We start from the raw sequence: 230,686 nt of genomic DNA on the forward strand, positions 1-230,686 counted from the left end.
CACACCTTTATGTCCATAATCTTGCCCGTCAGCCACAAGCAGCCTCCCAGAGCAAGCAGCCCTCCCGTCATAATGAGCGGTCCCGCTCCGCTGTACAGCGGCGCCATATAGTCGGGGGAGCTGAAACTGAGTACTGCGACCATACAAACGGGAGCGGCAAGGAGAACTCGCGATTCCAGTTTTTTCTGGGCCACCATAACCGAAATGTCCTGCTCAATGTCCAGCTTATCTCCGATAATGCCGGCAGTTCGGCGGATGACCTCCACCAGATTGCCGCCCGTTCTCTTGCAGGTCGTAAATACATCGGAAAAATTCGTAATATCGTCGCACTGCGCCCGCACCGCAAAATCCGCAACGGCATGTTCAATCGGCTCCCCGTTGTCCAGCCGCCTTACGATGATTTCGAATTCCCGGATAATCAGACAGTTCGGATCCGGATAGAGCAGTTGAAGATCTTTCCATGCTTCGCGAATTGAATTTTCTACGGACCTTCCGGCTGTAAGTGACGTGGACATGCAGTAAAGTGCCTGCTTGAACTGAAGGATCAATTTTGCTTTCCGCCCGGTTATCAGCCGCACTTTGCGGAAACGGGGAACCAGAAGGCCGAGCAGCGCGCAGAGTATAGCAAGCAGAGGCTCTTTGTAAAAAATGAACGCGATCCCCGCAAAACCGAGTCCGGATAATCCGGACGTCAACAGCTTTTCGCGGCCCGTCATCCGGTAGCTGCCGTAATCCGTAAGACCTGCGGGAGCAGGGCGTGCCTCCGTTTTCCTTTCAGGAAGTCGGATCTCATTCCCGAGCTGCCGTGCATATCCCTTTTCCCCGCCATTATCGCCTCCCTTCGCCCATTTTCGCCGCTTTCTTTTATCCTGCGTCAATAAAACTAGCCAGAGAACCAACCCGGCCAGACAGGCCGCAACCGGAAGCATCATGACGCCGCCTCCTTCTCTCGGGTGATCCAGCCCGGAAGTTCCACTCCCGCCATGCGGCATTTCCAGCCGTGAACGAGCGAATTCCCCGTATAGAACAATTCCCCTTTCACTTTGCCGTTCTCATCCTCACCTTGGTCTTCAAACCGGAACAACGGGTTCAAAAAAATTTCGCCATTTGCTATTCCGGCCAGCTCGCTGATCTCAACAACCTTCCGGGAACCGTCCCGCATCCGGGACAAATGAATCATGAGATCTATGGCCGACGAGATTTGCTTCCGGACTACCTCCACCGGAAGGTCCGCCGCGCTGAGCACCATCATCTCCAGACGACTCAGCATGTCGGCGGTTGAGTTACTATGACCCGTGGAAAACGAACCGTCATGTCCCGTATTCATGGCCGCCAGCATATCCAGCGCCTCCGCTCCGCGGACTTCCCCGACGATAATCCGGTTCGGCCGCATCCTGAGCGAGGAACGGATCAAGTCCCGAATCCCGATTCCGCCCTTGCCTTCGGTATTCGCGTTACGCGTCTCCAAGCTCACCAGATTAGGAACCGTGCGGATTTGCAGCTCGGCCGAATCCTCAATCGTGATAATCCTCTCGTCCACGGGGATTCCCTGGGACAGAGCGTTAAGAAAAGTCGTCTTGCCGGAACCGGTGCCGCCTCCGATAAAAATATTGTATTTCGCCTTCACAAAAACGCCGAGCAGCTCCGCTGCCTGCCTAGTCAACGCTCCTACGGCAATCAGATCGCTCATGGTCAGCGGCTGTGCCGGAAACTTACGGATCGTCATCGTCGGACCTTGAAGCGCCACAGGGGGGAGCACCACATTGACACGGGAGCCGTCCTGCAGTCTGGCGTCTACGATCGGCGACATTTCATTCACGGTCCGGTTCACTTTGGCGACGATGGCCTGGATAATGTCCTCCAGTTTCTCCCGGCTTTCGAACCGGGCTTCGTTTCGACTGACCCGCCCGTCACGCTCGATAAAAATATCCCGGTGGCTGTTGATCATAATTTCCGTTACGGACGCATCGTCGATTAAGGGCTGTAAAATATCAAGGCCCCGATAGGAGTGGAAAATCCGCTGCACCATCTCCCACTTTTCTCCTGCCGTAAGTCTGCCGTCTCCTGTTTCCCGTAGCACCACCTCCTCGATCAATTCCATCAATTCTCCGTCCGAAGTGGACTGGGTCGGATCCAGACGGGCGTTGACGGCTTCCTTGAACGTACGGACCCATTCTTCATTCACAACGCCTCAGCCCCCTCGGAAAACCTGCGCAGCATATGGCCGACTTGCGCGGCAAAAACAGGCTCGCCGAGCCAGTCGGCGGGGTCCGAAACGGTCTTCCAGGCAGGAATATAAGGAAGCGTTTCGAATACCGCAACGTCATACTCCTTCGCCAAGCCCAAATCCCCTCCCGTATATTTGTTCACAACAAACAAGCTCTTGTTTGCACAGGACTCCATAGACAACATAGACTTCATGGCCTCCAGGACTTTCCGGGTTTTGTACAAAGCGTGCGCGTCTTGCGTAACCAGCCACAAGACGATATCGCTCGCCCGCAGGGCACCTAAGGTCCTCGGCTGGACGGCACTGTCCAGATCGAGCAGCAGGACGTCACAAATTCCGCTGTCGGCTATGCGCCCGACCAACCCGCTCACGTCCTCCGCCTGCAGCTCGTCCGCTTCCCGGATGTTCGGCAGAGGAGCCAAATAATCGAAGCCGTAGGCGGGATGACGGCACTGAAGCAGATCCGCATAGTCCGCCGTCCGGTCCGGGGATTTCCTCCACGCATAAAGAAGCCGCGACAAGGAATCCGGCGGGCCGTCCTTCATCAGCAGTGCGGAAGAACTCACCGCTTCCAGAGACACATACAGAACCTTCCGTCCCTGTGCGGCGAGCTGCGTCGCCATATTCAGCGCAAGAACGCTTTTGCCGCTTCCGCCGAAAGCCGAATACACAGTGAGAATGCTCGTACGGCCGCTTCGGAATCCGGCCCTCCCAGGTCCGGGAACGCCGGTTTGTTCGGCCGCGCGCAGCAGCAAATCTCTGAGCATCGTTCGAAACGGCTGATACCGGTATATCCGGTTTCCAGCCGGCAAATCCGTGCATTCCGGGGTTTCCGACAACCGGTAAACAAGGCCGTTATGTCCTTCGCCAAACCAACGGATGACTTCTTCATCCGCAATCGTTTCCCCATGAAGGATCACCGGGGACTCACCTCTGTTATCGTTCACAAACGTTCCGGCGTGTTCGCAATGGGTAAACGACCGGATATTCAGCCGCTCACAGTACTCCCCTTCCCGGATAAACCGTTCCATTGCGGACGCGAATTCCTTGTCGAGCCCGATCAAAATCAACAGCCTTTTCATCTTTCAGCCTCCTTACCAGCCAGTCCACTGTACAATCCCGCCAAGTATAAGTACCGCGCCGGACACGCCTGCGGCAAGCGCGATACGCCATTTGGTTTGCCGTGTCATCGTTCACCTCGCTTAGTACCGGAAATGAACACAAAAAAGCACCACTGACAGGAAGAAACGTGTTCTTCCACATCAGCGGTGCTTCCGCTTTTGTGCATCCGGTTGTTTAATTAACGCTAATTATACCATATTTACCCATATGGTCAACGATTATTTTTCGTATTTTACAGGCATACCCGTCCCGCATTCCCATATACCTATACTAATGGACAAACAATCCGGAAGGGGGTGCCTTTTTGTTCTACCCATTTATGCTGGCTGCCGTTGTCACGTACGGACTCTTTCTCTTGTCCGCCGCTCTGTTTCCTGCCGATATGCGGTGGTATTCTTCCGTCAAAAAGCCGGCATGGGCTCCTTCCGGGCAGCTGATCATAAGCGCTAGGGGATTTATGCACGCCTGCATGGCCGCGTCCGTCGCGCTCGTCTACGTAAAAACGGGCGGATTTCAAAATGTGGGGATCGCCTGGATTTTCGTTGTGATCCTCCATTATTTAGCCGGCCAGGCTTATGGCTTTTTTCTTTTCAAAGCGAAAAGCTTCGGGCTGGCTTTGGCGGACAGCATGATCGCCGCTCTTACGGGCTGGTGGCTGCTTGTCCTGACAGCGCCGCTATCGAAAGAAGCCGCCTGGCTGCTCCTGCCTTATCTGGTCTGGAGCTGCCTAACGACTCTTTTTACATGGATCATACGAATAATGAACACCGAATGACTCCGGCGGGCTTATTTTTTGACAAAATAAAGCGTAAGCTCTTCGCGGTTGTGAAACAATTGCTTCGCCTGCCGCAGTTCCAGGTGGCCTTCAAAATCCTGCTTCAGCTCTTTCACCGTCTGAAAGGGTTTTTTGTGCATCAGTTTCGCCGTGATGACCGCCGTCCCCCCGCTTTGAAGCGCAGGCAGGAGATCAAGGATTAGCCGGCTCATCTGCCGCGGGCTCCAGCTCATGTCGCAGACGAGCAGGTCGAACTCGCCCTCGCGCAGCTTCACGTCCGCCGCGTTCTTGCCGTGATACGTGAGGCGCGGGTGCTTAATGAGGCTCGGATGCATTTTGGCCGGGTCGATCGCAGTCACGTGAAGCCCGCGCTCCAGCAGGAGCGAAGTCCAGCCGCCGGGAGCCGCGCCTACATCGACCGCTTTGCGGAAATCCGCAAAATGCAGATGAAACTTGCGTTCCGCCTCAAGCAGCTTGAATTTCGCGCGGGAGACTTGGTTCTCTTCGCGCTGAAAGCGGATGGCGCCGCCGCTCCAGTCGGACAAGTTCTCTTCCGGTGCGGAGACCCCGGCATAAATCGCCTGATGCCCGACATAGACCGAAAGGATCTTGTCCGCATGACGCACCAGCGTCTCGGCTCCCGTAGCCTCGCTCATGGCGATCTCGCAAGCCGCGCGGACATCGGAGGCGCCGTAAGGCACTTCCGTCCCGTCCGCGATTCTTACCTGGACCGCAGAGCTGCTGCCGGCGTGCAAACCGCCGAGCTCGGACGCAAGTTCCGCGGCGGCCAAAATATCCTCGTCCGTTCCGGACAAAACGCGCCCCCCCTGGACAGGCTGCATATGCCGGAGAAAAATCGGCTCCTGCGCCCGGATGGCCTCCGAGATTTCCTCCCAGCTTCCGGGCGCCTCCGCCAGAAACGTTTCCGTCGGAACGAGCGTCCGGAATTTCACGCCGGGTATAAGCCGCCGCACTTCCTCCTGGGCATGCTGGGCAAACCCGCGGTTGGCCGTGCCGATCAGGCGGGCCGTGTTTGTAGTCGAATCATGTTCTGTCATTCCTTACAGCACCTTTATCCATGGTCTATTGCGGAACCACTCCACTTCGAGCGGAACCTGAAAAGCTTGGTAGAGATGTTCCGGCGTCAGCACTTCTTCCTTGGGTCCGGCCGCAATGATCCGTCCCTGTTCGATAAGCGCCACATGCGTAAACATCGGGATGATTTCTTCGATATGATGCGTGACGTAAAGCACCGTCATATCCTGATCGCTGAATTCGCGGATCGCCGCCAGCAGCTTTTCGCGTTCGTAAAGGTCCAGCCCCGAGCAGGGCTCGTCCATAATCAGAAGCTCCGGTTTCTGCATCATGGAACGGGCCAGCATCACTTTTTTGCGCTCGCCCTGCGAAAGCGTTCCGATCGACTGCATCGCGACATGCGGCAGTCCGATTCTTTCCAGCATACCGATCGCTTTCTTTTTCACATCTTCAGGGATTTCCTGGTAAAAGCGCAGATAGGCGTACTCGCCGGTCGCCACCGCTTCCCACACCGTGTCCGCCAGATTCATTTTCTCAAACAGGGACTGGGAAATATAGCCGATCCGCTTGCGGACTTCGCGCACGTCTACTTGTCCGTACCGGTTGCCCAGCACCTCGACCTTGCCCCTGGAAGGGAACTGGTAGCCGTTCATAAGCTCAAGGAGCGTCGTTTTGCCGGACCCGTTCTTGCCCAGCAGAACCCAGTGCTCGCCTTTTTCCGCATGAAAAGATACATCCTGCAGGATATGCCGTTCTTCGCGTATAAAATGAATATCGTTCAAATGAATCATGTCGAAGACTCCTCTCTTCTCTAAAAAACGTATAAATGAGTCAGCCCCCGGCAAGCTCGGCCAATAAACCGGCAGGCGGAGGTCCCGGATGAAGAGAGGTCGTCGAAGGAACAGAAGCGTACAACGCTTGGTACATCCGGTTCCGGCCTTCCAGGCTGGACGTGTGCAAGTAAATGCGGGCCGGAAAAGTGCCGGTCCCGATCATCCAGGCCACGATATCCCACCCGGATTCGTCCCAGCCCAGATCGTAATCAAGCGACAGGATGTCCACCTCGCAATCCTGCAAAAGAAGCCGGCATTCCTCCACATTTCGCGCAAGAGTAAAACCGGCCGGACATCTGCGCTGATCGTCCAAAAAAACGTGAATCTTCATCAGGATTCCTTTCCCGCCGCCCCGGCTGTCTGCTTGACCAGCGCAATCTCTTTCCTGTGCGTACCGTCCGGGCCGCTGCCCGTTTCGAGCACAAGCGGAATCCCCCGCACGACATCCGAAGCCAGTAAGGATTTGAATCCTTCCAGGCCGATGTACCCGTCGCCGATATTGGCGTGACGGTCCTTGCCGGAGCCGTGGGGATAGAGGGAATCGTTAAGGTGCACAGCCTTCAAATGGTCGAAATACCCAAGCTCGCCGCCTCTTTTCTCCACCTCGTCCCAATCGTCCCCGTGCCAAAGACCTGCCGCAAACGCGTGACAAGTATCCAGGCAGAAACCGATTTTGTCCGGATATTCCGAAAGCTCTCTGATCCGGGCCAGCTCCTCCATGGTCGTGCCCATCTGGGAACCGCTGCCGGCCTGGTTTTCAAGCAGGAGAAGCGCGCTGCCCCGCCACCGGCTCAGCGTCTTATTCGTACATTGTATTATATTTTTATAGCCTTGTAACGGATCTTTTCCGGAAAACTTCCCGAAATGCACGACCAGACCTACGGAACCGCACGCGTCCACGATCTCCAGCGCATTGAGCATCGCTTCCACCATCACGTCCTGCTGGCCGCCTTCGGCAGCCGGGTTAAGCGGATATGGGGCATGCCCGATGGAAAGAAGGCCGTTCTCCCGGGAATATTCCGCGCACCGCCGGGCGTCGCTCCAGTCTACGTTTGTTTTCAGAATCAAGCTGCGGGGATTTTTCGGAAAAAATTGAAAAGCTCCGGCTCCGATTGCGGAAGCGGTCACTGCGGCCCCGTAAAACCCTTTCCGGGTGCTGATATGCGCTCCGATGTGAAGATCTTTTTTCTTTTCGCGCACCATGATTCTTCTCTACCCCTCCGCTTATCATGTCTGGCAGCTGCCGCAAAAGAAGCATTTACGCGAAGACAGCGTCCGGAACACAATCGGGTTCCCGCATCTTACGCACGGTTCGCCGCCCCGGTCGTAGACACGGCACAGCTCGTTGAAGCCGCCCGTCCGCTCGTCCCCATCGTAGAGAGGCATTTCCATGTAGCCGCCTGCCCGGAGCGCTTCGGTAAGGACACTGCGCATGGACGTGTACAAACGAGCGGCCTCGTGCTCCTCCAAAGCAGCCGGACGCCTTGAAGGCAGGAGACCCGCGGCAAAGCAAATTTCGTCGGAATAGCAGTTGCCGACTCCGGCCAGCCAGTGCTGATCGGTCAGGCTCGTTTTCAGATTGCCCTTGCCGGTTTTCAGCATGTCTGCAAACCGCCCGGCGGTCAGATCCGCGTCAAACGGCTCCGGTCCCAGGGAAGCCAGCTCCGCCTCCAGTCCTCGCTTGCCGTAAAGGTGCAGATAGCCGAGCCTCAGCCCGATAAAATACAGGACCGTCTCCCCGAAGTGAAGCTCGATCTGCGTCGTCCGCTCCGGCTTGTCCGCTTCCGTTCCGAGAACCATCATTCCACCCAGCATAAGGTGAAGGAGCATATAGTGTTCTCCACTCAGCACGAAAACGAGCTGCTTTGCCCTCCGGTCCACGCGCTCCACGACCGCTCCCAGGACGGCCGCGCGAAACTCTTCTTCCGGCACGTTCAACGATTTCGGTCTATTTACGGTGATACCGCTGATCGTGCGGTTTTGAATCCTTTTGTTCAATTCCTGCCGATAATGTTCCATTTCCGGCCATTCGGGCATAAGGCCACATCCTTTCTCCGGCTTCTTACTGGTATGTCCGCGCTCTCCCCCCTTTAAACGTCATGGCTTTCTCAGACTGCCCGCAAAACAGCGCGGACCGCAAAAAACGCTCCGCGCCAGGCATTATTCTTCGTTTTCGGTGATCAGAATGGAGGCTACCGACGCCCAAAACCGATACGGCGAGTGCGGTCTGATCGGTCCGCAGCCCGGCAGTATTCGTAAACAACGTTCCCGGCTCGGGACCCTCGGGCAAACGGAATGGGACGGCCTGCTCCTGGCTTTCTCCGGGGGCCAGCAAACTCAACAAAAACGTAGCCTCCCGCACCGGATCGATGACTCATTGGTAGACATTCTCCTTTTTTATTTAGTGAAAAAAAGAAAACGTCATGCTCATAAATGGGCATGGCGTTTAGAAAAATCGGACCGCGGAATTGTATTCCTCGGTAATTGGGACGGCAAACAGCGACACTGCCCGCCGGTTCAGCCGGGGTTCCGGGCCACGTCGAACAAACTATCGGCCGCATAAGCGGGCCGGGGTTTGCCGGACGGCTTGGCGGACCTGGCTTGACCGGGGGGCTTGGGCGGCCTGGACGGAATAGCGGCTTTAACGGACGCTTTTTTCTCCGAAACGGACTTGCCGCAATCCCGGAGCTTGCGCTGCAGCCGTTCGATCCGGTGCGCGATCCGCCGCTCTTCGTCGGCCGCCTTCTCGCTGCGCCGCAAAAGCCTGCGTCTTTGGCGCAGGACGTCCAGCGCTTCGCGCGACAACTCCAAAGCGAGCGCATAATCTTTGCATCCGTGCTCATAGTGCATCGCGAGCTCGATGTAGGCTTCCACCGGCGCCGCAGCCGCAGGTCCCGCCTGACGAATCAGCCGGTTCCACAATTCGACGGCTCTATCGCGGACGCCGGCTTTTTTATAGTAGGCCGCGTAACGGAGAAGCAGATCGCCGCTGACCGTACGCCCCTCTTCCCCCTGCTCTTGCAGTCTGGAAAACCCCAGCTCCAATATCTTCTCGGCGGATGGGAGCCGGTTCATTTTCAGCAGCCACTGGCCCAGACGGAACAGATCTCCGGGCGATTTCGGTTCCAGAGGCTCTTCATCGGCCAAATACCGTGTAATCAGAGCGGACAATGCCGCAAGCGACACTATATCACGCTCGTTATGGACGAAGACGCCCCGCAGTACGTCCGTCTTGCCTTCGGCCAGATACAGGACATACAACTCGGGAGCGAACGCCCCGGAAACGTCGTCTTCCCGTGCATACCCGAGCTGCGCTTCTTCTACCTTGCCCAGCCGTACGGACGGCATGGAATGCTTCCACAGGCTGCGGGAAGGATGTAGCAGATCCAGATGAAGCAGACGGTCGATGTCCGGCCGCATCCGGTTCAGAATAAACCGGTTCTGCAAAATCGGCCAGTCAAAGGTCCTCCCGTTGTAAGAGACAACATGGGTGAACCGATTCATTTTCTCTTCCAGATAAGCCAGCATCGCACGTTCTTCGGCAGGATGCCGGATAAAAAGCTGCTCGACGACAAAACGGCCGGTTTCGTAATAGCCGATGCCTACGAGAAAGGCGACATTGCCCGCCCCGACTCCGAGACCGGTCGTCTCCGTATCGAAGAACAGGAGGCCTTCCGCATGGACCGGCTCCGCTTCGGGGTGGAACGCTCCAAACTCCCGGACATGCTCATGGAGCGCGTCAAGTCGATACCGGCCATGGTAGGCATCCATCGGGTAGGTGCGTACGCGCCGTACGAAGGACCCTCCCGGGAACTCGTACAGCTCCGCGTCCAGCTTCGCCCACGCTGCGGCCTCCGGATGCGCCGGGGCCGGTGCTGCGGGAGCTGCGGAAGCCGCAGGCTCGACCGCCTGCCCGCTGCCGGACCGCGCGTCCGCCGGAGAGCCGCCGGAGGCGTGCCCGGCATAGCCGTGGGCCCCTTCTGCCGGCGCACTGCCCTCTGCCGGCGCATTGCCGGCGGCGACGGGCGCAGCTGCGGGCTCGCGGGCCGGGCCGGCCACCGCGCCGGCGGCGGACTCGCTCAGCGGACATACGGCCGGGCCGCCGCCTTCCGCCGGTCCATGCTGTGCCTGTTCCGGCGTCAGCTCAGCCTGCCGCTGTTCCGCTCCCGCCTCCGGCGCAGCTGCGGTCTTGCCCGGCTTCAGATGCCGGGCAAGCCGGTCGCGCAGCCCGCTCATCGGGCCGCTCCCGGCGCTGCCCCGCCAAGGCCGCACGCCTCGCTGGGTTCACAGATCTCTTGTGAACCTCCGGTCTCGCAAGTTTCAATCGCCACAGCCTCTTTGGCAGATGCAGGCTTTTTAATGTAATGTTCAGTCTTTCTGTTTCGGTACCGGTACATGATGGGCATCCATCCTTACATGGGCATTTTCGGGTAACGGGTATTTAACGTTCATCCGCTGATAACCTTGGACATACGAATATTGGTCGCTTCGAAACCGACCGATCTATAGAGGTTCAGGGCGATTTCATTGTCTCCGAAGACGTGCAGGGAAATTATTAGAGGAAAGCCCCTCTCTTTTATAAAAGCTTCCAGAGCCTGCAGCGTTTGCTTGCCAAACCCTTTCCCGCGAAAATCTTCACTCATGCGAATCCCGTAAATAAATACTTCCCGCTGTTCACTTCGGATTTTGATCCACAGCGTGCCGACGATATGATTGCTTTCCTCATCCGTCGCATTAAAAATATAACTGTCCGCCGTGTTTAATCCGTCCGGTAACAGCTCTTTAAATTCACGGGCCGAATCCTCCCGCGCTTTCTCAGCCGCCACGTTGCCGGATTTTGTTTTACTTTCGGCGTATTCTTTTACGGAAAGCTGCAGCCATTCATTAAACTGCTCGGGTAACATCGGTTCTAACGCGACCATACGGACACCTCCGTTTATTTCATAAGTTTACCGCTGGAAGATGCGCGGAGATTAAAACTGATCCAACAACTGTAGGCTCGTTCGCTTCGCATGGATTCCTTCAATCTCGGACCCGATACATGACGGGCAGCCGTCTTCGCACGGACATTTCTGAATGAGATTTTTCGCGGCTTTTCTGACTTCGTCGAAACGCGTATAGACTTCTTCGGCAAGGCCGATACCACCGGGATAATGATCGTAGAGAAAAATCGTCGGCAGTCCGGTGTGGTTCGCTTTAATTTGAGAAATGACATGAACGTCGTTCCGGTCGCACATCACCAAAACAGGCACAATGTGCTTCATCACGTTTGCGATGCCCCATAAAATTTGTTCCAGAGCTTTCGTGCCTACCTCCAAATTCGGTTCTTTCAGCTCTACCCATGCGGCGCTTGTATGCAGTTCTTCTTCCGGCAGGTGGATGGGTCCCGACCCGATATTTTCTCCGGTCGTGAGTTTGATTTTCTTAAAAATAGTCGGAATGGCATTAATCGTGACATCCCCGAAGTTCAGGGAAGAACGGTCCCGGTCCGACGTTTTGTCGATTTCCAATACTTTAAGCTGGATAGCCAGATTCGCATCGGTATAGTACTCCACATCGACTTCGCGCACGTAAGCTTTTTTGTGCTCCCAATCCAGCTTCTCGACCTGATATTGCACGCCTTCGTGCAAATAAATGGCCTCGTCGTGCAGAAGCGTCATGGCGCTGAACCGGTCCATCTCCCCGATGATCCGCACGTTCGCCACGTCGGATTGGTCGACGATGACGACGTTCTCCTGAGAAGCCGAGCGCAGGCTGATTTCATTAGCCGGAAACGACTGACTGGCCCAATAGAACGTATCCCCGTTATGATGCAAAACGCGTTCTTCCACTAAAAATTCCATAATCTCGGCAACTTCTAGGGGGCCGAATTCTTCCGTTTCTTTGAACGGCAGCTCGTAAGCCGCACATTTCAGATGATCGACCAAAATAATTAAATTTTCCGGATTGATCCGGGCAGCTTCCGGCGTCCTGTCGAAAAAATAGTCCGGATTCTGGACTACATATTGATCGATAGGGGTAGAGCTGGCTACCATCACGATTAGCGCCTCTCCATGCCGGCGTCCGGCGCGTCCCGCCTGCTGCCAAGTGCTCGCGATGCTTCCCGGATAGCCGGTCATAATGCAAACCTGCAGCTGTCCGATGTCTACGCCAAGCTCCAGCGCGTTGGTGCTGACAACGCCTAAAATCTCCCCGGCCCGCAAGCCTCTCTCGATTTCGCGCCTCTGTTTCGGCAGATAACCGCCCCGGTACCCCCGGATGGATTTGGTCCCAAGCTCGTTTTTTACCAGCTCCTGGATTCGGCTCAGAATAATTTCCACCCTCACCCGGCTTCTCGCGAAAACGATCGTCTGAATTTTATTTTTCAGAAATTGCTTGGCCAAATTATTCACTTCCGCTGCGGCGCTTCTGCGGATATTAAGAGGCTTGTTCACAACGGGCGGGTTGTAAAACACGAAATGCTTCCGCCCTCTGGGCGCGCCGTTATCGTCAATGAGCCTCATCGGAGAGCCGGTGAGCTGCTCCGCCAGCTCTTTCGGGTTGGCAATGGTGGCGGAGGTACAGATAAACACCGGATCGCTGCCGTAAAACTTGCAGATCCGTTTCAGGCGCCGGATAACGTTCGCGACATGACTGCCGAATACGCCCCGGTACGTGTGCAGTTCGTCGATGACGATATATTTCAAATTCTCGAAAAGGCTGACCCATTTGGTATGATGCGGCAAAATGGCGGAATGAAGCATATCCGGATTCGTAATGACGATATGCCCCGCTTTTCGTACGATCTGCCGTATAGCCGGCGAAGTATCCCCGTCGTACGTGTAGCTTTTGATATCGATGCCCATCTCACCGATAATTTCGTTCAACTCGCTCTTTTGATCCTGCGCCAGAGCTTTCGTCGGAAACAGATACAGCGCGCGGCTCGTATCGTCATCCGCAATGGCCTGAAGCACAGGCAGATTGTAGCAGAGCGTTTTGCCGGAAGCCGTCGGCGTTACCGCCACGATGTTCTGTCCGGTGTGCACCGTCTCATAAGCGGTGTGCTGATGGGTGTACAGTTCCGTGATCCCCCGCTTTGCCAAAGCGGACTTGATCCGGGCATCCACGCTCCCGGGAATGGCTTTCGTTTTCGCTTCCTGGGGTTCGATCTCGTGCCAGTTCACTATATTTTCATCGGTCCGGAGTTCCTGAATTAATTCGGCAAGTTGTTTCTTCCTCATGGTTCGCGTCCCTTCTTAACCTCAACTGCTTAGAACGGCTGTTCTCATTTATTATACGCTCCCCGGGCAAAAGAAAAAAAGCCCCAGTTTTTATACGGGGCTTTCGTTATGCGAAGCACTGGCGCCGGATGCGAGGGCGAGAGCGTCCCTGCCCATCGCCTTGTCATCCTGCCGTCGAAATGATTGGAGAAGCAGAACGGGTGAACATCCTTATTTTCATCGAAGCGCTGGAAAGGCTGGCACGCAAAAAAGGAGTGGACATGAGGACGTCCATTCCGGTTGGGCATATCTCTATACGGCGCGGAAAAGTGCAGGGAGAAATAACTCCCGTCAGCTTCGGTCCGGCTCAGTTTGTCGTATCGAATAACGATGATTACGCCACGCAAGGGCGAGGTTTGGCCCCTCAATCCGGCGCTGCAGGTATGCACTCGTCCTACACGGAACCCCGGCAGGCTTGTCGTGAACACGGGAGTGGAACGGATATTCCACCCGGGAGACATTGCCTAGTTGAACGGGCGGTTCCATGTATGGAGTACTATAGGGCCGATGTCCCGGTCCCACGGACTGAAACCGGCCTTCTTCCGGCCATCCATCGCGGACCGCCGGATTCAAGGCCTTTATGATGCGGGCGGAACCACACATCCCGGAAAAGGGACACCGACGGCCGCGCCCAGCGGTATGCCGGCGGCAGAAGCCGTATCCCGCAGCTATCCGTTCCGTGATGCTTACACGAGATCCGACGAATCGTCATAATCATAGCGGATGCCATCCTGAACGGCGGTTGTGACGGCGCTCTGTTCCTGCAGAGCCTGCATGGAACTAAGCTGGAGCTTATGAAGCACCTCGCGGTATTCCTCGGCTTTCGTCTCCTTCGTCTCGCTGCGGATGGCAAGCTGAAGCGCTCTTTCAATCACAATGATATCCTGGCTTGTAAAGTTCATGTTCAGCACCCCCATTTTGTTAAAAAGAAGCTGTACTAGCATGCCCTGTTTTTTCCTTTATCATACGCCGGTTTGTTTAGGATTCGCCGTTTGCGTCCAAATAAAAAGGTGAACCGTTTTTTGATTTCGTGTCAGAAAAAGACAGGAGGAATGGTCATGCCGGAACATCGTTTCGACGTACAAAATGAGCGTCATGCCGCTTATGATATCAATCCGATTTTTCTTAACCGCTGGTCGTCGAGGGCCTTTCTCGAAAAGGAAATTTCGAATGAAATTTTGATGAGCCTGTTCGAGGCGGCCCGCTGGGCTCCCTCCGCCAGCAATCTTCAGCCTTGGCGTTACATTGTCGCGCGTACGGAGGAAGAGAAGGGGATGTTCGCCGAATTTATTTCAGCTTCCAACAAAACCTGGTGCCTGAAGGCGCCCGTGCTTGCCCTCATTCTCTCCCATACGCCGTCGCCCGCTGGAGGGGTGAACGGTTCTCACGCGTTTGATGCAGGGGCATCCTGGAGCTATCTGGCCCTGGAAGCAGTGCGTCAGGGACTGATCTCCCATGCCATGGCCGGATTCGACCGGGAGAGTGCCCGCCGGCTGCTTGGAGTGCCGGACGATTACGATATTCATGCCGTCATCGCCATCGGGTATCACGGAGATGCGCAGTCGCTCTCCGACCAGCATCTGCAGCGCGAGCAGCCGTCGGGAAGGCGCGAGCTCAAAGAGACTTTGTTTGCGGGGCGATTCGGGAACTCTTTCGAATAATCCGAACCGGTATAGGCCGGGCCGGGAAGCCTAGGGTCCTCTCTTTATACATAGGGAGGCTCCCAGGCTTTTTTTGTCCATCCCAATTGTTCGGACAGAACTTTCATCTCCCTATCCAGCGTCACGTCAATGCCGAACGGCAGTTTGTGCTCGTGCCAAAATCTCACTTCGCGCCATTTCACCACATAGCCTTCCCCATGCGAATCCCAGCTTACATGACTACTCTGCGCAAAATCCAGAAATGCCCGGACACCTTCGGCAGCCATCGCCGCCTCGACAACCGGATGAGTCCGGTCCTTGACGTAGGTATCTTTCAGAACGATTCTCGACCCGCGCACCGTTCCGCTGTGAAAACTGTGTTCCGTTTCTGCCGCAAACTGCCAGCTTCTCCAAGTCAACCCCGGAACCAGCTGCAGCGGGCCGGCTGCTCCGAGCAAGTCTTTCGCATAACCGGTCAACCTGCGGAGAAGGATGCGCTTATGAAGCCATCGCGCCATTACGTAAGTAAAGCTGGCCCCATATACGGCAGCCATCCACATCTCCGGATTTGCGGCTCCGGCCACCCACAAGAGAGCCCCGCCTCCGTGAAGCGCCAAAAGAAAAGGATCGGTAAGAGGAAGAATATCGAGATGGAGCCAGCGGGAGGAAAAGGGTCTTAAACACTGCACGCCGTATGCGTTCAGCAAATCCAGTCCGACGTGGAGTATAACGGCTATGGCCGCCCAGCCGTAGAGGAGAGCGTAATGGTCCCACGTGCCGAAAACCGCTGCGGCCAGGGCGCTCAGCAAAGCCGGCCAGACCAGCAGGGCAGGCAGCGAATGCGTGATTCCCCGGTGGTGCCTGAGATAGACGGCGTACCCTTTCAGACGCGCGATCGTATCCAGATCCGGCGCATGCGAGCCCGCTACGGTTGCGGCCAGCACCGCTTGCAGAAGAAGCGGATCGTGCGCGACCTCCGGCTGCAGTGTCGCCAATCCGGCCAACGTGATTCCGAAAAGCAGATGACTACCCGTATCCATGCTAATTCCCCCCCTTGACTGCTTTTCCTTCGGGGCATTCCCGACTCCCCTGGGATCAGCCTAGCAAGCCTGCATCATTGGAGCGTTAGCAGTAGATGAAGATTTTATGAATACGGCGTGCGCCAAAAGCGAATCGTAGGAGATGGAAAGGAGGGATACCGATGGCCAAAAAAGATAACCGAGGGGATAACGCCGTTCACCTGAGAAACAGCATCCGGAACACGGAAGCCCGTCTTCAAGAGTCTCAGGAATATCTGGACGAGCATGCGGACGAAATTTCCGCAACGGAACAAGCAACGCTGGAAGCCAAAAACGAACGCCGCCGTCAAAGCGTCCGCGGCTTCAAAAGCGAACTGCAGGATGAAGCCAAATTCGAAACGACCGAGTGATTCCGGATTCACCGGTGGAGCGGAAGCACACGGCGGCTCTTGAGCGGCTGTAATAGAAAAAAGTCCCGGCTGGATTTCAGCCGGGACTTTTTTCTATATGCATTTGTGTACTTCTGTATCCGTCCTCAAGCGATTTCCGCATACCGCTGCCGGAACCTCCCCCGCCAGCCCGCACCGCGCGGTGAATCCGGCGTAATCGACGAAGACCGCCCGGTGTGAATAGCCCGACTCAGCTCTGCCTGCGCGGGACAGCGTGGCTGTAGAAGTCCTCGGCCAGCCACGAATCCGGGTGAATCGCTCTCGCTTCCTCGAGAAGACGCTCGGCTCCCTCCCCTTGATAACGCGAGGAGATGTGCGTCATGATCAGCGTGCCCACGCCGCCTTCCGCGGCTGTACGCGCCGCCTGTTCCGTCGTCGAATGGTCGTACGCCCCGGCAAGATCTTCCCGTTCGGCTCCGAACGTCGCCTCGTGAACCAGCACGTCGGCGCCTTCCGCCAGCAGCGCCGAATTGCCGCATGGCTTCGTGTCGCCGAGGATCGTGACCGTCCGGCCCTTGATCGAAGGGCCGACGAAATCGCTTCCGTGCAGCTCTCGCCCGTCCTCTAGCTTGACCGTCTGGCCCTGCTTCAGACGGCCGTAAAGCGGTCCGGCGGTAATGCCCAGCTCATGGAGCTTCTCCTGCTGGAGCTTGCCCGGAAGGTCTTTCTCGACGATGCGGTAGCCGAAGCATTCGATCCGGTGGTCCAGCGGAGCGGCTTCGACCCGGAACGACTCGTCCTCGAAGACGACTCCGCCTTCGGAGGGGATTTCCCGGATAGCCAGCTCATAGTCGAGATGAACCTGGCTAAGCTGCAGGGACATATCCACATACGCTTTAATGCCCTTGGGTCCGTAAATCGTAAAAGGCGTATCCCCGCCCTGATAAGAACGGCTGCTCAGAAGTCCCGGCAAGCCGAATATATGATCGCCGTGAAGATGCGTAACGAACAGCTTCTCTGACTTGCTCAGCTTGACCGGCGATCTCAAGATCTGATGCTGCGTCCCTTCCCCGCAGTCAAAAAACCAGATGCTCCCCCGCTCCGGCAGCAAATTCAGCACAATGGATGTCACATTACGGTGCCTGGCAGGCATGCCTGCTCCCGTTCCGAGAAAATACAATTCCACGACCCTGTTCCTCGTTTCTGCAGATGTCACTTTCCCTGCTTTTTAACATGCTATAAAAATTCGTTCCGGAAGTCAAACGGCTCCGCATCCCGCGGGATGTTCCCGCAAAGTCCTCCGCAGCCCCGATCCTTCCGCCTCCGGAAGAGGGCAAAAAAGACGGCTCTCGGAAGAACCGTCCTGCTTTGCGCAGCCTGACGGCCGAACCTTACTTCAGCCGCCTATTTATTCATACTCATCTGCGGACGAGACGAAACGCTAAACTTTATCGACGTTAAAATATCTCGCCTGAGGATGGGCGAACACGATAGCCGACACGGACGCTTCCGGCTCCATCATGCAGCCCTCGGTCAGCTCGATCCCGATATCCTCCGGCTTCATCAGCTCGAACAGCGGCTCCTGATCCTCCAGGTTCGGACAAGCCGGGTACCCGAACGAGAACCGCTGGCCGGTGTACTTCGCCCCGAAGCGCTCCTGCATCGTCATTTCCGCGGAATCCGGAATACCCCACACGTCGCGCATAATATGATGCACGCGCTCCGCAAAAGCTTCCGCGACCTCGAGAGCCGTCGACTGAAGCGCATGGGATCGCAGATAATCGCCCTGCTCGCGCCATTCGCGCGCCAGTTCGCTTACGCCCTGCCCCGCCGTGACGACGAGGAAGCCGATATAATCCATGACGCCGCTGTCAACCGGCTTCAGATAGTCGGCCAGACACAGGAACGGCTCGGTTCCCTGGCGCGGGAAGGTGAAGCGTTTGATCACCTTCGACGTGTCTTCGGGATCGTACACGACGACATCGTTTCCGTCCCCTTGGGCCGGGAAGAACCGGTACATCCCCTGACTACGGATGATGCCGTTCTTCTGCGCTTCGTACAGGATAGTATCTACGGTGTCCTTCAGCTGCATGGCTTTCGGGTCCTGTTCGGCGATCAGCTTGTCGACCTTGCCTTTCAGGCCCAGGTGATGCCCGAGAAGCATCTGCATGTTCACGTACGGCATGAGATGGCCGATCGGGTAATCCCGCAGGACGTGGCGATCCAGATCCGGCGGTACCGACACCGGCAGGGTGCGGTCGACCGTGGACGAGAACACGCGCGTAAGGACCGGCATTTCGGTCCCTTCCTTGCGGCCGGCTTCCATTACATCGGAATCCTTCGATTCCCGAAGCTCCTGGATAAGACGCTCCCGCTGCACGGGGTCGCTCAGCTTGTTCGCGATGTCCAGACCGTCCATCGCGTCTTTGGCGTACAGCACGAGGCCGTCATACTCCGGCGAGATGCGCGTCTTGGTGAATTTCCGCGTCAGAGCGGCGCCGCCCACCATGATCGGAACGTCGATTCCGGCGTTGCGCAAATCCTGCGCCGTGACGATCATCTGCTGCGCGGACTTCACGAGCAGACCCGACAGCCCGATCGCGTCCGGTTTTTCTTTGCGGAAAGCCTCGATCAGTTGTTCCGGCGGAACCTTGATGCCCAGGTTCACGATTTGGTAGCCGTTGTTGGATAATATAATCTCCACAAGGTTTTTGCCGATATCGTGGACGTCGCCTTTTACGGTGGCCAGAATAATTTTTCCTTTCACCGCAGTCTCGTTCTTCTCCATGAACTGCTCCAGATAAGCGACGGACGCCTTCATAACTTCGGCGCTTTGAAGCACTTCCGCTACGATCAGCTCGTTGTTGTTGAACAGGCGTCCGACTTCCGCCATCCCTTTCATCAGAGGACCGTTGATCACTTCCAGCGGCGAATATTTTTGAAGCGCCTGCTCCAGATCGGGAAGAAGCCCTTCCTTCGTTCCCTCAACCACGTAAGAGGCCAGCCGCTCTTCGAGCGTAAGAGTTGATATCTTTTCCTTCTTCTCAACCTTCTTTACCCGGAAATGAGCCACGAATTCGGCCAGAGTCTCGTCGTTCGTCTCGTAAATGAGCTTCTCGGCAAGCGTTCTTTCCTCTTCGGGGATGGACGCGTACCGCTCCAGCTTCTCCGTGTTCACAATCGCGTAATCGAGACCCGCTTTCGTGCAGTGGTACAAATAAACGGCATTCAGCACCTCGCGTCCGGCTTCGGGAAGACCGAACGAAACGTTGCTGAGACCGAGAATGGTTTTGGTTGCGGGCATCGCTTCTTTAATGAGACGGATGCCTTCGATCGTTTCCTTGGCGGAACCGATATACTGCTGGTCCCCGGTGCCGACCGGGAATACAAGCGGATCGAAAATGATATCTTCGGCATTCATCCCGTACTTGTGGACGAGCAGATCGTGCGAACGCTGTGCGACTTCCAGCTTATCTTCGCGCGTAATCGCCTGGCCGCGCTCGTCGATCGTGCCGACTACCGCCGCGGCTCCGTAACGGTGAATAAGCGGAAGTACCTTCTCGAACTTCTCTTCCCCGTCCTCGAGGTTAATGGAGTTGATGATCGCTTTCCCCTGCGAATGCTTCAGTCCCAGCTCAATAACACGCGTATCCGTCGAGTCGATCATGAGCGGAACTTTGATTTTTTTGACGACAAGCTCCAGGAACTTGGTCATGTCTTCCGTTTCGTTGCGGTCCGGGTCCTGCAGACAGACGTCGATGACGTGGGCCCCGCCCTTAACCTGGGCACGAGCGATCTCGGAAGCCTCTTCATACTTGCCTTCGGCAATCAGGCGTTTGAACTTCCGGGAACCGAGTACGTTCGTCCGCTCGCCGACCATGTAGGGGCGGTTCTCCGGCTCGATGTATACCGTCTCGATACCGGATACGGCCGACGGGTGCGTACCCAGTTCGGTACGCGGTTTGTAAGCGCTCAGCGTTTCGGCCAGCGCGCGGATATGAGCGGGAGTCGTGCCGCAGCAGCCGCCCGCGATGTTCAGCCAGCCCTGCTCGGCAAATGCGGCCATTTTCTTGGCCAGGGATTCGGGCGACTCATGATAATGTCCGTTCTCGTCGGGAAGCCCTGCATTCGGATAACACGAAATATAAGTGCCAGCAAGCCCGGACAAGGTCCGGATATGATCCCGCATGAATTCGGGTCCCGTCGCGCAGTTCAGTCCGACCGAAATCGGATTGAGATGCTCCAGGGAAATATAGAAGGATTCGATATTTTGCCCGGCCAGCGTCGTACCCATCGGTTCGATCGTGCCGGAAATCATAATCGGCAATTCGATGCCCGTCGTCTTAAAAGCCCGTTGGATCGCGATCCCGCCCGCTTTTACGTTGAGCGTATCCTGGGAAGTCTCCAGCAGAATGGCATCGACGCCCGACTCGATCAAGGCGATCGTCTGCTCGTAGTAGCTCTCTTCAAGCTCCTCGAACGTAACGCCTCCGGTTACCGAAAGCGTCTTCGTCGTCGGCCCGAGTGCGCCGGCGACATAACGCGGCCATTCTGGAGTTGAATATTTCCGGGCGGCTTCGACGGCCAGTTTGGCTGCGGCAAGGTTAATCTCACGCGCCTTCTCCGGTATATCGTATTCGGCCAGTACGACGCTCGTTGCCCCGAAGGTATTGGTTTCAACGATATCCGAACCGGCTTCGAAATATTTCTCATGGATGCGCTGAATGACATCCGGACGTGTAAGAACGAGCATTTCATTACAGCCGTCGAGTTCTTCTCCTCCGAAATCTTCGGCCGACAAATCTTCCTGCTGGATCATCGTGCCCATGGCACCGTCCAGAATGAGAATTTTTTTCTGTAATTGTTCCTTCAAACTAGGTTTCATCGTCCACCCTACCCTTTCCACGAACCTCCTGCTAGAACGCGCCCTTTAACGTAAAAAAGCGCACAAGTTAAGAAATAGTTTAGCAGATACGTGGGGCGAAGAAAAGAAATTTGTCGTTTTTTCGCCATAAAACCCAACGGATTGCAAAAGCCTTCGAAACCGTAATGCGCCAGCGAGAATATCTCCGGGACACGGACGCCAAACTATAGTCGGAAACTTTTACTGAATGTAATCGAACGGAGGTGATTTGCATGAACAAACGGATGACAGCCTTGGTCGGCATCCTGCTCGTAACCGCTTCGCTGGCGGCCTGCGGCCAAAAGCAAACCGCGCCTACGCCTCAGCCGACGACTCCGGCTTCAACGGCACCGCCCGCGGCATCGCCGACCGCTTCCCCCGGAGCCGCCGCAGGCGGCAACGCGCCCGAAGGCGCAGGCAGCGGAAGCCAGACGGCCCAGGCCGAATCTCTTTTCAAGGCCCAGTGTATCGCCTGTCATGGTGCCGATTTGGGCGGCGGCGTAGGCCCGAACCTTCAAAAGGCGGGCAGCCGCCTCAGCGAGGCGGACGTCAAGAACATTGTTCTGAACGGAAGAGGCGGAATGCCTGCTTTCAAGGGCAACCTGAGCGATACGGATATTCAGGCGCTGGCCGCATGGCTCGCCGCCAAGAAATAACGTCGCGGTCCCCACGTTCAAGCAATCAACGAGTACTTCAGACAAGCACACGGAACAGCTTTAGAAAACGGAATCTTCCGATAGATTCCGTTTTTTCTTTTTTCTTACATACATATCGGCAAAAAGGTGATACTTGGAATAACCACCTATCTCGAATACCCCACTTCCCTTACAGGAGGAACATCATGCCAGAAAATCAGCAGACCAAGCAGCCCCGGGACGAGTCCCGGCGGAAGTTTCTGAAACTGTCCGGCGTAGCGCTCGGCGGAATTGTGGCGGGAGGAGTCGTCGGCGGTATCGTCGGCAATTCCATGGCCAAGAACAAACCGGCCGCTCCGGGCAGCCCCCAGGGTCAAGGGCAGGCGCAGGCAGGCAACACCAAGGACTACAACCAGGCTCCCATGTTTTTCAATCAAGAGCAGCTGCGTATTACGGAAGCCGCGACAGAGCGTATTTTTCCGAAAGACGAACTGGGCCCCGGAGCCAAGGAGCTTGGTGCCGCTTACTATATCGACCATCAGCTTGCCGGCCAGTGGGGGATGAACGCCCGCGATTATATGATGGGTCCCTTTTATAAAGCCGAGGCGACTCAGGGCTATCAGGCAAGCTATAAGCGGCATGAGCTGTTTGTGATGGGCCTTACGGTCATGAACGACCACAGCAAGCAAAAGTACCAGAAAGGGTTTGCGGACCTGGCCGGGAACGAGCAGGACGAAGTGCTGAAAGCTTTCGAAAGCGGCAAAGACATACAGTTGAACGGTGTACCGAGCCAGACTTTTTTCGAAATGCTGCGCAGTTTGACCATCGAGGGCGCGTATGCGGACCCGCTTTACGGCGGCAACAAAAACATGGCGGGCTGGAGGATGCGTAAGTACCCCGGCGATCAGATGAGTTACACGGCGATCATTGACAAAAAAGAGTTTACCGTCATGGAACCGCTCAGCTTGCACGACCACACGAATCATTCCTGACAAGGAGGAACAACGAAGAATGGCAACCAAACTTCCCAAAGTACCTATCCTGATCGTCGGAATGGGCTGGTCCGGCGGTATTCTGGCCGCGGAGTTAACGAAAGCCGGGCACAAAGTCGTCGGACTGGAACGCGGCAAAAGCCGCAAAACCGAAGACTATTACATGGCCCACGACGAACTCCGCTATTCCCAGCGTTACGAGCTGATGCAGGACTTGTCGAAGGAGACGGTGACGTACCGCAGCAGCGAGAAAGTACGCGCCCTTCCGATGCGTTCCTACGGTTCCTTCCTGATGGGAGACGGTGTCGGCGGCGCCGGCGTGCACTGGAACGGTCAGAACTACCGTTTTCTGCCCTACGATTTCGAAATCCGCACCAAAACGATCGAACGCTACGGCAAAAATAAAATTCCGCAGGGCATGACGCTGCAGGACTGGGGCATCACCTACGATCAGTTGGAACCGTACTTCGACAAGTACGAGAAAATGGCCGGGATCTCCGGCGAAAAAGAGCAAAACGAAATGGTAGGCAAGCGTTCCGCCGCCTTTCCGACCGGCCCGATGAAAAAGACGCCGGGGATGGTCCTTTTCGAGGACGCCGCCAAGAAACTCGGCTATCACCCGTATGCCATCCCGTCCGCCAACTTGTCGGAGAACTACACGAATCCCGACGGAATCGCCCGTGCGGCCTGCCAGTACTGCGCGTTCTGCGAACGGTACGGGTGCGAGTACGGGGCGAAAGCCGATCCCGTCGTTACCGTTATTCCCGTTGCCGAGAAAACCGGCAATCTCGAAATCCGCACCAATTCGAACGTCACCAAAATTCTGCACACCGGGGGCAAAGTGACGGGCGTCGTGTATGTCAATACGCCTACCGGCGAAGAATTCGAGCAGCCTGCGGACCTTGTCATTCTGGCGAGTTATGTGTTCAACAACGTCCGGCTTCTGCTCACGTCCAATCTGGGCAAACCTTACGATCCGAAAAGCGGAACGGGCGTCATCGGCAAAAATTATGCCTATCAGATTACGGGCGGGGGCGCAGCCGGCTTCTACGACGACCAGGAGTTCAGCATCTTCGCGGGTGCGGGTGCCCTGGGGAGCTGCTTCGACGATTTTAACGGCGACAACTTCGACCACGGCTCCCTTAATTTTCTGCACGGGGCGAACATCCGCTTTACCCAGGCCGGACTGCGTCCGATCGCCCATAACCCGGCGCCCCAAGGCACCCCGAGGTGGGGCAAAGATTTTAAGCAGACCACGATCAAATACGCCAACCGGTTCCTGAACGTCAGCACGCAGGGAGCCAACATGCCTTGGCAGCATCACTATCTGGATCTCGATCCGACCTACAAGGATATTTACGGGCTTCCCCTGATTCGCCTGACCTACGATTTCGAAGACCAGGACAAGGAGATGGTCAAATACCTTTCCGAGAAAACGACGGCCGTGATGAAGGAAATGAAACCGACCAAGGTCGAGACGTCCAACACGATCAGCACCTATAACATCGTGCCCTATCAGTCTACCCATAACACGGGAGGCGTCATCATGGGGGCCGATCCTTCAACCTCCGCCGTCAACAGCTACATGCAGATGTGGGATGTCGAAAATCTGTTTGTCGTCGGCGCTTCCGCTTTCCCTCACAACAGCGGGTATAACCCGACCGGAACACTGGGGGCACTGGCTTATCGCGCCGCCGAGGGAATTTTGACTTATTTGAAAAAAAGCGGCCCGCTGGTCTGAACCGTCAGGGCCCTGGGCATAGAAATGAGGTGACGGCTTATGGACCGGCCATCCGAAATGATCGGTCACCTGGAGGAGCTGCGCAAACGGCTCATTCTGGTGGCGGCCTGGTTTTTGCTGGCTCTGATCGGAGGGCTTTACGTCTCCCCCGTTATTTTGAACGCGGTAAAAAATTCTCCGGCGGCGCTTTCGTTTCACTGGAACGTGTTCGCCCTTCCGGACGGCTTGGCCATCTACATGAAATGCGCCGTGTTGTTCGCCGTCCTGCTCACTCTGCCGCTGCTCTTGTACCAGCTGTGGGCATTTGTCAGGCCGGGCCTGAGCGAACAGGAGGCCAAGGGAACGTTGATCTATGTCCCCGCTTCCTTCGCGCTTTTCTTGTCGGGCTCCGCTTTCGGCTACACGGTCGTGCTTCCGATGATGATCCGGTTTATGCAGACCATCAACCGCAGCATCGGGGCCGCCGAGACCTACGGCATCGACCGGTTTTTCGGTCTCGTCTTCAACGTCGTGTTCCCGCTCGGGATCGCGTTCGAACTGCCGCTTCTCGTGCTGTTTCTTACAAGGCTCGGTCTGCTGACGCCCGAAAACTTGCGTAAAACGCGCAAATATACCTACATCGGACTGGCAATCGTAGGGGCTTCGATCTCGCCTCCCGACTTCTTCTCCCACATTGCCGTCACGATTCCGCTGATAGCGCTGTTTGAATGCAGCATCCTTCTGTCCGCCCGCTACGTCCGCAGGATGAACCTGTCCGCCGGAACAAGTTAAGTCCGATTCGAACACCCAAATCAATCTGGAAAGGAGGCATTCCCATGCTCAACAATATCGGCATATCGGGACTGCTCATCATCTTGATGTTGGCCCTCATTTTGTTCGGCCCTTCCAAGCTGCCGCAGCTCGGACGCGCTTTCGGGGATACGCTGCGCGAATTCCGCACGTCGACCAAAGAAATGGTGGACGATGTGGAGAAAAGCATCGAAACGTCAGACCGGGATAAACAATCCTGACGGTTTCATCTCGACTTGGCTCCTTAACGGACCTCTATATCGGCAAAAGAGAGCGTTTCTCCAGCAGGAGAAGCGTTCTTTTCAAATCCCATCGGAAAAGTTGTATTTTTTACCGGGAATCATCGACAGCCGGAGGTTTATCCTCTATAATCAGGTATAAACCTATTCCGACCTACGGGCGGCTATTATTTCCGAGAAAGAAAGAGGGATGAGAAATGGCTGAAATTCATATTCGCAACACGGGTGAACGCATTTCCGGAGAGGAGAATGTCCGGGCATTTCTGGACCGCCAGGAAGTTTTGTACGAGCATTGGAATCCGACCAAGCTGCCTGCCGACATTCAGGAGAAATTTATTTTGTCCGACGAGGAGAAAGCTCAAATTCTGAGCACCTTCGACGAGGAAATCCGCGATCTCGCCAAACGCCGCGGTTACCAGACATGGGACATCATCGCACTTTCCGACGCGACTCCGAACCTGGACGAGCTTCTTAAAAAATTCGAACAAGTGCATACGCACACCGAGGACGAAGTCCGTGCCATCACGGCCGGTAAAGGAATTTTTATCATCAAAGGTTCCGATGATGTCGGTTATTTCAACGTAGAGCTGGAAGCGGGCGATGTTATTTCCGTACCGGAACACAAGCCGCACTTCTTTACGCTGATGGACAATCGTCAAATCGTTGCCGTCCGCCTCTTTATCGAAACCGAAGGCTGGATTGCCCACCCGTTCGAGGATCCGACTTTTCAAAAAGCATAAGACGCCTCAAGCCGGATAACGGCGCTTACTCATCTAACTTATCCAAAAAAAACCCGCCGCTCGTTTAGATACGAGCGGCGGGTTTTTTTTATCCCGATATTTGAACTTCCCGCTCCGCTTCCAGAATACCCCGGATGTCGCGAAGAGAGGTGATTTCAAACGTTGGCTCGGCTTCTCCGTTAAAGAGCATACCGTGCCGGTTAATCCACATGTTCTTCATCCCGCAGCGGAAGGACCCGAGAATATCGGTCGTCAGCTTGTCGCCTACCATTACACATTCCCCGGCTTGAAGACCGAGAAGCTCCATGGCGTGATTGAAAATCGTGACGGCCGGCTTACCGTCGCCGAAATCACCGGAGATTACGATGTGATCGAAGTAAGGAGCCAGCTCCGGGACTCCCGCCAGTTTTTCGCGCTGCAGATCGGGGGATCCGTTTGTCAGCAGGAGCAATTTGTAAGACTTCTTAAGCTCGGCGAGCACTTCGAACGTCTCTTCGTAAACGATGGGACGAGATCTCCGTTCGGCGGGAAACTGCTCGGCGAGCCGCGCTCCCAGCTCCGGATCGTTAACGCCAAGAGCAGCGAGTCCGCGGATCCACGCTTCCTTGCGGTAACCGGGTGCCAGAGCCTGCAGCTTGCGGAACTCTTCCTGCTTTCCTTCCACAAAGTTGGCCCACAGCCCTTCAAACGGGTTGATTCCGATGTGCTGGGTGAAAGGAAACGTTTCGTAAGCTTCATACAAAGCGCGTGCTTCCTTGCGCACGGAAGCTTCCAACTCCGCGGGATTCACATCCGCATGGCGGGCCGCTTCCTCACAGGTAGCTTGAAACGCCTCCTTCACACTCCGGTCATCCCACAGCAGAGTGTCGTCCAAGTCAAACAAAATTGCTTTTACCGTCATCTTATAGATCCCCTTTACTGCCTCAGGCGGCCGATGATTTATTGTTCATCCGTATAATGGATGGAATCCAGCTGACCTCTTAGCTGTGTTTTCATAGCTGCAATATATTCTTTACGCAGTTCGTTGCGCTCCTCAAGCTCAGCCTCCGATAATCCGACGCTTTTTGCTTTCCGGGCCAACTCGTTAATGCGCTGTACTTTAAGTTGAAAAGTGTCACTCATACGTAAACCTCCTATTCAGCCGTTCAATATCTTATACTTTGCCATTCGCTATGGGGATTGTCAAGAAGCCGCCTGACTTAAACGGACACGATAAACGATAAAAAGACATATCCTGACAGGACATGTCTTTCGATTATTCGGTATTTTCATTTCGAGTCCGTTAACGGCCTGCGGATAGGACATGCAGATACTTGCAGATCAACCTTCTAATAGAAGAAAGACTTACGGCAGTTTGATGACATCGCCTGCTTTAAGGACGTCTCCCGCGGATAACTGATTGACCTTGCGCAGTTTGTAAATATACGCCCGCACATCGGAACCTTCCGGAGCCTGAGCCGCAGCGATACTCCACAGCGTGTCCCCTCTTTGTACGATGACGGAGGGCTCTGCGCTCTCCTGCTTGTTAAGAACCGCTGCCTGACGTTGTCCGTCGGCCGGGCTGTTCTCGCCGCTCGCGAACGCTTGAACCATAATGCCGCAGCTGAAGGCGATCAGCAGCACAATCGCGATTACGGCCGTGCGCACGATATTGCGATTGGATTTTTTTGCATATCGAACATTCGTTCTCTCCCCCGCTTTAAGGGCACCCTGTTCGCTCTTGAAATCGGAAACACGCGACGTAAAACGGCTGCTGTTCTCCCGATGATCGTTCGCTCTATTAGCCGCCGTTGTATGCGGTGAAGCCTTGTCAGTTGCGGGCTGATCCCCGCTTCTTGTATGTAAGGAAAGTTCCGGATTGGCAAAGTATGCATTCATCAATAACGCCCCCAAACATTTGTTCTGTTTTGAATTTAACACGAACGAATGTTTGTGTCAACGCATTTTTTCGAACTTATGTTTGTACGAACTCCGGTTCTGTGCTATACTCTAGGTAATTTATACATACTGGAGTGATACGTAATGGGCAAGGTCTCGCAGCGCCAACTGGCCATCCTTGAATTTATCAAGAATGAAGTGAAAGATAAAGGCTACCCGCCATCCGTCAGAGAAATCGGGGAAGCCGTAGGTCTCGCATCCAGCTCGACGGTGCACGGGCATCTCGAACGTCTGGAGAAGAAGGGACTGATCCGCCGCGATCCGACGAAACCGAGAGCCATCGAGATTACGGACGGAGATTCCGATTTCGCGCTTTCCATCGCGCAAGTCCCTCTCATCGGCAAAGTAACCGCAGGTATGCCGATTACGGCTACCGAGAACATTGAAGACTACTTCCCTCTTCCGATGCACCTCGTTAGCGATTATAACGTCTTTATGCTGAATGTCGTGGGCGAGAGCATGATCGAAGCCGGCATTCACAACGGGGACATGGTGATCGTCCGTCAGCAGCAAACGGCGAACAACGGAGACATCGTCGTCGCCATGACCGATGAAGACGAAGCGACGGTGAAGCGTTTCTACAAAGAACGCGATCATATCCGTCTGCAGCCCGAGAATTCCACCATGGATCCTCTTTTGCTTAATAATGTGACGATTCTGGGCAAAGTGATTGGTCTGTTCCGCAACATCCATTAATCCGGCCTTGGCAATGCAGCTGCCTATTACGCTAATAACATAGAAGAACCCGCAGAAATTGCTTTCTGCGGGTTCTTTTTTTATGAGGCAGCCCGGGAGCTGATCTTATGATGATCTTGGATACCAACCTTCGATCAGCCTTACCCGGCCCGGCTATCTTAGTAAAGCGTCATGTACTGCTCGCGTTCCCAAGCGTGAACTTGAGTGCGGTACATGTCGTATTCGATTTCTTTCAGTTCCACGAAATGCGCAAGCGCGTGTTCGCCCAGCGCGTCGCCGATCACTTCGCTTTTGAGCAGCTCGTCAAGCGCTTCTCTAAGGTTACCCGGGAGGCTAGGGATTCCCTGCTCGATACGCTCTTCTTCGGTCATTACATAGATGTTGCGGTCGGTCGGAGGCGGCAGCTGAGTTTTGTTCTTGATGCCGTCCAGACCCGCTCTCAGCAGAACCGCCAGAGCCAGGTACGGGTTAGCCGCCGGATCCGGGTTGCGAACTTCAACACGCGTGCTGAGGCCGCGGGAAGCCGGAATACGGATCATCGGGCTGCGGTTGCTTGCAGACCAGGCTACGTAACAAGGTGCTTCGTAACCGGGCACGAGACGCTTGTAAGAGTTGACGGTCGGGTTAGTAATCGCTGCGAATGCACGGGCATGTTGCAGGACACCGGCCATGAAGTGACGAGCGTCTGCGCTGAGACCCAGCGGATCTTTCTCGTCTACGAATGCGTTCTCTCCGCCTTTGAACAAAGACTGGTTGCAGTGCATACCGGAACCGTTTACGCCGAAGAGCGGCTTCGGCATGAACGTTGCGTGCAGCCCATGCTGTCTGGCGATCGTTTTAACGACAAGTTTAAACGTCTGGATCTGGTCGGCAGCTTTAACCGCATCCGCATATTTAAAGTCGATTTCGTGCTGTCCCGGAGCCACTTCGTGGTGGGAAGCCTCGATCTCGAAGCCCATTTCTTCAAGCTTAAGCACGATTTCACGACGGCAGTTCTCGCCAAGATCCGTAGGAGCCAGGTCAAAATATCCGCCTTGGTCGTTCAGTTCGAGGGTCGGGTTGCCTTTCTCGTCGGTTTTGAACAGGAAGAATTCCGGCTCGGGACCTACGTTCATCGACGTGTAACCCATTTCCTCGGCTTCCTTCAGAGCACGTTTCAGAATTCCGCGCGGATCGCCAGGGAAAGGAGTGCCGTCAGGCAGATAAACGTCGCAGATCAGACGGGCAACTTTGCTTTCCGTCACCCAAGGGAAGATGACCCACGTATTCAGATCCGGGTACAGATACATATCGGATTCCTCGATACGCACGTAACCTTCGATGGACGAACCGTCGAACATCATTTTGTTATCAAGCGCTTTTTGAAGCTGACTGACCGGGATTTCCACGTTTTTAATCGTGCCAAGGAGATCGGTGAATTGAAGACGGATAAAACGGACGTTCTCTTCTTTGGCGATTCTTAGAATATCCTCTTTCGTGTAAGAAACTGTCATAAACTTCTCCTCCTCTTACCCCATTGCTTTTTATTTTGGAAAAAATCGGGATAACTCACCTTGAATCAGCGATACCTGACCCGGACGCTTGCCCCCGCCGAGCAGCTGCTGCTTCAACATTTTGTGCAGCTGGGTGTCTGTCAGTTCTTTGCGTTTCACTTCGGTTTGTTCGGTAATAACGGTAGCTTCCTCGGAGTCTTTGGAGATTGGCAGCAGCACTTGTTTAATGCCCGCAATGTTAACGCCTTTCTCAATCAGATCCTTGATCTCAAGCAATCTCTCCACATCGTTGAACGAATACAACCGCTGGTTGCCGGAGGTTCTTGCCGGGATCACGAGTTCGTGCTGCTCATAGTAACGAATTTGTCTGGCAGTCAAATCGGTCAGTTTCATCACAATACCGATTGGAAAAAGAGCCATATTTCTGCGGATATCATCACTCATGATCGATTCACTCCTGAACGTTAAGTTCTGCTCTTATTGTAAAGGAAAGTACGGAAACATGTCAAGTTATGTTAGATTAATTTACAAGAGAAAATGAAACGGACATTTCGGCCCCATAAAAAGCCGAAATGTCCGTTTCTTTTCCGCTTTTCGCGGATTATCCTCAACCTTTTGCCCGAACCTCACATGACATTTATAGCAAACCCCGCTCCTTCATATGCTGTAAAGCCGTCAACACGCCCAGTTTACAGTGGGAATAGGTCAACCCGCCCTGCATGTAGGCGATATACGGCTCCCGGATCGGCGCGTCGGCGGACAATTCCAGGCTTCCCCCTTGGATGAAGGTGCCTGCCGCCATAATGACGGGGTGTTCGTACCCCGGCATATCCCACGGCTCCGGCGTCACATGCGCGTCTACCGCCGATGCCCGCTGAACCCCCTGCACGAACGTGATCAGATGCTCGGCGCTCGTGAACTCGATCGCCTGAATCAGATCCGTGCGGGGATCTTCCGGTCTCGGCCGGGTTTTGAAGCCGAGCTGTTCGAAAACGGCCGCGGCGACCACCGAACCCTTCACGGCTTGTCCGACGAGATGGGGGGCCAGGAACAGCCCCTGATACAGCGAGCGGGTCGTTCCCAGCATGGCCCCCACTTCGCCGCCGATTCCCGGCGCCGTCAGCCGGTAGGCCGCCAGCTCGACAAGCTCTTTGCGTCCGGCGATATACCCGCCCGAAGCCGCAAGCCCGCCTCCCGGGTTCTTGATCAAAGACCCGGCGATGAGGTCGGCTCCGACCTCATTCGGCTCCAGCCGTTCGGTAAATTCGCCGTAACAGTTGTCGACGAATACGATCAAGTCCGAACGGATGCTTTTCACAAGCTTCACCATCTCCCCGATGGCCGCAACGGTAAACGACGCGCGCCAGTCGTATCCCCTCGAACGCTGGATGCCGATGACTTTCGTTTTCGGCGTAATCGCCGCACGGATACCGGCTTCGTCGAGGGAGCCGTCACCCAGAAGCGGTACCTCCCGGTAGCCGATCCCGAAGTCCTGGAGAGAACCGGTGCCGTCTCCCGGCTTCCCGATTACTTTATGCAGCGTATCGTAAGGCTTGCCCGTAATGTAAACCAGCTCGTCCCCCGGCCGTAATACGCCGAAGAGCGCCGTGCCGATCGTATGGGTCCCCGATACGAAATGAGGACGTACGAGCGCGGCCTCCGCGCCGAACACTTCCGCGTACACGAGATCAAGCAGCTCGCGGCCTCTGTCGTTGTAGCCGTAACCCGTAGAAGAAGCGAAATGATAATCGCTTATGCCCTGGTTTTGAAAAGCGGCGACCACCTTCCACTGGTTGTGGTCGATCGTCCGTTCAATCTCACGGAAGCGTGGTTGAACGCCCTCCTCCGCCTTTTCCATAATGGCCATGATGTCTGAATCGAATTGCATATCGTCCGTTCCCTCTCCCTTATTCTCCCTGCGTGTCCTGCTTGTCCTTCTCTTCCTTGACTTCGTAAGGAGAAAGCAGGTACTGCACTTTATCGTAATCATCCTTATTAATGTTCACCCGGAACGTCAGTACGTCTTCCTCCGCCCCGCTTTCCGCCACGTCGCCTACCCGGTACACAAGAGCGATGATATCTCCCTTATCCGCAGGAATGCGGAACGTGCGGCTGTCTCCCATCAGCGTTTCTTGAATCAGGAGTTTTACTCTTTCCTGGTCTTTCTCCTCATAGGCGGAGATCCGCAAGTGCGGCAGGTTCGTCGTCAGCAGTTGAAGCTCTTGCTCCGTGCATAAGTCGATCTTGTTAAAAAGCACCGCCTGAGGCTTGCCGCTCGCTCCCAGATCGCCGAGCACTTCATTCACCACCCGCATCTGCTCCTCGCGCATCGGGCTGGAGCTGTCCACGACGTGAAGCAGAAAATCGGCTTCGCACGCTTCTTCCAGGGTGGCCCGGAATGCCGCTACGACATCGTGGGGCAGATTCTGGATAAATCCGACCGTATCGGTCAGCACGACTTCCTTGCCGCTCGGAAGCTCCAGCATGCGGGAAGTCGGATCGAGCGTGGCGAACAGCTCGTTCTGCACGTACACGTCCGCGTTCGTCAATTGACGCAGCAGCGTCGATTTGCCCGAGTTCGTGTACCCCACAAGCGCCACCTGGTAGACACCGGTTTTGCGCCGGCGTTCGCGGTGCAGCGTGCGGTGGCGGACCATCTCCTGAAGATGCGCCTTCAGCTCGCCGATGCGGCCGCGGATGTGACGGCGGTCCGTCTCCAGCTTGGACTCGCCGGGACCTCTTGTCCCGATGCCCCCGCCGAGACGGGACAAGTTCTTGCCGTGCCCTGAAAGCCGCGGAAGCAGGTAGCTCAGCTGCGCCAGCTCCACCTGTACGATCCCTTCGCGGGTGCGGGCGCGCCCGGCAAAAATATCGAGGATGAGCTGCGTCCGGTCGATAATTTTGACGTCCAGCGCTTCCTCCAGGTTGCGGACCTGCGCGCCCGACAGTTCCTGGTCGAAGATCGCCGTCGTCGCCTCATGCTCATCGATCAGCGCTTTCAGCTCTTCGACCTTGCCTTTGCCGATAAACCATTTCGTATCGGCTCTTTCCCGGTTCTGCGTCAACGTTTCCAGCACTTCGACGCCGGCCGTTTCCGCGAGCTGGATCAGCTCCTGGAGAGAGTAAGCCACGAGTTCTTCGTGTTTCTTCATATTATCCGTAACCAGGCTTACGAGAATAGCGCGGTCTTTCATTCCGGTTCTGACTTCATGACCTGTTTGTTTCATGCAGTGTCTCCTTTTGGGTATATGTATCGCCATATCGGTGGAAATTATAGGCTCGTTAAGGGATCTAAAGCATCATTATCTCTCATTATTACCTTTTTTACAAAGGTATTCACCAATTTCTTTTGCCTCCGGCGAGGTCTTATCCTTTCATCGCTTATACGGGGTCTTTTCCCGCAGCCGTTAAGCGCATTTAAGTCGGAAAAGCACAAGCAGCTTGCAAATAAAAAAACTTATCTTTTGCAGATAAGTTTTTTCGCCCTATGCCGGGCAAACCGTGCTCCGAGCTCTAGTCGGCGGTTTTCATGCCTGCCTATGGCGCTGCTTTAGCCGTACAGTCCCCATTTAGTCGGGTCAAGAAACGCCGTACTCCATTTTAAGCTTATTTTCCGTTGCCGCCACATCTTGAGGCAGGATCTCCATCAGGTCCTGCTTGGACGGCTTTTTGTACCGGCTTAATAACCGGACCGCCTGATTTCTTATCGATTTCTCAATCACATTGCGCACGAACCGCGCATTATTGAAATTAAGGCTCGTTTCTTTCTCCATCATAATGATGTCCCTCAGTTTATTGACCGATTCGAGGCGCATCGTGTAATCACGCTCGCTCATCATCAATTCCGCGATTTGAATAAGCTGATCCACATTGTAATCCGTAAAATCAACCTGAATCGGAAAACGCGAAGGCAGCCCCGGATTCGTCGATAAAAAATAATCGATTTCGTCGGGATACCCGGCGAGAATCAAAATAAAATCATTTTTGTGATCCTCCAGGCTCTTCACGAGACAATCGATCGCCTCTTTGCCGAAATCCTTCTCCCCGCCTCTTGCCAGACTGTAGGCTTCATCGATAAAAAGGATGCCCCCGAGCGCTTTTTTGATCAAATCCCTCGTTTTGATGGCTGTATGCCCGATATATTCTCCGACGAGATCGGCACGCTCCACCTCGATCAGATGACCTTTGCTCAGAACACCCAGGCTTTTAAACAACTTGGCCAGTATTCTTGCCACGGTCGTTTTTCCCGTCCCCGGATTGCCTTTAAAAATCATATGGTAAACCTGCGAATTATCTTTAAGTCCGGCTGCGCTTCTTAACTTGTTGATATGCAGCGTAGCGTACATTTGATAAATAAGATCTTTCACTTCCTGCAGGCCGATCATCGTGTTCAGTTCCTTAAGCGTTTCGTTGAACGTTTCGGATTGGATGTCCAAAGTCGTGCTTTCCGGTTCCTGTATAAGTGGCGCAGCCTCTTGACTGTTGAACACAATATTGATCTGTGAATTGCTTCTGACCGTTATTCGTCTTGAAGTTGCGTCCATTCTCCTCACCTCTTTCGTAATTATATGCAGGGAAGGAACGGGGTCATGCAACAAACTTGGCGGCGGAACGGACGCGTATTTTAAGGGAGGCTGCGGCTCGGGTGCCGGGCTCCCGAACCAACCGGACATTGCCATATTCTGGTACATATGTTAAGGTCGCCTTGTATCTTCATTTTTAAAGGAAGTGAGTCCGTGAAGAAATTGGTTTCGGCATTGCTTGCCGCAGCTGTTCCGGCAGTCTCCCCTGCCACAGCGGTTTATGGAGCAGCTATAGAATCCGAGTATACGGATGCCGCGAGCGGTATCCGGTTCAGCACGTTCAGCATTCTTTCCGAGCACCGGGGAATCACAGATGCGGCCGTCCGGTATACGGATCCAAAGCGTAAACAGAAGAGCCCTGCCCTGCAAAGTAAAGCTGCTCTCGCGCCGGCGGAACAAATTTCCGAAGTTTATGATCACTCCGTCTATTCCAACGGGGGAACGAGCATGACGAGCTTGACATCCAGCCCGAGAGAAAATGACATTTTTCTAGTGTCCACCGCTCGCGGCAGCAGTCATACCCTAACCGAACCCAGGCGAATAAGCGCTTCTCTGCAAATTAGCGGAGTCTACAACAGCGGTATCGTCAAACTTGTAAGGCTGGCCGTAATCGGAAACGCTTCGGGGGAACTCAGCTATGTATGGCCCCCTTCCAAGGTGTACACGGCACCGGAAACCGTGCCTTTTCATCGTGATTATTATGGAGCTGTCCAGTACGATACCTCTTCCACACAGGTGCGCCAGACCGATATTTATAAACAATATTACAAATCCATTTATGTAAGAGAGGTTCACTATGACCGGGGGATTGTTGAAACGGTTTCTTCCAAAGCCCCGAAACCTGTAGAATACTCCATTGATTTTTAGAAACCCTTATACGGGTGAAACCGGGTTTAACCTTTCATTTTCCTTACCGCAAAAGCTTCATAAAAAAACCGGACTATTGTCGGTTTAACCATAAAAAAAGAGGGGATCTTCCGCCCCTCTTTGCTCTATCTATTCACTTCAAAAACAGGCACGCACTAGATGTTCACCGACTTAACGGAAGTCACTATTCACGATTTTCCGTGCCTCCAGCTTGCTCCAACTCTCCGGATTCATCCTCTGCCGAAGTGTCACCGTCTTCCTCCAGCGCCGCGGAAATTTGCTCCGAAGCACGGCCGACTGCCGCGTCCAAATAAAGTGAATCCAGATCGGCACGCCAATCCGCGACAAAGTAGAGGATATACTCCGAAGGCACGCCTGCCATGTCCGCCTGATCCCAATCCCCGGCCAAGTCGGTAAGCCTCAGATCTTCACCCTTATAGGGTCCCGAGGCAAAAAAATCGTTCGCCCAGTTCAACTGGAAAAGATGGCCGTCAGGCGCCTGAACCGCAGTAGGCGCGTAGCCCATCCGGATCTCCTGCGCCCGGGACGTGGCCAGCCGGACATCGGCCGAAAGCGTATAAGGAGACGGCTCCACGCTTGCGACCTCGTCGCAAAAACGGATACGGCGGCCGTCCTGCCATAAATCGATCGGGGGCCGGCTTTGAAAGCTGACGTACGCCATGTCGAACGTTTCGCCGCGCACGGTCGTCACCCGGCAGGGAACTTCCGCGGAAGTCCGGCCGCCGGCAATGCTGCCTTGAGCCGTGGCCCCGATTTTCCCCAGCTCGTCCCAAATCTCATCGGATACCTCGTAGGTACCCGCATTCCAATGCTCCACCAGACCGGCTTTGGAAGGGTGAATATACGACATCATAATACCGTCCCTGCCGAGGTACCACCTGCTGCCGCAATTCTCACACGCGTATTCCCAGCCGTGCTTCAGCTGTCTCTCGATCTTGAGCGCCCGCTGCACCTGCTTCGACTCGGCATCGTGGCCGTGCTGGAACCGGGCCCAGTTAAACGAAATATACTTCTTGCCGCTGCACTGGGGACATGCCGCCGGAGGCGATGATTTGCGGGAGAGACGAGGCATTACGCCTCCTCTCCTTTCAAAGTCAGCAGCCCGATAAATTCTTCCTTGCCGACTGCGCCGAAATAGGCGGTAATATCCGTCCCCTCGAGTGCCTGTTCCAGCGACTGGGTATCGTACTTCACACCGGTAAGCAGGCGTTCGATTTCCTCGACATCTTTGACCCCGAAGAAATCGCCGTAAATTTTCATTTTACCGATGCGGCCTTCCTCCAGATTCATGCGTACATCAATCGTTCCCACCGGAAAACGCTTGGAATTGACGAGCTCGCTTTTCGGCGATTTGCCGTAATTCCAATCCCAATTGCCGTAGCGCTCCGCGGAAAGCTCGTGGATCGCCTTCCAGTCCTTCTCCGTTAAAACATACTGAGGCACTTCCGATGCGCTCATGCCGAAAATAGTTTCCAGAAGCTCTTGTCTGAATTCTTCGATCGTCATGGGCTTATTAAGGAATTCCGCAATGTTGGCGACACGGCTGCGGATGGATTTGATCCCTTTGGATTGAATTTTGTCCGCTTTGACCCGCAGGGCCGAAACGACATGCTCGATGTCGGACTGAAAAAGCAGCGTTCCGTGGCTGAACAAGCGCCCTTTCGTCGCGAACATGGCGTTGCCCGAAATTTTGCGTTCTCCCACCTGAATATCGTTGCGTCCGCTCAGCTCGGCATCCACCCCCAGCTTGCGCAGGGCTTGTACAACGGGCTCCGTGAATTTACGGAAGTTATGGAACGATTCACCGTCATCCTTGGTAATGAAGCTGAAATTCAGATTTCCGTGATCGTGATAAACGGCCCCGCCTCCCGACAAACGTCTGACGACGTGAATCCCGTTCTGTTCCACATACTCCGTGTTGATTTCCTCAACCGTGTTCTGATTTTTTCCTATAATAATCGAAGGCTCGTTTATGTAAAAAAGCAGATAGGTTTCGTCTGCAGGCAAATTTTTGAGTGCATATTCCTCTATCGCCAAATTGATTTGCGGTTTTGTAATGGATTGATTATCGATAAACAGCATAGGGACCTCCACAGCGTTTTTCTTTTATTTTAAATCATTTTTGTCGAAAAAGATATTTTCAAGCCATTAGCGGAGCTGATCATGAAAATGCTTGAATAAAAATGAAGAACGATGTATTTTTATACATAACTATGCATGTTTATAAGATGCCGGCTCGTTTAACTGTTTCCCTTGTGTGGTAAAGACGAGTTAGGTCAAGGAGATGACCCGATGAACACGAAGATGGATTGGCTTGCTTTGGAAAAATGGGCGGCGGACCAGTGGCCTCCGGAGGAAAGCGAAGCGCTTGGCCATTGGCTTCTGAGAGCCTCGGGAGGGTTTACGAAGCGCGCGAACAGTGTGCTTGCCGTCGGAGACTTTCCGGCCGAGCCCGACTGGTATGAGCGGATATGCCGCTTCTATCGTGACCGCGGCCAGCCGGCCGTGTTTCATATCAGCAATTCGTCGCCGCCGGAGCTGGATCTCATGCTGGAAGACAGGGGCGGCATTGTAACGGTCCCCTGCTTCGGTATGATCGCTCCGGCAGCGGAACTGAACGCGAGGCTGCGCCCGCATCAAGACCGGACCGACGTCAGCGCCGAGCTGCTTGCGTCCCCGGACTCGGCATGGATGGAAGATTACATGCTGCTGGAGGGTCATGCCGTGGAAGCACGCTCCTTCTACGAAGGTCTGCTGGAACGCATGCCCGCTCCGAAGGCATTCGTCCGCCTGCTGTCGCGGGATGGCGAGACTGTCGCACTGGGTACGGCCCATGCCTCCGGCGGCCGGGCGATTTGGTCCAACATCATTGTCCGGGAAGACCGCCGGGGACACGGCTTCGCGAAAGCGCTGCTGGCTCATTTGGCTGCCTGGTGCGCCGATAACGGGGCACGGTCCGTTTTTTTGCAGGTGCTACAGGACAACGCGGCCGCTCTTCATTTGTATGAAAGCGCAGGATTCAAACCCGAATTCAGGTACCATTACAGGGTTATGCAGCAAACATGATTTTTTTCCGTGCAAAGGGAAGCTAGAACAGAAAGGAGACGGTTTTCATGACGACGAACAATGAGCAGAAGCAGACATTCCCGCCGCAGCACCAGAACAATCAACCCGGTATCGAGACGCAAATGACTCCTCAGCCGCAATTCGAGGACAGCAACTACAGGCCGGCCGGCAAGCTTAAAGGCAAGGTCGCGCTCATTACCGGGGGTGCAGCGGAATCGGGCGTGCGGTTGCCGTGGCATACGCCCAAGAAGGGGCGGACGTGGCCATCGTTTACTTAAGCGAACATTCGGATGCGGAGAAAACCAATTCCCTTGTAGAGCGGGAGGGCCGCAAATGCCTTCTGATTCCCGGCGACCTCGGAGACGAACCCTTCTGTAAAAAGGTGATCGACCAGACTGTCAGCGAGTTCGGCAAACTCGACATTCTCGTCAACAACGCGGCGGAGCAGCATCCGCAGAACAGCCTTGAAGATATTACGGCGGAACAGCTCGAAAAAACGTTCCGGACCAACATATTCTCGATGTTCTTCCTTACGAAGGCCGCTCTCCCTCATTTAAAAAGAGGAAGCGCCGTAATCAACACGGCTTCCATCACCGCTTATAAAGGAAACCCGACGCTGATCGACTACTCGTCCACCAAAGGGGCTATCGTTTCCTTTACCCGCGCGCTCTCCCAATCCATTATCGAAAAAGGGATCCGCGTAAACGGCGTAGCTCCGGGACCGATCTGGACACCGCTTATTCCGTCCACCTTTACGGAGGACAAGGTAGCGGCTTTCGGTTCGGATGCACCTATGAAAAGAGCCGGGCAGCCCGAGGAGCTCGCTCCGAGCTACGTCTTCCTTGCTTCGGACGACTCTTCCTACATGTCGGGGCAAATTCTTCACGTCAACGGAGGCACCGTCGTTAATGGCTGAGCCGATAACGCCAGCGGTTTAACGATAAAAACTGACGCAGAGACATTCTCTCGTCAGTTTTTTGCTATCCGGGTCCGGATATCTTGACAATTGTGTTAAAATCCAAAAAAAGACAGAAATATTTCTGTCGAATTGTCCGATATAGGTTGTCTTTTATTGGTAAATGGGGTATCTTACTAGAGTAGTAAAAATTTGATAGTGAAAGGAGGCGACTAAAATGGAAAAAATGTGCATGCAAATGATGATGACCATGTGTATGGATGAAATGATGTGCAAAATGAACACCATGAAATCCATGATGGACAGCATGATGCAGATGAACATGATGTCTGAAATGAACATGGATATGGACATGATGATGGGCAAAATGCAAGAGTGCGACGAGAAAATGACGATGATGATGAAGATGATGAGCGAGATGAAACAAATGTCTATGTAATCCGGACTTTCTAACTGAATCTCCTATTCATCCCACAATGAGTAGGATCATCATCCCGGCAGAGCGGACGACCGCATGTCTTTTTTTTTTGCTTTTTAAGACTCTACGGCGTAAGAAACCGAATGAACTTCAAAACATCCCCATCTTACTTGACCGCTAATATTTTCTTCGATATTTCAATCCTCTGCGATTTAAGAACCCATACCTGCTCCCGGATCGTTTCAATCTGAGTGTTGTCCTTGCTCTGCCTCAGCTGTTCGAACAGCTCCAGCATTTTCAAATTAATCGAATCATACATTTTCCAAAGATCTTGTCTCAACCTCGCCCGAATTTCCTGCTGAACGTAGTTGTCCCTGAACTTGAGCAATTCTATTATCGCTTGCTGCCACTCCGTATCTCCAAGGGAGCCGGCGTAATTATACAGATCCAGATGATCATCTACCCATTTACGGGACCATTCTTGTACAGAGGGGGTTCGCATGACCATCAGCTCCTTCAACATCTTATACCTAGTATTATACTGGGATTAATAAGAAATACAAGAGGGGAATTGAAATAATTTACAGCTGTTTTCAGCTCATAAAAAAAACATCCCTCACCTGTTAAGTAAGGGATGTTGAATGAACGTGCTAGCCGTTATTTGGCTGCAGCTCACCGTCTCTGGAACCTGTGGTTCCCGATCCTGCCGGTTCAGACGGAGTTGGGGTCGGTGTCGGAGAAGCAGTGCCTCCGGTACTGCCGCCGTTTCCTGTGCCGCCGCCCGTATTGCCCGGGTTCTTCTCTTTATCCTTGTCTTTATCCTTGTCTTTATCTTTACCTGGGTTGCCGTTTCCGTTTCCGTTTCCGTTGTTATGTCCATTTCCATTTCCGTTGTTATTGCCGTTGTTATTGCCGTTGTTAGTTCCGTTGCCATTCCCGTTTCCGTTGTTGTTTCCATTGCCGTTTTCTCCGTTGTTGTCATCCGGATTGGGAGGCGTCGGAGTCGGCTCCGTTCCCGGAACGTTAACGGACGCAACGTTGGATTGAACCCCTGCGGCGTCTCCGTTGGCCGGAACGACATAGTACTCGTAAGTGCCGCCGGGCTGGACGGTTTGGTCCATGTACTCCGTTGAGTTGGAAGGCGTAAGCTGGCTGAAGTCTGTCTCCCCCGGTCCTTTGCGGAAGACCTGGTAGGCGCTTGTTCCTTCGGGAGCCGTCCAGCTCAAGCGCACGCCGCTGTTTTGCCAGCCTGCTCTCAAGTCCGTCACGCTCTTCTTCTCTTGGACCGGAGGCTTCTCCTGCTCGATTTGTTTGCCCCCACTCGGACGCTCGAAATCTTTTACAGGAATGCCCTTCATCGCTTCGGCCATGACGGCGCTAAAGACCATGTTGGCACGGTCCGAATAATTTTTGCGGATATAGTGCTTCGAATCCGTCTTGTCGAAACCGGCCCAGACGGCTCCGGTCCACTGAGGCGTATAACCGACGAACCAGATATCGCGGTAGTGGGATTCAAGCCCCTTCAAATCGAGCTGGGTCGAACCTGTTTTACCGGCGAGAGGACGACCGAAATCCGCTCTTACACCCGTTCCGCCGCTGGTTACGACTTCCTTCATCATTTGAGTCATATACCAGGATGTTTTCTCGCTCATCACTTTCTTAGGCTCGGCTTTATAATCGATTATGGTTCCGTCGCTTTTCTCGATTTTCAAGATCGCGTGTCCCTGATTATAAACGCCGTTGTTCGCAAAGGCCGCATAAGCTTGCGCCATCTGCAGCGGAGACTCGCCTTTGGTCATACCGCCCAGGGCCATGGCCAGGTTATTGTCGTTTTCGTCGAACGTTATGCCGAGCTGCTTGGCAAAATCTTTACCGGTGTTGATGCCGATTTTGCTTAACGTCCAAACGGCCGGAATATTTTTGGATTTCTTGATCGCATAGGTCATATCGACTTGACCCAGATACTGCCCGTCATAGTTTCTCGGGGCGTATTTGCCGAATTCCTGCTTGGTGTCGTCCAGCATGGATGTAGGCAGGTAGCCCTTCTTCTCGATCGCCGGGGCGTAAACAACCAGCGGTTTAAACGAGGAGCCCGGCTGCCGCGGCTTATACGCACGGTTCCACGTTCCCGATTTATAGTCCCGGCCGCCTGTCATCGCGACGATCCCGCCGCTGGCGTTATCGATAATGACCATCGAACTCTGCATCGGCTGCTCCGGTCCGTCCGGCTGGAACAGCTTCGCGTTCGTGTACGCCTTATCCATTGCCTTCTGAGCCGTGCTGTTCAGCGTCGTATAAATTTTATACCCGCCGTTCGAGATCTGCTCATCCGTAACCCCGTATAAATCGTAAGCTTCTTTAATGACGTAGTCACGGAAGCTCGGGAACAGGTTGCTTTGCGCAACCGGTGTCTGAGTTTTCGGATCGTAATCGACGGCCGCCGCCTGGGCGCGTTCCTCTTCGGTGATCAACCCCTGATCCGCCATAAGTTTGAGAACGACGGCTCTGCGGTCTTTGGACGCCTCGGGATCCGAGATCGGCGAGTACTTCGAAGGTGCTTTCGGAAGACCGGCCAATGTAGCGATTTGCCACAGTTGCAGGTCCTTCAGTTCGATCACGCCGAAATATCGTTTCGCCGCCGCTTTTACCCCGTAAGCCTGGCTGCCGAAATAAATCCGGTTGAGATATTTCTCCAAAATTTCATTCTTGGTGTACTTGTTGTCGATAGCTAGTGCAATGGACATCTCGGTCCCTTTGCGGAAGAACGTTTTATCCGAGTTCAGGAATACGTTCTTCGCGAGCTGCTGGGTAATCGTGCTGCCCCCCTCGACTGCGCTCCGGGCGATAACGTCCTTGACGACCGCACGGCCGAGCGACCAGAAATCAACCCCCGCATGTTCGAAAAAGCGGCGGTCTTCCGTCGCCACGAAAGCATCCACAAGCTGCTTCGGAAACTGGTCGAACTTGACGTTCTCGCGGTTCTCCTTGATGACCTTGGCGATTTCCTGTTTGTCGGCATCATAAATAACCGATGCTCCCAGGGCATCGTCCAATTTGTCTATGTTCGCGGTAAGAATTTTAAGACCATTCAAATAAACGACTAAATAAATACTCATCGCGCATATGAGCGCGAGAAGGGCGGCAATAATCACACCCAATATAACCTTCGCCGCACTCCCCTTTTTTTTCGGTTTCTTGCCTTTCGAAGGCGTTTTACTGCTTGCTGCCATCAACGCTCCCTCTCTTTCTGTGCATGGCTCTCTCTGGGGCTGGCTGCCTTGCAAAAGTGTCACACTAGTAAAAGAACAACCCTATAAAATAAGGTTGTTCCGGACGGTTCTTTAGTTTAGACGAAGCAGGTAAACAAAAAGTTGCCGATCGTTTATTCGGCAGCGGACTGCTCAGGCGCCGGCATCAAAGATACGGAACGCTGAGGCGTAAACGTGGAGATGGCGTGCTTGTACACCATTTGCTGTCTGCCGTCGCTGTCGATAATGATCGTAAAGTTGTCAAAAGCGCGGATCAACCCTCTGATTTGAAACCCGTTGGTTAAGTAAACGGTAACGGGAATGCTTTCTTTACGGAGCTGGTTCAGAAAATTGTCCTGAATATTGATCGATTGTTTCATCAGAAGGTCCCCCTTAACATAATCAAACTAAGCCAAGTCTAAAAGCAAGCGTTTGCTTATGCATTATATTCGTTATCGTGTACAAACTTTCCTGTTATTATAGCATGGAAATGTTCGAGATGCCCAGAAAAGTTTGCGGTATCCGTGACGTCTATCCACTGGATATCCTTCATATGGCGGAACCAGGAAAGCTGCCTTTTGGCAAAGTGTCTCGTGTCCCGTTTCAAGAGTTCGACCGCTCTTTCCAAGGAGATCTCCCCGTCCAGGTAAGAGACCATTTCCTTGTAGCCGAGGCCCTGCATCGCAACCGATTGGCGGGGCACTCCGCTTTCGAGCAGACTTTTCACTTCATCAACCAGCCCTTCGGCCATCATGATGTCGATTCTCTCTTCGATGCGCCCGTACAGCAGCTGACGATCCATGGTCAGCCCGACTATACATAGTTCGTAAGGGGATTCTTTTTTCTGGGCGGCGTTATGGGCCGATAACGGTTTACCCGTCAGATGATACACTTCCAGCGCGCGGATGACGCGCCGCCGGTCGTTGGGATGCAGCTTAAGCGCGGAATCCGGGTCCACCTCGGCAAGCGTCCGGTGGAGAGCTTCATCTCCATGCTCCTCCGCGAACCGATTCTTCTCGTGGCGGAATTCTTCGTCCGCCCCGGCTTCCAGAAACTGATACTCGTAGCAGACGGATTCCACGTAAAGTCCCGTCCCGCCGACGAGAAAAGGAAGCTTCCCCCGCTCCGTAATCTCAGGCACAAGCTGCCTGACGCGCTGCTGAAACTCGGCGACGGAGTAAGGGTAACCCGGATCGTGAATATCGATCATATGATGAGGGATTGCGGCCCTCTCTTCGGGCGTCGCTTTCGCGGTCCCGATATCCATCCCTCTGTAGACCTGCATGGAATCCCCGGAAAGGATCTCGCAGTTCCACCGCTCCGCTATTTCAAGGCTCAGCTTTGTTTTGCCGACCGCAGTGGGACCGATCAGAACAAGCAGCTTCGGTTTGGCGCCTTGGCTGTTCAGCATCGGATCACCCCGTATGCCAGCTTGCTGCCCGTAGGGACGGTCTCCCGGAAACCGAGCCGCTCGAATTCTCCGCTTTGCCGGCCTTCCTTGAGGATGACGCAGCGCCGGGCGACACGCCGGGCTTCTTCCACGGCGGCCGCTTCCAGAGGACGGTCGTCCGCCGCACTGCGCAGAGGCGACAAACCCGAAGACTCCTGGATAGGCGCCCGGAACATCGGATCGAAATACACGATGTCGCAGCTGTTGTCCTCCATGGCGCGCAGCCCGTCAAGATGATCTCCCTGGCGGATGGCAACGCGCTTCATGGCGGCGTCGAATTCGGCTTCTCCCGTCCGGTAGGAGCCCAGGCCCTGCTCGAGCAAATAGGCCAGCACCCGGCCGTGCTCCCAAGCCGTTACGGAACCTTCTTCCCCCACTGCGAAGGAAAAAAGGATCGAATCGGAAGCGAGTCCGGCCGTGCAGTCTACAACGGCATCGCCGCGGCCTGCTCCCGATAACTCAAGAAGCGGATCGGAAGAACCCTGCCGAAGCCGTTTATAGCGGACCAGGGCCATGCTCGGATGGAAAAAGAGCGCGTGAGGACCGCCGAAGTCATATTTTAAGCCTTCCTTCGTAATCAGAAGGATTTCGTTTTCTCCGAAACGCGAACGCAATCCGGAAAGCGTCAGCCGTTTTCGCGGTACAAAGCGGCCGCCCAGCGTCCGGGCTGCGGCGATCGCTTTGTCCACGTCTTCGGAGGCTGGGTCGTACGATGTGGTTACAAGCACAACATTCCCTCATTATCCGTTAGCGAGTTTTAAGTCCGATGACGGGACGGTCGCCCGTTCCGCCAAAGGACATGTACACCATATCACAAAGTCTTTCCGCACGTCAAAACGCGTGTTCGTATCCTTTCGAATCGGGCACAGGCCGGAAAAGCACGCCGTATCAGGGCATTTGCCGCTTCAACCAAGCGGACGGATGCCAACTTTTACATGACGCGTTTGAACATTTTCTCCAGCTCGTAGGTCGAAAACGAAATGACGATCGGTCTGCCGTGAGGACACGTGTAAGGATTGCCGCATCCGCCCAAGCGGTCAAGCAGCGCTTCCATTTCCGCGGTACTCAGACTCTGGTTGGCTTTGATCGAAGCTTTGCAGGAACATAGAGTGGACGATTTTTCCCGCAGCTTGGATAGGTCCACCCCTTTACGCTCCGTTAAAATCCATTCGCACATTTCCTCTACGATCGCCTGCTCGTCTCCTGCCGGAAACCAGTGCGGATAGGCTCTCACCAGGTACGTATTACCCCCAAAAGCTTCCAGATAAACGCCTACCTGCTCCAAAAGCGGCAGCTTGTCCCGGAGGGCTTGAAAGTCCGCCGAAGTAAACTCCAGCGGGATCGGAACAAGGAGTTCCTGGCTGGCTTCCTGCGGCTCTCCGAACTTGGTGTAGTAATATTCGTAATTGATCCGCTCGTGGGCGGCATGCTGGTCGATCATATAAAAGCCCGCTTCGTTCTGGGCGAGCAAATACGTGCCGTGCAGCTGGCCGATCGGCGAAAGCGACGGAAAATCCGGCCGCTTGAGCGCTTCCTTGTCGCTGCGCGTCGGCAGCGCGGCAAGCAGGCTCCCCGCCGCTTCGCGGGAGTATGGCCGGTCGTCCGGCGCCGGTGCGCGGCCGGTACGGCCCCCCGCGCCGGCGGCGGCTCCGCTCCGCGGCTGGCTGCCGTAAGCTCCGGAGCCGTACGGAGCGCCGTAGGGCTCCGCTGCGGCCGGCCGGGATTGCGGCTCGCGCAGGCGGGAAGCCGCAGCTTCCTGCGCGGCAGGCGCGGGCACGCCGTCCGGGACTGCCGCGTCCGAGGCGGAGCCTGTGCGCCGGTCGTCCGCCGCGCCCCGCCCGGACAAGCCCGCGGCTCCGCCGGCGGCAAGGGGCTGTTGCTCTCGCCTGCCGTCGCCGTCCGGTGCGAGGGCCTCTGCCGCGGAGCCTGCCGATCCGGCCCCGCTTTCCGGCGGAGCAAGCGAGTCGAGCGAAGCCAGGCTGCGCCGGCGCTCGTCCGCCTCTTGGGCGGTGTCACGCCCTTCCCCGGCTCCTTCGCGGTTGTCCGCGGAAGCCGGGGCTTGTCCGTCCTCAGGGACAGACAGCTGTTCTCTCCACTGTGCCGGCGTAATTCCCTGCTTCAGCAAGGGATCCGCTTCCGGCCGGTACAGCGTCATCGTCTCTTGAACGAACGATTCCTTGATCCGGGCGGAAGCCTGAACGCCTTTCGGAATCAAGACCTGACGCCCCAAAGCTTCTTTGATCATGTCCTCGATCATTTTTACCAGTTCCGGCTCTTTGCTGAAACGGACTTCAAGCTTGGACGGATGCACGTTCACATCCACAAGAGAAGGGTCCATCTCGATATGCAAAACAACCACCGGAAAACGGTTGATCGGAAGAAGCGTATGGAATCCGTTCATAATGGCATGCTGAACGGCAAAGCTCCGCACGTACCGGCCGTTTACCATAATAGACATGGCGCTGCGGTTCGCGCGGTTCAGCTCGGGACGGGAGATGTAGCCGGAAATTTTGTAATCCAGGCTCTCTCCTCCGACCGCGATCATCTGCTTGCCGACAGCCGACCCGTACACGCCCGCGATAACTTGAAGCAGGTCGCCTCCGCCGAGAGTTTGGAGCAGACTGTTGCCGTTATGTTTCAATGTAAAAGCGATTTCCGGATGTGCCAGCGCGAGCCGGTACATATAGTCGGAAATATGACCAAGCTCCGTCTGGATGGTTTTCATATATTTCAGCCGGGCAGGAGTGTTGTAAAACAGCTCTTTGACCGAAATATCCGTCCCTTTACGGGCGGACGTTTCTTCCTGCGTAACGACGTCCCCGCCTTCCACGGCAAGCTTGCGCCCGAGACCGCTGCCGTCCGTCGACGTCACGAATTCCGTCTTGGAGACAGCCGCGATACTCGGAAGCGCCTCGCCGCGAAATCCCAATGTGCGGATGGAAAAAAGATCTTTGCCCGACTGTATTTTGCTCGTCGCATGGCGGTAGAAAGCCAATTCGCAATCCTCGCTCTCGATTCCCGAACCGTTATCGGTTACGCGGATAAGCTGCAATCCGCCTTCTTCCGCCACGACATCGATGCGGCTGCTTCCGGCGTCAATGGAGTTCTCCACCAGTTCCTTTACGACCGATGCCGGACGCTCTACAACTTCGCCAGCTGCGATTTGGTTGGCGATATGCTCGTCAAGAAGCCGAATTTTGCCCATCTTAACCTACTCCTTCTCCGTCTCCAGCTGCAAAAGATTATCGGCATCTTCCCAGTGCAGCTGCGGATAGATATCGTCGAATTTATCCAGATTGATGTAGCTCGTCCCGTTCTTGAGCAGAAGGGTGTCAGGCGACATCGCGAATGTGTGGATTCCTTTACCGGTGCTTATGTTAACCGCCTGTTCGGCCTGATTCCACTTGATATCGGCGCCGATCAGGGCTGCCAGCGTACGGGAAGCGACAAAAACGTTCCCTCCTTCGCGGATCGGTCTGTACGGCTCCGTCACTTCCACCTGATTGACGGTAACGTCATGCTTGGTTACCCGCACCTCGAAGGAATTCGTTCCCGCTTTGCGCAGGGCCGTAATGAGCTGGGCCGTATAGCCGTCCGATTCAATGTCGGGCGCAATGCCGATTCCGTTGACCGGCTTCATTTTGGGCGTCAAATATTCTTCGAAGGTCACCTTCACGGCGCTTTCGTCGCTGAGACTGTGCAAGCTCTGCATGCTTCCCTTGCCGTAGCTCTTCATGCCGATCACTTCGGCAACTCCATAGTCTCTCAGGGCCCCGGCAAGCATTTCGGAAGCGCTGGCGCTATTTTCATTCAGCAGCATAAAGACCGGAATGTTCTGAGTCGATCCGCCTTTGATTTGCAGAGGCGTATCTTCGTTGTTACGGTTTTTCGTATGGGCGAAGACGCCTTCCTTGATGAAATTGGAGGCGATATTTTGCGCCGATTCCACGAGACCGCCCGGGTTATCGCGCAAATCGATGACCAGCGATTTCATGCCCATTTTTTGCAGGGCCGAAAACGTCGCGTCGAAGATTTCATCGGCATCGCTTGAGAAGCTGTCGATTTTAATGTAACCGGTGCTTGGCGTTATGAGATAGCCTTCCACATTCGGCAAATGTATTTTTGCCCGGGTTAATGTCAGGTTCAGCTCTTTGCCGTCCCGCTTGACCGTCAGTTCGATTTTGGTTCCTTCGGGACCGAGAACTCCGCTTACCACTTCGCTCAGGTTCTTCCCTTGCGTGGAAACGCCGGCGACTTTCAGAATGTAATCGCCTTTTTTTAGTCCGCCCTTTTCCGCAGGGGACCCTTCGAAAATTTTGTCCGCATATACGCCGGTCTCGTCATAACCCATCTGGGCGCCGATTCCGTAATAATTATTTTCCAGGCTGTCCGTAAATTTCTCCAGCTGTTCTTTAGTGAAATACGTTGTGTACGGGTCCTTGGCGTTAATTTTTTTCAGCATGTCAGCAATGCTCAGACCTTTAAGCTCATCGGTCGTAATCCCGCTTACATGGTATTGGCCGAGTACTTGTCTTACTTCATCCGTTGTCCGCGCACTCTCCTGAGCCCATGCCGAAGCAGGGATTACCGCACCGAACACTACTATGGCGGCTACCGCCGTTTTTAATTTACGAATACCGGGAAAACCCATTCATAATCACCCTTTTATTAAGATACGATGCGTAGGAAAACGGAGGGCGGACCCTAGGTATCGTTTAATCCCGGCTTCGTGCGTCATTCTTCTTTGGAACCATTTAGTTGGAAAAAAGCGATTTTCCGCTGTCAGGCCTGTAATTTTTTCTTCAGCTCGTAAATGACATTAATTGCCTGCAGCGGTGTTATGTTTAGCAGATCCAGCGCTTTAAGCTCGTCGATAACCGCTTGCGTCTGCGGGTCCGGCTTGGCGGAAGGCGCCTGTGCCCGGACCGGCTTCGCCTCCTCGAAAAAACTCAACTGCTCTACGGCGGAGCGCTGGGACAGCGCTCCATCCGGCACACCGTAAGGAGCGTTCGCCTCCCCGGCCCCTGCCGCATTCGCGGACGTACGGGCTGCAGGCTCCTCCGTCAGAACGGCCCCGCCGGATGACCCGGCTCCCGGTTCCGGCCCGTCGGCTGCCGCACGCGCCTCGAAAGTCTGCAGAAGCTCGTACGAGCGGGATATAATAGCGTCCGGCAGGCCCGCGATCTGGGCACAGTAGATGCCGTAGCTCGTACTGGCCGCGCCCCGGATCAGCTTGCGCAGGAACGTAACCTGCTGGCCGCTTTCTTTGACGGCCATACAATAGTTCCGCAGCTGCGGAAGACTTTCCTCCAAGTGAGCCAGCTCGTGAAAATGGGTGGAGACGAGCGTTTTGCACCCGATCTCGTGATGGAGGAACTCGATGACCGCCTGGGCAATCGCCATGCCCTCCCCTGTCGAGGTTCCACGTCCGAGCTCGTCGATAATGACGAGACTGCGCTCGGTGGCCTTCTCCGTCATGACTTGGATGTCCATCATCTCCACCATGAATGTGCTCTGGCCCCCGATCAAGTCGTCGGCAGCGCCGATCCGCGTAAAAATGCGGTCGATGATCGGAATCCTGGCGCTGCTTGCCGGTACGAAGCAGCCGATCTGCGCCATCAGGCAGATAACGGCAACCTGCCGCATATACGTGCTTTTACCCGCCATGTTGGGGCCGGTAATCAGCAGCATGCTTCCGTCGCCGGCGGTAAGCTTCGTCTCGTTCTCGATGAACGCCCCGCTTTCAAGCACCGCCTCGACGACCGGATGTCTGCCTTCTTCGATATGCAGGTCGTAACCGTCGCCGATCTCCGGCCGGATAAACCGGTTGGACGCGCTCACCGCAGCCAGCGACTGGTACACGTCGAGCTCCGCTATTGCCTCGGCCAGCTTCTGGAGGCGTCCGATCTGCGCGGAAACCCGTTCGCGAAGCTGAACGAACAGCTCGTACTCCAGATCGGTGCGTTTGTCCTCCGCTTCGAGAATAAGCGCTTCTTTCTCCTTCAATTCCGGAGTGACGAAGCGTTCTGCGTTCGCGAGTGTCTGCTTGCGTTCGTAGCGCCCTTCGGGAAGGGACCCCACGTTGGCTTTGGTTACCTCGATGTAGTAACCGAACACTTTGTTGTAGCCGACTTTGAGCGACTTGATGCCGGTCGCCTCGCGCTCGCTTCTTTCCAGCTCGGCGATCCACTTCTTCCCGTTGGTGCTCGCTTCGCGGAGCTGATCCAGGTAGTCGTGATAGCCTTCGCGGATCATGCCTCCGTCGCGTACGGACACAGGCGGGTCATCTTCGATGGCTCCCAGAATCATCTCCGAGATGTCGGAGCAGGGATCCATTTCGTCGACGAGACGCTCGAGTACCCGGGCGCCCGCGCCGGCGCACACATTCTTCAGACGGGGCACCTGCTCCAGCGAAACCCGGAGCGCAATCATGTCCCGGGCGTTGGCGCTTCCGTAAGCCATCCGGGCGACGAGCCGCTCCAGATCGTACACTTCTTTCAAAACGGTGCGCAGATCGTCTCGCAATATAAACTGTTTGTACAGCGTCTCCACCGCGTCGTGCCGGCTGCGGATCGCATCGGCCTGCATCAGCGGTTTCTCGATCCAGCGGCGCAGCATGCGGGCGCCCATGGCGGTAACCGTTTCGTCCAGCAGCCACAGGAGCGACCCCTTGCGGCTGCGCTCCCGGACCGTTTCCACCAGCTCAAGATTGCGGCGGGTGAAAGGGTCCATCGTCATAAACTGCTGGGGCGAGTAGGCGCGAATTTCTTTGATATGAGTCAAGCTCTGTTTCTGCGTTTCATGCAAATAGGCAAGAAGAAGCGAAACGACACGTCTTGCGGAGGCGTCCAGCTTCCCGGCCGCCTCTTCTCCGAACTGCGGAGCGAGCTTGTCGTCCGCCGCCCGCTCCCACGCCGTAAACACCGTCGACTTCGCCGTAAGCGGAATCTGGCCCCGGACCCGGTCAAGAAGCGGCCCGTCCCCGATAATCTCTGCCGGAGCGTACGCGTTCAGCTCGTCAATCAGCATTTGGAGCGAGTCCGACAGGGAGGTTGCATACAATTCTCCGGTGGACACGTCGCAGGCGCTGAAGCCGTACCGGCCGCCGACCTGAGCGACGGCCGCTATGTAATTGTTGCTCGCGTCTCCGAGCGTTTTGCCGTCCATCACGGTGCCCGGCGTCACGATCCGGACGATTTCCCGGCGGACGACGCCTTTGGCTACGGAAGGGTCTTCGACCTGTTCGCAGATGGCGGCCTTGTAGCCTTTCTCTATGAGACGGGAAATATAATTGTCCGCGGAATGATAGGGAACCCCGCACATGGGGATCCGTTCTTCCGTACCGCCGCCGCGCCCCGTCAAGGTTATCTCCAGCTCGCGGGAAGCGTTGATGGCGTCTTCGAAAAACAATTCATAGAAATCTCCCAAACGGAAAAACAAAAAAGCATCCGGCACCTGAGCCTTGATTGCCAGATACTGTTGGATCATGGGTGTGTATTGAGTCATTCTAAACCTCCGACGAAACTTTCAGCGGATAAGGCTGTCTATGATTCTTCTATTATAGCATGTTTTCCTGCACGGCATCCTGTTTCCGTCCGTAGGGGCCGATTTTCCAGCTCCGCCGGAAATCGGCGAGTTCCTGCCAGCCTTCCATTCGCCGCGATTGTTCCCGGAGCGGACGCAGATACCTTGCGAATTCCCCGTACATGGGCTGTTTCTCGAGATCGGTCCATAAGCCTTCCGCGGCATCCGCCAGGGCCGGCTTATTGCCGGCATAATAATTTTTCTGAGCCTCCATATCGTCCAGCGGCCTTTGATCCAGATCGAAATAACGATCCGCGATTATCCGTGCAAGCGCGAACACGCCGAGGGCAATTTCGGGCGAAACCAGCCAGCTCGGAAGCGTCCGGTACTCAAACCCGCCGTGCCGCTGACGGCGGTAATCCCCCAGCAGCCCGTAGCGCGGGCGGCGCTGCGCTGTCGTCTCCCCCTCGATCATCATAAGAGGGAGAGCCAGGTAGTTATCCAGCGCGCGCAGCAAGTGCGAATTCAGCCAGCAGCAGCTGAAATGAACGTGCCCGCCAAGCGGAAAGCCCGGCAGCGGCATGCCGCCGGCGATCCAGGCAAGGCTGTCGTCGCCGATCTTGCGCGCGGCCATACGCATCGTCCGGCGCAGGTTGGCGGCCATCTGCGCCGGCTCGCTGCTCGGCTGCGGCCGCAGCTCGGCCAGCGGCAGAATGACGCGGTGGCCGCTGAGCACGATCGCGTCGCAGCCGACCTGGCCTTCCCGCTCCAGATACTTGGAGGCGGACACGACTTTGCCGCGCGGATTAACCAGCAGAAACTCGGGATCGCTCCCGAGTACTGCGGGCTCCGTCCGCGCCAGCTCCTGCGAGAGCTGATCGGCATAGCGTCCGATCGCTTGCGCGAAGAGCGCCGCCAGAGGCTCATCCAGCGGCGGTGATGGATCTACGCGCAGCACGAGCGTCCTGCCGGAAGGCTCGATGGCGATATGCACGAGGCCGTAGTCGAGGCCGAGAGCGTACACCGCCTTGACCGACTCGCGGACGGCGCGTTGGGTGTGAAACGTCTGCTGGTCGAGGCTGACTTCTTGGAAACCGGACGGCTTTTTTCCGGCCGTGCCAGGAAGGAGCAGCAGGTTGTTTTTCTGCCGGTAAACGGCGAGGGCCTCCATATGGAAAACCGGTATGCGGTATTCGTAGGAATACGGCCCGCCCGGACGGCTGCCGCGAGCACGGCGATCTGCCGCCTCTCCCGGGAAGTTCCGGACCGTCCGGATGCCGTGTACGGCAAGCTGCATCCTTGCGTCCTCTTCCCGGAGCGCCAGGGAGACCGCTTCCGGAGGCTGCAGCAGAACGCGCCGGGGCAGCGCGGTCAATACCCGCTCCTGCTCCGCCGATAGTTTGCCCCAGGCCGCGATTCTCACAGGCGTCTTGTCCGGAAGCTTTTCCCCATGCGGAATGTTCAGGAGATCCAGTTCTCGGCTTATGACAGAAGCCGTCTGCTTATCCCGCCCGGAGTACTGCACGAAGAGCTGCATAGTCGTCCTCCTCTCGGCTGCCCATTTTTACCCGGAGAAACAAAAAAGAGGGCAAATGCCCTCTGCCCCAGCTTCTTCCGCGGCATATGATGAAGTAACCTTTAACTTAAATCATCTTCCAGCAGATCGGGGTTCAAATCTTCGAAATCTCCGTCATCGCCGATGAGGTCGAAGTCTACATGCTTCTCTTCGTAATCTCCGCCGCTCGGATCGACGATCACGTGCACCTTCGTTTCCGCCGTCAGCTCCACATGGAATTCGCGCTCTACGCGGATCAGCACGTTCCCGCCTCCGGAGATGCTTGCTTCCACACAGTTCGGTTCCTGCGTTGCGACCGCAGAAACTTCCGCTGTGACAGATTTGTGCCGCTTGTCGAGGTACGACAAACCGACTACCTCCGCATAAGATACCGTTTCTTTCGCGACATCGGTTTTCGTATTCCGATCATACGAATACCAGATGTTGATATCGTAAGTACCGACGACCTCGACTCCCTCTCCAGACTTGACGGCTTCGTACTGATTGTTGATAATCCAGGCGCCTAAGATACTGGTTGGAGCATGAGGCGGAGTCACGGTATGACTTACGTGCGAAAATTTGCGTCCTTTGCCGCAGACAGCTTTCACGATGATCTCTCTGCTTTGCAAATTTCTATCTATTGACATCCTTTCAACCTCCTCCATGCAATCATTCATTACAAGTGTATGCAGGACATAGGCGATTGTTGATTGAACGGACGTAATCAAATCAAGATAATTTGTAAATTCCGCATTAAATCAAGCTTCGTCTTCTTATACTAGTTAAATGGAAATAAACCGATCCAGATGAAATCGGGCCCGGTAACGGTCACTCTTCAATAGCCGGCTGCGGTTGAACGCAGCCGGTTATCTTTTTGTTCCGCTTCACGAATCAAGCTTCGGCCGTGTCGTGTTTCCGCTGACACAAGCCCCCAAACCATCGACAGCCATTCCTCATGGCACATAGATCGGCTGCTTTCGCCCGCTGCAAACGAAATCGTTACCGTGGATAAAAAGAACCCCGCACGAAGATTCTTCAAAGCCTTCCGGAACCATGCTCAAATCAAGCGGCCCGGTTGCGCGGAACTTCTTTATGCGCCACAGCTTTTTATTGAAGCTGATGCAAACCTCGCACGATGACTTCAGCGGTTAGCGATATCCTCCTTCGCAAGAACACCTGTGCAGCCCTCTCCCATCAGAAGGACATTCGCCTAACTAAGACATGTTTTACCGGAAATACTAAAGCTTACGTTAGTGCTCTTTTCTTCGAATTATCGAAACTCCGGTCTGACGGGCGATCCGCAAACGGGTCCACGATTCGATGTTTCGAATGCGTTTATTCATAAAATCATAAACGAATAGGAGTGGCTAAAAAGAGATTCGAGGGAGGCAAACCGCTTCATCGCGGGATAATTATGCCCGTTACCGTATACGGCCGGGACCTGAGGCTGACATCTTACGGGTTAAGTGAATCTTTTGAATAAAAAAAAGCCCCTAAAAGGGGGCCTTAAATAATGAGGTATCTCATTGTCCACTATCACTTTATGAAACCTATAAAATTTTGACTGGACTTAATTGATAGACACTAAACGACTGCCTCTCCGCGTTAACCTCTTTTTCCAACAATAGGTTATCGTCCTTTCAAACCTTAGACACCTGTCATAGGATGATCGTGTATTAAACATTCCGAGGAGGTATCTTAATGAATTGTCCACACAGAAAGAGATGCCACAAAAAAACGATTATCGTGTGTAAACCGAAGAGAAAAAAGAAAGTCGTTATTGTAAAAAAGAAAATCGTAAAAGTATCCTGTCCCCCGCCTACCGTAAACGTAACGCCTATTCCCGGACCCCAAGGTCCGCAAGGACTCCCCGGTGCCCAAGGACCCCAGGGACCCGCAGGCGGAATTTCATCGTTTGCCTTTTTGTGCAGCACAGAGGCGCAGACGATAGCCGCAGCACCCACACCGGGGGGGCAAGGCGGAGCCGTATCCTTTAACGGCTCCGTCATCAGTGCGACAGCCATCACATTCGCACCTCCGTCCAGCATTGTCATAAACGAGAACGGATTTTATAAAATAACGTATGAGGTGTTCCCTACACAAGGAAATAACGCTTTCGGCTTGTTCTTTGACCCTGACGCGGCCGGCCCGGCCCCTGCGACTCTGGTTCTTTGCAGCAACTATGGAACCGGCGCCGGAAACAACCCCTACCCCGGGCAGGTTATCGTTCAATTAACGGCCGGCGGAGTATTGACCTTAAACCGGATTGATAATACGGGAACATTAACTTTACAGAACGCAATCGGCGGAGGAACACCGACGGTAAGCGCTTCTCTTTCAATCGAGAAACTGGCATAGTCTTCATTTCAACGATATAAAAAGCCCCCGGCCGTCAGGCTCGGGGGAGTCGCCTAGGGCAACATGATCAGGAGCGCGCGGATGCGGGCTTCTGTTTTTTTTGCTTTTTGGCGATGTTCAAATAATGGCTCAGTTCGCGGGTCAACTGCTGGAGGGCCGCCCTCGCCTCGAACTCGGACAGCGTCTGCGGCAGCGTCTCTATCTTGAAGTTCGCCTGCAGGGCGGCCAGCTTTTTCTCCGAACGTCCGGTGTAGTAGTCTACTTTGCAGTCTTTGCTAAGCTCTTCGAAAATAGAAGCAAGACTTTCCCCGAGAGGCAGCTCCCGGCTGACCTGGGACACCAGCAGCGCCATCCGCTGAAGGGATTCGAACTGCTCGTTGCGCATGTAAAAATAGAGCTGCATGTCCGTATACGTATGAGTGCCGAAAAGCAGCGCGTTCTCAAGCGACCGGCTGGCCGTTTCGGTTCCCGTTTTCAGCACTTCGTCCAGCTCGAGAAGTTCCTTGCCGTTCCAGACGACGGTCGTATCCCTTAGATGTTCGGCAATATGCAGAAACACATCCGAGAAAAGTCCCTCGACTTTGGACCGGTAAAATTCGATTTCTTTGTCCGCTTTGGGCATATACGAAATGTTGATCAGCGTGGCGCTTCCCAGGCCGACGATAAGAAGAATGATTTCATTTAAAATAAGCGGGGCACTGATCGCCTGCGCATTATAAATGTGAAAAATGGTGACGGAAGCCGTGACCGCTCCGTCGCTCAGCTTTATCCGGTGCAGGACCGGGAAAACGATAAGTACGAACAAACTGAGCACCCAAACGCGGAAGCCGAGCAGGCTGAACAGGACGGATGCGAAAAGGACGGCCAGAATGGAAGCCGCAATCCGCTGAAAAGCGTTGTTGATGCCTCTGCGCTTCGTTACCTGAATACCCAAAATAGCAAGAAGCCCTGCGGAATTCGGGCTGGTTAAGCCGATCCACCGGGCCAAGGTAATCGATACGATGACGGCCAGAGCCGTTTTTAAGACGCGAATGCCGATGAAAGGAATGTTCATAGATGTTTGCTCCGTCGAGTGAATTTTTTCTGCTTCGATTATTCCATGTTCAGCGATATTGTTCAAGTCCACCGGTCACACGAGCCGGCAGTTTACGCTTCTATCAGACTTACCGGCGGGACATCAATTTATTCTCCAGGTAGACGACGGCCTGATACATAAAGGTTGCGACGATCGCGATAACGACCAGACTTGCAATGACGAGCGTGAAGTTGAACACCTGGAAACCGTACACGATAAGGTAGCCGAGTCCCATTTTGGAAACCAGGAACTCGCCGACGATGACCCCGACCCAGGCAAGGCCGACGTTCGCTTTCAACGTTGCCACGATCGTGGGAAAAGAGGCGGGAAGAATCACTTTGCGGAAGACCTCGCCCCGACTTCCTCCGAAGATGCGGACGACTTTCACGTAATTGTCGTCGACTTCCTTGAAGCTCCCGTACACCACAAGCGTCGTAATGATGACCGTCACCGAAAGCGTCGTCGCGATAATGGACAGCATACCGGGACCGAAGCCGACGATAAACAGCGGACCCAGCGCCACTTTCGGCATGCTGTTCAGCACGACGATATACGGATCGAGCACACGCGACAGGAAAGGCGACCACCAGAGCAGCATCGCCAGCGCCGTCCCGAAAAGCGTGCCGAGCACGAAGCCGACAACCGTCTCATAGACGGTATATCCCGTGTGGGGAAAAATAGAGCCGTCCGCGATTTTGGAAGCCAGGAGAACAAACACTTTGCTCGGATAGCTGAACAGCAGCACATCGATCCATTTCAGGCGGCCCGCGGCTTCCCATACGCCCAGGCCGATCACGAGGATGAGCAGCTGGGTGACACGGACACGAACCGCGACTTTGCGTTTAGTCTCCAGGTGGGCCGCATGAATAGTATCCGCAAGCGTTCTGCCGTCCGTATGCTCCTTGCCGTGCACCTGTGCGCGGGTACCGGCTTCTTGATTCTGTGCCGTTTCATCTGCCGGATAATGATTCACGTTTCCGCCTCCTTTCCGCCCATACGCTCGAATTCCTGCCATATCTCGTGGAAAAGCTCGTGAAATCCCGGCTTTTCTCTCGCTTCGACAGGCAGCGTCCGCCGGATGTGCTCAGGCACGGCAATCTCCCTCCGGATCCGGCCCGGGTGAGGTTCAAGCAGGATAATCCGGTCGCTCATCGCGATGGCTTCCGTGATATCATGCGTGACGAGCAGCGCCGTTTTGCCCCGTGAACGGAGCGTCTGCACGACGAGATCCTCCAGCTGCAGCTTAGTCTGGTAATCGAGCGCGGAGAACGGCTCATCCAGAAGCAGCAGCTCGGGCTTCGCGGCCAGCGTCCGGACGAGGGCGACGCGCTGCCTCATTCCGCCGGACAACTGGGCGGGCCGGTAATCGCGGAATGCGGCAAGCCCCATCTCCTCCAGGAGATGATCGACGTACGCTCCCGTTTCCTTGTTCAGCCTGCCCAGCAGCTCGAGTCCGATGACGGCATTGCCGTAAATCGTCCTCCACGGAAACAGGTAATCCTGCTGAAGCATATACCCGACCCGGGAAGTAGGGGAAACTATTTCCCGGCCGTTAATCAGCACCTGCCCCCGGGTGGGACGGATCAAACCGGCGATAATGGACAAAAGCGTCGTTTTGCCGCATCCGCTCGGGCCAAGCAGGCTGACGAACTCGCCGGGGCGGATCGTCAGCCCGATATTTTCCAGTGCCGGGTTCGCCTGGGCGTCCGACACGTACACATGCGTCATGCCGCTAACTTGAACCGTGGCCGCTGTATCCATGGCCGCATCCCTCCTTATCCCCTTGCATGAGAAAGGCCCCCCGGCCAGAGCCGGCAGCCGCGGCACTAGGCAGGCCATGCCTGCTCACTTCGCGTTCACCTTGGCTTTCTCGGCAAAACTGTTGTCCACCAGCTTGCTCCAATCGGCCTTCGCTTTCAGCTCACCCGCCTGAGTCATGACGTCCTGGAGGTTGTTCCATTCCGCTTCGTCGATGATGGGATCGGCCGAGTAGGTGTTCTGGTCTTTATACCGTTTCACCACGCTTCTCACGATTTCCGGATCGGTATCCTTAAAATAAGGCAGAACCGCATCCGCGATTTCGTTGATGCTTTTCGTGTGCATCCAGTTCTGGGCCCGCTGTACGGCATTCGTAAACTTCTGAACCGCGTTCGGGTTTTTCTTGATAAAACTTTGTTTCGTCATGTAAACGGTGTACGGCAATTTGCCGCTTTCGACTCCGAACGAGGCCAGGACGTATCCTCTTCCCTCTTTCTCGAATACGGATGCCTGAGGCTCGAAAAGCTGAACATATTCCCCCGTGCCCGAAGAAAAAGCGGAAGCGATGTTCGCAAAATCGACATTCTGGATCAGGTTTAAGTCCTTATGCGGGTCAATGCCGTGCTTGCGCAGCGCAAACTCGCCGGCCATTTGCGGCATTCCGCCCTTGCGCTGGCCGAGGAAGGTTTTTCCTTGGAGAGAGTTCCAATCAAAATCTCCGGCCGGTTTCGTGCGCGATACGAGAAAGGTGCCGTCCGTCTGCGTAAGCTGGGCAAAGTTGATGACGGGATCGTCGCTGCCCTGCTGATGCACGTAAATCGACGTTTCCGATCCGACCAGCGCCACATCGATGCCGCCGGAGAGCAGCGTGGTCATCGTTTTGTCCCCTCCGGCCGTAGTGGTCAGGTCCACTTCCAGTCCCTCGTCCTTGAAAAAGCCTTGCGAAAGCGCGACATATTGAGGCGCGTAAAAGATCGATCTCGTGACTTCACCGATACGGATTTTGCTGACTTCTTCCTGTTTCGAGCAGCCCGGCAGAACCAATCCCGCCAACAGCACCGACAGCAGGAGGAAGACGATAGATCTTCGTTTCATGGCGTCTCCTCCATTCTTCTTGATTGCTATCAGCTTATGCACAGGCAGGCGGGCGGGTTAACTTACGACAAAAAAACTGAAGTCATCTATCGACTTCAGTTTATGAAAAATTTCATATAAAATATATTTTGATTATTTATAAACGTTGCCAGCAACTTTTACACCATTTATTGGATTAAGATTAATTATTTTTAGACTTACTGAACCAATAATAGGTTTATTAAGAGTTAATACACGAGAAAACCATGTCCCCTCTTTTGGATAGTCACCTGTTACTGTAGTTTCGGCTAAAACCTCATCCCAAATTGCATTTCTTAAAACAATCTGGTATTTGACATTCGCTGTCGAGTCTGCAGGAAAATATTGATAGCCTTTTATGGTAACAGAAGACACCCCTGTTACATTAAATGGCTCACTATATATATGATCGCTATGAACAGGAGTCCATTGACCCGCTTTTGCTGGCAGACCATCATACCATGCAACACTTTCTGCACTGACTGTTTGCAAATTCAGCGATATTATTGCAATAAGAGAGATTAACAACATAAATGAACCTTTAAACAATTTCATTTTTAAAACACTCCTTGTCTTATGTATTTATAATGGTTTTTCCTCCTTTCAAAGTATATATTACCATTTATTTGTATGTTTGTATACCAATTTATGTAAATCAAATTAATAAGACTGCCTAGACAAACTTCCTAGACAGTCTTATTAAACAATATATAGAAACTGCAATGTTAAGAATTAATATCTACTAAAACAAAAACCTTAAGCTTTTTGTTTTATCTATCAGCTTAAGCCGTAAAGCGGCTTATATTTATCCTTGAGGTAATCCACCAGATACTGCGGATTGAGATCCTCGCCCGTCACGCGGCGGACGATCTCGTTAGGCGTCTGGGATTTTCCGTAGCGGTAAATGTTCTCGACCAGGAACTGTTTGATCGGAGCGAAATCGCCTTTGGCCAGCAGCTCGTCAAACGCCGGAATTTCTTTGCGCAGCGTGTTGGTGAACTGGGCGGCGTACATGTTTCCGAGCGCATAAGACGGGAAGTACCCGAAGGAACCGCCGGCCCAGTGCACATCCTGAAGCACGCCTTCCGCGTTCGTGTCCGCCTCGATGCCCAGGTACTCGCGGTATTTCGCGTTCCAGGCTTCGGGCAGGTCGGCGACTTTGAGCTCGCCGCTGAACAGCGCTTTTTCAAGCTCGTAGCGGATCATGATGTGGAGATTGTAGGTCAATTCATCCGCTTCGATCCGGATCAGCGAAGGCTCGGTATGGTTAATCGCCCGGTAAAACGCCTCTTCGCTCACGTTGTCGAACTGTCCGGGGAAGGTCCGCTGCAGATCGGCGTAGTAGCGGGACCAGAACTCGCGGCTTCTTCCTACCATATTCTCCCAGAAACGGGATTGTGACTCGTGAATGCCCATCGACGTTCCCGTGCAGAGATTCGTTCCGATCAAGTCTTCCGAAATGTTCTGCTCATAAAGCGCATGCCCGCACTCGTGAATCGTACCGAAGAGCGCGCTTGTCGCGTCTTCAGGCAGATAACGGGTCGTGATGCGGACATCGCCCGGATTCAGGCCGGTCGCGAACGGATGCACGGTCTCGTCCAGACGTCCCGCTTCGAAGTCGTAGCCCAGTTCCTTTAAGATGAACAACGAGAAATGCTTCTGCTTCTCTTTGTCGAACGTCTGGCGCAGGAACGAACGGTCCGGCTGCGGCGCTTTCTTGATTTCGGCCAGGAGAGGCACCACTTCGCTGCGGAGAGCCCCGAACACTTCGTCCAGCTTCTCGACGGTCATGCCGGGCTCGTACATATCGAGAAGGGTATTGTATTTATGCCCTTTGTAGCCCCAAAGCTCGACGAATTCCAGGTTCGTCTCCACGATTTTTTCCAGGTAAGGCTGGAACATGGCGAAATCGTTCTTTTCCTTCGCCTCTTCCCATGCGCTTTCCGCTTTGGAGGTCAGCACGACGTAATCCTGGTATTTTTCCGGGGGAATTTTTTTGCTGCGGTCAAATTCCTTCTTGGCTTCCTGAACGATGCGCCGGTTCGTTTCGTCAAGTTCCTCAATGCGCGCCGCATCGGAGAAGAAATCCAGGTATCCGCCCATTTGGTCGGATACCGACAACCGGAACGCTTCGGTGGACAGCTCGCCGATGACTTCGGAACGTTCGGATGCGCCCTTCTTGGGAGCCCCGGTGCGCAAATCCCAATAAATGAGGCCGACTGCTTCTTCATAATGTTTGATTTTACGTATGTATTTGCGGAATTCATCCAGTTTGCCCTGATAGTCTGTCTGGCTCATGGTGGATTCTCCTTTCACTAAACAGGTATACTGTCATCATACTTTCTATGCGGGAGATAATCAAATTCTTCCGTTTGTGATACAATTGATAAAAAGGAGGGAGCTTACGAAATGTATATTCACTTTAGCGAAGCGGCCGTCGAAGCCCTTACTAACCGTCTTCCGGAAGACGCGATCCTTAGGCTGTTTTACGATACGGAAGGCTGCGGATGCGCCTTGGCCGGCGTAGCCGCTCTTCACATACAAGCCGCTCATACCGAAGGAGACGTAGAGGCGCAGAGCAATGCGTTCACCGTGCAGTACGATCCTCGCAAAGAGGTTTTCTTCGAAGAAAAACTGTCGGTCGACTACATGCCCCAGCGGGGAACCTATGTCCTGAAAAGCAGCCAGCAGACCTACAATCCGGCCATGAGACTGGTCAACTGCGTGAATTAGCACGAGGCGGCCCCAGGCTGTCTTTGCCATAAAAAGAAACCATACAAAAGAAGCGGAGGATTTATATGAGTTTAATATCCGAAATTCTCAATTACAATGAAGCGTTTGTGGATTCCAAGGAGTACGAACAGTATTTGACAACCAAGTTTCCCGATAAACGGATGGTTATCTTGACCTGTATGGACACCCGTCTGGTGGAACTGCTTCCCAAAGCGATGAACCTGCGCAACGGCGACTCCAAAATCATTAAAAATGCCGGCGCTCTCGTCTCTCATCCGTTCGGAAGTATTATGCGGAGCATTATCGTAGCCGTATACGAGCTGGACGCCGATGAAGTACTCGTAATCGGACACCGCGACTGCGGCATGACCGGTTTGAACTCGGAGAAGGTTCTGAGCAAGGCGCGGGAACGCGGCGTGCAAAACGAAGTGCTGGACACCCTGCATAACTCCGGCATCAACCTCGACAAGTGGCTGACGGGTTTCGAGCAGATCGACGAAGCGGTCATCGGAAGCGTGAACATTATCCGCAATCACCCGCTCCTGCCGAAAAACCTTCCGGTACACGGCCTGGTCATGAACCCGCAAACGGGTAAACTCGACCTGCTAACGGAAGGATACGACGCCACCCCCGTAAAAACGAATCCGGAAGAGTTTCCGTTCATTTGATTTAACGGGACGTCACTCGTCCATTTGTTTACATACAAAAAAACCGCCTTTCGGCGGCAGGCGCTGCAAACGCATTGCGCCCGCCCGAAGGCGGTTTTTTTGTACTTACCGGAGGCCGTTTGCTGCCGGACTTTCCTGCTTTAGGAAGCTTGCGCGGGATTGCCCGATCTCCTTGTTTTTTTGTAAACGGCTTCGACCACCGCAAGACCGAGCAGATAGAAAACGGCGAATCCGACCGTCATCCAGAGCGCCCAGGAGCTGCCCGCCTGATCCATGACATATCCGATCAACGCCGGGAAAACGGCTCCACCGAGACCCGCCAAGCCGGTAATTAGACTTGTCACAAGCCGGGCGAGACCCGGAAACGTATGATTGGCATACACCATCGTAATCGAATACACGCCGGACAACAGCAATCCGAGCGCAATAATCAGGATATACCCGGTCCAGATGTTTTGCAGCACGATGAAGGCGGCCAGCACGATCAGGCTGCTTGCCATACTGATAAACAGAAACCGGCTGTAAGTGACCTTCCGGATAATCCAGCCCGTGGCGAGACGTCCCAGAACCATCGCTCCCCAGAACAGACCGACGCTGAGTGCCGCAAGGAAAGGCGCCGCATCCAGGTACGAGATAAAAATGGAAGACAGGAAATTGTTCATGCTCCCTTCGATTCCGCAGTACATAAAAATCATAAAGCCGAAGAAAACGAGCAGCAGCCATTTCAGACGGGCCGAAATGTTCTCGGGCGGCGCCATGTTGCTCGCGTCCTTCGCGGCGTTTTCGTCGAGGTCCGTTTTGGAGTATGTAATAACGACCCACACTCCCGTCATCGCAAGGGCCATGACTCCCGTAACCACAAACGAGTATCTCCACAAATCCAGCGAGATCAACAGGCTGGAGATGACGGGCATCAGCAGAGCCCCCAGGCCGAACGAGACTTCCAGGTAGCTCATCACAACCGCCCGGCGCCCTACAAAAACCTCCATCATGAGCGTCGCCACAATCGTTTCGACGGCAGCCGTTCCGAGACAATTCATAAAATTGATAACCAGCAAAGCCGAAAACGGCGGAAGCGACCACATCATAAACTGGGAACCCGCAATAATCAGACACGCCAGCGCCAAGATCTGCTTTTCGCTAAAACGGTTTAACAAAAGAGTCGCCACCGGCACCCCGACCAAAAATCCGATAGAGCCCCAGAAAACAAGCTGGCCTCCCATTGTGTAAGTAACCTCGTAATGCCGTAAAATTTGCGGCAGCACGGAACCGATCGTCGTGATAACCAATCCCGCCAGAAAGTACATCACATAAGATGCCTGTGCAAAACGTTTCAACTCCGACTCACTCCTCTATCGACAGGGCCAGCTATCCGCCAAGCGCCCGATCGTATTCTGTATAAGCGCCCACATCCCTACTCCCCGGATTAACGCGTCCCCTCTATGCTAGTAAAGGAAGCGGAATTTTACAACGGAAATCTTTTCCCAAAAATATACAATCGGAAAAAGTCTTTATTAGATCCCTTCAGGAAGTTTTTTTTCTTGAAAAAAAACGCCGCTTGTCGGCGGCGTTTTATCGTGGTTTCATTTACGGCGGTCAGCCCTGTATCGTTTTGATCAGACGTCTCACGGGACCGTTCGGAGTTTCAATCACTTCGTAGATATTAAAATGGGCGCCCGAGCTGAACTGCTCCGATTTGACGTCGTTGAAGAAAAACGTCTGCTTGCCGGATACGAGGCGGCCGGTGCCCAGGAACGGAACCGTCTGGCTGGCCAGAGAGCGGTTGTCGGGATCAAGCAGCTCGATCTCCATTTTGGAGAAATTCGAATCCACGATCACCTGCTCTTTGCGCGTAATCGTCATATCCAGTATCAGTTTATACGTATACTGGGCATCGGTCTTCGTGCTGTAAGTCCAGCCGACCGTGGAATCGTTAAACGCAACCTCGAACGGATAGAACGACACCGATCCGTTCTCCGCCTCCGCCTGGAAGGCGACCCTGTAGGAACCGAGCGACATCTTGTTGGCGTCCGTGACCGTCATGGCGAGCGTTTCCGTCTTGTCCGACGGCGGGACCATGTAGGAGTAGCTCACCACCGCGGATGTACCCGGAAGAATGCTTGCGGCTGCCGACGACTGGCGGGTACCCGCGTAGACGAGCCCGTCCGGCGTAGTCAGTTCCATGCCGAGCTGCGGCAGATCCAGCGTTTTGCCGGACGTGTTGGTGAACTTGTACTTGGCGACGGCTGTCTGATAGCCGTACTCTTCGTTCTCGTGCTTGTGGAATTCCACAAGCGAAACGCCGAGCCCCGCTTCCAACGCTCCGTTCGGAAGCGGCAGCTTCTCGCCAAGGGTGTACGTTTGGGCGGCCGCATAATCGCCGCCCTTGCCGGATTCCGCCTTGGCGAGGGACAGCGAGGCCGCCGGCACGTAGCCGGTCGAGCCGGCGGCCGTGGTCTTGCCGGAGCCGGACGACGCGGCGGCTGCGGAGGAAGAGTCCGCCGAGGCGGTCGCTTTGGCCGCGGAAGAGGCCGCGCCGCCTGCGGCCGTCCCGGCGGACGAAGCGGATGCCTTCGCGCCCGAGGCGGACGTGCCCGGCGTGCCGGATGCGGCTGCCGATCCGGTTGATCCGCCGCCGCTCTCGGCCGCCGTCTCCGCCAGCGACTCCTTCGCGAGCAGCAGAAGCTCGATCGCGTCTTTGGAGACGCCGGCCGGCAGAGACGCGGTGTAGCGGTACGACGCGGATTCGCCCGGGGCGAGAAAAGCCGAGGACGGCTTCGCGTCGATCACGCCGTCGACGGTTGCGCGGCTGCCGAACTGGTACACCGCGGACAAATCCGGCAGCCGGACGTATTCCTTGGCCGTATTGCGGAATTCGACTACGGTCTGCACGGTCGTCCCGTCGGTTTTGGCGTTGACCACCGCGCTACGGTACGTCAGTTCAAGCCCGTCGCCATAAACGTAAGGAATGGCGTCTCCCACGCCCATGGCAGTCGTTTCACCTGGAACCGGCACAGTTCCGATCGTGAAGGCGCCTCCGCTGTTTTTCGCGCCGAGTACGAGCTTCAGGTCCGTTCCGGGCGATGTGCTGCCCGCCGCGGATGTTTTCACCGTCAGGACGGCCGGCTCCTGCGGCTCCAGAAGGATGTCCGCCCCGCTGACGACCGCAGCCGTGTAGGTGCGGCCCTTGGCGTCCTGCACGGACAGCTGGACGTTGTCGTTCCACTTGAGGGCTGCCGATCCCTGATTGACAACCGTCAAGTGGGTGTACAGCTCCTGGCCGCTGTCGCGGTTCCAGCGGATGGAGTCCTTCGCCCGGATCGTCAGCACGGCATCCTCGGGCAGCGACGCATCCGCTTCGTTAAGCTGGACCCTGACCGGCTTATCCGGAGCGGGAGCCGCATCGGCCGCAAGCGGCAGGCTGCCGATGTCCGCTCCCTTCGAGATCCCGTCCGAAGCCCAGCGGTTCAGCGAAAGCTTCAGCGTATCGAGCGAAGCCTGCGAGGAAACCTCAGCCGTATATATGTAGCGTCCCGTCGAATCCGGCCAAACCCGGGCGGAGGAAGTTCCGCTGAGCTTAGGGGTGTATCTGCTCCCGTCCGGCGCGTTCACGCTGACCGCAAACGCGTTCAGGTCGACGGTTCCGCTTCCTTCATTGTGAAGCAGCAGCGTGAAGTGCAGAGAGCTTTTGCCTGTCCCTTTGGCCAAAGATACGTCTTCGACGGTAAAGTAAACTTTCGGCGATACGAAAATCCCTGCCGCCCCTGCGGAAGCCTTGCCGGTGAACGGGCCGGACCAGCCGGCGGAAGAGATCGCGACAGCGGCTGTGAGTGTGACGAGCAGTTTAGGAAGCTTGTTGCGTTTGTCTTTTTCCACTTCGTTACCTCCTGAGATGAATTCGGGCGGATTTAATCGGAACGCAGCGCGTCGATCGGATGCAGCTTGGAAGCTTTGTTCGCCGGATAAAGGCCGAATACGACGCCCACCAGTACCGAGAACGCGAACGCGTACACACAAACGTCCAGCGACAGACGCAAGGTCTGCTCTTTGGAAAAGAGTGGCCAGCCGTACACGATGCCGATGCCGAGCAGCAGACCGAACAGGCCGCCCAGCCCGCTGATGACGGTTGCCTCCACGAGAAACTGCAGCAGAATGCTCCGGCGCTTGGCTCCTATCGATTTGCGGATTCCGATTTCGCGGGTCCTTTCGCTTACGGTGACCAGCATGATGTTCATAATGCCGATCCCCCCTACAAGCAGAGAAATCGCGGCCACGCTGACAAGCTGTTTGGTAAGCGTATCGGTCGCTTTCGTGCTCGCGGCCAGCAGCTCATCCTGATTGATCAGGGTAAATCCGGTATCGGATTTAAATTTATAAGTCAGATACGACTTCATCGTGTTTTGCGCTTTGTAAATATCATCACGCGTCGGAGCTTCGATATAGGTCGTCCGGATCGTTCCGAGCTGGAACTGGCGGCGCGCCGTCTCCAGCGGCACGAGAATGGAGCTGTCCACGGAGGTGCCGCCGATATTCGAGCCTTTTTCTTTCAACTGCCCGATGACGGTAAAAGGAATGCCTTCAATGCGGATCGTCTCTCCTACCGGATCGAGCGTCCCGAAATACGTTTTGGCAACCTCGCTGCCGATGACCGCCACTTTGCTCCGGAACTCAAGATCCGACGGGCTTAAAAACCGGCCCGAAGCCACATCGGCTTTGACGATGCTTTGGTAACGGTCGTTCGTCCCGATCACATTGGACGTATCCTGCGTGCGGTCCGCTTTGATATGAGCCCCGTTCTTGGTCATCGTGGGCGCGATGGCGCTAATTTCGGGGAAGCCCTCGAACTGCATCAGCTCATTGTAATCCAACTGAGTCGCGCGGCCCATGCCGTTTACGTTCACGACAAGCAGATTCGTGCCGAGATTTTCGTACTGGGCCTTGATCTTATCGGTCGTTCCGTTACCCAGCGCAACGAGCGCGATGACGGAGCAGACGCCGATGATTACACCCAGCATCGTAAGAAACGTGCGGAGCGGGCTTCCGGTCACCGTCTTCATCGCCATCCGGATCAGTTCGGTGAATTTCATGAGGGCACCCCCTGCGCCGCCTGCGGCAGGCTCAGCCGGTCTCCCACGATTTCCCCGTCCCGGATCGACACGATACGTTTCGCGCAGTCCGCGATGTGCAGATCATGCGTAATCAGCGCGATGGTATGCCCCTGCCCGTTCAGCTCGAGAATCAGCTCCAACACTTCCTGCCCGGTCCGCGTATCCAGCGCGCCTGTCGGTTCGTCGGCGAGCAGAAGAGGCGGCGACAAGGTAAGCGAGCGGGCAATGGCCACACGCTGCTGCTGGCCTCCCGACAGTTCGCTGGGCTTGTGATGCTCCCGCCCCTTCATGCCGAGCTTCTCCAGCACGGCTCTCGCTTTCTCCGCCCGCTGCTTGGCGGGAATACCCGCATAAATCATCGGCAGCTCCACATTCTCGAAAGCCGACAAACGGGGAAGCAGATTAAACTGCTGAAAAATAAATCCGATCTTGCGGTTGCGCAGTTCAGACAACTGATTGTCCGATAATCGCTCGGTCCGGACACCGTCGAGAAAGTAGCTGCCGGTCGTCGGAACGTCCAGGAGACCCAGCGTATTCATCAGCGTGGATTTTCCGGAACCGCTCGGACCTACAATGGCCACAAATTCACCGGCGGCGACCGATAAATCCAACTTTTTCAGAATCGTCAGCTCCTGGGCGCCTTGGCGGTACACTTTCGTAATGCCCTGAAGTTCAATCATATTCATGCCAATCACCTCCTTGACGGACCTGCCTTATCTCGTCTGGTTCGCACGCTGGCCTCCGCCGCCTTGACTGCCCTGGCCTCCCTGACCGCCGCCCGGTAATCCGCCTCCGCCTTGGAAACCTCCGCCGCCCTGACCGCCTTGGCCTCCTTGATACTGCTGCCTTAGCCGGTCGATCTCCTGCTGGGTCATTTTCGTCGGCTGGGCTTTCTGAGGCACCACGACCTTGTCTCCTTCTTTCAGCCCTTCGGTGATTTCCACTTGGGTCGTACTGCGGATGCCGATCTTCACCTCATGCTGCGCTTCCAGCGTGCCGTCCGCTTTCTTGAGGGTCACGTACCGCTTGCCCTGGCGCGACTGAAGCGCCTCCGGTGACACGTACAGGACACCCGTTTTGTTTTCGATCAGAATATTCGCAGTCGCCGTCATGCCGTATTTCAGCTCGTTTGTATTTTTGACGGCCAAAATCACGTCGTAGAACGTCACCCCGTTGGTCGTCGTGCCCATACTGGAGATTTGCGTCACTTCGCCTTCGAACTTTTTCCCTTGCAGGGAGTCGACCGACACTTCGGCTTTCATTCCGGTTTTGATCGCATTCAGATCGAGCTCATCCACCTGGATCGGCAGCTGCATCAATTCCATGTTCGCCACGGCGCCGAATTCGAACGCGTTTTTGACCTTGGCTCCGGGCGTCAGGCTTGCCAGGATGTTTTCTTTCGTATTGACAAAATCGGTCGAGAACACGCCGTCAAAAGGAGCCTTCACCACAAGATCGGCTACTTTGTCCCGGGCCTCCTGCACGGCGAGCTTCTGCTGCTCCAGCGCCGCTTCCTTATCGGAAATGTCGCTCTGGATCGTGTCGTTCTCCAGCACCGCCACGCTGGCCCCCGCCTTGACCAGAGTTCCCGACTTGTTCGGAAGTGAAGAAACGGTGCCCTGCACACCCGCTACGACGGGCGCCGATTTGGCATATTCCAGCGAGCTCTCGGCCACCGCATCCACAGAGACGTTTCCGATCCGTGCGGATGCCTTCACTTTAAGTCCGGCATCAAGCGTGCCGTCGTTTTGGATGCGGATCTGCACTTCAAGCGCTTTTCCACCCTTTCCGTCGGACTTGGCCGTCTTGTTCACGGCGTCTACCTTGCCTGTTTTGGTGATAGAAAATCCGTCGACCGCGAGGTCGATTTCTTCTCCGCTCCGCAGCTGCAAAGCTTCCTCATACGGGAAAAGCACCGTCGCCAGCAGATTGGTCGTATCGTTGACCGTGGCGATCTTTGTATTTTTATTGACGTTCGAGCCGACTTCAATATTGGGAGCAAGCACAAGCTGTCCGCCGATTGGAGCGGAGGTGCCCATATTGGCCTGCTGCCGCTGCAGCTCGGCGATCTGTTTCTCGATGTCCGCCTGGGTCATCAACGCTTTTTGTAAATTATTTTCCAGTGTCGGACTGCTCAGCTCTACAAGAACATCCCCCGCTTTAACGGGCATATTCCGCGTAAGATGCATCGCTTTAATCGTGGCGTCCGCAGGAGAGACGATCGTCTGCTTTTCTTTCGGCTCGAATTGGGCCGTCCCCGAAACCGTGGAGCGGATATCCCCTTTCTTGACGGCAGTCACGACCTCTTGAGCGGCGGCGCCCGCCATCGGCTTTTTAACGGCTCCGAAAGCAAAATAGCCTCCGCCCCCGACCAGCAGAACGCCGGCCAAGCTCATTCCGATTACTTTACCTGACCATTTCATCGTCTATTTGTTCCTCCCTGTGATGGCCGCTGATTTTTGGCGGTTCAACATATGCAGTGTCTGCTGCTCCAGATTTAGTTCCGGCTCTTCCTTAAGCGGCCCGCATGCCGCAGGCCGGAGAGCCGAAGATTCCTCGGCCGCATCTGTTCCTCCGTTAGGAACGCTGCCGTAAAAATTGGGAGCGGTATCGCCGCAGTGCTCCCGGCTTCCTCCGGTTTCGAGGGCGCGCCCCTGTAAACTTCGTTTGGCGTCGTCCGCAAAGACCTTCTCAAACATGTCCCTCTGCTTCCCCGTAAGCAGGTGTTTGGCTTCTTCGCTCTCCTCCTGCGTCATTTCACCGCGGCCGACGCTGCGCTGAAGGATCCCGGCAAGCTGTTCCGCCTGAGCCGGGGTAAGCGAAAAGCCCGCTTCTTTCCCGACCTCGAGCAGCGTTGCGCAAAACAAAACCAGAAGGCGTTCCCTGCTCGTCTGTATGGCAGGTTCCATATTCTCCGGGCGGTTCCCGCCTTGAAAAGCGGCAGCCCCGTTCGTTTCATAAGCGGGCTGTGAAGCGGATAACGCTTCCGCCTCCGGTTCAAGCGTACCCGCATGAGGAGACATACTGCCCGCAAACGCAAACGTGAGCGTACATGCAAGAGGCAGCAAGCAGGCCGCCCCTATCCAGCGCAAATGAAGCTTCCGGCGAAAACTCATGGCCCCCTCCCCCAACGCAAAAAATCCTGCCCCGAAGGACAGGATTGGTTTTGACGACGGTCCGGCACTTGCTTTGCCCTGCCGCCCTCTCAACCTGTCCCTATGAACAAGATAAGAAACGGCTTTGATGAAAAGATGCTCGATTTGTAAAAGAAGTGTGAAAATCATCCAGCGGAGGAATCCGGATTACCGGGTATTCCGCCCGGATACCCGCCGTTTCCGTTTACACGCGCAAACTCCACGTAAAAAGAAGTACCTTCCCCGGGCCGGCTCTGTACCGTAATGCGGCCGTTCATCGCCTCGACCAGATGCTTCACAATCGTCAGGCCGAGTCCGACGCCTTCCGTCGTTCCTCCGCGGGTCCGGTCGACTTTGTGGAACTTCTCCCAGATCCGCTGGATTTCTTCCGCCGTCATCCCGATTCCCGTATCGCTCACGGTGAGAACCGCTTTGTCCGCTTTCCGCTCCAGCCGGACCTTAACCGCCCCGCCTTCGGGCGTGAATTGAACCGCATTGTACAGCAAATTGTGCACAATTTGCGCATAGCGGTCGGCGTCGAGACTGGCGAACAGCCCTTCCCCGGCAGGCACGTCGACCCGCTCGGACAGCTCCAGCCGCTTGCGGGCGAAAATTTCTCGCATCACGTCCAGCACTTCTCCGGTCTGGGCCACCATGTCCACCGGCTTCAGCTCGCGCAGTCCGGCTCCGTTCTGGATGCGGGCCAGATCGAGCAGCTCCTGAACGAGCCTCTCCAGACGACGGACCTCCGACTCGCAGATCCGGAAGTAGTGGCCGTACTTGTCCGGCTCGATAATCCCGTCCCGCATGGCGGAGATCAGCCCTCGGAGCGAGGTCAGCGGGGAGCGCAGCTCGTGGGAGACCTGGGCCAGGAACTCCTGGCGCGTGCCTTCCCACTCCTGGAGCCGGTCGACCACGCGGTTGAAGCTCTCCGCCAGCTCGCCCACCTCGTCCTTCGAGGTGACAGGCACACGCAGGGACAAGTCTCCCTGCTCGATGGCCGTGGCCAGCTCGTTCATCTGCTTCAGCGGGGCCGTCATCCGGCGCGAAATGAAATAAAGCAGCAGTCCGACGGCCAGCAGCGAGAACAGGAGCGGCAGCAGGATGATCAGCCGGATGACCGAGATCGTCTGCCTTATTTCCGCCACCGGCACCTGCAGGAAGACGACGATCGTTTCGCCGCCGATCTGGGCGGGCGCATAGTACGTCAGCAGCGTGTCCATCGGGCGCTTGTCGCCCGGATGCCTCTCGCTCGGCGGCTGGTCGAAGAGGAAGCCGGACTTGCCTTCCAGGCCGCTGCCCAGCGATTTTTCCAGAGTCGGAGGCAGCTTGAACGTCTCGTATTCGGTGGACCCGTTCAGAATAACTCCTTTGCCATCCACGAGAAAAATACGCCCGTTCACTCCGCGCGCGACGATGCGTGTCGCCATCCGCAGCTCCCGGGTGGACAGGGTTCCTTCCTGGAATGGAGCCAACAGCTTCGTTACCTCCACGTAGCCTTTTTTCAAAAATTCCTGCTTGTCTTTGTAAAAGAAATTTTGGAAATACATGTTCCAGAACAAGGCCAGTCCCACGAAAAACAGCACGCACACGGCAAGGAACAGAAGAAAGACCCGCAAGTACAAACTGCCGAACCGCCCCCGCCAAAACTCCAGAAGGCGCTCAGCCCTTCTCATGCGCCGTCACCTCGAACGAATAGCCGATCCCCCAAAGCGTTTCGATCCGCCATTCGGGATGGCTGCCCAGCTTCTTGCGCAAATTTTTGACGTGGGCATCCACCGTTCTCGTACCGCCCGGAAAATCGAACGCCCAGACGCCGGCGAGCAGATCGTCCCGCGAAAACACCCTCCCCGCCTTGCTGGCCAGGAAATAGAGAAGCTCCGTCTCCTTCGGCGTCAAATCGATCCGGCTCCCCTCCAGCTCGACCCGGTAACGGGCGAAGTCGATGGTCAGGGCGCCGATGCGGATCGGCTGGGGCAGCGACGGATCGGCCGACGCGGCGGCCGCTTCTTCCGGTTTGCTGCGCCGGAGAACCGCTTTGACCCGCGCGATCAGCTCGCTGGGATCGAAGGGCTTCACGAGATAGTCGTCCGCTCCGACATTAAAGCCCTCCAGCTTGTCGAACGCCTCGCCGCGCGCGGTCAGCATAATGACCGGGACGTCGCAGAGCGGCTTGTTCATGGAGCGGATCGAGCGGCACACGTCGAAGCCGGACCCGTCCGGCAGCATCACGTCGAGGATCACGAGCGACGGACTGTGCTCGCGCAGCAGAGGGAGCACCTCCGCCGCGTGATCCACCAGCAGCGGCTGGTATCCGGCGTGCTCCAGATAGAGGCGGGCCACTTCGGCGATGTACGGCTCGTCGTCGACGACCGCGATTTTGTCCTTCATTGGCCCTCGCCTCCCTTCCGGCGCAGCTTCCTGGCTTCCAACTGGCGGGCTCTTTCCTCCACGACATCGCTGCGGTCCCGCAGCTTGTGGCGGTTGACCAGCATGAGATTGCTTGCGTCGCTCGCCTCTCCCCAACCGAATCCGCGCAGAGCGCACTCACGCTTGCACGCTTCCAGCAAGGAAGGATCTTCTACGGGAAGATCCAGATCTTCGTAAGGCACCGCACCAAGCTCCGCTTCCCGCACTCTTTGGCGCACCCGGGCAACCAGGTCTTCCCCTGCCAAGCCGAGACATTTCAAATCTTCCTCTTTCAGATAAGAGAGAGAACTGCCCAGCATTTTAACGGCCCCCGCCTTGTTCCCTCTCCGCTGATGGTAAAGGCCGACGGCCACCTGGATCAAACCGACCAACGTTTCCGCATACGGATGACCCGGATTTTCCTTCCAGTATTCTTCCAAAATCTCGTGACATTCAAAAAAATCACGGTCCCCGTGAAAATGGACCAAATAATTCAGTACTTCTTTCGGATAACGCTCCATAGTCCGTTTCCCCTCATCCCAAATAATCGCCGACATTATGCCTTCCTTTCCATGTTAACCAAAATACGCGGCATCGTCCAACGTCGCCTTAGACGGATATCCCCAGAGACCAAAACATCGCTAAAAATCTTACCGAATGCCTGTAAAATTTAAAATTTTCTTGGCCGCGCACGTATAAAACCATGCCGAATACGCCCACCCTAATAAAGCTGGAAAAGGGAGGTGAATCAACATGGCTAAAGATGTACTGTGTGAAGTGAATTCCTGCAGACACTGGTCCAACGGAAACAAGTGCGCGGCCGAATCGATTTATGTCGTGAGCCACCACGACGGCAACCAGGCCCGTCATTCCGAAGAAACCGACTGCAAAACCTTCGAATCGAAACTGTCCTGATGCTTACCGGAAAAGAGAGGCCTTCCACGGGCCTCTTTTTTTAGTTCTACAGCCATTGTAACCAATAATGATAATTATTATCAGTGAATGTCGAAATTTTGAGCCTTCCTATAAATTTTTATAAAAAAGTGAAACCGCCGCCCGCTTCCGTACGTATAGCATGTTTGCAGACGAACATCGTTCGCATAATTATTTAAGGGGGACATTTATTTTGAAGAAATGGTTGCTTTTAGTTATGGCCTGTATGCTTACGTTTTCGGTGACTATGCCTGGAACCGTCGAGGCCAAGAAGTCGTACAGCTCCACCAAAAAATCGTATACACCATCTACAACCAATAAATCCAACGATACAAACGTGAACAAATCGACACCAAGCAATTCGTCCAAAACGACGTCCACCGCTCCGACTCAAAAACGCGGATTTTTCAGCGGCGGTCTGATGAAAGGCCTTCTGATCGGCGGTCTGGCCGGCATGCTCTTCGGCGGATTGTTCGGCGGCATGGGAATGCTCGGCAACGTACTCGGCTTCATGGTCAACATGCTTGCCATCCTGCTCATCGTGATGGTGATCCGCCGCATTGTCGTCTACTTCATGGACAAGCGTAAAGCCGATAAGATGAAGGAGAAGCACAACCTGACATGAAACTGACCGAACAGGAAATCACCAACGCGTTATGCGTCAACATGGCGCAGCGCAAACAGCTCCACCCTTCCCAAGTCGAGGTTGTTCTCATGTGGGACGAGGATCTCGGATTCTCGGCGGAAGTATTTGCGGAAGGCCGCAATCAGATTCTGATCGAGGCTAACATTTATGAGGCCATCATGCAGTATCTGAGCCAGCAGCAAATCCGCGTTTTCCGCGATCAGATCCAGCTTGATCTCGAAGACGAAATCGTCGCTTATATCCACGAATAGACGAAGAGAGTGGAAAAAAAGCCTTTTCCGGCAGAAGCCGGGGAGGCTTTTTCTTTTTTTATGCCGAAAAACGCAACTAAACGGCACGCCTGAACGTCAAATAATAGGAAGATTGATAGAAAGAGGCGTGATAAATGAAAGCAGTGCGTTGGATACTAACAGGAGCCGTCGTCGTCAGTCTTTGCTCCCCCCTGCAGGCTCAGGCGGCGGACAAAACCACGAAATACCGGGTTTACCAGAACAACAAAATCGTAACCGAGCTCTCCGACTACAGTCAGGCCGAGGCCTACGCCAAGCAGTTCAAAAATTCCCACGTCGAAGAAATCTCCACCCGCAAGTGGCTTTGGAACAACTTTCCCCGTTATCAGGTGTTTCAATATGATTTTACACAGCCTCAGTGGACGTTTCCTACCCTGGACGCGGCCGTTGCCGAAGCCAGACGCTGGGGGCATGCAAGCGTGAGAGATTTGCAGAGCGGCGGCTGGGTGTGGAACAACTATCCCAAATACCGCGTCTATCAGGGCGACAACACGCAGTCATTGTGGGATTTCACGACGCTGGCCGACGCGACCGCCGAAGCCCGTAAATGGAGACACGCCCATATCATCGACCTGAGCACGAACAAGTGGGTCTGGGACAATATCAGTGCCGCCGACAAAAGCTCCCTCCGTTCCGGAACGCCTGTCTACCGGGTCTATCAGGATACATATTCGGCACCTTCCTGGAGCTTCGCTTATTTGGAAGACGCCGTTAACGAATCTCTCAAATGGGGAGGTTCCAAAGTCGTCAGAACGACCGACAATGCCGTTTTGCATACGAACGAGGCTTCCTACAAAGTGTATCAGAACGACAATTTCCTGAGTGAATTCCAGTCGCTGGACGCGGCCGCGACATACGCTTCCCGCTGGGGCCACAGTGAAATCTCTTATAACGGCAAAATTATCTGGAGCAATTATCCGTATTATCAGGTTTTGCAGAACAATACGCTGATCGGAGATTTTAACACCATTCCCCAGGCGCTGGAGTACGCATCCAAATACTCGAACAGCACGATCCGCACCTTGGACCGCAATGTCATCTGGGATAATCTCCGCAAAATGCAGTACTGGGGCTGGACAGGCTCTTCCGCAGCCTCGACCATCCAAGCGCAAGCATCCGGCACCGTCGGCCTTGATGTGGTATCGCCTACCTACTTCCAGCTTGCGGACGCGAGCGGTAAAGTCGACGACAAATCCGAAGCGGCTACGGTCGACTGGCTCAAAAAGCAGGGATTTACCGTATATCCCCTGATCAACAATCAGTTTAATGCGGAAATGACCTCGGCTTTCCTGGCGAATCCCGCTGCGCAGACCGCCTTCATCCGCCAGATCGTCGATAAAGCCGCCGCTTTGAAAGTGGACGGGCTCAATCTCGACTTTGAAAGCCTGAGTGCCAAAGACCGGGCGGGCTACACCACCTTTGTCAAGCAGTTTGCGGATGCCGCCCACGCGAAAAAATTGAGCGTTTCGGTCGATCTGCCGCGCGGAAGCATCAAGTGGAACGACAAAACCGCGTATGACCATGAGAAGCTCGCTTCATACGTGGATTACATTGCCATCATGGCCTATGACCAATACTGGAAAGGCAGCACGGAGCCGGGCTCCGTATCCGGTCTTCCCTGGGCCGAGCAGGGCGTGATCGAATTCCTGAGTTACGGGATTCCGCGGGACAAGCTGATCATGGGCATCCCCTACTATGTCCGTGACTGGACCCTGGATGCCGCTGGCAAGCCAGTAGAGAACAAGGCGATCCTGCTCAAGGACATCCCCGCTCTCATCACGGCCAAGAAAGCCGTTAAAACGTGGGATAACGAGTTCAAGCAGTACCGGGTGGACTATACCGAAGACGGCAAAAAGCACGTGTTCTGGCTGGAAGACAACGACACGGTCAAGCAGCGCCTGGCTATCGCGCGCAAGTACGACCTGGCCGGCGTCGCCGCCTGGCGTCTCGGCTACGACACCCCGCAGCTGTGGGAAATGATGCTGCAGGAGAAATAAAAAAAGCTGGCACCGATTGGTGTCAGCTTTTTTTTGGGTGGAATTCATGAATTCTAGGTGAAAAATCTTACACACTCGCTTAATTATGCATACTACCGTCAATATCACAACCATAGGTACGGATTCCAGCCTGACGATGAACGGCTTTATGGATGAGGTTAAGCTCTACAATTACGCATTGACCGCTACGGAGGTGCCGGGTCTGACTTCATCGAATAAACCAGGGATTTATTCCAATACTTGAAAGTGTTCAGCGGCTTCATGGGTATGAACCGTGAATTTTTTTACGAAAGAATTAAAGGGTACTTTATAATGTAGATAAAGAGTGTGTTATGGAGGGAAACAAATGGTAAGTCGTAAATGGGTTTTAATCATTGACGATGAAGATGATTTAGCGCGTCTGATGAAGACAGTTTTACATAAAGAAGGTATTGCAGACGTTGTAACTGCCGGAACCGTTGCGGAGGGTTGGGAAAAGTTTCAGGAGTATAATCCTGAGCTTATTTTGCTAGATATTATGCTGCCAGATGGAGAAGGATATGATTTATGCAGGAAAATTCGAGAAACGTCAAATGCACCGATCTTATTTATGTCTGCAAAGGATGAGGAAATTAATAAGCTTTTAGGACTGGCGATAGGTGGCGATGATTATATTACTAAACCGTTCAGTCCGAAAGAAGTCGCTTATCGGGTAAAAGCACAACTGAGAAGGGCTGGATTTTCAGAGGAAAAAAAGGCTCCGAAAAGTTTGCAAGTTGGCCCCTTTGAGCTTAGTGCCAATGAGACAGAATTAAAAAAGAATGGCGAAGCCGTTGTGCTTACCGCCAAAGAAGTCGGTTTAATGAGCTGTTTTATGCATCATCCGAATCAGATAATAAGCAAAGAAACCTTATTTGGACAGGTGTGGGGTGAAGATTTTTTTGGTTCCGATAATACAGTGATGGTACATATTCGGCGCTTACGCGAAAAAATTGAGGTAGACCCTTCAAAGCCTTCCTTTTTATTAACGGTTAAAGGGTTAGGTTATAAATTACATACCAAGGGGTGAGACAAGTTGAAATGGAAATTGACACTCCGCTTTTTAAGATCGGTTATGACTATTGTTGTGATCGTTGGTATTGTAAACGCGATTTTGTTCCTTTCCCTATTCTTTATGCAGCTAAAGTATAATATTTTCGGCACTGAAGAAGCGTCTGCAGAAACCTTTAGCCGGACCTTTTCACAATATGTAGAACTACATTCTGGCAAACCTGTTGTGAACGAAGAAGGCCTCAAAAAACTACAAGATATGAGCGCTTGGGTACAATTCTTGAATAACCATGGGGAGCAAGTATCCGCATTTTATGCACCTGAAGAATTGCAAACAGAGTATTCCCCTATTGAAATTGTACAAATGTATAAATATAAAGAATTAGATGCAAGCACAACTGTTTTTGTCAGCAAAGCTCAAAATTTTAGTTACTTTTTAGGGATTAAAAATCCGAAAGTAGCCCGCTACGTAATGACCTATGACTATGCTAAAATTTTTAAGGACGTTAATGTTTTTCTTTCCATTTTTTTTATCGTTGATGTTCTTATTGTAATCATCGTTGGATTTTTATTTGGGAAAAAGTTAACTGCACCACTTCATACATTAATAGATGGTATTCAACAGCTTAGGGAACGACGTTTTAAGAAAATGCCTACTCCCAGAGGCGTTTATGAAGATGTTTTTCGTAATATGAATGAACTATCTGAAAAGCTCGATCGACATGAAGAGGAACGTAAGCGTCTCGACCAAATGCGTGAGGAATGGATTAGCAATGTTTCACATGACATGAAAACACCACTTGCTTCTATTCAAGGTTATGCAGAATTTATAAACGACAGTGCCACAGATTTAACAGCCCAAGAATTACAGGAATACACATCCATTATCAAGAGTAAATCTATGTATATGAAAGATTTGTTAGATGACCTCAATTTAACAATGCGTTTGCGTAATCACCAGCTATCCCTGCAATTTGAAGATGTGAATCTCGTTCAGTTTCTACGAGAAATGACGATTGAACTTTTAAATGACCTGGCATTGGGTGAACGGCAGGTAGAGTTTGAAGCAAATGTGGTGAAAGCCGTGCATAAAGTGGATAAAAAATTACTAAAACGAGCGATCCTTAACTTTATCTACAACGCGCTGGTGCATAACGATGAAAATGTCGTGGTGAAGATTCGAGTGGAAACCATTCATCTAAAATATGGACAAGAGCACCCGTCCGGCAGCCTATCTCCAGGTCCGGAATTTCATACCCAAATTTCGATTTCTGATAATGGCCATGGTATTCCAGCTAAAGATCTGGAACAGGTTTTCGAACGCTACTATCGGGGTACAAATACGGCAAGCAAGCATGGTACTGGGTTAGGAATGGCAATCGCAAGAGACATTATTTGGGCTCATGAGGGGAAACTCGATTTGAAGAGCGTTGAACATATTGGAACCACCATTACTATCCTTTTATAATACAATTGCCTTACTTACTCATTAGGCAGAGAAAAGGGCTGTTCTTTTTAGGAGACAGCCCTTCTTCAATTTATTAGTTTTTTTGCGCCTTTTGCGGAATATCCTCTAATTTCACTTCATCGTATGATGATACTTGATCGCCTTTTTTTACATACATTTTCAAGTAGGCTCCTTTACGAAGATTTTTTTGTGCATTAAATTCAAGCGGAATTGTTTTACCTTTGGCATTTGTAGCATCTAGTGTATACGAATAGGAGGTCATCACTGTACCATCGCTCAGTTTATATTCATGGGGTTTCCCGTCCTCTGTTATTTGTAAATAGTAACTTTCGGCATTGAAGCGATTGAAGTCAATTTTAGCTAGAGCAAAGACACCTACAGCTCCTATAACAAACAAAATACCAATAGTAATTAGAAATTTTCTCATCTCAATCATCCTTCTGTTCTATTATTTAGTGTGATAATACGATTGTAAGAAGCTACGGTTAAGAAATAATACAACCCGTAAATTACGGTATAAGCAATCATCCAGAGCAACACAGGTTTTGCTAAATCTATCATCAGTAGACCAGAGAATGCTTTTAAAGCCACTACACTGTGCAATAACCCTACTGCCAACGGTACAACAAAGATAACGAATACCTGTGACGCAATGGATTTTCGCATTTCTTTTGCACTGACACCCATTTTATGCAGCATATTGTACTGTGATTTATCTTCTTCTGCCTCTGTTAAAACTTTAAAGTAAATGATACTGCCTGTTGCAGCCAGAAATACAAGTCCAAGGAAACTTCCGATAAAAAGTAGAGAACCCACACTTTCCAAGCTTGTTTGGTAATCTTGAGGAGCACTGGAAAATAGCGCTTCTTCAGGTAATTGGTTTGCAATTTTTTTAGATAAATCTACAGAGGCACGATCTACTCCAAGAACACGATAGTGTAGCACTTCCCCATCATTTCGCAATACTTTATACTGGTCATCCGAGACTACCACTGTTATGCCTGCTGTGCCTCCATTCAATACGGTTTGTGTTTTAAAGCTTTGGAATGTGAGTAGATGGCCGTTTCCTGTTGTTATCGTTTTTCCTGTATATATAGGTGAGAACCTCTTATCATATCCGATATCTAAAATAACCGCGCAGCCATCATTTACATTTAATTTTTCTTTATGTTGTACACTTGCTAATTTGTTGTATGTTTTTTCATCGATAACTGTATATCCTCTTTTATCAGAGCTATCGAATGTTGATGGCGAGTTTAATTCTTTCGTATGAAACGTAATGGATAGTGCTTCGATATTTTCATCGTATTTTGTATCTGATAGTACAGCACTCACTTGTTTATCAATTTCTGCATCTGTTGATTGATACATAAAGGTATTCGGATTAATAGTTTTCGCCGAGTCATTCGTATTGTAATAAAGACTATACACCGCTCCACCGGCAGTTACTGTCGTAGCACTTAACACGGCAATCACAGTTAATGTACGTGCATTCCCACGGATACGATAGAGCAGTTGCGAAATGGTGATTACATGAAGGCCTTTCCACAGCCACTTTTCATTTTTCTTAATCATTGCTAACACAAAGCCAGTCACACTGTGGAACAATAAAAATGTACCCATAATAACCGTTGTTAAAATAATTAATACGGTCATGAGAAATCCAACTTTTTCCCATACCTTAGAAGTGAAAAGGTCCTGCAGCGCCAACCAATAGCCCAAGACAATTAGTACTACTCCAAGAACAGCTACTATCATAGATGATTTGGGCGCCACTTCTCCCTTTTTCGAAGCATGAAATAAATCAATCAGCTTAAATTGATAAATCAAACGATAGCCTTGATACGATGTCACTAAGAAAATAACCAGAAATACGATAGCAGTGTTCATCGCTGCCGCCGCTGAAAATGTAAAGGGTGCTACAACGTCATAACCCATTAAATGAATCAAAATCGTCATAAATCCTTTTGAACAAAGGAACCCAAGTACAATCCCTACTACTAAAGAGAATAATCCTAATAATAAATTTTCAAAAAAGAGCATAAAGCCTATTTGACGATTACGTACACCCAGCAACGCATACAATGCCACTTCTTTTTTACGTTTTTTCATAAAAAATGAATTGGAATAGGCTATAAATATGAAAACGAAAAAGATGAGGATGACTGCCGCCCCACTCATTAGTGAACCTAGTTTTTGGGATGAAGCCGTCTGTTCTGCTATCGTATCACTATATTTTAATGTCACAAATGTAAAGTAAATGATGATACTAAACACCATCGATGCAATGTATAAGAAATATTGAGAAAAGTTTCGTGCTATATTTCTTCTTGCTAGACTATATAACGTCATCTACCTCACCTCCAATTGCTGCATGAACATCTAAGATCTCTTGGAAGAAGGCTTTGCGTGTCTGATCACGACGATATATTTCTGTTGAAAATGAACCATCCTTGATGAAAATAATCCGGCGGCAGAAGCTTGCGGCAAACGCATCATGGGTCACCATCATAATGGTCGAATTGTTATTTTCATTTAAAGTACTTAAGCTTTCCAATAAATCTGTTGCTGATTTGGAGTCAAGCGCACCTGTTGGTTCATCAGCCAAAATCAGTGCAGGCTCTGTCACAAGCGCTCTAGCGGCAGCGGTTCTTTGCTTTTGACCACCAGAAATTTGGTAAGGATATTTTGTCAGTAAATCTTCAATACCAAATACTTTAGAGATCTGAGTCACGAGGTGATTGATTTTCTTCGCTGGAATTTTAGCAATCGCCAGAGGAAGCAATATGTTTTCCTTTACAGTCAAAGAATCGAGCAAATTGTAATCTTGGAAGATGAAACCGAGATTATCACGTCGGAAGTCTGCCAAAGCTGCTTCCTTCATGTCATGAATACTCTTGTCCTTCATATAAATCTTCCCTTCAGTTGGAGAATCAATGGTTGCTAACAAATTTAGCAAGGTTGATTTCCCCGCTCCGGAAGGTCCCATAATCCCTACAAACTCACCTGCATGAATGTCAAAAGACACGTTTTCTAACGCTGTGTAAGCAGCACTTAACTTCCCGTACACTTTTTTTATATTTTCTACTTTTAATAATGGTTCCATTCATTTCACCTCTTAATTTGCTGATACTTATACTATAGGCTGCGAACCTTACAGCAAATTCATACCAACCTTACAACAAGCTTAAATCCACAAAAAAGGGGTACCCCGTAGCCATTTAAGACTACGGGGTACCCCTTTGCTATTGAATAGGATTTAGGTGAGTGTTTTGAGCGGGCGCTCCGTGTGGACTGTCTCGGCAATCTTCTCTAAAATAACAAAATGGAATCGCCCTTCTGCATTATTTTTTTCTGGTTGTATATAAATCAGAAGCTTCATCAAAATAAAAGCGGCGTTTTTCTTTGCCAAACACGACGAATACAATATGGATGAACAACACGATCGTTAAAGTGATAAAGGTCAACCCAGCACCTAGCGTTAAGAATATAGATGCCTTATAAAATGGAGAATCCATTGATATTTCTACGTTATTCAAAGTATTCGCAATTGCTGTTATGAAGTACATCGCGTAAATAGCACCAAAGCGTTTAAATAATCGCTTGTTTGTTTCCACACGACTTACTTTACTGTCATAGCGATAGCGCATAATCTTCGTACCGACTGTCGATCCGTTCCAAATCCATGGAATAATAAAAAATGTTACAGAAAGTGTAATTGTACTCGCAATAAATTCACTAATCATATTAACGTTGGTCATACTCAACACAACTTTAACTACCATGTTGCTGATAAATAGATCAATAATAACAGCCAGCAACACAGACATCCCTCTTACTTCATCAAGAGCCAATAATCTTTCTGCTTTCTCATTAATTTTCTTTTTTGATGGGAATAGCGCTAACACAGCTGGAGCAATAAAGAAACCCAGTACCCCGCCAGTAGTATTCAACAATAAATCATCCACATCAAAAATACGATAAGGGCAATTATATATCCCGTAAATGCCGGTTACCTGTGTTACCTCATAAAATAATGTTAATAAGAACGTGATTCCTAGAGCTTTCTTCCAGTATTTCTTGTCTTGAAAAAAGTATCGCAAATAAACACCAAAAGGTAATAATAGCAAGAAATTGAAAAACGCTTGATAGAATGATGGTTGGTTAAATAACAGTCTATAAGTTGCAGGCTGTGATAACACGATACCACTATTCCCAAAGGTGTCCACTATAAATTGAAATGGCAGAAGTGAATAATGTTGTGTACCCGGTTTTTGTAGCGAACAAGTATTGCGTATTTCTGGCAAAGGCAACAATATTAAAAATAACGCGGCTAAAAAGTAAAAGATAAATGAAAATGAAATTAACGTGGTAGAAAATGGAAGAAAATTATATTTTCTATATGTATAAATGAGCCATGGGATAAATAAGGCAAATGTTAAAACAACAAAAAAAATCGCTGCCACAAAGATTGGTTGAGTATATGCTGACATTGTTTCTCCCTCCTTTATAGGAACTTTGATATTCCGCCCCTAATTCACTCACTAAATTTATTTAGTATTTATATTTACCATAAAACTGATTCTAATTCAAATGGAGTTGGAACATTTTATCCCATTTAAGGATCCTGTAATGTTGGCATTAATTTAATGTAAGGTTCGCATTATCTTTTGTCCTGAGCCTCGTAAATTCTTTTCTGACCATGACAACAGTCCAGAGCACAATAATGGCATCAATCGCAAGCGAACCAAAATAAATGCCGGAGACTCCCATCATTTTAGGTAAAATCAGCATGACCGGTATATAGAGAACGAGCTGTCTTGCAATTCCGATAATGGCTGCCGGTTTTCCTTTATTAATAGAAGGGAAAAATGTCATTGCCATAAAAATCATCGACAATAGCGGTAAAATAGCCATATGAATTCGGAAATACATCGATTGTGTTCCCGTAAATACTTGATCCGGCAACATGAAGCCCAGAATCATTTCGGGAGCGGCCATGGAAAAGATCCAAAAAGGCAAGGTCAACAGCATGGAGGCAACGGTAAATATTCTGTAGGATTTTATAACGCGCTCATATTGCCCAGCGCCGTAGTTTATACCAATGACCGGCTGCAGTGCGCGCATTAAACCAAAGATCGGCGTAAGTAGAAAAGTAAACACACGATAGACCACGCCATAAAAGGCAATATCCAGCATCGTACCAAATTTAGCAAGTGCGTTGAAAACGACAACCCCCTGCACCAGACTCATCACATTCATAATTAGCGAAGACAAGCCCAGTCCAATGATCGATTTGACAGTGGCGGCATCCCTATAAATGGAAAAGACCTTTGTTTTGAAGGACGCAAAACCTTTGCCAAAGTAAATCCAGCCCAGAAGCGTGTAGACAAACATGCTGATATTGGTTGCCCATGCGGCTCCTTCTACACCTGAATCAAGAATTACCACCAGAATATAGTTGAACAAAATATCTGCCGCCAGACCGATTCCCATCATGACGGCCGCGGACTTCATCTTTCCTTCCCCTCTTACAATCATGTTGGCTGCCAGACCATAGATCCAGAAAAACGAGCCTATGACTGTAATTCTAAAGAAACGGTCCCCCAGGAATAACACTTCGCCTTCTCCTCCCATCATCCTTATTAATTGAGTGGAGAATAGCAGACCCAGTATCATATAAATCACGGTTACGATAAGGGAAAGATAGTTGACATGCCCGAGCAACCGTTCCTGTGTGCGCTTGTCCTGTCGGCCGATGGCCATACTTAATACTGAGCCGGCGCCAACCCCAATTAAGGAGCCTAAACCGACACTGATCTGGGTTAGAGGATAGGCTACGGAAACCCCAGCCAGAGCGGTTTCTCCGATATAACGACCTACAAAAACGGCAGCAATGACCGCATTTAATCCATAGAGAACCATGGCAATGATCGCCGGCCATGATAATTGGAGCATGACTTTCCACAGATTTACATTCAAGATGAAATACTGCTGTTTTCCTTTTTCATCTACGGTTGTTTGGCTCATATAAAATCCTCCTAACTTGCTAGATACAAAGCGTCCTTATTTGACTCGCCATCCGTCGGATTCTTGCTGCAAGCTCCACAAATCTGCGTATAATCCCTTTCTTTTCAACAACTCCATGTGAGTACCTTCTTCAACAAGCTGACCTTGATCAAGTACAAGTATCTTATCCGCATGTTGAACCGTCTTCAATCGATGCGCGATAAGGATGACGGTTTTATCGGCGACCAGTTCGTTAATAGCCTTTTGTACAGCAGATTCATTTTCAGGATCAAGTGAAGCGGTAGCTTCGTCGAGCAGCACGATCGACGCGTCTTTCAGCAAGGCACGGGCAATCGATATCCGCTGCTTCTCTCCGCCGGACAGCGTCGAGCCGCCCTCTCCTACCGGCGTATCATAGCCTTGAGGCAATTGAGAGATGAATTCATGGCAACAAGCACGCTTGGCCGCTGCCTCCACTTCTTCTTGAGTAGCGTCCATCTTTCCGATTCGGATGTTGTTGCCGATAGTATCCTGGAATAAATAAACGTCTTGGAACACCATAGAAATATGTTTCAAAAGATCCTCCGGATTTGCGTGTCGAATGGATTGACCACCAATCTCGATCGTCCCCTGTTGGATATCCCAAAATCGTGCAATCAAGCGCGTTACCGTACTCTTCCCGCTGCCTGACGGTCCCACCAAAGCCGTAATGGTTTGCGGTTCAATCGTAAATGACAAGTCCCTAATGATAAGTGCATTGTCATCATAGCCAAATATGACCCGGTCAAAAACAATCTGCCCCTGAGGTTGAATGCTTTCTGTCCCCTGCATCGGTTGTTCCTGCTGCACGTCCATGATACGTTGGGCGCTATAGGCCGAATACCGCATTTCTCCATAGTTCATCAACACCACAGTCAGTGGCTCGAATACTCGGGTACCCACCAGCAAGAACAGGAGAAAAACGGGAAGTGAAAGTGTTCCGCCTACCAGCAAGTAGCTGCCGGCAAAAATCATGATCGTCATTCCAGAGCGGGTCAGCAGCATCGCTCCCATAATCAAGGGTCCCATAACGCCTTCCAAGCGGATGGACGCACGCATTAACCGATCAAATGAAAGACGCAATCGCTCAAACCGTTTCCCCCCCATATTATGGGCCTTGATCTCGCGTATTCCGCTTAAATACTCCTGCAGCCGGCTGGCGGCTTCATTCTTGGCCTTGACATGAGTTTCGCTTAAACGCGCCTGAAGCGCGTCCGTCAGCCATAGCAGCAGTACGCCGAACGGAACAGCCACGAACATCGCTAATGCCATTTGCCAATCCAGAAACACAAGTCCCGACAATGCCAGGAGGGGCAGTATGACAGCACTGATGAGTTGAGGCACATTGTGGGAAATCGTGTGCTCAACTTGCGAGTAGTCACTTAATAATAGGTTGGTAACATCCCCCGGATCACGTTTGCCAAAATATCCGAGCGACAGATGACGCAAATGTTCGGCCAACTTCAGCCGGCCGGATGCAGCCAGGCTATAGGCTGCTTTGTACGACTTGTCGTACAGTAAGGCGTACGCCCCGTAGGACACCATCAGCCAAAAAAACAAAAAGGCGCATACCACCCATAACCGTCCTATACTCAAGCCCGCCTCCGGTTCCGCAAAGGAGCTATATATCGTATGAAAAATATCAACAAGCAAAGCTGCCGGAATGACTTTAGAGATCCCATCCAGTAAGGCCGCAAAGGAGGATGGCCACAAGTTTCTGATGTTTCCTCCTGAGATGTTAGTAAAGTAACGGTTCATTAGCCTGAGCCCTCCTTTGCAGCGACTGCATGTGCCGGCGAGTTGTCTTTCGCGCCGAGTCTCCATGAAGCTGCGCTGATATGAGCTTGCCACATCTGCTCATACAGGCCGTTTAATTTCCGCAGTTCGTCATGCGTTCCCCGTTCCGCAATTTCTCCCCGCTTCACGACCAGAATTTGATCTGCCGCGCGAATCGTAGACAGGCGGTGAGCAATGATGAGGACGGTTTTTCCTTTGACCAGCTCGGCCAGACCCCGCTGGATCTTCTTTTCGTTCCCAGCATCCGCATAAGCTGTTGCTTCATCCAATACGAGGATCGGCGCATTTTTCAGCAATGCACGGGCAATCGCAATCCGCTGCGCCTCTCCGCCGGATAAATAGGTTCCGCCTTCCCCGATTTTGGTATCGTACCCGTACGCCAGTTTCTCGATGAATTCATGACAGCAGGCCGTCTTCGCAGCTGCGATGACCTCTTCATTGGAAGCGGTCGTATTTCCCATCCGGATATTCGCTTCGATCGTATCATAGAACAGATGCACATCCTGAAACACGAAGGAAACCGTATCCATCAGCTTTTCCGTCCCCATCTCACGAATCGGAACGCCCCCAATCGTAATGTCGCCCTCCTGAACATCCCAGAAACGCAGCAACAGATTGGCAATGGTCGATTTCCCACCGCCTGAAGGACCGACCAACGCGGTCATCTCACCCGCTCGCGCAACAAAATGGATACCGTTAAGAACTGGCTTAAAATCCTTGCTTTCTTTGGTTTCATAAGCGAAGGAAACCTGCTTAAAGGCGATATCGTGCGCTGTTGGAACTTGGGGAGATACCGGTTCCGTCACCATGGCTTCGGAAAAAATGGCCTCAATACGTTTATTGCCTTCAACAATTTCTCGCATCCCGCTTCCCGCATGCATCAACTTCAATAACGGTACCGATAAGCTCGGTGCTATGATCAGAAACAGAATAAAAGTAATGGCAAACGATTGACTTCCGGAATGACCATTTCCAAGAAGAATGCCCACAGGTACGATAAAAGTGAACAAAGAACTGACAACAACGAAAAAAAGACTGTACGGCGTCTTGCATAAATCCGTTATTTTTAATGAGATATCACGGTACTTGGCAACGGATTGCTTAAACGTCAGGAAGGATTCGGCCGTAACACCGAATATTTTCACAGCGGGCATTGCACGGACATATTCGACACCAGTTGCATTCATTTCTTCCACGGCGTATTGAAATCCGCGATACGCTGTTTGTCCTCTTACGCTGGTAAACATACGGGTCTGAAGCCAAAATCCGAATCCGATCGGAATGAGCAGAACCAGCGCCAAGCGCCAATCCAGCCAAAACAAATAGCCCATCAATAAAATCGGTATCATGACCGCACTGACGATATCGGGTAATTGATGGGCAATAAATTTCTCGATTTTTTCGACACTGACCTCGATAATTTTTTTCAATTCGCCCGTAGTCGTATTCGTATGGTAACCCATTGGCACTTTGGCAACATGCTCTGCCAGACGCACCCGAAGCTGATAGAGAATATTAAACGCAGCGATATGTGAGCACATCCCGCCGATATACAGAGCTACCAAAGCCCCAATACAGGCTATAAACGCGACGCCCCCCCAATACAGAATAAGCTCCTTGTCTGCGCCCTCAGGACTTTGTGCATGGTTCAACAATTCCTCGACTATCTTATACACCGCGACAAAAGGAACAAGCTGCAACAAACTGGAAAAGAAGGAGAACACGCTTGCGACCGTCAACAGCCCCTTTTTCTCGCCGGCAATATGCAACAGGCCCGACACTTCGGACTTGAAACTCATCTTCCTACACTCCTTTCCTTTTATGTACTCAAAAACGAAATCATCCCTGCCCGAAAATCAGGCAAGGACACCCAGAGCTTCTATGCACAAAATTGGAGCTGTCTATTCGTTGCTTTTATGGTTTTTCAATATTTGCTTTCCGAGTCGGTCGAGCAACTCCATACGACCAATGGCCGTGAAGGAATAATTGTAATTGTCGATATTCGTTATTTTGTAGACATTCCCTTTCTGTACGGCTTTGAGATTGTTCCAAACTTTACTGTCGTTCATTGTGTTTTCGCTGTTCTCCATTAGTATCAAGTTGTCAGGATTGATGGTCGCTAAGGATTCAAGGTTTATTTCCCGCCCTCCCCAGCTTTCAGGTTCCGGAATGCCGTCCGTACGCTTCAATGCTAGATCCGTATAAATAAGCTCAGCAGTTCCGGATGAGGAGTAGATAACAAGATTTTTAGGATAGGTTTCGATTACAGCAAAGGTTTCGTTCCCAAGAACAGGTTCTAATTTTTTGCTCCATTCTTCTACCTTTCTGTCATACTCAGACAACCATTTATCCTTCTTCTCTTCTTCTCCAAAAAGATCCGCTAAAAAGGTAAAACGGTTTCTCCACTCGTAATAGGGATATGGCACAATCACTGTCGGGGCAACCTTGGATAGCTGCTCGTACAGATTTTCATTAAATAAGGTTCCCAGAATAATCAAATCCGGCTTAGCGGATACGACTAACTCCAGGCTGATCGGCTCTGCGTACCAACCCAAATTGACTGTATCTGCGCTTAAAAGATTTTTAATCGTTGGAGACAATACTGCTCTATTGCCGAAATCCGTATTTCCTGAAGCGATCGGTTGTATTCCAAGTAACAGAAGCTCCTCCGTCGATCCCGAAAGGTCGGCGATGCGCTTAGGATGGATCGGAATTTTAACCTTGCCGCCCTTGGCATTTTCAACCTCTTTAAATTTTTGTTGATTCTCCCCGTCGCGGGTCTCCTGGTTTCCACATGCGGTTAATACCAACATGCAACATAGGATGGCCAAAACTATTACTCGTTTCATCGTCTCTCCCTTTCATTTATCGATAACGATAATCATTATCAATTATTTTTTTTAAAAAAGGCCTTGACGATTGCTTCATAGCAACTGTCATGAACCAGTATCCCACTTCCTACCTTGATCCAGATACCCAAATCGGGAGTAAAAACCACAAATACGGATTTTGTTCTTTCTTAACGGCGAAATTGTCGGAAGTACTCAGAGGGATTGACACCGTACTTTCTTTTGAATTGTTCGGAAAAATGACCTGTCTTCCCGAAACCCGCTGCATAGGCCGCCTCAGTAATCTTCATTCTGCCTTCTTCTAACATGTGGAAGGCAGCTTCCAGCCTTCGGTCGATCACATAAGCATGAACCGGCATGCCAAACAGCAATTTGAATCCTTTTTTTAGTTTGAATTCGTTCAAACATACCCGCTTGGCGAGTGCTTCCAGACCAGGTGGGGACATCAAATCGCCGTCCAGTATGTCTTTGGCGAGATGAAGGCTTGCAACCTCTGTTCTGGACAGACCAAGCGGCGGAGAGGAGGTGTTCTTTTCCAAAATAACTTCGTAAAGATACAAGGCGATTAGTTCCAATATTTTGCCTTCCAAGTAAATATGCTTGATATCGCCATGGTAATAGCAGTGAATGATATCATGAACAATGCGTTTCATTCCGGATGTCATTTGACTATTATAGAAGAGTCGGGAATTTCCAGATAAAGCGGACGATATTTTGTGTAGCGGAAGATGGTGCAGGGGCCCAATGGACTCCATGTGATTAAGCTTTAGAGAAAGACCCTGAAAGTGACTGTCGACGTCATACTGACATCGATTGCTCGCTTGAATACTGCCAAAAGCGGAGACCTCCCATGGATCGAGTCCAAATTCGCCCTTTCTTCCTTCTACGCTCCAACGGATGCTGTCTCCGAGACAAAATCCAAGGTTTATGTTATTCCCTCCTTCTCTACTGCTCAGGGTCATATTTTTAGTAAAGCGCACGTCGCATATTACTAGGTCTATAGAAGAATACGTACGAATACATTTCCAGTAGCCCTTGCCCATCTCTTCAGGCACCTTCACTACCTGTTCAAAAGAGCATGTTCGATACATTTCATTTAGATTAAGTGTGAGTGCGCAGTTACTATTTTCTGCATTCGCAATCTCACAATATCGCTCAGCGCTTTGCATAAATTCAACCCCGTTTCTATCAGAAGCCGCCCTTTTCGGAGGACCACACATTTTCAAATGGATGGATATTATCATTGCAGGAGTTTCCCGATCGCGTCCACGAATGCTTGTTTCTACCGATTGGAAACTCATCACAAAACAATGATAATCATTATCAATTGAATTATCAATAGCAACCCAAGTATAGCCTTTTGATCCCCATTTCGATTATGGCCAGAAGGGCTCCCCTATGCTTTCAGAGAACGTCTTCAAATGCTATCTATGCTCCGGCTTGTTCTATTTCAGGTTATTTTGAATGAATTCTCGTACTCTTTGTGCCTTGTGAAGGCGTTGTAAACCGTGTACCAGTTCCTTGTCTTCCGAATCAAAAAACAAAAAAGAACGCAAACCTCGGAAATTCATCCGAAAATTTACGTTCTTCACAAAATAATTTCATCTTAGTTCAATCATCATTAACTTTCGCCGCTAATCAGACAACGTCGCCTGATATTGGCTCCAAAGCGTGTTCACGTCTGTTCCGGTAATCACTTTAAATTGATTTTCTTTCCACAACTGAACTTCATTTGCATTGCCGATGATGTTGTAAGGGATCGGGGCCGCGTTCAGTTCACGGATGAAGCCGCGTTTCTTCGAATCTTCAACCCAGCGAAGGAAGTTCGCCGTGCCTTTCGTCTGCCAAGTTCCACCCTTGGTGGCGCTATACCGGTCATGGTAGCCTGTTTCAAAGCGCAAGCTGTCGGCTATCGCTTCCACGTCAAAGTTGCTGTACTGATAAACATGACCAATCTCATGATAAAGAATGCCGATGATTTCTTCGCGAAGCGATTTGGAAGGGCTGGCCACGAATTTTTTCAGATACTGGGAACTGAAACCGACCGTCTTCTGCGTAGAGTCTCCCGATGTCCAAGCCACTCCGGGAACATCTTCAATGGTCACCAAGATTTTTTTGACGTCAACAGGGGCATCTGCGGGATTACTGTATAACAGTTCGTGTACTTTACGTGCGACCGTCAATATTTCTTTCTCGGCATTGGGAAGGGCTTTGGTGAATAAGCTGCCGTTGCCCGATGAATCCAGGTTTTTTACTTCGATGACCGGATTGACGGCATGCCCGATATCATTGGTGCGCGAAAATTCAACTTCCCCCAATTGTATGGAGTTTCCGCTGTGATTTTTTATATTGTTGAGCCTATAATATTGAAAGGCCTTGGTATTGTTCGTTAGAAGGTAATGCTTGCGCTGATGCCGAACGTTGAAGTTCTCATCGCTTTTCGTGTCTATACTGGTCCAGGTCTTGTCATCGTTGGAGCCTTGAAGAACCCAGCTTTTGGGATCGCGTTCGGGTCTGTCATTAGCTGCCGTAAGCGCGTAGCCATCGAGCGTCACTTGTTGGCCGAAGTCGAACTTAAGCCATGCGGTATCGTCTTTAATCAACCACTTGGTCACGCTTGTTCCATCCACCAGGTTCTCTTTGATGTTGGTAGGCGTATGTTCTCCGCTGGCTGTAACGGTGGGTTTGGTGGTACTCCATGTCTTTGCGCTGCCGTCGAATAATTTGATTTCAGAAAGCTGCAAAATACCGCTTCCGTTCTGATTATTAAAGTCATCGAATTTCACGAATTTATAAGCTGTCTAATTGGTAAAAGAGTACGTTTTCGCTTGATGCCGGGAGGTAAAGCTTTGATTCTGCCGTGTGTCCAGTTGAGTCCAGTTAGATCCGTCATTAGAGCCTTTTAATACCCAGCTTTTCGGGTCTCTGTAAGGTTCGTCCTCCGCGGAAGTAATGGTGTATGAGGTCACGACTTTCGCAGCGGAAAATTCATATTGCAGCCAGGCCGGACTGCTGAATGTCAACCATTTTGAAAAAACATCCTGGTCGAACGCTTTATCTTTCCCTTGGTGCGGCGCAAATTCTCCGCTTGCCGATACTTTCCCGTCTAAAGCCAAATTGGTCGGTATAGCGATCGAAGTCGGTTGTGCTGCTGCCGCAGATGGAAGGTGTACACTGCTGCTGAAGGCTATCCCTACGGCGGCCGCTAAAACAAGAGCTTTAAATTTCCTCACGTTTCGTCCTCTCCTCTATCCTTTTATTTGGTATTTACTTGTAAAATATACTATAAAAGGATATGTCTCTCACATAGCGAGAATTAAGGAAAGTTTTAAAAGGATATAAAAAAGTTCCTATTATCACTCTTCAGGCGGCTTATTATATCCCCTGTCCCCATAAGGCTGCAGCTTCTCCAGCCACCGCTTTTTCAACTGCTTACGCTCCCAGCGCATGTCTGTAATTTCCGAAGCCTCTTTCTGCTCCAACACCTCGAAGGCGAAGTTTTCCGCGCCCAGTTCCTTCCAATCTTTCTGAAGCTGGGAGTTGGCAAACCTACCCATGTCCAGTTGGGCTTGCAGGGTGATCCATTTGTTTTTCAGGTTGGGGTAGGTGTCCACGTATAGTTTACCGTTGGTCTTGTTGAGAATTTTAATGGCACCCATGTAGGTCTTCACCTGCTTGTATTCTTCCAAAAGCTCCTTGCGCTTGTTTTTGTCCATGTCTTTCTCTCCTTTCGCCTCTATATGATAAATGGATGTTACAAATACCGCGCAATAATCCGGACTAACTTAGCCGGCAAATCAGGCAGACTCGTGATATCCAAAAATCTCTCGCTTCCATAGATTTGATGAATGACATCCTTGTCCTGGCCTATCGCGGCTGCTAGAAAGGTGATTCCTTTGCGTTCATATTCGGCCATGGTCTGCTGCATATCCCGGACGGCGTAGGTTCCGGTATAATCGTCCATCGCTTTGGGCTGCCCGTCGCTTATGCTGATAAGCAATTTGGTCTGCTGCGGTGAAGCGGCTAACCGGTCTGCCATAATTCGAAGAGCCATTCCGTCTCGGTTGTTGCTTCTGGCGCGAATGCCCATCAGTCTGTACCGGTCGTTGGAATCGGTTTTGTCCAAATCGGTATAGGCGTAAATCGACATTTGTTCCAGCCTGGAAGCATCCGCCGTATCTCCGTAGATCAAGACGGGTATTCGGCAGATTTGGCAGAACTCATAGACGGCTATCACTGCACGTTTTGCGGCTTCCAGCCTCCCGAAAGCGGACATGGATGCCGATTCGTCAACCCTTAGACCGACCACAAGAGAAGGAGAATCGGTTGGCGGAAGTTTCTTGGCAAACGTCCTGAAATCCCGGTATGCAATGCTGTCCGCCTGAAATTTGCTGCCGTAATATTGACGCCTCGCAAATTCCGAAGATGTCTCGTGTTCCAGCAGCGGAAGTGTTTTTCTGGCAATCTCCCGGACGACAGGCATCAGTTCCTCACTTAGGCGGGCATATTCCCGTTCGGAATCGTTATCATAATCCGGACGGTGAACAATAAGCTTCACCTTGTTATGAATGGAACCGGACACGATCTCCCGGGCGTCGCGATTCAGCTTTTTGCGGTAATCCCGCTCCTTTTGCTTGGCTTCCTCAGACTTCGTTTCAAAATTGGCCTGATGATATTTCGCAGCCCCGTCCTCTTCCCTATCCGAAAATTCCGTGGTGGTGGAGTCATCCGAAACATCGGCTGTATTTTCGTCACTATCAGCGGATTTTTTTAAAACGATCCCTGGTTCTTCAAGCTCATCCTCCGGTTCAAGTTCCGTGCTACCGATCGTTCCCTCTGTTTTTAGTTCCGCTTCGTCCGTTATTCTTTTTTTTTTGCTTCGGCATCGACTTGGTCAAGCACGTCCAGTAATCCACGGTTTTTTAACGCCTCTTCTAGCAAGCTGATTTCTTCGGAATCGGTTGTAATCTTGTAGATGACTTTGTGGTAAAGGGACTCTTTGGCTATTGCGCCGCCGGCAACCGCATCCGCCCAGTAAAAGAAGGAACGCATGCCCGCGACGCCTTTAATCGCATGGGCCCGGGCTGTTTTATCCAAAACCACAATGACATCCGCTAAAATAGCGAGTACCTTCTCATTCTTGTAGCCGGTTTTAGACATGGCCCGCTCTACCATGATTTCTTTGGTCGGCAGGTCCATCTTCTCCGTATGCTGCACTCTGTCGCGCAGGGCTTCGTTTAACGGTCTTGTTCCCGCATAACTGCGGTTGGTTGTGATGACCGCGACGAAATCCGGGTGTCTGCGAATGATTTCCGTAGGAAGGTTAATGCTGCCGTCCGGCTCCAAGGCGGAGTTGAGCGCCATAAGCACCGCGGCGTCCCGGATAACGGTCGGTTCCTGAATTTCAAGAAGATAGCCGTTGCGATAGGCTCTGACGATTTCGGAAGGATAAAACCGGTACTCCACCACATCGTCACCGGAGTTTTGCTCTATCTTATTCAGCAGCTGCTTCATCGTTAAAGCCGCCTCTTCCCGGGTACCTCCAAGCACGTTCATCACGAGTTCAGCCGCGCTTTGAAAGCCGTCGCTATCATATAAGGCTCTCAAGACGGTTTGCTCTGCCGGTTCCATCTTCTCAACTCGATCACCTGAAATAACCGGCAATATGGCTCCGATAATATCGGATTTATCCATATCGGCAAAACAGGTCACTTTCGTATAAGGCAGCCCCAAATCAGCCGACAAGGCTTTGGCAAGCTGGGTTTTACCGGAGCCCGCGTCCCCTTCGAGCAAAATATTGGCGATTTTCATTTCCCCGTGGTTCCAGTTGCGCTTGATTTCTTGGCAAATCCGAATTTCCTCTTCGCTGACCTTATGGGAGGCCGGCTTTTTCCAAACCAGTGCTTGTTCTCCATCCGTCAGTTGCCTGTCTGGAGACACGTAATAATCCTGATTGACGTTCATCTCTTTTCACCTCTTAAAAGGGTCAATACCCCATTTCCTCCAACAGCCGGGATAACACGCGAAGCCGCTCCCCGATCATTTCGCCATCCTCGCTAAGAGCCTGGGCAAACAGCTTAATGTCTTGATCCAGCATGGGATTGTCCTCGCAAACGGATACACTCATCGCATCCCCCTGCAGCCCGATTCGGTCGATCATGGGGTTCTCGGGATCATACAATTTCGGGAAGCGGTAGGCATCCTGGAAATATAAGCTGCTTCTGCAAATCAGAATAGCAAGGTCAAGAACACGGTGCATAGGCAGCTCCTCGGACTGTCTGGACCACTTCTCTCCCGTGTGTCTCCATACTTTTGCCGAAATATCGACCTTTCCCCGGTCATTCCACTGGGCCAGCCCCAGAGACAATCCTTTGGCGTCCGTGTTGCGGGCGAGGCGTCCGTCGACCTGCTCGTAATTTTCGGATACGATGACCGGCTTATGTTTTAACGTTGTCGGGATTTTCATCATTAACACGCTCCAATTCAATTTCGATAAATTTATGGTTCACTAATTTACTAATTTACTAAATTACTAAATCTAAAGTTATCATACTCTTCATCCCAAAGTCTGTCAATCGGGGCAAGTTGCTCAAAAAAAAGGACCGTTAAACCAGTCGGTTCAGCGGCCCTGTGCGATATGGATTAAAGTGAAGGAGAGGATTTAGTACTAATCCGAAATATTAGTTTTGTAAACAGCAGCGCAAAATAAAAAATCATTGAAGCAACCCATCCCAACTTCAGGACAAATTCCTCCAGGAACCCCAAGTAAATGTTATACACCAATGAAATCACCGTACCTGTAATTAAAAACATAATGAGCAGAGCTAACTTTCTCTTATATTCTTTCTGAAAAAAACGTTGGCTAATTTTCTCCAATACAAAAGAAACAGGGGTGCCGATCAACAAAATTAAAGGGATGCCATAAAAACCGAATAAGAATAATAGAGTTGGAAAATCAATTAACATCTTGTTCAGAAAGTAAGCACTCATGGAAAAAGTAAAAAGTACAGATGTTATTAAAGCAGCCGTAAGATATTTGATTATTATTCCTCCTTTCAAAGTCCTATCTTAATAGTCTTTCCCTACAAATACGCCCCGAAATAAAACTCCATCGCTTCCCGCGAATAACGGTCATCCCCCTGCCAAACCGCCACGGAATTGAAATCATGGTCTCCGCCGCGACGCTTGCGAGGTGTGTCCCTCGGCACCAGCAATCCGGCATACCCCCATATTTCCATGACTACATCCCGTTCATTTTTGCTCGAGGGGAGTATATCCTTCCAGCGCTTTTCCAGCTTCCGGGCGCTGTCATGATCCTCACATTCCTGAATCGCTTCAATCATGCTGCAAAGGATGGTCCTATCCTCGGCGGTAACCTCAAAGGCTTCTTCTTTGCTGAACAATTCGAGATCCAGCCAGCAGTAAAGAAGCTGGTTCAAACGGATTCCTCCCCATTTGATCCGCTCGAAATTCAGCACGTTCAGATCCGCATTCACATATTCGCGGTCCGACATGATCCCCCGGTAATTGCAGTCCCCGCAGCTGCTGTAATTGGGCCGCACTGCGCTCCGTTCGCCATATGTATGAAGGGGCATCTCCGCAGTCAAAGCCCAGCTTGAAAGAGCGCTTCGCAAATGAACCTTTTTGGTAGAAAGACTATGCAGAAACGCGGCGGCTACACGCTCTTTGGTGATGGTCTGATGGAGGTCGCGAAGCCGTTTGACCAGTTCGTCATGCCCAGTGTTAAGGGGATCGAACATGAGTCCTTTGCTTTTGGCATACTCAAAATCCTCACCGGCATAAACTTCCGGTCTGTTTTTCCAGCCCGCGGCAGACCAAAAAGTGGTTGCCAATATTTTTTTCGCTTTTTTATCCACTCGATTCACGTCCTTGTCCGTTTCTCCATTACCCGAACCATACTTTCCATCCTATTTAGAAGATGACAGGGTTGGTAACAATCTCTTTGTCATGATGATTTCGAGGGGTTCGTTTTCGAGCAGCAAACATCCCGCATCCCGGTACCCCAGCTTTCTGTAAAAGTGCTGCGCTTCTTCATTGGCCAAGGTAGATGTCATAACGAGCTTGAACCCGCGCTGCGTCATTTCCTTTTCCCAAAAAAGGACAACTTCTTTCCCGAAACCTCCGCCCCGATACGGTTCGTCGATCCAGAGCATGTTCATAAACGGAGTGTTATCCCAAAAGTATCCGTATCTCATCCAACCGATGTTCACGTTCTCTTCATTCCGCAGCATATAAATTTCCTTGCTTCTAATTTTGGGCAGAATCAGACTTTCTTTCATATGAGGGTCGCGATCACGCAGGTAATCAAAATCCGTATCGGCTGCCGAAACAATTTGCATGGTATTTCTCCTTTATTTTTAATAGGTTATACTTTATCTATCATAAACCATCCGAACGTGAAAGAAAGAGGGACCCCGACTATGAAAAACCATGCATGGAAAAAAATCGAGCAGTACTATGGAATCGTCTTCCCATCCGATTATTTAAACTTTCTGCAAAAGGTGGAGCAACATGGATATAACTTCGTTGAAAACGGAGACGTCACCGACTGGGAAATCCGATTTTCCGAGCTGGATGAACGCTTCATCGAAACAAACCGGAGTCTTGTGGATGAGGTGAATCCCGATCCCAAACGGCTCATTCCTTTTGCGTGGAGCGTAAGCAGCGGCAACAACTACTTGTTCGATTACCGCACGAACCTCTCCTGCCCTGCCGTTGTTCTCATGGATCACGAGGAAGCGATGGTGCGGGAGGACGCGGAAAGCGAGTCTGAAACGCTCGAAGAAGCGCAGGAGCTGATGGAGCAGAACGTCAGGAAGGCAGCCGACAATTTTGCCGAATTTGCCGCCCGCCTGCAACCTTATACAGCCGAGTAACTCTATTCCCGGGATAGCCCGCTGCATTTCTGTCGCAAAACTTGGCACATTCATTATTACGATCGAGTAATGCCGCGAAGGGCCGTGGAATTCTTCCCGGCCTTTATTGGTTTCCCTGCATCTCCCTCTCAACACAAGAAGCAGCAACTGTTAAACTAGGATTAAGCGGTTAATGGACGCCACCGAGAAATGATTCCAAGCATAAATGATACCTCCCCCGACGTTCTTCCATCACCAAGACATCCTACAAATGACAGGGGGCGAGAACATGTCGCTGCTTATCGGTTCGCACGTATCCATGAGCGGGAAAACGATGCTGCTTCGGGCAAGCGAAGAAGCGGCCTCTTACGGCGCAACGACTTTTCTGATTTACACGGGTGCCCCGCAAAATACACGGCGCAAACCTATCGAAGCGTTCAACCTTGATGCGGGGAAAGCGCATATGAAAGCCCATGGCATTTCGAATATCGTGGTTCACGCCCCTTTTCTCATTAATTTGGGGAATACCGTGAATCCGCGGACTTTCGAGTACAGCATTGAGTTTCTGCGTTCTGAAATTCAGCGGACGGAAGTGTTGGGATCGAATCAGATCGTCCTTCACCCCGGCGCACATATGGGAGCGGGAGCCGAGGCCGGGATTCGGAAAATTATCGAGGGATTGAACGAGGTTCTGACGGAGAAAAGGGACGTCCAAGTCTCGCTCGAAACGATGGCGGGCAAAGGAACGGAATGCGGCCGGACGTTCGATGAACTTGCCCGGATCATCGACGGGGTCACCCATAATGAGCGGCTATCCGTCTGCCTCGATACGTGTCATATCCACGATGCCGGTTACAACATCGCCGAGAATTTCGACGGAGTTTTGCATGAATTCGATCAAATCGTCGGGCTGGACCGCATTCGGGTCATTCATGTCAATGATTCCAAAAACGAACGAGGCTCCCGCAAAGACCGGCATGAAAACATCGGACACGGTTTCATCGGGCTTAAAGCCCTTGATTATATCGTCCATCACCCCCGGTTTGATAGAGTGCCTAAACTGTTGGAGACCCCCTCTATCGGTCCGGTTAAATATAAAAACGCTCCGTATAAACATGAGATCGCTCTGCTGCGCAGAGAGGTCGCGGAGCCGATCGACAAGTAATCAAGACATGCGGAATCTTAGCCTGTTCATGGGAAATTCAGCTGTAGCTGCGCACATCCGCGAGCCGTGAACAGAAAAATAGGGCACGGAGGGGAGTTCAAACAGATCCGCTCCCCCGCGCTTTGTTTCCCTATAACAAAACCACAGCCGCACGGGCTGTGGTTTTTTGTCTGCAAGCAAGAACGGTGACACTGATCGCGGACCGTTTGCGTATTTAGTTTATCCGCTTTTCCGCCTTCGCCAGCAGGTTGTCCATAACAAAATCCAACTGCTTGTCCAGCGAATAGATGTCGTTGTAGTACGACAAACCGAAACTGATCTCGATTAGCCGTCCTTCCTTCACCGCGGGAATTTGTTTCCAGGCAGGATTTTGGGACAAATCCTCCATCCCTTCGTACGCCGAACGGAACACATAATCGCCCGAGTATTGATTGAGCGCTTCCAACGAGACGTTCTTCGAGCTCGCCGCTTTGCTCCCCGCATCGATATCTCTTTGAAGGACAGCAGGTGCTTTCATGCCTAAATATTCATAGATAACCTGGGAACCGCGGCCGTAGTTTCGGGATGAAATGACAGCCATGCTGCCTTTCCCGCCTTCCATTATGGTAACGGTTTTATCATAAATCCCCGCCTGCTTCAGCTTTTCCTTGCTTTGTTCCACCTTCTTATGGAAGTTGTCCAGCAGTTTGGCGGATTCCTTCTCCTTACCGAGCGCTTCCGCAAGCTTATTCAACCGTTCCTCCATCGTCATCTGTTCATAAGGGATGTAGACGGTAGGTGCGATTTTGTTCAGCATTCCGTAGGTCTCTTCCGAAGGGACGATAATCAGATCGGGCTCCAGAGCAAGCACGGCTTCCGGACTTGGTTTGAACCATTCGCCGAGCGACCGGACTCCCGACAGTTCCTTTTCAAACGCCGCTCCTTTGTAAACGTCCGATATCCCCACGGGCATCACATCGAAAGCCAGCACATCGCCCAGTAAATACAAAACGACGACCCGTTTGGGATTCACGGGAATTTCGACGTCGCCTTTGGCGGTGGAAATCATCTTAGTCGAAGGCTTGCTTGGCGCAGTCTGACTGCTGTCGGTGTTGGCGGCAACAGAAGCCGGACTGGACGAAGGAAGCGAATTGCCGTTTGCGGAACCGCCCGTCTTGCCCGTCGAACATGCGCTGAGCAGGATCATCAAGCAAAGCAGCAAAGTGATTGCTGCGGAAGGTCTTCTGCTGTATAACATGGGGAAGTTTAGCTCCTTTTTATATTGAGAATGATTATCATATTCAATATAATTCAGCCTATCTCTTCCCGCAATGTCAAATACGGCCGTATCCGATGGCAAATCAGGACAGCTTCTCCTGTTTCTTTGTTCCGTCCGGTAGCGGACCGGCGCGATTCCAACCTGTTTTTTGAACATTTTAGCCAATGAATAACTGTCGGGATACCCGATGCTTTCGGCAATCTCCTGCAAGGTCAAATCCGTCGACAGCAGCATTTCCTTCGCTTTGTTCAGGCGGAGCCGGATTATATAATCAATCGGGCTTGTGCCGGTTTTGCGTTTGAACAATCTGGTTAAATGCCGGGGGCTGCTGCCGAGCAGTTCCGCTAATTTCTCCAGGGTAACAGGCTCTGTGTAATTCTCCTGCATATAGCGGCGGGCTTGGTCTACGACATCCGCTTTTGCAGCCGGAATGTTGCGGGCGTGCACCTGGGCCAGTACTTCATACACGAACTGATAAAACAGCGCTTTTACATGAAGCCGCTCCAGATTCCCCTGCGTCACCCATTCCTGATGCATAAGCCGGATTTTGCTCATCAGAGAAAGAGGGTGATGCGGCGTAAGGCCATACTGCAGCTGAAACGGATTGCAGTTGTTCGCCAACTGAGCCGCTTCTTTTCGTAAAGGGACGGGAAAATACGCTTTGTAATAGAGCAGATAATAGCTGAACGGTTCTTCAACCGCATAAATATCTAAACGGCTGCCTTTGCCCCCATGCAGAACATGAAAACCGCTTATCTCAAAAAGCTCGCCGTCCATTCGAACACACGCTCTCCCGCTCACCGTGTACATAAAACAGCAGGCCGGCACATTCCATGACCGAATTTCCCCGTCCGAAATCGGCGCTATGCGGCGGACGTCCAAGATTTTAACGGACGCCTCATTCCAAAGGAATAAAGGGTCGTCTATCCGCATCAATTTCACCAACTCCTCGGAACCATGCGGGTTCATTATCCGTTTATTATAATTGATAATGGTTCTCATTATCAATTATAAATTTTCAATAGGCCTCGGCCTTCCGGAAGCTTTTGCTGGGGATTTCAGCAAATTAGGAGCCTTTTTGCCCGGATTGGTTTTCCATCGGACAAATGTAAAGCACGCTCATTCCTTTATGGGAATTTGCGTGCTTTTTTGTTTGCTCGCCATGAAGGGTGCCTTCGGCAGCCGCGAATGAGACTTACGATGACGTATACGCCAGATACGCTGCCGCTTCATCGTAAATGTCGTACTTTCCGCCGCGAATCACAATAATTCCGCTTTTGCTCGCGGAAGATATCCTTTTGGCATCAATCACCTCATGCTTTGTCCACTTCTTTTCCCTGGCCGCGATCAACCAGGAAGGAGCATTGATCACCACGATAGTTTCGGGACCGTCAGCACTCGTCGAGAGCAGGGAGTCGATTTTTTGAAATGCAGGGTCCTTATGATCCGCGAATATTATCCTCGTCACGCTTTGCTGCCTGCTCGAAAGTCGTTTGATTTCTCCGATCAATGCGGTTACTTCGTCACGCTCTTTTCGCTTTTGAATGAACAAGAGCAGCACACAAGCAAGAAACCAGACCAGATTACATAGGAACAGCAGGGTGCTCATGGTGCCTCCTCCTCTTCCTCTTGGTCCATGCGGATTGAAGCAGCCCGATTGAAATCGACAGAGCCATTACAAAAAGGAGCGAATTGATTTGGCCGTATCCGTCTTGTTCGGGAGTAGGCAGCAGCAAATCAACCACCAGCAATCCGATTAGAATGATATTGCGGTAAACCGGAGACCGGTTCAGAAATGCGATTTCTCCGTAACAGGCACACGCATCGACACCCGTCAGTTTTGTTTTCCGCCATGAAAAGAAGGCAAACGCGGCAAGCAGAACGATTGCGGCAAGCTCCCTCCACCCTCCGAACAATCCTATGGCAAACGAAAGAAACAGGAGAAACTCCACTGACAGGACGACCAAAGCCGCTATCGAAACGAGAGAACGGGGAAGGATGCCGTAAGAGTACAACTCGATGCGGAAATTGCGGAACCGGATGGCTTTTATGTAAAACGGCATGAAAAACAGAACCGACATAGTCATATCCAGAACATAGCCTGACCACTGGATCATTTTGTAATCACCCATTTCTTTATAGCGCGGCAAGTGTAACCAGCATTTAAGAGACTTTTTGTTCTTGCAGACGAATCGTTAACGGGTACCAGGCCGCTTCTTCTCCGTTTACCATACACCGGATGTAAATAATCCCCGGTTCCGTCACGATCAGGTGGATGGATACATCCTGATCCACTCCCGGAACCTGATCTTCCGCTCTGTAATTACGCAGAACCGAAGCCGGAGTACGATCAATGATTTCTCCCGACGAGTTTGTAATGATCAAAGCGGTATCGACAAATTCATCACGCGGCAAATCAAACAGTTTGATCAGGACATGCATTTCTATCACAAAGGGCAGCGCCGGAATAGACACTTGATTCAATACAGTGCCTAAGGCATGGCCTCCCAGTAAAGTATTGTTCGTAATCTGATCGCAGACGAGTAATTGAGCGTTCAATGCACGCAACCCCTTTGAAATGGAATAAAAGAGAAGGGACAGCGCCCTTCTCCTTTGTAGTGCTTAGTAGCAGCAGCCAGCGTTGAAAGTGCAAACTACTGTTCTACCGTCCTTGCAGCCCACACTTTTAGTGGAAGTCAAAATTTTAGGATATTGAGTTCCGTTAGCCGTGCAGTAACCAGTCAGGCAAGCTCTGGACTCACTCAAAACTGCTCCATCCGGACATTCACAAGCCATCTTTTTCACCTCCTTTCATAGGTGGAGTTGTATCGTAAAGGTGACAAGCACCGTGATACCGCGTTTAAGTCAAATGAATTCCGCTGATTCGTAGGATCTGTTCAAAATCATCGGCATTGTAGATGACACCTTTGGCCGCTATAATGCCCGACTTGTCTGTGAGCATCATAAAGGGCAGCGCGGTAACTTCGAAATAAGCTTCCATATCGCTTTGATCCATCGTGTTTACGGGGAAATCCCAGCCGAAATACTCTTTCATGCTGCGATGGTCCTCTTCGTCTCCGGTAGTGAAGAGACCGAAAGAAAAAGTCGGATGATTCTCCGCGATCGTCTGAAGATGAGGCAGCAGATCTATGCAATGCGTGCAATAAACGGAGGCGAACAGCAGGACTCGAATAGTGTTCGACTGGTTCCAGGCGGCCCCCATGCCTTCCTTCAAGTTGTCCGGAAGTTCGGGCAGCGAGGCGCCTAAAGGCAGACCGGTATCCGACAAGCGGGACGGGTTGGCAGATGACGTCATGGACATTTCCCTCCTTGTGATTTCGTTACACATACCACTGCTTCTGCTGGTTCCATATCTCGTTGTATAGACCTTGGCGTTCCAACAGTTCATTGTGAGTCCCGGTCTCGGCAATTCGTCCGCGCTCCATCACGATAATGCGGTCGGCATTTCGTGCGACTCCGACCCGATGGGAAATGAGCAGGACGGTTTTGCCTTTAAAGTGTCCCAGAAGGTCATTCATCAAACGAACCTCGCTGAGCGGGTCCAAGGCGGCGGTCGGTTCATCGAACACGACAAGGTCATCGTCGTCCCGAACGAAAACGCGGGATAAAGCGAGTCTTTGCCATTGTCCTCCCGACAGATTGACGGCACCGTCATCCAGAAACCCCAACCGGCTATTCAGACCGTGTTTGAAGGTGTCGGCCAAACCGACTCTGGCAATCATCTGTTCGAGTTTCTCCGAATCTTCGATTTCACCTATTTTGCCGGCAGCCACATTTTCTCTTACGTCCGTCATGTACCGGATAAAGTCCTGGAATACGGCACTGCTTTTTTGCCACATTTGAAATCGGTCCATATTCTTCAAACTGACATCGTCGTAAAAGATCGAGTCCTCTTCCGTCTGATACAGCCCGAGGAGCAGCTTAATGAGCGTCGATTTGCCGGAGCCGTTCTCGCCCAGAATGGCGACAACCTCTCCTTTCTTGATTTCAGCGCTGATCCCGTTTAGAGCAGGCTGATCCTGATTCGGATACCGGAAAGATAAGTCTTGAATCCGGATGTCCTTTTCGAAAACAAACGGTTTGCTGCGGACGTTTTTCTCGGCACTGACGGCCACCTCGTTTTTCTCTTCAATCAGCTTCAGCTTCGCGATGTGCGTGCAGTATTCTTTTAATCGCGAGTAAGAAGTGAACATAGAGCTGATATTGTTTTCCGTCATGCTGAGCGCCATCGTTATCGCCACATAATCACCGATGCTCAAAGAACCTTTATAAATCAAGTAAGCGGTTATGACCGTAACGGCCGCAGTGTTTAAGATCGAGAGAAGTTCGCCGCGAAAAGTCCGTTGGTGATTCAGTTTATCGAGCTTGATTTGCAGCTCCGCGTATTCCGTTTTCTTTTCCAGCCAGCGCTTTCTAAAGTAAGGGAACAACCGGAACAGCATCATTTCTTTCTGGGTCTCGGAATTTGTAAGGAGATCGTAATAATAATGATGGCTCCGCGTGTTCCTCATTAGCTGCTCATCGATTTCAACCCGCCGGCGTACGGCCAGCAGATCGTAAACACCTCTCCACATACCGACCAGTAGAGCGAGTATTCCCGTAAGCCAATAAGAGTGAAGAAGAAAGAACAAGCTCAATGACGCGAGTATGATTTGTTTGATCAGGCCAATAGCGATTAAGTAGGTATCGTAATATTTATTGTTGCTGTAAGACCAGTAAGAAAAATCGCCTTTGAAACGCGGGTGTTCTTTCTCGATCAAGTCCGTTTTCTCTACAAGATCGATGAGCTTGCCCTCGCACTGGATGGCAAACATCAGGCTCATCTTACGACTCTTCAGCTGAGCGTACGCATCCAAAGCCGCCCGCAGCAGTTGAAACAAGATTAAGAGCACAATACCGCCCATCAGCAGATAGAAGTTTTTAATCGTCAGCTGATCTACGATTAACTTGCTGAGATAAACGCTTACATTCGCTTGGACAGCCGAGAAGACGTATGCGAACAAGGAGAAAAGAACGATGATTTTGTTAAACGCATACACCTTGGAAAAAGCGCTCCATGTCGTCCGAATTGTATATGCAAGCGATTTCATTTGTCCGGATTCAGATTATGATAGACCCGGATCAAGGGGGCAGCCGCGCGGTTCAAGTTTGCTATCTTGTCAAAAATATCCGCTCCTACAGCTTGTCCGACTTTGTTCAGAACAATCGCGTAAGGGACCGCATTTACGTTAAGCTGGGCTTGCAATTTAGCCGTCTCGCACCGGTGAATCCGTACCTGCGGATTGAGTTCGCTGCGCAGCTCCTCCACCGACTCCCGGCTTCCTTCGAAAAGGATGCAGTAGTTAAATCCGGGTTGACTGTTCATAAAGGAAACCGCATAATCCATGTTGCAGGCGGAGCAGCCGGTGCTCATCAGGAAAACGATTGTCCCGTGTTCGGTATGCCTCATCCACTCAAAGCTTACAGGATCGGATTTGGCAAGAAGAATCAGTTCTTCGGGAAAATAGTTTCCTAGTTTGAAATGCTCGATCGTTTGTTTTAAGAATCTTCTATGATCTTTTTCCTCTTGTACCGAATGCACTTTGTTCCCTCCCGGTAGAATGGAATGTAAATTCAACTATTTGCTTTGTTTTCCTTTATTTGACTTCCTTGTTTAGATCTTACCTTTTATCCAAATTGAATGTAAGTGTATTTCGATTACTTTTTATGGTAATATCATTACTTTTCATGCACTTTCTTTGTAAATAATCAATTTTATAACAGTTTAAATAAAAAAAGACACTGAAAAATCAGTGTCTTTTTGCTGCCAACTTTCGTTGCTTCGCTCAGTTCACTCCCGCGTTATATATCCCCTGCCCAGCCCCAACCTCCTTGCCTTCGAGCATCCGCGGATTGAAGTATTCCAGCAGATGCAAACCCGGCATAGCGAATTCTTCAAAAGTGATGGTGTATTGTTTATAAGGAACGGCCGTGTTGTCCGCAAAGGTAACGGAATAAGGATTTCCGTTCAGATCGGTCGTATGCTCCGGCTTTTTCCAACCGAAGTCCAGAACGGTCCGGGTGCTGCGGATGTTCAAATCCCGCATGATTTTGCCGATGCCTTCTTTTTTTTGCGCTAGCTTTAGATTGATCGGCAGAGGGATAAAATCGGGGTACATCACCGCAATATTCTGGGAAACGACAAGGCCGCTTTTTTCCGCGCGAAGAAGCGATTCTCTAAGTACCGCATCCCGCGGCCCTTCTTTTACCGCCACTAAGGGTGCTTGAGTGGCCGTTGCCTGTTTTAGAACGGAAGGAATCATGGTTTCTCCCGTAATCAGTTCGAGAAAATCCGTCGTCCGGTTCTCCGTGGTTAATAAGAGTTGAAAAACGAGCCGTTTTAACCGTTCCAGTTCCGCTTCCATTCCCATCGTTCCTTCCTTCGCGCCTTATTTGTACAAGAAGCCGGTCCGGGTAATTTCAATGGAAGTGCGTCCTGACCGGTCCGGTAAACTGTTCTAAGCTGTACCGTCAGCGGCTCCTCGTAAACTAAAAGCCTGCTATCGTCATTATAAGAAGGAATCCATGATTATTAAAGGGATTTTATTAAAATATTAGATTGTTTTTATATTTTTTTCCTTTTATCGCAGTATTGCTTGTCCTCGTCTCATTAAATAGAAAAAAAGACATCCTCCTAAAAGGATGCCTTTTGCGGATAGTTAAAACCATCCGATCCACTACAGCCGCATCGGCTGAGGACTTGACCAAGGTTGCGCACAGCGGAGAACCGCCTTACAACGCCTTTCGCATAACGGCGAATTGTTTCACGGTCTTGAAGCCCGCCTTCTCGTATATTCGGATGGCCGGGTTGGCGCTGCCCGTGTAGAGGGACATGTACTCCGTGCCTATCCCTTTAAAAGCTTCGCACAGCTTGAAGAAAAGCAGGCTGCCCAGCCCGTGCCCTTCATGATCGGGATGAACGCCGATGCCGGCAAAATAGCCGCGGCCGCTTTCCTGCCGGATAACGGGACCCGCGAAGCCGACCGCTTGTCCCCGGTGGGCCGCGATAACGACGGGCACGCCGTTTGCTGTGCCGGCGGCAATTTCTTGCTGCCACAGCGGGTTGTCGAAGCCCTGCAGCATCGCCTCGATGCCTTCATGCCGGGCAGGATCGAAAAGTTCGACCGCATAGCCTTCTGCGGCGGTCCGCTCTTCCTTGGCCCGGATTTCGTCCGGAATAGAAAATGCCGACAGGTTCAGGTACATGGCGCATTCCATGGCGCGTTCGATGTACCCTTCGCCGAGCAGAAATCCGTACAAACGGCTGTCCGCCGGAACCCCCGGGGCATTGTTGTGTTCGTGCCCCGGCGTATCCGGGATGTACCACGGCAGCATCATCGGATTGAAGAACAGAACATCCGCCTGCTTTTTGCCGAGCTGCCGGAATCGCCCTTCAAGCGCTTCCAGCAGCAGGCGGTAATTCGCATCTGTCTGACGGTCCTCAGACAACACGATGCAGGTGATATAGCCGGCGACAGCGCCCAAAGGCAGGTCGCTGCCTGTGCAGCCGCAAGCGAATCCCGTGATTGTCCCATCCTCCTCACGCATAACGAACGTATTGTCTTTGTCAAAATAAGGACTGGAAAGGAAAATGTCGTTAAAGCTCCGGCCGGTTAGTTCTTTGTAGCCGTCCTTTACGGCTTCCGTGTTCCACAGCCGGATCACCGCGTCCGAATAAGATGGATTCCATGTTTCGATCATGCCGATACTCCCTCCTCATATCTCATAAACTTGTAAAGCCCGCCGCTGTAAGCCCGACCCGCCTAACCATACCGCAGGTCCCGGTTTCCGCCTATTAAAAAACGGGCCCCTGTACTCCGCCGAGATTCTCGGACAAAGCACCCGCACCGGCATCGAAAGAATATTCGAATGCCTGCATGCGGCCGCTTTTCGGAACAAAAGCCCGTCTTGGTTTAGTGCGCCGTCATCCCGCCAGCCTGTTATTCCGTTACGTTTAACGGAGACAGCCGGTTCGGCGCGCTCGTGTTAACCCTTCACCGCACCGACAGTGACACCTTCAAGGAAGTATCTCTGGAGGCTGAAGAAGAGGACGAACATCGGCAGGGCGGAGATGGTGGCACCCGCCATCATCGGCGCAAAATAAGTCGTGTTCGCAAACCGGAAGTTTTTAAGTCCGACCTGAATGGTCTGCATATCCATCGTATTGGTAACGAGGAACGGCCAGAAGAAGGTGTTCCAGCTGTCCATGAACGTCAGGATCGCCATAACGGCCAATACCGTTTTGGACAACGGAAGAATGACCCGGAAATAAATCTGGAACTGATTGCAGCCTTCAATCTTGGCGCTTTCGATAATCTCGGTCGGAATGCTACCCATGAACTGCTTGGCAAGGAAGATGTTATACACCGTCACCAGACCCGGCAGAATGAGCGCACTGTACGTATTTTGAATATGAAAGATGTTAACGATCAGGATATAAAGCGGAACTTGAGTAACCTGATACGGAATCATCATCGCGATCAAAAGGATGGTAAACAGCATCGCCCTGCCTTTGAATTTGATTTTCGAGAAGGCATAACCGGCCATACTGGCGAAAATCACATTGGACACCATCACGGTCGTGGCTACGATCAGAGAGTTGAGCAGCCAGCGGATGGAATACTCGCTATAATCGAAGAAAAACTTGTAGGATTCCAGTGTAAATTTGGTTGGAAGCAGGGAGTAGCTCACCGCGCCAGCCTCGATCGGATCTCCAAAGGAAGAAATAAGCATAAAGTAAATCGGGAAAATCGTAGCCAGAGCAAACAGGGTAAGGATTACGATAATGACTGTATTCCGGCTGTATCTGGCCGCGCGATTTCCTGCGTGATTGTTATAGAGCGCCATATCTCGCCCCCCCTTTCCTCAATATTCCACTTCTTTGCCGAGGAATTTGAACTGAACCAGTGAGATCCCCGCGATAATAAAGGCCAAAATCAGGGACTGTGCGGCCGCTTTGCCGAAGTCGAAGTATTTGAACGCGTTGTTGAACACAAGCAGGCCGACCATCGTCGTCGCATTGTCCGGACCGCCGCCCGTCATGAGATACGCGTTCTGGAAAACCTGGAACGAGCCGATAACGCCCGTTACGAGCAGGAACAACGTAGTCGGTTTCAAACATGGAATAACGATATACCAGAGCTTTTTAATGAACGACGCTCCGTCAAGCTCAGCTGCCTCGTAATAGCTCTCATCAATACCCAGCAGCGCGGCCAAGTAAATAATAATGCTTGTGCCGTGACTGGACAGCCAGGCCATGAGAACCAATGAGAACATTGCGGTAGCGCTTGATCCGAGCCAGTTCTGGTTGCTGATTCCGATATAGCTGATCAGTTTGTTCAGAATACCGGACGGCATTGGGTCGAAAATCCACAGCCATACGACCGACAAGGCAACGCCGGAAGCTACTGCAGGCAAATAGTAAATCGCTTTGAATGTCGTCTGCAGTTTTTTCTTCAGCGGAAGAATCAGGATCGCAACCGCAAAAGAAAGGAACAGGGCGACAGGCACCGTCAGAACCGTATACACGATCGTATTTACGACGGATTTCCAGAACAGTGGGTCTTTAAAGGTCGCCGTGTAATTGTCGAATCCGATAAAGGTGGAACCCAGCGGTCTGTATTTCTGAAAACTAATGATAAAGGCACTAATAACCGGATAAGCCGTAAACAGCGCATAGACGAGAAGCGCAACCGCGATAAAGGCATAGCCCCAGGCGCCGTCTCCTCTGATTTTCCGTCTTTTAACCGGTTTAGCTGGTTGAGTCATCTCCCGCACCCCTCTCCATCCTCTAAGTCATTCTACATATCAGATAGCCGCATGTTGAGGCACACGGCTATCCGATTCCAAGCTCTCTATTCTTTTACGACACCGTCCGCGCCGAACGTTTGCACGGCTGCCGATTTAACCGCTTCGAACATCGCTTCAGGAGTCATTTCTCCCGAAATCAACGCCTGCAGCTTAGGAATGATCACTTCTTCTTCCAGCTTGATCGCTTTGGCGCCCAGGTCGGCCGGGATATCCGGACGGGCAGGAGCCGCATTCTTCAGCATCGTTTCAACCGCCGCTTTGTTATCGGCATCGCGGTTAACCGTCATGCTTTCGGCTTCTTTCTTACCGCTCTTCGTAATGTGAGCGACAAACAGGTCGTTGTTCGTCGTTGCCGCTACTTTACCGCTTGCGAGGAAGTAGGCCGCTTTTACGACGTTGGCTTTATGCTCGGCCGTCGGTTCTTTCGAGCCGCGGAAAGTCACGTAACCGTCGACCGCTACGCTGGACTGCGGTTTTTGTCCGGCGAAAGTCGGAACCGGCAGGACCGTGTATTCAACCGGGACGCTTCCTTTAACGGCGCTGCCGTCATTGGCTTTCAGCTTCTCGTTGTTTTTCTTGGCGGAGTTCTCGAACGTCGCCAGACCTTTACCGGTAATCATCGTTTGACCGGTCAGGAACATGTTCCAGCGTTTACCGGCGTCGATGGAGCTAAGTTCTTTCGGCATGGAGCCGTCATCGATCATCGTGCGGATATCTTTTAACACTTCAAGATAGTTTTTGCTGGTGTACGCATATTTCAGATCTTTGGTGAACGGCGCAGGCATGCCGGCATTTTTGATCAGAATGTTGAGATAGTCTTTGGACGCTACGCCCGCGGTCGCAAACACGAAGCCGTAACGGGATGTTTTGCCGCCTTCGGAAACGACGCCTTTCTTGATCGCTTCGCGGAACTCGTCAAACGTCCATCCGTCTTTCTGGACTTTCTTCCAGTCGATGCCCGCTTTCTCGAGGTATTCGCGGTTGCCGCCGATCGCGTGAACTTCCATATAGCCCGGGAAGCCGTAAAGGCCGTCGCCTTTCTTCATATACTCAAGCGGAGCCTGGTCGAAATCTTCCACCATTTCTTTGGTAGCCACGTCCTTGATGTCCATCATCATTTCCTGCTGCATATACTTGGAAATGCCGTCGGAACCCATGAACGCGATATCGGGAGGGCTTCCCGCATTCACCTGCGTATCGAGCTTCTGTGTAATGTCTTCCCAGCTTGCCGGCTCGATTTTCAGCGTCAGGTTCGGATACAGCGCATTGAAATCTTTCGCCATTTGGGCAAAATTGTTCTGATAGCTCGCGGAAACCGGCGGAAGCAGGGCCGTGATGGTGTCTTTGGCGTTCGGATCGCCCGCCGCGCCGCCTTCTTTTTTACCGGAATCTCCGCAAGCCGCCAGTGTGGACATTGCCATGGTTAACGCCAATACCGATGCTGCTGCACGCAATTTTCTTTTCATAAATAACAAGCCTCCCCCAAGGATATGAAAATTTACACCACGTTGGTCGTGGTTCGTATTGCCGCTTTCAAACTGCCCTCGCACTGATCCAGGACCCGCTGCGCCTCAGCCGCGTCCAAGCCGCTTTTGATCATCATGATCGCCAGCTTACAACTCATGGAAGCGCTTTCCAAAACCGCAGCAGCCGTCTTGTCATCCACGCCCGTGGCCGCTTTTATGATGCGTATGGAGCGGTCTTTCAGCTTGATGTTACTGGCTTTCAGGTCCACCATCAGATTGTTGTAGGTTTTGCCGAGCTTTACCATCGTACAGGTCGTAAGCATATTCAGGACCAGCTTCTGTGCCGTACCCGCTTTCAACCGGGTCGATCCCATAATGACTTCCGGCCCGACAACAGGGGCAATGCATACGTCGCAAACGGATTCGAGTTTGGAATGTTTGTTGTTCACCAGACCGATGGTCGCCGCTCCGATTTCCCTTGCCTTGTTCAAGCCGGCAATGACAAATTGCGCGCTTCCGCTGGCCGTGATTCCGATTACCGCGTCTTTGTCCGTTACGCCGCACCGTTCGATAAGAGCGATTCCCTCATCTTTATTGTCCTCAAAACCTTCTACAGCTATTCTTAGTGCCCCATCTCCTCCGGCGATATGCCCCTGCACCCGCAGAGGATCGATACCGAAAGTTGGAGGACATTCAGATGCGTCGAGTACACCGAGCCTGCCCGAAGATCCCGCTCCGATATAGAACATTCTGCCGCCGTTTTTAAGCACTCCATGCAAAATATCAACCGCTTTCACAATTTGCGGTATTTCAGCCGCAATCGCAGCCGGAACCGTCGCATCCTGTTCGTTCATCAGACGCAGCATCTGTTCCGTCGTATATTCGTCCATCTTTAGTGTTTTCTCGTTGATCTCTTCGGTCGTTAGTCTCGCCAGATACTCATCCACAGCTTTCTCCCCCCCATCTGTTTAGTTCAACTTCTTGATTTCATCTTAACGAGAAATTTCAGTTTGGTCAACAGTTTTTGAAATAATATTTTATGATGAAATAATTTATTGTTGTTTTATTTTCTTTTCCCCTTTGCCGCACGGCATTTCTCTCTTCTTTTCGCGCAAAATAAAAAGGACCCTATTCGGTCCTTGATTTGACATATTCGATCCGGCGGCGGTTTATGCTTGGGCGCTGCCGCGAATCAGGAAGAAGATTAGCGGTCGCTTTCATTCGTCCATCCGAACTCGGTTTCCGAAGGCAGCTCCATATCCTGCATATCGGCAAACATTTTCTCATGGAGACGCGGCGCGTGCTCTTTGGTCAGAAGCATTCCACCTCTTTCGGTTCGTTAACGCCGCTGCTTCCCCGCCACAATATTGTGCGTTTTGGCTAAATATTTTTTCACGTGCTGATATTCCGCGCTTGCCACTCCGGCGAAAAGAATATCCACGACGGTCAGCATGGCTATCCGCGAACCCATCGCGCCGCTTCGTATCGTAATTTCCGGCGTGGAAATGCTGAGCAGAATGTTCGCCTGATCGGCCAGCCTGCTTTTTGTATACTTCGTTATGGCGATCAGACAGGCGCCGTTCTTTTTGGCGATTTCCAGCGCGTCGAGGATCTCAACGGTTTCTCCCGAATTGGAGATGAAGATAGCCACATCGCCTTTCTCCAGAAGCGTTGCCGCCGTCAGCATACTGTGTCCGTCCGTATAGGTATGACACATCTTATTGATCCGTGTAAATTTCTGCTCCGCGTCGGTTCCGACCAGACCGGATGCCCCGATTCCGAAGAAGGCAATCCGCCTGCACGAGCGAAGCACATCAACAGCCCGCGCAATCTCGCTCTTGTTGATTACCTGCAGCGTATCTTCAATGGACTGGCTGTTCGTGCGCGAAATATTCAAAATAATCGTGGACAGGTCGTCTCCCGGCTGGATATCCCGGTACGGATTCGCATCCTCTTCGTGCATGGAGCCGAGGGAAGCCGAAATGCTGACGATAAAGCTGCGGTAGCCCGGATATCCCATCGTTTTGCAGAACCGCAGCACGGAGGCGTCGCTGGTCTTCGTCAGCCGGGCCAGATTTTTGATCGAGAGATGCGGGATTTCCTCCACGTTCTCCAGGATGTACTCGCCTACCGCTTTCTCGACGGGAGTCAGACTCGTTTTCATTTGGCGGATTTTAATTAAAACGTTATCATTTATGGCCATATTTTTCCCTACTCGCTATAAATTCTTGAAACTGAACCGTAACAAAAGAAGGTGAAACGGTGTCATCAACATGGTTCACCCCTAAAACAATTTCATCATAAGCGCAATTATTATAAAATACAAGATTAATAGCTAAAAATGAAAAATAATAGAAATAGGGAGGGAAATGATCCCTGCCGGAGAGATAAAAAGCCAATGAATAGAAAAAAGCCCGCAAAATCTGTCCGGATGGACTCGACTGCAAGCTTTTTGTGGAAGCGTTGGTAATCTGCGGCGGATAACCGGTCAAACGGAAATAAACCTCAGAACCCGGCCGAGGTTTCGCCGGATAAGCGTTAACGCCGCCCGTGTTCTCTCCCGGTTCACCGTGGGCATCGAGGACGCACGCACCGATCAGCATGCTGACCGTTTGACCTCCCCACGAGTGTCCGGCGGTCCGGGCCGTTACCGCCCATCCGCCGCAGCGAAATCAGATACGCTCTGTCGGAGAACGGAAAAGAGCGGAAGAGCGGACCTCGTTCTACTCGATTCCGCTGCGTCTCTGATTGTTCTCGCTCTCATACATTTTCATCTGCTCGAAAGCGGCCTCGACCATAAAAGCTCCGGCGGGTTCGACTTTTCTGGTCGCAATAAACATCCGGACCAGAGAACTGCTCGTCTGCATGTTCGGCGTATACGGCGATAAATAGACGGTATCGGCTTTCGTCGTATTCCGGACGTACTGTTCCAGCTGCATTTCGTACTCGAAATCCGTCGCGTTGCGGATGCCGCGGACAATCGCCTTGGCCCCCGTTTCATTGACATAGTCCGCCACGATGCCCTCGAAAGCGACGATTTTGATCCTTTTGCCCGGCGGAACGGAAAGCCTGACCAGCTCGGTTCTCTGCCCAATCGTAAAATGATGCTTCTTGGCACGGTTGTTGGCAACTAGTATGTGAAGCTCGTCGAACAGATTCGTTGCTCGATCAATGACCGACGTATGCCCGAGGGTAATGGGATCGAAGCTTCCCGCGTACACGGCTATCATGCCTGCTCCTCGCTGACGACAACCGCATCCCGGATCTGTTCGAAGGTCAGCGGAATATAGTCCCAGTGCTCCACGCACACGTTGAAATAGTTCTTGCCCTCATACTTCTGTCCATGGATATGCCCGTGAACATTGACGTACGGCATATGTTTGTTCATATAAACCGGTTCGTGCGACAGCAGGAAAAAGTCTTTGTACAGAACCGGGTATTCGCTCACTTCGTCAAATCCGGCGTCCAGCCACCAGGACCGGGACCTGCCTCTGTCGTGATTGCCCAGAACAAGAAATTTATAGCCGTTCAGCTTTCGGACGATTTCTTGTGTCCTTTCCTGATTCAGAAACGAAAAGTCCCCCAGATGAAACACCTTATCTTCGCTTCCGACTGCGGCATTCCATTTTTGAATCATAACGTCCGTCATTTCGTCCGCATCCGCAAAAGGCCGGGACTCGAAATCGATAATCAGTTTGTGCCCGAAATGATGGTCCGAAATAAAAAAATCGCTAGGCATGCTTACTCCCCCTTACATAATAGTCCGGATGGTTATTCCAGTCAGCCGCTTCATACCTGTTAGTTTACCAACTTCGCCGCAAAAAGGCACTAACGTTTCAATTCGTGTTCGATCGCCCGGCACGAAGCTATAACGATTCTTCATCCTCCCATCAAAAACGGAACACCACAGCTCCGGCCCCTATTGTTTCATTCAAAATAAAATCAAGTTTTTTTGGGCGAACAAGGTTCCCCCTTTTTTCTTTCACATAAGATGTGGCTAACAATTAGGACATTCGTTACCGTGCGGCCATCCCCGATTTATTCCTCCTCCTAAAAGTTTTTCCCTAGAGAAACTTTTTGTTGACAGTCTAAAACTGTTTGCCTATACTAACACCATAAAGCAGCGTTAACGGAAGGCACATTTCCATAAATAAAATTTTGCACTCGGCAAACAGTTTGTCCGAAGGGAAAAAGAAAGGTGGGCCCTATGTCTTTATCAGAATTGTCATTGGACCAGGTCAAGGTGGGAAGCGTTGTCCGGTTAAGCCGGATCGAGGTACAGGGAGGGATGCGAAGACGGCTCCTTGATCTCGGATTCGTCCCGGGTAACCGCGTGGAAGTGATCCAGCGAAGCCCGCTCGGCGACCCGACCGCATTCCGTGTCAGCAATACAACCATCGCGCTCCGGAAAGAAGAAAGCTCGCTCATTTATACGGAGCCGGAAGGAGGCGACAGTCTGTGAAAACTTATACCGTAGCACTGGCCGGCAATCCGAACACCGGCAAAAGCACACTGTTTAACCGGCTGACGGGACTCCGGCAGCATACGGGGAACTGGGCCGGCAAAACCGTGCTGACCGCGGAAGGCGAATTTGAGCGGAACGGAATTCTATACAAGCTCATTGATCTGCCCGGCACTTATTCCCTCTACTCGAATTCGGCGGATGAGGAAGCTGCCAGGGATTACATCATCTTCGAGCAGCCGGACGTCACGCTTGTCGTGCTCGACGCGACCTCGCTGGAGCGGAATTTGAATCTTGCGCTGCAGGTCCTAGAAATGACCAGCCGTGCGGTTGTCTGCATCAATCTGATGGACGAAGCCGAGAAGCTCGGCATCCGGATCGATCTGGATCGGATCCGCGAGAGGCTCGGCGTGCCCGTGGCCGCTATTTCCGCACGCAACAACAAAGGCATCGGCCCCATGCTCGATCTCGTCGAAAAGGTGGCTGAAGGCGTCCTTCATCCCGAGCCCCTGCCTATCCCCTACAGCGAAGAAATCGAGCGCCAGGTCCGGGAGCTGGAGCCTTTCGTCCGCAAGACGCTCGGAGCCCGCTATCCGGCCCGCTGGATCGCGCTCCGTCTGCTCGACGGGGACGAGAATCTCATCGCCTCGCTGAAACAGCGGCTAAACGGCGCGGCGCCGGCGCAGGGACAGGGGGTAATGAGCTATGGCCACACCGCATGCAACTAACAGGCCCGATCCGATCGATTCCCTGCTATCCATGGCGCAGACCATCACGAGCGGCAGTTCCATCCGGGACGAAATTGTAAGCGACATTTATAAGACGAGCTGCGACATCTGCAATGCGGCCGTCCGCTACGAAGACAAGAAAAAGCTTGCCGGTACGCACAATCTCGATAAGATTCTGACTTCAAAGCTGTGGGGCTATCCCATCATGTTTGCGGTGCTCGGCGCGATCTTCTGGATCACGATTGCCGGGGCCAACGTTCCTTCGGGCTGGATCGCGGATTTCTTCGGGGTAATCGAAGGCTACCTGACGGCAGGTTTCCAGGCCGTCCATGCACCCGCATGGCTTCACGGCATACTGGTTCTCGGCTTCTTCCGGGGTACCGCCTGGGTAATCTCCGTCATGCTTCCGCCCATGGCGATTTTCTTCCCGATTTTCGCATTGCTTGAAAATTTCGGCTATCTCCCCCGGGTCGCGTTCAACATGGACCGCCTGTTCAAGAAGTCGGGCGGACACGGCAAACAAGCCCTGACGATGTCGATGGGCTTCGGCTGCAACGCGGCGGCCATCTTGTCCACGCGGATCATCGAATCCCCGCGCGAAAGAATGCTGGCCATCCTGACGAACAACTTCGTCCCGTGCAACGGCCGCTGGCCCACGCTGATCCTGCTGTCCTCTCTTTTCATGGCGGCCGGCGCCTCAGGAGGCTGGCACACTTTAGGAACCGCCCTGTTCGTCATGGGGCTGGTGCTATTCGGCATCGTGATCACCTTGTCCGTGTCGTGGGTGCTGTCCAAAACGGCTCTCCGCGGCGTGCCCACGCATTACACGCTGGAGCTTCCCCCTTACCGGAAACCCCAGATGTGGAAAACGATCCTGCTCTCCTCCCGCGATAAATCGTGGGCCGTGCTCAAACGCGCGGTAATCGTAGCGGCTCCCGCCGGAATCATTACCTGGATTCTGGGCAACATCATGATTAACGGAACGAGCATCCTTGCCCATACGGCGGCTTTCTTCGATCCTTTCGCGCATCTGATCGGTCTGGACGGCTATATCATCATGGCATTTTTACTCGGCCTGCCGGCCAATGAAATCGTTCTGCCGATTTTGCTCATGGGCTACATGTCCTCCGGCGCCATGGTTGATGCGGACGGAATGGACAACATCAAAGATCTTTTCCTGCAGCATGGCTGGACTTGGCTGACGGCCCTTAATATGATGCTGTTTTCGCTGCTTCACTACCCGTGCGGCACGACCCTGTTCAACATTTATAAAGAAACCAAAAGTACGAAATGGACGATCCTGTCCGCGCTTATCCCGCTGGCTATCGCCATCCTGGTTACATTCGCCACCGCCCAAGCGGCCAGAGCATTCGGATGGGTATAAGCAATCTTAGAAAAAAAGAGAATGGAACGGACCGTGTGAGGGTCTGAACCGTTCTCTTTTTGTTTTGCCGTTCGAAAAACTATTTTACAACTTCCCCAAAAAGGTAAAAAAAGGAAATTTATTATCGGAACGAGGTGTGCTTATGAAATTTCTGGTCTGGCTTCTTAAAGCGATTTTCGTCCTGCCGGCCGTCCTTGTGATGGAACTTGTTTTCGGTCATCAGGGCACGCTTTTTCTCAAAGAAACAGCCAAAAAAGACGATACGGGCGGGGAAATGTACCGCAAGATCGAAAAGCGGTGAGCAGGGACAGCCCACACAACCCGCACTTTAAAAGCACAAAAAGAGACCGTCAGACCGGCGGTCTCTTTACGCTGTTTCCCCGGGAGTTCATGAAGTCCGGTCCTCCGGAGCAGATTAGTATAGGATACTCTCTAAACGGTGAATGATCTGTTTGGCGGATGAGGAAAGTACCCTCGCGCAAACACTAAGAGACACCGCCATAATCAGCCGTGCCTCCACCGTCTGTATTCGTTTTTCTAACACCTTTGCAGCTCTGCTGTGGCGAAACGCCCGGTTTGCCGCAGCAGAGTGACAGCGAAATGTTTAAGGAAGCGCAAGCTTCCCCATCACGGTCGGACGCGCCGCCCCCGTTGCCGAGGGCAGATTGTTGGGGATGCGGCGCAGGAAGTCATTGCCGAGCAGCGCGAAGATGACGGCTTCTTTGGCGTCGTCATGCACACCGAGCGCACCCGAGGTCGTAACATGCTGGTCCGGCAGCAGCTCCGCGAGCATCGACAGCAGCGTCCGGTTGTGGGCGCCCCCGCCGGAAACGATGACCTCGTCCACGCGGCAGCGCGAAAACACGAACCGCCGGCAGCCTTCGGCAATCGTACGGGCCGTAAACGCCGTGGCCGTCGCCACGATGTCCGCGTCCGCCAGTCCGAGGGCCTTCGCCCGCGCGATAAAATCGGCCGCGTACGCTTTGCCGAACACTTCGCGGCCGGTTGATTTGGGCGGCTTCAACGAGAAGTACGGATGCGTCATGGCGTCTGCGACAAGCCCTTCATCCGCACGTCCCTGCGCCGCCCACGAGCCGCTTTCGTCATAGGAATGCCGGCCTCCCGACAGCTGATAGACCACCTGGTCGATCACCATGTTGCCCGGCCCCGTGTCGAAAGCGAACACATCGGACGGCCCCGCCTGAGGGGGCAGGACCGTGCAGTTGCCGATGCCGCCTATATTCTGAAGCAGGCGGCCTTTCGTTTCGTGGCGGAACAGGATGAGATCGCCATAAGGGACCAGCGGCGCGCCCTGTCCGCCGACCGCCATGTCGGCCGGACGGAAGTCGCCGACGACAGGGACGCCCGTCCGCTTGGCAAGGACGGACAGGTCGCCGAGCTGGAGCGTCGAGCGGACGAGGTACGGATCGGCAGCATCCCCCTCGGGGATGTGCCAGACCGTCTGTCCGTGAGAGGCGACGAAGCCGATGCGGTCCATGGTCAGGCCCGCTTCGCGCACCGCCTCCAGCGCGGCCTCCGCCATCCGCTCGGCAAGGAAAACGTTCATTCCGCAGACGAGGGCAACGTCCGAACGAGCGACGGAGCAAAGATCTTTCAGTTTCTCCCGCAGCGCGTCGTCATAAGGTCTGCTGTAGAAATGCAGCAGCTCCAGCCGGGTATCCAGCCCGCTTCCGTTTATCCGCACAACGGCGGCATCGATCCCGTCCAGCGAAGTTCCAGACATCAGCCCGATTGCGATTACTTCCTCTTCCTTTATGCCGAGTATCATGTATACCCCTCCCAAGCGTCGTCCCCGTGCCTCCGGACAAATAGGTGGAACAGGCCGCACGGGTTCCAGTTGGCTTTATTATAGAGGGACGGAAATATTTTTTCAACGAAATTATATTTTATAAACTTTTATTTCACATCTTTTCGCTCTAATCACTTGTCCCGTTTCATATATAAGACTCGGCTGCGAAGAATGTTTCGTTCGTCCGCTTTCTTATTCTCATCTTGACTTTTTGCGAAAAAACACATCCGTCTTCTCACGCATCGAAAGGGCGGGCTTAAACACCCATTCTTCTTCGGCGTCCGGAGACACTTGTTCTTGCCCCTCCGAACTGTCTACGGCTTTTTTCCACTTCCGGCTCATCATCCGGGTAATCAAGGTGATAACCCCGATAAAGCCCAAGCTGACATAGAAGCCCGGGCGGCTGCCGTGGTGTGCAAGCGTTCCGCTGACGGCAAGCAAAATAAGGGCGATGCCCGTGATCCGCTTCGCTTGTCCCGGCGCTTTCAGACAAAGCAGTTTTCCCGCCGTGATCAGAATAAACAGCCAGTTATATAGGAGGAGCAGTCCTGCGGCGGTTGTGATGTATTCGTACACGCCTCCTGGCATAAGCAAGGCCAGAAGGATCGAAGCCGTCATCCCGCAGGCCGTTAGACCGAGCGCCGGGAGCGGGAGATTTTTTTTCCAACGGCGGGCGAAAAGTTTGGGGGCATCCTTATCTTCCGCTAACGTTACGAGCATGGTGGTCACGGCGAAAAGCGATGCCACCATCGTCGAAAAACCGGCGATAATCAGCACCCCGTTGAAAACGTGCGGGATAAACGGCAGCCGGTAATGACTCAGCGCCAGCACAAACGGGCTTTCTTTGGTATGAAAGACGCTCCAGGGCAGCAGCGTGACCGCCAGTCCGATGGACAAGACATACACGACGGCGAGCAGCAGCAGCATGATTTTCCCCGCCTTCGGCGCTTCTTCCGGTTTCTGCAGTCTAAGGGCCATAAGCCCCATAATTTCGATGCCGCCGAAGGCGTAGAAGGCGAAAATAAGCGAAGACCAGAGACCCGACGCCCCGGCGGGAAACAGCGTCGAAGCTTCAACGGGAAACCTCGGCGCCCGGCTTCCGCCAATGATGCCGAACAGAGCCAGCGCGGCAATGACGAGAAACATCACGATGGCAGAAATTTTGATTACGGCAAACAAATTTTCCATCCGTTCGAATCCTTTTGTGCCCAGCATAATAATCCCAAGCCCGAGCACGCCGTATCCCGTCGCAAATCCCCACATGGGAACGGCCGGAAACCAAAACCGGGAAAACAGGGACAAAGCCGTCAACTGACTGCCCATGATGAGCAGCTCCGAGCTCCAGTACACCCACCCGCTGCTGAATCCGGCCCAGCGGCCGTAAGCCTTTTTGGCGTAAGAGCGAAAAGAACCCTTGACGGGGTCCGCAGCGGTCATTTTCGCCAGCACGTCGAATACCATATAGGTTCCGATTGCGGCCAGCACGAACGAGATCAGCACGGCGGGACCGCCCATCGTAATCGCCAGACCGGAACCGAGGAAATAGCCGGTTCCGATCGTAAACGCCACGCCAAGCAGAGAGAGCTGCCACCATTTCAGCTTCTTTTCGTCTTCCTCGGCCGTCTGCTTCTTTTCCACGGGAAGTCTCTCCTTTGCAGTTGAACCATGAAGTTCTTTTAAAAAGAGTTCCCCCGGGGCAACATTTGTATGCCGGCCGGTTTCGTCTGTCTTGTATGGTTCTGCGTGAGTTTTGGTCGCCCGGGACACCGAAGCAAAAATAACCGCCTGCAGGACGCAGACGGCTAATAGAAATTTTTGTAGGTTCCGGGTGCTGCGCAGCTCCTTTTTGTAGGTTCCAGGTGTTGCGCAGCTTCTGTTGTGCAGATTCCCTGTATTGTGCAGGGTCCGTTAGTTTGGCAGGTTCATTGTGATCGGTATTTTGTCCTTTTTCGTAAAAGGATTAGGGTCTTATCGCTCGTCGTTTACCGGGTGACGGGATTAACCGGTTTGCCTTTCGCCAAGTAAACGGTTACCCAGCAGGATACGGCGGCAGTCAGGGAAATAACGACTCCCATCAGAAGACCGACAAACTGCATGAAAGGATCTTGTTCGGGAGCGGACGGCGGTAGCAAGAAGATTTGCAGAAGAAGATAGACGGTGAGCACCCAATAAAAAGCGCTTCCGACTCCGCCGATAATCCGCTTTTCTTTCTTCGTGCTCTCACGCGAGATACTCATCTGAATCCAGATCATAAAGCTGATAAACGCGCCGGCGCCCGCAAACAAAAACAGGGAAAACGCGACATTCATCATGACGGTGAGCACCACAAGTGCCGAAATGACAAGGAAAATAACCATGTTCACGATAAATAAAAAGCCCCCGTACGCGTAGGGGGATTTCAGTCTGGCCGACGCGGCCATTCTGGTAAACCACGGGATCGGACGGAACGTAATCCTTCTGACAAGGATGATTTGGATAAGGACAAGAACCAGACCGAACAATAAAAGCACAGTCACTTCCAAGCACTCTCCCTTTCAACTCTGCATGTTTTCCTGATTATAGCAAAGGCGCATACAGTGCAACAAGACTAGGCTGCTTTTGTCCGCTTTCGGCGGTTTGTTTTCCATTGACAATAATAGTTGTTTAACATATAGTTGTTGAGACAATCATTTTAGCGCGGAGGGATCTAATGACAACGGAACCCATCTTCAATAAGAACGGATTGAACGATTCCTTAGGCTTTTTGCTGGGCGTGGCTTACCGGAAGATTTCCAATTCCCTGTCACAGCGGCTGAAAGAGTATGACATCACACCCGAACAATGGTCGGTACTCTACCGGATCTACGAGCAGGATGGTCTCATCCAGAAGGACATCGCCGCCAAAGCGGGTAAAGACAAGCCGACGACGACACGCATTTTGGATTCGCTGGAGTCGAAGCAATTTATAAGGAAGCAGGTGGGTCAGGGAGACCGGCGTTCTTTTCATATTTATATGACGGACAAAGGCCGCTCTCTGATTGCGGAAACGGTTTCCATTGAGCAGCAGACGATCCGCGATGCCGCTGCGGGTTTGTCTCAGGAGCAGTACGACCAGCTCATTACTTTTTTGCGAGGGATCATCGACAACCTTACATTGACATCAGAAAGCGAATAGGAGTGTCTACATCATGTCTAAACATCCAGAACAGCTGGAACTGCTTCACCATCCGGATGCGGGGAAAATTGAACCGCTCTGGACGAAATCGTTTATTATGCTTACGTTTTGCTATTTTCTTCTGTTTCTCTGCCTGCAAATGCTGCTGTCTCCCTTCCCCACCTACGCGAAGGACCGGTTTCATTCGGGCGATTTCACGTTGAGCCTCTTAACCAGTCTCTTCGCCATTTCGGCGATTATCACCCGGTTCGTAACGGCTGCCTTGATGCGCCGTGTACACCGCAACACGCTGCTGTTCTGCGGTGTGGCATTCGCCGCCGCTTCGACGGCGGCTTATTCGTTTGCCGGCTCCATGGGCGCGCTGCTGGCACTGCGCGTCTGCTTCGGCATCGGCTTCGGGATGGCCAGCACGGTTATGCCGACGCTGGTGTCCCAGATCATCCCCCGCCGCAGAATCGGCGAAGGGGTCGGGTACTTCGGCCTGTCGAGCAGCCTGGCGATGTCCGTCGGGCCGACCATCGGCCTCGCGATGATCGGCAGCTACGGCTTCGGCCCGCTGACCGCCATGGGCACGGCGGCGGCCGCCCTGATCGTGCCGCTGCTGCTCGGCTCGCGGAGCATTCCGCCGCAGCCGGCGGCCGCGGTCGTTTCGCCTGCTGGTCAGACGGCAGCCTCCGCCGGCGGAACCGCGAAGCGCAGCGGCTTCAACAAGAAGCTGCTGCTGCCGGCTCTGCTCAACGCGCTGCTGTCGGTGACGTACGGCGGCCTGCTCAGCTTCATCGCCTTGTACGGCAAGGAAGTGCATCTGGAACAGATCGGGCTGTTCTTCCTGTTCAACGCGATTACCGTTCTCGTCGTCCGCCCGATCTCCGGCCGCCTGTTCGACAGCAAGGGGCATTCCGCGATCCTTATTCCCGGCGCCCTCATTCTGATCGCGAGCCTGCTCGTTCTGTCCGTGGCGACAACGATGCCCGTGCTGATCGTCTCGGCTCTGCTCTACGGTCTCGGATTCGGCGCTCTTCAGCCGACGACCCAGGCCTGGATGCTCCGTGAAACGCCCCCGGAGCAGCACGGCACGACGAACAGCCTGTTCTACAACTCCATCGATTTCGGAGTCGCTATCGGCTCCATGCTGCTAGGCCTCGTCGCCTCCGGCACCAGCTATGCGGTAATGTACCGTTATGCCGCCGGTGTGATGGCGCTGTTCCTGCTTGTGTACGGCGTCTATCTGTTGACGCGCCGCCGGAATGCCGGCTCTTCCGCCGTTCCGGCAGTGACGGAAATGGAAATTTCCTCTTGAGATGCGCCTTGACCGAGACGAGATATACACCCGGCCTTCCTTTGTAATCCCGGCACGGAATCACCTGCTTGCATAAGGTGAATTCCGTGCCTTTTTTGACTGTGCAGCCTTCGCTGATTCTGTCTTGGCCGCACAATTGGCCGTGGTTCACACGCTTGCTTGCGTCTAGCCCGTAGCCCCTTCCCGCTGCTGCCCGGCTGGCCCCGGCACCCCTAGCGAGAGTATAAGCGCTAATTTATAAAAAGCTTTCCAGCGGATGGACGAATAGGTAACCGCACTGATCGGCGGATCGAAGCTATGATTGTAAACGGCATAATCTTTCACATAATCGTCCTTCATGTAACGCTCTTCGATCAGCAGCCTTTCTTTCGGATGAAGACGGCTTACCGCCATCTCGATTCTTTCGCAGTAGCGGCGCCGGCGTTCCGGTTCTTCCACGTTATAAATGGCTATGCTCGCGGTCTGATCGCTTGTGACGTTCGTCGGCCCGTGAAATTTTTCCGTATAGCTCGAAGTAATCGTCGCCGTTCTTTCTTCGAATGTGATCGTTTTATACATCCGGTATTTGAGCAGCGCTCCCTCAACGGCTGTTTTCGTCTTTTTTCGGTCAAGTTCCGGCATCTCGATACTCGTTTTCATAGGCGGTAAGCCCTCCTTTATACTATGTATCTCCTCTTGCGGCAAGCTTCATGGCTTGCGCTGGGACCTCTCTTTTTCCTATCTTTAGTATATTACAATATAACGTTATATCATAATTTGGTAATAGTTCGATTGTGTTATACGAACATGCGTTCCCTTTAAAATGCTCTTGTTTTCTTGACTATTCTTAGTTTTTTAACTACTATTACAGTATTCTGGAATAGATAGAGGGTGAATCTCATGACACTTGTCGATACTATAAAAGGATTAATGAAAGAACAGGGCCTTACCCAATACAAGCTCGCTCAAAGAGCCGGAATTCCGCATTCCACGATGAGTACATTACTGAACGGCAGCATTAAAAATCCGTCCGCGGATATGGTCGCCCGCATTGCCGAAGTTCTGCAGGTCACGACGGATTATTTGCTCGGTCTTTCGGATCTTCCCACCCACGAACATTCCCCTGACCAGACGGACCGAAAAGAAACCCGCGGCCAATCCAAAAACTCCGACCCGCACCGCAACGAGAAGGAGTTTGTCGATAAAATCGAACTGTCGGATGAAGAATTATTGAAACAATTCAGTCTGGAACTTGACGGTCGGGAGCTTTCGAAGTCGGAGACGAAGAACATAATCGCTTTTGTCCGCACGCTGCGCCAGAATAAGTAGCGACCTTAATCAAGGTTTTCAGCTCGATGTCAAGTATGACAGCCAATGATTTCAGGTCTACTTTCACGGGGGCGATAGGTTGTCACCTCCAAGATGATGGTAGAGATCCGTATGAGATGTACACTTATTATACCACAAAACACCTCCAAATAGGAACGTAAGTTCGTATTTTATGTGCACAAAACCAATTTTCCCCTATCATCCAGGTTCCTCTCAGCTTACTATCCCTTACATTCGATCGTTTTTAGCTCCCTAACTAACCTGACTTATTCTCAGAAAATAGTCAGCAAAAACAACCGGAAACAAAAAAAAGCCCTCCCAACCGGAATCGGTTGAAAGGGTATCGGTCATCATGAAACGGTTCCTTCTATATTATACGGACATTAACCGGCTGCCGGTGTCGTGTCGGATTCTTTCCTTTCCGCAGCATGATCCGCCTTATTTTGAGCGGGATTGTATTCCATCCAGGCTTTTTGAATAGCCGCGAGAAGCTTGTCCGGCGTTACGTTCATTCCTCTTGTTTGAAGTTCGTTGGCCGCATACACGATGGCCGCGTCCATTTTTTCCTTTCCTTTTAAAATCAGTCCCTGCGCTTCCGCAAAAGCCATCGCTTCCGATGCCACTCTCATGATGATTTCCTGCTGGGCGGCGTTCGTGCGGGCCTGAAGCCAGGCGATCAGCGACGTTTTGGCCGCGTGAATAAGGACAGTTAAAACACCGGCCAAGGCCGTGACGAGCGCCAAAATGACTGGTGTCAGTAAATCCGTCAGCTGTTGTGCCATTGGTGAATTCCTCCTTTAAGTCCGTAGTTGAACCTATCAAAAACGTCAAACAATATCTGCCCGAAGCTCTCCGCAGATGACAAAACCGATCAGGGGTCCACCGTCATGCGGAAAACGAGTATTGCGCGCGTCATATTTCGGGTACATGGGTTAACCCCGATATGTGAGGGCTTTTCTTCGTGTGGAATATGCGAAAAAAAGGCAGGCAGGCTGCCGAAGGTTTACTCCGGTTCGCTTCACGTAATCACTCAGCCTCGCAGTTTATCGGCCATCCGCCGAATGAGAACGGCGGTGTACTCCGCGTCCGGCGTCTGCCCGTTGGTCATTACGTTGTTCCAATACGCGGGTGAGTCGATCACTCCGTGTTCGTGAAGCTTGGCAATTGCCGCCTCCACCCCTTTGGAAAAATCGGGCTGCGCCTGTGGCTGAGATTTGTCCGGGGACACGGATACCGGTCCCAGCGCAAAAGCCTCGGCTAGACCTTCCGCCGTCGACGCGGCCAGCTGATCCAAAAACGCCTCGTTCTTCAAAAGCGAGGCATCCGCCGCCCGGTCGATAAAACCGTATTCCAGCAAAACCGCCGGCATGGCGGTCTGACGAAGCACCGCGAGATCGCCGGACTTCCGGCCGCGGTCCTCGAGCCCGTATTTGGCAAAGGCCGCCGATACCTTGGCGTGAATCACGGAGCGGAGTGCTTCCGTCCGGGAGCCTGCGGCCGTCCCGCTGTACACGTAGGATTCAAACCCGGTGCCTCCCCCCGCATTGATGTGGACCGAAACGAAATAATCGGCTTGCAGCCGGTTGGCGAACGCGCATCTTGCTTTCAGATCGGAGGACTTATCCGTATCGAAAGCCGTATCATCTGTGCGAGTCATGCGGACATCAGCCATGCCTCGGAGTTTATTCGCAATTCGGGACGCGATTTTCAGCGTGAGTTCTTTTTCCATTAATCCGCTGCCGATTGCGCCCGGGTCGTTCATCCCGTGTCCGGGATCCAGGACAATTACAGGTTTTTTCATGAGTCATAACCTCCTTACAAAATAGAAAAAGCCCTCAGCCGTTAAGCCGAGAGCCGTTTGCGGACACAATCAGAATGGGAAGAAGCTGAATATATACGCGATCACGGCCGCAATCGTAACCGCAATTACATATTTTGAGAAGCTCATCCAGGCCTGCTGTGCGCTTGTCCGTTCTTTCTGTCCTTCCAGGCGTTCAGAGCTGCCGTCCCGCGTTACCTGCTGGAGCAATTCGGCGTTGTCTCTGGTCATCTGCTGAAACACGTTGAACATTCTCGTTTCAAAGCCGTCGAATCTCGTCAGCACCTGACCGACCAAGGTCTCTGTCCTGGCCTGGCCCGCATACAGCTGCCGGATATCGGCTTCGTTTTTTTGCTCGCATCTCTTCAGCTCCTCGATGTCCGCACGGAACTGCCGGCTTTCCATGTTCAGCCTTGCGAGATGCTCGCCGAAGTTTTCAGGGGCGATGGCCATCGTTATCGTCACCTCCCGTCGTAAGCAGGCTGTTTACCTGCCGGTTTGGTGTTCGGGATGAGATTGGGAGGGCGTCGGCTGAGCCGGAACCGTTTCTTGCATAATAGTCCGAGTCTCGTCGTATTCCTTCTGATTGATCCAGCCCTTATCAAGGGCTTCCTTTAGCAGCTCCGCTCCGTATGTTGCCGCAAAATATAGCTGCACGGGTGTGCGGTATTCCTCCCGAATGCCTTTGAAGCCATCCCGCTGCGTAAAGCGGTCGGTACCGTAGACGTAAATGCTGCGGCAGTAGGTGTTGCGTAAGAAATCATAAGTAACCATTGTTGCTGTTCCCCTTCCCTAATTTAAGTCGCAACAGATTCCATGAAATTACGAAAATCCTCGTTCATCCTGGCCTGCTCTTCATTCAGCCTAGTCTGCTCATTTATCGAAAACTCGATATAGGCTTGAAAATCGGCGTTTTGCCGTGCGATTTCCTTTCGCAGTTTTTCGTTTTCACGGGCCAATTCCTCTAGGGTCGGAGGTTTCAGAGGCTCCGGCTTGCTGCCGATCAATAGAGCAGCCCCTCGCCGGCCTTCAGCATCCGCTGTTACCTCGTAAAACGGCTCACCGGACAACGTAATAGAAGAAACGCCCTCGGTAACCAAGAGCGTTTGCTTTTTGCCGTTTATGGTTAGCTGTACGTCTGCATTTTCCTGCGCCGGCTCACCGACGTAATCGTAAATGCTAACGGTAAGAGTAACGATATCCTCAGCAGATTCCGGCTGCTTGTCGGTGGATAAGCGGAGGTGGGTCAGCAAGTCGTAATAGGACTCACCGTAGGGTTCGATAGTGTAGACGACGCTGCCGTCGATGCGGTATTGGCTCATTGAAAAACGCCTCCTGCAAAGTCAACATCCATGTTTATGCTTGATGTTGAGGTATTTGTCAACTCAATGACTATCGATGATTTTGCAAAAATAGGTTGAGAGATAATAGCTGCAGATCCTTGTAACGCATTGCTATTCGGAAAGTCGCTGACCCTTCCATATGAGGAAGTGGAATTGTTATAGCCGATCCAACCGGAAGACGGCCTTAATGTCGGTTGATATACGGCTAAGCTACTATCGGAGTTATAACTAACATCATTGTTTTGAAAAATACCGTTCACATAATTAACAACTAATGTTGAATCATAATATAAAGAACCGTCCACAAATACCCTTAACCTTCCAACTCCACCGGAACCCGATAATGTTAACGCCGCAATCCTTGATAAATAGCATTTTCCAGTAAAATGTATTGCATTTAAGGTCTGATTTCCGTTAAGCACTATCGTTTGTCTTTTAATGATCGGTTTATACTGCTCCATTCCGCCGCTCACCGCCTTCCAAGTTGATCCATCGAGGTATTCCAATGCTCCGTTAATCATCCTTAAACGTCCTTCATGCCATACAGGGTTTCCATCAACTCTTAATAATCCCCCTGTGCCCGGTAATATGTCGATATTCCCAAAAGGATTAGCATTCTGGATGTGCATACTGCTAAATCCTGCTGAAGGATAACCAACGTACCCCTTTCTACCTGCATCATTTCCTTGCGGGTAAAATTCTAAATACGTATGGTCCTTTCCGACTAACGCAACAGTTGCAGCATTGCCATTAATTCTGAGAGTCTCAACGTTACCGCCTTTGATAGACATGGCATCTCTTTCAAGTGTGCTGACCCTTGTTTCGATATCCGCGTTAGCTTGGGCTTGCATATCTACAATTGTTTTCAAATTCATACTTAAGCTGGCGCCGATACTAGAAAGGGGAGCAGACAATGGATTCAGCGTCAGATACGTGACTTCGTAAAACGGAGGTTTATCCGGATTTCTGTCGTCAACATTCGTAAGCCAATCCCCATTAGCCTCTAAGCCAGTAGCCGGGATCCCTGCCTTTACGATGTAATAGTCAGAGATTGCTTTTCTATTTCGATACAGCTTAAAAAAGCTTTTCACTTTATTTTTTAACATAGCCGCGTATCCAGCCGCATTAATGTTATATTTTCCCGATCCAATGTCGTAGGCCGCAACCACGCGTTCACGTACGATCATTCCTGTGCCTGCTTCAAATTGATTGAAGCCTTCGTGTAACGTGATAGCACCTTCCGGAACAATTTCCGTTTCGAACGAACGTGACAATTGATAGGTTAGACGATATGGCGTGTGATTCTTCCATTTCGTTTTAGGCAAAACAACTGTTTCCGCCCCTGCCTCTGTATTTACGATCGGTTCCCAGCTTTTTGTGCCTTGATTGTTAAAAAGTTCCGTTTGTTGGGTCGTTGAATTCCAATAATACATTCTCCAGCCGTTAAAATAAGCCTTGATCTCATCTGCAGATGGCGTGTAATTATCTCCCCAGCCACTGTCTGTATTTGCAATCGTAATATATAACAAGTCACTATCTTCAAAAGTATACCGGTCCACCCCATCCATGTGGGCACCTGAAATCATGATTTTACCATCATACTTAAGCACAGAGCTCCCTAGCTGCCAGCGAGATACATATTCTGCAACTGCCGAAGAAGCAAAAACTCTTTTAAGTCCAGCTCTTGCGATATTAAACAACCACGGTAGTGAACCATTGACCTCTACCTCACGAAATCTGGACGTTTTCCAGTACTTACCGTCACGTTCTGTGACCTCATCTGTTACACTTCCGTCCACATTGGAAGCAAGCTTCACGTCCGAAAAAAACAAATAATCATCTTCTCGCGCTTTAAACGGACGAGATTTTGTTCCAAGGTTAACCATGACGTCCGAGTACGTTACGGTTCCGGCAATGGGATTCAAATTGACGTCTATTGCCTTCAATACCACTTCAATAAAAGCTGATTTCGGAGGAGCCACGTTACTACCCCGGAGGACATCACTTAGACGATTTTTGTCATAATCCGTGTAGTAGTAATAAGCTGCCGCATTTGAGGGAGCTGTCTTTGCGGAAACGGTATAAGATTGACCAGCCAAAACCGGAGCATAGAAACGCGCATAAACGTTTCTGTTCGGATTATACACGATATCCGCAGTATAGGAATTCTTAAATACGACTTCATTTTCAGCCGCATTTCCCCGCTCCCATTCGTTAGACGTAGGAGCAAGATTCTCCCCGATTTTAATAATATAGGCACCGGTCGTATGCTTCATATCATCGACATATGGGAATCGCAAAGAAGCTTTATCCCAGCCGCTTGTAGTCAGAAATTCATAGTCAGCCGGACCGATCTCGAATAACCTCAAAGAATCAAAATTGGCATGCTCCGGTGTAGAAGCATTCGGAATAAACGGAAAGCTTCCATCGGCTTTAAAAATCTGTCCCCGCCATTCGAACGTGGCGGCTGTGGCCGGTGTTACGAAACGCATACCGACTACTGACCAGACGCCAGTCTTCGACGCGGTTGTTGTTGTGGCATCACTAACAACGTTTCCTGCCGCATCCCTGATAATAAGCCTATAACCTGCCACAACGTTCCCTGCACCGACTCGTGCGTCACCAATCATCACGTAGGACTTATTAGGCTCGATAAAATACCTGGGGCTTTCACAATAATGTTCATTTGACCCCGTCCCCGTCGCCGTGATCTTGTATGAGGACGTTCCCGTTGTATAGGTTGCTGCATCCTTGCTGATAAGGATATTAGCTTTCGCAAAAATAGAAACGTTCGCTTCGCTTCCTGTCCTGCCGACCCGATTCACAAGCGTACGCCCCTTCAAACTTTCCAGCTTGAAGCGGGACATCCTCTCTGAGTTAACGACCTGTAATCCGTTCTCCAAAGTAAAAGCCTTGGAAGGTGCGTTCTCCAGATGAGACTCCGCATAGTCTCTCAAACGCTTCTCCGATTCGGCCAAATCATTCTGTGAGGCGAAAACCAACGATTTATCGATCTCCGCCGTCACATTCGCCGCATTGCCCACAATCACAATCGCGTCGATGGACTTCTCGATGATGTCCGCCCCGCCAACGGGCGGAATGTATTCTGCATTGGTACCGGCATTGCCGTAGCAGTACAGAATTTCTCCCTCGTCCGGGTCTTGCGCATAGATGCCGATTTCCCGGAAATAAAAGCCGGTTGTCACATCCTGGTTAGACAGTACGGCTCCAATGACCGCACGGCCCTGGGTTTGAATTTTCAGCTTCGAAATCGCCAAAGATTTCTTTTCGCCGATCAGTTTAGTCAACACCGGAATGGACTGCCCGCCAAGCTGCCCGTCCCCTACTCCCATCCGGGTATAATTCAGCGTTACGCCCGTCTGGGCTTTGGCCTGCAAATTACGCCCTTTGTTCGTCAATACAAATCCGCCAAAGGCTCCCATTATCCCACCTGCCTAATTGTCATTTTTTCGCCCATATGAAAAACGCCCCCGATATACAGAGGCAATTCTTCCGTCTGGGATAAAATCACACGCTCAAGCCGGGCGCTGAGCCGCTTAACGGACTCGACCGCCCTGTAAAATTCGCGCGCTCTTTCCTGCGTCACTTCCGGGTTGTTCGTGATGACCCGGAAACGGAAAGGCTGACCGCCGTATTCGAACCATTCCTCGACTTTGCCTTCGCCGAAAAGCGCGGCGACCAGCTCTTCCACCGCGGAAGGCGTTCCTTTGCGTTTGTGCCAGCGAAAAGCGTTCCGGACGAGCTCGCGCTTTTGTTCTAGAGGAAGTCCCGGCTCGTAGAAATCGACGTGAAACTGCCACGCCAGCTCGTCCGCCTCTTCCTCGGTCAGCTTGTCCAACCGGTCGTAGTACGTCAAACGTCCGATTTCTTCACTAAGCTGCCGCAGCTGCCCGTCCAATGAGAGAGCCGCCGCCCTTACGGTCTCGTCTCTCTTCAAATTCGGCGGCAAAATGTCCAACAGACTTGCGTGCTTGAGCTCAATCATCGGCAAGCCCTCCGTATACGATATTCACCTTGCCGTCCTGAGCGACTTTAAGGGCGGAAAGCTCCGTGTACGCCGGGCTGGCGACATTCACGCGCAGGGCCCCCGCCGCCATCACGCGGCCGATCAGTTCGGAGGGGTTAATGTCCCGGCCGAGTCTGGATTTCTGCCAGAGCCGGTACCCCTCGACCGCTCCAGCGACGGCCGCTTGAATCGCGGCCGAATCGGCGGCCCGGCTGCGGCTGACCCAATAGGTCAAGCCGATGTCGTAAGGCACCGTTTCCGGAGCCCGCACCGTGACATGATCGGTCAAAGGCCTGACCCGCCGGTCGTTAACGGCCTCTTTTACCGCATCCAGAACATCCGCGGTCGGCAGCTCGCCTCCACGCAGAAGCGGCAGCACGACAACCTCGCCTTCGGCAGGAGAATGTACCCCTACATCCACGATGGCGGGATTCGCCGATTTCGCCCAGTACTCGTAAGCCCCTTCCGGCCCCGCTGTCGAAAACGACTCCGGAGCGGTTCGGATCCGTTCGCGGTATGCATCGTCCGACTCGGTCTCGGAACCTCCCGAAGACTCCGTCGTATTGCGGACGCTAACGACAAACGGAACCGGGTCCACGAGGACGTTCAATATCCCCGGTTCAAACCCGTTCCCGGCCGTTCCCGGTACCGCGCATTCCGCGGATGCGGACGCCTTCAGCTGTCCCGGCGCAATTTCGACGACTTCTGTCGTCACGAAATAAAGGGCACCGCCGCCGCCCTGGGGCCCGATCCGGGTCCCTTTCGGAATCAGCGTGGCCGAATTGAGCGGCATGGACAGCGTAAACTCCACAGTCGTAACGGCAGGCGCCGCTTGAAGCCGCTTCGTTTCGGTCATTTCACCCATATGATCGAGCAGGGTTCCCCTCGCATATCGCAGCAGATTTTGCCTCGCCGTCTGGTTGATCAGCACACGCTGATGCACGATCATATTCGCCAGCGACATCAAAAAAAGGCGTTCGGGGTCAGCCGGAAAAAGCTTACGGCCCGTAATCGCCTCGTGTACGGCCAGAATTTCCTGAATCGTTTCCGCCGCATCCTCCTGTATGAACGGATAAGCGTCTTCGTTCAAACTCTTCACCCCTCTCTCAGCTTAAAGCGGATGACAGGGATAAGCCTGCCTGCGCTTCCGCTCGTTTCATCTTCGTAAAAACGGATCTCTTCCACCAGAGCTCTCGGCTCCTGTTCCAGAATCGCGGTCATCACGCTGCCGCCCATCCGGGCTTTCGCAACGGGCATGGGTTCGTCAAGTTCTTCGAACGGAATCCCCATATTCCTGGCAAAAGGAGCCGAGCCCGCAGGCAGGCTCAGAATCGTCCGCAAGTTCTGGATGACCTCTTCCGCTTCGCTCTTGGGGCCGAAATAAAACCCTCCCGGCTCTCGCATATCAACGGTATAGTCTATTTTCATACATATTCCTCCAAAGAAACGGAAGCCGACGCGAGCAAAATATTGCCCCGGTTATCGACTTTATCCCAAGATTGCTCCAGAGACGTAATGACCCAAAAGGCTACGCCCAGTCCCTTGCCGCCTATAGTGAGGGACATCGCTTTGCCCGAACGCTCGGTTTCTACCAGCTTGTCCAGCTCTTTGCGCGGGTTAATCCCGTACCGGAGGTCGAACCGCATCGTAAAAGAGATCGTGTCCAAACCCGGACCGATCCACTGCGTTCTGGCTTTTTTGCCGAGAATCTCATGTTTGGCCCAACGGCTTGAGCTGCTTCTTTTAAAATCGTCGAAAGTCCGAATCGTGTCGGCAGTCGCAATAAACACAATATCGCCCAATGTCCCGATCATAGCGCCTCACCGCCTCTCGTCAATGTTCCGGTTACGATCAGGTCGCCCTCAATTTTCACGCTGCCGGCAGGTTTAACATGGAGCACGCCCGATTGCCGGTCGTAATAGACGCTGCTGCCGTCTTCAAACCACACGCCGCGCTGCGACGGTAAGCCGGGCGGGCTTTTAGCGGCCGTAAAAAAAGTCCCCAGGCAAAAACCCGCCTGAAGACCACTTCCCGCAAAAACGCAAAGCACATTCTCGCCGACCGCCGGCAGGCTGTTCCCGCGCGCCCATCCTCCCATGGGAGAAACAACCGGCAGACCGGCCGTAACGTATTGATTCCGGTCCGGAAAAGTGACCCGCACGGTCCCCTCTGAAGCCTGGACGCTGGATACGATGCCGGCCCGGATTACAGGATTTTCTGAAGCCATCTCACCACCCCAGTACTTTTCGGATTTCAATATCGGTCGTGTAGCCGCCGCTGCCCACTTTGTGGCTTGCACTCTCGATCAAATATTTGCCGTCGAACCGGTTCCATCCCTGAAGAAGAAGCGTAACCCCGGAAGCTATGCGGACATCCCCCGACAAGGAGAGGCTCGCTTTTCCGGCTTCTTTGTTCTTCTCGCGCAGGCTTTTGGCCGCAAGACGCATAGCCGCCGCCTCGGAATCGACTTGTTCGTTAATTTTCAAAACAGGTCCTTCCGCCGGAGCGCCCGGAGGCACGTACATCGCCTGGTAAGTCGTGTTTTTCGCGGAATCCGAATAGGTGACCTCGCAGGCCCGGTAAGCGGTATAAGCGGTGCTCCAGCCGAACTTGTGACTCGCAACGGCGTCTTCTCCGCGGACCAAGGTCAGCGCCGGATCCTTTTTCTCATACTCCGCTTCATCGAACAAGACGAGCTGGCCTTCGGATACTTTTACCGCAATTCCTTCTTTCATGGCCTGTTCGTTCAAAAAGCCCAAATCGGACTGATCGGTCTGTTCCAGCCTCTCATAGGCAGGATCGACGTCAGCCGAATAGAACAGCGTCAGTCCGGCCGCTCGTGCCACATCGCCCGCCAACGTGCGCAGAGTGACGTTTTCCCACGCCTTCGTGCGCTTCTCCTGACGGATACCGGAATCGACGGGAAGTGAAACAGCCTTAATGCTCACGGTGTCCGGCGGACCGCCGAAATCGAAGGAGTCGACTTCAAACGTCCCGCAGGGGAGCTTTTGTTCCTCCTCCGGGTAATTCCAGCCGAAGGTCCTGATTTCGGCCTTGATCGTATCGCCGGCTGACGGCGACCAGGGCCCCTGCCAATTTTGCAGCCTGTCTTCAAGCGAAAGTTGAATATCGTCGAGCGATCCCGGCGCCGCATCGTTGTACGTAAAATCCACGAGAGAATCCGCCAAGGATCGGGTGATATCTTTTCCGTTGTACTCGACAACCAGCTCCGCCCTTCTTGCGTCCAATACGTCCTTCATACGGGCTCCCTCCTTTTCCAAGGTGGGAGCGTATCCGACGACTGAGCCGGTTTAGGCGGAATTTCAAGTGTAATGCCGGCCGGAAAAACGACGATTTCCGCATGTTTCTCGTTAAAATTCAAGAGGAGCGGCATAAACCGCTCGCTCCCGTAAAACTGATAAGAGAGCCCATCCCAGGTATCTCCTTGAATCGTGGTGTAAATCATACAAAGCTCACCCGCGCTTTTTGACGTAGATAGGTGTTGAATTCTCTTTCAAAATCCCGTCTCGTTCTCTGCTCCATCTGCTGGACAGCGGCCTGATCGGCATTTCCGTAGAAGTTATACGACGGGTTAAAAACAAAGGCCCCGCTTCCGGACGAACCTCCGGCAGGCGAAACGCCCAGCATCCGGCCTGCGGCCGCATACAATCCGCGGCTGCGGTCCGAATTGTTGATCGGAATGATGACCTCGCGGTCTCCTCCTTCGCCGATCCAGGCGAGCTCGGGACTTGAGACAATTCCGCCTTTTGCATAAGCCTTAAATGGAGGTCCTTTAGGAGGGGAATAGCCTGTCCCGATGAGCGGATAACCTTTAAAATTAAACCCTTGGGGGGGGGAGGCTGTTCCAGAACCCGGATTCCCTTTATTTGTGGCTCCTTGGGAAGGAGTGCTTTTTGCGATAGTCTGAATCGGCGGGATATTCATCCCGAAAGTTCCGCCCCCGAGCCAGCTAGGTACATTGATGCTCATACCGTTTATTTTTGAGATGCCCGAATTGATGGCATTAATGACGAAATTTATTCCGTCAATTGCCCCGTTTTTTATATCCGTCCAGAGATTACTGAAAAAAGCTCCTATGCTTCCGAATGTGCCCTGCATGGCAGTCCACAGATCGTACGCCTTCGCTTTCACCGTATCCCAGTTTTTATAGAGCGCTATTCCTCCTGCTACTAAAGCCGCCAATGCAATTACGACCAATGTAATAGGATTGGCTAGAAAAGCTAAATTCACTCCATTTTGGGCGGCTGCCATCCCCCACAATATGACAGTGGTTGCTATTTGCTGAGCCTTCAAAAGTGCCATGGCTGCCACGTTTCTCAATACTGCGATAGTGTTTCTTCCTAACGCTAGCGCAGATTGCCATCCCTGAGCAGCGAATTTATACATGGCAGCTATAATACCCCCTGTCATTTTACCCGCTGCAACGACCGACTCAAGGCCCGCTTTCACAATGCTTTTGACAAAGGTTGTGACAACTTGATAACCTGCTGATAAAGCTTGTAAGCCCGTTTTGACTAGAGCAGGTCCGAAAACCAAGGTTAGAACCCCAGCAACCCCGAGGATGGCTTTTTGATGCTCTTCAAGAAAACCGGTAATAAATGAACCAATTTGAGGTCCCATAGTCATGACCGTGTTAAATACTTCGTTAATCGCCGTTTTTACAGCCGGAATGGCAACGATAAGAGAATCAGCAAACTGAGATAATACAGGCATGGCCATGTTTTGAATCGGCTGCAAAATCTCAACAAAAAGTTGTCTGCCAATCGAATTAAAAGCATCTCCTAATGTGTCATATTTCACAGTAGAAAGCTGGGCCATCGTATTTTTTGTCATATCAAATTCGCTTCTTGCCGATCCCATAGCCATAAGGACATCCTGCTGTAGTCCTTTAAACGAAGTTCCGAATAATTTAATGCCGATTTCATTGCGCTTCATCGGATCTGTGATAGATGCCAGGGAAGTTGCAACTTTATTGAAAGCGGCTTGAGCTTCCGGACCGCCTTTCGAGAAAATTTGGGTCATACTTTCAGCATCCATATTAAGGGCTTTAAATGCCGCAACACTATCCTTGCTGCCACTTGTAGAGGTTGTGCTAAATTCTTTCATGGCCCCGCCGATAGTATCTAACCCGGATACACCCAGCTTTGTTCCCAAACCGAAGGTATTGAACATTTGGTTTGCCGAAAAACCCATGGTTTTAAAATGGGCCCCGTATTTATTCACGGAATCCAAAAGATTTCCCGATTTCTCCAGGCCCTTCTGCGCACCCTGAGCAAATAAGTTATAGGCTTCCGTACTCGAAATACCGAAATCTTTCATCATGTACTCAGCTGAAGCGGCGGACGATTTTACATCTTTTCCGAAAACGTCTTTAAAGACAATCGCGTTTTTAGTCGTTTCCTGTAAAGCGGCACCCTGTTGATTAGTCAACTGTTTAACCGTGGATAGCGAGCCTGCAAGATCATTCCAGGTACCTCCAAGATTTTGCTTATACAAAGCCTTCGCTGAAGCCTCCAGCTCAACCATTTCGGTTTTACTGACCCCTGTTGACGCCTGAACTTGCTTCATGGCTACATTAAATTCATCGATTTTAGTGACTACGCCCATGAAAGAAGCCTGAATGCCTTTTATAGTCTTAAGTCCATTAGCAAAACCGTCGAGTGTCTTTTTAGCTTTCTTAAGTGCAGAATCGGTTTCTTTCACTTCTTCACTAAGCGGTTTTAACATGTCTGGTGGAATATTAACTATAACTAACTGTTGAAGCGTATATTGAACATCTTTTATCATTTTTGTGACGTTCGTCACGGAAGCCGTATCCAGTTGAAGATTTACTGTCGCCGGAAGATTAGTCCCATTCGCCATTTTTTCTCACCCCCTTTTCGCAGTTACCTCTTGGATCGGTTCCGTCCACTCCAGCAGCTCGGCTACCGGAAGACTGAGCCAGTAAGGAATGGGCGTTTTGGTGGCAACCGAGAAGGAGGCCACCAGCTTGCGCAGGGTGCGTCCTCCTTCTCTGCCCATCCCTAGCCCAGCAAAAAATTTTGCGACCGGACAAGAATTTTGGAGAAATCTTTGCCGGGAAGCGCCTTAATCAGATCCATGGGGACTTTGGCCGCGCGGGCGGCTACCAAAGCTTGATACGTCTGGGAAATTTGCTTCACTGGCACGACTTCGTTACCCGAGGACATCGCGTTCATTTGTCCCTCGCAAGAGAGCAGGTCTCCGCCCGTCAGGCTGTCGAAATCGAGCAGCAGCTCGGTATATTCGGTTCCCTCAAAAGTAAACGGCCGACTGAGCTTATAGACACGCTCATCGACCGTTTCGGTTTGACCTGCTTCTGCGGCTGGAGTTTTGGTTTTATTTTCGGACATGGATTAATTTCTCCCTTCAGGTATCGGATGGATTTGAATTAAAGTGCGAGATCCGCGCGGACGGATGCGAGCTGATCTTTGCCGTTCACGACAAAAATGTAGTTGAATTTGTCCACTTCCAGCATGACTTTACCGCCAACGGACACTTTCAGGTAAACGACTTCAAACTCGGTGGAACCTTCCATCGCCGCACCGACTTCTAGGCTGCCCAGCGTACCGGTTTTAGGGAAAGCGCGAACCGTAATCTTGGCGCCTTCGGTCGCGTAAATACCGGTCGCCGTATTATAGGATTGCTGGGAAGCGCGGAAATCTAGCGCATGCGCTTCGGGAGCAAGAAGCTCCAGAGCGGCCGGGTCCATCGTATTCCAGGTCAGCGAACAGGTCATGGGACCGAATTGGCCGATCGTCGGGCTCTCGACTTCACCCGCGATGCCCGCACCTTTTACGGATTCCGAAAGATATTCGAGGCTGGGCAGTTCAACTGTCGCTACCCCCAGAAATTGACTGCCGTTCTTGTATACCGTGTACCCTACAATTTTATCGCGTACTTGTTTAGCCATGTTGAAATTCCTCCTTAGGATTGGATAGCGCCGAGATACTGCGCGTCATATTCGATTTTGAATTGGATTTCCTGAGCCGGGCTCGGCGGTGTAACGAAAATATGGAATTTCAGCTTGCCGTTCATCAGATCCGTTGCGGGATTCTCTTCTTTGATAAATTCCACCCGGCCACCGAGGATATAACCGCTCGCCTGAAGACCGTTCATCCAGATATTCAGGGAATCCGTCACCGATTCAACGAGACGTTTGTTGGCAGGATCGTCGACATGCTTCCAGTACGTCAGGATGACCGAGTTCTGAATCCAGTCGAACATGCGGCGGACCGGAATAAACGCATTCTGCGGGTCCGTAATTTCCGGGAAAGCGGCCGTGCGGTTGCCCCAAGTTTTCCAGCCTCCGACAAAATTCAGCGCGGTGAAGATGCCTTGATTGTTCAAATATTCGGCTTCGTCCGGTCCAAGAGGAAGCTCGGTACCGTTATCCAGCACCGTTCCGTCGGCTTGCAGCAGCTTGTTGGACGGCGAGCGGTGCGGCACACCGTCGCTCTCCAGATCGGTGCGGCACATGACGCCGGCGAGATGCGTGGAGAAGCGGTACGTACGGCCGTCCTTGGTCACGTTCGGATAAGCGGCGATTTGACGTTCGCTGGCATATCCGTTTTCTTTCTTGAAAACGGCAAGGTCGGTGAACGGACGGTCGGCAGGCAGATCGGTCAGCGCCATCGCTTTGAAATGACCGTTGATGCTTTCCGCTTTAGCGGCCAACACGGATGCGACTTGCGGGTCGTGAGAGAATCCCGGTGCGAGCACAAGTGTCGGAACGAGCTGAAAGCGCGGGAAAACCTGCTTGATCAGATCCAGACCGGTCACTTCGCCCGTTGCCGCGTCCGTACCGCCGATCAGATCGGCCGCCGTCACTTTGGAGCGGTCCAGCTTGTCGTAGCCGACTTTCAGCGCGGTTGCGGCGGGGCTGATAGCGCCGCCTTTCACAACGGAGAGCATCAGACGGCCTTTTTTATCAAAAGCGAGCGTATAGTCTTTTTCCTTGCTGTAAGTCGTCGCGCCGTCCGCGGATTGAACCGTTACGCTGGAAGGCAAGATACCCTCCGCACTCACTACGGCCATTCCCGCTGTCACAACCGCTTCGGAAGGAGCGGCGGACGTTTTGTGCGCGGCCGGATCGAGAACGTTGATCAGCACAACCGGCGCCTGCTTGTACAAGCGGAAATGCGAGTACATGAATTCGCTCAGCGTGTAAGACTCCCAGTCCTCCGAGTAGCCGAAAGCGTCTACCGCCTCGTCCCAGCTTTTGCAAAGGATCGGCGTATTCACCGGCGCTGCGGCCAGTTTGGACAGATGAACGGGCGCCGTACCGAATACGACCGGAATGGTCGCCTGCGGGGATACCGGGGTCATGACCGAGAAGGGCACCTCGCTTGTATAAATACCGTGACGTTCTGACATAGTTAATAATCTCCCTTCGAATGTGAACAAGTTGGTTTTGGTAGAACTCTTTAATCCTTACTCCTTAAAACCTGAAGCTGCTGCGGCTGCTTTGCGTCTCTACGATTTAGTCGTAGACCAGATTCTCGCGTACAGGCGACGGCACGGTCCATTCGGTCACCATTTCGCCCGTCCACTGCGGGTAAGCCTGCGTGTTGGCGAGCTTCCATTTCAGCGGACGCTGAAGCTCGAACATCCCGCCGATGATTTCCTTCTTAAGAACGGCCTGGCGTACTTTCTCGATCAGATTCAGTACGTCCGCATAACCGAACGGATCGGTCGAGGAGGTTCCGAAATGAAGCCGGACCTTGACGGAGCCTTCTTCATTCCCGTCCTCCCCTTCCAGCGCCCTCAGCAGGACAAAAGGAAACAAGCCCTCCGGCAGCAATTGCGCGGGTTCATCCGGCTTGGCCGGCGGAAACTTTTCGGCTCCGGGAAGCCAGCCGACATGGACTCTCACGGGCCGATCGCCCGCTCCGGTGTCCCGCACCGATTGTTCCACGAAGCTTTTGAGCGTCTGAAGCAGAATGCTCGTGCTCACCGGGCTTCACCTCCGCGGATGCCGCTTTTGGCGTTTTCCGGCCGATGCGGCCGCCTCCGTTTATAGCGGTTTGTTTTCGTATTCCCCGCCTCCTTTCCATCATAAAAAAATCCGTCGTGACCGGCTGGCGGTTACGGGCGGATTTTCGGGTTAGGCAATCGAGAGAGTTTTCGGATGATCCGGCGAAATAAAAAAGCAGCCGGGCTATAAAAGCCGATGGCTGCTGATTGGAGTGTTTTCCGGTGTTCGTGTGTCTCTCTCGATTTCCTATGTTATAAATATACCTGACTCTGAAGCAACTAACACATGGTTTTCCCATAAAAAACAAACAACAAAAGCATAGCTTTTTTAAAGTAATTTTATGGTGCTGCCTGCACCGGAACGCCCGCCCAGCCGAAGCTATCGAACCAGAGGCTTTCCTGCCGGTTCAAAAGCGCCTCGCGCACATAGGGCACCATATCGGCGGGAAGCGCGTCTTCCGGAAACCAGCGGAGCTCTTCGCACTTATGGGGCTCCATGTTGCCGATTTCGCCCTGCCAGCCGCGCGCCCTCAGGAAAAAGTCGATCCACTCGGAATTCGTGTTTTTGCGGTGCATAATGCCGGTGATTTCCAGGTCCTCGGGCCGGATGTCGATTCCCGCCTCTTCCTTCGCTTCCCGTACGGCGGCGGCTTTCACTTCTTCTCCGCCGTCGATTCTTCCGGCTACGACACTCCACTTCCCGTCCATGAACCCCGTATTTTTTCTCTTTAATAGAAGCGTTTCCCCATTGCGGGACAGAAAAACATGAACGGAACCGTAAAATATAGGTGTTCTCATTTTTAAACCTCCACGGATTTGAACATTAAGCAAAACTTTTCTGAAACATATTTCGTTTCATATTATGAAAAACCGTTTAGTAGTAAGTGGATCTTTGCGGATTAGCCGGCAAACTCCTAGTTTTTGACTTTAAATTTATGAAAACAAACGCTTTTCCCCTTAAATTTCAAACATTCTGTGGCGGAGGTTGATCGTTTCCAAAAAAAAATTGAAAAATCTATCGTTTTTTTAAGTTTCCTTTAATATTCGTAATTTATACTATTTTCAAAGATTGATCTATCTTACAGGAGGTAGAAATCACATGAAAACCATTATCGTATTTAACAATCAAAAAATACCCGTCTTTTATACAGAAGCGAGCAAAAAAGCATTAAGCTTATTGAAAATTGCCCTGGAAGCGAAGTGGAACAACGGAAAACGCGCTGTAAAGACGTGTCTGGAGAACCTTATCTCCATCGAAATCGAGGGAACGGAAGCGATTCTGCACTCCCGCCGCGAAAGCGATACACTTGCTCTGTCTCTCTATTAAAACTCAGTCACGAATAGTTGATCCGGCCTCTTACATACGGCCCCGCGAAAAAGATCCCGTCCGGGATCTTTTTTGTTGTTTGACCGGTGACCGGAAATCTCTCCCCGCTCAACGCTTGTCGTTAATCGCTTCATTGCGGAGCGCCTGCTCCAAATCGGCGATGGTCTTTTTAAGCAGCGGCCCTTTATGGCCCGAAAGTATCCGTTTGTTTTCCTTCTTCAATACCGTCAAAATAAGCTCTTTCTGATCCCGGCTGAGCAGCATGATCCCAACCTCCCTTTCCCCGGCAAATCTTTTGTACGCCCGCCCGTCAGGCCGGCTTCCTTCTTCCCTTTTTACAAAGGTCTCATTATTTTATCATGTTCGCTTATCAGCGGGATAGACCCGGAAACTTTGCAAGACTTCTGTCATATTTTCCGCGCTAGTTTGATATAGATACAATATCACGGATGACAAGCGTCGCGAACTGAGCCGAGCATGATACCTTTCCTAAGGAGGCAGTGTGAAATGAACGAACTGACCCTGACAGTCCGACCCAAAATCCAGCGGTTCCTGAACGGAACGAAACGGCTTTTCATCGACGGAGAATTCGTCGATTCCGTTTACGGGAGCACCTTCACGACCCCGAATCCGGCAACGGGCGATATTTTGGCGGTCGTGAGCGAAGCGACCGAAGAAGATATCGACCTGGCCGTAAAAGCCGCCAGGCGCGCTTTCGACGAAGGCCCCTGGCCCGGGTTAAGCGCCGCGGAACGGAGCCGGCTTATTTACCGGCTGGCCGATCTCGTCGAAGACAACCTGGAGGAGCTCGCCCAGCTCGAAACGCTCGACAACGGCAAGCCCATCGCGGAGACGCGCACCGCCGATCTGCCGCTGGCCGTCGAGCATCTCCGCTACTTCGCCGGCTGGTCTACTAAAATCGTCGGCCAGACGATCCCCGTCAGGGGCGGGTACTTCAACTACACACGGCATGAGCCGGTCGGAGTGGTCGGGCAGATTATCCCGTGGAACTTCCCCTTGCTCATGGCGATGTGGAAGCTCGGCGCCGCGCTGGCTTCCGGCTGCACCGTCGTGCTCAAGCCGGCCGAGCAGACGCCGCTCTCGGCCCTCTATCTCGCCGGGCTGATCCAAGAAGCGGGCTTCCCGCCGGGCGTGGTCAACATCGTGCCGGGCTACGGCGAGACGGCGGGCCAGGCGCTCGTGGGCCACCCGCAGGTCGACAAGGTCGCCTTCACCGGCTCCACGGAAGTCGGCCGCTCGATCATGCGCCAGGCCGCCGACCGTCTGAAGCGGGTGACACTGGAGCTGGGCGGGAAATCCCCGAACATCATCCTCCCCGATGCCGATTTGTCCCGGGCGATTCCGGGGGCGCTTTCGGGGATTATGTTCAACCAGGGGCAGGTCTGCTGCGCGGGCTCCCGCCTGTTCATCCAGAAGAAGATGTTCGACAACGTCGTCGCCGACCTGGTGCTGTATTCCCGCAAGCTCAAGCAGGGCGCGGGCTTAAGCCCCGACACCCAGATCGGGCCGCTTGTGTCGGAGGAGCAGCAGAACCGGGTGCTCGGCTACATCGAGCGCGGTCTGGAGGAAGGCGCCGAGCTTCTGACGGGAGGGACGAATCCGTTCGAGGAAGGCTATTTCGTGGCGCCGACGGTTTTTGCCGGCGTTCAGGACAGCATGACCATCGCCAAAGAAGAAATATTCGGCCCCGTCGTCACGGCCCTGCCTTTCGATGATCTGGACGATGTGATCGCCCGCGCCAACGATACGGATTACGGACTAGCTGCCGGGCTGTGGACGGAAAACGTCAAAAATGCCCACTACATCGCGGGCAAGCTCCGAGCGGGCACCGTCTGGGTCAACTGCTACAATGTGTTCGACGCGGCTTCTCCGTTCGGCGGTTACAAGCAGTCCGGCCTCGGACGCGAGATGGGTTCCTATGCGCTGAACAATTACTGTGAAGTCAAAAGCGTCTGGATCAATATGAACTAAACCGGATTGTACGGATTTTACGGCACGGCCGAGTCAAGCTCTGTCCCCCTGCGGGATAGAGTTTTTTTACACGAAAAAAAAAAGAGACAACAATCGAAATAACCGATTGATTCGATCTAAACTTTCGAATTTTCCGATTTCATTTTTCCTTGTATGCTGGAGTAAGAAATCAGTCCACCCGACGGAGGTATTCCTATGAAAGAAATTGCCGCAAGAATTCACGACAGAACGTATGAGATTGCGTCCCTTTTGGAACCGGTAGATGAAACGCTTCTCGCGAGGCGGCCCGGAGCGGACAAATGGTCCGTTAACGAAATACTCGGTCATCTTTGCGACTCGGCTCTCAACAATCTGCCGCGTTTTATCGTCACCCGGTATGCCGAGCAGCCTGCCGTGTTCCAGCCCTGCAAGCAGGATGAGTGGGTAGCCGCGCAGGATTACCGGCATACTCCTTCCGAGGAAATTATCACCTTGTGGGGAAGCCTGAACCGCCAGGCTGCGCGGGCTATCGCGTCCATCACCCCGGAGCAGGGGGATCTGCTCTGCAAAATCGGAGAACACGAGCCCGTTACTCTCCGCTGGCTCATCGAAGATTATGAAGAACATCTGGAGCACCACTTGGGACAAATTGTCCGGTTGAAAGAACGCCTCGAAGGAGTGTAAATCCCCGCGCATACGTCAGCTCGAAACCGCACCCCGGCATAGGCAAATTCCCTTCGCCCGTTCAGTAGGTCGATTCCGGCGCCGAAAAAGCCTGTTGAATTGTTCAACAGGCTTTTCTCTCTGCCTCCGTGAAGGTTTCAATCTTCCAGCGTCAGCACGATTTTACCCCGGCCGTGACCGGTCTCCATCTCTCTGTGCGCTTCGGCGGCTTGGCTCAAAGGGAACGCTCTCCGAATGTGAATGCGGAGCTGTCCCAGGCTATACAGCTCAACCAGCTCGGCCAGCCGCTGCGCCGACCGTCTGCTGCGGATCCAGCGGACGCCGAGTTCACCGGCAAGCTCGAAGGCGACCGTCGTCGCGATCCGGTTCCGGTCGGGAACGAGTTCCGCCGCCGCAAGCAGCCCGTCCGCTCCCCCCCGCGTCCAGAGCGGCGTCCACTCCGCCCGGCGCGAGTGCCCGGACACGCTCCGCAAGTCCCGGCCCGTACGTGACAGGTACGGCTCCTATCGAGCGCAGATAGTCGTGGTTGGCGGGACTGGCGGTTCCGATCACGGCGGCTCCCTTCGCGCGGGCCGCCTGCACCGCAACGGTCCCCACCCCGCCCGCAGCCCCGTTGATCAGCAGCGTATCGCCGGGGCCGACGGCCAGCTCTTCCAGCGCCGTGAGGGCTGTCTGCCCCGCTCCCGACAGGCCGCCCGCCGCCTCCCACGGCATCGCGGTCGGCTTCCGGACGAGCTGCTCCTGAGGGACGACGACATATTCGGCGTACGTGTACTGCATGCGGAAGCTGAGCACTTCGTCCCCGGGCGCGAACGCGGTAACGCCGCTCCCCGTCTGATCCACGATGCCTGCGAACTCGCCGCCGGTCACGTGAGGCAGCGATACGGGAACGCCTTGGGGCCGGAACCCCGTGCGAATCGCGCAATCTACCGGCTGGACGCCAGCCGCCTTGACCCGCACTCTCACTTCCCCTTCGCCTGCCTGCGGCGTTGCAAGCTCCATCGGCTCCAGAACCTCCGGAGAGCCGAACTTGGTAAACCCCATTGCTTTCATCCATGATTCCTCCTCTTTATGCGGCTGCATGTGCTGCACGATAGGCCGCTGCGCTCCATTTTCAGTTGTTGCCCGCACCCTTATCTGCATTTTATAATGGAGATCTCATAATAAAAAATACATCTTACCGCATATTACTTATTCCATAGAGTATATAAGAGGAGGGGCGTATGGAAATTTTGCAGCTCCAGTACTTCCGCACAGTCGCCAGGCTTCAGCACATGACTAAAGCCGCCGAAGAGCTCCACATCGCCCAGCCAGCGCTGAGCAAAACAATTGCCCGTCTCGAGGATGATCTGGGTGTGCCTTTATTCGACCGCCAAGGACGGAAAATCACCCTCAACGCGTTCGGGAAAGCCTTCCTGAAAAAAACGGAGGTCGCCCTCAACGCGCTGGAAGAAGGCCGCAAAGAAGTTGAGGATCTGGCCGGGATGGAGCAGGGAAGCATCTCCGTCGCTTCGCCGGTCCTTAACCGGCTGTCAGGCCCTTTGGGCGAATTCCTCGCGCTGTATCCCCATGTCCGCTTCCGTCTCACACAGGCACCGACGGAAGAGCTGGCCGAGATGCTTGAAAGCGGGGAAGCGGATTTCTGCTTCACCGCTTATCCGGTCGGCCGCCCCGGCATCATCGAGGAGCCGATCCTCAGCGAAGAAGTTTTTCTGGCCGTACCGCCCGGGCACCGGTTGGCGGACCGTACGAGCATCACATTGAGCGAAGCGGCCGGGGAGTCTTTTATCGGGTACAAAAAAGAGCACGTCTTCCGCAAAAGGGACGACGCGCTGTTCCGGCAGGCGGGCATGACGCCCGATTTCGCGTGCGAAGTCAACGAACCGTCGGCCAAAGCGGCGCTCGTCCAGGCGGGTCTCGGCGTCGCCTTCGTAGGAGCCTGCAACCGCAGCGAAGAGCCGCCGACGGCTCTAATGGTGCGGATTCCGATTACGGACCCCGTCTGTTTAAGCTCTTACCAGTTGGCCTGGCACGAAAAGCGCTATTTGTCCAAAGCCGCGCAAAAATTCCGGGACTTCATCCGTCATTATTTTTCGGCCGGCACGTTAACGGAGATTTGATCAAGGGCTGTGGTAGGGCTTTTGGTCATCGTTTCATCGTTTCACACAGTTTCCCTGTACAGGGCGATCCTGATCCGGGCTGTGACGGAGTTCGGGCGCGACTTGCGAAGCTTGTTCGCCCCCTGCGATACTTTGGGGAGAAAGCTGCCATACTAACACAATAACGGTAGCTTCCTCAGGTGTTTCTGGTTATAATGATTCAAGCGAAACGGATACGGATTTACATACCCGGCGTTTCGAGGGTGGGCCGAGGGATACTTCAGAAAGAAGGATGAATGTTGGTACGTTTTCTCGATCGCCGGTTCGGGCTTAAAGCCCACGGAACGACCGTGCGCCGCGAGCTCATGGCCGGATTGGTGTCATTCGTGACCAGCGTCTATATTATTATTGTCAATTCCGCGATTCTTGCGGACGCCGGAATACCCGTTCAGGCAGGGATGATCGCCACCATCGCCACTTCGTTCGTCGGCTGCTGGCTGATCGGCTGGTGGAGCAACACGCCGCTTGTTATCGTGCCGGGCATGGGAATCAACGCCTTGTTCACGTACACGGTCGTGCATACGATGGGACTGTCGTGGCAGGAAGCGCTTGCGGCCGTCTTCGTCTCGGGGTTTCTCTTCTGTCTGGTCGCCTTCACGGGGCTGGCCGGGCGGATCTCGCAATCGGTCCCGCATACGCTGAAAGAAGCGATCGGGGTCGGCATCGGGCTGTTCCTGACGTTTATCGGGCTGCAAAAAAGCGGGATCGTCGTGCCGAGCGCCTCGACGTTTATCGCGCTGGGCGATCTCGGCAGCCCCGAAGCGCTCGTGACCCTGCTGACGCTCGCCCTCATGGCCGTGCTGTACGTCCGCGGGGTGAACGGCAGCTTCCTCATCGCCATCGTGTTCGGAACCGCCGTCGCCTGGCTGCTCGGACTGATCAACCCGGCTGCGGAAGGCCCCGGGTTCGGGCTTCGCGATGCCGCCGCCGTCTTCGGCGCGCTTTCCTTCGGGGGCCTATGGTCGCTTCCGTTCTGGATCGCGGCCTTCTCGATGGCGATGGTCATCGTCTTCGAGAACCTGGGCCTGATCCACAGCCAGACGGCCAGCTTCGGGCGCCCGGACACCTACCGCCGCGCGTTTCAGGCCGCGGCGGTGTCAAACGCGGCCGCCGGGCTGCTCGGCTCGAGCCCGACCGTATCCGCGGTCGAAGGCTCGGCCGGCATCGCTTCCGGCGGACGCACGGGTCTGACCGCCGTATTCACCGGCGTTCTGTTTCTCGGCTCCTACTTTGCGGTGCCGCTGCTTCAAGCCATTCCGGACAGCGCGATCGCGCCCGTGCTGATTATCCTCGGCTCGCTTATGCTCGGCAGCATTAAAGCGATCCCTTTCGAGGATTTCAGCGAAGCGTTTCCCGCTTTTCTCGTGATCGCGATGATCCCGCTGACTTACAGCATCGTCGACGGAATCGCGTTCGGCTTTATCGCGTACCCGGTCGTGAAACTTGCGGCGGGTAAAGGCCGCCAGGTTTCCGCAACCCTGTACGTCATTGCCCTGCTCTTTCTCCTGTACGAAATTTTGCAGGTTATGAACAAGTAACGGATTCTGCGGACAAATCCGGTTTACCCGGGTTTACCGGCTTTGCGCACTTTTTTTACGGCACAAAAAAACGCCTGTCCGCGCTTCCTTCTCGGGAAGACGGGCAGGCGAATTTTTTAACCGGAGCCGGACAGTTACGAACTCCATCCCGAAGCCATGACGATGAACGTAACGAGGGCCGCGAGGCCGACTACGAGGTAGACGGTCCCCTGGACTTTCTTTTTCTGAAAAAACCGCATGATGCTCATGCTGACCATTGACCCGATAAAAAGGATCAGCAGCAGGCTCGTTACGAACATGCCGGTTGTTAACGCGTCCAAAGAAGTTGTTGCCACGACGTTTTCCACCTCGATAAAATTGGTTTTCCGGTATCCTGTAAAGATCCTTCCTCGATTATAACCGGAAACTGGGCGAAAACGGTACATTCTTTCTACATTTCTATGAACAAAAAGAAAGGCGGGTTCCCCGATGATTTTGCATAAAGGCGAGGTGCTGTTCCGCCAAGGCGAACAAGGCCCCTTGTTCCGCATCCGAAGCGGTCTGTTTAAAGTCGTTCGCCTTCAGGAGAACGGGGAACAGTTTCTGTTCAACATTCTGAACCCCGGCGAGCTGATTCCGCACCATTCGCTGCTCACGCCCAAAGAATACCACGGGACCGCGATTGCCCTGATTACAAGCGAAGTCGAGGTCATTCCGGCCGCACAGTGGTACGCCGGGCTTGAAGAGAATCCTCTCCGCTACCGGGATGCCGCTCTTGTGCTGCAAGATAAGCTGAGGGCGATGCAGCAGCGCATCGATCAGCTTACCGCGCTCACCCCCGCCCGCAAAATCGAGCTGCTCGGTCAGTGGTTCGCCCGCTATGTCGGGGATATTCCGCTTAGCGATGTGCTGACCCAGGAAGAGATCGGGCAGCTCGTCGGCCTGCGGCGCGAAACGGTCAACCGGCTTCTCCGGAAGCAGCGATAAGCGCCAAGAAAACGGGTCCGCCATGGCGGACCCGTTTTTTTATTACAGGGTAAGGGACGGGCCGAAAAATTCATAGTGGACGGATTCCGGCCGAACACCCAGCTTCTGCAAGTACCCGATCATGTCGCGCATAAACGAAACGGGGCCGCAAATATAATAGTCGGCATGTCCGCCGGCTTCCGCCGTTATTTCCTTCAGCTTCTCCGCTGTCAGCCGGCCTTCCGAATGAAAGGTGCCAGCGGCTTTGTCTTCTTCCGTCGGGTTCGTGTAGCAGATATGCGTGCGCAGACAGGTTTCATCCGCCGCCGCAGTCATCGCATCCTTCATGGCGTGCAGTCCTCCGTAGGCAGCGCTGTGGATGAACGTAACGGACCGCGCCGGCTGCTCGGACCGGATCGTTCTCAGCATGCTCATCAGCGGCGTCAAGCCGACTCCCGCGGACAGGAGCACGACCGGTGTATCCGCGGACCGGTTAAGCGTAAAGTCTCCGGCGGGAGCGGAAAGCAGAAGTGTGTCGCCTTCCCGCACGGCTTCATGCAGATAAGTCGACGCGACTCCCGGCTCGCGGGTATCCGTGCCCGCTTCCTTCTTCACCGAGATCCGGTAATAAGGCTGTCCCGGACGGTCCGACAAGCTGTACTGCCGGTTCACGAGATGTTCCCGTCCGGGGATTTTCATCTGCACGGTCACATATTGACCCGGCTCGAAAGATGCCAGCGCTCCCCCGTCCTCCGGCACCAGGTAAAACGACGTGATGTTCCCGCTTTCCGGCGTTTTCTTCTGCACCGTAAACTTGCGGAATCCCGCCCAGCCCCCCGGCTGATGGAGCGCCTCATCCGCATTTCCGTCTCCACGCCGATAAAAGCCGCGGCGATTACGGAGTATGCCTCTTCCCAGGCGCCGAGAATTTCCGGCGTCGCCGCATCGCCCAGCACCTCGGAAATCGCCGCGAGCAGATTCTCGCCGACAATCGGATACTGCTCCGGCGTCACGCCCAGACTAACGTGCTTGTGGGCAATCCCCTTGACGGCCGGCATGATTTCATGAAGCCGGTCGATATGAACGGCGGCCGCATACACCGCGTTGGCCAGAGCCGTCTGCTGCCGCCCTTGCTTCTGGTTGCCGTGGTTGAACAAATTCAGCAGCTCCGGGTGGCTTTTGAACAGCTTTTCGTAAAAACGGGTCGTAATGGCTTTTCCGTGTACTTCCAGCACCGGTACGGTGGACTTGATGATCGCAATCGTTTCGGGTTTCAACATAATTAATCTCCCCTTCGTGTTCGTTCTTGTTCTCAGTATAAAAAATCACACCCCTTCCCCTGGTGATTCCAATCACACCGCTTATTGCAGCTTTGTGAACACTCTAGCATCTCTCCCTTCGGCTTTTTTCGTCATAGAGTCGGTTTTCCCCTCATAGAATGGGGTATCACCTGCAAGGAGGATGTCTTCACTCATGAACAAAAAGCACATCGCCGCACTGGTCGCATTAGCCTTTACAGCAGCCTTGCTCGTGTTTCTGACCGGGTCCCTGGGGGGCCGGAAATCGCTGCTTGCCCAAACGCTGAGCGCCGCGGGCTCTAAGGCAGGCTCGATTACACAGGCGGAAAATCAGGCATTATCCGCCCCCCGGCAGCTTCGGGCCGTCTGGATCGCCACGGCCTGGAACATCGACTGGCCGTCGAGCCAAGGGCTGTCCGCCGCCAAACAACAGCAGGAGTTCATCGCCATGCTGGATGAAGCCAAAAATGTGGGCATGAACGCCGTCATCGTACAGGTCAAGCCCAACGCCGACTCTCTTTACCCATCCGAGTACGGCCCCTGGTCGGATGTCTTGACGGGGAAACAAGGCCAGTCACCGGGATATGACCCTCTCGCTTTTATGATCGAGGAAGCGCACAAGCGCAACCTGGAATTCCACGCCTGGTTCAACCCTTACCGAATCGGTAAAACCAAAGACACCGCGAAGCTTGCCGCCGATCATCCGGCTTTGAAGCACCCCGACTGGGTAGCGGTTTATGCGGGAACCCGGTATTACAACCCCGGTATACCGGAGGTCAGGGATTTTGTCGTGGCCGGCATTAGCGAAGTCGTCAAAAAATACGATATCGACGCCGTTCATCTCGACGATTATTTTTACCCGTATCCCGAGAAAGGCAAAGATTTTCCCGACGATTCCGCTTACCAAAAATATCGAAAATCGGAATTCGGCTCCAAGCCCAATTGGCGCAGAGATAACGTAAACCGGCTCGTTGAAGCCATCCACGCCGCCATCAAAAAGGAAAAGCCCTACGTCAAATTCGGTATTTCTCCGTTCGGTGTATGGCGCAACCAGAATGCGGACCCGACCGGATCGGAAACGACGGCGGGCACGACGAATTACGACACGCTTTTTGCGGATACGAGAGCGTGGATCAATGCCGGCTGGGTCGATTATATCGCTCCGCAGCTGTATTGGAACTTCGGCTTCAAGCCCGCGGCCTACGATAAGCTGGCCGACTGGTGGATCAAAGAAACCGAGGGCAAACCGGTCCAACTGTACATCGGGCACGCGCCCTTCAAAATCGGCCAGCATGAGCCGCCGGGCTGGCAAAACCCCGACGAGCTGCCGGATCAGCTCAAGTTCAACGCCCGCAGCGCCGGCAAAATCAGCGGCAGCATTCTGTTCAGCCTCAAGGATATCCGCCGCAATCCCCTCGGATTCCGCGACCGGCTGAACACGGAGCTGTATGCCAGCCCGGCGCTGGTGCCGCCCATGCCTTGGCTGGGGAGCGCGGCGCCCCAGCCGCCGAAGGCTCTCACCGCCGAGGGCACGGCGGACGGCGTCCGGCTGGACTGGCGCGACGGCGGCGGGAACCCGGCCTACTACGCCGTCTACCGCGCCGAAGGCAGCGGCTCCGAGGCCGCACGACTGGTCGGCACCGTGCGCAGCGGCGGAAGTGGGGCCCAGTCGTTCACCGACCGCGCCGCCCCGGCCGGGAAGCCCCTGCGTTACGTCGTGACCGCGCTGGACCGGCTGCATAACGAAAGCACGACGAGCCGGACCGCCTCCGCCGACGTGCCGGGCAGGTTCGCGAAGGCGAAATAACACGAATACCCTCCATCCGCTTATCGGGATGGAGGGTATTTTTATGGGCGGAACATGGCGGGAAAGGCAAGCGGCTTAACCGCTTCAATGCCCGGCCTGTTCTACGCGTCCGGTAAATCGTCTACGTACCGGTCGATCCGAGTACCCGTCCGGCGGGAACGTGGTACCGGCAAATGCCGTCGATGGTGTCCTGCAGAACGCCCCCGCAGCTTTCGATCACCCGGCGCGACGGCGCGTTATCTTCGTTGCAGGTCAGCAGCGCTTCATGTATGCCTTTGACGGCGGCTTCCCTAAGCAGGAGCTGCAGCAGCAGCTTGGCGTAGCCTTTGCCCCGTTCCGTCGGGCGGATGACATAACCGATGTGGCCGCCCCGTTTCTTGAGCTGGCCGTTCAGCGCGTGGCGCATTTTCCCGTAGCCGACGGGCCTGCCGCCCACGTAAAGCCAGTACACCGTTTGAGGGACAAGCCCTTCCGGGAGCTGCTTGGCCCGCGCCATGTTATAATTTTTAAGCAGCAGATTGTAAAACTCGTCCCGGGTTTCGCTGTAAAAGCTGTTCACGAACCCGTTCGCCCCCAGGCCGATCTCGCGCGTCATTTCAAAGATATCCGAGCCTTCCTCCAAATTCAGTTCTCGCAATTCTTCATTCATACGGGCAGCTCCTTTACTCCTTTTGAAAAATATACGGGATTTCACGAAAGAATAAAAGATCCTCTCTCACAAAAAGAGTCTTTCGGACTGTTCCCGCATTCGTCAAGAGTGCCGTGAAGCCTAGAAAATGACTTACCGGGAGCATAGGACTGAAAATTCTAGTGTCGGCGGTTCGATTCCGTCCCGAGCCACCCTATTTCTTAACACCTTACATATTTACGTTTGAAACCAAGTTGGCGTTTATAGGCTAATCACATTTTTTAACTTCCCCACGGTAATTTTCCATTCTGAAACTAGCTCCACATCCACATGAAGCTTTTGCATTAGGGTTATTTAAAGTGAACCCGCCTATCATTCCCCTTTCTTCATAATCAATTTGAAGACCTTCAATGTATTGAATACTATTCGTATGAACCAATAGACTAAATTCACCTTTGTTTAATAAGATATCCCCTTCTGTTTTCTGCTCATCCGCTATAAGCGTATAGGATAAACCGCTGCATCCTCCCTCTTCAACGCCTATTCTAAGAAAAGAATTTTGGGCATTAGCGCTTGATAAGATTTCGACGATTTTTTCGGATGCCGCTTCACTGACCCCTATCATCATTGCATGTCTCCTTTGAACGTCATTTTGTTAGTCGGTATGTTTGTAACAAGAGCAGATCTATACATGGCTTGTATGGACCGTCCCACCTCACAAAGGACATGGAACGGCTGTATTTGTAATTTTAGAATGCTTGTTTATAGGTTAGTTTGCCGGTCTGATCCGGGTGCTGGCGAATAGACTCGTTACGATTAACAAGAGATGAAAGCCCATCGTTACAATTAATCCGGATTGCAGCGACATCCCTGCAGCTTGACAAACGACAAGAATAGAACCGCCAATCCCAATGACCACGCCAGGTGTAAAAGAATCCGCGAATTGCAGATTTGCCGAAGTTTCTCCAACATCTCCATTCCCCGTTTGGGAAAATGCCACAACCCCGCTAATAGGATGCGCCAACCCAATACCGATTCCGGCTATGATTTGTCCGATAACCGCAACGGCCACTGTCACAACAGGTACCCAAAAAACCAAGGCAATTCCAATTGCAAGCAATAGCACACCCAAAATAATTCTTGTATGACGTCCCCGGCCTTGGTCTGCCGCATCCCAGCGTCCTTGCAAATAGGCAATGAGGCACCAGCTTAACGCGGCGCTCGCTACAATTAATCCGGCCTGAGAAGGAGTGATACCTTTCACATCGATTAAAGCCAATACCAAGAAATTTTGTGTGCTGGCATAAGCAGCGAAGAACAGCCCGCGTGTTGCCAGAATAGCCGGCATACCTCTTCGGAAAGCAAGAGTGCCCTTGGGAAGCAAATTGAGCAGCGGATATCCCATCAGCGCTAAGCCGATAAGGACTAAAACAAACCCAGTAAAGATCGGCAGCATGCTTAGACCCACTAAGAAAATCCCCGTACCTATCGTTAACAGTACGGCCAGCCATGTGGCTGAAGCCCCGCTATCCCCTTGCGTCCCCTGTGTTTTTAATTTCCTGAATGCAGGTAAACTCAGCAGTGCCGAAACAATCAGGATCGGCAATATCCCCCAGAAAACAAACCGCCAGGACCATTGATCCGCGATAAGACCCGCAACGTACGGACCGAGCATAGACGGAAGAACGTAGGCAGTACCGAATGCGCCGAGGATTTTGGCACGTAATTCGTCGGGATAACTTAAAGATATTGCCGTGTACACGCAAGTCATCATAGCTCCGGCACCTAAACCCTGCATAGCCCGAGCCCCTATCATCGTATACATATCGCCTGCTGTTGCGGCAGCGATCAGACCGACGACAAACAAAATAAGCGCGAAAGTGAACGGGGTTGCAGGTCCTTGTCTATCAATGATTCGACCGACGACCAAGGTGCCGATAATCTGCGCAAGCAGATAAGTACTGAATATCCAACCGAATAGGTCAAGGCCGTTCAAGTCACCGGCAATAGAAGGGGCAATTGTCGTGACCGATAAACCTTCGAATCCGACTGCCATCACCGACAGTATGATTCCTATGGACAACGCAAAATAACGCGGGCTGAAAATGCTCTGAGAACTAGACGACATGAAATGTGACCTCCAAAAAAAATTTTATGTATACATCGTATCCGGATACTTAGTAAACATTTATGTTGATAAAGTTTAAATTACAGTCCGGTTTTGACTTTGTCAACATTTTTGTTTAAAATGTAGAAAGTGAACTAGATTCGGCTGCTGAATAAGGAGGTTCATGATGAACCGGAATCGAACCCATAAGGATGCCTCGACTAGTACCCGGAGAGCGATCATTGATCTGCTCAAGCAGCGGGGGGGAACGGATGTTGTAGCACTATCCTCCGAATTTTCGCTATCTGGAATGGCGATTCGCCAACATTTGAATGCGCTGAAAGAAGAAGGATTGGTGACTTACGAAGAAGAAGCCCGCCCCATGGGCCGGCCGACTAAGCTGTGGAGATTAACTCCCGCGGCTGATCGTTTTTTTCCAAGCGGATATTCGGAGTTATCCGTCAGTCTGATCAATTCGATGAAAGAGGCTTTCGGAAACGAGGGGCTGGACAAGCTGCTGACTGTCCGGAATAAAAATATGCAGGAGCAATATCTTCAGCACCTTGGCGGCGCAGCTGGCGTAAGCGAGAAGCTGGACAAACTGGCCGAAATCCGAACCATCGAAGGCTATATGGCCGAGGTTAAGGATCAAGGCGACGGAAGCTTTCTGTTTATTGAGAAGCATTGTCCGATCTGTGAAGCCGCTGCTGCATGTACCGGGTTATGCAATAATGAACTGCATTTATTTAATACACTTCTCGGAGAGCATGTTCTTGTCGAACGTGTCGAGTATATTTTGGCCGGGGGAGGAAAATGTGTATACCGGGTTAGGGAAAATAATCTGTGACCCAAGAGAACAAGGGGCAACAATGGAATCCAACTCATTGAAGTTGCGCACAAAAAACACCGCAGTCCAGTAGGACTGCGGTGTTCGAGTATGCCCATGAGAGTTAAAGCTCCACTACCTGGGTCGCAATATTGTCGCAAAATTCACGGTCATGCTCCACAAAAAGAAGGGTCGGCTTATGTTCAAGCAGCAGCTCTTCAATTTGCATCCGTGAAATGACGTCGATGAAGTTAAGCGGCTCATCCCAGATATGCAGATGAACGTTCTCGCACAGACTTTTGGCGATCAACACCTTCTTTTTCTGCCCGCCGCTATAAGACGAAATGTCCTTCTCGAATTGGACCCGCGCGAAATCCAGTTTTCTCAAGATCGATTTAAACAGGCTTTCGTCTATTCCGTTTTCCCGGGCGTAGTCGGATAAGCTGCCCCGAAGATGCGCGGTATCCTGCGATACGTAGGATATTTTCAGCCCGCTCCCCTTTCGGAAAGTGCCCGTGTAGTCGATATCTTCGCCGAGAATCAGCTTCAGAATACTTGATTTTCCGGAACCGTTTTTACCCGAAAGCGCAATCCGCTCTCCCTGCTCCACCGTAAAGCTGATATCGCTGCAGACCGTCTTATCTCCGTATTGAATCGACACGTGGTCAAGCTCGGCAAGCTGGCTTTTGTGATAAACAAGCTGGGAAATCTTCAAGCTTTCGGAGCTTTCGATGTTTTTTAAGAGATGCGAACGATCTTCAATCGCGGACTGCTGTCTTTGCTCGATGTTTTTGGAGCGTTTCATCATTTTGGCAGACTTGTGACCGATGTATCCTTTATCTACCTTGGAACCGGAATTTCTTGTCCCGTTTTTCGTCTTCTCGACCTCATGCGACCAGTTGTTTGTCCGTTTGGCCGCATCTGACAGCCGTTTGATGTCTTTTTTCAGCTTTTCGTTCTCCGCAAGCTCAAATTCGTCCTGCATTTCTTTGTTTGTCCACCAGTCCGAGAAGTTGCCTTTCCGGATTTCGATATTCGTCTTGTTAATGGACAGAATGTGATCGACGCAGTGATCGAGAAAAGCCCTGTCGTGAGAGACCAAAATAAATCCGTTTTTGTTCCTCAGATAGCTGCTGACCAGTTTGCGCGCTTCCATGTCGAGATGGTTGGTCGGTTCGTCAATGAGCAGAAAGCTATTCTCCTTAAGAAACAAGGTCGCCAGCATCACTTTCGTCTGCTCTCCGTTCGATAACGAGTCAAAAGGCCGGTCCAGCACATCCTCGGAAACTTTGAGCAAGGAAAGCTCGCGCATCAGTTCCCAATGAACATAATCCGGAAAAATGTCGCGGATCACATCCAGCGTCAGATTTTCCTTGTGATCCACCGGATAAGGAAAATATTCAAACTGGACCTGGGCGGAAATCGTTCCGCTGTATTCGTACTTGCCGAGCAGCAAGTTCAGGAACGTGGTCTTCCCCCGGCCGTTTCTCCCGGTAAAACCTAATTTCCAATCGGTATCGATCTGAAAGCTTACCTCTTCGAATATGTTATCGTAACTGCCGTCATAAGCGAAAGTCAGGTTAGAGACTCTAATCAATGACATGATTGAATCCTCCTCCTTTGAATAAAAAAATAAGAGCTGCAAGAAAGTTACCTTTCCCGCAGCTCAAATATAAAAACAAATCCAACCCGCGACGGGGTCAGACATGTATATCCGATTTGAGTTGAGAAGGATGTGTAACTTTCTTGCATAATAATACATAAAACTAGCGATAATTCTCGCTATTATGTTTTATTATTATGAGCAAGAAAGTTTACATTATCCTCTTCAACTCCATTCACTAAATTATTGACATAGTAGCATAGCCGCTAGTTTTTTGCAACCGCTGCCCTGCCGGATGTATCCGTAAAAAGTAAATACGACTTGATAGGATTCGTTATTTGTGCTGCGTACACCTTTATACGACGGCGATTTTCACCGATACCCAGGTTATACCATTTTTATTCGAAAATTATCCCGACCGGGCCAGACGGAATCCGAGATCGTCTATGCCAAAGGTCGGATGGCTCCGACGGCGGCACGTTGCCCCGCAGCCCCTGGCCTCTTCCGCCCAGCTGCCTCCGCGGAAAATCCGGTAGGAACCGTACACTTTTTCGTCATAGACGTCCCAGCACCACTCCCAGACATTCCCCAGCATATCGTAGAGTCCCCAGGCGTTCGGTTCCTTGGTCCCTACTTCATGTGCCCCGCCTCCCGAATTTTCGTTGTACCAGGCTATCTCATCCAGATCTCCGTATCTGTAACCGGCAGTCCCCGCTTTGCATGCGTACTGCCACTCCGCTTCCGTAGGAAGCCGGTAGCCGTCCGCCTCCCAATCGCACAGGATCGTTAGACCGTCTCCGCTTATCGAATAACATTCTTTCAGTCCGGCTTGCCGTGAAAATAAATTACAAAAAGAAACGGCTTCCTCCCAGGAAATGTTCACAGCCGGCTTCGAATTTTCGTCCGGTGAATAGGCTGAATTCGTCGTAACTGCCTTGTACATCCCCTCGGTTACAGGAAAACGGGCAAGCAGAAACGGTCTTATTTCGGCTTTCCATTTGGTATGGACACGGTCGTCTCTTAATTCGATTTCTCCGCCCGGAATGTTTACCATCGAATGGTCTATGTATGCTTTTCGTTCATCAGACAAACGGCCTTCCTCCCAATGACTCTGATTTTACAAATCTTACCGTGCTTGGAACCGTTAATCAATATAAACATTACCCGGGCGTGGATTTTAAGCACAGTTTATGGTTTCAGACTCACACCACGATCTGCAAAATGCGGCTTGCCGGCCGCATACTAAACGGCATGATAAAGTCCATCCCCGTCCAAAGAAAGGAGCGCGTTATCCGCATCGCTATGATTACAGGTTAACGCCATGGCGACCGTATTAAAAAAACCGCGATAATCGCGCGGTTTTCTCAGGCATATTAGTGTGTTTTCGATAGGAGAACCTTTGGTTCCCTGCCGTTTGACCGGGGTGAGGCGAGACCCGAATCCTAAGAGGACAAAGAACTCTCCTCTGGAGGGTTGTCCGCCCGGAACCGGGCGGCGATGAGCTTTTCTAGCAGCAGATGCCCCGTATACAGCCCTCCCATAATAAGCAGCATCCCAAGCGGCCCTTTCTGCAAGGCCGTCTGCCAGCCTTCGTAATAAGCAAAGACACCGGTTAACATACTTAGGCCGAGCACACCCACGAATATCTTCTTTTTGCGGGATTCTTTCTGGGGAACAGACAATAGCTTTTCACGAAGCCGGATATTCATCGCAGCCAGAGAGATCAGGACAAAATAGATCGTTTGGGCCGGGTGTGTCGAGTCGAAGAAAATAAACGAGTACACGAAATAAAAAGGGACTCCGAACGTACCCAAAAAGATGGCGTTATAAACCAGCCTGATTTTCAGAGGGACCACTCAGCTCTCCTTCGTTTCCGGCGGAAGCACCGCCGTATTCGGTTTGGATGCCATGTACGTATCGAGAGCTTTGTTCGCTTTAAGGGCGAGCCTGATTAACACGATCAGAAGAACGATCCCTAGTACAAGCAGGACCCCGTACCCCGCCATCATCAGCATTTGAATCAGTACGAACGGATTTACCGCCGCAGCAGTTGCAGATGCACCACTATCCATATCCATCTTCCTTCCTGTAACTAAAGCTTAGATCCATCTTACGAAGCTTTTGCGGGTAAAAGCGATGTTCCGGGCCTCTGCCCACTTGTTATATTTTACCACCTCTTAAATCCTCTTCACAGCTCTTTATTCCCTTTATTGTCGTAAAGCTCCAATATCCCTTTCGTTACCGCGATTAATCCCGAACGAAGCTCTTCCGGCGCGAGAACATAAACGCTGCTGCCGTAACCGAGCAGGATGCCTATAGCCGATTCCAACGTATTGAATTCGGTGTCCGTTTCCACCCAGCCGTTGTCGGCTTCGCTTGGATTCCGTACTTTTGCAAACCGTTCTCTGGAAAAGCGGTGAAACTCAGGCTCCCTGATCTTAATTTTTGCGGGATAGCGCGGAAGCTTTGCCGTAAACTCTTTCAGTGACTGTTCCCAGTACCCGGCAAGATCGAATGTCGCCGGCCTTGTAAAATGTTCCTCCGAGAGCTCCGCTTCAAGCAGCCGGGAAATTCTGTAGGTTCTCATCTCTCCCTCTGCTTCGGCAACCGCATACCAGATGCTGCCTTTGGCGACAAGGCCGAGCGGATGGATGATCCGCTCCGCGATCCGGTCGTCGCGCCGGTAGCGGATGCGCATCTTCCTCTCCTCCCACACCGCTTCCTGTACGAGCGGAAGATGGGGAAGCTGCTCCGCCGAGCGGTGCCAGCCTGCCCCGTCGATGTGGATGCGCTGCCGGACGCGCTCCGTTTCCTTCCGCATGGATGCAGGCGAAGCGGCCAGCAGCTTCTGGAAAGCGCTGTCGTATTCGCTGCTCATGCCGAGATCCGACAGCAGGGCGGAATCGTTCGCGATCAGAAGCGTCGCGATTTCTTCCGCTTTCATGCCGGTCAGCCGGGTGCGGTAGCCTTCCGTCAGGGACCATCCGCCGCCCGATCCCCGCTCCGCATAAACCGGAATGCCCGCAGCGCTCAACGCCTCCATGTCCCGGAAGATGGTCCGTTCCGACACCTCAAGCTTTTCGGCGAGTTCGCGGGACGACATTTTCCCCTGGTTTTGCAGCAATAATAAAAGAGACAGCAATCGGTCGGCTCTCATCGTTATTCCTCTTTTCTACCCTTTTTCGGCACCCCCGGCCATTCTCTTTCCTCGGAATTTTTCATGGTTAAATGCTGATTCTGATTGGTTGAGGTTGGTCGGCTGTTTTTATGGAAAGTTATTCTCCATCGGCAGTTCTGAACGGCGCGGGGCTTTTCGTTCAATTTACTATAGCAATTATGACAGGGGTTGTCATATATCCCCTCTTATACTGGGTACAGGTTGCGGGCGGCTAATCGATCCGCTGCCTGCACAGACACAGCAATCCGCTATTAGTTGAGACCAAAAAGGAGAGATCGCAATGAAATCGAAATCACTGGAAGGAACGATCGCCGTAGTGGCAGGAGCGACGCGCGGCGTCGGAAGAGGCATTGCAGCCATGCTCGGGGAGGCGGGAGCGACCGTGTACTGCACCGGGCGCAGTGTCCGTGGAAACCTCTCGAACATGGGGCGCAGCGAAACGATCGAGGAGACGGCCGAGCTTGTAACCGCTAAAGGAGGCCGGGGAATCGCCGTCCGCGTGGACCACACGGTAGAAGAAGATGTCAAAGCGCTCTTCGAGCGGGTAAAACTGGAGCAGAACGGCAGGCTTGACCTCCTGGTGAACGATGTGTGGGGCGGAGATCCTTTGACCGAGTGGGGAAAAACGTTCTGGGAGCATTCTCTGCAGGACGGACTTCTTATTCAGAAGCGTGCGGTTCGTTCCCATATGCTCACCAGCTATTACGGGGCCCCCTTGCTGGTTTCCCGCAAGCAGGGCATGATTCTCGAAATTACGGACGGTTTCGATTACCGCTACCGGGGAAACCTGTATTACAGTCTGGCCAAAATTTCCGCCATTCATCTGGCGGAGGCGATGGCCGCTGATCTAAAGCCGCACGGAGTAACGGCGGCAGCCGTCACCCCGGGTTTTCTCCGCTCGGAAGCGATGCTTGATCATTTCGGCGTCAAGGAAGAAAACTGGAGAGACGCCATAGCGCAGGAGCCTCATTACAGCGAGTCCGAAACGCCGTTCTATATCGGACGGGGAATCGCCGCGCTTGCGGCCGATCCGGACAAATTCGCGAAGTCGGGCAAGGTGCTGACGAGCTGGGGATTGTCCGACGAGTACGGTTTCAGCGATGTCGACGGCAGAAGGCCCCATTGGGGCCGCCATGCGGCGGAGCACGGCTTGTAAGACGAGCGGCGGAACGCTTAAGACGCCAAATAAGGCAGCCACGATTCAGGTGGCTGCCTTAAAGTGTTTTATGCGGGTTGAGAGAGGAACCCCGTCCTACTCTTCCTGGAACAAGTCGGTGGACAAGTAGCGTTCCCCGGTATCGGGCAGCAGGACTACGATCGTCTTGCCTTTGTTCTCCGGGCGCTCCGCCAGCACGGAAGCCGCATGAACGGCCGCTCCGGAAGAAATTCCGACGAGCAAACCTTCGTTTCTCGCCAGCAGACGGGCCGTCGTAAGAGCTTCCTCGTTTTTCACGGTCAGAATCTCGTCGACCACGGAGGAGTCGAAATTACCCGGCACGAAGCCTGCTCCGATTCCCTGGATTTTGTGCATGCCTCTTTTTCCCCCGGACAGGACAGGCGAATCAGCCGGCTCCACGGCGACGATGTTCACCGCGGGATTTTTCGCTTTCAGCGCTTGTCCAACCCCTGAAACCGTCCCGCCCGTGCCGACTCCGGCAACAAATATATCGACGGTTCCATCCGTATCCCGCCAGATTTCTTCGGCTGTCGTCCGGCGGTGTACGTCCGGATTCGCCGGATTCTCGAACTGCTGCGGCACGAAAGCGCCCGGCAGTTCGGCCCCAAGCTCCTCCGCCTTGCGGATCGCGCCCGACATCCCCTCTTCCGCCGGTGTCAGAACAAGCTCCGCGCCAAGCGCCGCAAGCAGCTTCCTGCGCTCGATGCTGAAGCTCTCCGGCAGCGTGATGATAAGCTTGTAGCCGAGGGCCGCGGCCGCGAAAGCAAGGCCGACGCCCGTATTGCCGCTCGTCGGCTCGATAATGACGGAACCCGGCCGGAGCAGCCCCTTCTCTTCCGCGTCTTTGATCATCGCGTATCCGATGCGGTCCTTTACGCTGCCCGCCGGATTAAAATACTCCAGCTTAGCCAGCAGCCGCGCCTCAATTTGTTGTTTTTTACCGAAATTCACCAGTTCCAGCAGCGGTGTGTTTCCGATCAACTGCGTCAAATTCGTTGCAATGTTTGCCATGGTTCTGTCCCCCGTTTGAGATGCTCTATCCCTATCATGTTAGTCGGTTATCATTCTACGATACCACCAACGGGGGAAGATGACAAATTGGGGCAGCCTGCCTTTCACCGGCCTCCGGCCGCTTCCAGCATCGCGGCGATTGCCGTGAAATTGCGGGAGACGGCATGCCTGTAGACCGTGACACCGTCTCCGTCCGGCAGGTTGACGTCCGCCCCATGTTCCAGCAGCAGACGGATTATCGTCTGGTGAGCTTCTCCTCCGTCACCGAGGATGACGGCTTCCAGAAGCGCCGTCCAGCCCAGGCGGTTCACATGATTCACGTCCACCCGGGTCCGGGTGAGCAGCTCCCGCACAATGTCCACATGACCCCGTTCCGAAGCGGGAATGAGCGCCGTCCCCCCGTACCGGTTGATAAGAGCGGGATCGGCACCGGCGGATATGGCCAGCCGCAGCAGCTCCATATCCCCTTCGGCGCCGGCGTACAGGAACAGATTGTCGGAGCGGTCGTTGCGGATATTCACATCCGCCCCGGCTTTCAGCAGCACCCGGACGGCTTCGTGCCGCCGGTTGATCGCGGCCGCCATTACAGCCGTATTCCCCTGGCTATCCCGCGCGTCCACCTCGGCTCCTTCCCCGATCAGCGTCCGAACCTTCTCCGCGTCACCTTTCGCAGCCGCCTCCAGCAGCTGCGTGTTTTTTTCACTGGGCATTTCCATCTTTCCAATCCCCTCCGTTTCTGGTACTTGCGATCCTTGATAAACCGGCGTTTGCGCCGTTCCCGGGTCCGGGCTGACGGCCATCCCGCATCCGGTCAGCGCCGCGGAGATCAGGACCGGGACGATCAGAGCCGGGATGAAGCTATTGATCCGCATGAACATCGGCAGCCGCCTCCTTAAACTCTATAGGCAAAAGACCTCCGTGGAGGTCTTTTCGAAGCTTACGTTTAGCTGTTTTTCAAAGCATCGGTATTCAAGCTGATCTTGCCCTGCTGGGTTGCCCACGAGCCGGACGCCGTGACGGTGTAAGACTTGCCGGGACTCAGCTGCGTGCCTGCCGCCAGCTCGAACGTGCCGACCGCTCCTTTGCGGCTCGTCACCTTGTAGACGGCCGTCAGCTTCTTGCCGTCTCCGTCCGTCAGCTCTACGCTGCGGCCGGAGAACAGCTCGTCACGCGGGTCGGCCGCAAGCGTAATGTCGACGGAGGCCGGGCTGACGGCTTTTGCGGACGCGATCACAAGCGGCGCGGCGGAACGGGCGGTGAAAGACGCTTCCGTCACGGTCGCCCAATCTGCCGTGACCTTGTATGTTACGCCGGGAGTCAGCGTCTGTCCGGCAGGAAGGCGGAATTTCGGCGCCTGTCTGTCGTCGGTAGCCTGCGTATACGGAACATAAGCGGCCCGGATCGGCTGCCCGCCCTCCGGCGTAAGGGTGACGGACATATCACGGAGCGAGGAAATGATGTCGTACGATTTTCCGCCGCTTGCGTTGCGGTCGTTCAGGTACATTTCCAGTCCCCCGCGAGTACCGAAGTACGATTCGACCACATATCCGTAATCGACGACTCCGTCTTTACGGAACGATTCCAGCTCGAACGTATCTGCCGTCACCTGCCGGGCTACCGCCAGTTTTACCGTGTGGGCAGAGCCCGTAAACTTGCCCGCGGCTTTACCTTTGTACGTCAGGCTGTATGTTTTGCCCGGCTGCTGAACGGTTACGGGCACCACATACGTGGAGCGGGCTCCGTTCTTAAGCTGCGGAACGTTGCGGATCGTCATCCCGTTGTCGAATTGAAAATTCGCTTTCGCTTTGTCCAGATTCACGTCGGCCGCGGTCAAAGGGGAATCGAACGTGATTTCAAGCGTTGCGACAGAAAGCACCTTGATATCCGTCACGGCCGCATGCTCCGACGGAATATGGGCAATCGCCTTAAATCCGAGACGGGCCGCCTCCCCTTTAGTGACACGGGCACCCGGCTCGTAGTTTTTCAGCCACTGCTGAATGACCAGAGGTTTCTTCTCTGTAAGCTGGGCGATCCGGCTGACAAGCTCCTGCTGGGTCAGCATCAATCTCCCGTGGTCCGAGTGATGCCCCCCTGCCGGCGAGAGGTCCCCGTTCGCGGATACGGCCGGAGTCTTGGCGGATTGAGCGGCAGCGGGAGCGGCATTTAAGGGAAGCATGACCGAAGCGGCTACAGCCGAAACCGTCAGCAGTTGAAGCAATGTTTTTTTCATAAAAGTTCCTCCTGTAGGGTGAGTGATAAGTTCTTGATTTCATCCTACAGAACGAAACTAAACGGCCCGGAAACAAATTCGAAACTTTTTCTAAACAGCTCCTCCCGTCAGCCCGAAAACCGGTAGCCGACTCCCCAAATCGTCTCGATATATTCCGGCGCGGAAGGATCGGCCTCGATTTTCTCGCGGATACGCCGCACATGAACGGTTACCGTCGCAATGTCTCCCATCGAATCCATTCCCCATATTTTTTCGAAAATTTCCTCCTTGCGGAAAACCCGGTTGGGGTGCCGGGCGAGAAATAACAGGAGATCGAACTCCCTCGCGGGAAGCGGCACTTCTTTACCCCGGATATAGACCCGGCGCGATTCCGGTTCAATGGCCAGATCACGAATGCGGATTTCTCCCGGCGCCGTTTCCTTCAGCCCGACCAGCCTTTCATAACGCGTTAAGTGCGCCTTCACGCGCGCAACCAGCTCGCCCGGACTGAACGGCTTGGTCATGTAATCGTCGGCGCCCATGCCGAGCCCGCGGATTTTATCGAACTCGTCTTTACGGGCGGATACGATGAGAATGGGAACTTCCATGGCCATGCGGATTTGACGGCATACCTCGAAACCGTCTTTCCCGGGAAGCATCAGATCCAGGACGATCAGATCGAAGCCTTCCGTGAGCGCCTTGTTCAACCCGTCGTCCCCCCTGGTCGAAATCTCGACCTGAAACCCGTGCAAGTTCAAGTAATCCCTATGCAATTGGGCGATCGTCGCCTCGTCTTCAATGATCAGAATTTTTTTCATCGGTATGATTTCCTTTCAGCAGCGGGAGCCGGATTACAATCCGCGTGCCTGTCTGCGGATGTCGCGTAGACGCGCTTTCCGAGGCATTCTCCGCGCAGATGCTTCCCCCGTGGTTGTCGACAATCTGTTTGGCGATGGCGAGCCCCAGTCCCTGACCACCCGACTCCCGGTTGCGGGACGTCTCGGCCCGGTAAAACCGGTCAAATACATGAGTCAGCGCCGCGGGATCGATCCCGGGACCGTTGTCGGTTATTTCAAGCACTGCGGCTGCCCCGTCCCGCCGGAGATCGAAAGCAATCGTTTTATGCGGCCCCTCCATAAACTTGAGGCTGTTTCCGACTACGTTGTTCACGACCCTTTTCATGTGCATAGGGTCTATCCGGACGTGCAAAGGACCCGCAGAGTGTCCGCCGGTTTCCAGTCCGACGCCTTCTTTTTCCAGCTCGAAACGCAGTTCATACACCACGTCCGCGACAAAACGCGTCAGGTCCACTTCCTGCAGGGCAAACGGAACTTTATTGAGATCCAGCCGGGAATAAAGGAACAGCTCCTCAATGAGATGATCCATTTCCTCCGCTTTGCTGTAAATGATATCCACATAACTTTCGAGCTTATCGGGCGTATCCGCCACCCCGTCCCGGATTCCTTCCACATAGCCGCGAATGGCGGACAAGGGCGTTTTCAAATCGTGCGAGATGTTGGCGATAAGCTCCTTGCGGTTGCTTTCGTACTGCTTCTGCAGCTCCTCGGATTCCTGAAGCTTCCCCCTCATCTCCTCGAAAGCCGCGGAAACCTGCCCGATCTCGTCTTCGCCCGGCTCGATCCGGAACCGCAAGTCTCCCCGCTGGATACGTGCCGCCGAAGCGCGCAGCAGATTGAGCGGCCGGATCATCCGCCTGGTGAGGAACAGATAGATGTAGATGTTCGAGCCGACGAGCAGCAGAAACAAAACCGACACGAACAAAGGCAGCAGCTTGCTCATCAGAACGGCGAACGGGCTGACCTCCCGGAACACGAACAGCCTTCCTTGTTCGCCGTCCGCAAACCGGAAGTCGTATTTCGCGTAGCCGAAAAAGTTTTTCCCCGTCTGCAAAGTGCTTCTCATGTGCACGTTTTCCGCTTCGTACGGAGGCAGGACGGCTTCGGGTTGGTTTTCCGCCAGAGCCGGTGAAATAAACGCGCTGCCGGACCCTTTGCGGATCAGGAGGGAGGCCTTGGCGACTTTTAGCTGAAAATCGTATTCTTTGTAGATGTCCGGTACAAGCAGTTCCTCCGACTTCGTTTTGGCAAGATGCTTAAGATCGAGAAATAGCGTCTCCTGTTCGGTCGTAAGCGGCTTCAACCGGAGATGGACGTTGTAAAAAGAAGAAATGCCCCTCACATCCCCCGTTACGGCTGTCGTTACGATAAAAGCGGCCGCCGTAAAAAGCAGCACCGTGGCGACGAGCAGCAAAGTGAAAGAAGCAAGCAGGCGGGCGCGGATGGACATGATTGTTTTTGCCTCCAGATGATTCAAATCGTGAAGATTTCCTACAGTCTACCAAGGAATTCGGCGGGGATCAAAATAAATTTCCGCTTTGGCAGATCAAGATGATTCTTGATTAAATTAAGATTTTCTTGATGAAAACGGTTTATTTTCTCATAAAATTTCTAATTTTATGCTTTTTTATGTAACAATTAGTCGAAAAATAAGCGATTTCAGGTGGACTTCCCACCCTTGCATCCTTTACTATGGGAGGTACAGGAATATTAGTTATAGGAGATATGATAATGCAACTTGAAGCTGGGAATTATGATGCGCTGCCGATCATTCTCTCGATTCTGATGTCCATGACGACCTCCTGTACCGCGCTGGACATGGCAGACCGCCTGCTGCGCGGCGACCGTTCTTTCCGTAAAATGCTGCTGACCGCTGTCGTAACGGGACTGGGCGTCTGGTCCATGCACTTCTTGGGCATGCTGGCCTTGAAGCTCCCTTTCGAAGTCCATTATCATCTGCCTTTGCTTGCCGTCTCATTAATGCTGCCCATTCTCGCATTTTTTCTGTCGCTGCTAATCCTAGCGCCGGACCGGAAGCCCGGAAAACGATTTTTCACAGCCGTCGGCCTGCTGGCCGGGCTCGCCTTCGTTTCCATGCACTTCTCCGGCATGCTTGCCATGAAAATACCGGCCGTGTATCACCAGACGGCGGGCAGTCTGATCGTATCGATCGCGCTGGCCCTGCTCGCCTCGTATCTTATGCTCGCACTGGCGATCTACGCACGCGGGCTGCCTGCTTACAACCTGCTTTCGCCCTGGAAAACCGGGGGCAGCCTGCTGGTTGGGGGCCTCATTGCCGGCATGCATTACACGGCGATGGCGGGGACTTCGTTTACGCCGTCCGACCGCGAGCTTTCTCTTACAAGCAGCTCGATTATAGGCAATACGCTGCTGACGGTTCTTGTAGGTTGTACGACCTTCTGCGTGCTTTTCTGGGTTGTGCTCGTCCTGTACCGCGACCGGCAGAACGTGCTTACCGCTTCGCGGTTCAACGAGCAGAGATATACCGCTCTGTTCGAGCATAGTCCCGATCTTGTCATCTGTATGGATCCCGTCAAAAAAATGATCGTCAGCGCGAACCCGTCCGTGTATGCCAACACGGGCTACACGCAAGCGGAGCTTATGCTCCTCTCCCTGCACGATCTTCTTTACTCCCGGGAAGAAAAATTGAAAGTCATGACTGCCCTCGCGGAAGCGGCCCGAGGAAAGCCTTCGAAAATCGAAGTGTCCATCCGCACGAAGCAGGGAGCGCGAAAATATCACCGAACCTCGGTTTTTCCGCTCGAACACAACCGGCATCTGCTCGTTTATTTCGTATCCAAAGATATAACCGACAGGATCGTAGTCGAACAAGAACTGAGGAAAGCCAAAGACTTGGCTGAAAGCGCTGTCAAAACGAAAAGCGAGTTCCTCGACACGATGAGCCACGAGATCCGGACGCCGCTGACCGGCATTATCGGGATCAACCAGCTGCTCTCGGAGTCTGCGGAGTCCCCGGACGATCAAGAATTGCTGGCGCTTCAGGCCAAAAGCTCGCAAGCGCTCCTGAGGGTCATCAACGACATCCTGGAGCTGTCCAAAATGGAAGCCGGACGCATTTCGCTTCACCAGGAGCCGTTTCAGCTTCGCGAGCTTATCCGGGAGTGCCTCGATTTCTTTGCGATTATTATCCGCAACAAGGAGCTCGCCATGGACACGTCCATAGACCCCGCCGTGCCGGAAACTCTCGTCGGCGATTACGGCCGTGTCCGCCAGATTCTCGTCAACTTGATCGGCAACGCCGTTAAATTTACGGATCAAGGCCTTATCTCTCTCGAAGTCCGGCTCTCGGAACGCGGTGATGAAGGCTGCCTCCTCGAATTCGCCGTCACCGATACCGGTATCGGTATCGACTGCAGCAAGCTGGACCGGCTGTTTCAGCCTTTCACCCAGCTGGACGGGGCGTCGAACCGTAAATATGAGGGGACGGGCCTGGGACTCGCCATCTGCCGCAAGCTCGTTACGCTCATGCAGGGCCGGATTTGGGCCGTTCCCGGCCGGAGTGTGGGGACGGAATTCCGGTTTACGATCCGGCTGCGGGAGCTCCGCCATTTTATGGACGAAGGAGACAGCCAGGAAGCCGGGTAACCCCCTATCCGGGATGTCCGTCCGCATGAAAAGAAACAAAACCTCCAATCCCGACGGGTTTGGAGGTTTCTTTTTTATTCCATCAGGCCGAACTTCTCATAAACGCTTATGGACACGACGCCATCCGCTCTCAGCCCGTTGTCCCGTTGGAACCTCCGCAGCGCTTCGGCCGTCGAAGCCAGAAACTTCCCATTGCAGACTCCGCTGTAATAGCCTGCGCTTTTCAGCCGGTTCTGAATGAGCTGGACATCCGCCCCGATATCTCCTTGGGCCAGCTTTCTCGGTTCACGGCCGGGATCGCCCAGAACGTGCCCCGCAATCGTCACCTTGGTGCCGATAGGAATGAGGTCGTAAAGCTCCTCCACGTCGCGATTTCTCATACGGATGCAGCCATGGCTCAAATGCTGGCCGATGGAATGCGGCTTGTTCGTTCCATGGATGCCGTACGCTCCCCACGGAACATTCAGACCCAGCCAGCGCGGTCCGAAAGAAGGTCCCCAGTTCTTGCCTTTATAAATTACCTGATACTCGCCGACAGGCGTAGGCGTTGCCAAGTTTCCGACCGCGACCGGGTAGGTTTTATAATGTTTCTTGTCTTTGAATACGACAAGCTTGTGCCGCAAAGGGTAGACCTCGATCGAGAAAGGCCCCCGGTCCGCAACGATGGGGATCGCGGGTTCCGTCACGTCTGCCGGTAACGTTATGCGTTCTGCCGCGGCATTTCCCGGCAGCAGAACATTCAGCAGGCATACTGCGGTCAGCGCGACTCCCTTTATCTTCAAAAGCGTTTGTCCTTTGTTCATGTTGATCCCCGCGCCCGCATTCATTTTTTTACCGGCTGTTCCTTCCGCCTTCGGTACGCTTCCCCGGGCGGTCGGGCTCCGGATATTCGAACTGTGTCAGCTCCCATGGATCGTACAAAGAAGCCCGGGTGAAAGCGAAACGGCAAATCGCTTTGCGCGGACGTTTCCCCGCTTCTTCGAAAGCAAGTTCAACCGGAAGTTCAAAAACATACTCCTGTTCCGCTTTACGCGCTTCATCCGGCTTCCATTCCGTCAATCTGCGTACGGATACGAAAGACCGGCTGTCTTTCTTCAGCTCTTCCAGCCGGTCCCGGTTATGCGGGCGGCCGAGAAGCTCCAGCATCGCGTCATCGTGCTGGTCCAAAGCCGTGACAACCAGATCGGCCAGCTCCTGAGGCGAAGCCTTCCCGGCGAAGCTGCCCGCCATACCTGCGGCTCTGTGAGCCATAAACTGGTGGGCGGTGTCTTTGGACCGGGATTTATGGGTCGTGCTGCCCGCAAAATGGATGCAGGAATGCCCGCTGAACCCGTTCTCCGGGATGCCGTCTCCCCCATGGGGCATTCCGTTCATGGAAGCGGCATAACTATGCCCGTCGTAACGGACGAGAACGGCCCTGCGGTTCCAGCTCCATTTGCCCCCGTAGATCGACTTCATGACCGCCGTATCCTTCTTCGTAAGCGGCTGAACGTCCGCATGCTGCCGCCCCGCTCTGCGCTGAACCCGGAACGCAAGTCCGGTTTCCAGATCGAGCACCTCGAATTTGGCCTGACGGGGGACGGCTTTCTGCGCGTCGTTCCAGGAAATGAGCTCTCCGTAATGCTTGCGGTGAAGAACCGCGATTTGCTTCACAAGTTGCCCTCTAAGCGCCTCGCCCGGCCGGATCACTTCGTGCCCCGATGAATCGTAGAGCTCTCCCATGGCGCTGACCGGGTAGATATGTTCTCCGCCTGTTTCCCTCACCTTCATAAACGTATCCGTATACGGGAAGGATTCCGCCTTTCTGCGTACGCTTTGGCCGAAAAGTTTACCCACGCTCAGCGTAACCCCTGTTTCGCTCCGGTAAGCCGCATCCGGCGTCGTCTGTACGGAAAGTACAACGCTCCCGCCATCCCCGGCCGCCGAAAACCCATGCATGTAGGCCGCTTCGGGACGGAACAAAACTCCCCAGACGGCAAGGAGCAAAAAGACACTCCGTTTCCCTTTTCCCATTCCGGCTTTTCACCCCGCTTGACTTTTATCGGTCTTTTTTAATCGTTTCAGATCCTGGCCTTCCTTCCTTGTTAGTTTTCGCCGAAGTTCCAAAAACATGTGAGGTCACCTGTAAATTTTTGAGCCGGGCTGCCGGGACATGCTTGAGAAAAACCGGAAGCTTACGGGGGAGCGGAAGTTGGTTTGGCTTGTAAAAATTTCTTTTTCCGTTCGGGCCCGGAAGGAACGGATAATTAACGGTCTGGAAGCAGTCCGAGGTAAAAGCAGACCGCTAAGGCCCTATGCTGGCCCGTGACGGGGTTTCATCCCATCAGAATCCGAATGTTCCCACCGCCGAGTTGATCACGATCCGGACGACCGGGAAACCCTTAAAATAAATAAAAAAGAGGCTGTCCCAAAAGTCACGAAAGTGAATAAGGGACAGTCTCTTTTCAGTCTATGTTTGGCCGTTTGCCCGGCAGCGTTCAAAGCCGGATCTCCACAACCGCATGAGCTTCGTGTTCGATATCCGTCACATAAAGTCCGCAAGACTCGGAAAACCGGCTTTCTCCCGCCGCTTTCTTGCCGTCCAGGCAAGCTGTAAACGGCAGCTTGTACCCGATACGCAAGATTCCGGCGACCGAGGCGGCAACACGTCCCGCGGTCAACAGGCCTCGTTCCCATTCCAAGTCCGCTTCATACCCTCCTCGGGCGCGCAGTCCTTTGACGCGGCCGCACGGCCAGGCCGATGGCAGAGCGGGCAGCAGATCCAGCATCCCTTCCTGGGACTGGAGCAGCATTTCGGCTGCCGCGGACGTGCCTCCCAGGTTCCCGTCGATCTGAAACGGAGGATGCTCCGTAAACAAGTTCGGATCAGCCGCATGGCGAAACAGGGCTGTCAGGTGGCGATGAGCTTCATCCCCATTCCTCAGCCTTGCCCAGTAGTGCGCGATCCACACGCGGCTCCAGCCCGTATGGCCGCTGCCGCCCGCCAGCCGCCGCTCCAGCGTTACTCTGGCCGCTTCGGCCAAGGCCGGAGTGCGGACCGGGGAAATAAGCTCACCCGGGAACAAGCCGAACAGGTGCGAGATATGCCGGTGGCCCGGGTCCGACTCCTCTTCGTCGCCGAGCCATTCGAGCAACTGCCCGCGGCTGCCCGTCGCGGGCTGCGGCAGACGGGACTCCGCCGCCGTCAGCCGCTCCAGCCACTCGGCTTCGGCCGGCGGGGCGGCGTCTCCGCAGGCGGCCGCATGTCCGCCGGAGCGGGCCTCCGTGCCGGCCAACCCGGCCTCCGCGGAGACGGTCGGGCTACCGGCGCCGCCGTCCATGCTGCACGGGTCCGGCCGATCCGCGCCCCGCGCTCCCCGCTCACGCGCCAGCACATCCGCCGCTTCGCGGACGGCCCCGAAAAGCGTGCGCGTGAGCTGGATGTCCATGGCCGGGGCCATGCACAGATAGCCGATTTTGCCGCCGGGTAGCACATATTTGTTCTCCGGCGATACGGAAGGGCCCGTGAGCAGTCCGCCCTTGCCGTCCTCCGTCATATAATCGAGCAGAAACTGCGCGGCTTCCTTCATGACGGGATACGCCCTATGGGCAAGAAAGTGGCTATCCCCGCCGAACCGGTAATGCTCCCACAAATGAAGCGCGAGCCACACCCCGCCCATCGGCCAGACAGCCGCCCTCGGAAGCATCCCGTTGATGCCGCTTTCCGCCCACAAATTCGAATTGTGATGCACCACAAACCCCCTGCACCCGTAAAGCTTCCGGGCGGTCTCCCTGCCGCTTGCGACGAGCCTGTCGATAAATTCGAACAAGGGTTCATGACATTCACTCAGATTGCATACTTCAGCAGGCCAATAGTTCATCTGAAGATTGATGTTCAGCGTGTAATTGCACTCCCACGGAGGCTGGTAATCGTTGTTCCAGATTCCTTGAAGGTTCGCCGGCAGCGTACCGGGCCGTGAACTGGCCAGGAGCAGATAGCGTCCGTATTGAAAAAACAGCGCAAGAAGCTCCGGGTCTTCCCCGCCTTCGCGGACGCGATCAAGCCGCTCGTCCGTGGGAAGAAGCCGGATATCCGCGTCCGGCGTACCAAGCTCCAGGCTCATCCGCGCAAACAGGGGCATATAGTCGGCCCGATGCTCCGCTTTGACCGCTTCGTAGCCCTTCCGCCGGGCCTCCTCGACCTGCCGCCGGCAAACGGCCGCGGGATCTCCGTGGCGGAAGCTCGTCTGCGCGGCGACATAGATCGTTGCCTCGGCGGCTCCCGCCACATGGACGAAGTCGCCGATCGTGCGGACCGTACCGCCTTCGGCGCTCACGCTCGCAAGCGCGGCATACCGGACGCCGTCCGGTCCGCAGCGGCCCTGCATCAGCACCGCATCCGGGCCGGCGGGCGCCGCTCCTTCGTCGAAGGGACGCCGCCCCAGATGAAACCGGAAGTTCAGTCCTTCCGGATGAGCGGTTGTGAGGCGGCAGGCCAATACCCCCGCCGGGGCGCTTGCTAACAGCTCCCGGGTGCAGCTTGCGCCTTGCGTCGCGTACTCGACGCGGCACAGGCCCGTCGCCAGGTCCAGCTCCCGGCGGTAAGTCCCCGCATCCGGTTCATGCTCCGCGAACCAGATACGCAGGTCCCCCAGCGGCTGGTACGGGCCGGCATATTTCGGAATCGGGGTCAGCCCCATGTGCGCAAGCTCCTGCGCCTCGGTCACGCGGCCCTCCATGAGCAGCCTTCTGACTTCCGGCAGAGCGGCGGCGGCCTCCGGATTCGTACGGTCTTTGGGACCCCCGTACCACAAGCTCTCCTCGTTAAGAGAGATCACTTCTTCCTCCACGCGGCCGTAAATCATGGCGCCCAGCCTGCCGTTTCCGACCGGCAGCGCTTCGGTCCACGCTTGGGCCGGACTAGTGTACCAGAGTTTGTTAGCGGTCATGGCCTGCCTCCTTTACAAGTTCCCCGGGCCGTAACCGAATTACGAGACGCCCGCCTGTTTTTTAAATTGACTATCCGTGTGACGCTCACCTATTCGTTTTACGTGGTGTCACGCAATGTTCATGTTTCGTACTTCATGTTTCGTACTTCATGTTTCATTTTTCATTCTTCATCCGTCGCTCTTCATGTTCCGCCTGCATCTTTCGTTCTACACGCTTCGATTCTGCCGTTTACTCCGTTCTTCCGGTTCCTTCTTTGTCCCCTGGTTCGGGGCGCCAGGCGTTTCGGGGCTCCGGCAATTCGCCACGGCCTTCGTCGGGACTTCCATTGGCGGGCTTTGAGACCGGCATGATCATCGTCATTTTCGTCCCGATGCCCGGTTCGCTTTCGACACGAAGGCCGAATTCCGCTCCGAATACAAGCTGTATCCGCCGGTGCACGTTCAGCACACCGATCCCGCCCCGTCCGCTTTCTTCCAGTCCTGCCGCAGCGGAAGCATCCGTCAACTGCTGTGTTTTCAGCTTGGACTGAAGGTTCTCCAGCGTCTCCCGGGTCATCCCGGTCCCGTTGTCCTCCACCGAGATCCAAAACCTCCCGCCTTCTTCCCCGGCATCAATCCGGATCCAGTGATGATCCTCCAGACCGTCCGGAAAAGCATGCTGGAACACATTCTCGATCAGCGGCTGCAGGGTAAGCCGCACCATTTTCTTAAGCAGAAACTGCGGCGGAACCGCAACATCCAGCTCGAATTCCCGGTCGTGCCGGTGCTTCAAAATAATCATGTAGTTCAGCACATGATTCAGCTCGTTGGCCACGGTTATTTCCTCCAGATTCGTCTGAACGGAATAGCGCAGCATGTAGGCCATGGATTTGACGATTTCCGAAATTTCCTCGGAATCCTGCACGACGGCATAACACACGATCGTTTCCAGCGTGTTGTAGAGGAAATGGGGATTGATCTGCAGCTGAAGCGCCTGAAATTCGGCCTGCTGGCGTTCAAGCTGGGTTTTCTGCTGCTTGAGTTCACCTTCATAGACCTGCTCCACTAGCTCCGACAAGCGCCCTACCATCAGGTTATAGCGCTGCATAAGCTCCGTGATCTCATCCCGCCTGTTCGGCAGCGGCACCGTGGACCATTTGCCCTGCTCCGTCTGCCGCATGCCCTGAATAAGCACAAGAATCGGCCGGGTGATCGAGCGGCCGAACCGGTACGCGAGCGCGACCGCGATAGCCAGTGTAAACAAGCCGATGAGAATCGTCGTCGTGCGAATGGCCGTCACCGGCTTTTTCAGCTCGCTCAGCGGCATCGAAACGACGAGATTCCAGCCGGAGTAAGATGACTTGCGGCTCATGTAAAGCCGTTCCTCTCCGCCCGGCCCTTTGTGCTCGAAGGAAGCTGTCTCCCCGGAATGGACAATCCGGGGCAGCAGCTCCGGCAGCGCCTGCGGGCCGACTCCGTCCTTCGAAGGCTGATAAATCATCTCGCCTTTGTCGTTGACGATGAAGAAGTAGCCGCCTTCGCCCAGATCGATCCCTTTCCAAAGCATGGAAAGATCGTTCGAACGGATCTCGACGGCCAGAATTCCTTTGTATTCCGCCGACTGCAGCCCTTTGATCTGCCGGGACAGCCGGATTACGTTCCCGTTCATGGCCGGAACAATGCTGTCCGTCGTAATGCTCAGCGTTCCGTCCGGTTCCGTAACGTTCTTCAGCCGCTCCAGTTGGCCCAGCATCTGTTCCCGGGGGTAAGTTCCCTCCGCCTGATCGTTGCTGTAGCCGTAGATGCCGTTGCCCGCAAAGCTTATCGCGTACATGGACACAATCTCCGGGTTACGGATAAAGATCGGCTGCAGCGCCGTTTCCCGGATCGTGCTCCAGAACTTGTAATAGTCGTAGGGCTCGGGGACCGGAGGAAGATCGACGAATTTTTTAATGTCCCGGTTCGTCAGCAGCGAAATCGTCAGCCGGTCGTAGCTTTTCACATACACATCCGTATGATGGAGCGCATTGGTTAAAATTTGGTTCATATGAAGCCGGTTTTGTTTATCCAGCTCATCGGACGCCTTTTTATACGTAAAGATCCCGACAGAGGTCAAGGTGATCAAAATTATCGAGAGCAAGTAGAGAAAAATTTTGCGGGAAAGGTTCCATTTAATCATTTAATCCCCAATTGCTGCCGGTATTCCGAAGGGGAATAGCCGGTCGTTTTCTTGAACATCTTCGTAAAATGCGGATAGTCTTCGTACCCGACTTTGGCGGCCACATCGACGATGCGGATATGCGGGATCGCCAGGAGCTGCTGCGCCTTCTCCATGCGCTTCTTGATCCGGTATTTCACAAACGTTTCATTGGTCATTTTCTTGAACATGGAGCTGAAATAGGTCGGAGTGAAGCCGGCCATCTCGGCCACCTCGTCGAGCGTTATTTCCTCCGCCAGATGCGTGTCTATATACGTCTTCACTTCGTCGAGCAGGTTCTTGTACGTGCCGCTGCGCTGTTGAAGCAGCTTCTCCATGATGTCCCCCAGCCGGGTCTGCATCTCCTCGAAGATCTGATCCTTGGATACGCACCGCTTGTCTTCCCATTCGTTCTTGACCGGAAGGCCCCTGGCTTGAAGCCTCTTGAGAAGCAGCGCCATGCATTCTTTGATGAGCTGCCGGAGCTGGAGCAAGTTCATTCCGCTGGACATACAGTTCTGCTTCCACTCCCCGATGAGCGTTCGCAGCCTGTCCTCTTCAAGATTCCAGACCAGTTGTTCCATCTGTTCGATCACGTCCACGCAATCCGACAACGCCACGAACCCTTTGACCCGGTTTTTCATAAAATCGGCCAGAACCTCATGAAGATCCGGCGCCGTCACCGGCTTCAGCAAATAATGCTTCACCCCGTAGAACAAGCATTTCTGGGCGTAAGAGAAATCGCCGAAACCCGAGATCACGATACACGGAATGTGGCTGTACTGCTCGTGAATAATCCGGCACAGCTCCAGCCCGTCCATCTTCGGCATCCGGATATCGGTAAACACCAGGTCGATTTCGTGCTCCCGGATGATTTCGAGTGCGGCGGTGCCGCTCGCGGCCGTATGAATGCCCGCGAATTCGAACGGATAAAGCTCCGCCATTTTTACGAGGCCTTTGCGAATAATCGGCTCATCGTCGACGATCAACAAATGCATGGTAACAGCTCCCCGTCCCGAAGTATGTGCTTTTGCAAAAAAAGGGGGCCTCCCCGATAACGTCTGCAAGGGAGGCGAACCTTTTTGGGCAGCCGGAATTAAAACGCTTTCATTTCAGCTTTAGTTTAGCTTTGTTTAACGGGCGCGGTCAACCACGCCTTCTTTTTTGTTGTACCGTTCCGTAGCTTCCTTAATGATTTCTTTGCCTCCCTTGGCTTTGTACTCTTCAATCACTTTAGGCCAGTCGGAGATCGGACGTTTGCCGTAAATCATCTGAATCATCTGGTCCAGAATGAATTTGGGACCCGTATCCCCGCCGGAAGCCAGATCCGGGTATTTCGTAAAGGAGGCCAGACTCGTCGTAAACGTAATGCCGCCTACGCCTTCCTTGGACAGCACGTTATCGAACGCTTTTACCATATCCTTGCCGTCCTCCGTCAATTCGGAGAGCTTCTTGTTGTAAGTCAGGTCGTGAACCATCCAGAGCGTCGTCTGGCGGTAGTTCGCCTCGTCGATTTCTTCTTTCGTCTTCGGCTGCTTGTAGTTGATTTTGCCGTTCTCCTTCGTATACGTGTCGCCTTCGATCCCGAAGGTGAAGAACTCTTCGGCTTCTTCCGTGCTCATCCAGTCGAAGAATTGGATGATCTTCTTGGCTTTCTCCTTATCCACTTTGCTGTTGATATACTTCGCCGTGGAAATATACCCGTACACTCCGTGTCCGCCCTTTCCTTCGGGACCTTTGGGAGATGCGACGATATCGACTTTGCCGTCTTTCACCGCGTCTTTGATCTTTCCCCGGAAACTCAGCAGACCCTCTCCGTTCGCCGACCAGATGCCGGATTTGCCCGCCGCGATATTTTTGTTGTAGTCGGTTTGGGAAACGGTTGCAAAATCTTTCGGAATGAGTCCTTCCTCATACATCGTTTTGTAAGTTTGGAGAGCTTTCATCATATTTTCCGCATCGAAAAACTTCGGAACGACTTCGCCGTTCATCAGCTCGAACTGATACGGCATGACATCGTAAGCGCCCAGGAACGTGTCCGCATATTTGAACTGCTCGCGGATCTGGTACGGGTTTTCGACGCCCATCTTCTTGAACGCCCGCAGAACGTCCAGATATTCCTCGACGGTCACAGGCTGCTTCAGATTCGCTTTCTCCAGCAGATCCGTCCGGATGAAGGTCGCTCGTCTCGACGGGTTGGTCAGCCAGCCGGGTATGCCGTAAATTTTGCCGTCGTACGACGTTTCCTCCCAGGCTTCCTTCGGAACGAGCTTCATCAGATTCGGCGCGTTTTCCTTGAGCAGATCGTCGAGCGGCATGAATACGCCGGCTTCCACCGACCCGGACATGGAGGACGTTGTCGGGCCGCCGCGCAAATTGCTGACGACATCCGGGATGTCGTTGCCTGCGAACATCAGGCTCATTTTCTGATCGAATTCTTTGTGAGAAAGCGGTTTCAAATCCAGGTCTGTGTTTGTGCGTTTTTCCAGCTCCAGCACCCATTTGTCTTTGTTAATATCGGATGCGGATTCCAGATAGGCGTTGCCTCCCGTAGAGAAGGAGACGGAGAATTTTACGGGACCTGCGCCCGCCGCGCTTTCTTTTGCCGGTTCCTTGGAATTGCAGCCCGCAAGCGTTCCGGTAGTGAGAACTGCCGCGAGAAGTACACCCCAACCTTTTTTCATCAAGAACCCTTCCTTTCGTTCTCTTCCTCGTTATGAGACCCCTGGTACACTTTCATGATAAGGGCTGGAGATTTTTACGGGTATTGGGATTCTTATTTTGGCATTGTGTTCTTTTATGATTTAATCGACCCGATAAGCATACCTTTAATGAAGTATTTCTGCAAAAAAGGATAGATCAGCAGGATCGGCACGGTCGCCACAACGATCACGGCCATTTTGATGCCTTCGGGCGAAATATTCAGCGTATTCTCGAAGGTGGACGTCATCTCGCCGAAATTGTCCGTAATCACGATTTCTCTAAGCCTGATCTGCAGCGGAAACAGATTCCGGTTATTGATATAATACAAGGCATTGGAGTACGAATTCCAGTGGGCCACCGCGTAGAACAAGCCCATCGTCGCCATAACCGGCTTCGACAGAGGCAGCACGATGCTCCAGATCAGCCGCATTTCGCCGCAGCCGTCAATCCTGCCGGAATCGACAAGCTCGCCGGGCAGCCCTGAGAAGAACGAACGCATGATAAACAAATTGTAGGCGCTGATCATGCCGGGAATAATGAGCGACCAGACCGTGTCCAGCAGCCCCAGATTTTTGATCAGCAGATAGTTCGGAATCAGCGGCGCGCTGAAAATAAACGTCACGAGCACCATAAGCAGCAAATACCGGCGCCCGATATATTCCGGACGTGACAGCGGATACGCAAGCGTTGTCGTTGCGATCAAGTTAATGAGCGTGCCGACGACCGTCACGAACACGGAAACGAGAAAGCCCTGCCACACGGAGCTGTCGCTTAGCACGAACGCGAAATTGGAGAGGGTAAACTCCACCGGGAAAACGGACACTCTGCCCTGGTTAAGCGCCAGCTCACTGCTGAACGACTTCGCCAGCACGTGGACGATCGGCAGGATCATACAGATCGCCACCACCGTCAGCAGCACGTAGTTGAATCCCTGGAAGGAGCGCTCTCCCTTGCTTTCTTTCACCATAAAACGTCACCTGCCCCTAGTATAAAGATTCGCCTGTCGCTTTTTTGCTGAGACGGTTTCCGATCATGATAAGCACGAGGCCGATCAGCGATTTAAACAGCCCGATGGCGGTCGTATAGCTGTACTGTTTACCGAGAAGCCCGACGCGGTAAATGTACGTGTCGAGAATTTCGCCGCTTTCCGAGTTCAGCGAGTTCAGGAACACATAGACCCGCTCGAATCCGAAATCGAGAAAATGCCCGATATGAAGCAGGAACATGATCGCGATCGTCGGCATAATGGTCGGAATCGTAATGGCCGTCGTCTGCTTCCAGCGGCTGGCCCCGTCGATTTTGGCCGCCTCGTAAAGTTCCGGGTTAACCCCGGCGAGCGCCGCCAAATAAATGATCGTTCCCCAGCCCGCGTCCTTCCAGACGCCCGAACCGATCAGAATACTGCGGATATAGGAATTCTCCCCGAGAAAATACACCGGCTCCATGCCGAACCAGCCGAGCATCGTATTGACGATCCCCGTCGTCGGAGAGAGGATGCCCACCGCGATCCCCCCGATAATGACCCAGGACAGAAAGTGCGGCATATAAACGACGGTTTGAAGAATTCGTTTGTACACCATTTTGCGTACTTCGTTCAGCAGCAGCGCCAAAATAATCGGCACCGGAAAAGCGATCACGATATCGTACAGCCCGATCAGGAGCGTATTCGTGAAAATTTCCAAAAACTCGTCGTACTCGAACATCCGGATAAAATTGTCCAGGCCGACCCAGGGACTGCCCGTAATTCCTTTAAACAAGTTGTAGTTCTGAAAAGCCATGACGCTCCCCATGAGCGGCACATACTTGAATACGATAAAGTAAAGAATGCCGGGAATCGAGAGCAGATAGAGCGCTTTGTATTTGCGCAGATTCGATCCGACTTCATGCCTCTGCACGTACCTGACTTTGTCGGACGGCTGAATTTTGCTGGCCATAAGTACCTCCTAGGCTGTCGGAATTGGCTGATGATACGCTTGATATCGTGTAGGACAGGGTTAAAAAAGGGCGCGGGACACGCCGGCCGCTTTCAGCCACGCATCCGCGATAAGCGCATGTCCGGCCGGAGACGGGTGTACCCCGTCCGGGGCCCAGTACGGGCACGGCGCTTTCACCGAGGCCTGCGCGAACAAGCCGTCCAGCGGCACGTAAGCCGCCCCGTATTCCCGCGCCAGATCCCGGACTCCGTGAATTTTCGGGTCGAGATCTTCCCGCCAGTGCCGCCTGTCTTCGGGAACCGGCAGGACGAACGGCTCGACCAGCATCAACTTCACGCCGGGGAGCCCCTCTACCGTCCGGTCCAGAATGTCCCGGTAGCCGGCGGCGAACGCTTCCGCGGATGTCGGATCGCTGCGGTCGTATCTTCTCCACGTGTCGTTGACGCCGATATAGATCGAGACTACGCCGGGTTTCAGCTCCAGGCAGTCGGCCTCCCAGCGGGCCTGAAGGTCCCGGACCCGGTTGCCGCTTATTCCCCTGTTGAGGAACGTAACGCCCAGTTCCGGGTACATACGGCCAAACTGGGCCGCCGCCATCCGGGCGTAGCCCCTGCCGAGCTCGTGTCCCGGCTCCCGTTTGGCGTCGGTTATGCTGTCTCCCTGAAATAACACGACATCGTTTTTTCGGATCAGCATGTCGGGGGACCCTCCTTGAGCGGAATGACCATATTCCACGTTTTCGTGCAGTCGTGAAAGCCTTTCGTGCCGTCGGAAGCGGCCGCGAACAGATAAGTGGGCACACCGCCCTCCATGAGCAGGAACGGACGCTCCAGATTGCCCGCCTGCCTCGTGACGCCGTCATCCCACAGGAAAGTGCGGGAATAAGCTTTCGGCGGATCGCACAGCGACCACGTCACCCCGTCCGGCGAGTAAGCGCGGATGCCTCCGTATTTTTCTCCGCACAAGCGGCCGGTCATGTCTTTGGCGATCATCGAAAATCCGTCCTCCGTCTTCCACACAAACGGGTCTTCGATGTTGAAATCCGGCGGGAAAAGCGGCCCCTCGGCCAGCCGCGTATACGGCCCCTCGAAGTGAGGCGCCTTCGCGGCCCCGATCGTCATCTCCCCGTGACGGAAGCCTTCGTACTTCCTGGCTTTGTAGACAAGAAGCACGGAGCCGTCATCCATGACGCAGGGAGCCGGATTCGAAGTCAAGAAGCTGTCGAACCTGCCCGGACGTACGGTCAGCACCGGCTCGTCACGGCGCAGCCACGGGCCTTCCGGACGGCTTGCCGTGGCGATGCCGATCCGCTTGTTGGAACGGGCCACGACCGTCACCGGATCTTCCGGACGGAGCGGTTCGCCCGGCTCCGGGTCCGCGAAGGGGTGGGTCGATCCCATGTAATACAGCACGTAAGTATCGCCGATCCGGACGATATGCGGATTGTGCGTGCTCCGGCCGTCCCAGTATTCCGCTCCGCGGGCGGGCAGCACCGTTTCCGCGTACGTGTAAGGCCCCTCGGGCGTGTCCGATACGGCGCGCACCACTTCGGACGAGACGAGCCAGCCGGGATGCATCGGCAGACTGTCCGGCCAGCGGGAAGCGAACAGATGGTAGCGCCCGTCTTCGCCTTTCACGGCCGAACCGCACCAGACCCAGTACCCTTCCATGCGGAATCCGCCGCCGACAGGAGCCGGCTTAAAACTGAACATCGGGCTTCTCCTCCTCCGTTAACGCTTTCATAACCACCTGCCGCAAATTCATCAAATAACCGCCTCGTATGTCTTCGGCCCGTACGGTCAAGGTGTATGTGCCCGGTCCCGGAATTTCGAGTCCTCCGATCTCACGGACCGTAAAATCATACGGCCCTTCCGTGGGAACGACTTCCGCCCGGAGCGCGTGATCTCCGCAGCAGACGGAGTAGGAGCCGCCCGCCGATACGCCGGGCTCTGCCGCGTACGAGAGGCAGACGGCGTACCTGCCGGGCGCCGCCGCCCGGAACGTCCACGAGAGGCTGTCGCCCGCCCGGCTCCAGTCCGTGACGTTATCCCGGCCCTTCTTGCCGGTATCGTAGCGCAGCCGCTCCCCGGCGGCTTCCCCGTCGAAAACCGGGAAAGTCGTCACGCCTTCCTCCATCAGCCGCTTGTGCGGATCGGCTGCAAGTTCCCCTTCGTATTGGAGCACCAATACGGAAGAAGCGTTGTCCGGCAGCGGGCCGGGAAGCTCCACGAGCAGGTCGAGCCCGTTCAGCCGCCGGAAGCGCGGCGCGGGCGCAGCCGGATCGTGCAGCCAGCGGATCGCGGTGACCGGACTTGCGATGCCGGAGACGATCAGCCTGCCTCCCGGCGGCCGCCGCAGGATGTGCAGGAACAGCTTCCGCTCCTGCCGGTTCGCCGTGCAGCAGCCCCACTCGGGGCGGCCGATGGGGCTCCCCTCCGTGCCGCGGATGCTTGCGTGGTGGACGGCCATCCAGCGTCCCGCTTCCTCCAGCAGCCTGCGCGAATGAGCGTCGATGCGACCGCTGCCCTCGGGGCCGACATTGAAGACCGTATTGCCGCCGCGGCTCGCCGTTTCAACCAGAATCCGGATCAGTTCCTCCGGCGTTTTCCAGTTCCGGTCGGCGTGCCGGAAGCCCCACGAATCGTTCAGCGTGAAAATCGACTCCCAATCCGGCCGGGTGACGCGGACGCTGAGCTGGTTGTCTCCCGGATTGCCGTAATCCGCGAATTCGTCGGAGCGAATCCGCTTGTTGATCAGGCAGCCCGGCTGAATCGAACGGACCAGCTCGGCGAATTCGCGTCCCTGCTCATCCGTGATCTTGTGGCCGCAGTCGAACCAGAGGATGCCGACCGGGCCGTAATTCGTGAGCAGCTCGCGGATTTGGGGAAACGCCTTCTCCCGCAAATACCGGTCATACCTGCGGCTCTTCGTTTCATCCCCGGTCCAGCTTTCGAGCGAATCCCAGGCGCCAATGTTATCGGGGTAATCCAATGTATTTCCTTGGGAATCGGGGTGGTGCCAGTCCATAGCGTGCGAGTAATAGAGGCAGAACGTAATCCCGCCCCTCCCGCATGCCTCGCTTAATTCGCGGATCGGGTCCCGGCCGCTCGGACCGAGCCGCACGATGTTGTACCCGCACGCCTGCGAGTCGTACATGGCATAACCGTCATGATGCTTCGCCGTGACGATCATGTATTTCATGCCGGCTTGTTTGGCGGCCGCGACCCACTCGTCCGCGTGAAATCCGCTCATATCCATGGCGGCGGCAATCTTCTCGTACTCCCGGACGGGAATGCGTCCTCTGAGCTGAATATGCTCGGCGTAAGCCGCCTGAACTTCTTCGCCCTTCCACCTTCCCCCGAGCAGCGAGTACGGGCCCCAATGGACGAACATTCCGAATCGCGCTTCCCGCCACCAGGCCAGTCTGGCATCGGAGCTTCCGTCTCCGGAAGCGCGCATCTCACCGCCCGGATTTCCCGGCTGGCGGCTGCGTCTCGCTTCCGCTTCGGCTCCGTCCATCAGCGGATCATTCTCGCGCACGATGCATCCCTCTCTTCCGCTTTGGATTTTGGAACGGGTATCAACGTTTCACGAGATCTTCCCGGACCGGCGTAAAGCAGTCCAGCAGAATACTCGCCTCCAGCGCTTTGGCGCCGTGTCTGGCATGAGGGGGGATGCAGATGGATTCCCCCGACTCGATGACCTTTTTTACACCGTCGATCGTGAACTCCATCCGCCCTTTCATACAGTACGACAACTGCTCGTGCGGGTGAGCGTGCTCGTATCCTTCCGCACCCGGCTCGAAATGGACTTCCATCAGCATCAGCGATTGTCCCGGCTGCATAATTTTGCGCTTGACTCCGGGTTCCGCGTCTTCCCATACGTTAATATTGCTCATCGTGCGATTCCTCCTTGTGTACGTTTCATTTCCAGCTCCTGCTTACGTTCACCTGATAATACCGGCAGCCCTTCCCGACATCCGCCGTGACCTTGTTCTAGAAAGCCTTCTGTACGTCGATTTTCCGCGTCTTTCCGTTATCCGTAAAATATAAGGAAACCACGAAGCCCTGGTCGTCCATAAAATACGAAACGTAGCGGTCTTCTTCGTCCGGTTTTTTGGGTACGAGAAGCGTTACGAGACGGTGGGAAGCCGCCGGAGGCGATTCGGCCTTAAGATGCCACTGCCGGGCGAGGCCCTCGATCTCCTTCTCGTCCACGCCGGCAAATTCGCCGCTCTGCGTAAGCGTCAGCTCGCCCGACGAACAGAATACGAAGCGTCCCTCCAGCGAAGCTTTTTTCCCGTTCACCCGGAAGGACTGCTCCCGCAAATCCATCTCGTACAGGGCATGGTACAGCCATTCGATTTTACCCGGACGGTTCAAATCAACCGAATCCACTAGAACGAAATAACTGTTGTCCACAAAATAGATTTCACGCTCCACCTTCTTCGCGTAAGGCACCTGCTCCAAATAAGCGGCGGTCACATCCATCTTCACATAACTTCCGATCTTGTCCCGCTTCGCCTCAGCGACCGTGCCGGACGCCGCCATATTAAGCGATTTATCCGTGTCCGCGTATTGTCCGGCCCCGTCGATCAGGAGGCTGTTTTTGGAAACCGTCTGCCTCCGCCAATTGCGGTGCATCGTGCTGTTAAACGCGACATAATACCCGGTCTCCACCGCCAGGGCCTCCCCGAACGCATGGATATAAAAAGCGCCCTGGTCCGCATGGCTGTGGCTCACGGAACCGTACTTGCTGGCCTTCGTCAGCAGCATGATCTGCTCGCCGGGATCGTCCATCCGGTGATGCATCGCTACCCAGCCGACATCGCGGAACCATTTCAGTTCCTCCGCATCCGAAGGCGCTTCCGGCCGGATTTGCGGGTACGCCTGCCGGTATACGAGCTCATCGAAACGGAAATCCCACCAGCCGTGATTGTGGAACAGCTTGGCCGCTTCGGGGTTCATCTCTTTGATCCGCTCGTAGTACCACTGGTACCGGCCGTTGCCCGTTACACCCGCCAGATGGCGCATATTGTACCCCGTCTTGGCGCCGAATTTCCCGCCCAGGCTTGAGTTATCCCCGAAGGTCGTGCGCGTGGAAGCGTTCGGATTGTAGACATACAGCGGAAAATCGCCGGTTTTGTGAAAAAAAGGCCGATCGAACAAGTTCAGCTTCGTGCAGCCGCGAATCCATTCGATCGCTTCCTGCAAGGCCGCCATTCCGGTCGTCCAGTAATGGGGACCTTCCGCCCATCCGCCGTCCTCGCCGCCCCACGGCGTGTATAAGGTCCAGAAATACTCCAGCGTGTAATGAAGCCACTCTTCCGCTTCCGGTTCTTCATGCAGAAGCGAAATGCAGCACGGCGTGAGTACGGACGACAACGACCGCACCGCATGGCTGTCGTAGGGCACCTGGTGAATCTTGGAACGCCGGATTGCGTGATCCGCCACCTGGCGGGTCCGGGCAGCCAGGCTCCGCTTCACCCGCTCCTTCTCTTCGGCATCCAACTCGCCGTGCAGCCAGTCGTAACCCCAGGCCAGAGCACCCGCCATGCGGAATGCCGCTTCGTCGTTGTAGTCGCGGCCCGTCGGGCCGGCCGGATCCCAGGAAGCGGCCGCCAGCAGCCAGTCTTTCGCACGGCCGAGCAAACGGGAATCGTCCAGCACCTTACCTGCTATGCTCAGGTGGCGGATCGCGTACAGCATTTCCTGACAGATGATGTAAGATTGCCTCCAAAGCTCCACCGTCCGCTTGTTACCCGGATACGGCTCGGGTTCCGCATGCGGCTCCCGCTCCGCCCAGGGCAGAACCGACAGCTCGTAGAACAGCTTCCAGCCGGTTCCTTCGGGATCGGCAGCGATTTTTTCGCGGTAGCGGGCAATTCCCTCTTCTCCTTGCAGCCATAACCGGGGTCTCGCGTAACCGCTTTCTTTAAAACGTTCACCTTTGGCCGGCAGCGGGGTTTCGGGCAGATTTTCCGGTACCGAAAATGAACGTGCGACGCTCCATTCGGACGTACGTTTATCGTTCTCATACAGCGCATACCGCCAATAATACGTGCCGGGCGCGAAAGTTTTATCCGGCGTAAAAAAATTATAGGGAACCGGTGCATACGTCCGGGTAAGCCCGGATGGGAAATCGTCCCGTTCTGATATTTCCAGCACATAACAATCTTTCTCGAGCCTGGTGGGAATCCACGTGAACCGGGGCGGATTCTCGATCACCTTCGTCTGCGCGTCAGGCCCGTACTGAACCGTCAGCACGCCGCTGCGGGGTTGATACAAAGATTTGCTCATGTCATCGTTCCCTCCGGTGTTCAGCCATTATGATGCGGCTTAAAATCTTTACCTGCTTCCATCGTCCTCTGTATCCAGTATAAAAGTGTTTGCCGCCGGTCTGAATAGAGTCAATTAAGATCGAGTTGTGCTTTTTTACGATTGCGGGTACCCGGGCAAGTCCTTAAAAAAAACCATATTTTTCTAAAGTGCCTCTCTGCTATAGTGAAGGTGTTTTAAACCATTCTTACGAGGTGAGGTGTTTCAGAACATGAAAGCTTTTTCCGTCAAATCAAAAAAGCTGCTGGTCGTCCTGACGGCCGCTCTCGTGCTGCCCCAGCCTCTGCTGATGCCGCCGGGAGCCCGGGCACAGGAGCAGCGGGCCGTGCAAACCGCAATGGCCGCAGCCGATCAGGCAGCGGACCGGACAGCTTGGGCAAGCTCCGAAGTAAGCGGCCGGGAAGCTTCCAAAGCCATCGACGGAGACGCCGCCACCTACTGGCAGCCTTCGAGCGCCGACCGCGAAGATATGAATGTGTGGCTTGCGGTCGATCTGGGTCAGAACACACCCGTCAACAAAGCCGTGTTTTCGCTTAACCGGGCGGATAATCTGGCCTCCTATGCCATCCAGTATTCGTCCGACGGCGCAACGTGGAGTACCGCCTATTCCCGGAACCAATCGCTGAGCAAAGATGAGAGCGCTTTCTTTGAAGAGGTTACGGCCCGCTATTTCCGGCTTAATCTAACCCTCGGCAAAAACCTGAATGTGAATGTGTTCGAATTTCAGCTTACGAAGGATGTGAACAGCGAAAATCCCGTGCCCAGCGACCTGAAACGTATCTATTTCGCAAATGACGACGGTCAGGAAGTTCCGCTTAACGGAGAACTGACTCTTCAGAAAAACGCCGTGAAAACGTTAAACGTGAAAGGCGTCACCTCTTCCGGCAGCATCGTCTCTCTGCCCGGCACGGCGGTCAGTTGGATCTCCGCCGCCAAAAGCATCGAAATCAGCTCCGCCGGAGCGGTCAAGGCGCTCAAAACGGGGGCCTCGATGGTCAATGCCGAAGCCACCGTGAACGGCAGGAAAATCAAATCCCCCGACTTCTGGATAGTCGTGGAAGATCCGGCCGAATTCAAGGGAGAAGCGTTCATCGCCGGAACGAGCCTCTCCCATCCTACGCTCCGCACGGAAATCGGTCAGCCCGCGATTCTCAAGGCCGGCGATGCTCTCCCGGCCATCGCGGTCCGGGCCAACACGGCTTTGACGCTGAGCGGAGAAGTGCGGCGGAACGGCAACCCCGCCCCAGGGATAACGCTCCCGGTCACCGCGTTTGACAAAGGCCAGCGGAAAACGGTGCAATTGGCCGGACCAAGCACTGCCCCCGGCCTCTACGAAATCCGGTTGACGTTCTCGTCTCCCGGCAGACCGGATTACCACGACACCTTCTCGTTCACCGTGCCGGACAAAGCGAAAGCGGCCGGAACGCAGAGCAGCATCGCCTACCTGAACGAGGACGACCGGATGACGTATGTCCCGGATTTCAAAGGCAACCGGATTCTCGATTTTTCCGGCAGCGGCTATAAAGGCGGCGGGGTTCCGATCCCGAACGTACAGGCGAAGGCCGTCGTCTCACCCGGAGCGGGCGACGATACCCGCCGCATCCAGGACGCGATTGACTCGGTATCCCAGATGCCGCTCGGTCCCGATGGCTTCCGTGGCGCCGTTTTGCTGACGAAAGGTCAATTCGAAGTGTCCGGCACGCTGAAAATAACCGCCGGCGGTGTCGTCCTCCGGGGAGAAGGCCAAGATGCAGGCGGCACGGTCATTCTCGGAACAGGCACCACGGCCCGCAACCTCGTCGAAATCGGCGGCACTTCCGGCGTTGTGACGGATAGCGCCTCAAAAACGGCGATTACCGACCTGTACGTTCCGTCCGGCGCTTCTTCTTTCCATGTGGCGGATGCAAGCGCCTATAAAGCCGGAGACAAGGTCATCGTCCGCCGGATCGGCAACGACCGGTTCATCCATGAAATCGGAATGGACCACATTTATATGCGGCCGGGACAGGGAGGTACACAGCAGTGGGGCGCGTTCAACCTCGATTTTGACCGCACCATCCTCAAGGTGGAAGGCAGCCGGATCACCCTTGATGTGCCCTTGGCCAATTCCATTGATCTGAAATGGGGCGGCGGCGAGCTGTACAAGTACAGCGACGCCGGGCGTATCGAACAGGTCGGCGTGGAAAACATGCGTGTTGACTCCGAGTTCGACAAGAGCGTGATCGACACCGTCATGGACAACGAAAAAACGGACCCGTATTACGCCGATGAGAAGCATGCGGAACGATTCGTTGTTTTTAACAGCGTGAAGAACGGGTGGCTGCGCGAAGTGACCACAACCCATCTCTCCTATTCCACGGCGCTGGTCAGCCGCCAGGCGAAATGGATCACCGTCCAGGATACGACGACGCTGGATATGGTCAGCATCATCACCGGCGGCCGCAGATACGCTATTCACTTCCAGGGTCAGCAGAGCCTCGCCCAACGCAATCACGTCGAGACGTCCCGGCACGCTTTCGTCGTAGACAGCCGGGTGCAGGGACCTAACGTCTTCCTGGACGGAACCACGGACAAGAACTTCAACACAAGCGAGCCGCACCACAAATGGTCGGTAGGCGGCTTGTACGACAATATCCAGGCGCCGATCTCGATCCGCGACCGGGCATGGCTAGGAAGCGGTCACGGCTGGGCGGGCGCGAACTATGTGACGTGGAACACGGAAGGCGCGCTTACTTCTCAGCAGCCTCCCACCGCGCAGAACTACGCTATCGGCCACGTCGGGACCGTAGTGCCCGGACTCGTGCCGAGCACCTATGATCCGAGACCGCGCAGCGAAGCGTTCTGGGAGTCCACCGGGGCACTTGACGCCGGTCAGCCTGTACAAGCAGCAGCTTCTGGAGAGAAAAGGCCCGCATGCGCTGCAAAATATTTCCCGGCTTCCGCTCGCGTCCGGTTCGCTTAATCAGCCGTAACGCAGCATGCCGGTTCTTCTCCGCATCGGGCGTGCGGCAGCCTGCTGGGCGTGGGCGGCGGGCTGGCGGACAAGCCCGCCCGCCGAGCACCGGCCGAGCACCCGCAGCAGCCAACAGGTAGCCCCTGCGCGAACTAAAAAAAGCAGCCGTATGGTTTACGGCTGCTTTTTCGTGCATAAAACATCTCCTGCCCGTCATAACCGGCAACATTCGAGAGTAGACAACCGCACTCTCCCGCGTGACCAGGAAAGCTTTTCCCTCAGCGTTCCCTGTTCTTTTCAATATCCAGAATCGGCAGCTTGTCGTTCTGCCCGCCGCCGCACTTGCTTAACTGGAGCACATAACGTTCGGAAGTTTCGATTTTTTCGACGGAGGCGCACGTGTACGTTTGCTTCTGTTTGGGCGAGCTGTATGCATCTCTGGCGTTGTCTACCGTCCACACAATCACCGTCCCGTCCGTATACACATCATGTATCCACGGGCCGCTGTCAATTGTAGGCGAAATCACCATCAGATTATCTCCTTGTGCCCGGTTAAACCGGCCTACGAGCTCGTCCAGCCTTTTCAAATCCCGCTGATCGAGATTCACAAGAATGTCGGCGTTCGCTTGAGCCGCTGCAGGTTGGAACCATTTCGTTTTGACCGCGACAAAAGGCATAAATCCGGCAAGAAATGCCGCTCCCATTAAAACGATCGCAAGCTTTTTGTTCATGTGATCGAACACCCCGCTTCCCGAATCCGGTCAAGTCCGCTCCCACCCTGATGCTGCTCCGCCGGTTTGGCGTTTCACGATGTTTCCGCATGGACCTTAATCCAGCAAAACCGGCCTGCCGGGATCCTCGCACATCTCGAACATAGTGAGCAGTTGAGCCTTCGTGTTTCTCTCCGCCGACAGCTCCGGCAGTTCCTCTTTTCCGAAAAAAGCCGCCTCGCTCGTTTCGAGCCCTCCTTGAATCTCGCCTCCGGTAACGGTGCAGAGCACAAAAAATTTGTACACGTGATACGGAGATTCCGGATGATCGTGGAATTTTTTATCGAATACGGCCAGCAGCCTGTCCGCTTTCACTTCCAGCCCGGCCTCCTCTTTAACTTCCTTCACGGCCACTTCCGAAGGCGATAGCCCGATGTCCGCCCAGCCTCCCGGCAGCGCCCAATACCCGTCCAGCTTCTCCCGTACAAGTACGAGCTTGCCCTCACGGAAAACGACCGCGCGGATGTCCACTTTCGGGGTGGCGTACCCTGTCTCGTTCGCGAAAAGGTCCCGGATTTTCTCCCGATGAAGGTCCGTATACTCGCTCATGATCTCCAGGCTCAAATCCCGGAGCATCTCATACCGCTCCAGATCGTACACGTCCTTGCTGTAGGCCAGCCCGATTTGCGAGATGGCTTGTATCTGCTTGGCCCATTCCAGCCATTTGGCGCTCATGCTGATGTCCCTCCTCGATTCGTTGATTTCGTAAAAAAAGACGAACACCGGATTATCAGGTGTCGTCTCGCAAGTAGGTCCATTTTAGCATGCCGGTTCTAGAAATAAAAATAAATCTTATTGTCCGTTTTGCCCAAATACCGCCGCTGAATTCATTTCCGGCTCCACCGGCTGTGCGGCGGGTTCTTCGGCATCCTTCTCAGGAATCCACCAATCGTCCCAAGTACCGTGAACATGATACCAGGTGATCCCCTCGGGAGACAGCCACTTTTCGAAAGCTTTGACGGTCTGCGAGGCAAAGAAGCCCTTCATATTGTGGATACGGCTCCAATCCGGGTACTTGTACGTTGCCGATCGCGAGGTCAGCGGAATATCATCGTCCGTCGGAATAATGCCGGCAGGCCGCACTTTGAGCGCCAGCCCGGGATTGACCCATAACGCTTCGGACTCCGTCCGGATGTGCACCCACTCCAGCTCCCCGTCCTTCCACGTTTCGAAAGCGTCGTAGCTGCCCGGCGCGACTTCCGTATAATTTTCATCGTCGTAATAAGTCGGCTTCGCGAACCCTTTGCCGCCGGTAGGAAGTTCGATTTTCCCCGTCGTTTCCCGGACACCCGCCAGCTCATCCCCGGGTAAAATCCACCGTTCCCCTTCCGGGAGGGAAACTTTATACCAAGTCGGGCTGCCGTCGCCGAGCGTAGGCGGAAGCTCCCATACTGCCGTCACCGGGTACCTCCCGGTTTTCAGCGTTCCCTTTTTGGTTAGCCCCGTGTAAGGCAGCTCGAAGCTGTCCGTATCTTGGAAAAGGTCGACGGTAGTGGAGACCGCTTTTTCCCGAACGGCTTCCTTATAAAAGCTGTCGTAGATCCACTTGTCTCCCAGCCAAGTCTGGATGCGGTAGAAGGTAATCGTCCGGGGAGGGCCGAAGTCCGCTCCATCCCATTCGATTGTTCCCGTGACCGTTACCTGCTGCGGGGAAATGATCGTGCCGCTGGCCGTTTCCTGAAGAGGCTCGTCGTACAGCTCCTGCTTATCGACCAGAGTGATCGTCGCGGTTTCGGCCTTGTACTTGCCGGGAACGAGCGTTTCGGGATCGGCTTTGATCCATTTCTCCCCCTGCCACGTTTCGATGAGATATCCCTTTTCTTCCGTATGATCCGCCATGCTCCACCCGCTGTCTCTCTTCGTAATATGGACAGTTTGAAGAGGAGACAGGCTTCCCGCAGGCTTGGTGAACGCTTCGTCTTCGTACATCATCGTCTCCCGGAGCAGCGTCACGTCCCACGGAACGTTGATTACCATAGCCTTCGCCCGGACCGGAGCCAGTATAGAGGCGGAGCTTGCGAGCAGCAGGAAAGCCGCACCAGACAACAACCACTTTTTCAACGGGTTTCCTCCTCCTTCAACGGATATTTATCCAGAACATTTTTAAGAATCTTGAAAATGGCCGGATGCCCCGTGCGCCAGAGCCCGTTCGTTCTTCCGGGCGGCGAGGCTTGAGGCACCTTAATCGACAATCGACGCGATTGCGCTCTGCGGAACTTGAGGCGTATGCGAATCCGCCCCGCCTTTTTTTGTTAAAAAGCACCTGAAACCGCCGGGGTCTCAGATGCTTTCAACAGGATGCGGGAACGGTTTACGTATCCAAGCGGGGGACCGATTAAACTGCCTTCAGCAGATAGACCCTGGCTTCAAAAGGACGAAGCTGGAGTTCCGCGTCCAGACCGCTCGTCTCGCTCCCTTCCCCGACGGGGTAGTTGGCGATAAGCAGCTCACCGCCGCCCCCGGCCAGAAGCGGGTACGGGCTCGCAAAGGAGACCGTTTCTCCGGTAAAGTTGAGCATAACGAACAGCCTGTCGTTTCCGAGCGTGCGGGTATACGCGTAAATGCGCTCGTCTTCTTCGGACACGATCTCATAGCTGCCGTACACGATCACCGGGTGAGTTTTACGGAGCGCGATCAGTTTCCGGTAATAATGAAAAATAGAATCCGTGTCAGCCAAAGCCGCTTCCGCGTTAATCTCCGTATAGTTCGGATTCACGTGCAGCCACGGCGTTCCGGTCGTAAAACCTGCGTTCGCCTCCGTACTCCACTGCATCGGAGTCCGTGCGTTATCCCGCCCTTTGATGCGGATCGCGTTCATGACCTCGTCATGATTGCCGCCGCCTTCGGTGACGCGCTCCCGGTACATATTCAGCGTCTCGACGTCCCGGCAGTCCTCGATCCCTTTGAAAGGCACGTTCGTCATGCCGAGCTCCTCGCCCTGATAAATGTAAGGCGTTCCCTCCAGCGTGTGAAGGAAAGTCGCCAGCATTTTGGCGGATTCCACGCGGTATTCGCGGTCGTTGCCGAACCGGGACACCATTCTCGGCTGGTCATGGTTGTTCAGGTACAAGCTGTTCCACGCGCGTCCATGCAGCCCCGTCTGCCACCGGCCGATCGTCGCTTTCAGATCCTTCAGCTTCCAGCCGCACGGGTCCCATTTGCCGCCCCAGCCGCTGTCCAGCTCCATATGCTCGAACTGGAACACCATGTTCAGCTCGGTTCCGTCCGCATTCGCATAACGGGCCGCGTCGTCCGGGGTTACACCCGGTGTTTCGCCGACCGTCATGATATCGTAACGGGAAAGTACCTTTTCGTTCATTTCCCGCAAAAACTCATGCACCCTCGGGCCGTTCATAAAATAGTCCCCGCCCCATGCATACCGGTCTCCGCCCGCGCTTGGAAGTCCCTCCGTCTTAGAAATCATGTTGATGACGTCCATGCGGAACCCGTCGATTCCCTTATCCAGCCACCACGTCATCATGTCGTAGATTTCCTCGCGCACCTTCGGGTTCTCCCAGTTTAAATCCGGCTGCTTGCGGCTGAACAAATGAAGGTAATACTCCCCGGTCTGCCCGTCGTACTCCCACGCCGGACCGCTGAAAATACTCGTCCAGTTGTTCGGCTCCTGTCCGTCGCGGCTTGGCCTCCAAATGTAATAATCCCGGTAGGGATTCTCTTTGGAGGAGCGGGATTCCAAGAACCAGGCGTGCTCGTCCGACGAGTGGTTCACGACGAGATCCATAATCAGCTTCATGCCCCGGCCGTGTACTTCCGCGAGCAGCTTCTCCCAATCCGCCATCGTTCCGAAATCGTCCATAATCCCGCGATAATCGCTGATATCGTAGCCGTTGTCGTCATTGGGCGATTGATAGACCGGAGACAGCCAGATCACGTCGACGCCGAGCTCTTTCAAATAATCCAGCTTCGAGATGATGCCCGGAATATCGCCGATTCCGTCTCCGTTGCTGTCTTTAAAACTGCGCGGATAAATCTGGTAGACGACGCTCTCTTTCCACCAGGTTTTGCCTCCTGGGCCCCCGCCGTCATCTTCTCCCGCTTCGCTTACAGCCGCGGCTTTCGGCCGGGCCGGAGTCCGTTCGCTTGCGGCCGGAGCCGCTTCTCTCAGCTGTGCCGCATGAGCCGCCGCGACCCGGAGCTGAGCTTCCTGTTCACTGCGCCGCCGCTCCGCTTCCTGCCACGCTCTCTGGCGCTCTTTGGACGCGTCCGCCGCCTCCCGGATAAGTTCCTGGTACAGCGACTTGTACTGCAAAGCCGATTTTTTCCAGCTAAAATCGGTCTTCTTGATGTTCGCCGCCAGGTTGCGCCAGGCTTCCTGGTCATGAAGATAGAAGTGCACCGCGCGTCTAACCGTATGCAGCATATCGTGGGCGTTGTACGAGCTAAAGCTGAAGCCCGTGCCTTCGCCGGTAAATTCATTGTAAGGATGCACCGTATCCTTCAAGCCGCCCGTCTCGCGGACGATCGGTACCGTGCGGTAGCGCATCGCGATAAGCTGACCGATTCCGCACGGCTCGAAGAGCGACGGCATCAGGAAGAGATCCGAGCCGGCGTATACTTGACGGGCAAGCCCGTCGTCGAATGCGATGTAGGCGGCCAGCTTGTCGGGATGCTGAGCCGCCGCTTCGCGGAAGAGCTGCTCGTACTCATGATCCCCTGTCCCCACAATCACCCATTGGGCATCCAGGGACAGAAGCTCCGGCAGCACGTGACGGATCAAATCGATCCCCTTCTGCTGCACCAGCCGGGTCACCAGCGAGATAACCGGCACGTCGTCGCGGACCGGCAGCCCCAGCCGCTGCTGAAGGTGCGTTTTATTCAGCCGCTTTTTGGACAAAGAATCCCGGTACGTGACAGCCAGATGGGGGTCGGTCACCGGATTAAAAAGATCGTAGTCGATCCCGTTGACGATGCCCACGGTCGCCTCGCTGCGGTAGCGCAGCAGGCTGTCCATATGCTCGCCGAAGAACGGCGTACGGATCTCCTCCGCGTAAGTCGGGCTTACCGCCGTAATGCGGTCGGAATACAGCAGTCCGCCTTTCAGGAAGCTGCCGCCGTCGTACATTTCGAGCTGATCCCCGTTGAAATAGCCGGCATCCAGGCCGAAGAGATCCATCATCGTCTCTTTGGAGAAAAGCCCCTGGTAGCGCAGATTGTGTATCGTAATGACCGTTTTGATATCTTCATAGAACGGATAGTACGGGCTGTACTGCGCTCTAAGCAAAACCGGAATCATGCCCGCCTGCCAGTCGTGGCAGTGAATCACATCGGGCTTGAAACCGATGTGCGGAAGCGAGTCGATTACGGCCCGGCAGTAAAACGCGAATCTTTCGGCATCGTCGCCGTATCCGTAATGCCCGCTTCTGCGGAAATAAAACTCGTTGTCCACGAAATAAAACGTGACGCCTTCGTGTTCCAGGGTTTGAATGCCGCAGTACTGCAAGCGCCAGCCCAGATTTACGCGGAACGTGACGAGGTTCGCCGTCTCCATCTTGTCTTTGAATACTTGAGGAATTTCGTCATACTTGGGCAGAATGACCCGGACATCCGCTCCGTTGCGTTTAAGTTCCTTGGGCAGGGACCCGATTACATCGCCCAGTCCGCCCGTCTTGGCGAAAGGCGCCGCTTCCGAAGCCGCAAACAAAATGTTCATGTACGTTTCCACTCCCGTCTTCTAAGTTTCTTCTAATTTTCTATTTGAAAAAGCCAAACCGAAAACCGCATGGCGGCGTCCGGTTACGGCTTTTGATTGTCGGAATCCGTTTTAAATGACTTTCATTTTCGCCGCGATGAACGGTGCTCGAACATCCCCGGTCAACACACGCCCGCGGCTGATGAACACGTCTTTGTCAAGAATGGCGTTCTCGATCACGACATTTTCTTCAATGGAGCAGTTCTGCAGGATAATGCTGTTTTTCACGACAGCCCCCTTGCCGATTTTTACACCCCGCGACAAAATGCTGTTATCGACCTTGCCTTCAATGACGCAGCCGTTGGCGATCAGGGAATTGCGCACGCTCGCGTTAGCCTCGTAACGGGCAGGCGGTTCGTCTTTTACCTTGGTATAGATGAGATCCTTGCGGAAGAACAACTCCCGCAGCACCGACGGATCCAGCAGTTCCATGCTGTGCCGGTAGTAGCCTTGGATCGAATTCACGATTCCGAGATAGCCGTCATGATGGTATCCGACCACGTTCAGCTTGTCGACGTTCTTCATGATCCCGTCCCGGACCAGATGATCGTAGCCCTGCGCCAGGCAAGTCTCCACCATGTCCAAAAGGAGCGCTTTGCTCATGATATACATTTCCATGGACACGTAATCCGTACGCAGACGTCCGGTCTGGTCCTCTATAACCGTCACTCTGCCGTCCGGACGTACCGCAAGGCGGCGGTAGCTTCCCGAGTATTCCTCTTCCGCCTCTTTATAAATGACGGTCACATCCGCTCTCATATCTTCATGGTAGCGGACGGCGTCTTCGAAATTAATGTTGCATACCATATGGCTGCGTCCGATGATGACCAGTTCTTCCCGGCCCCGGTAGAAATAATCGCGGTGGGAATAGAACTGGAACAAATCTCCGCGCGACATGCCCGCCGGATCGTCCTGGACGGACGGCAGCACGAACAGGCCGCCTCTCTTGCGGTCGAGGTCCCATTCCTTGCCGGAACCCAGATGGTCCATCAGGGAACGGTATTTGTGCTGGGTAAACACAGCTACGTTGCCGATCGAGGAATTCACCATGTTGGATAAAATAAAATCGATCAGCCGGTAACGGCCTCCGAACGGAACCGAGCCCGCACAGCGGTGAAGCGTAAGCTCTTCCAGATCGTCCGGCTCGTTCACCAGATTGATAACGCCCATTACATGCTTCATGCCATCCTCACCCTTTCGACTCCGTAGTGGCCCGTATGTGTTCTCCTCCGCCGATCAGCACGATCTCTTCCCCGTCTCCTACGACCGCCCCGTCGTCCACAATCGTATTTTCCCCGATGATCGCTTTGCGGATGGTGACATTGCTGCCGATACTCGCTCCCGGCATAATGACAGAATCCCGGATGACGCTACCCTCGCCGATATGTACGCCGTAGAATAGGACGGAGTGGTCCACATCTCCGAACACGGAGCATCCTTCGTTCACGAGCGAACGGCGCACTTTGGCCCCGTTCGAAACAAACTGGGCAGGCTGATAAGGCGTCACGGAATAGATACGCCACGATTTATCGTTCAAGTTCAGTTGGGTCGGATCGTCCAGCAGATCCATGTTCGCTTCCCACAGGCTCTGAATGGTGCCGACATCCTTCCAGTAGCCCTGGAACGGATACGCTACGAGGTTCGCCCCTTCTTCCAGCATGGACGGAATGATGTCCTTTCCGAAATCTTTGCTGGAGTCGGGATTTTCGTTATCCTGGATCAGATATTTTTTAAGCGCCGTCCAGGTAAACATATACACGCCCATGGAAGCAAGGTTGCTTTTGGGTTCTTTCGGTTTTTCCGCGAATTCCGTAATTTCGCTTTCTTCATTTACGCTCAGAAGGCCGAAACGCGACGCCTCCTCCCACTTGACCTCGATCACCGCGATCGTGGCGTCCGCACCCTTCGTTTTGTGGTAAGTGAGCAGCCGGTCGTAATCCATTTTATAGATGTGGTCCCCCGAGATGATCAGCACGTACTCCGGCTCATAGCGGTCGATAAATCCGATATTGCGGTAAATCGCGTTCGCCGTCCCCTGATACCAGTCGCCTCCGCCCTGCTCCATAAAAGGAGGCAGCACCGTTACGCCTCCGTTTTTGCGGTCCAGGTCCCACGCTCCGCCTATGCCGATGTAGGAGTTCAGCACGAGAGGCTGGTATTGGGTGAGCACCCCTACCGTGTCGATGCCCGAGTTCGTGCAATTGCTGAGCGTGAAATCGATAATGCGGTACTTTCCGCCGAAATGAACGGCCGGTTTCGCCAGCTGCTGCGTCAGCACGCCGAGTCGTCTGCCCTCTCCTCCGGCAAGCAGCATGGCAATACATTCTTTACTTCGCATCTTTCGATTTCCCCTTTCGTCGCGAGGTACGTTCGACTTGTGATCGTTTCAGATAAACTGCGGCAAGCGGCGGTACGTGAAGCGACAAGCTGTAGTCAAAACCGTGCAGCGGAACCGCTTCGCTCTCAAGCGACTGACGGTTGGCCTGGCCCGACCCGCCGTATGCTTCGTCGTCGCTGTTGAAGATTTCCGCATAGGTCCCCGGTTCGGGAACGCCGATCCGGTAATCCGGATGGACGACCGGCGTGAAGTTGCACACGACGATGAGATCGTCCTTGGGCTTCTTGCCTTTGCGGATAAAAGCGACGATACTCTGGCTGGAATCGTCGGGCGAAATCCACCGGAACCCGTCGTGGCCGTGATCGTTCTGCCATAAGGCAGGCTGCTCCTGATAGAAGCGGTTCAAGGCCCGGACATAGGTCTGCATTTTGCCGTGCAGCTCATAGTCCAGCAAAAACCAGTCCAGATCCTCCAAGTCCTTCCATTCGTCGAACTGGGCGAATTCCCCTCCCATGAACAGAAGCTTCTTCCCCGGATGACCGGACATATAACCGTAAAGCACGCGGGTGTTGGCGAACTTCTGCCAGTAGTCCCCCGGCATTTTATGCAGAATGGACCGCTTGCCATGCACGACTTCGTCATGCGAAAGCGGCAGCACGAAATTTTCGTTGAACGCGTACATAAACGAGAACGTGATCAGATTATGATGATGTTTCCGGTGAATGGGATCCATCTTCATATACTTCAGCATGTCGTTCATCCAGCCCATGTTCCACTTGTAATTGAAACCGAGCCCGCCCGCATCGACAGGCGATGTGACTTGAGGCCAATCCGTGGAATCCTCGGCCATCATCAAGGCGTTCGGATAGGAGCCGAAGACGGCCGTATTTAATTTCTTCAAAAACCCGATCGCGGCCGGATTTTCGTCCCCTCCGTGCTCGTTTGTGACCCACATGGACTGCGGCTTGCCGAAGTTCAAATACAGCATGCTCGCTACCGCATCGACCCTGATGCCGTCGATGTGATATTTGTCCATCCAGAACATCGCGTTGGAAATAAGAAAGCTGTGAACCTCCGGCTTGTTGAAATCGAAAGCCAGCGTTCCCCATTCCGGCTTTTCCGCGAGATGGGTCTGATCCGGCTCGTACAGCGGCTGTCCGTCAAACTGCCGCAGACCGTGGGCGTCTTTGCAGAAATGGCCCGGCACCCAGTCCATGATGACGCCGATGCCGGCCTGGTGACACCGGTCCACGAAATACATAAAGTCTTTCGGTTCGCCGAACCGGCTCGTCACCGAATAATAGCCCGTCGCCTGGTAGCCCCAGGAACGGTCGAACGGATGCTCCGCAAGCGGAAGCAGCTCGATATGGGTATATCCCATTTCGAGAACGTAGTCGACAAGTTCGTCCGCCAGCTCGCGATAGGTGAGAAGTTCGTCCTCTTCGCGGCTTTTCTTCTTCCAGGTTCCGAGATGGACCTCGTAAATGTTTAAAGGCTGGTCGTATACCGGTTTGCGGGCGCGCCGGCGCCGCCAGTTCTGGTCTCCCCACTTGTACCCGTCCAAATTGTAAAAGCGGGAAGCGGTTTCCGGGCGAAGCTCCGAATAAACGGCATAAGGATCGGCTTTCAGGATAATCCGGCCGTCCGGTGTGTGGATTTCATATTTGTATAGGGAGCCTTCCGCCAGACCGGGAACCGCAAGCGTCCATATTCCGCCGGATTCCGACACGGTCTCCATGCGGTGGTTTTCTCCGTTCCATTCGTTAAAATCGCCGACGACGCGCACTTCACGGGCATGAGGCGCCCAAACGGTAAAGCGTACGGCCGTTGTCTTACCCCTTTTCTCTGCGTGTGCCCCGAATAGGCGATAACTGTGATAAGAAGTTCCTTCATGGAACAAGTAGATGTCTTCGGAGCCGGGGATCTGTTTACCCGCCATATGCTTCAACCCATCCCCCTCTTGTATAGTCATCTTTTTGTACCCGATTCGGCACATCGTGAAACGAATAGGCGCTTTATCGGGCACACTCCTTATATTGGCTTCCATCAAGGGATGTTGTACAATAGATGCTTAGAAGAAAACGGTGTTAAAAACCGCAAGTTATACCGGCATCCGCCCGCGGACGGATTGCTGTTTTTGAATGAGGAACCGCTGTACATTTTGACGCGAGGAAAGAAGGAAATGAACCGATGTATGTAGCTAATCGCTGGAACGACTATGAACTCCTGGACACCGGCGGAGGAGAAAAACTCGAACGCTGGGGTTCTTATGTATTGCGGCGTCCCGACCCGCAAATTATTTGGCCGCTGACGGCCGAAACGGCAAACTGGAAGCAGGCCGAGGGGCATTACCGGCGCAGTTCTTCCGGTGGCGGCAACTGGGACTTCCGCCAGAACCTGCCGGAACGCTGGACGATCTCGTATGACAACAAACTCCGGTTTCATATTAAACCGACCGGATTCAAGCATACGGGCCTCTTCCCCGAGCAGGCCGCCAACTGGGACTGGATGATGGACAAGATAAGCAATGCCGGCCGTCCCATTAAAGTGTTGAATCTGTTTGCTTACACGGGAGGCGCCACTGTCGCCTGCGCCCACGCGGGCGCTTCGGTCGTCCATGTCGACGCTTCGAAAGGCGTTGTGCAGTGGGCGAAAGAAAACCTCGAGCTGTCCGGTCTCGCAGACCGCCATGTGCGATTCATTACCGACGACGTATTCAAATTCGTCCAGCGCGAGCAGCGCCGCGGCAACAAATACGACGCCATCATCATGGACCCTCCGTCCTACGGACGCGGACCCAACGGGGAAACTTGGAAGCTTGAGGACGATTTGTATCCGTTTATCGAGACGTGCATGACGATCTTATCGGACAACCCGCTGTTCCTGCTTGTCAATTCGTATACGACCGGCATCTCTTCCACGGTGCTCAAAAATATTTTGACCCTGGCGATGCACAAGCGTTACGGCGGACATATCACCGCAGGCGAAATCGGGCTTCCGATCACCGCAAGCGAGCTGACGCTGCCTTGCGGGATTCTCGGCCGCTGGGAGGCGTAAGCCATGGCGGGACCGAAGCATGCGGCGGACGGGGCGGCGATTCCCGTCCTCTACGAAGACAATCACGTGCTCGTCGTGGAGAAGCCCGTCAATATGCCGACGCAGGAGGACAGCTCGCGCGATCCCGATCTTCTGAGCGTGCTCAAGGAAGACTTGAAGCGCCGGCATCATAAGCCGGGCAACGTCTTCCTCGGGCTTGTGCACCGGCTGGACCGGCCCGTCGGCGGCGTCATGGTGTTCGCCAAAACGTCCAAGGCGGCTTCCCGCCTCTCCGACAGTGTGCGGACACGGACGTTCGACAAGACGTACGCGGCCGTCGTACGGGGCAGACCCAAGGAGCCGCAGGGCTCTCTGCGGCACTGGCTGCTCAAGGATACGCGGACAAACACCGTATCCGTGGTCAAACCCGGCAAGGACGGCGCCAAAGAGGCGCTCCTTGACTACCGGGTGCTCGGCAGCGCCGAAGGGCTCAGCCTCGTCCTGGTGAAGCTGCACACGGGCAGGCCGCATCAAATCCGGGTGCAGCTGGCGGCCATCGGCTGCCCGCTCTACGGCGATCAGCGGTACGGCGCCGGAGCGAACGAACCGGGGCAGCAGCTTGCCCTCTGGTCGGCCCGGTTGTCCTTCCCGCACCCGACGCAGCGGGAGACGCTGACCTTCCGGTCATCTCCTCCCGAGCGTCATCCCTGGTTCTTGTGGCAGGAACTAGTTCGCAACCTTCCCGAGCAGATAAACGAGTAGCTGCTGATTGTGGGAGGAAATGCGGCTGAGATACGCGTCCAGCACTTCTTCGCGGATCTGCAGCCCGCGCTCCCGCTCGGATTTCCCTTTGTCCGTCGCGTCGACCCATACGACGCGGCGGTCTTTTTCATCCCGGCTCCGGGTAATAAGCCCCGCCCGCTCCATGCGGTCCAGCAAAGTCGTTACGGCCGCCGGCGTCGTAGCCAAATATTCAATAAAATCGGAAGGCTTCATCGTGCCGTTCGCCGCAAGCAGCTCGAGCACGTGAAGCTGCCCTTCCGTTATCGTCGGTGCAAGCTGATCTTCCATATTGGATTTGAGTTCCTTGGAAAGCTTCGTCCACAGTTTCGCAAATTCTACCGAATACAATTGCAATCACTCCTCCGATTCAAGGCTCATCCGTTCTTCTATCCAAGTATATCACGTGTCCAATGGCGAAATATAGGTTAATGCCGTTAATACTTTAAGACAATAAATCAGGCATTTCGTGCCTTTTCGCTAAGTTACGGGCTCTGTTGACGGAAAAGTTGTCCGAATTGCGAGAACGAGCGTCTGTGTCTTTAGCCTCGTTTTTTTCTTAGCCTTATTTTCCCCACAGTTGTTTCTGCTCCTCCGGACCGGCATCTTTTACACGGTTTAGTTCCCTTGTTTTCAATCCATCCCTCCGCTTATGCTCGCCTAACGTTTCGCACCAAATCCCCTCCACCTGCTTCTGCGCGATTTGGTAAGCACGGTCCGATTCGGACCAGATCAGGTCGATGACTGATGCCGCTATCCTCTTTCTTTTCCCTTTCAGGCCACATCCCTTTCCTATTTCCACTCTCTGCACGCTTCTCTGCCCCTGTTCTCTAAAACGCCGGTTGTCCTGCACATTTCTGGGCGGATGCACATACACTGTAAGTAAACGGCAGAAGGAGGGATTGCCCGTGCACATAAAAAAAAGCGCGCTGGGACAGCGCGCACTTGATCTTGGTTTATTGAAGGACCCGGGCTGGCTCGAGCGTCTGGACGAACAAGTGCCCCTGTGGGTCGTACTGGAAATCGCTTTTCAGCTCATGGAAACGATGGATCCGCCTACCACCAGCTATGATTGATTTTTAATGGAGATATGTCACGCGTTCGGCGGACGCTTATCCAGGCTTGCGTTTTTAACAAGGGCGGCAATGCTTCCGCCTTTGGAAACCGGCACAAGCTGCTTCCCAATCGATTTACGGTCATCAAGCGGGGCCTGGTTGGTTTTGAAGACAGTTTTCTCTCCGCTGCTGTTCCAGGCAGTGATTTCGTAGTCCTGTTTGAAATAGAACATGCCGACCAGCTCGCTGCCGTTAGATTTCACGCGCTTGCCTTCCTTAAATTCAAACGTGCAGATCCCTTTGCCTCCGCGTCCCTGCAGCGGGTAATCCACCAGCAGCGTACGTTTGGCATAGCCGAGATCGGAGATCACGAGCACCTCGCCCTCATCTCCGTATACCCAATCCGCCGCGACCACTTCATCGCCTTCTCGAAGCTGAAGCCCGCGGACTCCGGCTGCCGCGCGCCCCATAGGATTGACTTCCTCTTCGCGGAAACGGATGCTCATCCCCTGCTTCGTCGCCAGCATGATATCCTTCGTTCCGTCGCTAAGCTGGACATGCAGGATCTCGTCGCCGACTCCTACTTTACAAGCGACAATGCCGCTGGAGCGGTTCGTGTAATACTCCTTTAAGTCGGTCCGTTTGACCTGCCCTTTACGGGTAATGAAGACGAGCGATTTGCCTTCTTCGTTAAAATCTTTCACCGGGATCACATCCACGATCCGGTCATCTTTCGCAATCGGAATAATGTTCACGATAGCGGTACCGTTATCTTTCCATTTGTACTCCGGAATGAGATGGACGGGAAGAAGGAAATACTGCCCTTTGTTTGTAAAAATGAGCAGGCTTTCGATCGTGTTGACTTCCTTCAGATGGCGGAGATAGTCGCCTTCCTTAAGTCCTGTGTTGTCGACCGCGCCGCCCGATCTCGTATAAGAGAGCATACTTGTCCGCTTAATGTACCCTTCGTTGGACAGCGTAACGAGAACATCCTCCGGCGTCACCATCACTTCGAGGTTAACCTTGATTTCCTCAACCTCGTTCTGGATATCCGAACGGCGCTCCATGCCGTACTTGGTACGGATTTCGGTCATTTCGTCCTTGATCACGCCGAGGAGCTTCTTCGTGCTTCCCAGAATGCCGCGCAGATGATTAATCGTCTTCTGCACGTCCTTCAGCTCTTTTTCAAGCGAAGTAATCTCCAGATTCGTCAGCCTGTAAAGCTGGAGTACCAAGATCGCATCGGCCTGACGCTCCGTGAAACCAAACTGGGTGACGAGATTTTTCTGGGCATCCAGACGGTTTTTGGACGCTTTGATAGCCGCGATGACTTCGTCCAAAATGTTCAGCGCCTTGACAAGCCCTTCCAAGACATGCGCACGGTCTTCGGCTCTCTCGAGATCGTACTGGGAGCGGAACGTGACGACTTCCTTCTGGTGCTCGATGTAAGCCGACAGCATGTCTTTCAAACCGAGCTGCTTCGGCGTTTTGTTCACGATAGCCACCATATTGAAATTATAGGTGACCTGGAGATCGGTCTTTTTCAGCAGATAAGCAAGAATCCCCTGAGCGTCGGCTTCCTTCTTCAGCTCCACGACGATGCGCATGCCGTCTCTTCCGCTCTCGTCGCGGACTTCCGCAATGCCTTCAACTTTTTTCTCCAGACGAATATTTTCAATGGCGGTAACGAGTCTCGACTTCACGACTTGGTACGGAATTTCCGTCACCACAATCTGCTGCCGGCCCGCTTTGAGGTCCTGAATCTCCGTCTTGGAACGGACGTAAATGCGGCCCTTGCCCGTGTTGTACGCGTCCCGGATGCCTTCCTCGCCCATGATGATGCCCCCCGTCGGAAAATCGGGGCCTTTCATATGACGCATCAGCTCTTCCAGGCCGATCTCCGGCGCATCGATTAGCGCGGTACACGCATCAATCACCTCACGCAGGTTATGCGGGGGAATCTCGGTCGCAAATCCCGACGAAATCCCGCTTACGCCGTTGACAAGCAGGTTCGGATACCGGGAAGGAAGAACCACGGGTTCTTTGGTCGTATTATCGAAATTATCTTTGAAAAGCACGGTACGCTTCTCGATATCGCGAAGCAGTTCCATCGCAATGGGCGATAGCCTTGCTTCGGTATACCGCATAGCGGCGGCCGGATCGTCGTCGATCGAGCCCCAATTGCCGTGGCCGTCGACGAGCACGTGGCCCATCTTCCAAGGCTGCGCCATGCGCACCATACCCTCGTAAATCGGGCTGTCCCCGTGAGGGTGATAGTTACCCATGACATCTCCGACCGTTTTGGCCGACTTCCTGTACGGTTTGTCCGGGGTATTCCCCGAATCGTACATCGCATACAAAATCCGGCGCTGTACGGGCTTCAGTCCGTCACGGACATCGGGAATCGCCCGGTCTTGAATAATATATTTAGAGTAGCGGCCGAACCGGTCCCCTACTACTTCCTCCAGAAACGCGGGTAAAAACTGTTCCAAACTGCTCAACTCGGTTCACCTCTAGACGTTCAGTCACTCTTGGGATTCGGTAAAGTCTACATTTTCGATAATCCAACGTTTGCGCGGATCGACTTTGTCGCCCATCAGCGTCGATACCCGGCGCTCCGCCTTGGCCGCGTCCTCGATCTGCACCTGCAGCAGAGTGCGGCTTCCCGGGTCCATCGTCGTTTCCCATAACTGGTTCGGGTTCATCTCTCCCAGTCCTTTATAACGCTGTAGTTCGACGCCTTTGCCCAGCTCCTTATGGAGCGCCTGCAGCTGATCTTCGGTCCAAGCGTAATGTACCGCGCTGTTTTTGCCTGCCTTCTTGGTCACTTTAAAAAGCGGCGGCTGCGCGATATAGACTTTGCCGTTATCGATCAAGGGCTTCATGTACCGGTAGAAAAACGTCAGCAGCAGCACCTGGATATGGGCGCCGTCCGTGTCGGCATCGGTCATGATAATGATTTTGCCGTAGTTGCTCTCCTCGATGGCAAATTCGGAGCCGACACCCGCGCCGATAGTGGCAATGATCGCCCTGTATTCGTCGTTTTTGAGAATATCGGCGAGCTTCGCTTTCTCCGGGTTGAGCGGCTTCCCTTTCAGAGGCAGGATCGCCTGATGCTTCGAATCGCGGCCCTGCTTCGCGGAGCCTCCCGCGGAATCGCCTTCTACGATGAACAGCTCGTTGCGGGCGTAATCTTTCGACTGCGCAGGCGTCAGCTTGCCTCCGAGATTGGAGCTTTCGCTGCGGCCTTTCTTGCCGCTGCGCACTTCCTCGCGGGCTTTGCGGGCCGCTTCACGGGCCTTGGCCGACTGGATCGCTTTTTTCAGCATGCTTTGGGCGATTTGCGGGTTTTCCTCCAGGAATATAGCCATTTTCTCCGACACGATAGCGTCTACGGCGCTTCTCGCCGATGCGCTGCCGAGCTGGTCTTTCGTCTGGCCGACGAATTCGACCTCGCTCATCTTGATGTTGATTACCGCCATCATGCCTTCGCGCAGATCCGTTCCATCGAGATTTTTTTCTTTTTCCTTCAAAATAGCGGTTTTGCGGGCATATTCGTTCATCGCCCGCGTATAGGCGATTTTAAAACCCGTTTCATGGGTCCCGCCGCCGCGTGTCGGAATCGAATTCACGAACGAAGCGATCGTTTCCGTGTAGCCGTCGTTATACTGGAGCGCGACTTCCACCTCGATGTCGTCCTTCTCGGATGCGAAGTGGATCACGTCGTGCATGACCGATTTGCCCTCGTTGAGGAACTTGACGAATTCGCTCGCTCCGCCGTCGTACTTGAACGTTTCGACCTGATCCGTGCGCTCGTCTTTCAAAATGACCTCCAGCCCGGAGTTCAGAAAAGCGATTTCCTGAAGCCGTTCGGCGAGGGTATCGTAGCTGATCGCAATGCCGTTCTGGAAAACGCGGCGGTCCGGCTTGAAGGTAACGCGCGTACCTGTTTTGTTCGTGGTCCCCGTCACCTCTAGTCCGGTTCTCGGTTCCCCTACATGCTCCACGCCCTTCTCATCGATCCAGTATTCGAAACGCTGTTTATGTATCTTGCCGTCTCGAAAGATCGTAACTTCCAGCCATTCGGACAAAGCGTTCGTCACCGATGCGCCGACGCCGTGAAGGCCGCCGGATTTCTTGTATCCGCCGCCGCCGAATTTTCCTCCGGCATGAAGAATCGTAAATACAACCTGCGGCGTCGGTATGCCGGTCTTGTGCATGCCGGTCGGGATGCCCCGGCCGTTATCCTGTACGGTGACGGATCCGTCTTTATGGAGCGTCACCTCAATTTTGGAACCATGCTTCGCGAGGTGTTCATCGACCGCATTATCGACGATTTCCCAAACCAGATGATGCAGTCCCGAAGTACTTGTGCTGCCGATGTACATGCCCGGCCTTTTGCGGACAGCCGTCAGCCCCTCCAGTACCTGAATCGCATCGGCATCGTATTCCGCCGACTGGTTCGGTTGATTCGTCATCATCTCTAGCTGCTCGGTCATCGAAGCGCCTCCTTCTTTCCTTTTTCCATTCCCGAACGGGTTCATACGTTAATTTAAAATATCTTTACGGGTAAATACCCCAAACGAAACAAAAAGTGAGATCACAGCCCAGACCGACAGAACGGCCAGCGAAAACCCGAGGCTCATGCCTTTAATCGGAGGCAGGGCGCCCGTCATGTAATCGGTCAGCTTCAGATTCACCATAAACAAATACTTGGCCGCTTCCCAAGAGGATACCATATTGGTCAGAATCGTGCCGGAAATAAGCACGGCCAGCATGATTCCCATTCCGGCCGCCGTTGAACGGATGAGCACGGATAACATCAGGGAAAGAATGGCGACCACTATGCCGACAAACCAGACAAGTCCGGTTTCCATCAGCAGGTATTTCCACTGGTCGATGGCATGGACCCCGCTAAGATCCACGTCTCCTCCGCTCGTCTTGAAGCCGACAAACACCGGCATGTTCCATCCCCCGTACCCGAAAACGAGCCCGGATATGAGATAACTGAGCGCGGCGGTTGACAAAACGACGAGCGAAACGAAGAGGATCAGCGTGATCAACTTGCTCATTAGGATTTTCCATCGCTTTACGGGTCTTGTCAACAACAATTTGATGGTGCCGCCCGAATGCTCGGATGAAATGATATCCGCCGCGATGACCATAATGATGAGCGGAATGAACAGCGAGATGGAGTTATTCAGAAATTCTCTGGTGAAAGTGACACCGTTGGGAGATTGCGGATTAATATCATGATCCAGATAATACTGGGATATTTTTATTTGTGCCCGCCTGAACTCTTTCCATTCCTCCGGAACGCGGGCGGAGCTGAGACTCCGCTGGTAATCCACGATTTTCTGGCGTTCCGAAGCTCTCCAATCCGTTGTACCGAATTGCTTGATTGTATTCTGGGAGACACGCATCTGTGCATAAGTAAACATGGGAATGAGAGCAAGCAGGATCAGGATGACCACGAGAAAACGCCGTTTTTTAACCATTTTGATGCTTTCGTTCTGGACTAGCGCCGCCAAGTTACCCAATTTTCTCACCCTCCGTCAGACTCAGGAACAGATCCTCCAGTGTCGGATGTTTCATTTCGATAGCGTAGATCCGGATTCCTGCGTCCACCAGCCCGCGATTTATTTCCGGAATCCGCTCTTCGCTCAACTGCGTGACAATCGTTCCCGCCCTTTCCCCCGCATGAAGCGAAGATAATACGGCAGGCTCGTCTTCTTCCGACAGCTCTTCACGCCGTCCGAGCACCGTGACTCCCTGCTGCCTGCCCAGCCAAGCTTCCGCCTCGTCAGCCGGGTCCACGGACCAGAGAACCGTACTGCCGGACTGCACGATCAGCTCGTCCACTTCCCCGACCGCAATCACCTGCCCTTTGCTGATAATGGCGACTCGGTCGCAGAGCTGCTGAATTTCGCTGAGCAGGTGGCTGGATACGAACAGGCTCAGCCCGCCTTTAGCAAGTTTGCGGATAAAAATCCGCATTTCCTTGATCCCTTGCGGGTCCAAGCCGTTGGTCGGCTCGTCCAGAATGAGCAGCTTGGGCCTTGCCAGAAGCGCCTGGGCGATCCCAAGACGCTGGCGCATGCCGAGCGAGTAGGTTTTCACCTTATCGTGGATGCGCGCATCCATTCCTACCAGCTCGACGACTTCCCTGATTCTCTCCTCGCCGGTATCGGGGAGCATCCGCGCAAAGTGCTCTAGGTTCTCCCAACCCGTCAAATAGCCGTAAAGTTCAGGATTCTCAACGATACAGCCCACGTACTGCATCGCTTCGTTGTGCTGCTTTTGGACATCGAAGCCGCAGATCGTCACTACTCCCGAAGACGGCTTAATGAGATCCACGAGCATCCGGATCGTCGTCGTTTTGCCGGAGCCGTTGGGCCCCAGAAATCCGAAAATTTCACCGCCATACACGTCGAATGAAATGCCCTTGATAATTTCCTTGCCGCGGATGCTTTTTCGGACATCCCGCACAGACAGCACCCGTTCACGGTCACCGGCCACAGTTCACTCCCCCTGTCATTTCAAAATTTGCGCCATCCGGCTTGCTATCCGCTCATACCCGTCCTGATTCGGATGAAAATGATCCGTAAACAAATATTTGTTCAAATTTTGTTCGAACAAATCGTACGTGGGCACGAAAACGGCATTCGGAAACTTGTTCGTAAGCGCGAAAGCCCCGTCGTTAAACTTCTGCACGATCAGCGAACCGGCTTTCTTCGGATCGAGATCCAAAAAAGGATGATACAGCCCCACGTACAACACCTTCGCATCCGGATTCGCCTTGTTGATATTCGTCAGGATCTTGTCGAGATTGGCAAGAGTAGGCTCGACGCGTTTGGCTGCCGCTTCCGGATTGAAGCCCTGGTCATTGTTCGTGAAAATGTCGCTTCCACCCTGGAAGATATCGTTGCCGCCTATCGTAAGCAAAATAAGATCCGCCTGCTTCAGCGCATCTGTCGTCTTCTTGCCGTCCCATTCCTTAAGCAGCGCATCGGTCGTGGCGCCGGGAATAGCCAGATTATTCAGCACATAAACGGGTTTGCCTGTCTGTTCCTCCAGCTTTTCCCGGAATCGTCCCACATATCCTTTTCCCGTACCGTCTCCGGTGCCCGCCGTAAGCGAATCGCCCAGGGATACGAGCTGAATTTTATTTTTCCGGTCCAGTTCGTTAACGGGCGCCGTTTCTTTCGGAGCTGCCGTCAACTGTTCCCCGCCGGAACCCGGAGACAGGACATCCTTGACCGCATAGCCGAAGCCTCCGGCAAACAGCAGCGTGGAAATCAGGCCGGTTGTGCCGACAACAAACCATAACGTTCGCGATTTCATAGGTATAGAGGCCCCCTCGTCTTGTCCGTTCCTACTTAAAAGAGTATCCGTTCGTCCGTCTATTTGCAAATGGAAGAGCGGAGGGGACAAAGCTGCGCACTGGCATGATTCCTCCATTATAGAACACACGTTCTCTAATTTCAAAGGATATTTCGATCCCTAATGAACTACCCCTGGTAATGTTTTGAAATATATGGTAATTTGATAAAGGTTTATTTCGTTTTTTATCTCTACTAGTAAAGGAAGAACCCATTTATGCGTCTCGTAAAAGTCCGGAACCGATTGACGGGTTTGTTGATGCTGGCTTTGCTGGCAGGCGGCTGCTCCGCTCCGGCGGTTTCGCCTCCGTCCGTAAGCCCTTCCCCGCTCCCTTCTGCGGCAGGCCCGGAACAATTGATAGTGGAGCCGGCCGATCTATTCGCAGGGGATGCTGCCAAATTCAGCCCTTTCCTCGGCAGCTATGCGGGCAGCGTATTTTTGCGCTACAAAGGCGACAAAAAGGTTTTGAGTGTTTCCTACAAGGTATGGGAAAACGGAAAAGCATCCGAGTCCGCGGTCTCTAAGCATTCGCTGCCTATGATGAATGGGGACGCGACTGTGCCAAAGGACTACAACGGAGAGTTCATCATTTCGGTCCGTGAGGTTACAGACGATAAAGATGAGAGCATCCTGAACTCCTATACCGTCACGATCAGCCTTAAGGACTCGGGAGGTTCTACGACTTCAAGCTTTACCGTACCCGTGAACCGCAAGCCCTTTACCCAGTCCCATCTGTTAAAGCTCCAGGAGAAAATTACGATTCCCGATTCTACCCCGACCGCTGTCTGGGGATTTGCGGCTTCGAACGCCAATGCCGTCACGTTTACTTCCGGAAAATTGCCGGAGGAGGAAGCCTCAAAAGCCCCCTATGCTTTTGTGATGTACCTTACCCTGGAGTAAACGCGTCTCGCCCGCGCCGAATAAAGAAAATCACGCCCGTTTGGACGTGATTTTCTTTACGGAACCTAGCCGTTCATCGGAACGTTGCCGGGCGAGGCAGGTTTGCTTTTGCCCGGCTTTAATGCGCGCGCCGCTTTGCGGTATAGAACGGCGGCCAGCAGCGAGCCGAGTAAAGCGCTAAGGAAACTTAGCAGCACATATACATTGTAAGCCGCCATACCGCCCGGCGCCGGAATTTTCAGCTTAAAAGCCGTTAAAATCAGCGGGTGCATCAAATAAATGCCGAACGAATAGGAACCGAGCGGCAGCAGCCATTTCGCGGCGCCCGGCAGTTTATCCAGCAGCCATTTGCCGACTCCGAGCAGGACTACCGATACAGTAGTCGCATAGAACAGCATGGCGATCACATACCAGGTGTTCTCGAACATCCGGTTATCGTACCGGTTAAGCAGGAACATCTCCACGTACGTGCCGCCGGACACCAGCATAACGAGCAGGGCCCACGATACGACGCTCTTCATTTTTTGACGGAAGAAATCGTAATACAGGCCTATAAACCCGCCCGTCAGGAAGAAACTGAAGTAGGTCGGCGCCAGCGAAGGGTAATGATCGATGCGCTCTACCCAGTGGTTGTAGGAATAGAAGCCGAGCTGGATCAGAATACCGAGCGGAACCATCGAAACACGGAACCATTTATACTTGGCCAGGAACATCAGTACCGGAAAAACCACATAAAACTGTAGGATAATGATCATAAAATAAAGATGATACCCCGTATCCGCCCACTGAATGTCCCCCAGAAACTCCCTCGCGTCAAGCTCTACAGGCTGTCCGGAAATCCACGGATTGTATATATAATAAAAAAGAGACCAGATCAGATAAGGAACGACAACGCTCCATAACCGGCGTTTGTAAAATTGGACGGCCGTCTTCACGCTCCAGCTTCCCGAATACCGGTAGAACAGGACAAGTCCGCTGATCAGAATGAAGACAGGTACCGCAAATTGGCAGGCCCGGTTAAGGGTGAACAAAATGATCTGGGACAAACTTCCCTCGTCCGGAACGACCTGCCCTTCCCAAGGATATACAGCCGCTTCGGTTGTCGAGTGGATGAGTACGACGGCCATAATGGCGACGGCACGCACGATGTCCATTTCAAAAATTTTCAGTTTACTCGTTTTTGTAGTTATCTGGCTGTTCAAACAAATCCTCCTTCACTCGTGTTCCATCCAATTAATTACCCTATCACGACTTGCCCCTTTCTGTCGAGAGCGAACGGTTAACATTCTTTCCCTCCGGCAGCTTTCAGCGGGATTGCCCCCATTTTTACCCTCAAACAAAAAGAACTCCCGAAGGAGTTCCCTTGATTCAAATCGCATCCTGCAAAAATTTATATTGAGCCTGAATCAGCCCGTAATAAATGCCCTGATGTTTCATCAGCTCGTCGTGATCGCCGGTTTCCATAATTCGCCCGTGATCGAGAACGATAATCTTATCCGCACCGCGGATCGTAGACAGCCGGTGGGCAACCATGAAGGAAGTTCGGCCTTTTAAGAGCGTTTTTAACGCTTCTTGGATACGCAGCTCCGTCTCGGTGTCGATGCTTGCGGTTGCTTCGTCCAGAATGAGGATAGCAGGGTCCGCGAGCAGTGCCCGGGCGAACGATATCAGCTGCCGCTGCCCCATCGAGAGCGCGTTCCCCCGTTCCTGGACCTCCGTATCGTAGCCGAAGGGCAGCTTCACGATGAAGTCGTGCGCATGAACCGCTTTGGCGGCCGCTTCGACCTCTTCATCGGTCGCATCGAGACGCCCGAACCGGATATTGTCGCGGATCGTTCCCGAGAAAATGAACGTATCCTGCAGGACGATCCCTATCTGGGACCGCAGACTTTGCAGCTTAACATCGCGTATATCCTTCCCGTCAATACGCACGCTGCCTTCCGTCGGATCATAGAAGCGGCAGAGCAGGTTAATGATCGTGCTCTTGCCCGAACCCGTATGACCGACAAGCGCGATGCTCTGCCCCGGCTGAACGTCCACATTGATATGGTTCAGGGCGGTACGGCCTTTTTCATATTCGAATACGATATTCTCGAAGCTGACCTGCCCCCGGATCGGCGGAAGTTCGGCAGCGTTTTCTTTCTCGCCGACGGTCGGCTGCTCATCCATAAATTCGAAGATGCGCTCGGCCGAAGCCATGGCCACAAGAAGCTGGGAATACATCTGCACCATGCGGTTGATCGGCTCCCAGAAGTTCCCGATATAGCTTGCGAAGGCGACGAGAAGACCCACTGTGATCTCACCGGACTGGATCAGGCTCGCTCCGTACCAGAACAGGATAAAATACCCGATCGCACCCGTGATCTCAATGATCGGCCCGAAGCTCTGGTTCAGCTTGGAAGCCCGGTTCCACGCCTGTTTGTTGTCCTCGTTCATCTGTTCGAAGAACCGGATATTTTCCTTCTCCTGCGTATATGCCTGCGTGACCCGGATTCCCTGAATGCACTCGTTGAGGTGGGCGTTCAGGCGGGACTGCTTAATATTAACCGTCTGCCACGAGCGTCTGACCCGTTTGCGAAGCTGGGACGAAACGATAAACATCAGCGGAACCGTAATGATTATCGCGGCTCCCAGTTTGAAGTTGATCGTCAGCAGAATAATCACGATCCCGACAAGCTGGACACAGTCGATCATCATGTTGACTACACCGTTCGTGAACAAATCCTGAAGGGAGTTCACGTAGTTCGTTACACGCACAAGCACCGAGCCCGCCGGCCGCTTATCGAAAAATTCGAAAGACAGCCGCTGAATGTGCCGGAACAAATCGTGCCGGAGGTCGTAAATTACGCGCTGGCCGATTACACTCGTATACTTGATGCGGTATTTATTCGACAGCCACTGGATGATATACACCGCGAGCATTAAAGCGACCATGCCGAATAAAAATTTAGCGTCCCCGCCGACGTGCAGCGACGAATCAATCGTCGTACTGATGATAAGCGGGATCGACAGTTTCGTTATCGCTCCGACGATCATCATGACGATGACGATCGGAATAATCTGCTTGCTGTAAGGCTTCATATAAACCGCAAGCCGTTTAAACTGCCCCCAGTCAAACGATTTCTCAAGCATCTCGTCGTCCTGGTAGACGAACCGTTCGCCGCTCCCGGCTCCTTTGCCGTTGACTTTCTCTTCGGACTGACGCTGCCGGTTACTCATGGACTGCCGCCCTCCTTTGCTGCGCATCCGCCGCTCCCGCGACATCGGGATGATCCGAATATTGGATACGGTACGTTTCCAGATAAGGGCCTTCCCGGCGGATCAGCTCCGAATGAGTCCCTCTTTGTACGACGCGCCCTTTATCCAGCACGATAATTTCGTCGGCGTGTTTGAGTGAAGAAATACGGTGAGCGATAATAAACGTCGTTCTGCCCCGCATCACTTCCTTAAATCCCGCCTGGATTTCCTGTTCCGTCTCCATATCGACCGCACTGGTCGCATCGTCCAGAATAAGAATTTTAGGATCTTTAATCAGAGCGCGAGCGATGGCGATTCTCTGTTTTTGTCCGCCCGAGAGGCCCATTCCCCGCTCACCCACGACCGTGTCGTAGCCAAGGGGCATCTCCATAATAAAATCATGCGCTTTCACAAGCTTGGCGGCGCGGATAATCTCGTCCATCGTAACGTCTTTGCGTCCGTACGCGATGTTGCCCTTGATCGTCGAGGAGAACAGGAACGTTTCCTGGAAAACCGTCGCGATCTGGCTTCGAAGACTTTCCAGCCGGATGTCTTTAATATCCATTCCGTCCAGTGTGATCTGTCCGGTTTTCACGTTGTATGCCCGCATAAGCAGGGAAATAATCGTCGATTTCCCGGACCCCGTTCCGCCCAGAAACCCGATGACGGTCCCCGGTGGCGCGTTCAGACTGAGATCATGGATAGCGGCCTCCGCATCCGGATAAGCGAAAGTTACTCGTTCGAAGCAAACATGCCCTTTTACGGTAGCGGGATTCAGTTCGACCGCATGCTCCCCGTCCTTCACATGAACGTACTGATGGAGAATTTCGAGAATTTTCTCACCCGACGCTTTGGATTGCGTATAGTTATTAATGTGAAATCCGATCCCCCACATAGGTCCGATGATATACCAGACGAGGCTGAAAAAAGCGACGAGTTCTCCCACGGACAGCGATCCGAGGATCACCATATAACCGCCTACACCGAGCAGAATAACGGCGCTCAAGTTCGCGATCAGCTCCATCACCGGGAAATACTTGGACCAGATCTCCGAGGTAATGACGTTGTTCGCCCGGTATTCCTCGTTGCGGAGCGTAAATTTCTCGACTTCGTAAGGTTCGCGGGCAAAAGATTTCACCGTCCGCACCCCTGTGATATTTTCCTGCACTGCCGTCGTCATATTGCTCATGGAAGCCCGGAGCGAACGGAAGGCCGGATGGATTTTTCCTTCAAAACGGATGGCCGCAAAAGCCAGAAAAGGCATCGTCAGCATCGTCAGAAGCGTCAGTTTCCAGCTGATCGAGAACATCATGACCATTCCGAAAATAACCATCAGAAACACGTTCAAAATTTGCGCGAAACCGAAGCCGATAAAGTTCCGGATCGCTTCAAGATCGGCCGTCAAACGGGACATCAGGTCCCCGGTTCGGGCTTTGTCGTAGTACTGGAAAGACAAGTACTGGAGCTTCTCGTACATCGCTTCCCGCATGTTATACGCGACCCGATTGCCGAGCCGTCCCCCGCTGAACCCGTGCAGAAACTGGAACAGCGCTTTCACCGCAATCACCCCTACTACGAATAGGGCCAGCAGCGGGACCTGATCGTAGCGCTTCACCGCGATAACGTCATCAATGAGATAACGCAGCAAGTTCGGGTACACAAGCCCCAGGGCCGTCGTGCAGATCAAGCAAAAGATAGAAGCGAAAAGCAGCTTCCGTTCGGGCCAATAAAATCGTTTGAGCCCCTTAAAGACTTCCATAGTATCCTCCTGGACATGGGCCAAGTTCACCGAATTTTGAGCAAGGCATTACCTAGCAAACCTTAATGAATCTTAACACCATCCCGGGAGGGGGGCAACGAGTGGAAAGAGGCTGAATTCCCCTTAACCTTTCATTTGTTCACGAATTAGACACCTGAGAGTTGCTATCCTTGTAAATCATCAAATTTCCCATGAATGAAAGCGGTATCATAACAAACCTAACTAAACCCGCATTTTTCTTTAATCCGTCTTTAAATACGTGCCGCTGCTTCTCCCTTTTGCTGTCAAAAAAGAAAGACCTTCACCCGAAATCCGGTGAAGGTCTGTTTCTTTTAAGAATTGTATGATATGCCCAAGGCCGACCGAAGACGGCAGTGGCTCTGACCGCCAAGACGCCTCGCCTGCCTCAAGGCTGGTTTGCCTTCTTGCGATACAGCGGGGCCGGGGAAATTCTGCCCGGAGAAGGACAGAACAGCCGTCGCAGTCGTTGGCCCCGTAACGCTAGGCCGTATCGGGACCTGGCAAACCGGCCTCCACCATCCCCTGAAAGAGCAGAGCGGTACTGAGGCAGGAGTCCTTTAACCACGCGCTGCCGCAAGTTAAAACAGCCAAATGCGCCGGGCTATCCCGCTTCCTGTTAATGCCCCGCTGAAGCTTCTCCGCTCCGCGACGGAATCCATTTGGCGAGCTCGTCGCGCTTCGAAGCCAGCACGCCAACGTCCGTCCGCATTTGGAGCGCGTCTCTCATGCCTTCCAGATGCTCCCGGTAGCTCTCAAGATGTCTTTCTTCCAGCGCCGCGAACGTATCGGACAGATGTCCCGCATACAATACCTTCAGCATCGTCACGGCGTTTTCTACGAACAGTGCCACCGGATCGTTCAGTCTGCCCTCGAGCTCCGCCCTCAGCTTGCTTTTTCCTTCGCCCTCGAAGAAATGCTTGGCGTTCTTAAAATGAACGGCAAGCGTTTTGTCCGTTACATCGGGAGCTTCCAGAGGCAGCTTGTTATCCGGCGTGTCGAAAGAAACGGATTCGTACGCTTCGAATTCGTAGCTTTCCAGCAGTTTGCGGAGTCCGGTTCCCCACGATTCGTAAGTCCCTTTCGCAAGCTTGTTCAGAAACTGCTCGATCCGCAGACTGGTCGCCAGCACTTCCTGCTGAAGATCGAATTCGATCATCCGAAGGAGGTCGCGCCAGCTTTCGCGCAGGGCGGCTTTGGGGTCCCCGCCCCCTTCTCGGAAGGAAGCCGGGTTGAAAGAGGCGTTGTACAGCTCGCCGAACCGGTACATCGTCCGCTGCTTCACGTAATAGAGCAGCTCTTGGATTTCCTTGGCCAGTTCGCGCTGCACAGGCGCAGGGTCCATATCCTTCAGGAGACGGACGGCCGCTTCCTCCGCACGCTCCAGCGCCTGCAAACGCGCTTTGCGCGCCTCTTCCCCCTGCTGCGCTCCATCGATACGCTCCTGGAGAACATGCAGCGCCCGTTCAAGCTCCTGGTCGGCGGAGCGCAGCGAAATATCCGTCAGCTCCTCCAGCGTGAAGCGGATAAAGTCCTGTTCGAACGGAACTATGCCGGAAGCCTCCAGCTTGTTGTTATCCCGGGACAGCTTCCCTTCGGCGGCCAGATGGCTCGACACCGGATAAATCCTCGGATGACGGATTCCGTGCTGAAGCAGGTTCGTTTCAATGTGACGGACAACGCCCTGCAGCTCTTCCTCGCTTGCGGCCAAATCAGCGGCATTAACGAGAAAGAACATTTTATCCAGTTCAAAACTGTCTTTAACCCTTCCGAGCTGAAGCAAGAACTCACGGTCCGCCTGAGAAAAGGCATGGTTATAGTAGGTCACGAACAATATTGCGTCCGCGTTCTTGATATAGTCGAAAGCGACGCCCGTGTGGCGAGCATTGATCGAATCCGCTCCCGGCGTGTCCACGAATACAATTCCCTGCTCCGTAAGCGGCGTGGAATAATGCAGCTCGATGTACTCGACGAAGCACGACTTGGATTCTTCCGCCACATAGCCGGCGAATGCATCCTCTCCGACTCTCTGCTGCGTTCCGAGAAGCGGGGCGGCATCCGGCCAGCCTTTGGCAACCGCCTTGAGGAACGTAAAGTGCGGCTTGCCCTTGGCCGTCACGCTTTCCGGCGTAAGCCCGCGGATAGCGGCCAGTGCCTCTTCCATAGCGGATGCCCGGACGCCCAGCACATCCAAGGAGAACAGCACGTCCTGGAGCATCACTTCCGCCGTCTTCATCTGCACCTTCGCCGTTCCATGCGGCCAATCGGCCGTAGGCGGCACGATTTTGTTAATCGCCGCCGTCGTCGGATTCGGCGACACAGGCAGTACGCGCTTGCCGATCAGCGCGTTGGTGAAGGACGACTTGCCGGCACTGAAAGCGCCGAACAAGGCGACGGTGAAGGTCTTATGCCGCAGACGTTCGGCTTTCTCGCGCAGCGAGCGCACAATCGATCTCATCGACGGCATATCGCCGAGGAGATCCGCCGCCGCCGCGAGATCCTGCGCGCGGCGCTCCGCGCGCTTCGCGCCGCCGAGCTGCAGCCCATCCGCGGCCACCGCCGCGGCGCCGGAGGCGGCGTTACCGCCGGCCGGGGCTGCGGATGCTCCGGCAGCCGGAGCGTTCTGCGGCGCAGCGGCTGCGCCGTCTTCCCCGTCCGCGAGGCTGTCACGATCCCCCGGCGCGGTATGAGCCGCGCGCAGGATCGTCTCCATCTCGGACGTGTGCAGCACGCCGCTTACCGCGGCCTCTTCGCCGCGGTAAGCGGCAAGATCCGGCAGCTCGAACGCCTTCGCGTGCGGCCAGGAAGCCAGCGCGCGCAGCGCCTCCTCGCGGGCCGCTTCCTCGCGCTCGAAGCGCTTCAGCTCGCGCAGTGCGCCGAGCCGCTCTTCCAGCTGCCGCAGATCGGGCGCCAGCTCGGAATCGAGCCGGACCGAGCAGCTGCCGGCAAGGCCGGCAAGCCGGTCGATCATCGCGAGCGCCGAGCGGCGCGCGGCCGTTTTCAGCTCCGCGGCCGTCTGGCGCATATACGTCATCGTGTATTCGTTCCCAAACACGGCTTCCGTGTTGACCTGCGAAGCGAGCCACGAAGAAGTGACTTCCACGCTGAACGCGTCGATATCGGCCAGCAGTTTCTCGTCGGTCATGCCGATGCCGCTGTACGCTCTGCGAAGAGCGTCCCTCAGATGCCAGTCCATCTGGGCGTGAACCTGCTCGGCGTAATCCTCGCGGAATACGTCCAGACGCCGCTCCACCTCCGCGGCCGTCTTTGCGGCCGCTCCGAAGAAGCCGACCTTGAAACCCGGCTTCCGGCTGAGTAAATATTCATGCGCTTTGTCACGGGTAAGCGCGGGCGTTACATTCGCATTGTCGATGATCGCCGCAATCTCTTTCCTCAGCGAGTCCGTCAGGTGGCCGGGCAGCGACTGCGCTTCGTTCAGGCGGCGTGTCAGCTCCTGGAACTCGGCCAGTACTCCGGCCGACTCCTCTTCGTCCACACGCTCGCGCAGAACCGCTTTCTGTGGTTCGCTTTGTTCCCTCAGCCATTCGATGTGCTCGCCGATCAGATGATCCGCCGCCGCGTCCACGCTCGCTTCGCGAAGCTCCTCCTGCATCCCGATCAATCGCGACAGCAGCCATTTGAGCTTGCCCGACTCGTTGCGGGGATGGTCCGGCTGCTTCATCGTCACGAAGAACATCCCGTCCGGGTAAATGCCCCAGCTGCGGAATGCTTCCAGTGCGCTTTCTTTGTATGTATCGAAAGAAAGCTCCTCTTCCCGGTGTTTATCGATTTGGTTCACGATCAGATAAAGCGGCTTGCCGCGCTCCTTCATCTGTTTCGTGAAGGCCAGGTTTACTTCCGATTGAACATGGTTATAGTCCATGACATAGAAAACCGCATCGGCCAGATGCAGCGCCGACTCCGTAGCCATGTGATGAGCCCCGTCCGTGGAATCGATTCCTGGAGTATCCAAAAGCACGGCGTGCTCCCCGAGAAAAGGCAGCGGATATGAAATACGAACTTCCTCGATATCCGTTCCGTTGACGCAGTAAGCGTCGAGTTCGCTCAGCGGAATCCGCCGTTTCCTGGCTTCTTCCTCGCCTTCGCTCCTCTGAACGACTTCCGCCCCTTCTTCCCCGCTCTCAATGCTAACGATGTTCGCACTCGTCGGAATCGGGCTGGAGGGCAGAAGCCGGTGCCCGCATAAGGTGTTGATCAAAGTGGATTTGCCCGCCGAGAAATGTCCACAGAACGCAAGGACGGTCTTCTCGCCGCCGAGCTTGTCTTCCAGTTGAATCAGTTTGCGCACCCGCGCGCCGTCGCCGGCCCCCTTCATTTCTTCCCGAAGACGGTCAAATGCGCGGAGAACCTCGTCCTTTCGTTGCTCCATAAGTCCATTCATTGAGTTTCTAATCTCCTTCTAATCTCCCATGCCGATTGATATCGGTTTAAGTGTAATCCCGGGTGTTCCGGAAGTCAATTTCTGTTTATACGCAAAAACCCGTCCGTCGCGCACGGAAACAACGCCGAAATATCGGCGTGTCCCTGCGCGGACAGACGGGTAACCTGCTTGGAAGCCCGGTTGGTGCGGAGCAGCGCGGGTTTAGGAAACCACTGCGCTTTCTTTTTCTTCCGGAAGGAAGATTTCAAAAACGTCGCCGTGTTGAAGGATGGTAATGTCGCCTTCTTTCACTTTCATGACAACCACTTCCGGTTTTGTTCTCATTTTTTCGAGATAGTTCTCAGGCACTTCGCCGGATTCGCTGACGATAACGCCTTGAATTTCTTTTTCTTCATTTTCGGAGAGCGGTGTGTTCATGATTGTCTCGTACAAATCGGAAAAAAGTTCAAAATCTTTCGTGTAAACAGCTATGCATTTCATTTCTACTCATCCCTCACTACACATTCTTTTTAACTAGTTTTGCTTACTTTCTTGATTTTCATACGTTTTTTTCCTTCCGGACAGATATCAAGCAGCGGGCAAATATCGCATTTCGGCGACTGCGCCTTGCAGTGGTACCTTCCGAAAAAAATAAGCCGGTGATGCGTCAAGGTCCATTCCTCGCGAGGCACTTTTCGCATCAATTTCTTCTCGACTTCGAGTACGGAATCGTCTTTGCCCGCGAGCCCAAGGCGCTTCGAAACCCGCTCCACGTGAGTATCGACGGCGATTGCGGGGACTCCGAAAGCATTGGAGACGACTACGTTAGCCGTTTTACGGCCTACACCGGGCAGTTCCACCAGTTGTTCGTGCGTGGTCGGAATTTGGCCGTCGTAGCGTTCAAGAATGAGTTGACACAGCTTCTGAATGTTCTTCGCCTTGTTGCGGTACAAACCGATGCGACGGATGTCCTGCTCAAGCTCCTCCAGAGGGACGGCTAAATAATCTTCCGGCGTCTTATATTTTTGAAACAGCGTCTGGGTGACTTTATTCACGGTTTCATCTGTACACTGGGCGGAAAGAAGCACCGCAATGGTTAACTCGAACGGATTCGAATGGTTCAATTCACAGTGAGCGTCTGGAAACATTTCACCAATCGTGTCCAAAATGTGCCTTACCTTCTGATTCATGAGTACCTCTTCTTCAATTCCCCGTTTTCCTTTTACAAGTGTAGCGGAATGTTTGTCAGGTTGCAATGGAAGGATGCAAACAAATGCGAACATTTTTCAAAAAAATTCGGACAAACAAAAAACCGCCCTCGTGAGAGGACGGTCAGGCAATCCTTACTTTTCCATTTCGATGATTTTGTTATCCACGATGTAAACCGTTACCGTCTCTCCTTTGTTGAAAGAGGAAGCGGTGAGGGTTTCGGTGCCTTTATGATAGTAGGCGCTGCGGTGGATGTTGTAGCGCTCGATAGAACCGCCCGCTTCGAACTGGATTTGGTTCACCGCGTACTCGTAGCTGCTGAATGTCTTGGTCATGGCAGCGGCAAGCTGGACGTTGATTTTTCCGTTCGACTGCTTAATCACTTGGACGCGATCTCCGGCTTTTACCGCATTCAGGCCGATCAGAGTTGTACCGTTCTTAACCACCGCATCCGTGCCGATGGTGTAAAGCTGGATTTTGCCCGTAGGCTCCTGGATGGTCAGCGTACCGTTGACGGAATCCACATTCGTCACTTTTCCGCGGGACGGACTTACGATCTCCGCTTTCACGACGCTTCCGCCTTTATAGGTCACATACAGGTAATCGTCCGGCAAAATATCCGTGGCTGTCGCCGACGTACCGTCGCTTTTGACAATCTTAGTGTCTTTCAGGGTAAACGTCACGCCGTTGTTAAGCTCGTCTACGGCCGTAACCTGCTGGGAGCTGTTTACATACTGAACCTTTACAAGCGTAGAACGGTCGACGACTACTTTCGTTAAGCCTGCCTGATTGTAATCGAGGGATGCCGTTACCAGGTCCCCGATTTTAAGATCGGCGAGTGTTGCGCCGCTTTTGTTCGGAATTTCTACGGCCGGCGAGTACATTTTGAATGTAAACGACTGTCCGTTGTTCGCACGGATCGACATTTCGTTGGCTACCGTGTTGATTTGCGTGATCGTACCGCTGACGTCAAGGGAAAGCTGAATCGCCGTCACCTTGTTCTTCGATACTTTCAGGTCGACTTTCTTGCCCTCCGTGAAGAGAGAAGCGAAGCCCGGATAGTTTTTAAACGACATCGACGTACCGCCATACGTTACGACCGTATTATCCGAAATCGTATACGCACCCGGCGTCCCGTCCGCATGCTGAACGTTCAGTTGATTGTATTTCGAATCGAAACGGATAAACGTAGCGAACAAAAGATTGGAAATCGAACGGTTCGTCACGGTGATTTTCACGATCTGGTCATTCGCGATGTCCATCGACAGCTCGTCATTCTCATCCAGGTCATACAAACTCGGGGAACCTACGCCGTCGATAACAACTTGAACGTTAGCGGATAGTTTGCCGGCGCCGAAACTGCCGTCCGTTTCCTTGTAGAAGATACCCGTTTTATCGCTGCTAAGGCTGGAGAAGTTACCTTTAACCGTTTTGCTGACGCCGGTTCTTGTTTTGATTTTGACCTGCGTGATTTGGCTGTTCTCGATCGTGTAGGAGATGGCGTCCCCCGCTTTGATCGCGGTTTTGTCCACGAGGCGGCTATCGGCATCTACGATCGTCGGATTTTTGGCCAATGTGTACGACTCCGATTGTCCGCTCGTCAAGTCCACGACCGCTACGGTGTCTCCGTTCACGCTTTGAACCGTACCGTCGGACGTTTTGTTCACGGGCACTTCGCGGACGACGACTTGGCCGTATTCCTTGCTTCCCGTGATGGAGTTGCGGCGGAGTTCCAGCTTGCTGCCCACGACGAGCGAAGACAGGCTGATTTCCTGGCCTTTGGCATCCAGCACCAAAGCACCGCTGCCGATTTCGTACGCTTCGAAGTTATCCAGCGTAAGCTTGCGGTCCTTCACGTTCAGCAATGTACCCTTAATCTTCTCGGAGCGGTCTTCGTCTTTGAGAATCTCGGCATAATAAACCGTTCCGCCCTGTTGAACAAGGGAAACCTGATACGTGTAAGCGAGCTCCGATGGCTGGATCGGATTGTCGTTCTTGTTTCCGTAGAAAACGGATTCCGGCGTCAATTTGTAAGAAGTGGTTTTCCCCTTCTCGTCGAAGATGCTGATCTTATCCGCGCTTACATGATTCACGTAACCGCGAACGACGCGGGTCGACAAGTTCTTGCTGTGACGCTCAGCCCGGCTAAGGAACGTGGCCATCTGAGCGCGGGTGACTTCTCCCTTCGGACGGAAAGTTCCGTCTTCAAAGCCGTCCACGATTCCCAGCACGGTAGCCGCGCTGATGTAAGGCTTAGCCCAGCTCGAAATACTCTTCAGATCAGTAAACGCCGGTGTGTCGTCCGTAAGACCGTTAGCCGTTTCCTGCTGTCCGATCGCCCGGATCGTCAACTTCGCCACCCATTCGCGGGAAGCCGGCTTGCTGCCCCAGTTTTTCGAGCCGTCTTTTTCTTCGTCCACGGAAATCAGCTTCTTCTCAATGGCGGCCGCTACATATTTCTGGGCGTATGTATCCACTTTCAGCGGGAGATTGTAAGACGTATTCTCGCTGATGCTCGATTCTAGTCCCAGTGTGCGGACGGCCATAATAATGACATCTTGCTGGGAGACGGAAGCTTCGGGACGATAATTGCCTTTCTCGTCACCCTCAACAATGCCTTCAAGCGCGAGTTTAGTAATATGTCTCAGAGCCCAGTGAGTGTTCACCACGTCCGGAAAATTCTTTTTAAGCTCCGCTGCAAGTGCAGCTTGTGTAGATGTTGAAGTATCGGTCGTCTTGTTGTCCGCATAAGCCGGACTTAAAGAAATGCTGGAGGCGATCAAAGCGCCTGCCAGCAACATTGCGGTTTTATTCGTTTTCATGCTTGCCCGTGTTCTCCTCTCGATTGCACGTTCTCTCTTTATTTGCGTTTAATCGGGTAAGGCAGATCCATATGGCCCATCAGGGATTCCACCTGTCCGCCGTCCTTCGTAATGTAGATGGCTTTCACTTCCGGGAACTGGAATACCGTTTTCTTCAGGGCATCCAGGAAAAACTGTTCCCCGCCCGAGCCGAGCTGAGCGGATTCGCCCATTTTCAGGTCGAGCTTGAGCTCGTCCTTCTCGAACTTAACCGACTGGAACGTCACGTCTTTAAAAAGCGGTACGGCTTGGGCATCGTCGCTTTTCTTCAAAGCTTCCAGGGCCGATTTATACTTGTCCCCTTCGGTTTTATAAGAAATTTTGACGTTCTTCTCTACCAGCTTCGTAAGATCCGGATCGCTGTAATAAGCTTTAATCTCAGTTTGTTTAGCCTCCGGTGTAGGAGATGGTGACGGCTTTACGGAAATAGTCGGTTCAGGTGAAGGGCTGACGGTTTGAACCGGCTCCGGTGTGGAACCTCCGTTATTGCTTGCCAGAGGCTGCTGCTTCTGGCCGCAGCCTGAAGCGACCGCCAATACCAGAGAGCCTACCACGATTCCCTGTACCCATAGTTTTTTCTTCATGCTACACCCACTCCTTGCTTATTACGAAATCTTCAAATACTCTTTGATGGCAGCTACGAAAGAGGCCGCGACTTTGTCTTGGAAAGCGGACGTGTACATAAGGGCTTCCTCTTGCGCGTTGGACAAAAATCCGACTTCGGCAAGTGCTGCCGGCATCTTCGTTTCTCTTA

The 230,686-nt window shown here is 53.5% G+C and carries 205 protein-coding genes, 1 tRNA gene and 5 pseudogenes (2 of these 211 cut by a window edge); 49 read left to right on the forward strand and 162 right to left on the reverse strand.

Annotation, left to right across the window (positions count from 1 at the left end; all coding sequences use genetic code 11):
* The 3 genes in view from PCH01S_RS07300 to PCH01S_RS07310 are tightly spaced (each overlapping or abutting the next) and all read right to left on the reverse strand, a layout consistent with a single transcriptional unit that may run on beyond the window.
* Window positions 1-932, reverse strand: partial view of a type II secretion system F family protein gene (locus PCH01S_RS07300; RefSeq protein ID WP_042228070.1) — the 5' portion only. Its footprint begins 1 nt before the window's first position; 932 of the gene's 933 nt are visible here — the first part of the coding sequence; it begins with the start codon at window positions 930-932; the stop codon is cut by the window's left edge — 2 of its three bases fall inside, at window positions 1-2.
* Window positions 929-2,185: a CpaF family protein gene (locus tag PCH01S_RS07305; protein ID WP_042228071.1), complete on the reverse strand. Its 1,257-nt coding sequence runs from the start codon at window positions 2,183-2,185 to the stop codon at window positions 929-931. The genes PCH01S_RS07300 and PCH01S_RS07305 overlap by 4 nt, the downstream gene beginning before the upstream one ends.
* A complete protein-coding gene (locus PCH01S_RS07310; protein ID WP_042228072.1) occupies window positions 2,182-3,309 on the reverse strand; it encodes an AAA family ATPase in 1,128 nt (375 codons plus the stop codon). Before PCH01S_RS07310 ends, PCH01S_RS07305 begins: the two co-directional genes overlap by 4 nt.
* A 344-nt stretch (window positions 3,310-3,653) precedes the next feature.
* Here PCH01S_RS07310 and PCH01S_RS07315 point away from each other — a divergent pair, with 344 nt between their 5' ends.
* Window positions 3,654-4,124 (forward strand): TspO/MBR family protein, encoded by a 471-nt coding sequence (locus tag PCH01S_RS07315; protein WP_042228073.1) that lies wholly within the window; start codon window positions 3,654-3,656, stop codon window positions 4,122-4,124.
* Between the two features lie 11 nt (window positions 4,125-4,135).
* On the opposite strand, the gene PCH01S_RS07320 is transcribed toward PCH01S_RS07315, so the two are convergent.
* The 8 genes from PCH01S_RS07320 to PCH01S_RS07360 form a co-directional block, all read right to left on the reverse strand.
* Complete coding sequence (locus PCH01S_RS07320; RefSeq protein ID WP_042228074.1) at window positions 4,136-5,182, reverse strand: SAM-dependent methyltransferase; 1,047 nt, start codon at window positions 5,180-5,182, stop codon at window positions 4,136-4,138.
* 3 nt (window positions 5,183-5,185) lie between these two features.
* Window positions 5,186-5,950, reverse strand: coding sequence for an ABC transporter ATP-binding protein (locus PCH01S_RS07325; RefSeq protein ID WP_042228077.1), 765 nt, complete (start codon window positions 5,948-5,950; stop codon window positions 5,186-5,188).
* A gap of 40 nt (window positions 5,951-5,990) precedes the next feature.
* Window positions 5,991-6,323 carry a cyclic-phosphate processing receiver domain-containing protein gene (locus PCH01S_RS07330; RefSeq protein ID WP_042228078.1) on the reverse strand — a complete coding sequence of 111 codons (333 nt, stop codon included), beginning with the start codon at window positions 6,321-6,323 and terminating at the stop codon, window positions 5,991-5,993.
* Entirely contained in the window at window positions 6,323-7,195 is an 873-nt protein-coding gene (locus PCH01S_RS07335; protein WP_042228080.1) for a deoxyribonuclease IV, read from the reverse strand. The genes PCH01S_RS07330 and PCH01S_RS07335 overlap by 1 nt, the downstream gene beginning before the upstream one ends.
* Before the next feature lie 24 nt (window positions 7,196-7,219).
* The gene (locus PCH01S_RS07340; protein WP_042228081.1) at window positions 7,220-8,029 is read right to left on the reverse strand and encodes an Fpg/Nei family DNA glycosylase; all 810 of its coding nucleotides are present in this window, start codon (window positions 8,027-8,029) and stop codon (window positions 7,220-7,222) included.
* Window positions 8,030-8,509: 480 nt separating this feature from the next.
* Complete coding sequence (locus PCH01S_RS07350) at window positions 8,510-10,228, reverse strand: ribonuclease H-like domain-containing protein (RefSeq protein ID WP_042228085.1); 1,719 nt, start codon at window positions 10,226-10,228, stop codon at window positions 8,510-8,512.
* A gap of 212 nt (window positions 10,229-10,440) precedes the next feature.
* Window positions 10,441-10,914 (reverse strand): GNAT family N-acetyltransferase, encoded by a 474-nt coding sequence (locus PCH01S_RS07355; RefSeq protein ID WP_042228086.1) that lies wholly within the window; start codon window positions 10,912-10,914, stop codon window positions 10,441-10,443.
* Window positions 10,915-10,965: 51 nt separating this feature from the next.
* The gene (locus PCH01S_RS07360) at window positions 10,966-13,212 is read right to left on the reverse strand and encodes a DEAD/DEAH box helicase (RefSeq protein WP_042228088.1); all 2,247 of its coding nucleotides are present in this window, start codon (window positions 13,210-13,212) and stop codon (window positions 10,966-10,968) included.
* A gap of 546 nt (window positions 13,213-13,758) precedes the next feature.
* Here PCH01S_RS07360 and PCH01S_RS07365 point away from each other — a divergent pair.
* Window positions 13,759-13,965, forward strand: coding sequence for a hypothetical protein (locus tag PCH01S_RS07365; protein ID WP_042228091.1), 207 nt, complete (start codon window positions 13,759-13,761; stop codon window positions 13,963-13,965).
* On the opposite strand, the gene PCH01S_RS07370 is transcribed toward PCH01S_RS07365, so the two are convergent.
* Window positions 13,938-14,195 (reverse strand): hypothetical protein, encoded by a 258-nt coding sequence (locus tag PCH01S_RS07370; protein ID WP_042228093.1) that lies wholly within the window; start codon window positions 14,193-14,195, stop codon window positions 13,938-13,940. The genes PCH01S_RS07365 and PCH01S_RS07370 overlap by 28 nt on opposite strands.
* Before the next feature lie 114 nt (window positions 14,196-14,309).
* Here PCH01S_RS07370 and PCH01S_RS07375 point away from each other — a divergent pair, with 114 nt between their 5' ends.
* Window positions 14,310-14,912, forward strand: coding sequence for a nitroreductase family protein (locus tag PCH01S_RS07375; RefSeq protein ID WP_042228095.1), 603 nt, complete (start codon window positions 14,310-14,312; stop codon window positions 14,910-14,912).
* 44 nt (window positions 14,913-14,956) lie between these two features.
* On the opposite strand, the gene PCH01S_RS07380 is transcribed toward PCH01S_RS07375, so the two are convergent.
* Window positions 14,957-15,931 carry a metal-dependent hydrolase gene (locus PCH01S_RS07380; protein ID WP_042228097.1) on the reverse strand — a complete coding sequence of 325 codons (975 nt, stop codon included), beginning with the start codon at window positions 15,929-15,931 and terminating at the stop codon, window positions 14,957-14,959.
* 161 nt (window positions 15,932-16,092) lie between these two features.
* Here PCH01S_RS07380 and PCH01S_RS07385 point away from each other — a divergent pair, with 161 nt between their 5' ends.
* Entirely contained in the window at window positions 16,093-16,320 is a 228-nt protein-coding gene (locus PCH01S_RS07385) for a spore protein (RefSeq protein WP_042228099.1), read from the forward strand.
* 229 nt (window positions 16,321-16,549) lie between these two features.
* Here the strand turns inward: PCH01S_RS07385 and rnz are convergent, their stop codons facing one another.
* Complete coding sequence (gene rnz, locus PCH01S_RS07390) at window positions 16,550-17,485, reverse strand: ribonuclease Z (protein ID WP_042228101.1); 936 nt, start codon at window positions 17,483-17,485, stop codon at window positions 16,550-16,552.
* A 255-nt stretch (window positions 17,486-17,740) separates the two neighbouring features.
* Window positions 17,741-21,184 carry a methionine synthase gene (gene metH / locus PCH01S_RS07395; RefSeq protein WP_042228102.1) on the reverse strand — a complete coding sequence of 1,148 codons (3,444 nt, stop codon included), beginning with the start codon at window positions 21,182-21,184 and terminating at the stop codon, window positions 17,741-17,743.
* Window positions 21,185-21,435: 251 nt separating this feature from the next.
* Here metH and PCH01S_RS07400 point away from each other — a divergent pair, with 251 nt between their 5' ends.
* The 6 genes from PCH01S_RS07400 to PCH01S_RS07425 all read left to right on the forward strand — a co-directional run bounded on the left by PCH01S_RS07400 (window position 21,436) and on the right by PCH01S_RS07425 (window position 26,338).
* Window positions 21,436-21,858, forward strand: a complete 423-nt coding sequence (locus PCH01S_RS07400) for a c-type cytochrome (RefSeq protein WP_042228104.1) — start codon at window positions 21,436-21,438, stop codon at window positions 21,856-21,858.
* Window positions 21,859-22,043: 185 nt separating this feature from the next.
* On the forward strand, window positions 22,044-22,829 hold the full coding sequence (locus PCH01S_RS07405) for a gluconate 2-dehydrogenase subunit 3 family protein (RefSeq protein ID WP_042228105.1): 786 nt from the start codon (window positions 22,044-22,046) through the stop codon (window positions 22,827-22,829).
* A gap of 19 nt (window positions 22,830-22,848) precedes the next feature.
* Window positions 22,849-24,570, forward strand: coding sequence for a GMC family oxidoreductase (locus PCH01S_RS07410; RefSeq protein ID WP_042228107.1), 1,722 nt, complete (start codon window positions 22,849-22,851; stop codon window positions 24,568-24,570).
* Window positions 24,571-24,609: 39 nt separating this feature from the next.
* On the forward strand, window positions 24,610-25,341 hold the full coding sequence (gene tatC, locus PCH01S_RS07415) for a twin-arginine translocase subunit TatC (protein WP_042228108.1): 732 nt from the start codon (window positions 24,610-24,612) through the stop codon (window positions 25,339-25,341).
* A gap of 44 nt (window positions 25,342-25,385) precedes the next feature.
* Window positions 25,386-25,580 (forward strand): twin-arginine translocase TatA/TatE family subunit, encoded by a 195-nt coding sequence (tatA, locus tag PCH01S_RS07420; protein ID WP_042228109.1) that lies wholly within the window; start codon window positions 25,386-25,388, stop codon window positions 25,578-25,580.
* A gap of 215 nt (window positions 25,581-25,795) precedes the next feature.
* Window positions 25,796-26,338 carry a 1,2-dihydroxy-3-keto-5-methylthiopentene dioxygenase gene (locus tag PCH01S_RS07425; RefSeq protein ID WP_042228111.1) on the forward strand — a complete coding sequence of 181 codons (543 nt, stop codon included), beginning with the start codon at window positions 25,796-25,798 and terminating at the stop codon, window positions 26,336-26,338.
* An 88-nt stretch (window positions 26,339-26,426) separates the two neighbouring features.
* On the opposite strand, the gene PCH01S_RS07430 is transcribed toward PCH01S_RS07425, so the two are convergent.
* From PCH01S_RS07430 to PCH01S_RS07440, 3 genes are all read right to left on the reverse strand, one after another.
* Window positions 26,427-27,239: an HAD family hydrolase gene (locus tag PCH01S_RS07430; RefSeq protein ID WP_042228112.1), complete on the reverse strand. Its 813-nt coding sequence runs from the start codon at window positions 27,237-27,239 to the stop codon at window positions 26,427-26,429.
* A gap of 38 nt (window positions 27,240-27,277) precedes the next feature.
* Window positions 27,278-27,460: a DUF896 domain-containing protein gene (locus tag PCH01S_RS07435; RefSeq protein WP_042228114.1), complete on the reverse strand. Its 183-nt coding sequence runs from the start codon at window positions 27,458-27,460 to the stop codon at window positions 27,278-27,280.
* A gap of 222 nt (window positions 27,461-27,682) precedes the next feature.
* Window positions 27,683-28,216, reverse strand: a complete 534-nt coding sequence (locus PCH01S_RS07440) for a LysM peptidoglycan-binding domain-containing protein (RefSeq protein WP_042228116.1) — start codon at window positions 28,214-28,216, stop codon at window positions 27,683-27,685.
* 144 nt (window positions 28,217-28,360) lie between these two features.
* Here PCH01S_RS07440 and lexA point away from each other — a divergent pair, with 144 nt between their 5' ends.
* The gene (gene lexA, locus PCH01S_RS07445; protein WP_042228118.1) at window positions 28,361-28,972 is read left to right on the forward strand and encodes a transcriptional repressor LexA; all 612 of its coding nucleotides are present in this window, start codon (window positions 28,361-28,363) and stop codon (window positions 28,970-28,972) included.
* Between the two features lie 158 nt (window positions 28,973-29,130).
* Here the strand turns inward: lexA and glnA are convergent, their stop codons facing one another.
* From glnA to PCH01S_RS07470, 5 genes are all read right to left on the reverse strand, one after another.
* Complete coding sequence (gene glnA / locus PCH01S_RS07450) at window positions 29,131-30,465, reverse strand: type I glutamate--ammonia ligase (protein ID WP_042228120.1); 1,335 nt, start codon at window positions 30,463-30,465, stop codon at window positions 29,131-29,133.
* 30 nt (window positions 30,466-30,495) lie between these two features.
* Window positions 30,496-30,909: a MerR family transcriptional regulator gene (locus PCH01S_RS07455; protein ID WP_009674344.1), complete on the reverse strand. Its 414-nt coding sequence runs from the start codon at window positions 30,907-30,909 to the stop codon at window positions 30,496-30,498.
* Between the two features lie 193 nt (window positions 30,910-31,102).
* Window positions 31,103-32,353, reverse strand: coding sequence for a methionine gamma-lyase family protein (locus PCH01S_RS07460; protein WP_042228122.1), 1,251 nt, complete (start codon window positions 32,351-32,353; stop codon window positions 31,103-31,105).
* A gap of 19 nt (window positions 32,354-32,372) precedes the next feature.
* Window positions 32,373-33,692, reverse strand: coding sequence for a GTPase HflX (gene hflX, locus PCH01S_RS07465; protein ID WP_042228123.1), 1,320 nt, complete (start codon window positions 33,690-33,692; stop codon window positions 32,373-32,375).
* 351 nt (window positions 33,693-34,043) lie between these two features.
* Complete coding sequence (locus PCH01S_RS07470; RefSeq protein WP_042228124.1) at window positions 34,044-35,009, reverse strand: AAA family ATPase; 966 nt, start codon at window positions 35,007-35,009, stop codon at window positions 34,044-34,046.
* Between the two features lie 192 nt (window positions 35,010-35,201).
* Here PCH01S_RS07470 and PCH01S_RS07475 point away from each other — a divergent pair, with 192 nt between their 5' ends.
* Entirely contained in the window at window positions 35,202-35,915 is a 714-nt protein-coding gene (locus tag PCH01S_RS07475; protein WP_042228125.1) for a hypothetical protein, read from the forward strand.
* Window positions 35,916-36,099: 184 nt separating this feature from the next.
* On the opposite strand, the gene PCH01S_RS07480 is transcribed toward PCH01S_RS07475, so the two are convergent.
* Together PCH01S_RS07480 and PCH01S_RS07485 are read right to left on the reverse strand one after the other, a co-directional pair.
* A complete protein-coding gene (locus tag PCH01S_RS07480; protein ID WP_042228127.1) occupies window positions 36,100-37,008 on the reverse strand; it encodes a hypothetical protein in 909 nt (302 codons plus the stop codon).
* A complete protein-coding gene (locus PCH01S_RS07485) occupies window positions 37,008-38,018 on the reverse strand; it encodes a lipoate--protein ligase (RefSeq protein ID WP_042228128.1) in 1,011 nt (336 codons plus the stop codon). Before PCH01S_RS07485 ends, PCH01S_RS07480 begins: the two co-directional genes overlap by 1 nt.
* Window positions 38,019-38,228: 210 nt before the next feature.
* On the opposite strand from PCH01S_RS07485, the gene PCH01S_RS07490 reads away from it, so the two are divergent.
* From PCH01S_RS07490 to PCH01S_RS07500, 3 genes and pseudogenes are all read left to right on the forward strand, one after another.
* Window positions 38,229-39,002, forward strand: a complete 774-nt coding sequence (locus PCH01S_RS07490) for a GNAT family N-acetyltransferase (RefSeq protein ID WP_042228130.1) — start codon at window positions 38,229-38,231, stop codon at window positions 39,000-39,002.
* 47 nt (window positions 39,003-39,049) lie between these two features.
* Window positions 39,050-39,918 (forward strand): annotated as a pseudogene (locus PCH01S_RS07495) (SDR family oxidoreductase).
* A gap of 217 nt (window positions 39,919-40,135) precedes the next feature.
* Complete coding sequence (locus PCH01S_RS07500; protein WP_009674360.1) at window positions 40,136-40,357, forward strand: hypothetical protein; 222 nt, start codon at window positions 40,136-40,138, stop codon at window positions 40,355-40,357.
* A gap of 145 nt (window positions 40,358-40,502) precedes the next feature.
* Here the strand turns inward: PCH01S_RS07500 and PCH01S_RS07505 are convergent, their stop codons facing one another.
* From PCH01S_RS07505 to PCH01S_RS07550, 10 genes are all read right to left on the reverse strand, one after another.
* Window positions 40,503-40,838, reverse strand: coding sequence for a hypothetical protein (locus tag PCH01S_RS07505; protein WP_042228131.1), 336 nt, complete (start codon window positions 40,836-40,838; stop codon window positions 40,503-40,505).
* Between the two features lie 148 nt (window positions 40,839-40,986).
* Complete coding sequence (locus tag PCH01S_RS07510; RefSeq protein ID WP_042228133.1) at window positions 40,987-43,566, reverse strand: transglycosylase domain-containing protein; 2,580 nt, start codon at window positions 43,564-43,566, stop codon at window positions 40,987-40,989.
* Between the two features lie 152 nt (window positions 43,567-43,718).
* A complete protein-coding gene (gene hfq, locus PCH01S_RS07515) occupies window positions 43,719-43,964 on the reverse strand; it encodes an RNA chaperone Hfq (protein WP_009674373.1) in 246 nt (81 codons plus the stop codon).
* Window positions 43,965-44,020: 56 nt separating this feature from the next.
* Entirely contained in the window at window positions 44,021-44,995 is a 975-nt protein-coding gene (gene miaA / locus PCH01S_RS07520; RefSeq protein ID WP_042228136.1) for a tRNA (adenosine(37)-N6)-dimethylallyltransferase MiaA, read from the reverse strand.
* Window positions 44,989-45,762, reverse strand: coding sequence for a class I SAM-dependent methyltransferase (locus PCH01S_RS07525; protein ID WP_042228137.1), 774 nt, complete (start codon window positions 45,760-45,762; stop codon window positions 44,989-44,991). Before PCH01S_RS07525 ends, miaA begins: the two co-directional genes overlap by 7 nt.
* A 203-nt stretch (window positions 45,763-45,965) precedes the next feature.
* The gene (mutL, locus tag PCH01S_RS07530; protein ID WP_042228138.1) at window positions 45,966-48,239 is read right to left on the reverse strand and encodes a DNA mismatch repair endonuclease MutL; all 2,274 of its coding nucleotides are present in this window, start codon (window positions 48,237-48,239) and stop codon (window positions 45,966-45,968) included.
* A gap of 6 nt (window positions 48,240-48,245) precedes the next feature.
* Window positions 48,246-49,685 (reverse strand): S41 family peptidase, encoded by a 1,440-nt coding sequence (locus PCH01S_RS07535; protein ID WP_042228140.1) that lies wholly within the window; start codon window positions 49,683-49,685, stop codon window positions 48,246-48,248.
* A 131-nt stretch (window positions 49,686-49,816) separates the two neighbouring features.
* Complete coding sequence (mutS, locus tag PCH01S_RS07540) at window positions 49,817-52,540, reverse strand: DNA mismatch repair protein MutS (protein WP_042228141.1); 2,724 nt, start codon at window positions 52,538-52,540, stop codon at window positions 49,817-49,819.
* Window positions 52,541-52,592: 52 nt separating this feature from the next.
* A complete protein-coding gene (locus PCH01S_RS07545; protein WP_042228143.1) occupies window positions 52,593-54,095 on the reverse strand; it encodes a putative amidoligase domain-containing protein in 1,503 nt (500 codons plus the stop codon).
* Window positions 54,096-54,196: 101 nt separating this feature from the next.
* A complete protein-coding gene (locus tag PCH01S_RS07550; RefSeq protein ID WP_042228144.1) occupies window positions 54,197-54,760 on the reverse strand; it encodes an outer spore coat protein CotE in 564 nt (187 codons plus the stop codon).
* A 1,054-nt stretch (window positions 54,761-55,814) separates the two neighbouring features.
* On the opposite strand from PCH01S_RS07550, the gene PCH01S_RS07555 reads away from it, so the two are divergent.
* Window positions 55,815-56,471, forward strand: coding sequence for a hypothetical protein (locus tag PCH01S_RS07555; RefSeq protein ID WP_042228146.1), 657 nt, complete (start codon window positions 55,815-55,817; stop codon window positions 56,469-56,471).
* Window positions 56,472-56,538: 67 nt separating this feature from the next.
* Here the strand turns inward: PCH01S_RS07555 and PCH01S_RS07560 are convergent, their stop codons facing one another.
* The 6 genes from PCH01S_RS07560 to PCH01S_RS07585 form a co-directional block, all read right to left on the reverse strand.
* Window positions 56,539-57,525, reverse strand: coding sequence for an aromatic acid exporter family protein (locus PCH01S_RS07560; protein ID WP_042228148.1), 987 nt, complete (start codon window positions 57,523-57,525; stop codon window positions 56,539-56,541).
* Between the two features lie 109 nt (window positions 57,526-57,634).
* On the reverse strand, window positions 57,635-58,519 hold the full coding sequence (locus tag PCH01S_RS07565) for an ABC transporter permease (RefSeq protein WP_042228150.1): 885 nt from the start codon (window positions 58,517-58,519) through the stop codon (window positions 57,635-57,637).
* Window positions 58,516-59,307: an ABC transporter ATP-binding protein gene (locus PCH01S_RS07570; protein ID WP_042228151.1), complete on the reverse strand. Its 792-nt coding sequence runs from the start codon at window positions 59,305-59,307 to the stop codon at window positions 58,516-58,518. The genes PCH01S_RS07565 and PCH01S_RS07570 overlap by 4 nt, the downstream gene beginning before the upstream one ends.
* An 84-nt stretch (window positions 59,308-59,391) precedes the next feature.
* On the reverse strand, window positions 59,392-60,399 hold the full coding sequence (locus PCH01S_RS07575; RefSeq protein ID WP_042228152.1) for an ABC transporter substrate-binding protein: 1,008 nt from the start codon (window positions 60,397-60,399) through the stop codon (window positions 59,392-59,394).
* Between the two features lie 132 nt (window positions 60,400-60,531).
* Window positions 60,532-60,972, reverse strand: coding sequence for a hypothetical protein (locus PCH01S_RS07580; protein WP_042228153.1), 441 nt, complete (start codon window positions 60,970-60,972; stop codon window positions 60,532-60,534).
* 222 nt (window positions 60,973-61,194) lie between these two features.
* Window positions 61,195-62,715 carry a carboxypeptidase M32 gene (locus PCH01S_RS07585; RefSeq protein WP_042228154.1) on the reverse strand — a complete coding sequence of 507 codons (1,521 nt, stop codon included), beginning with the start codon at window positions 62,713-62,715 and terminating at the stop codon, window positions 61,195-61,197.
* A gap of 111 nt (window positions 62,716-62,826) precedes the next feature.
* Between PCH01S_RS07585 and PCH01S_RS07590 the strand changes: the two genes are divergently transcribed.
* Together PCH01S_RS07590 and PCH01S_RS07595 are read left to right on the forward strand one after the other, a co-directional pair.
* Window positions 62,827-63,150, forward strand: coding sequence for an iron-sulfur cluster biosynthesis family protein (locus PCH01S_RS07590; protein WP_042228156.1), 324 nt, complete (start codon window positions 62,827-62,829; stop codon window positions 63,148-63,150).
* 65 nt (window positions 63,151-63,215) lie between these two features.
* The gene (locus tag PCH01S_RS07595; RefSeq protein ID WP_042228158.1) at window positions 63,216-63,818 is read left to right on the forward strand and encodes a beta-class carbonic anhydrase; all 603 of its coding nucleotides are present in this window, start codon (window positions 63,216-63,218) and stop codon (window positions 63,816-63,818) included.
* Between the two features lie 140 nt (window positions 63,819-63,958).
* Here PCH01S_RS07595 and PCH01S_RS07600 read toward each other — a convergent pair whose 3' ends face one another.
* The 9 genes from PCH01S_RS07600 to PCH01S_RS07640 all read right to left on the reverse strand — a co-directional run bounded on the left by PCH01S_RS07600 (window position 63,959) and on the right by PCH01S_RS07640 (window position 75,026).
* Complete coding sequence (locus tag PCH01S_RS07600) at window positions 63,959-65,155, reverse strand: MFS transporter (RefSeq protein ID WP_042228160.1); 1,197 nt, start codon at window positions 65,153-65,155, stop codon at window positions 63,959-63,961.
* Between the two features lie 259 nt (window positions 65,156-65,414).
* Entirely contained in the window at window positions 65,415-67,694 is a 2,280-nt protein-coding gene (locus PCH01S_RS07605) for a hypothetical protein (protein WP_042228162.1), read from the reverse strand.
* 32 nt (window positions 67,695-67,726) lie between these two features.
* Window positions 67,727-68,905, reverse strand: a complete 1,179-nt coding sequence (locus tag PCH01S_RS07610; protein WP_042228164.1) for an ABC transporter permease — start codon at window positions 68,903-68,905, stop codon at window positions 67,727-67,729.
* On the reverse strand, window positions 68,902-69,612 hold the full coding sequence (locus PCH01S_RS07615) for an ABC transporter ATP-binding protein (protein ID WP_042228165.1): 711 nt from the start codon (window positions 69,610-69,612) through the stop codon (window positions 68,902-68,904). Before PCH01S_RS07615 ends, PCH01S_RS07610 begins: the two co-directional genes overlap by 4 nt.
* A 27-nt stretch (window positions 69,613-69,639) precedes the next feature.
* Window positions 69,640-71,349 (reverse strand): HlyD family efflux transporter periplasmic adaptor subunit, encoded by a 1,710-nt coding sequence (locus PCH01S_RS07620; RefSeq protein WP_042228166.1) that lies wholly within the window; start codon window positions 71,347-71,349, stop codon window positions 69,640-69,642.
* A 3-nt stretch (window positions 71,350-71,352) separates the two neighbouring features.
* Entirely contained in the window at window positions 71,353-72,042 is a 690-nt protein-coding gene (locus PCH01S_RS07625; RefSeq protein ID WP_042228167.1) for a hypothetical protein, read from the reverse strand.
* Window positions 72,043-72,206: 164 nt separating this feature from the next.
* Window positions 72,207-73,736 (reverse strand): sensor histidine kinase, encoded by a 1,530-nt coding sequence (locus PCH01S_RS07630; RefSeq protein WP_042228169.1) that lies wholly within the window; start codon window positions 73,734-73,736, stop codon window positions 72,207-72,209.
* Entirely contained in the window at window positions 73,723-74,451 is a 729-nt protein-coding gene (locus PCH01S_RS07635) for a response regulator transcription factor (RefSeq protein WP_042228171.1), read from the reverse strand. Before PCH01S_RS07635 ends, PCH01S_RS07630 begins: the two co-directional genes overlap by 14 nt.
* Window positions 74,448-75,026, reverse strand: coding sequence for a DUF309 domain-containing protein (locus PCH01S_RS07640; protein WP_241688856.1), 579 nt, complete (start codon window positions 75,024-75,026; stop codon window positions 74,448-74,450). Before PCH01S_RS07640 ends, PCH01S_RS07635 begins: the two co-directional genes overlap by 4 nt.
* A gap of 196 nt (window positions 75,027-75,222) precedes the next feature.
* Here PCH01S_RS07640 and PCH01S_RS29665 point away from each other — a divergent pair, with 196 nt between their 5' ends.
* The 6 genes from PCH01S_RS29665 (at window position 75,223) to PCH01S_RS07665 (ending at window position 80,832) form a co-directional block, all read left to right on the forward strand.
* Window positions 75,223-75,384: a DUF1540 domain-containing protein gene (locus PCH01S_RS29665; protein ID WP_009674350.1), complete on the forward strand. Its 162-nt coding sequence runs from the start codon at window positions 75,223-75,225 to the stop codon at window positions 75,382-75,384.
* A 211-nt stretch (window positions 75,385-75,595) separates the two neighbouring features.
* Window positions 75,596-76,027 (forward strand): hypothetical protein, encoded by a 432-nt coding sequence (locus PCH01S_RS07645; RefSeq protein ID WP_174446790.1) that lies wholly within the window; start codon window positions 75,596-75,598, stop codon window positions 76,025-76,027.
* A complete protein-coding gene (locus PCH01S_RS07650; protein ID WP_009674362.1) occupies window positions 76,024-76,299 on the forward strand; it encodes a DUF2653 family protein in 276 nt (91 codons plus the stop codon). Before PCH01S_RS07645 ends, PCH01S_RS07650 begins: the two co-directional genes overlap by 4 nt.
* 134 nt (window positions 76,300-76,433) lie before the next feature.
* A complete protein-coding gene (locus PCH01S_RS07655) occupies window positions 76,434-78,335 on the forward strand; it encodes a glycosyl hydrolase family 18 protein (RefSeq protein ID WP_042228173.1) in 1,902 nt (633 codons plus the stop codon).
* A 346-nt stretch (window positions 78,336-78,681) separates the two neighbouring features.
* The gene (locus PCH01S_RS07660; RefSeq protein ID WP_042228175.1) at window positions 78,682-79,383 is read left to right on the forward strand and encodes a response regulator transcription factor; all 702 of its coding nucleotides are present in this window, start codon (window positions 78,682-78,684) and stop codon (window positions 79,381-79,383) included.
* A gap of 6 nt (window positions 79,384-79,389) precedes the next feature.
* Window positions 79,390-80,832, forward strand: coding sequence for a sensor histidine kinase (locus PCH01S_RS07665; protein WP_042228177.1), 1,443 nt, complete (start codon window positions 79,390-79,392; stop codon window positions 80,830-80,832).
* Between the two features lie 73 nt (window positions 80,833-80,905).
* On the opposite strand, the gene PCH01S_RS07670 is transcribed toward PCH01S_RS07665, so the two are convergent.
* The 17 genes from PCH01S_RS07670 to PCH01S_RS07750 all read right to left on the reverse strand — a co-directional run bounded on the left by PCH01S_RS07670 (window position 80,906) and on the right by PCH01S_RS07750 (window position 99,886).
* Window positions 80,906-81,259 (reverse strand): YxeA family protein, encoded by a 354-nt coding sequence (locus PCH01S_RS07670; protein WP_042228179.1) that lies wholly within the window; start codon window positions 81,257-81,259, stop codon window positions 80,906-80,908.
* 5 nt (window positions 81,260-81,264) lie between these two features.
* Window positions 81,265-83,184, reverse strand: a complete 1,920-nt coding sequence (locus PCH01S_RS07675) for an ABC transporter permease (protein WP_042228181.1) — start codon at window positions 83,182-83,184, stop codon at window positions 81,265-81,267.
* Window positions 83,171-83,938 (reverse strand): ABC transporter ATP-binding protein, encoded by a 768-nt coding sequence (locus tag PCH01S_RS07680; protein ID WP_042228182.1) that lies wholly within the window; start codon window positions 83,936-83,938, stop codon window positions 83,171-83,173. Before PCH01S_RS07680 ends, PCH01S_RS07675 begins: the two co-directional genes overlap by 14 nt.
* Before the next feature lie 238 nt (window positions 83,939-84,176).
* Window positions 84,177-85,325 (reverse strand): VanZ family protein, encoded by a 1,149-nt coding sequence (locus PCH01S_RS07685; RefSeq protein WP_042228184.1) that lies wholly within the window; start codon window positions 85,323-85,325, stop codon window positions 84,177-84,179.
* 148 nt (window positions 85,326-85,473) lie between these two features.
* A complete protein-coding gene (locus PCH01S_RS07690) occupies window positions 85,474-86,862 on the reverse strand; it encodes an MATE family efflux transporter (RefSeq protein WP_042228185.1) in 1,389 nt (462 codons plus the stop codon).
* 36 nt (window positions 86,863-86,898) lie between these two features.
* On the reverse strand, window positions 86,899-88,638 hold the full coding sequence (locus tag PCH01S_RS07695) for an ABC transporter ATP-binding protein (protein WP_042228186.1): 1,740 nt from the start codon (window positions 88,636-88,638) through the stop codon (window positions 86,899-86,901).
* Window positions 88,638-90,476: an ABC transporter ATP-binding protein gene (locus PCH01S_RS07700; protein WP_042228188.1), complete on the reverse strand. Its 1,839-nt coding sequence runs from the start codon at window positions 90,474-90,476 to the stop codon at window positions 88,638-88,640. The genes PCH01S_RS07695 and PCH01S_RS07700 overlap by 1 nt, the downstream gene beginning before the upstream one ends.
* A 102-nt stretch (window positions 90,477-90,578) precedes the next feature.
* Entirely contained in the window at window positions 90,579-91,526 is a 948-nt protein-coding gene (locus tag PCH01S_RS07705) for an ABC transporter substrate-binding protein (RefSeq protein ID WP_042228189.1), read from the reverse strand.
* A 170-nt stretch (window positions 91,527-91,696) separates the two neighbouring features.
* Complete coding sequence (locus tag PCH01S_RS29245; RefSeq protein WP_053228672.1) at window positions 91,697-92,770, reverse strand: helix-turn-helix domain-containing protein; 1,074 nt, start codon at window positions 92,768-92,770, stop codon at window positions 91,697-91,699.
* Between the two features lie 390 nt (window positions 92,771-93,160).
* Window positions 93,161-94,312 (reverse strand): basic secretory protein-like protein, encoded by a 1,152-nt coding sequence (locus PCH01S_RS07715; RefSeq protein WP_255246831.1) that lies wholly within the window; start codon window positions 94,310-94,312, stop codon window positions 93,161-93,163.
* A gap of 15 nt (window positions 94,313-94,327) precedes the next feature.
* Window positions 94,328-94,759 carry a discoidin domain-containing protein gene (locus tag PCH01S_RS31285; RefSeq protein WP_241688854.1) on the reverse strand — a complete coding sequence of 144 codons (432 nt, stop codon included), beginning with the start codon at window positions 94,757-94,759 and terminating at the stop codon, window positions 94,328-94,330.
* Between the two features lie 123 nt (window positions 94,760-94,882).
* Complete coding sequence (locus PCH01S_RS07720; protein ID WP_042228191.1) at window positions 94,883-95,242, reverse strand: GIY-YIG nuclease family protein; 360 nt, start codon at window positions 95,240-95,242, stop codon at window positions 94,883-94,885.
* Between the two features lie 38 nt (window positions 95,243-95,280).
* The gene (locus tag PCH01S_RS07725) at window positions 95,281-96,108 is read right to left on the reverse strand and encodes a vWA domain-containing protein (protein ID WP_241688853.1); all 828 of its coding nucleotides are present in this window, start codon (window positions 96,106-96,108) and stop codon (window positions 95,281-95,283) included.
* Window positions 96,109-96,386: 278 nt separating this feature from the next.
* The gene (locus PCH01S_RS07730; protein WP_042228193.1) at window positions 96,387-97,490 is read right to left on the reverse strand and encodes an AAA family ATPase; all 1,104 of its coding nucleotides are present in this window, start codon (window positions 97,488-97,490) and stop codon (window positions 96,387-96,389) included.
* 22 nt (window positions 97,491-97,512) lie between these two features.
* Window positions 97,513-97,992 carry a DUF6530 family protein gene (locus PCH01S_RS07735; protein WP_042228856.1) on the reverse strand — a complete coding sequence of 160 codons (480 nt, stop codon included), beginning with the start codon at window positions 97,990-97,992 and terminating at the stop codon, window positions 97,513-97,515.
* A gap of 616 nt (window positions 97,993-98,608) precedes the next feature.
* Complete coding sequence (locus PCH01S_RS07745) at window positions 98,609-99,403, reverse strand: hypothetical protein (protein ID WP_042228195.1); 795 nt, start codon at window positions 99,401-99,403, stop codon at window positions 98,609-98,611.
* A 51-nt stretch (window positions 99,404-99,454) separates the two neighbouring features.
* Entirely contained in the window at window positions 99,455-99,886 is a 432-nt protein-coding gene (locus tag PCH01S_RS07750) for a GNAT family N-acetyltransferase (protein ID WP_042228197.1), read from the reverse strand.
* Between the two features lie 81 nt (window positions 99,887-99,967).
* Between PCH01S_RS07750 and PCH01S_RS07755 the strand changes: the two genes are divergently transcribed.
* Window positions 99,968-100,423 (forward strand): SMI1/KNR4 family protein, encoded by a 456-nt coding sequence (locus PCH01S_RS07755; RefSeq protein WP_042228198.1) that lies wholly within the window; start codon window positions 99,968-99,970, stop codon window positions 100,421-100,423.
* A gap of 268 nt (window positions 100,424-100,691) precedes the next feature.
* Window positions 100,692-101,567: a deoxyribonuclease IV gene (locus PCH01S_RS07760; protein ID WP_042228199.1), complete on the forward strand. Its 876-nt coding sequence runs from the start codon at window positions 100,692-100,694 to the stop codon at window positions 101,565-101,567.
* Between the two features lie 214 nt (window positions 101,568-101,781).
* Here PCH01S_RS07760 and PCH01S_RS07765 read toward each other — a convergent pair whose 3' ends face one another.
* The 17 genes from PCH01S_RS07765 to PCH01S_RS07845 all read right to left on the reverse strand — a co-directional run bounded on the left by PCH01S_RS07765 (window position 101,782) and on the right by PCH01S_RS07845 (window position 117,900).
* Entirely contained in the window at window positions 101,782-103,602 is a 1,821-nt protein-coding gene (locus tag PCH01S_RS07765; RefSeq protein WP_241688852.1) for an AraC family transcriptional regulator, read from the reverse strand.
* Window positions 103,603-104,020: 418 nt separating this feature from the next.
* Window positions 104,021-104,434, reverse strand: a complete 414-nt coding sequence (locus tag PCH01S_RS07770; RefSeq protein WP_042228203.1) for a hypothetical protein — start codon at window positions 104,432-104,434, stop codon at window positions 104,021-104,023.
* The gene (locus PCH01S_RS07775; protein ID WP_241688851.1) at window positions 104,409-104,942 is read right to left on the reverse strand and encodes a MauE/DoxX family redox-associated membrane protein; all 534 of its coding nucleotides are present in this window, start codon (window positions 104,940-104,942) and stop codon (window positions 104,409-104,411) included. Before PCH01S_RS07775 ends, PCH01S_RS07770 begins: the two co-directional genes overlap by 26 nt.
* A gap of 46 nt (window positions 104,943-104,988) precedes the next feature.
* Complete coding sequence (locus tag PCH01S_RS07780) at window positions 104,989-105,384, reverse strand: hypothetical protein (protein ID WP_241688850.1); 396 nt, start codon at window positions 105,382-105,384, stop codon at window positions 104,989-104,991.
* Window positions 105,385-105,685: 301 nt separating this feature from the next.
* Window positions 105,686-106,141: a TlpA family protein disulfide reductase gene (locus tag PCH01S_RS07785; RefSeq protein ID WP_042228207.1), complete on the reverse strand. Its 456-nt coding sequence runs from the start codon at window positions 106,139-106,141 to the stop codon at window positions 105,686-105,688.
* A 25-nt stretch (window positions 106,142-106,166) separates the two neighbouring features.
* Window positions 106,167-107,885, reverse strand: a complete 1,719-nt coding sequence (locus PCH01S_RS07790) for an ATP-binding cassette domain-containing protein (RefSeq protein WP_241688849.1) — start codon at window positions 107,883-107,885, stop codon at window positions 106,167-106,169.
* A gap of 47 nt (window positions 107,886-107,932) precedes the next feature.
* Window positions 107,933-108,427 carry a hypothetical protein gene (locus PCH01S_RS07795; RefSeq protein ID WP_053228673.1) on the reverse strand — a complete coding sequence of 165 codons (495 nt, stop codon included), beginning with the start codon at window positions 108,425-108,427 and terminating at the stop codon, window positions 107,933-107,935.
* A 244-nt stretch (window positions 108,428-108,671) separates the two neighbouring features.
* Window positions 108,672-109,256, reverse strand: a complete 585-nt coding sequence (locus PCH01S_RS07800) for a hypothetical protein (RefSeq protein WP_042228210.1) — start codon at window positions 109,254-109,256, stop codon at window positions 108,672-108,674.
* Window positions 109,257-109,617: 361 nt separating this feature from the next.
* Window positions 109,618-110,586 carry a GNAT family N-acetyltransferase gene (locus PCH01S_RS07805; RefSeq protein ID WP_042228211.1) on the reverse strand — a complete coding sequence of 323 codons (969 nt, stop codon included), beginning with the start codon at window positions 110,584-110,586 and terminating at the stop codon, window positions 109,618-109,620.
* 285 nt (window positions 110,587-110,871) lie between these two features.
* Window positions 110,872-111,732, reverse strand: a complete 861-nt coding sequence (locus PCH01S_RS07810; protein WP_042228212.1) for a carbohydrate ABC transporter permease — start codon at window positions 111,730-111,732, stop codon at window positions 110,872-110,874.
* 18 nt (window positions 111,733-111,750) lie between these two features.
* Entirely contained in the window at window positions 111,751-112,653 is a 903-nt protein-coding gene (locus tag PCH01S_RS07815) for a carbohydrate ABC transporter permease (protein ID WP_016424014.1), read from the reverse strand.
* Between the two features lie 86 nt (window positions 112,654-112,739).
* Entirely contained in the window at window positions 112,740-114,161 is a 1,422-nt protein-coding gene (locus tag PCH01S_RS07820; protein WP_042228213.1) for an ABC transporter substrate-binding protein, read from the reverse strand.
* Window positions 114,162-114,193: 32 nt separating this feature from the next.
* Window positions 114,194-115,108 (reverse strand): N-acetylmuramic acid 6-phosphate etherase, encoded by a 915-nt coding sequence (murQ, locus tag PCH01S_RS07825; protein ID WP_042228216.1) that lies wholly within the window; start codon window positions 115,106-115,108, stop codon window positions 114,194-114,196.
* A gap of 392 nt (window positions 115,109-115,500) precedes the next feature.
* Window positions 115,501-116,364: a MurR/RpiR family transcriptional regulator gene (locus tag PCH01S_RS07830; RefSeq protein ID WP_042228218.1), complete on the reverse strand. Its 864-nt coding sequence runs from the start codon at window positions 116,362-116,364 to the stop codon at window positions 115,501-115,503.
* Window positions 116,351-116,764, reverse strand: coding sequence for a hypothetical protein (locus tag PCH01S_RS07835; RefSeq protein WP_042228220.1), 414 nt, complete (start codon window positions 116,762-116,764; stop codon window positions 116,351-116,353). The genes PCH01S_RS07830 and PCH01S_RS07835 overlap by 14 nt, the downstream gene beginning before the upstream one ends.
* A 120-nt stretch (window positions 116,765-116,884) precedes the next feature.
* Entirely contained in the window at window positions 116,885-117,391 is a 507-nt protein-coding gene (gene coaD, locus PCH01S_RS07840; RefSeq protein WP_042228221.1) for a pantetheine-phosphate adenylyltransferase, read from the reverse strand.
* Window positions 117,388-117,900 (reverse strand): metallophosphoesterase, encoded by a 513-nt coding sequence (locus tag PCH01S_RS07845; protein WP_042228222.1) that lies wholly within the window; start codon window positions 117,898-117,900, stop codon window positions 117,388-117,390. Before PCH01S_RS07845 ends, coaD begins: the two co-directional genes overlap by 4 nt.
* A gap of 468 nt (window positions 117,901-118,368) precedes the next feature.
* Between PCH01S_RS07845 and PCH01S_RS07850 the strand changes: the two genes are divergently transcribed.
* The 4 genes from PCH01S_RS07850 to PCH01S_RS30820 all read left to right on the forward strand — a co-directional run bounded on the left by PCH01S_RS07850 (window position 118,369) and on the right by PCH01S_RS30820 (window position 121,036).
* Complete coding sequence (locus tag PCH01S_RS07850) at window positions 118,369-118,623, forward strand: FeoA family protein (RefSeq protein ID WP_009675529.1); 255 nt, start codon at window positions 118,369-118,371, stop codon at window positions 118,621-118,623.
* On the forward strand, window positions 118,620-119,351 hold the full coding sequence (locus PCH01S_RS07855) for a FeoB small GTPase domain-containing protein (RefSeq protein ID WP_042228223.1): 732 nt from the start codon (window positions 118,620-118,622) through the stop codon (window positions 119,349-119,351). Before PCH01S_RS07850 ends, PCH01S_RS07855 begins: the two co-directional genes overlap by 4 nt.
* Window positions 119,329-120,735 (forward strand): nucleoside recognition domain-containing protein, encoded by a 1,407-nt coding sequence (locus PCH01S_RS07860; RefSeq protein ID WP_042228225.1) that lies wholly within the window; start codon window positions 119,329-119,331, stop codon window positions 120,733-120,735. Before PCH01S_RS07855 ends, PCH01S_RS07860 begins: the two co-directional genes overlap by 23 nt.
* A 142-nt stretch (window positions 120,736-120,877) precedes the next feature.
* On the forward strand, window positions 120,878-121,036 hold the full coding sequence (locus PCH01S_RS30820) for a hypothetical protein (protein WP_164977124.1): 159 nt from the start codon (window positions 120,878-120,880) through the stop codon (window positions 121,034-121,036).
* A gap of 303 nt (window positions 121,037-121,339) precedes the next feature.
* Here the strand turns inward: PCH01S_RS30820 and PCH01S_RS07865 are convergent, their stop codons facing one another.
* From PCH01S_RS07865 to PCH01S_RS07875, 3 genes are all read right to left on the reverse strand, one after another.
* Window positions 121,340-122,524, reverse strand: a complete 1,185-nt coding sequence (locus PCH01S_RS07865; protein ID WP_042228226.1) for an anhydro-N-acetylmuramic acid kinase — start codon at window positions 122,522-122,524, stop codon at window positions 121,340-121,342.
* Between the two features lie 219 nt (window positions 122,525-122,743).
* A complete protein-coding gene (locus PCH01S_RS07870; protein ID WP_042228227.1) occupies window positions 122,744-124,183 on the reverse strand; it encodes an amino acid permease in 1,440 nt (479 codons plus the stop codon).
* 344 nt (window positions 124,184-124,527) lie between these two features.
* Window positions 124,528-125,061 carry a hypothetical protein gene (locus tag PCH01S_RS07875; RefSeq protein WP_241688848.1) on the reverse strand — a complete coding sequence of 178 codons (534 nt, stop codon included), beginning with the start codon at window positions 125,059-125,061 and terminating at the stop codon, window positions 124,528-124,530.
* A gap of 173 nt (window positions 125,062-125,234) precedes the next feature.
* On the opposite strand from PCH01S_RS07875, the gene PCH01S_RS07880 reads away from it, so the two are divergent.
* Together PCH01S_RS07880 and PCH01S_RS07885 are read left to right on the forward strand one after the other, a co-directional pair.
* Window positions 125,235-125,699: a MarR family winged helix-turn-helix transcriptional regulator gene (locus PCH01S_RS07880; protein ID WP_042228229.1), complete on the forward strand. Its 465-nt coding sequence runs from the start codon at window positions 125,235-125,237 to the stop codon at window positions 125,697-125,699.
* Window positions 125,700-125,712: 13 nt separating this feature from the next.
* Entirely contained in the window at window positions 125,713-126,999 is a 1,287-nt protein-coding gene (locus tag PCH01S_RS07885) for an MFS transporter (protein WP_042228230.1), read from the forward strand.
* Between the two features lie 165 nt (window positions 127,000-127,164).
* Here the strand turns inward: PCH01S_RS07885 and PCH01S_RS07890 are convergent, their stop codons facing one another.
* On the reverse strand, window positions 127,165-127,638 hold the full coding sequence (locus tag PCH01S_RS07890) for an ArpU family phage packaging/lysis transcriptional regulator (RefSeq protein WP_042228231.1): 474 nt from the start codon (window positions 127,636-127,638) through the stop codon (window positions 127,165-127,167).
* A gap of 240 nt (window positions 127,639-127,878) precedes the next feature.
* Between PCH01S_RS07890 and PCH01S_RS29250 the strand changes: the two genes are divergently transcribed.
* On the forward strand, window positions 127,879-128,307 hold the full coding sequence (locus PCH01S_RS29250; RefSeq protein WP_053228674.1) for a helix-turn-helix domain-containing protein: 429 nt from the start codon (window positions 127,879-127,881) through the stop codon (window positions 128,305-128,307).
* Window positions 128,308-128,690: 383 nt separating this feature from the next.
* On the opposite strand, the gene PCH01S_RS07900 is transcribed toward PCH01S_RS29250, so the two are convergent.
* The 20 genes from PCH01S_RS07900 to PCH01S_RS07990 form a co-directional block, all read right to left on the reverse strand.
* Window positions 128,691-129,089 carry a phage holin, LLH family gene (locus tag PCH01S_RS07900; RefSeq protein ID WP_053228675.1) on the reverse strand — a complete coding sequence of 133 codons (399 nt, stop codon included), beginning with the start codon at window positions 129,087-129,089 and terminating at the stop codon, window positions 128,691-128,693.
* Window positions 129,090-129,337: 248 nt separating this feature from the next.
* Window positions 129,338-130,108 (reverse strand): N-acetylmuramoyl-L-alanine amidase family protein, encoded by a 771-nt coding sequence (locus PCH01S_RS07905; RefSeq protein ID WP_084706555.1) that lies wholly within the window; start codon window positions 130,106-130,108, stop codon window positions 129,338-129,340.
* A 69-nt stretch (window positions 130,109-130,177) separates the two neighbouring features.
* Entirely contained in the window at window positions 130,178-130,579 is a 402-nt protein-coding gene (locus PCH01S_RS07910) for a hypothetical protein (protein WP_042228232.1), read from the reverse strand.
* 33 nt (window positions 130,580-130,612) lie between these two features.
* The gene (locus PCH01S_RS07915) at window positions 130,613-130,900 is read right to left on the reverse strand and encodes a hypothetical protein (RefSeq protein ID WP_174446791.1); all 288 of its coding nucleotides are present in this window, start codon (window positions 130,898-130,900) and stop codon (window positions 130,613-130,615) included.
* Window positions 130,901-130,923: 23 nt separating this feature from the next.
* Window positions 130,924-131,448 carry a hypothetical protein gene (locus PCH01S_RS07920; protein WP_042228233.1) on the reverse strand — a complete coding sequence of 175 codons (525 nt, stop codon included), beginning with the start codon at window positions 131,446-131,448 and terminating at the stop codon, window positions 130,924-130,926.
* The gene (locus tag PCH01S_RS29255) at window positions 131,445-134,912 is read right to left on the reverse strand and encodes a phage tail-collar fiber domain-containing protein (RefSeq protein ID WP_053228676.1); all 3,468 of its coding nucleotides are present in this window, start codon (window positions 134,910-134,912) and stop codon (window positions 131,445-131,447) included. Before PCH01S_RS29255 ends, PCH01S_RS07920 begins: the two co-directional genes overlap by 4 nt.
* Window positions 134,912-135,475 (reverse strand): phage tail protein I, encoded by a 564-nt coding sequence (locus PCH01S_RS07930; RefSeq protein WP_042228234.1) that lies wholly within the window; start codon window positions 135,473-135,475, stop codon window positions 134,912-134,914. Before PCH01S_RS07930 ends, PCH01S_RS29255 begins: the two co-directional genes overlap by 1 nt.
* The gene (locus PCH01S_RS07935; protein ID WP_241688847.1) at window positions 135,468-136,586 is read right to left on the reverse strand and encodes a baseplate assembly protein; all 1,119 of its coding nucleotides are present in this window, start codon (window positions 136,584-136,586) and stop codon (window positions 135,468-135,470) included. The genes PCH01S_RS07930 and PCH01S_RS07935 overlap by 8 nt, the downstream gene beginning before the upstream one ends.
* Window positions 136,587-136,591: 5 nt before the next feature.
* The gene (locus PCH01S_RS07940) at window positions 136,592-136,924 is read right to left on the reverse strand and encodes a GPW/gp25 family protein (protein WP_053228678.1); all 333 of its coding nucleotides are present in this window, start codon (window positions 136,922-136,924) and stop codon (window positions 136,592-136,594) included.
* The gene (locus tag PCH01S_RS07945) at window positions 136,921-137,310 is read right to left on the reverse strand and encodes a phage tail protein (protein ID WP_042228236.1); all 390 of its coding nucleotides are present in this window, start codon (window positions 137,308-137,310) and stop codon (window positions 136,921-136,923) included. Before PCH01S_RS07945 ends, PCH01S_RS07940 begins: the two co-directional genes overlap by 4 nt.
* Complete coding sequence (locus tag PCH01S_RS07950) at window positions 137,307-137,723, reverse strand: phage baseplate assembly protein V (RefSeq protein ID WP_042228238.1); 417 nt, start codon at window positions 137,721-137,723, stop codon at window positions 137,307-137,309. Before PCH01S_RS07950 ends, PCH01S_RS07945 begins: the two co-directional genes overlap by 4 nt.
* Window position 137,724: 1 nt before the next feature.
* Window positions 137,725-138,756, reverse strand: a complete 1,032-nt coding sequence (locus PCH01S_RS07955) for a phage late control D family protein (protein WP_042228240.1) — start codon at window positions 138,754-138,756, stop codon at window positions 137,725-137,727.
* Complete coding sequence (locus PCH01S_RS07960; RefSeq protein ID WP_042228242.1) at window positions 138,753-138,962, reverse strand: tail protein X; 210 nt, start codon at window positions 138,960-138,962, stop codon at window positions 138,753-138,755. The genes PCH01S_RS07955 and PCH01S_RS07960 overlap by 4 nt, the downstream gene beginning before the upstream one ends.
* On the reverse strand, window positions 138,959-141,379 hold the full coding sequence (locus PCH01S_RS07965; RefSeq protein ID WP_042228244.1) for a phage tail tape measure protein: 2,421 nt from the start codon (window positions 141,377-141,379) through the stop codon (window positions 138,959-138,961). The genes PCH01S_RS07960 and PCH01S_RS07965 overlap by 4 nt, the downstream gene beginning before the upstream one ends.
* Before the next feature lie 6 nt (window positions 141,380-141,385).
* The gene (locus tag PCH01S_RS30325) at window positions 141,386-141,538 is read right to left on the reverse strand and encodes a hypothetical protein (protein ID WP_156972804.1); all 153 of its coding nucleotides are present in this window, start codon (window positions 141,536-141,538) and stop codon (window positions 141,386-141,388) included.
* A gap of 2 nt (window positions 141,539-141,540) precedes the next feature.
* A complete protein-coding gene (locus PCH01S_RS07970; RefSeq protein ID WP_053228679.1) occupies window positions 141,541-141,888 on the reverse strand; it encodes a phage tail assembly protein in 348 nt (115 codons plus the stop codon).
* A gap of 38 nt (window positions 141,889-141,926) precedes the next feature.
* Window positions 141,927-142,448 carry a phage major tail tube protein gene (locus tag PCH01S_RS07975; protein ID WP_042228246.1) on the reverse strand — a complete coding sequence of 174 codons (522 nt, stop codon included), beginning with the start codon at window positions 142,446-142,448 and terminating at the stop codon, window positions 141,927-141,929.
* Between the two features lie 14 nt (window positions 142,449-142,462).
* On the reverse strand, window positions 142,463-143,911 hold the full coding sequence (locus tag PCH01S_RS07980) for a phage tail sheath family protein (protein WP_042228248.1): 1,449 nt from the start codon (window positions 143,909-143,911) through the stop codon (window positions 142,463-142,465).
* Window positions 143,912-144,017: 106 nt separating this feature from the next.
* Entirely contained in the window at window positions 144,018-144,491 is a 474-nt protein-coding gene (locus tag PCH01S_RS29260; protein ID WP_053228680.1) for a hypothetical protein, read from the reverse strand.
* 359 nt (window positions 144,492-144,850) lie between these two features.
* Window positions 144,851-145,309 (reverse strand): NUDIX hydrolase, encoded by a 459-nt coding sequence (locus tag PCH01S_RS07990; RefSeq protein WP_042228250.1) that lies wholly within the window; start codon window positions 145,307-145,309, stop codon window positions 144,851-144,853.
* A gap of 301 nt (window positions 145,310-145,610) precedes the next feature.
* Here PCH01S_RS07990 and PCH01S_RS07995 point away from each other — a divergent pair, with 301 nt between their 5' ends.
* Window positions 145,611-145,838 carry a hypothetical protein gene (locus tag PCH01S_RS07995; RefSeq protein WP_009675610.1) on the forward strand — a complete coding sequence of 76 codons (228 nt, stop codon included), beginning with the start codon at window positions 145,611-145,613 and terminating at the stop codon, window positions 145,836-145,838.
* A gap of 108 nt (window positions 145,839-145,946) precedes the next feature.
* Here the strand turns inward: PCH01S_RS07995 and PCH01S_RS30825 are convergent, their stop codons facing one another.
* The gene (locus tag PCH01S_RS30825) at window positions 145,947-146,102 is read right to left on the reverse strand and encodes a hypothetical protein (protein WP_164977123.1); all 156 of its coding nucleotides are present in this window, start codon (window positions 146,100-146,102) and stop codon (window positions 145,947-145,949) included.
* Between the two features lie 243 nt (window positions 146,103-146,345).
* Here PCH01S_RS30825 and PCH01S_RS08000 point away from each other — a divergent pair, with 243 nt between their 5' ends.
* Together PCH01S_RS08000 and PCH01S_RS08005 are read left to right on the forward strand one after the other, a co-directional pair.
* Window positions 146,346-147,830: an aldehyde dehydrogenase family protein gene (locus tag PCH01S_RS08000; protein ID WP_042228252.1), complete on the forward strand. Its 1,485-nt coding sequence runs from the start codon at window positions 146,346-146,348 to the stop codon at window positions 147,828-147,830.
* Between the two features lie 195 nt (window positions 147,831-148,025).
* The gene (locus PCH01S_RS08005) at window positions 148,026-148,493 is read left to right on the forward strand and encodes a DinB family protein (protein WP_042228253.1); all 468 of its coding nucleotides are present in this window, start codon (window positions 148,026-148,028) and stop codon (window positions 148,491-148,493) included.
* Between the two features lie 137 nt (window positions 148,494-148,630).
* Here PCH01S_RS08005 and PCH01S_RS08010 read toward each other — a convergent pair.
* A pseudogene (locus PCH01S_RS08010) lies at window positions 148,631-149,546 on the reverse strand (NADP-dependent oxidoreductase).
* 170 nt (window positions 149,547-149,716) lie between these two features.
* On the opposite strand from PCH01S_RS08010, the gene PCH01S_RS08015 reads away from it, so the two are divergent.
* Window positions 149,717-150,613: a LysR family transcriptional regulator gene (locus PCH01S_RS08015; RefSeq protein ID WP_042228255.1), complete on the forward strand. Its 897-nt coding sequence runs from the start codon at window positions 149,717-149,719 to the stop codon at window positions 150,611-150,613.
* A 278-nt stretch (window positions 150,614-150,891) separates the two neighbouring features.
* A complete protein-coding gene (locus PCH01S_RS08020) occupies window positions 150,892-152,190 on the forward strand; it encodes an NCS2 family permease (protein ID WP_129112560.1) in 1,299 nt (432 codons plus the stop codon).
* Between the two features lie 134 nt (window positions 152,191-152,324).
* Here the strand turns inward: PCH01S_RS08020 and PCH01S_RS08025 are convergent, their stop codons facing one another.
* Window positions 152,325-152,525, reverse strand: coding sequence for a hypothetical protein (locus PCH01S_RS08025; protein ID WP_009675561.1), 201 nt, complete (start codon window positions 152,523-152,525; stop codon window positions 152,325-152,327).
* A gap of 133 nt (window positions 152,526-152,658) precedes the next feature.
* Here PCH01S_RS08025 and PCH01S_RS08030 point away from each other — a divergent pair, with 133 nt between their 5' ends.
* Window positions 152,659-153,156 carry a Crp/Fnr family transcriptional regulator gene (locus tag PCH01S_RS08030; RefSeq protein ID WP_042228257.1) on the forward strand — a complete coding sequence of 166 codons (498 nt, stop codon included), beginning with the start codon at window positions 152,659-152,661 and terminating at the stop codon, window positions 153,154-153,156.
* Window positions 153,157-153,198: 42 nt separating this feature from the next.
* Here PCH01S_RS08030 and hmpA read toward each other — a convergent pair.
* A pseudogene (gene hmpA, locus PCH01S_RS08035) lies at window positions 153,199-154,415 on the reverse strand (NO-inducible flavohemoprotein).
* Between the two features lie 193 nt (window positions 154,416-154,608).
* Here hmpA and PCH01S_RS08040 point away from each other — a divergent pair.
* Window positions 154,609-156,240: a glycoside hydrolase family 10 protein gene (locus PCH01S_RS08040; RefSeq protein WP_042228259.1), complete on the forward strand. Its 1,632-nt coding sequence runs from the start codon at window positions 154,609-154,611 to the stop codon at window positions 156,238-156,240.
* Between the two features lie 121 nt (window positions 156,241-156,361).
* On the opposite strand, the gene PCH01S_RS08045 is transcribed toward PCH01S_RS08040, so the two are convergent.
* Window positions 156,362-156,889, reverse strand: a complete 528-nt coding sequence (locus PCH01S_RS08045; protein WP_042228260.1) for a GNAT family N-acetyltransferase — start codon at window positions 156,887-156,889, stop codon at window positions 156,362-156,364.
* 117 nt (window positions 156,890-157,006) lie between these two features.
* On the opposite strand from PCH01S_RS08045, the gene PCH01S_RS30330 reads away from it, so the two are divergent.
* A tRNA-Phe gene (locus PCH01S_RS30330) sits at window positions 157,007-157,080 on the forward strand.
* 56 nt (window positions 157,081-157,136) lie between these two features.
* Here PCH01S_RS30330 and PCH01S_RS08050 read toward each other — a convergent pair.
* Together PCH01S_RS08050 and PCH01S_RS08055 are read right to left on the reverse strand one after the other, a co-directional pair.
* Complete coding sequence (locus tag PCH01S_RS08050) at window positions 157,137-157,496, reverse strand: HesB/IscA family protein (protein ID WP_241688846.1); 360 nt, start codon at window positions 157,494-157,496, stop codon at window positions 157,137-157,139.
* Window positions 157,497-157,637: 141 nt separating this feature from the next.
* Window positions 157,638-158,996: an MFS transporter gene (locus tag PCH01S_RS08055; protein WP_042228261.1), complete on the reverse strand. Its 1,359-nt coding sequence runs from the start codon at window positions 158,994-158,996 to the stop codon at window positions 157,638-157,640.
* Window positions 158,997-159,162: 166 nt separating this feature from the next.
* On the opposite strand from PCH01S_RS08055, the gene PCH01S_RS08060 reads away from it, so the two are divergent.
* The gene (locus tag PCH01S_RS08060; protein ID WP_042228263.1) at window positions 159,163-159,822 is read left to right on the forward strand and encodes a helix-turn-helix transcriptional regulator; all 660 of its coding nucleotides are present in this window, start codon (window positions 159,163-159,165) and stop codon (window positions 159,820-159,822) included.
* A 103-nt stretch (window positions 159,823-159,925) separates the two neighbouring features.
* Here PCH01S_RS08060 and PCH01S_RS08065 read toward each other — a convergent pair whose 3' ends face one another.
* The 5 genes from PCH01S_RS08065 to PCH01S_RS08085 all read right to left on the reverse strand — a co-directional run bounded on the left by PCH01S_RS08065 (window position 159,926) and on the right by PCH01S_RS08085 (window position 164,561).
* Window positions 159,926-161,404 (reverse strand): Lsa family ABC-F type ribosomal protection protein, encoded by a 1,479-nt coding sequence (locus PCH01S_RS08065; protein ID WP_042228264.1) that lies wholly within the window; start codon window positions 161,402-161,404, stop codon window positions 159,926-159,928.
* A 409-nt stretch (window positions 161,405-161,813) separates the two neighbouring features.
* Window positions 161,814-162,494, reverse strand: coding sequence for a formylglycine-generating enzyme family protein (locus PCH01S_RS08070; RefSeq protein WP_042228265.1), 681 nt, complete (start codon window positions 162,492-162,494; stop codon window positions 161,814-161,816).
* 352 nt (window positions 162,495-162,846) lie between these two features.
* The gene (locus tag PCH01S_RS08075; protein WP_042228268.1) at window positions 162,847-163,260 is read right to left on the reverse strand and encodes a hypothetical protein; all 414 of its coding nucleotides are present in this window, start codon (window positions 163,258-163,260) and stop codon (window positions 162,847-162,849) included.
* Window positions 163,261-163,476, reverse strand: a complete 216-nt coding sequence (locus PCH01S_RS08080) for a hypothetical protein (RefSeq protein WP_241688845.1) — start codon at window positions 163,474-163,476, stop codon at window positions 163,261-163,263.
* 116 nt (window positions 163,477-163,592) lie between these two features.
* Window positions 163,593-164,561, reverse strand: a complete 969-nt coding sequence (locus PCH01S_RS08085) for a helix-turn-helix transcriptional regulator (RefSeq protein ID WP_042228271.1) — start codon at window positions 164,559-164,561, stop codon at window positions 163,593-163,595.
* 301 nt (window positions 164,562-164,862) lie between these two features.
* Here PCH01S_RS08085 and PCH01S_RS08090 point away from each other — a divergent pair, with 301 nt between their 5' ends.
* Complete coding sequence (locus PCH01S_RS08090) at window positions 164,863-165,738, forward strand: SDR family oxidoreductase (RefSeq protein ID WP_042228272.1); 876 nt, start codon at window positions 164,863-164,865, stop codon at window positions 165,736-165,738.
* Between the two features lie 96 nt (window positions 165,739-165,834).
* On the opposite strand, the gene cysK is transcribed toward PCH01S_RS08090, so the two are convergent.
* From cysK to PCH01S_RS08115, 5 genes are all read right to left on the reverse strand, one after another.
* Window positions 165,835-166,770, reverse strand: a complete 936-nt coding sequence (cysK, locus tag PCH01S_RS08095; protein WP_042228273.1) for a cysteine synthase A — start codon at window positions 166,768-166,770, stop codon at window positions 165,835-165,837.
* Window positions 166,771-166,874: 104 nt separating this feature from the next.
* Entirely contained in the window at window positions 166,875-167,648 is a 774-nt protein-coding gene (locus PCH01S_RS08100; RefSeq protein WP_084706556.1) for an ankyrin repeat domain-containing protein, read from the reverse strand.
* 65 nt (window positions 167,649-167,713) lie between these two features.
* Window positions 167,714-169,000: a hypothetical protein gene (locus PCH01S_RS08105; RefSeq protein WP_042228275.1), complete on the reverse strand. Its 1,287-nt coding sequence runs from the start codon at window positions 168,998-169,000 to the stop codon at window positions 167,714-167,716.
* A 107-nt stretch (window positions 169,001-169,107) separates the two neighbouring features.
* A complete protein-coding gene (locus tag PCH01S_RS08110; RefSeq protein ID WP_042228277.1) occupies window positions 169,108-169,797 on the reverse strand; it encodes a response regulator transcription factor in 690 nt (229 codons plus the stop codon).
* Window positions 169,775-171,286, reverse strand: coding sequence for a sensor histidine kinase (locus tag PCH01S_RS08115; protein ID WP_042228278.1), 1,512 nt, complete (start codon window positions 171,284-171,286; stop codon window positions 169,775-169,777). The genes PCH01S_RS08110 and PCH01S_RS08115 overlap by 23 nt, the downstream gene beginning before the upstream one ends.
* A gap of 281 nt (window positions 171,287-171,567) precedes the next feature.
* Here PCH01S_RS08115 and PCH01S_RS08120 point away from each other — a divergent pair, with 281 nt between their 5' ends.
* Window positions 171,568-173,463: an MHYT domain-containing protein gene (locus PCH01S_RS08120; RefSeq protein ID WP_042228280.1), complete on the forward strand. Its 1,896-nt coding sequence runs from the start codon at window positions 171,568-171,570 to the stop codon at window positions 173,461-173,463.
* A 74-nt stretch (window positions 173,464-173,537) separates the two neighbouring features.
* On the opposite strand, the gene PCH01S_RS08125 is transcribed toward PCH01S_RS08120, so the two are convergent.
* The 13 genes from PCH01S_RS08125 to PCH01S_RS08185 all read right to left on the reverse strand — a co-directional run bounded on the left by PCH01S_RS08125 (window position 173,538) and on the right by PCH01S_RS08185 (window position 191,503).
* Complete coding sequence (locus tag PCH01S_RS08125; RefSeq protein ID WP_372011057.1) at window positions 173,538-174,266, reverse strand: L,D-transpeptidase family protein; 729 nt, start codon at window positions 174,264-174,266, stop codon at window positions 173,538-173,540.
* Between the two features lie 28 nt (window positions 174,267-174,294).
* Entirely contained in the window at window positions 174,295-175,476 is a 1,182-nt protein-coding gene (locus PCH01S_RS08130; protein WP_129112476.1) for a hypothetical protein, read from the reverse strand.
* 464 nt (window positions 175,477-175,940) lie between these two features.
* Window positions 175,941-178,391, reverse strand: a complete 2,451-nt coding sequence (locus PCH01S_RS08135; RefSeq protein WP_042228284.1) for a glycoside hydrolase family 95 protein — start codon at window positions 178,389-178,391, stop codon at window positions 175,941-175,943.
* 229 nt (window positions 178,392-178,620) lie between these two features.
* On the reverse strand, window positions 178,621-180,549 hold the full coding sequence (locus PCH01S_RS08140) for a cache domain-containing sensor histidine kinase (RefSeq protein ID WP_042228285.1): 1,929 nt from the start codon (window positions 180,547-180,549) through the stop codon (window positions 178,621-178,623).
* On the reverse strand, window positions 180,546-181,565 hold the full coding sequence (locus PCH01S_RS08145; protein WP_042228287.1) for a response regulator transcription factor: 1,020 nt from the start codon (window positions 181,563-181,565) through the stop codon (window positions 180,546-180,548). The genes PCH01S_RS08140 and PCH01S_RS08145 overlap by 4 nt, the downstream gene beginning before the upstream one ends.
* A gap of 135 nt (window positions 181,566-181,700) precedes the next feature.
* Entirely contained in the window at window positions 181,701-183,251 is a 1,551-nt protein-coding gene (locus PCH01S_RS08150; protein ID WP_042228290.1) for an extracellular solute-binding protein, read from the reverse strand.
* A 113-nt stretch (window positions 183,252-183,364) separates the two neighbouring features.
* Window positions 183,365-184,237, reverse strand: coding sequence for a carbohydrate ABC transporter permease (locus tag PCH01S_RS08155; protein WP_042228291.1), 873 nt, complete (start codon window positions 184,235-184,237; stop codon window positions 183,365-183,367).
* Between the two features lie 16 nt (window positions 184,238-184,253).
* Window positions 184,254-185,204: an ABC transporter permease gene (locus PCH01S_RS08160; protein ID WP_042228293.1), complete on the reverse strand. Its 951-nt coding sequence runs from the start codon at window positions 185,202-185,204 to the stop codon at window positions 184,254-184,256.
* Window positions 185,205-185,264: 60 nt separating this feature from the next.
* Entirely contained in the window at window positions 185,265-185,900 is a 636-nt protein-coding gene (locus tag PCH01S_RS08165) for an SGNH/GDSL hydrolase family protein (RefSeq protein ID WP_042228295.1), read from the reverse strand.
* Window positions 185,894-186,916, reverse strand: coding sequence for a glycoside hydrolase family protein (locus PCH01S_RS08170; RefSeq protein WP_042228298.1), 1,023 nt, complete (start codon window positions 186,914-186,916; stop codon window positions 185,894-185,896). The genes PCH01S_RS08165 and PCH01S_RS08170 overlap by 7 nt, the downstream gene beginning before the upstream one ends.
* Complete coding sequence (locus PCH01S_RS08175) at window positions 186,903-188,744, reverse strand: alpha-L-fucosidase (RefSeq protein ID WP_042228300.1); 1,842 nt, start codon at window positions 188,742-188,744, stop codon at window positions 186,903-186,905. Before PCH01S_RS08175 ends, PCH01S_RS08170 begins: the two co-directional genes overlap by 14 nt.
* Window positions 188,745-188,784: 40 nt before the next feature.
* Window positions 188,785-189,102, reverse strand: a complete 318-nt coding sequence (locus PCH01S_RS08180) for a cupin domain-containing protein (protein WP_042228301.1) — start codon at window positions 189,100-189,102, stop codon at window positions 188,785-188,787.
* A gap of 97 nt (window positions 189,103-189,199) precedes the next feature.
* Complete coding sequence (locus PCH01S_RS08185; RefSeq protein WP_042228303.1) at window positions 189,200-191,503, reverse strand: DUF4962 domain-containing protein; 2,304 nt, start codon at window positions 191,501-191,503, stop codon at window positions 189,200-189,202.
* Window positions 191,504-191,753: 250 nt separating this feature from the next.
* Between PCH01S_RS08185 and PCH01S_RS29265 the strand changes: the two genes are divergently transcribed.
* Window positions 191,754-194,504 (forward strand): discoidin domain-containing protein, encoded by a 2,751-nt coding sequence (locus PCH01S_RS29265; RefSeq protein ID WP_129112475.1) that lies wholly within the window; start codon window positions 191,754-191,756, stop codon window positions 194,502-194,504.
* A gap of 269 nt (window positions 194,505-194,773) precedes the next feature.
* On the opposite strand, the gene PCH01S_RS08195 is transcribed toward PCH01S_RS29265, so the two are convergent.
* The 8 genes and pseudogenes from PCH01S_RS08195 to glgB form a co-directional block, all read right to left on the reverse strand.
* Window positions 194,774-195,226, reverse strand: coding sequence for a DUF4362 domain-containing protein (locus PCH01S_RS08195; RefSeq protein WP_042228304.1), 453 nt, complete (start codon window positions 195,224-195,226; stop codon window positions 194,774-194,776).
* Window positions 195,227-195,322: 96 nt separating this feature from the next.
* Window positions 195,323-195,940 carry an NUDIX hydrolase gene (locus PCH01S_RS08200; protein ID WP_042228306.1) on the reverse strand — a complete coding sequence of 206 codons (618 nt, stop codon included), beginning with the start codon at window positions 195,938-195,940 and terminating at the stop codon, window positions 195,323-195,325.
* 117 nt (window positions 195,941-196,057) lie between these two features.
* The gene (locus PCH01S_RS08205; protein ID WP_042228308.1) at window positions 196,058-197,326 is read right to left on the reverse strand and encodes a hypothetical protein; all 1,269 of its coding nucleotides are present in this window, start codon (window positions 197,324-197,326) and stop codon (window positions 196,058-196,060) included.
* 274 nt (window positions 197,327-197,600) lie between these two features.
* Window positions 197,601-199,289: pseudogene (locus PCH01S_RS31290) on the reverse strand (glycoside hydrolase family 13 protein); the annotation flags it as partial.
* Between the two features lie 225 nt (window positions 199,290-199,514).
* A pseudogene (glgA, locus tag PCH01S_RS31295) lies at window positions 199,515-200,936 on the reverse strand (glycogen synthase GlgA); the annotation flags it as partial.
* A gap of 111 nt (window positions 200,937-201,047) precedes the next feature.
* Entirely contained in the window at window positions 201,048-202,157 is a 1,110-nt protein-coding gene (glgD, locus tag PCH01S_RS08215) for a glucose-1-phosphate adenylyltransferase subunit GlgD (protein WP_042228312.1), read from the reverse strand.
* A gap of 7 nt (window positions 202,158-202,164) precedes the next feature.
* Window positions 202,165-203,313, reverse strand: coding sequence for a glucose-1-phosphate adenylyltransferase (locus PCH01S_RS08220; RefSeq protein WP_042228313.1), 1,149 nt, complete (start codon window positions 203,311-203,313; stop codon window positions 202,165-202,167).
* Window positions 203,303-205,285: a 1,4-alpha-glucan branching protein GlgB gene (gene glgB / locus PCH01S_RS08225; RefSeq protein ID WP_255246832.1), complete on the reverse strand. Its 1,983-nt coding sequence runs from the start codon at window positions 205,283-205,285 to the stop codon at window positions 203,303-203,305. The genes PCH01S_RS08220 and glgB overlap by 11 nt, the downstream gene beginning before the upstream one ends.
* Before the next feature lie 218 nt (window positions 205,286-205,503).
* Between glgB and PCH01S_RS08230 the strand changes: the two genes are divergently transcribed.
* Together PCH01S_RS08230 and PCH01S_RS08235 are read left to right on the forward strand one after the other, a co-directional pair.
* Window positions 205,504-206,370 (forward strand): class I SAM-dependent methyltransferase, encoded by an 867-nt coding sequence (locus tag PCH01S_RS08230; RefSeq protein WP_042228315.1) that lies wholly within the window; start codon window positions 205,504-205,506, stop codon window positions 206,368-206,370.
* 3 nt (window positions 206,371-206,373) lie between these two features.
* Window positions 206,374-207,111: an RluA family pseudouridine synthase gene (locus tag PCH01S_RS08235; protein WP_042228317.1), complete on the forward strand. Its 738-nt coding sequence runs from the start codon at window positions 206,374-206,376 to the stop codon at window positions 207,109-207,111.
* Here PCH01S_RS08235 and PCH01S_RS08240 read toward each other — a convergent pair.
* Complete coding sequence (locus tag PCH01S_RS08240; RefSeq protein WP_009675620.1) at window positions 207,076-207,480, reverse strand: MarR family winged helix-turn-helix transcriptional regulator; 405 nt, start codon at window positions 207,478-207,480, stop codon at window positions 207,076-207,078. The two genes, PCH01S_RS08235 and PCH01S_RS08240, sit on opposite strands and share 36 nt — an antisense overlap.
* 214 nt (window positions 207,481-207,694) lie before the next feature.
* Window positions 207,695-207,940 carry a hypothetical protein gene (locus PCH01S_RS08245; RefSeq protein ID WP_042228319.1) on the reverse strand — a complete coding sequence of 82 codons (246 nt, stop codon included), beginning with the start codon at window positions 207,938-207,940 and terminating at the stop codon, window positions 207,695-207,697.
* A 97-nt stretch (window positions 207,941-208,037) separates the two neighbouring features.
* Between PCH01S_RS08245 and PCH01S_RS30830 the strand changes: the two genes are divergently transcribed.
* Window positions 208,038-208,205: a hypothetical protein gene (locus PCH01S_RS30830; protein ID WP_009675479.1), complete on the forward strand. Its 168-nt coding sequence runs from the start codon at window positions 208,038-208,040 to the stop codon at window positions 208,203-208,205.
* Between the two features lie 17 nt (window positions 208,206-208,222).
* On the opposite strand, the gene gyrA is transcribed toward PCH01S_RS30830, so the two are convergent.
* The 5 genes from gyrA to PCH01S_RS08270 are packed head-to-tail and all read right to left on the reverse strand — an operon-like array spanning window position 208,223 to window position 215,528.
* A complete protein-coding gene (gyrA, locus tag PCH01S_RS08250) occupies window positions 208,223-210,685 on the reverse strand; it encodes a DNA gyrase subunit A (RefSeq protein ID WP_042228320.1) in 2,463 nt (820 codons plus the stop codon).
* A 24-nt stretch (window positions 210,686-210,709) separates the two neighbouring features.
* Complete coding sequence (parE, locus tag PCH01S_RS08255) at window positions 210,710-212,683, reverse strand: DNA topoisomerase IV subunit B (protein WP_042228322.1); 1,974 nt, start codon at window positions 212,681-212,683, stop codon at window positions 210,710-210,712.
* 48 nt (window positions 212,684-212,731) lie between these two features.
* The gene (locus PCH01S_RS08260) at window positions 212,732-213,724 is read right to left on the reverse strand and encodes an ABC transporter permease (protein ID WP_009675515.1); all 993 of its coding nucleotides are present in this window, start codon (window positions 213,722-213,724) and stop codon (window positions 212,732-212,734) included.
* Window positions 213,717-214,703, reverse strand: coding sequence for an ABC transporter ATP-binding protein (locus tag PCH01S_RS08265; RefSeq protein ID WP_042228324.1), 987 nt, complete (start codon window positions 214,701-214,703; stop codon window positions 213,717-213,719). Before PCH01S_RS08265 ends, PCH01S_RS08260 begins: the two co-directional genes overlap by 8 nt.
* Window positions 214,704-214,718: 15 nt before the next feature.
* Complete coding sequence (locus tag PCH01S_RS08270; RefSeq protein ID WP_042228328.1) at window positions 214,719-215,528, reverse strand: GDSL-type esterase/lipase family protein; 810 nt, start codon at window positions 215,526-215,528, stop codon at window positions 214,719-214,721.
* Between the two features lie 255 nt (window positions 215,529-215,783).
* On the opposite strand from PCH01S_RS08270, the gene PCH01S_RS08275 reads away from it, so the two are divergent.
* The gene (locus tag PCH01S_RS08275; RefSeq protein ID WP_042228330.1) at window positions 215,784-216,467 is read left to right on the forward strand and encodes a hypothetical protein; all 684 of its coding nucleotides are present in this window, start codon (window positions 215,784-215,786) and stop codon (window positions 216,465-216,467) included.
* 65 nt (window positions 216,468-216,532) lie between these two features.
* Here the strand turns inward: PCH01S_RS08275 and PCH01S_RS08280 are convergent, their stop codons facing one another.
* The 9 genes from PCH01S_RS08280 to PCH01S_RS08320 form a co-directional block, all read right to left on the reverse strand.
* The gene (locus PCH01S_RS08280; protein WP_042228332.1) at window positions 216,533-217,669 is read right to left on the reverse strand and encodes an acyltransferase; all 1,137 of its coding nucleotides are present in this window, start codon (window positions 217,667-217,669) and stop codon (window positions 216,533-216,535) included.
* 166 nt (window positions 217,670-217,835) lie between these two features.
* Complete coding sequence (locus PCH01S_RS08285; protein ID WP_042228333.1) at window positions 217,836-219,686, reverse strand: ABC transporter ATP-binding protein; 1,851 nt, start codon at window positions 219,684-219,686, stop codon at window positions 217,836-217,838.
* On the reverse strand, window positions 219,679-221,463 hold the full coding sequence (locus PCH01S_RS08290; RefSeq protein ID WP_042228334.1) for an ABC transporter ATP-binding protein: 1,785 nt from the start codon (window positions 221,461-221,463) through the stop codon (window positions 219,679-219,681). Before PCH01S_RS08290 ends, PCH01S_RS08285 begins: the two co-directional genes overlap by 8 nt.
* Window positions 221,464-222,100: 637 nt before the next feature.
* A complete protein-coding gene (locus tag PCH01S_RS08295) occupies window positions 222,101-225,883 on the reverse strand; it encodes a dynamin family protein (RefSeq protein ID WP_042228336.1) in 3,783 nt (1,260 codons plus the stop codon).
* A 201-nt stretch (window positions 225,884-226,084) separates the two neighbouring features.
* Window positions 226,085-226,363 (reverse strand): hypothetical protein, encoded by a 279-nt coding sequence (locus PCH01S_RS08300; RefSeq protein WP_009675599.1) that lies wholly within the window; start codon window positions 226,361-226,363, stop codon window positions 226,085-226,087.
* 29 nt (window positions 226,364-226,392) lie between these two features.
* A complete protein-coding gene (gene nth, locus PCH01S_RS08305) occupies window positions 226,393-227,052 on the reverse strand; it encodes an endonuclease III (protein ID WP_042228337.1) in 660 nt (219 codons plus the stop codon).
* Window positions 227,053-227,205: 153 nt separating this feature from the next.
* Window positions 227,206-229,893, reverse strand: coding sequence for an S-layer homology domain-containing protein (locus PCH01S_RS08310; protein WP_042228338.1), 2,688 nt, complete (start codon window positions 229,891-229,893; stop codon window positions 227,206-227,208).
* 38 nt (window positions 229,894-229,931) lie between these two features.
* The gene (locus PCH01S_RS08315; protein WP_042228340.1) at window positions 229,932-230,516 is read right to left on the reverse strand and encodes a GerMN domain-containing protein; all 585 of its coding nucleotides are present in this window, start codon (window positions 230,514-230,516) and stop codon (window positions 229,932-229,934) included.
* A gap of 21 nt (window positions 230,517-230,537) precedes the next feature.
* Window positions 230,538-230,686, reverse strand: partial view of an N-acetylmuramoyl-L-alanine amidase family protein gene (locus PCH01S_RS08320; protein ID WP_042228342.1) — the 3' portion only. 1,261 nt of this gene lie beyond the right edge of the window; the window shows 149 of its 1,410 coding nt (coding positions 1,262-1,410); its start codon lies beyond the right edge, outside the window — the gene reads right to left on this strand; it ends in the stop codon at window positions 230,538-230,540.

The organism is Paenibacillus chitinolyticus NBRC 15660 (assembly GCF_000739915.1).
Taxonomy (GTDB): domain Bacteria; phylum Bacillota; class Bacilli; order Paenibacillales; family NBRC-103111; genus Paenibacillus_F; species Paenibacillus_F chitinolyticus.

Coding starts and splice junctions, on each gene's coding strand:
- PCH01S_RS07310 (WP_042228072.1), bottom strand. CDS start 3,309: ATGAAAAGGCTGTTGATTTTGATCGGGCTCGACAAGGAATTCGCGTCC.
- PCH01S_RS07320 (WP_042228074.1), bottom strand. CDS start 5,182: ATGACAGAACATGATTCGACTACAAACACGGCCCGCCTGATCGGCACG.
- PCH01S_RS07325 (WP_042228077.1), bottom strand. CDS start 5,950: ATGATTCATTTGAACGATATTCATTTTATACGCGAAGAACGGCATATC.
- PCH01S_RS07330 (WP_042228078.1), bottom strand. CDS start 6,323: ATGAAGATTCACGTTTTTTTGGACGATCAGCGCAGATGTCCGGCCGGT.
- PCH01S_RS07335 (WP_042228080.1), bottom strand. CDS start 7,195: ATGGTGCGCGAAAAGAAAAAAGATCTTCACATCGGAGCGCATATCAGC.
- PCH01S_RS07340 (WP_042228081.1), bottom strand. CDS start 8,029: ATGCCCGAATGGCCGGAAATGGAACATTATCGGCAGGAATTGAACAAA.
- PCH01S_RS07350 (WP_042228085.1), bottom strand. CDS start 10,228: ATGAGCGGGCTGCGCGACCGGCTTGCCCGGCATCTGAAGCCGGGCAAG.
- PCH01S_RS07355 (WP_042228086.1), bottom strand. CDS start 10,914: ATGGTCGCGTTAGAACCGATGTTACCCGAGCAGTTTAATGAATGGCTG.
- PCH01S_RS07360 (WP_042228088.1), bottom strand. CDS start 13,212: ATGAGGAAGAAACAACTTGCCGAATTAATTCAGGAACTCCGGACCGAT.
- PCH01S_RS07365 (WP_042228091.1), top strand. CDS start 13,759: ATGTCCCGGTCCCACGGACTGAAACCGGCCTTCTTCCGGCCATCCATC.
- PCH01S_RS07370 (WP_042228093.1), bottom strand. CDS start 14,195: ATGCTAGTACAGCTTCTTTTTAACAAAATGGGGGTGCTGAACATGAAC.
- PCH01S_RS07375 (WP_042228095.1), top strand. CDS start 14,310: ATGCCGGAACATCGTTTCGACGTACAAAATGAGCGTCATGCCGCTTAT.
- PCH01S_RS07380 (WP_042228097.1), bottom strand. CDS start 15,931: ATGGATACGGGTAGTCATCTGCTTTTCGGAATCACGTTGGCCGGATTG.
- PCH01S_RS07385 (WP_042228099.1), top strand. CDS start 16,093: ATGGCCAAAAAAGATAACCGAGGGGATAACGCCGTTCACCTGAGAAAC.
- metH (WP_042228102.1), bottom strand. CDS start 21,184: ATGAAACCTAGTTTGAAGGAACAATTACAGAAAAAAATTCTCATTCTG.
- PCH01S_RS07400 (WP_042228104.1), top strand. CDS start 21,436: ATGAACAAACGGATGACAGCCTTGGTCGGCATCCTGCTCGTAACCGCT.
- PCH01S_RS07405 (WP_042228105.1), top strand. CDS start 22,044: ATGCCAGAAAATCAGCAGACCAAGCAGCCCCGGGACGAGTCCCGGCGG.
- PCH01S_RS07410 (WP_042228107.1), top strand. CDS start 22,849: ATGGCAACCAAACTTCCCAAAGTACCTATCCTGATCGTCGGAATGGGC.
- tatC (WP_042228108.1), top strand. CDS start 24,610: ATGGACCGGCCATCCGAAATGATCGGTCACCTGGAGGAGCTGCGCAAA.
- tatA (WP_042228109.1), top strand. CDS start 25,386: ATGCTCAACAATATCGGCATATCGGGACTGCTCATCATCTTGATGTTG.
- PCH01S_RS07425 (WP_042228111.1), top strand. CDS start 25,796: ATGGCTGAAATTCATATTCGCAACACGGGTGAACGCATTTCCGGAGAG.
- PCH01S_RS07430 (WP_042228112.1), bottom strand. CDS start 27,239: ATGACGGTAAAAGCAATTTTGTTTGACTTGGACGACACTCTGCTGTGG.
- PCH01S_RS07435 (WP_042228114.1), bottom strand. CDS start 27,460: ATGAGTGACACTTTTCAACTTAAAGTACAGCGCATTAACGAGTTGGCC.
- PCH01S_RS07440 (WP_042228116.1), bottom strand. CDS start 28,216: ATGAATGCATACTTTGCCAATCCGGAACTTTCCTTACATACAAGAAGC.
- lexA (WP_042228118.1), top strand. CDS start 28,361: ATGGGCAAGGTCTCGCAGCGCCAACTGGCCATCCTTGAATTTATCAAG.
- glnA (WP_042228120.1), bottom strand. CDS start 30,465: ATGACAGTTTCTTACACGAAAGAGGATATTCTAAGAATCGCCAAAGAA.
- PCH01S_RS07455 (WP_009674344.1), bottom strand. CDS start 30,909: ATGAGTGATGATATCCGCAGAAATATGGCTCTTTTTCCAATCGGTATT.
- PCH01S_RS07460 (WP_042228122.1), bottom strand. CDS start 32,353: ATGCAATTCGATTCAGACATCATGGCCATTATGGAAAAGGCGGAGGAG.
- hflX (WP_042228123.1), bottom strand. CDS start 33,692: ATGAAACAAACAGGTCATGAAGTCAGAACCGGAATGAAAGACCGCGCT.
- PCH01S_RS07470 (WP_042228124.1), bottom strand. CDS start 35,009: ATGGACGCAACTTCAAGACGAATAACGGTCAGAAGCAATTCACAGATC.
- PCH01S_RS07480 (WP_042228127.1), bottom strand. CDS start 37,008: ATGCCTCGTCTCTCCCGCAAATCATCGCCTCCGGCGGCATGTCCCCAG.
- PCH01S_RS07485 (WP_042228128.1), bottom strand. CDS start 38,018: ATGCTGTTTATCGATAATCAATCCATTACAAAACCGCAAATCAATTTG.
- PCH01S_RS07490 (WP_042228130.1), top strand. CDS start 38,229: ATGAACACGAAGATGGATTGGCTTGCTTTGGAAAAATGGGCGGCGGAC.
- PCH01S_RS07500 (WP_009674360.1), top strand. CDS start 40,136: ATGGAAAAAATGTGCATGCAAATGATGATGACCATGTGTATGGATGAA.
- PCH01S_RS07505 (WP_042228131.1), bottom strand. CDS start 40,838: ATGCGAACCCCCTCTGTACAAGAATGGTCCCGTAAATGGGTAGATGAT.
- PCH01S_RS07510 (WP_042228133.1), bottom strand. CDS start 43,566: ATGGCAGCAAGCAGTAAAACGCCTTCGAAAGGCAAGAAACCGAAAAAA.
- hfq (WP_009674373.1), bottom strand. CDS start 43,964: ATGAAACAATCGATCAATATTCAGGACAATTTTCTGAACCAGCTCCGT.
- miaA (WP_042228136.1), bottom strand. CDS start 44,995: ATGCTGAACAGCCAAGGCGCCAAACCGAAGCTGCTTGTTCTGATCGGT.
- mutL (WP_042228138.1), bottom strand. CDS start 48,239: ATGGGCAAAATTCGGCTTCTTGACGAGCATATCGCCAACCAAATCGCA.
- PCH01S_RS07535 (WP_042228140.1), bottom strand. CDS start 49,685: ATGGGTTTTCCCGGTATTCGTAAATTAAAAACGGCGGTAGCCGCCATA.
- mutS (WP_042228141.1), bottom strand. CDS start 52,540: ATGACTCAATACACACCCATGATCCAACAGTATCTGGCAATCAAGGCT.
- PCH01S_RS07545 (WP_042228143.1), bottom strand. CDS start 54,095: ATGCAGCTCTTCGTGCAGTACTCCGGGCGGGATAAGCAGACGGCTTCT.
- PCH01S_RS07550 (WP_042228144.1), bottom strand. CDS start 54,760: ATGTCAATAGATAGAAATTTGCAAAGCAGAGAGATCATCGTGAAAGCT.
- PCH01S_RS07555 (WP_042228146.1), top strand. CDS start 55,815: ATGAATTGTCCACACAGAAAGAGATGCCACAAAAAAACGATTATCGTG.
- PCH01S_RS07560 (WP_042228148.1), bottom strand. CDS start 57,525: ATGAACATTCCTTTCATCGGCATTCGCGTCTTAAAAACGGCTCTGGCC.
- PCH01S_RS07570 (WP_042228151.1), bottom strand. CDS start 59,307: ATGGATACAGCGGCCACGGTTCAAGTTAGCGGCATGACGCATGTGTAC.
- PCH01S_RS07575 (WP_042228152.1), bottom strand. CDS start 60,399: ATGAAACGAAGATCTATCGTCTTCCTCCTGCTGTCGGTGCTGTTGGCG.
- PCH01S_RS07580 (WP_042228153.1), bottom strand. CDS start 60,972: ATGAAATTGTTTAAAGGTTCATTTATGTTGTTAATCTCTCTTATTGCA.
- PCH01S_RS07585 (WP_042228154.1), bottom strand. CDS start 62,715: ATGAGCCAGACAGACTATCAGGGCAAACTGGATGAATTCCGCAAATAC.
- PCH01S_RS07590 (WP_042228156.1), top strand. CDS start 62,827: ATGTATATTCACTTTAGCGAAGCGGCCGTCGAAGCCCTTACTAACCGT.
- PCH01S_RS07595 (WP_042228158.1), top strand. CDS start 63,216: ATGAGTTTAATATCCGAAATTCTCAATTACAATGAAGCGTTTGTGGAT.
- PCH01S_RS07610 (WP_042228164.1), bottom strand. CDS start 68,905: ATGAAATTCACCGAACTGATCCGGATGGCGATGAAGACGGTGACCGGA.
- PCH01S_RS07615 (WP_042228165.1), bottom strand. CDS start 69,612: ATGAATATGATTGAACTTCAGGGCATTACGAAAGTGTACCGCCAAGGC.
- PCH01S_RS07620 (WP_042228166.1), bottom strand. CDS start 71,349: ATGAAATGGTCAGGTAAAGTAATCGGAATGAGCTTGGCCGGCGTTCTG.
- PCH01S_RS07625 (WP_042228167.1), bottom strand. CDS start 72,042: ATGAGTTTTCGCCGGAAGCTTCATTTGCGCTGGATAGGGGCGGCCTGC.
- PCH01S_RS07630 (WP_042228169.1), bottom strand. CDS start 73,736: ATGAGAAGGGCTGAGCGCCTTCTGGAGTTTTGGCGGGGGCGGTTCGGC.
- PCH01S_RS07635 (WP_042228171.1), bottom strand. CDS start 74,451: ATGAAGGACAAAATCGCGGTCGTCGACGACGAGCCGTACATCGCCGAA.
- PCH01S_RS07640 (WP_241688856.1), bottom strand. CDS start 75,026: ATGTCGGCGATTATTTGGGATGAGGGGAAACGGACTATGGAGCGTTAT.
- PCH01S_RS29665 (WP_009674350.1), top strand. CDS start 75,223: ATGGCTAAAGATGTACTGTGTGAAGTGAATTCCTGCAGACACTGGTCC.
- PCH01S_RS07650 (WP_009674362.1), top strand. CDS start 76,024: ATGAAACTGACCGAACAGGAAATCACCAACGCGTTATGCGTCAACATG.
- PCH01S_RS07655 (WP_042228173.1), top strand. CDS start 76,434: ATGAAAGCAGTGCGTTGGATACTAACAGGAGCCGTCGTCGTCAGTCTT.
- PCH01S_RS07660 (WP_042228175.1), top strand. CDS start 78,682: ATGGTAAGTCGTAAATGGGTTTTAATCATTGACGATGAAGATGATTTA.
- PCH01S_RS07670 (WP_042228179.1), bottom strand. CDS start 81,259: ATGAGAAAATTTCTAATTACTATTGGTATTTTGTTTGTTATAGGAGCT.
- PCH01S_RS07675 (WP_042228181.1), bottom strand. CDS start 83,184: ATGACGTTATATAGTCTAGCAAGAAGAAATATAGCACGAAACTTTTCT.
- PCH01S_RS07680 (WP_042228182.1), bottom strand. CDS start 83,938: ATGGAACCATTATTAAAAGTAGAAAATATAAAAAAAGTGTACGGGAAG.
- PCH01S_RS07685 (WP_042228184.1), bottom strand. CDS start 85,325: ATGTCAGCATATACTCAACCAATCTTTGTGGCAGCGATTTTTTTTGTT.
- PCH01S_RS07690 (WP_042228185.1), bottom strand. CDS start 86,862: ATGAGCCAAACAACCGTAGATGAAAAAGGAAAACAGCAGTATTTCATC.
- PCH01S_RS07695 (WP_042228186.1), bottom strand. CDS start 88,638: ATGAACCGTTACTTTACTAACATCTCAGGAGGAAACATCAGAAACTTG.
- PCH01S_RS07700 (WP_042228188.1), bottom strand. CDS start 90,476: ATGAGTTTCAAGTCCGAAGTGTCGGGCCTGTTGCATATTGCCGGCGAG.
- PCH01S_RS07705 (WP_042228189.1), bottom strand. CDS start 91,526: ATGAAACGAGTAATAGTTTTGGCCATCCTATGTTGCATGTTGGTATTA.
- PCH01S_RS29245 (WP_053228672.1), bottom strand. CDS start 92,770: ATGATAATATCCATCCATTTGAAAATGTGTGGTCCTCCGAAAAGGGCG.
- PCH01S_RS07720 (WP_042228191.1), bottom strand. CDS start 95,242: ATGGACAAAAACAAGCGCAAGGAGCTTTTGGAAGAATACAAGCAGGTG.
- PCH01S_RS07730 (WP_042228193.1), bottom strand. CDS start 97,490: ATGAACGTCAATCAGGATTATTACGTGTCTCCAGACAGGCAACTGACG.
- PCH01S_RS07735 (WP_042228856.1), bottom strand. CDS start 97,992: ATGAAAATCCCGACAACGTTAAAACATAAGCCGGTCATCGTATCCGAA.
- PCH01S_RS07750 (WP_042228197.1), bottom strand. CDS start 99,886: ATGCAAATTGTTTCGGCAGCCGATACGGATTTTGATTACCTGCGTGAT.
- PCH01S_RS07755 (WP_042228198.1), top strand. CDS start 99,968: ATGAAAAACCATGCATGGAAAAAAATCGAGCAGTACTATGGAATCGTC.
- PCH01S_RS07760 (WP_042228199.1), top strand. CDS start 100,692: ATGTCGCTGCTTATCGGTTCGCACGTATCCATGAGCGGGAAAACGATG.
- PCH01S_RS07765 (WP_241688852.1), bottom strand. CDS start 103,602: ATGGACGGCGAGCTTTTTGAGATAAGCGGTTTTCATGTTCTGCATGGG.
- PCH01S_RS07770 (WP_042228203.1), bottom strand. CDS start 104,434: ATGAGCACCCTGCTGTTCCTATGTAATCTGGTCTGGTTTCTTGCTTGT.
- PCH01S_RS07775 (WP_241688851.1), bottom strand. CDS start 104,942: ATGATCCAGTGGTCAGGCTATGTTCTGGATATGACTATGTCGGTTCTG.
- PCH01S_RS07785 (WP_042228207.1), bottom strand. CDS start 106,141: ATGACGTCATCTGCCAACCCGTCCCGCTTGTCGGATACCGGTCTGCCT.
- PCH01S_RS07800 (WP_042228210.1), bottom strand. CDS start 109,256: ATGGGAATGGAAGCGGAACTGGAACGGTTAAAACGGCTCGTTTTTCAA.
- PCH01S_RS07805 (WP_042228211.1), bottom strand. CDS start 110,586: ATGATCGAAACATGGAATCCATCTTATTCGGACGCGGTGATCCGGCTG.
- PCH01S_RS07810 (WP_042228212.1), bottom strand. CDS start 111,732: ATGGCGCTCTATAACAATCACGCAGGAAATCGCGCGGCCAGATACAGC.
- PCH01S_RS07815 (WP_016424014.1), bottom strand. CDS start 112,653: ATGACTCAACCAGCTAAACCGGTTAAAAGACGGAAAATCAGAGGAGAC.
- PCH01S_RS07820 (WP_042228213.1), bottom strand. CDS start 114,161: ATGAAAAGAAAATTGCGTGCAGCAGCATCGGTATTGGCGTTAACCATG.
- PCH01S_RS07830 (WP_042228218.1), bottom strand. CDS start 116,364: ATGGCCATAAATGATAACGTTTTAATTAAAATCCGCCAAATGAAAACG.
- PCH01S_RS07835 (WP_042228220.1), bottom strand. CDS start 116,764: ATGCTGATCGGTGCGTGCGTCCTCGATGCCCACGGTGAACCGGGAGAG.
- coaD (WP_042228221.1), bottom strand. CDS start 117,391: ATGATAGCCGTGTACGCGGGAAGCTTCGATCCCATTACCCTCGGGCAT.
- PCH01S_RS07845 (WP_042228222.1), bottom strand. CDS start 117,900: ATGCCTAGCGATTTTTTTATTTCGGACCATCATTTCGGGCACAAACTG.
- PCH01S_RS07850 (WP_009675529.1), top strand. CDS start 118,369: ATGTCTTTATCAGAATTGTCATTGGACCAGGTCAAGGTGGGAAGCGTT.
- PCH01S_RS07860 (WP_042228225.1), top strand. CDS start 119,329: ATGGCCACACCGCATGCAACTAACAGGCCCGATCCGATCGATTCCCTG.
- PCH01S_RS30820 (WP_164977124.1), top strand. CDS start 120,878: ATGAAATTTCTGGTCTGGCTTCTTAAAGCGATTTTCGTCCTGCCGGCC.
- PCH01S_RS07865 (WP_042228226.1), bottom strand. CDS start 122,524: ATGATACTCGGCATAAAGGAAGAGGAAGTAATCGCAATCGGGCTGATG.
- PCH01S_RS07880 (WP_042228229.1), top strand. CDS start 125,235: ATGACAACGGAACCCATCTTCAATAAGAACGGATTGAACGATTCCTTA.
- PCH01S_RS07885 (WP_042228230.1), top strand. CDS start 125,713: ATGTCTAAACATCCAGAACAGCTGGAACTGCTTCACCATCCGGATGCG.
- PCH01S_RS07890 (WP_042228231.1), bottom strand. CDS start 127,638: ATGAAAACGAGTATCGAGATGCCGGAACTTGACCGAAAAAAGACGAAA.
- PCH01S_RS29250 (WP_053228674.1), top strand. CDS start 127,879: ATGACACTTGTCGATACTATAAAAGGATTAATGAAAGAACAGGGCCTT.
- PCH01S_RS07900 (WP_053228675.1), bottom strand. CDS start 129,089: ATGGCACAACAGCTGACGGATTTACTGACACCAGTCATTTTGGCGCTC.
- PCH01S_RS07905 (WP_084706555.1), bottom strand. CDS start 130,108: ATGAAAAAACCTGTAATTGTCCTGGATCCCGGACACGGGATGAACGAC.
- PCH01S_RS07910 (WP_042228232.1), bottom strand. CDS start 130,579: ATGGCCATCGCCCCTGAAAACTTCGGCGAGCATCTCGCAAGGCTGAAC.
- PCH01S_RS07915 (WP_174446791.1), bottom strand. CDS start 130,900: ATGGTTACTTATGATTTCTTACGCAACACCTACTGCCGCAGCATTTAC.
- PCH01S_RS07920 (WP_042228233.1), bottom strand. CDS start 131,448: ATGAGCCAATACCGCATCGACGGCAGCGTCGTCTACACTATCGAACCC.
- PCH01S_RS29255 (WP_053228676.1), bottom strand. CDS start 134,912: ATGGGAGCCTTTGGCGGATTTGTATTGACGAACAAAGGGCGTAATTTG.
- PCH01S_RS07930 (WP_042228234.1), bottom strand. CDS start 135,475: ATGATTGAGCTCAAGCACGCAAGTCTGTTGGACATTTTGCCGCCGAAT.
- PCH01S_RS07940 (WP_053228678.1), bottom strand. CDS start 136,924: ATGAAAATAGACTATACCGTTGATATGCGAGAGCCGGGAGGGTTTTAT.
- PCH01S_RS07945 (WP_042228236.1), bottom strand. CDS start 137,310: ATGATCGGGACATTGGGCGATATTGTGTTTATTGCGACTGCCGACACG.
- PCH01S_RS07950 (WP_042228238.1), bottom strand. CDS start 137,723: ATGGCTTCAGAAAATCCTGTAATCCGGGCCGGCATCGTATCCAGCGTC.
- PCH01S_RS07955 (WP_042228240.1), bottom strand. CDS start 138,756: ATGAAGGACGTATTGGACGCAAGAAGGGCGGAGCTGGTTGTCGAGTAC.
- PCH01S_RS07960 (WP_042228242.1), bottom strand. CDS start 138,962: ATGATTTACACCACGATTCAAGGAGATACCTGGGATGGGCTCTCTTAT.
- PCH01S_RS07965 (WP_042228244.1), bottom strand. CDS start 141,379: ATGGCGAATGGGACTAATCTTCCGGCGACAGTAAATCTTCAACTGGAT.
- PCH01S_RS30325 (WP_156972804.1), bottom strand. CDS start 141,538: ATGGGCAGAGAAGGAGGACGCACCCTGCGCAAGCTGGTGGCCTCCTTC.
- PCH01S_RS07970 (WP_053228679.1), bottom strand. CDS start 141,888: ATGTCCGAAAATAAAACCAAAACTCCAGCCGCAGAAGCAGGTCAAACC.
- PCH01S_RS07975 (WP_042228246.1), bottom strand. CDS start 142,448: ATGGCTAAACAAGTACGCGATAAAATTGTAGGGTACACGGTATACAAG.
- PCH01S_RS07980 (WP_042228248.1), bottom strand. CDS start 143,911: ATGTCAGAACGTCACGGTATTTATACAAGCGAGGTGCCCTTCTCGGTC.
- PCH01S_RS07990 (WP_042228250.1), bottom strand. CDS start 145,309: ATGAGAACACCTATATTTTACGGTTCCGTTCATGTTTTTCTGTCCCGC.
- PCH01S_RS07995 (WP_009675610.1), top strand. CDS start 145,611: ATGAAAACCATTATCGTATTTAACAATCAAAAAATACCCGTCTTTTAT.
- PCH01S_RS30825 (WP_164977123.1), bottom strand. CDS start 146,102: ATGCTGCTCAGCCGGGATCAGAAAGAGCTTATTTTGACGGTATTGAAG.
- PCH01S_RS08000 (WP_042228252.1), top strand. CDS start 146,346: ATGAACGAACTGACCCTGACAGTCCGACCCAAAATCCAGCGGTTCCTG.
- PCH01S_RS08005 (WP_042228253.1), top strand. CDS start 148,026: ATGAAAGAAATTGCCGCAAGAATTCACGACAGAACGTATGAGATTGCG.
- PCH01S_RS08015 (WP_042228255.1), top strand. CDS start 149,717: ATGGAAATTTTGCAGCTCCAGTACTTCCGCACAGTCGCCAGGCTTCAG.
- PCH01S_RS08030 (WP_042228257.1), top strand. CDS start 152,659: ATGATTTTGCATAAAGGCGAGGTGCTGTTCCGCCAAGGCGAACAAGGC.
- PCH01S_RS08040 (WP_042228259.1), top strand. CDS start 154,609: ATGAACAAAAAGCACATCGCCGCACTGGTCGCATTAGCCTTTACAGCA.
- PCH01S_RS08045 (WP_042228260.1), bottom strand. CDS start 156,889: ATGAATGAAGAATTGCGAGAACTGAATTTGGAGGAAGGCTCGGATATC.
- PCH01S_RS08050 (WP_241688846.1), bottom strand. CDS start 157,496: ATGATGATAGGGGTCAGTGAAGCGGCATCCGAAAAAATCGTCGAAATC.
- PCH01S_RS08055 (WP_042228261.1), bottom strand. CDS start 158,996: ATGTCGTCTAGTTCTCAGAGCATTTTCAGCCCGCGTTATTTTGCGTTG.
- PCH01S_RS08060 (WP_042228263.1), top strand. CDS start 159,163: ATGAACCGGAATCGAACCCATAAGGATGCCTCGACTAGTACCCGGAGA.
- PCH01S_RS08065 (WP_042228264.1), bottom strand. CDS start 161,404: ATGTCATTGATTAGAGTCTCTAACCTGACTTTCGCTTATGACGGCAGT.
- PCH01S_RS08080 (WP_241688845.1), bottom strand. CDS start 163,476: ATGGATAGTGGTGCATCTGCAACTGCTGCGGCGGTAAATCCGTTCGTA.
- PCH01S_RS08085 (WP_042228271.1), bottom strand. CDS start 164,561: ATGAGAGCCGACCGATTGCTGTCTCTTTTATTATTGCTGCAAAACCAG.
- PCH01S_RS08090 (WP_042228272.1), top strand. CDS start 164,863: ATGAAATCGAAATCACTGGAAGGAACGATCGCCGTAGTGGCAGGAGCG.
- cysK (WP_042228273.1), bottom strand. CDS start 166,770: ATGGCAAACATTGCAACGAATTTGACGCAGTTGATCGGAAACACACCG.
- PCH01S_RS08100 (WP_084706556.1), bottom strand. CDS start 167,648: ATGTTCATGCGGATCAATAGCTTCATCCCGGCTCTGATCGTCCCGGTC.
- PCH01S_RS08105 (WP_042228275.1), bottom strand. CDS start 169,000: ATGAAAAAAACATTGCTTCAACTGCTGACGGTTTCGGCTGTAGCCGCT.
- PCH01S_RS08110 (WP_042228277.1), bottom strand. CDS start 169,797: ATGAAAAAAATTCTGATCATTGAAGACGAGGCGACGATCGCCCAATTG.
- PCH01S_RS08115 (WP_042228278.1), bottom strand. CDS start 171,286: ATGTCCATCCGCGCCCGCCTGCTTGCTTCTTTCACTTTGCTGCTCGTC.
- PCH01S_RS08120 (WP_042228280.1), top strand. CDS start 171,568: ATGCAACTTGAAGCTGGGAATTATGATGCGCTGCCGATCATTCTCTCG.
- PCH01S_RS08125 (WP_372011057.1), bottom strand. CDS start 174,266: ATGAACAAAGGACAAACGCTTTTGAAGATAAAGGGAGTCGCGCTGACC.
- PCH01S_RS08130 (WP_129112476.1), bottom strand. CDS start 175,476: ATGGGAAAAGGGAAACGGAGTGTCTTTTTGCTCCTTGCCGTCTGGGGA.
- PCH01S_RS08135 (WP_042228284.1), bottom strand. CDS start 178,391: ATGACCGCTAACAAACTCTGGTACACTAGTCCGGCCCAAGCGTGGACC.
- PCH01S_RS08140 (WP_042228285.1), bottom strand. CDS start 180,549: ATGATTAAATGGAACCTTTCCCGCAAAATTTTTCTCTACTTGCTCTCG.
- PCH01S_RS08145 (WP_042228287.1), bottom strand. CDS start 181,565: ATGCATTTGTTGATCGTCGACGATGAGCCGATTATTCGCAAAGGCCTC.
- PCH01S_RS08150 (WP_042228290.1), bottom strand. CDS start 183,251: ATGAAAAAAGGTTGGGGTGTACTTCTCGCGGCAGTTCTCACTACCGGA.
- PCH01S_RS08155 (WP_042228291.1), bottom strand. CDS start 184,237: ATGGTGAAAGAAAGCAAGGGAGAGCGCTCCTTCCAGGGATTCAACTAC.
- PCH01S_RS08160 (WP_042228293.1), bottom strand. CDS start 185,204: ATGGCCAGCAAAATTCAGCCGTCCGACAAAGTCAGGTACGTGCAGAGG.
- PCH01S_RS08165 (WP_042228295.1), bottom strand. CDS start 185,900: ATGCTGATCCGAAAAAACGATGTCGTGTTATTTCAGGGAGACAGCATA.
- PCH01S_RS08170 (WP_042228298.1), bottom strand. CDS start 186,916: ATGTTCAGTTTTAAGCCGGCTCCTGTCGGCGGCGGATTCCGCATGGAA.
- PCH01S_RS08180 (WP_042228301.1), bottom strand. CDS start 189,102: ATGAGCAATATTAACGTATGGGAAGACGCGGAACCCGGAGTCAAGCGC.
- PCH01S_RS08185 (WP_042228303.1), bottom strand. CDS start 191,503: ATGAGCAAATCTTTGTATCAACCCCGCAGCGGCGTGCTGACGGTTCAG.
- PCH01S_RS29265 (WP_129112475.1), top strand. CDS start 191,754: ATGAAAGCTTTTTCCGTCAAATCAAAAAAGCTGCTGGTCGTCCTGACG.
- PCH01S_RS08195 (WP_042228304.1), bottom strand. CDS start 195,226: ATGAACAAAAAGCTTGCGATCGTTTTAATGGGAGCGGCATTTCTTGCC.
- PCH01S_RS08200 (WP_042228306.1), bottom strand. CDS start 195,940: ATGAGCGCCAAATGGCTGGAATGGGCCAAGCAGATACAAGCCATCTCG.
- glgD (WP_042228312.1), bottom strand. CDS start 202,157: ATGAAGCATGTAATGGGCGTTATCAATCTGGTGAACGAGCCGGACGAT.
- PCH01S_RS08220 (WP_042228313.1), bottom strand. CDS start 203,313: ATGCGAAGTAAAGAATGTATTGCCATGCTGCTTGCCGGAGGAGAGGGC.
- glgB (WP_255246832.1), bottom strand. CDS start 205,285: ATGACTATACAAGAGGGGGATGGGTTGAAGCATATGGCGGGTAAACAG.
- PCH01S_RS08230 (WP_042228315.1), top strand. CDS start 205,504: ATGTATGTAGCTAATCGCTGGAACGACTATGAACTCCTGGACACCGGC.
- PCH01S_RS08235 (WP_042228317.1), top strand. CDS start 206,374: ATGGCGGGACCGAAGCATGCGGCGGACGGGGCGGCGATTCCCGTCCTC.
- parE (WP_042228322.1), bottom strand. CDS start 212,683: ATGACCGAGCAGCTAGAGATGATGACGAATCAACCGAACCAGTCGGCG.
- PCH01S_RS08270 (WP_042228328.1), bottom strand. CDS start 215,528: ATGAAATCGCGAACGTTATGGTTTGTTGTCGGCACAACCGGCCTGATT.
- PCH01S_RS08275 (WP_042228330.1), top strand. CDS start 215,784: ATGCGTCTCGTAAAAGTCCGGAACCGATTGACGGGTTTGTTGATGCTG.
- PCH01S_RS08285 (WP_042228333.1), bottom strand. CDS start 219,686: ATGAGTAACCGGCAGCGTCAGTCCGAAGAGAAAGTCAACGGCAAAGGA.
- PCH01S_RS08290 (WP_042228334.1), bottom strand. CDS start 221,463: ATGGAAGTCTTTAAGGGGCTCAAACGATTTTATTGGCCCGAACGGAAG.
- PCH01S_RS08295 (WP_042228336.1), bottom strand. CDS start 225,883: ATGAATGGACTTATGGAGCAACGAAAGGACGAGGTTCTCCGCGCATTT.
- PCH01S_RS08300 (WP_009675599.1), bottom strand. CDS start 226,363: ATGAAATGCATAGCTGTTTACACGAAAGATTTTGAACTTTTTTCCGAT.
- nth (WP_042228337.1), bottom strand. CDS start 227,052: ATGAATCAGAAGGTAAGGCACATTTTGGACACGATTGGTGAAATGTTT.
- PCH01S_RS08310 (WP_042228338.1), bottom strand. CDS start 229,893: ATGAAAACGAATAAAACCGCAATGTTGCTGGCAGGCGCTTTGATCGCC.
- PCH01S_RS08315 (WP_042228340.1), bottom strand. CDS start 230,516: ATGAAGAAAAAACTATGGGTACAGGGAATCGTGGTAGGCTCTCTGGTA.